196 protein-coding genes and 1 pseudogene (2 of these 197 running past the window's edge) are annotated in these 228745 nt (G+C 67.9%); 104 read left to right on the top strand and 93 right to left on the bottom strand.

Annotated features, from left to right (window positions below; genetic code table 11):
- A protein-coding gene (locus BM133_RS08040) for a GlxA family transcriptional regulator (RefSeq protein ID WP_093432852.1) crosses the window boundary here: on the bottom strand, positions 1–518 show its 5' portion. Its footprint begins 463 nt before the window's first position; 518 of the gene's 981 nt are visible here — the first part of the coding sequence; the start codon lies at positions 516–518; the stop codon falls past the left edge of the window.
- Positions 519–620: 102 nt separating this feature from the next.
- On the opposite strand from BM133_RS08040, the gene BM133_RS08035 reads away from it, so the two are divergent.
- On the top strand, positions 621–1448 hold the full coding sequence (locus tag BM133_RS08035; protein WP_093432850.1) for a dienelactone hydrolase family protein: 828 nt from the start codon (positions 621–623) through the stop codon (positions 1446–1448).
- Between the two features lie 9 nt (positions 1449–1457).
- Here BM133_RS08035 and BM133_RS08030 read toward each other — a convergent pair whose 3' ends face one another.
- Complete coding sequence (locus BM133_RS08030; RefSeq protein WP_093432848.1) at positions 1458–2648, bottom strand: MFS transporter; 1191 nt, start codon at positions 2646–2648, stop codon at positions 1458–1460.
- 91 nt (positions 2649–2739) lie between these two features.
- On the opposite strand from BM133_RS08030, the gene BM133_RS08025 reads away from it, so the two are divergent.
- On the top strand, positions 2740–3702 hold the full coding sequence (locus BM133_RS08025; RefSeq protein ID WP_093432846.1) for a LysR family transcriptional regulator: 963 nt from the start codon (positions 2740–2742) through the stop codon (positions 3700–3702).
- On the opposite strand, the gene BM133_RS08020 is transcribed toward BM133_RS08025, so the two are convergent.
- The 3 genes from BM133_RS08020 to BM133_RS08010 form a co-directional block, all read right to left on the bottom strand.
- Positions 3651–4412 carry a fumarylacetoacetate hydrolase family protein gene (locus BM133_RS08020; protein ID WP_177224756.1) on the bottom strand — a complete coding sequence of 254 codons (762 nt, stop codon included), beginning with the start codon at positions 4410–4412 and terminating at the stop codon, positions 3651–3653. The two genes, BM133_RS08025 and BM133_RS08020, sit on opposite strands and share 52 nt — an antisense overlap.
- Before the next feature lie 302 nt (positions 4413–4714).
- Entirely contained in the window at positions 4715–5692 is a 978-nt protein-coding gene (locus BM133_RS08015; RefSeq protein WP_177224755.1) for a Bug family tripartite tricarboxylate transporter substrate binding protein, read from the bottom strand.
- A gap of 113 nt (positions 5693–5805) precedes the next feature.
- Positions 5806–7050, bottom strand: coding sequence for a pyridoxal-phosphate-dependent aminotransferase family protein (locus BM133_RS08010; RefSeq protein WP_093432841.1), 1245 nt, complete (start codon positions 7048–7050; stop codon positions 5806–5808).
- A gap of 122 nt (positions 7051–7172) precedes the next feature.
- Between BM133_RS08010 and BM133_RS08005 the strand changes: the two genes are divergently transcribed.
- From BM133_RS08005 to BM133_RS07990, 4 genes are all read left to right on the top strand, one after another.
- Positions 7173–7868: a GntR family transcriptional regulator gene (locus BM133_RS08005; RefSeq protein ID WP_093432840.1), complete on the top strand. Its 696-nt coding sequence runs from the start codon at positions 7173–7175 to the stop codon at positions 7866–7868.
- Between the two features lie 15 nt (positions 7869–7883).
- On the top strand, positions 7884–10973 hold the full coding sequence (locus BM133_RS08000; protein WP_093432838.1) for an FAD-binding and (Fe-S)-binding domain-containing protein: 3090 nt from the start codon (positions 7884–7886) through the stop codon (positions 10971–10973).
- A gap of 79 nt (positions 10974–11052) precedes the next feature.
- Positions 11053–12297 carry a YbfB/YjiJ family MFS transporter gene (locus tag BM133_RS07995; protein WP_093432837.1) on the top strand — a complete coding sequence of 415 codons (1245 nt, stop codon included), beginning with the start codon at positions 11053–11055 and terminating at the stop codon, positions 12295–12297.
- The gene (locus BM133_RS07990) at positions 12294–12863 is read left to right on the top strand and encodes a methylated-DNA--[protein]-cysteine S-methyltransferase (RefSeq protein WP_256219090.1); all 570 of its coding nucleotides are present in this window, start codon (positions 12294–12296) and stop codon (positions 12861–12863) included. The genes BM133_RS07995 and BM133_RS07990 overlap by 4 nt, the downstream gene beginning before the upstream one ends.
- A gap of 4 nt (positions 12864–12867) precedes the next feature.
- On the opposite strand, the gene BM133_RS07985 is transcribed toward BM133_RS07990, so the two are convergent.
- The 10 genes from BM133_RS07985 to BM133_RS07940 are packed head-to-tail and all read right to left on the bottom strand — an operon-like array spanning position 12868 to position 23716.
- Positions 12868–14331, bottom strand: a complete 1464-nt coding sequence (locus tag BM133_RS07985) for an NAD-dependent succinate-semialdehyde dehydrogenase (RefSeq protein WP_093432835.1) — start codon at positions 14329–14331, stop codon at positions 12868–12870.
- A gap of 9 nt (positions 14332–14340) precedes the next feature.
- Positions 14341–15612, bottom strand: coding sequence for a 4-aminobutyrate--2-oxoglutarate transaminase (gene gabT, locus BM133_RS07980; protein WP_093432833.1), 1272 nt, complete (start codon positions 15610–15612; stop codon positions 14341–14343).
- A gap of 34 nt (positions 15613–15646) precedes the next feature.
- A complete protein-coding gene (locus BM133_RS07975) occupies positions 15647–16693 on the bottom strand; it encodes an ABC transporter permease (RefSeq protein ID WP_093432831.1) in 1047 nt (348 codons plus the stop codon).
- Positions 16690–18207 carry a sugar ABC transporter ATP-binding protein gene (locus tag BM133_RS07970; protein WP_256219089.1) on the bottom strand — a complete coding sequence of 506 codons (1518 nt, stop codon included), beginning with the start codon at positions 18205–18207 and terminating at the stop codon, positions 16690–16692. The genes BM133_RS07975 and BM133_RS07970 overlap by 4 nt, the downstream gene beginning before the upstream one ends.
- A 6-nt stretch (positions 18208–18213) precedes the next feature.
- Positions 18214–19296: a TMAO reductase system periplasmic protein TorT gene (gene torT, locus BM133_RS07965; protein ID WP_093432829.1), complete on the bottom strand. Its 1083-nt coding sequence runs from the start codon at positions 19294–19296 to the stop codon at positions 18214–18216.
- A gap of 48 nt (positions 19297–19344) precedes the next feature.
- The gene (locus tag BM133_RS07960) at positions 19345–20322 is read right to left on the bottom strand and encodes a 5-oxoprolinase subunit C family protein (protein WP_093432827.1); all 978 of its coding nucleotides are present in this window, start codon (positions 20320–20322) and stop codon (positions 19345–19347) included.
- Positions 20312–21223: a 5-oxoprolinase subunit B family protein gene (locus tag BM133_RS07955; protein ID WP_093432825.1), complete on the bottom strand. Its 912-nt coding sequence runs from the start codon at positions 21221–21223 to the stop codon at positions 20312–20314. The genes BM133_RS07960 and BM133_RS07955 overlap by 11 nt, the downstream gene beginning before the upstream one ends.
- Complete coding sequence (locus tag BM133_RS07950) at positions 21220–22614, bottom strand: acetyl-CoA carboxylase biotin carboxylase subunit (protein WP_093432823.1); 1395 nt, start codon at positions 22612–22614, stop codon at positions 21220–21222. Before BM133_RS07950 ends, BM133_RS07955 begins: the two co-directional genes overlap by 4 nt.
- 10 nt (positions 22615–22624) lie before the next feature.
- On the bottom strand, positions 22625–22873 hold the full coding sequence (locus tag BM133_RS07945; RefSeq protein WP_093432821.1) for an acetyl-CoA carboxylase: 249 nt from the start codon (positions 22871–22873) through the stop codon (positions 22625–22627).
- A 36-nt stretch (positions 22874–22909) separates the two neighbouring features.
- The gene (locus tag BM133_RS07940) at positions 22910–23716 is read right to left on the bottom strand and encodes a 5-oxoprolinase subunit PxpA (protein ID WP_177224754.1); all 807 of its coding nucleotides are present in this window, start codon (positions 23714–23716) and stop codon (positions 22910–22912) included.
- A gap of 214 nt (positions 23717–23930) precedes the next feature.
- Here BM133_RS07940 and BM133_RS07935 point away from each other — a divergent pair, with 214 nt between their 5' ends.
- Positions 23931–24860: a LysR family transcriptional regulator gene (locus BM133_RS07935; RefSeq protein WP_093432819.1), complete on the top strand. Its 930-nt coding sequence runs from the start codon at positions 23931–23933 to the stop codon at positions 24858–24860.
- Between the two features lie 235 nt (positions 24861–25095).
- Positions 25096–25998 (top strand): LysR family transcriptional regulator, encoded by a 903-nt coding sequence (locus BM133_RS07930; RefSeq protein ID WP_093432817.1) that lies wholly within the window; start codon positions 25096–25098, stop codon positions 25996–25998.
- A 31-nt stretch (positions 25999–26029) separates the two neighbouring features.
- Here BM133_RS07930 and BM133_RS07925 read toward each other — a convergent pair whose 3' ends face one another.
- Positions 26030–27250 (bottom strand): MFS transporter, encoded by a 1221-nt coding sequence (locus BM133_RS07925; protein WP_093432816.1) that lies wholly within the window; start codon positions 27248–27250, stop codon positions 26030–26032.
- An 83-nt stretch (positions 27251–27333) separates the two neighbouring features.
- The gene (locus BM133_RS07920; protein WP_093432814.1) at positions 27334–28269 is read right to left on the bottom strand and encodes a LysR family transcriptional regulator; all 936 of its coding nucleotides are present in this window, start codon (positions 28267–28269) and stop codon (positions 27334–27336) included.
- A gap of 116 nt (positions 28270–28385) precedes the next feature.
- Here BM133_RS07920 and BM133_RS07915 point away from each other — a divergent pair, with 116 nt between their 5' ends.
- The 3 genes and pseudogenes from BM133_RS07915 to BM133_RS35450 all read left to right on the top strand — a co-directional run bounded on the left by BM133_RS07915 (position 28386) and on the right by BM133_RS35450 (position 34762).
- Positions 28386–29243 carry an NmrA family NAD(P)-binding protein gene (locus BM133_RS07915; protein ID WP_093432812.1) on the top strand — a complete coding sequence of 286 codons (858 nt, stop codon included), beginning with the start codon at positions 28386–28388 and terminating at the stop codon, positions 29241–29243.
- A 212-nt stretch (positions 29244–29455) separates the two neighbouring features.
- Positions 29456–31894 (top strand): annotated as a pseudogene (locus BM133_RS35730) (ESPR-type extended signal peptide-containing protein); the annotation flags it as partial.
- A gap of 1722 nt (positions 31895–33616) precedes the next feature.
- Positions 33617–34762: a YadA family autotransporter adhesin gene (locus BM133_RS35450; protein WP_305728064.1), complete on the top strand. Its 1146-nt coding sequence runs from the start codon at positions 33617–33619 to the stop codon at positions 34760–34762.
- Here BM133_RS35450 and BM133_RS07905 read toward each other — a convergent pair.
- Positions 34750–35664, bottom strand: coding sequence for a LysR substrate-binding domain-containing protein (locus BM133_RS07905; RefSeq protein WP_093432811.1), 915 nt, complete (start codon positions 35662–35664; stop codon positions 34750–34752). The two genes, BM133_RS35450 and BM133_RS07905, sit on opposite strands and share 13 nt — an antisense overlap.
- Before the next feature lie 78 nt (positions 35665–35742).
- On the opposite strand from BM133_RS07905, the gene BM133_RS07900 reads away from it, so the two are divergent.
- The 7 genes from BM133_RS07900 to BM133_RS07870 all read left to right on the top strand — a co-directional run bounded on the left by BM133_RS07900 (position 35743) and on the right by BM133_RS07870 (position 42236).
- Positions 35743–36939, top strand: coding sequence for an MFS transporter (locus BM133_RS07900; RefSeq protein WP_256219088.1), 1197 nt, complete (start codon positions 35743–35745; stop codon positions 36937–36939).
- Positions 36936–37556, top strand: a complete 621-nt coding sequence (locus BM133_RS07895; RefSeq protein WP_093432809.1) for a pyridoxamine 5'-phosphate oxidase family protein — start codon at positions 36936–36938, stop codon at positions 37554–37556. Before BM133_RS07900 ends, BM133_RS07895 begins: the two co-directional genes overlap by 4 nt.
- A 6-nt stretch (positions 37557–37562) precedes the next feature.
- Positions 37563–38027: a GNAT family N-acetyltransferase gene (locus BM133_RS07890; RefSeq protein WP_093432808.1), complete on the top strand. Its 465-nt coding sequence runs from the start codon at positions 37563–37565 to the stop codon at positions 38025–38027.
- Positions 38028–38176: 149 nt separating this feature from the next.
- Positions 38177–38857, top strand: coding sequence for a DUF3348 domain-containing protein (locus tag BM133_RS07885; RefSeq protein ID WP_093432806.1), 681 nt, complete (start codon positions 38177–38179; stop codon positions 38855–38857).
- A gap of 10 nt (positions 38858–38867) precedes the next feature.
- Positions 38868–40985 (top strand): DUF802 domain-containing protein, encoded by a 2118-nt coding sequence (locus tag BM133_RS07880; RefSeq protein ID WP_093432805.1) that lies wholly within the window; start codon positions 38868–38870, stop codon positions 40983–40985.
- A complete protein-coding gene (locus BM133_RS07875; RefSeq protein ID WP_093432803.1) occupies positions 40985–41632 on the top strand; it encodes an OmpA family protein in 648 nt (215 codons plus the stop codon). Before BM133_RS07880 ends, BM133_RS07875 begins: the two co-directional genes overlap by 1 nt.
- 16 nt (positions 41633–41648) lie before the next feature.
- Complete coding sequence (locus BM133_RS07870) at positions 41649–42236, top strand: DUF2894 domain-containing protein (protein WP_093432802.1); 588 nt, start codon at positions 41649–41651, stop codon at positions 42234–42236.
- Positions 42237–42254: 18 nt separating this feature from the next.
- On the opposite strand, the gene BM133_RS07865 is transcribed toward BM133_RS07870, so the two are convergent.
- The 3 genes from BM133_RS07865 to BM133_RS07855 form a co-directional block, all read right to left on the bottom strand.
- Positions 42255–42593, bottom strand: a complete 339-nt coding sequence (locus tag BM133_RS07865) for a hypothetical protein (protein WP_093432800.1) — start codon at positions 42591–42593, stop codon at positions 42255–42257.
- A gap of 26 nt (positions 42594–42619) precedes the next feature.
- Positions 42620–43915, bottom strand: coding sequence for an MFS transporter (locus tag BM133_RS07860; RefSeq protein WP_093432799.1), 1296 nt, complete (start codon positions 43913–43915; stop codon positions 42620–42622).
- Positions 43916–43976: 61 nt separating this feature from the next.
- Positions 43977–45839 carry a M48 family metallopeptidase gene (locus BM133_RS07855; RefSeq protein WP_093432797.1) on the bottom strand — a complete coding sequence of 621 codons (1863 nt, stop codon included), beginning with the start codon at positions 45837–45839 and terminating at the stop codon, positions 43977–43979.
- A 200-nt stretch (positions 45840–46039) separates the two neighbouring features.
- Between BM133_RS07855 and BM133_RS07850 the strand changes: the two genes are divergently transcribed.
- The 11 genes from BM133_RS07850 (at position 46040) to BM133_RS07800 (ending at position 58701) form a co-directional block, all read left to right on the top strand.
- On the top strand, positions 46040–46837 hold the full coding sequence (locus tag BM133_RS07850; RefSeq protein WP_093432796.1) for an SDR family NAD(P)-dependent oxidoreductase: 798 nt from the start codon (positions 46040–46042) through the stop codon (positions 46835–46837).
- A gap of 13 nt (positions 46838–46850) precedes the next feature.
- The gene (locus tag BM133_RS07845) at positions 46851–47708 is read left to right on the top strand and encodes a CmcJ/NvfI family oxidoreductase (RefSeq protein WP_093432794.1); all 858 of its coding nucleotides are present in this window, start codon (positions 46851–46853) and stop codon (positions 47706–47708) included.
- 5 nt (positions 47709–47713) lie between these two features.
- Complete coding sequence (locus BM133_RS07840) at positions 47714–49045, top strand: LLM class flavin-dependent oxidoreductase (RefSeq protein ID WP_093435166.1); 1332 nt, start codon at positions 47714–47716, stop codon at positions 49043–49045.
- 71 nt (positions 49046–49116) lie between these two features.
- Positions 49117–50331, top strand: coding sequence for a multidrug effflux MFS transporter (locus BM133_RS07835; RefSeq protein ID WP_177224753.1), 1215 nt, complete (start codon positions 49117–49119; stop codon positions 50329–50331).
- Between the two features lie 92 nt (positions 50332–50423).
- A complete protein-coding gene (locus BM133_RS07830) occupies positions 50424–51779 on the top strand; it encodes an MFS transporter (protein WP_371286330.1) in 1356 nt (451 codons plus the stop codon).
- A 20-nt stretch (positions 51780–51799) separates the two neighbouring features.
- The gene (locus BM133_RS07825) at positions 51800–52435 is read left to right on the top strand and encodes a paraquat-inducible protein A (RefSeq protein WP_093432791.1); all 636 of its coding nucleotides are present in this window, start codon (positions 51800–51802) and stop codon (positions 52433–52435) included.
- Positions 52432–53160: a paraquat-inducible protein A gene (locus tag BM133_RS07820; RefSeq protein WP_177224751.1), complete on the top strand. Its 729-nt coding sequence runs from the start codon at positions 52432–52434 to the stop codon at positions 53158–53160. Before BM133_RS07825 ends, BM133_RS07820 begins: the two co-directional genes overlap by 4 nt.
- Positions 53157–54812, top strand: a complete 1656-nt coding sequence (locus tag BM133_RS07815; protein WP_093432789.1) for a PqiB family protein — start codon at positions 53157–53159, stop codon at positions 54810–54812. The genes BM133_RS07820 and BM133_RS07815 overlap by 4 nt, the downstream gene beginning before the upstream one ends.
- Positions 54809–55471, top strand: a complete 663-nt coding sequence (locus tag BM133_RS07810) for a PqiC family protein (protein WP_371286311.1) — start codon at positions 54809–54811, stop codon at positions 55469–55471. The genes BM133_RS07815 and BM133_RS07810 overlap by 4 nt, the downstream gene beginning before the upstream one ends.
- A 13-nt stretch (positions 55472–55484) precedes the next feature.
- Positions 55485–57089: an MFS transporter gene (locus BM133_RS07805; RefSeq protein WP_093432786.1), complete on the top strand. Its 1605-nt coding sequence runs from the start codon at positions 55485–55487 to the stop codon at positions 57087–57089.
- A 178-nt stretch (positions 57090–57267) separates the two neighbouring features.
- Positions 57268–58701, top strand: coding sequence for a PAN domain-containing protein (locus tag BM133_RS07800; protein ID WP_177224750.1), 1434 nt, complete (start codon positions 57268–57270; stop codon positions 58699–58701).
- Positions 58702–58865: 164 nt separating this feature from the next.
- Here BM133_RS07800 and BM133_RS07795 read toward each other — a convergent pair whose 3' ends face one another.
- Positions 58866–59378 (bottom strand): HD domain-containing protein, encoded by a 513-nt coding sequence (locus BM133_RS07795; RefSeq protein ID WP_093432783.1) that lies wholly within the window; start codon positions 59376–59378, stop codon positions 58866–58868.
- A 184-nt stretch (positions 59379–59562) separates the two neighbouring features.
- Here BM133_RS07795 and BM133_RS07790 point away from each other — a divergent pair, with 184 nt between their 5' ends.
- The 6 genes from BM133_RS07790 (at position 59563) to BM133_RS07765 (ending at position 66204) form a co-directional block, all read left to right on the top strand.
- Positions 59563–60597: a TRAP transporter substrate-binding protein gene (locus BM133_RS07790; RefSeq protein WP_093432782.1), complete on the top strand. Its 1035-nt coding sequence runs from the start codon at positions 59563–59565 to the stop codon at positions 60595–60597.
- Between the two features lie 6 nt (positions 60598–60603).
- A complete protein-coding gene (locus BM133_RS07785; RefSeq protein ID WP_371286310.1) occupies positions 60604–62523 on the top strand; it encodes a TRAP transporter large permease in 1920 nt (639 codons plus the stop codon).
- 25 nt (positions 62524–62548) lie between these two features.
- Positions 62549–63589, top strand: coding sequence for a LacI family DNA-binding transcriptional regulator (locus BM133_RS07780; protein WP_093432780.1), 1041 nt, complete (start codon positions 62549–62551; stop codon positions 63587–63589).
- A gap of 25 nt (positions 63590–63614) precedes the next feature.
- The gene (locus tag BM133_RS07775; protein ID WP_093432779.1) at positions 63615–64607 is read left to right on the top strand and encodes a hydroxyacid dehydrogenase; all 993 of its coding nucleotides are present in this window, start codon (positions 63615–63617) and stop codon (positions 64605–64607) included.
- A gap of 37 nt (positions 64608–64644) precedes the next feature.
- Positions 64645–65466: an amidohydrolase family protein gene (locus tag BM133_RS07770; protein ID WP_093432777.1), complete on the top strand. Its 822-nt coding sequence runs from the start codon at positions 64645–64647 to the stop codon at positions 65464–65466.
- Positions 65467–65724: 258 nt separating this feature from the next.
- Entirely contained in the window at positions 65725–66204 is a 480-nt protein-coding gene (locus BM133_RS07765; RefSeq protein WP_093432776.1) for a VOC family protein, read from the top strand.
- A gap of 28 nt (positions 66205–66232) precedes the next feature.
- Here the strand turns inward: BM133_RS07765 and BM133_RS07760 are convergent, their stop codons facing one another.
- From BM133_RS07760 to BM133_RS07725, 8 genes are all read right to left on the bottom strand, one after another.
- The gene (locus BM133_RS07760; protein ID WP_093432774.1) at positions 66233–67699 is read right to left on the bottom strand and encodes an MATE family efflux transporter; all 1467 of its coding nucleotides are present in this window, start codon (positions 67697–67699) and stop codon (positions 66233–66235) included.
- On the bottom strand, positions 67696–68271 hold the full coding sequence (locus BM133_RS07755; protein WP_093432773.1) for a DUF2239 family protein: 576 nt from the start codon (positions 68269–68271) through the stop codon (positions 67696–67698). The genes BM133_RS07760 and BM133_RS07755 overlap by 4 nt, the downstream gene beginning before the upstream one ends.
- A 90-nt stretch (positions 68272–68361) precedes the next feature.
- Positions 68362–68805, bottom strand: coding sequence for a MarR family winged helix-turn-helix transcriptional regulator (locus BM133_RS07750; RefSeq protein ID WP_093432771.1), 444 nt, complete (start codon positions 68803–68805; stop codon positions 68362–68364).
- On the bottom strand, positions 68802–69158 hold the full coding sequence (locus tag BM133_RS07745) for a GIY-YIG nuclease family protein (protein ID WP_256219087.1): 357 nt from the start codon (positions 69156–69158) through the stop codon (positions 68802–68804). The genes BM133_RS07750 and BM133_RS07745 overlap by 4 nt, the downstream gene beginning before the upstream one ends.
- Positions 69159–69226: 68 nt before the next feature.
- Complete coding sequence (locus BM133_RS07740; RefSeq protein WP_093432768.1) at positions 69227–69760, bottom strand: hypothetical protein; 534 nt, start codon at positions 69758–69760, stop codon at positions 69227–69229.
- 65 nt (positions 69761–69825) lie between these two features.
- Complete coding sequence (locus BM133_RS07735; protein WP_093435160.1) at positions 69826–70149, bottom strand: hypothetical protein; 324 nt, start codon at positions 70147–70149, stop codon at positions 69826–69828.
- 16 nt (positions 70150–70165) lie between these two features.
- A complete protein-coding gene (locus BM133_RS07730) occupies positions 70166–71107 on the bottom strand; it encodes a hypothetical protein (RefSeq protein ID WP_093432767.1) in 942 nt (313 codons plus the stop codon).
- Between the two features lie 77 nt (positions 71108–71184).
- Positions 71185–71874, bottom strand: coding sequence for a hypothetical protein (locus tag BM133_RS07725; protein ID WP_093432765.1), 690 nt, complete (start codon positions 71872–71874; stop codon positions 71185–71187).
- A gap of 383 nt (positions 71875–72257) precedes the next feature.
- Here BM133_RS07725 and BM133_RS07720 point away from each other — a divergent pair, with 383 nt between their 5' ends.
- The 8 genes from BM133_RS07720 to BM133_RS07685 all read left to right on the top strand — a co-directional run bounded on the left by BM133_RS07720 (position 72258) and on the right by BM133_RS07685 (position 80979).
- On the top strand, positions 72258–73052 hold the full coding sequence (locus BM133_RS07720) for a response regulator transcription factor (protein WP_093432764.1): 795 nt from the start codon (positions 72258–72260) through the stop codon (positions 73050–73052).
- Between the two features lie 36 nt (positions 73053–73088).
- Entirely contained in the window at positions 73089–74063 is a 975-nt protein-coding gene (locus tag BM133_RS07715; RefSeq protein ID WP_093432762.1) for a sensor histidine kinase, read from the top strand.
- A 79-nt stretch (positions 74064–74142) separates the two neighbouring features.
- Positions 74143–76518, top strand: coding sequence for a Tex family protein (locus BM133_RS07710; RefSeq protein WP_093432761.1), 2376 nt, complete (start codon positions 74143–74145; stop codon positions 76516–76518).
- Positions 76519–76582: 64 nt separating this feature from the next.
- A complete protein-coding gene (locus tag BM133_RS07705; RefSeq protein ID WP_093432759.1) occupies positions 76583–76840 on the top strand; it encodes a type II toxin-antitoxin system Phd/YefM family antitoxin in 258 nt (85 codons plus the stop codon).
- 8 nt (positions 76841–76848) lie between these two features.
- Complete coding sequence (locus BM133_RS07700) at positions 76849–77262, top strand: type II toxin-antitoxin system VapC family toxin (protein ID WP_093432757.1); 414 nt, start codon at positions 76849–76851, stop codon at positions 77260–77262.
- Positions 77259–78332, top strand: coding sequence for a patatin-like phospholipase domain-containing protein (locus BM133_RS07695; RefSeq protein WP_093432756.1), 1074 nt, complete (start codon positions 77259–77261; stop codon positions 78330–78332). Before BM133_RS07700 ends, BM133_RS07695 begins: the two co-directional genes overlap by 4 nt.
- 134 nt (positions 78333–78466) lie before the next feature.
- Positions 78467–79882 carry a right-handed parallel beta-helix repeat-containing protein gene (locus tag BM133_RS07690; RefSeq protein WP_177224749.1) on the top strand — a complete coding sequence of 472 codons (1416 nt, stop codon included), beginning with the start codon at positions 78467–78469 and terminating at the stop codon, positions 79880–79882.
- A gap of 116 nt (positions 79883–79998) precedes the next feature.
- A complete protein-coding gene (locus BM133_RS07685) occupies positions 79999–80979 on the top strand; it encodes a tripartite tricarboxylate transporter substrate binding protein (RefSeq protein WP_093432752.1) in 981 nt (326 codons plus the stop codon).
- Positions 80980–81066: 87 nt separating this feature from the next.
- Here the strand turns inward: BM133_RS07685 and BM133_RS07680 are convergent, their stop codons facing one another.
- Positions 81067–81480, bottom strand: coding sequence for a hypothetical protein (locus tag BM133_RS07680; protein WP_177224748.1), 414 nt, complete (start codon positions 81478–81480; stop codon positions 81067–81069).
- A gap of 12 nt (positions 81481–81492) precedes the next feature.
- Positions 81493–83025 (bottom strand): S10 family serine carboxypeptidase-like protein, encoded by a 1533-nt coding sequence (locus BM133_RS07675; RefSeq protein ID WP_256219203.1) that lies wholly within the window; start codon positions 83023–83025, stop codon positions 81493–81495.
- A gap of 862 nt (positions 83026–83887) precedes the next feature.
- On the opposite strand from BM133_RS07675, the gene BM133_RS07670 reads away from it, so the two are divergent.
- Positions 83888–85360, top strand: coding sequence for a tannase/feruloyl esterase family alpha/beta hydrolase (locus BM133_RS07670; RefSeq protein ID WP_177224747.1), 1473 nt, complete (start codon positions 83888–83890; stop codon positions 85358–85360).
- A gap of 18 nt (positions 85361–85378) precedes the next feature.
- On the opposite strand, the gene BM133_RS07665 is transcribed toward BM133_RS07670, so the two are convergent.
- The 7 genes from BM133_RS07665 to BM133_RS07635 all read right to left on the bottom strand — a co-directional run bounded on the left by BM133_RS07665 (position 85379) and on the right by BM133_RS07635 (position 94560).
- Positions 85379–85765, bottom strand: coding sequence for a DUF4150 domain-containing protein (locus BM133_RS07665; protein WP_093432747.1), 387 nt, complete (start codon positions 85763–85765; stop codon positions 85379–85381).
- A gap of 37 nt (positions 85766–85802) precedes the next feature.
- Positions 85803–86543 (bottom strand): DUF3540 domain-containing protein, encoded by a 741-nt coding sequence (locus BM133_RS07660; RefSeq protein ID WP_093432746.1) that lies wholly within the window; start codon positions 86541–86543, stop codon positions 85803–85805.
- A complete protein-coding gene (locus tag BM133_RS07655) occupies positions 86540–87664 on the bottom strand; it encodes a pentapeptide repeat-containing protein (RefSeq protein WP_093432744.1) in 1125 nt (374 codons plus the stop codon). Before BM133_RS07655 ends, BM133_RS07660 begins: the two co-directional genes overlap by 4 nt.
- Positions 87661–90357 (bottom strand): DUF2169 family type VI secretion system accessory protein, encoded by a 2697-nt coding sequence (locus tag BM133_RS07650; RefSeq protein ID WP_093432743.1) that lies wholly within the window; start codon positions 90355–90357, stop codon positions 87661–87663. The genes BM133_RS07655 and BM133_RS07650 overlap by 4 nt, the downstream gene beginning before the upstream one ends.
- 19 nt (positions 90358–90376) lie before the next feature.
- Positions 90377–90814, bottom strand: a complete 438-nt coding sequence (locus tag BM133_RS07645) for a hypothetical protein (protein WP_256219086.1) — start codon at positions 90812–90814, stop codon at positions 90377–90379.
- Positions 90804–93149: a type VI secretion system Vgr family protein gene (locus tag BM133_RS07640; protein ID WP_093432741.1), complete on the bottom strand. Its 2346-nt coding sequence runs from the start codon at positions 93147–93149 to the stop codon at positions 90804–90806. The genes BM133_RS07645 and BM133_RS07640 overlap by 11 nt, the downstream gene beginning before the upstream one ends.
- Before the next feature lie 274 nt (positions 93150–93423).
- Positions 93424–94560: an iron-containing alcohol dehydrogenase gene (locus BM133_RS07635; RefSeq protein WP_093432739.1), complete on the bottom strand. Its 1137-nt coding sequence runs from the start codon at positions 94558–94560 to the stop codon at positions 93424–93426.
- A gap of 150 nt (positions 94561–94710) precedes the next feature.
- Here BM133_RS07635 and BM133_RS07630 point away from each other — a divergent pair, with 150 nt between their 5' ends.
- Both BM133_RS07630 and BM133_RS07625 read left to right on the top strand, forming a co-directional pair.
- The gene (locus BM133_RS07630; RefSeq protein ID WP_093432737.1) at positions 94711–95676 is read left to right on the top strand and encodes an alpha/beta hydrolase; all 966 of its coding nucleotides are present in this window, start codon (positions 94711–94713) and stop codon (positions 95674–95676) included.
- The gene (locus BM133_RS07625) at positions 95673–96551 is read left to right on the top strand and encodes a YbgC/FadM family acyl-CoA thioesterase (protein ID WP_093432736.1); all 879 of its coding nucleotides are present in this window, start codon (positions 95673–95675) and stop codon (positions 96549–96551) included. The genes BM133_RS07630 and BM133_RS07625 overlap by 4 nt, the downstream gene beginning before the upstream one ends.
- A 19-nt stretch (positions 96552–96570) precedes the next feature.
- Here the strand turns inward: BM133_RS07625 and BM133_RS07620 are convergent, their stop codons facing one another.
- Together BM133_RS07620 and BM133_RS07615 are read right to left on the bottom strand one after the other, a co-directional pair.
- Positions 96571–97494 (bottom strand): hypothetical protein, encoded by a 924-nt coding sequence (locus BM133_RS07620; RefSeq protein WP_093432734.1) that lies wholly within the window; start codon positions 97492–97494, stop codon positions 96571–96573.
- A gap of 145 nt (positions 97495–97639) precedes the next feature.
- Positions 97640–98566, bottom strand: coding sequence for a CAF17-like 4Fe-4S cluster assembly/insertion protein YgfZ (locus BM133_RS07615; RefSeq protein WP_093432733.1), 927 nt, complete (start codon positions 98564–98566; stop codon positions 97640–97642).
- Between the two features lie 90 nt (positions 98567–98656).
- On the opposite strand from BM133_RS07615, the gene mltG reads away from it, so the two are divergent.
- The 8 genes from mltG to BM133_RS07575 all read left to right on the top strand — a co-directional run bounded on the left by mltG (position 98657) and on the right by BM133_RS07575 (position 104202).
- Positions 98657–99679 (top strand): endolytic transglycosylase MltG, encoded by a 1023-nt coding sequence (gene mltG, locus BM133_RS07610; protein WP_093432731.1) that lies wholly within the window; start codon positions 98657–98659, stop codon positions 99677–99679.
- A 61-nt stretch (positions 99680–99740) separates the two neighbouring features.
- Positions 99741–100400, top strand: a complete 660-nt coding sequence (gene tmk, locus BM133_RS07605) for a dTMP kinase (protein WP_093432729.1) — start codon at positions 99741–99743, stop codon at positions 100398–100400.
- A gap of 5 nt (positions 100401–100405) precedes the next feature.
- Positions 100406–101422, top strand: coding sequence for a DNA polymerase III subunit delta' (locus BM133_RS07600; RefSeq protein ID WP_093435155.1), 1017 nt, complete (start codon positions 100406–100408; stop codon positions 101420–101422).
- Complete coding sequence (locus tag BM133_RS07595; RefSeq protein ID WP_093432728.1) at positions 101419–101808, top strand: PilZ domain-containing protein; 390 nt, start codon at positions 101419–101421, stop codon at positions 101806–101808. Before BM133_RS07600 ends, BM133_RS07595 begins: the two co-directional genes overlap by 4 nt.
- Before the next feature lie 120 nt (positions 101809–101928).
- Positions 101929–102735, top strand: coding sequence for a TatD family hydrolase (locus tag BM133_RS07590; protein WP_093432726.1), 807 nt, complete (start codon positions 101929–101931; stop codon positions 102733–102735).
- Positions 102732–103409, top strand: coding sequence for an ankyrin repeat domain-containing protein (locus tag BM133_RS07585; protein ID WP_093432725.1), 678 nt, complete (start codon positions 102732–102734; stop codon positions 103407–103409). Before BM133_RS07590 ends, BM133_RS07585 begins: the two co-directional genes overlap by 4 nt.
- On the top strand, positions 103403–103615 hold the full coding sequence (locus tag BM133_RS07580; RefSeq protein WP_093432723.1) for a DUF4124 domain-containing protein: 213 nt from the start codon (positions 103403–103405) through the stop codon (positions 103613–103615). The genes BM133_RS07585 and BM133_RS07580 overlap by 7 nt, the downstream gene beginning before the upstream one ends.
- A 104-nt stretch (positions 103616–103719) precedes the next feature.
- Positions 103720–104202, top strand: a complete 483-nt coding sequence (locus tag BM133_RS07575; RefSeq protein ID WP_093432722.1) for a DUF2726 domain-containing protein — start codon at positions 103720–103722, stop codon at positions 104200–104202.
- Between the two features lie 200 nt (positions 104203–104402).
- On the opposite strand, the gene BM133_RS07570 is transcribed toward BM133_RS07575, so the two are convergent.
- Positions 104403–105116, bottom strand: coding sequence for a TetR/AcrR family transcriptional regulator (locus BM133_RS07570; RefSeq protein WP_256219202.1), 714 nt, complete (start codon positions 105114–105116; stop codon positions 104403–104405).
- 180 nt (positions 105117–105296) lie between these two features.
- Here BM133_RS07570 and BM133_RS07565 point away from each other — a divergent pair, with 180 nt between their 5' ends.
- The 5 genes from BM133_RS07565 to BM133_RS07545 all read left to right on the top strand — a co-directional run bounded on the left by BM133_RS07565 (position 105297) and on the right by BM133_RS07545 (position 111573).
- Positions 105297–107030, top strand: coding sequence for a CocE/NonD family hydrolase (locus tag BM133_RS07565; RefSeq protein WP_093432719.1), 1734 nt, complete (start codon positions 105297–105299; stop codon positions 107028–107030).
- 402 nt (positions 107031–107432) lie between these two features.
- Complete coding sequence (locus tag BM133_RS07560) at positions 107433–109229, top strand: flavin-containing monooxygenase (protein WP_093432717.1); 1797 nt, start codon at positions 107433–107435, stop codon at positions 109227–109229.
- Positions 109230–109295: 66 nt separating this feature from the next.
- Positions 109296–109682, top strand: coding sequence for a RidA family protein (locus BM133_RS07555; protein WP_093432716.1), 387 nt, complete (start codon positions 109296–109298; stop codon positions 109680–109682).
- Between the two features lie 28 nt (positions 109683–109710).
- Positions 109711–110583, top strand: a complete 873-nt coding sequence (locus BM133_RS07550; protein ID WP_093432714.1) for an MOSC domain-containing protein — start codon at positions 109711–109713, stop codon at positions 110581–110583.
- A 33-nt stretch (positions 110584–110616) separates the two neighbouring features.
- Positions 110617–111573, top strand: coding sequence for a PDR/VanB family oxidoreductase (locus BM133_RS07545; RefSeq protein WP_256219085.1), 957 nt, complete (start codon positions 110617–110619; stop codon positions 111571–111573).
- A gap of 202 nt (positions 111574–111775) precedes the next feature.
- Here BM133_RS07545 and BM133_RS07540 read toward each other — a convergent pair whose 3' ends face one another.
- Entirely contained in the window at positions 111776–112120 is a 345-nt protein-coding gene (locus tag BM133_RS07540; protein ID WP_093432713.1) for a PRC-barrel domain-containing protein, read from the bottom strand.
- A 250-nt stretch (positions 112121–112370) separates the two neighbouring features.
- Here BM133_RS07540 and BM133_RS07535 point away from each other — a divergent pair, with 250 nt between their 5' ends.
- Positions 112371–112523 carry a hypothetical protein gene (locus BM133_RS07535; protein WP_093432711.1) on the top strand — a complete coding sequence of 51 codons (153 nt, stop codon included), beginning with the start codon at positions 112371–112373 and terminating at the stop codon, positions 112521–112523.
- Positions 112524–112617: 94 nt separating this feature from the next.
- On the top strand, positions 112618–112932 hold the full coding sequence (locus BM133_RS07530) for a hypothetical protein (RefSeq protein WP_177224745.1): 315 nt from the start codon (positions 112618–112620) through the stop codon (positions 112930–112932).
- Positions 112933–112972: 40 nt separating this feature from the next.
- Here the strand turns inward: BM133_RS07530 and BM133_RS07525 are convergent, their stop codons facing one another.
- Both BM133_RS07525 and BM133_RS07520 read right to left on the bottom strand, forming a co-directional pair.
- Positions 112973–113251 (bottom strand): hypothetical protein, encoded by a 279-nt coding sequence (locus BM133_RS07525; RefSeq protein ID WP_093432708.1) that lies wholly within the window; start codon positions 113249–113251, stop codon positions 112973–112975.
- A gap of 108 nt (positions 113252–113359) precedes the next feature.
- Positions 113360–113665, bottom strand: coding sequence for a hypothetical protein (locus BM133_RS07520; protein ID WP_093432707.1), 306 nt, complete (start codon positions 113663–113665; stop codon positions 113360–113362).
- A 226-nt stretch (positions 113666–113891) separates the two neighbouring features.
- Here BM133_RS07520 and BM133_RS07515 point away from each other — a divergent pair, with 226 nt between their 5' ends.
- From BM133_RS07515 to BM133_RS07505, 3 genes are read left to right on the top strand one after another with little or no spacing between them, the layout of a single operon-like run.
- Positions 113892–114587, top strand: coding sequence for a 2Fe-2S iron-sulfur cluster-binding protein (locus tag BM133_RS07515; protein ID WP_093432705.1), 696 nt, complete (start codon positions 113892–113894; stop codon positions 114585–114587).
- Entirely contained in the window at positions 114584–115567 is a 984-nt protein-coding gene (locus BM133_RS07510) for an FAD binding domain-containing protein (protein WP_093432704.1), read from the top strand. The genes BM133_RS07515 and BM133_RS07510 overlap by 4 nt, the downstream gene beginning before the upstream one ends.
- Before the next feature lie 13 nt (positions 115568–115580).
- Entirely contained in the window at positions 115581–117818 is a 2238-nt protein-coding gene (locus BM133_RS07505) for a xanthine dehydrogenase family protein molybdopterin-binding subunit (RefSeq protein WP_093432702.1), read from the top strand.
- Between the two features lie 28 nt (positions 117819–117846).
- Here BM133_RS07505 and BM133_RS07500 read toward each other — a convergent pair whose 3' ends face one another.
- Together BM133_RS07500 and BM133_RS07495 are read right to left on the bottom strand one after the other, a co-directional pair.
- Positions 117847–118611 carry a meso-2,3-butanediol dehydrogenase gene (locus BM133_RS07500; protein ID WP_093435152.1) on the bottom strand — a complete coding sequence of 255 codons (765 nt, stop codon included), beginning with the start codon at positions 118609–118611 and terminating at the stop codon, positions 117847–117849.
- A gap of 114 nt (positions 118612–118725) precedes the next feature.
- Positions 118726–119211, bottom strand: coding sequence for a DUF421 domain-containing protein (locus tag BM133_RS07495; protein WP_093432701.1), 486 nt, complete (start codon positions 119209–119211; stop codon positions 118726–118728).
- Positions 119212–119395: 184 nt separating this feature from the next.
- On the opposite strand from BM133_RS07495, the gene BM133_RS07490 reads away from it, so the two are divergent.
- Both BM133_RS07490 and BM133_RS07485 read left to right on the top strand, forming a co-directional pair.
- Positions 119396–120025, top strand: coding sequence for a cysteine hydrolase family protein (locus BM133_RS07490; RefSeq protein WP_093435150.1), 630 nt, complete (start codon positions 119396–119398; stop codon positions 120023–120025).
- Between the two features lie 2 nt (positions 120026–120027).
- The gene (locus BM133_RS07485) at positions 120028–120474 is read left to right on the top strand and encodes a VOC family protein (RefSeq protein WP_093432699.1); all 447 of its coding nucleotides are present in this window, start codon (positions 120028–120030) and stop codon (positions 120472–120474) included.
- Here BM133_RS07485 and BM133_RS07480 read toward each other — a convergent pair.
- From BM133_RS07480 to BM133_RS07460, 5 genes are all read right to left on the bottom strand, one after another.
- Positions 120443–121219 carry an alpha/beta hydrolase family protein gene (locus BM133_RS07480; protein WP_093432698.1) on the bottom strand — a complete coding sequence of 259 codons (777 nt, stop codon included), beginning with the start codon at positions 121217–121219 and terminating at the stop codon, positions 120443–120445. The genes BM133_RS07485 and BM133_RS07480 overlap by 32 nt on opposite strands.
- Positions 121203–122369 (bottom strand): DUF3182 family protein, encoded by a 1167-nt coding sequence (locus BM133_RS07475; protein WP_093432696.1) that lies wholly within the window; start codon positions 122367–122369, stop codon positions 121203–121205. The genes BM133_RS07480 and BM133_RS07475 overlap by 17 nt, the downstream gene beginning before the upstream one ends.
- A gap of 39 nt (positions 122370–122408) precedes the next feature.
- Positions 122409–122630, bottom strand: a complete 222-nt coding sequence (locus BM133_RS07470) for a hypothetical protein (protein ID WP_093432695.1) — start codon at positions 122628–122630, stop codon at positions 122409–122411.
- Between the two features lie 137 nt (positions 122631–122767).
- The gene (locus BM133_RS07465; protein ID WP_093432693.1) at positions 122768–125188 is read right to left on the bottom strand and encodes a catalase; all 2421 of its coding nucleotides are present in this window, start codon (positions 125186–125188) and stop codon (positions 122768–122770) included.
- Between the two features lie 50 nt (positions 125189–125238).
- Positions 125239–126084, bottom strand: coding sequence for a DUF72 domain-containing protein (locus tag BM133_RS07460; RefSeq protein WP_371286309.1), 846 nt, complete (start codon positions 126082–126084; stop codon positions 125239–125241).
- A 387-nt stretch (positions 126085–126471) separates the two neighbouring features.
- On the opposite strand from BM133_RS07460, the gene BM133_RS07455 reads away from it, so the two are divergent.
- Positions 126472–126669, top strand: coding sequence for a hypothetical protein (locus tag BM133_RS07455; RefSeq protein ID WP_093432690.1), 198 nt, complete (start codon positions 126472–126474; stop codon positions 126667–126669).
- A 71-nt stretch (positions 126670–126740) separates the two neighbouring features.
- On the opposite strand, the gene BM133_RS07450 is transcribed toward BM133_RS07455, so the two are convergent.
- The 3 genes from BM133_RS07450 to BM133_RS07440 all read right to left on the bottom strand — a co-directional run bounded on the left by BM133_RS07450 (position 126741) and on the right by BM133_RS07440 (position 131877).
- Complete coding sequence (locus BM133_RS07450) at positions 126741–130883, bottom strand: CheR family methyltransferase (RefSeq protein ID WP_093432689.1); 4143 nt, start codon at positions 130881–130883, stop codon at positions 126741–126743.
- Between the two features lie 223 nt (positions 130884–131106).
- On the bottom strand, positions 131107–131505 hold the full coding sequence (locus BM133_RS07445) for a hypothetical protein (protein ID WP_093432687.1): 399 nt from the start codon (positions 131503–131505) through the stop codon (positions 131107–131109).
- Positions 131506–131517: 12 nt separating this feature from the next.
- Positions 131518–131877 carry a hypothetical protein gene (locus BM133_RS07440; RefSeq protein WP_143100096.1) on the bottom strand — a complete coding sequence of 120 codons (360 nt, stop codon included), beginning with the start codon at positions 131875–131877 and terminating at the stop codon, positions 131518–131520.
- A 240-nt stretch (positions 131878–132117) separates the two neighbouring features.
- Between BM133_RS07440 and BM133_RS07435 the strand changes: the two genes are divergently transcribed.
- Entirely contained in the window at positions 132118–132753 is a 636-nt protein-coding gene (locus tag BM133_RS07435; protein WP_093432684.1) for a flavodoxin family protein, read from the top strand.
- 128 nt (positions 132754–132881) lie between these two features.
- On the opposite strand, the gene BM133_RS07430 is transcribed toward BM133_RS07435, so the two are convergent.
- The 4 genes from BM133_RS07430 to BM133_RS07415 form a co-directional block, all read right to left on the bottom strand.
- Positions 132882–133568, bottom strand: coding sequence for a UdgX family uracil-DNA binding protein (locus BM133_RS07430; protein WP_093432682.1), 687 nt, complete (start codon positions 133566–133568; stop codon positions 132882–132884).
- 137 nt (positions 133569–133705) lie between these two features.
- Entirely contained in the window at positions 133706–134578 is an 873-nt protein-coding gene (locus tag BM133_RS07425; RefSeq protein WP_093435148.1) for a glucose 1-dehydrogenase, read from the bottom strand.
- 227 nt (positions 134579–134805) lie between these two features.
- Positions 134806–136020 (bottom strand): zinc-dependent alcohol dehydrogenase, encoded by a 1215-nt coding sequence (locus tag BM133_RS07420; protein ID WP_093432681.1) that lies wholly within the window; start codon positions 136018–136020, stop codon positions 134806–134808.
- A gap of 157 nt (positions 136021–136177) precedes the next feature.
- On the bottom strand, positions 136178–137233 hold the full coding sequence (locus BM133_RS07415) for an SDR family oxidoreductase (protein WP_093432679.1): 1056 nt from the start codon (positions 137231–137233) through the stop codon (positions 136178–136180).
- On the opposite strand from BM133_RS07415, the gene BM133_RS34525 reads away from it, so the two are divergent.
- The 3 genes from BM133_RS34525 to BM133_RS07405 all read left to right on the top strand — a co-directional run bounded on the left by BM133_RS34525 (position 137197) and on the right by BM133_RS07405 (position 139207).
- A complete protein-coding gene (locus BM133_RS34525; protein ID WP_177224744.1) occupies positions 137197–137772 on the top strand; it encodes a hypothetical protein in 576 nt (191 codons plus the stop codon). The two genes, BM133_RS07415 and BM133_RS34525, sit on opposite strands and share 37 nt — an antisense overlap.
- 11 nt (positions 137773–137783) lie before the next feature.
- On the top strand, positions 137784–138587 hold the full coding sequence (locus BM133_RS07410) for an SDR family NAD(P)-dependent oxidoreductase (RefSeq protein ID WP_093432677.1): 804 nt from the start codon (positions 137784–137786) through the stop codon (positions 138585–138587).
- 98 nt (positions 138588–138685) lie between these two features.
- Complete coding sequence (locus tag BM133_RS07405) at positions 138686–139207, top strand: DUF4142 domain-containing protein (protein WP_093432676.1); 522 nt, start codon at positions 138686–138688, stop codon at positions 139205–139207.
- A gap of 61 nt (positions 139208–139268) precedes the next feature.
- Here the strand turns inward: BM133_RS07405 and BM133_RS07400 are convergent, their stop codons facing one another.
- Positions 139269–141575 carry an FdhF/YdeP family oxidoreductase gene (locus tag BM133_RS07400; RefSeq protein ID WP_093432674.1) on the bottom strand — a complete coding sequence of 769 codons (2307 nt, stop codon included), beginning with the start codon at positions 141573–141575 and terminating at the stop codon, positions 139269–139271.
- A 202-nt stretch (positions 141576–141777) separates the two neighbouring features.
- Between BM133_RS07400 and BM133_RS07395 the strand changes: the two genes are divergently transcribed.
- From BM133_RS07395 to BM133_RS07365, 7 genes are all read left to right on the top strand, one after another.
- Positions 141778–142836, top strand: coding sequence for a cytochrome c oxidase subunit II (locus BM133_RS07395; RefSeq protein ID WP_256219084.1), 1059 nt, complete (start codon positions 141778–141780; stop codon positions 142834–142836).
- Positions 142833–144761: a cytochrome c oxidase subunit I gene (gene ctaD, locus BM133_RS07390; RefSeq protein ID WP_093432673.1), complete on the top strand. Its 1929-nt coding sequence runs from the start codon at positions 142833–142835 to the stop codon at positions 144759–144761. Before BM133_RS07395 ends, ctaD (BM133_RS07390) begins: the two co-directional genes overlap by 4 nt.
- On the top strand, positions 144758–145372 hold the full coding sequence (locus tag BM133_RS07385; RefSeq protein WP_093432671.1) for a cytochrome c oxidase subunit 3: 615 nt from the start codon (positions 144758–144760) through the stop codon (positions 145370–145372). Before ctaD (BM133_RS07390) ends, BM133_RS07385 begins: the two co-directional genes overlap by 4 nt.
- 81 nt (positions 145373–145453) lie before the next feature.
- Entirely contained in the window at positions 145454–146353 is a 900-nt protein-coding gene (locus BM133_RS07380) for a cytochrome c oxidase assembly protein (protein ID WP_093432670.1), read from the top strand.
- Complete coding sequence (locus tag BM133_RS07375; protein ID WP_093432668.1) at positions 146350–147639, top strand: cytochrome c; 1290 nt, start codon at positions 146350–146352, stop codon at positions 147637–147639. The genes BM133_RS07380 and BM133_RS07375 overlap by 4 nt, the downstream gene beginning before the upstream one ends.
- A gap of 515 nt (positions 147640–148154) precedes the next feature.
- Entirely contained in the window at positions 148155–148832 is a 678-nt protein-coding gene (locus tag BM133_RS07370; RefSeq protein ID WP_093432667.1) for a response regulator transcription factor, read from the top strand.
- Between the two features lie 4 nt (positions 148833–148836).
- On the top strand, positions 148837–150279 hold the full coding sequence (locus BM133_RS07365; protein WP_177224743.1) for an ATP-binding protein: 1443 nt from the start codon (positions 148837–148839) through the stop codon (positions 150277–150279).
- On the opposite strand, the gene BM133_RS07360 is transcribed toward BM133_RS07365, so the two are convergent.
- The 3 genes from BM133_RS07360 to BM133_RS35695 all read right to left on the bottom strand — a co-directional run bounded on the left by BM133_RS07360 (position 150242) and on the right by BM133_RS35695 (position 160350).
- Positions 150242–151585, bottom strand: a complete 1344-nt coding sequence (locus tag BM133_RS07360) for an HlyD family type I secretion periplasmic adaptor subunit (RefSeq protein ID WP_177224742.1) — start codon at positions 151583–151585, stop codon at positions 150242–150244. The two genes, BM133_RS07365 and BM133_RS07360, sit on opposite strands and share 38 nt — an antisense overlap.
- 44 nt (positions 151586–151629) lie before the next feature.
- Complete coding sequence (locus BM133_RS07355) at positions 151630–153312, bottom strand: type I secretion system permease/ATPase (protein ID WP_093432662.1); 1683 nt, start codon at positions 153310–153312, stop codon at positions 151630–151632.
- 66 nt (positions 153313–153378) lie between these two features.
- Positions 153379–160350, bottom strand: coding sequence for a peroxidase family protein (locus BM133_RS35695; RefSeq protein WP_177224741.1), 6972 nt, complete (start codon positions 160348–160350; stop codon positions 153379–153381).
- A 157-nt stretch (positions 160351–160507) separates the two neighbouring features.
- On the opposite strand from BM133_RS35695, the gene BM133_RS07345 reads away from it, so the two are divergent.
- Together BM133_RS07345 and BM133_RS07335 are read left to right on the top strand one after the other, a co-directional pair.
- On the top strand, positions 160508–161947 hold the full coding sequence (locus BM133_RS07345) for a TolC family outer membrane protein (protein ID WP_093432659.1): 1440 nt from the start codon (positions 160508–160510) through the stop codon (positions 161945–161947).
- A 524-nt stretch (positions 161948–162471) separates the two neighbouring features.
- Positions 162472–163230, top strand: a complete 759-nt coding sequence (locus tag BM133_RS07335) for a LuxR C-terminal-related transcriptional regulator (RefSeq protein ID WP_093435144.1) — start codon at positions 162472–162474, stop codon at positions 163228–163230.
- Positions 163231–163308: 78 nt separating this feature from the next.
- On the opposite strand, the gene BM133_RS07330 is transcribed toward BM133_RS07335, so the two are convergent.
- Complete coding sequence (locus BM133_RS07330; RefSeq protein WP_093432658.1) at positions 163309–163944, bottom strand: NAD(P)H-dependent oxidoreductase; 636 nt, start codon at positions 163942–163944, stop codon at positions 163309–163311.
- A gap of 62 nt (positions 163945–164006) precedes the next feature.
- Between BM133_RS07330 and BM133_RS07325 the strand changes: the two genes are divergently transcribed.
- A complete protein-coding gene (locus BM133_RS07325) occupies positions 164007–164615 on the top strand; it encodes a TetR/AcrR family transcriptional regulator (RefSeq protein ID WP_093432656.1) in 609 nt (202 codons plus the stop codon).
- Between the two features lie 147 nt (positions 164616–164762).
- Here BM133_RS07325 and BM133_RS07320 read toward each other — a convergent pair whose 3' ends face one another.
- The 4 genes from BM133_RS07320 to argE all read right to left on the bottom strand — a co-directional run bounded on the left by BM133_RS07320 (position 164763) and on the right by argE (position 169365).
- Positions 164763–165767: an ornithine cyclodeaminase family protein gene (locus BM133_RS07320; protein WP_093432655.1), complete on the bottom strand. Its 1005-nt coding sequence runs from the start codon at positions 165765–165767 to the stop codon at positions 164763–164765.
- Complete coding sequence (locus tag BM133_RS07315) at positions 165764–166768, bottom strand: threonine/serine dehydratase family protein (protein ID WP_093432654.1); 1005 nt, start codon at positions 166766–166768, stop codon at positions 165764–165766. Before BM133_RS07315 ends, BM133_RS07320 begins: the two co-directional genes overlap by 4 nt.
- 31 nt (positions 166769–166799) lie before the next feature.
- On the bottom strand, positions 166800–168101 hold the full coding sequence (locus tag BM133_RS07310; protein WP_093432652.1) for an MFS transporter: 1302 nt from the start codon (positions 168099–168101) through the stop codon (positions 166800–166802).
- Positions 168102–168171: 70 nt separating this feature from the next.
- Positions 168172–169365 carry an acetylornithine deacetylase gene (gene argE, locus BM133_RS07305; RefSeq protein WP_256219083.1) on the bottom strand — a complete coding sequence of 398 codons (1194 nt, stop codon included), beginning with the start codon at positions 169363–169365 and terminating at the stop codon, positions 168172–168174.
- A gap of 41 nt (positions 169366–169406) precedes the next feature.
- Between argE and BM133_RS07300 the strand changes: the two genes are divergently transcribed.
- Both BM133_RS07300 and BM133_RS07295 read left to right on the top strand, forming a co-directional pair.
- Positions 169407–170057, top strand: a complete 651-nt coding sequence (locus tag BM133_RS07300) for a helix-turn-helix domain-containing protein (RefSeq protein ID WP_256219082.1) — start codon at positions 169407–169409, stop codon at positions 170055–170057.
- Between the two features lie 83 nt (positions 170058–170140).
- Entirely contained in the window at positions 170141–170431 is a 291-nt protein-coding gene (locus BM133_RS07295; protein WP_093432651.1) for a DUF1330 domain-containing protein, read from the top strand.
- Positions 170432–170475: 44 nt separating this feature from the next.
- Here the strand turns inward: BM133_RS07295 and BM133_RS35115 are convergent, their stop codons facing one another.
- Positions 170476–170646, bottom strand: a complete 171-nt coding sequence (locus BM133_RS35115; RefSeq protein ID WP_177224740.1) for a hypothetical protein — start codon at positions 170644–170646, stop codon at positions 170476–170478.
- 78 nt (positions 170647–170724) lie between these two features.
- On the opposite strand from BM133_RS35115, the gene BM133_RS07285 reads away from it, so the two are divergent.
- From BM133_RS07285 to BM133_RS07275, 3 genes are all read left to right on the top strand, one after another.
- Complete coding sequence (locus BM133_RS07285) at positions 170725–171150, top strand: low affinity iron permease family protein (protein WP_093432647.1); 426 nt, start codon at positions 170725–170727, stop codon at positions 171148–171150.
- 150 nt (positions 171151–171300) lie between these two features.
- Complete coding sequence (locus BM133_RS07280; protein ID WP_093432645.1) at positions 171301–171615, top strand: hypothetical protein; 315 nt, start codon at positions 171301–171303, stop codon at positions 171613–171615.
- Positions 171616–171713: 98 nt separating this feature from the next.
- Complete coding sequence (locus tag BM133_RS07275) at positions 171714–172496, top strand: exodeoxyribonuclease III (protein WP_093432643.1); 783 nt, start codon at positions 171714–171716, stop codon at positions 172494–172496.
- Positions 172497–172534: 38 nt separating this feature from the next.
- On the opposite strand, the gene BM133_RS07270 is transcribed toward BM133_RS07275, so the two are convergent.
- Complete coding sequence (locus tag BM133_RS07270; protein ID WP_093432641.1) at positions 172535–173476, bottom strand: LysR family transcriptional regulator; 942 nt, start codon at positions 173474–173476, stop codon at positions 172535–172537.
- A 93-nt stretch (positions 173477–173569) separates the two neighbouring features.
- Between BM133_RS07270 and BM133_RS07265 the strand changes: the two genes are divergently transcribed.
- The 4 genes from BM133_RS07265 (at position 173570) to BM133_RS07250 (ending at position 179623) form a co-directional block, all read left to right on the top strand.
- Positions 173570–175405: a gamma-glutamyltransferase family protein gene (locus BM133_RS07265; protein WP_093432640.1), complete on the top strand. Its 1836-nt coding sequence runs from the start codon at positions 173570–173572 to the stop codon at positions 175403–175405.
- A gap of 44 nt (positions 175406–175449) precedes the next feature.
- The gene (locus BM133_RS07260) at positions 175450–176415 is read left to right on the top strand and encodes a Bug family tripartite tricarboxylate transporter substrate binding protein (protein WP_093435136.1); all 966 of its coding nucleotides are present in this window, start codon (positions 175450–175452) and stop codon (positions 176413–176415) included.
- 1 nt (position 176416) lies between these two features.
- On the top strand, positions 176417–176938 hold the full coding sequence (locus BM133_RS07255) for a GAF domain-containing protein (protein WP_371286329.1): 522 nt from the start codon (positions 176417–176419) through the stop codon (positions 176936–176938).
- A gap of 192 nt (positions 176939–177130) precedes the next feature.
- Positions 177131–179623 (top strand): DUF6351 family protein, encoded by a 2493-nt coding sequence (locus BM133_RS07250; RefSeq protein ID WP_143100094.1) that lies wholly within the window; start codon positions 177131–177133, stop codon positions 179621–179623.
- Between the two features lie 33 nt (positions 179624–179656).
- Here the strand turns inward: BM133_RS07250 and BM133_RS07245 are convergent, their stop codons facing one another.
- The gene (locus tag BM133_RS07245; protein WP_256219080.1) at positions 179657–180400 is read right to left on the bottom strand and encodes an IclR family transcriptional regulator domain-containing protein; all 744 of its coding nucleotides are present in this window, start codon (positions 180398–180400) and stop codon (positions 179657–179659) included.
- 139 nt (positions 180401–180539) lie between these two features.
- Here BM133_RS07245 and BM133_RS07240 point away from each other — a divergent pair, with 139 nt between their 5' ends.
- The 5 genes from BM133_RS07240 to BM133_RS07220 are packed head-to-tail and all read left to right on the top strand — an operon-like array spanning position 180540 to position 185232.
- Positions 180540–181508 (top strand): Bug family tripartite tricarboxylate transporter substrate binding protein, encoded by a 969-nt coding sequence (locus BM133_RS07240; RefSeq protein WP_093432635.1) that lies wholly within the window; start codon positions 180540–180542, stop codon positions 181506–181508.
- 12 nt (positions 181509–181520) lie between these two features.
- On the top strand, positions 181521–182765 hold the full coding sequence (locus BM133_RS07235; protein WP_093432633.1) for an aromatic ring-hydroxylating dioxygenase subunit alpha: 1245 nt from the start codon (positions 181521–181523) through the stop codon (positions 182763–182765).
- Positions 182766–182804: 39 nt separating this feature from the next.
- Positions 182805–183269 (top strand): aromatic-ring-hydroxylating dioxygenase subunit beta, encoded by a 465-nt coding sequence (locus BM133_RS07230; RefSeq protein WP_093432631.1) that lies wholly within the window; start codon positions 182805–182807, stop codon positions 183267–183269.
- A 2-nt stretch (positions 183270–183271) separates the two neighbouring features.
- Complete coding sequence (locus tag BM133_RS07225) at positions 183272–184222, top strand: PdxA family dehydrogenase (protein WP_093432630.1); 951 nt, start codon at positions 183272–183274, stop codon at positions 184220–184222.
- Positions 184219–185232 carry a 2Fe-2S iron-sulfur cluster-binding protein gene (locus BM133_RS07220; RefSeq protein WP_093432628.1) on the top strand — a complete coding sequence of 338 codons (1014 nt, stop codon included), beginning with the start codon at positions 184219–184221 and terminating at the stop codon, positions 185230–185232. Before BM133_RS07225 ends, BM133_RS07220 begins: the two co-directional genes overlap by 4 nt.
- An 18-nt stretch (positions 185233–185250) precedes the next feature.
- On the opposite strand, the gene BM133_RS07215 is transcribed toward BM133_RS07220, so the two are convergent.
- The 7 genes from BM133_RS07215 to BM133_RS07190 all read right to left on the bottom strand — a co-directional run bounded on the left by BM133_RS07215 (position 185251) and on the right by BM133_RS07190 (position 192928).
- Positions 185251–186138, bottom strand: a complete 888-nt coding sequence (locus BM133_RS07215) for a 2OG-Fe(II) oxygenase (RefSeq protein WP_093432627.1) — start codon at positions 186136–186138, stop codon at positions 185251–185253.
- Between the two features lie 28 nt (positions 186139–186166).
- Positions 186167–186838 carry a hypothetical protein gene (locus tag BM133_RS07210; RefSeq protein ID WP_093432625.1) on the bottom strand — a complete coding sequence of 224 codons (672 nt, stop codon included), beginning with the start codon at positions 186836–186838 and terminating at the stop codon, positions 186167–186169.
- 70 nt (positions 186839–186908) lie between these two features.
- Positions 186909–187592, bottom strand: coding sequence for a hypothetical protein (locus BM133_RS07205; protein ID WP_256219079.1), 684 nt, complete (start codon positions 187590–187592; stop codon positions 186909–186911).
- Positions 187589–188989: a cytochrome-c peroxidase gene (locus BM133_RS07200; protein ID WP_256219198.1), complete on the bottom strand. Its 1401-nt coding sequence runs from the start codon at positions 188987–188989 to the stop codon at positions 187589–187591. The genes BM133_RS07205 and BM133_RS07200 overlap by 4 nt, the downstream gene beginning before the upstream one ends.
- A 133-nt stretch (positions 188990–189122) precedes the next feature.
- On the bottom strand, positions 189123–191585 hold the full coding sequence (locus tag BM133_RS07195) for an alkaline phosphatase family protein (protein ID WP_093435130.1): 2463 nt from the start codon (positions 191583–191585) through the stop codon (positions 189123–189125).
- 199 nt (positions 191586–191784) lie between these two features.
- Positions 191785–192081, bottom strand: coding sequence for a hypothetical protein (locus BM133_RS34520; protein ID WP_143100093.1), 297 nt, complete (start codon positions 192079–192081; stop codon positions 191785–191787).
- A gap of 22 nt (positions 192082–192103) precedes the next feature.
- Entirely contained in the window at positions 192104–192928 is an 825-nt protein-coding gene (locus BM133_RS07190; RefSeq protein ID WP_093432624.1) for an IclR family transcriptional regulator, read from the bottom strand.
- Between the two features lie 226 nt (positions 192929–193154).
- On the opposite strand from BM133_RS07190, the gene BM133_RS07185 reads away from it, so the two are divergent.
- The 3 genes from BM133_RS07185 to BM133_RS07175 all read left to right on the top strand — a co-directional run bounded on the left by BM133_RS07185 (position 193155) and on the right by BM133_RS07175 (position 199159).
- Positions 193155–194144, top strand: a complete 990-nt coding sequence (locus BM133_RS07185) for a tripartite tricarboxylate transporter substrate binding protein (protein WP_093432622.1) — start codon at positions 193155–193157, stop codon at positions 194142–194144.
- Between the two features lie 58 nt (positions 194145–194202).
- The gene (locus BM133_RS07180; RefSeq protein WP_143100092.1) at positions 194203–196953 is read left to right on the top strand and encodes a DUF6351 family protein; all 2751 of its coding nucleotides are present in this window, start codon (positions 194203–194205) and stop codon (positions 196951–196953) included.
- A gap of 262 nt (positions 196954–197215) precedes the next feature.
- Entirely contained in the window at positions 197216–199159 is a 1944-nt protein-coding gene (locus BM133_RS07175) for a PAS domain-containing hybrid sensor histidine kinase/response regulator (RefSeq protein ID WP_093432620.1), read from the top strand.
- A 149-nt stretch (positions 199160–199308) separates the two neighbouring features.
- Here the strand turns inward: BM133_RS07175 and BM133_RS07170 are convergent, their stop codons facing one another.
- The 4 genes from BM133_RS07170 to BM133_RS07155 all read right to left on the bottom strand — a co-directional run bounded on the left by BM133_RS07170 (position 199309) and on the right by BM133_RS07155 (position 201922).
- Entirely contained in the window at positions 199309–199680 is a 372-nt protein-coding gene (locus tag BM133_RS07170; RefSeq protein ID WP_093432619.1) for a response regulator, read from the bottom strand.
- Between the two features lie 209 nt (positions 199681–199889).
- Positions 199890–200546: a L,D-transpeptidase gene (locus tag BM133_RS07165; protein ID WP_256219078.1), complete on the bottom strand. Its 657-nt coding sequence runs from the start codon at positions 200544–200546 to the stop codon at positions 199890–199892.
- A 13-nt stretch (positions 200547–200559) separates the two neighbouring features.
- A complete protein-coding gene (locus BM133_RS07160; protein WP_093432618.1) occupies positions 200560–200877 on the bottom strand; it encodes a proteophosphoglycan ppg4 in 318 nt (105 codons plus the stop codon).
- 154 nt (positions 200878–201031) lie between these two features.
- Entirely contained in the window at positions 201032–201922 is an 891-nt protein-coding gene (locus BM133_RS07155; RefSeq protein WP_093432617.1) for a c-type cytochrome, read from the bottom strand.
- Between the two features lie 80 nt (positions 201923–202002).
- On the opposite strand from BM133_RS07155, the gene BM133_RS07150 reads away from it, so the two are divergent.
- Genes BM133_RS07150 through ctaD (BM133_RS07140) form a run of 3 tightly spaced genes read left to right on the top strand, consistent with a single transcriptional unit; the run spans position 202003 to position 205849 of the window.
- Complete coding sequence (locus BM133_RS07150) at positions 202003–202422, top strand: c-type cytochrome (protein ID WP_093435127.1); 420 nt, start codon at positions 202003–202005, stop codon at positions 202420–202422.
- Positions 202419–203354 carry a cytochrome c oxidase subunit II gene (locus tag BM133_RS07145; protein ID WP_093432616.1) on the top strand — a complete coding sequence of 312 codons (936 nt, stop codon included), beginning with the start codon at positions 202419–202421 and terminating at the stop codon, positions 203352–203354. Before BM133_RS07150 ends, BM133_RS07145 begins: the two co-directional genes overlap by 4 nt.
- Positions 203351–205849, top strand: coding sequence for a cytochrome c oxidase subunit I (gene ctaD / locus BM133_RS07140; RefSeq protein ID WP_256219077.1), 2499 nt, complete (start codon positions 203351–203353; stop codon positions 205847–205849). Before BM133_RS07145 ends, ctaD (BM133_RS07140) begins: the two co-directional genes overlap by 4 nt.
- Here the strand turns inward: ctaD (BM133_RS07140) and BM133_RS07135 are convergent, their stop codons facing one another.
- The 8 genes from BM133_RS07135 to BM133_RS07100 all read right to left on the bottom strand — a co-directional run bounded on the left by BM133_RS07135 (position 205850) and on the right by BM133_RS07100 (position 223653).
- A complete protein-coding gene (locus BM133_RS07135; RefSeq protein ID WP_093432614.1) occupies positions 205850–211033 on the bottom strand; it encodes a malto-oligosyltrehalose synthase in 5184 nt (1727 codons plus the stop codon).
- On the bottom strand, positions 211023–212861 hold the full coding sequence (gene treZ / locus BM133_RS07130; protein ID WP_093432612.1) for a malto-oligosyltrehalose trehalohydrolase: 1839 nt from the start codon (positions 212859–212861) through the stop codon (positions 211023–211025). The genes BM133_RS07135 and treZ overlap by 11 nt, the downstream gene beginning before the upstream one ends.
- Positions 212858–215020: a glycogen debranching protein GlgX gene (glgX, locus tag BM133_RS07125; RefSeq protein ID WP_093432610.1), complete on the bottom strand. Its 2163-nt coding sequence runs from the start codon at positions 215018–215020 to the stop codon at positions 212858–212860. Before glgX ends, treZ begins: the two co-directional genes overlap by 4 nt.
- A 15-nt stretch (positions 215021–215035) precedes the next feature.
- Complete coding sequence (locus BM133_RS07120) at positions 215036–215791, bottom strand: mechanosensitive ion channel family protein (protein WP_093432609.1); 756 nt, start codon at positions 215789–215791, stop codon at positions 215036–215038.
- A gap of 32 nt (positions 215792–215823) precedes the next feature.
- Complete coding sequence (treS, locus tag BM133_RS07115; protein ID WP_093432607.1) at positions 215824–219141, bottom strand: maltose alpha-D-glucosyltransferase; 3318 nt, start codon at positions 219139–219141, stop codon at positions 215824–215826.
- A 15-nt stretch (positions 219142–219156) separates the two neighbouring features.
- Positions 219157–221217, bottom strand: coding sequence for an alpha-1,4-glucan--maltose-1-phosphate maltosyltransferase (locus tag BM133_RS07110; protein WP_093432606.1), 2061 nt, complete (start codon positions 221215–221217; stop codon positions 219157–219159).
- On the bottom strand, positions 221217–223115 hold the full coding sequence (gene glgB, locus BM133_RS07105) for a 1,4-alpha-glucan branching protein GlgB (protein ID WP_093432604.1): 1899 nt from the start codon (positions 223113–223115) through the stop codon (positions 221217–221219). Before glgB ends, BM133_RS07110 begins: the two co-directional genes overlap by 1 nt.
- A gap of 220 nt (positions 223116–223335) precedes the next feature.
- A complete protein-coding gene (locus tag BM133_RS07100; protein WP_093432603.1) occupies positions 223336–223653 on the bottom strand; it encodes a hypothetical protein in 318 nt (105 codons plus the stop codon).
- A 234-nt stretch (positions 223654–223887) separates the two neighbouring features.
- Between BM133_RS07100 and BM133_RS07095 the strand changes: the two genes are divergently transcribed.
- Entirely contained in the window at positions 223888–224118 is a 231-nt protein-coding gene (locus BM133_RS07095) for a hypothetical protein (protein WP_093435125.1), read from the top strand.
- 13 nt (positions 224119–224131) lie between these two features.
- On the opposite strand, the gene BM133_RS07090 is transcribed toward BM133_RS07095, so the two are convergent.
- Positions 224132–225229: an ATP-dependent DNA ligase gene (locus BM133_RS07090; RefSeq protein WP_093432601.1), complete on the bottom strand. Its 1098-nt coding sequence runs from the start codon at positions 225227–225229 to the stop codon at positions 224132–224134.
- A 49-nt stretch (positions 225230–225278) separates the two neighbouring features.
- Positions 225279–225566 (bottom strand): hypothetical protein, encoded by a 288-nt coding sequence (locus tag BM133_RS07085; RefSeq protein WP_093432600.1) that lies wholly within the window; start codon positions 225564–225566, stop codon positions 225279–225281.
- A 270-nt stretch (positions 225567–225836) separates the two neighbouring features.
- On the opposite strand from BM133_RS07085, the gene BM133_RS07080 reads away from it, so the two are divergent.
- Positions 225837–226469 carry a response regulator gene (locus BM133_RS07080; RefSeq protein WP_093432598.1) on the top strand — a complete coding sequence of 211 codons (633 nt, stop codon included), beginning with the start codon at positions 225837–225839 and terminating at the stop codon, positions 226467–226469.
- Positions 226470–226491: 22 nt separating this feature from the next.
- Positions 226492–227772, top strand: a complete 1281-nt coding sequence (locus tag BM133_RS07075; protein ID WP_177224738.1) for a phospholipase D-like domain-containing protein — start codon at positions 226492–226494, stop codon at positions 227770–227772.
- Between the two features lie 60 nt (positions 227773–227832).
- On the opposite strand, the gene BM133_RS07070 is transcribed toward BM133_RS07075, so the two are convergent.
- Positions 227833–228745: the 3' portion of a ferritin-like domain-containing protein gene (locus BM133_RS07070; RefSeq protein WP_093432597.1), read on the bottom strand. 68 nt of this gene lie beyond the right edge of the window; the window shows 913 of its 981 coding nt (coding positions 69–981); its start codon lies off the right edge, out of view; the stop codon is at positions 227833–227835.

The following is a 228745-nucleotide window of genomic DNA, read 5'->3' as shown; positions in this document are numbered from 1 at the left end:
AACGCGGCGCCGGCCGTGCTGACCGGTCCATCGGCGCAGACCATGCGGTCCGCATCGACGTTGCAGCGAGGTTCGATGCGCCGCAGTTCCGGCGCGAGCCACCAGGTGGTGGTGGCGCGCCGCTCCTGCAGCACACCGGCCGCCTGCAAGAGAAAGACGGCCGAACATGAGGCGGCCACTGCGCCGCCGCGCGCGGCGTGGCGGCGCACGGCGGCGATGGCGCGGGTGGCGCAGTCGTCGGCCAGACGCTCGGCCAGGTCCGCGGGGCGGTCCACGCCGAGGCCCGGGACGATCCATGTGGAGGCGTCGGCGCGTGGGCGGCCGGGGATCGCGGTGGTCTCGATGTGCAGGCCGCTGCTGAGCGGCACGAAGCCGCCGTCGGGCGACACCACGCGCCATGTCGGCCGGGGCATCTTCAATGCAGGTGCCAACCCGGCCGCGGCCTCCAGCACGTCCAGCGTGATCGAGACGCTGGTGGCAAAGGCCCTGGGGAGCACGAGGACGGTGAAATCGCGCATGGCTGGAAACGCCTGATAAACGTCTAAATGGACACTGTCAGTCTAGCGCCTGGCCACGTGTAATGGCCGCTCCGATCCACCTGAAGACCTGCAGGAGCCACGATGCCGACGACCCGCAACCTGAACGAAACCGATCCGCTCGAAGACTTCGAGCGCCGCGAGATCACCCTGGAAGACGCCATGAAGAAGGTCTACGTCGCGGGCGCCGGTCCGGCGGTGATCGTCATGACCGAGATGCCCGGCATCAGCCCGCACGTTGCGCGCTTCGCCCGCTGGGTGCGCGATGCGGGGTTCACCGTGTACATGCCCTCGCTGTTCGGCCGCGATGGTGCGGTGGCGGATGCAGAGGAGGGCAAGGCCGTGTTCCAGCATGCCTGCGTGAGTGCCGAGTTCCGTGCCTTCGCGGGCAACAAGTCCAGCCCGGTGACGCAATGGCTGCGCGCGCTCGCGCGGTTGGCGCACGGGGAATGCGGCGGACCGGGCGTCGGTGCCATCGGCATGTGCTTCACAGGCAACTTCGCGCTCACGATGATGCTGGAGCCTTCGGTGGTGGCGCCGGTGCTGTCGCAGCCGGCATTGCCGCTGGACAACCCGGCCGGCATCGAGATCTCGCCGGAGGAAATCTCCGCGGTGAAGCAGCGCCTGGACCGCGAAGACCTGACCGTCATGGCCTATCGCTTCGAGGGCGACAAGTTCTGCACCGCGCAGCGCTTCGCCGCCTACGCCGAAGCGCTCGGCACCCGCTTCGTTGCGCGGGTGCTGCCCGACAGCGCGGCCAACCAGGAGTCGCTGCCTTCGTTCTTCGCGCAGGTGGTCGCGAGCCCGCACAGCGTGGTGACGGCCCACCTCATCGACGAGGCGGGCCAGCCGACGATCGCGGCGCGCGACGAGATCCTTTCTTTCTTCGCGCGCCGGCTGGCCTCGAAGTAGCCGAGGGAATCAGGCCTGCGCCGAGGCGCAATCGGCCACGGGGCGGCCGGTGTCGCGCCGCTCGAGCGAGCGGCTCCAGAGCGCGATCGCCAGGCCCACGAGCGTGAGCAGCGCGGCCACCCAGCCCAGCGCGCGCAGGCCCGGGCCGTGGTCGATCACCACGCCGCCGACCCACGCGCCCAGCGCGTTGCCCAGGTTGAAGGCCGCGATGTTGAGGCTCGACGCCAGGTTCTGGCCGGCACCCGAGGCCTTCTCCAGCACCCGCAGCTGCATCGGCGCCACGGTGGCGAACGAGGCCACGCCCAAGAGGCCGACGAAGACCACCGCGGTGAACGGCGTGCCGATGGTGAACTGCATCGCGCCGAGCACCACGGCCAGCGCCACCAGCGTGCCGAGCACGGCGGCCATCGGCGCGCGGTCTGCCAGCTTGCCGCCGAGGATGTTGCCCACCGCCAGGCCTCCGCCGAACACCAGCAGGATCGGCGACACGGCCGATTCCGACAGCCCGGTGATCTGCGTCAGCAGCGGCTGGATGTAGGTGAACACCACGAACACGCCGGCAAAGCCGAGCACCGTCATCGCCAGGCCCAGCAGCACCTGCGGGCGGGCCAGCACGGCCAGTTCTTCGCGCAGCGGCGCGGGCTTGGCCTCGCCCTTGACGCGGGGCACGAACACCGCGAGCACCACGAGGGCCAGCACGCCGATCAGCGTGACCGCCCAGAACGCCGAGCGCCAGCCGAACTGCAGGCCCAGCCACGCGCCGGCCGGCACGCCCAGCAGCGTGGCAGCGGTGAGGCCGGTGAACATGATCGCGATGGCCGAGGCGCGGCGCTCGGGCGCGACGAGCCCGGTGGCCACCACCGAGCCGACGCCGAAGAAGGTGCCGTGCGCCAGCGAGGTGACCACGCGCGCTGCCATCAGCATTTCGTAGTTGGGGGCGAGCGCGCAGGCCAGGTTGCCCAGCGTGAAGATCGCCATCAGCGCGAGCAGCACGGTCTTGCGCGGCAGCTTGCGCGTCGCGATGGTGAGCACGGGCGCGCCGACCGCGACGCCGAGCGCATAGCCCGAGATCAGGAGGCCGGCCATCGTGATGGAGACATGAAGGTCCGTCGACACCTGCATCAGCAGGCCCATGATGACGAACTCGGTGGTGCCGATCCCGAAGGCACCGGCGGTGAGGGAAAGTAGAGCGATTGGCATGATGACCCGTACTGTGAAGACATTCGAGGCCTGTGACTAGAATGCCGCCAGTACACGCACTTGTGATTTGAAATCACAGACAGGAGTCCCCATGCCACGCCTCGACGTCAACCGCTCCGGCGAAATGGAGGCCTTCGTGCAGGTGGTCGAGTCCGGCGGATTCTCCGCGGCGGCGCGCCTGCTGGACATGACGCCCTCGGCCATCAGCAAGCTGGTGGCGCGGCTCGAACTGCGGCTGGGCATCCAGCTGGTGCACCGGTCCACCCGCAAGCTGCAGCTCACGCCCGAAGGGCTGCATTTCTACGAGCGCAGCACGCGCGTGCTGGCCGACATGGACGAGGCCGAGCGCTGTGCCGCCGCCGGCGCGGCGCCGCGCGGGCGGGTGAGCATCAATGCGAGCGTGTCGTTCGGGCATCACAAGCTGGTGCCGCTGGTGCCGCGCCTGCTCGAGATGCATCCGGAGATCACGCTCGACATCGCGCTGACCGACCGCATCGTCGACCTGATGGACGAGCGCGCGGACATCGCGATCCGCTGGGGCCAGCTGCCGTCGTCCGACCTGGTGGCGCGGCGGCTTGGCGAAACGAACCAGTGCATCGTGGCCGCGCCCGACTACCTTGCGAAGTACGGCACGCCGCGCACACCGCAAGAGCTGGAGGCGCACAACCGGCTCGGCTGGACCTACCGCCGCAACGCGCCCGACTGGCCGCTGCGCGTCGACGGCCGGACGATCGCGATCCCGGTGGCGGGCCCGGTGCGCGCGGGCGACGGCGAGACGCTGCGGCAACTTGCGATCGCAGGTGCTGGCGTGGCGCGGCTGTCGCTCTATCACATCCAGCACGACATCGATGCCGGGCGGCTGGTGCCGCTGCTGGAGGAATTCAACCCGGGCGAGATCGAGCCGATCCACGCGGTGTACATCGGCAAGGCCGGCACGCTGCCCGCGCGGGTGCGCGCGGTGCTCGACTTTTTGGTGGCCTGCTCGGGCGTGGGAGACGGGCGCTACACGCGCAAGCGGACCGCGCCGATGCCGGGGAACTCGGCCGTCACCTGATCGCCGCGGCGGCAGGGCAGCACGCCGACCCAGGAGCCGGTGGTGACGACCGTGCCGGCGCGCGCGGTCTGGCCGTGCCGCGTGATGTGGCGCAGCCAGATCGGCAGCAGCCACGCCGGGTCCGCCAGCGGATGGGTGCCTTCGCGCACGACGACCTCGCCGTCGCCGATGCGCGTTTCGCAGCGCTGCGAGGCCCAGTCGACGGCGGCGTAAGGTTGCCATTCGCCGAGCACGAGTGCGCCGTGGACTTGCGAATCGGCCAGGCGCAAGAGGGCGGGCGTGGAGGCGAGGTCCTGCCAGCGCGCATCGACGATCTCGATGGAGACGGCCATGGCGTCGATGAGCGAGGCCGCGTTGTCGTGGTCGAGCTTCGCGGCCTGTGCGGGTGTCACGTCCTGGCCGAGGCGCAGCGCGATTTCGGATTCGATGCCGGGCGTATGGAACACGAGGTCGTCGAAATTGGCCGGGCTCTGGCGCACGCCGGACGGTGGCAGCGGCGCATGCGTGAGCGTCACGCTGCGCGAGCCGCCGCCGGATTTCCAGTGGCCCGGAAGGGCGCCGTCGTCACCGAACCAGTCGAGCGCCGCGGCCACCGCGTCCTGCACTTCGTAGGCCTGGCTGGCGTCTTGCAACGCATCGGTCCAGGGGGCGGCGTCGAGGGTGCGGTTGCTGCGGCGCGCGGCGATCAAGGCGTCGGCGAGGGCGGTCATTTGTGGATTCATCTTTGGATTTTGTCAGTTGCTCTGTTCAGGGCGGGTGCGAAGGCCACCGGGTACTCCCCTCCGCGAATGTCCCCCGGCTTCGCCTCCTCCTTGATTTCGCTGCGGGAAGCACCCGATGCCCTTCGCACTTGGACGCGCTGTCGGCATATCGCTGATCAACGACCGCTCTGAAAACGAGCACGCCGATGGGGTGCCTTGCGCAGCGAAATCAAGGAGGAGGGGCGAAGCCCCGGGGGACATTCGCGGAGCAAGGTACCCCGTCGGCGTGATCGTCGCCCCGAACAGAGGCCTCAGGTTTCCACGTGCACGTTGCCGTCCTTCACCACCTTCGCCCACTTGGCGATCTCGGTGCTGATGAACTGCTTGAACTTGTCCTGCGAACCGCCGCCGTCTTCGGCGCCGTAGGTGTCCATGCGCTCCTGCACATCGGGCATGGCAAGCACGGTGTTCACGTCGCGATTCACCTTCTGCGCAATCGCGGGCGGCAGCTTGCCGGGGCCGGCGAGGCCGTACCAGGTGGTGGCCTCGAAACCCGCGAAGCCTTGCTCCTGCATGGTCGGCACGTTGGGGTGGCCCTTGGCGCGCTTCGTGCGCGTCTGGGCGACCGCGATCACGCGGCCGTTCTTCACATGCGGCGTGGCGGCCGTCATCGTTTCGAAGCTGTACTGGATCTGCCCGCCCATCAGGTCGGCCAGCAGCGGGCCGCTGCCCTTGTACGGCACATGCAGTGCATCGACACCGCCCTGCAGCTTGAACATCTCCAGCGCCAGGTGCTGCGCGGAGCCCGCGCCGGCCGAGCCGAAGCTCACCGTGCCGGGCGCGGCCTTGCAGGCGGCGACGATGTCTTTCACGCTCAGCGCCTTCTGTCCCGGGTTCGCGATCAGCAGGTTCGGAGTGACGCCCACGAGCACGATCGGCACGAAGTCGCGCTCCACGTTGTAGCGCAGCTTGGGCTGCAGGCTGGGTGCGAGCGCGTGGCTGTTGATGTGCGCCATCAGCAGCGTGCTGCCGTCGCTGGGCTGCTGGGCCACGTAGTCGGCTGCGAGCACGCCCGCGACACCGCCCTTGTTCTCGACGATGACCTGCTGGCCCCACATGATCGTGAGCTTCTGCGCGACCACGCGCGCGAGCGCATCGGTGCCGCCGCCCGGTGGAAAGCCCACCACGATGCGCACCGGCCCCGAGGGCCACTCCTGCGCGAAGAGCCGGGGCACGCCCAGCGTGGCGGCCGCGGCGCCCGCGGCTTGAATGAGGGAACGTCTTTGCATCATCTTTGTCTCCGTGGTGTTGGGGGTCCGATGCGTGCCGGGCTGGGAGCACGGCAAGGTGAAGGCCGCCGTATCGTTCGAGCGATACGCTGCGGCCGGCGTGTGTCTCGTGCCTAGGCGGCTTTCTGCAAGCCGACGGGCGCTGCCGCGTGGTTGGCGAAATGGTCCATCGCCGCCTGCACGCCGCTGCCCGCGAGCTTGATGCCCGAGAGCTTCATGCCCATCTCGACGCCCGCGACCATGGCCACGAGGGTCAGGTCGTTGCTGTCGCCCAGGTGGCCCATGCGGAACATGCGGCCCTTGAGCTTTCCGAGGCCGGTGCCGAGCGAGAGATCGAAGCGCTGGTGGATCAAGCGGCGCAGCGCGTCGGCATCGACGCCTTCGGGCGTGATCACGCCGGTGAGCACCGGCGAATACACGGCCGGGTCCGCGCACTGGATCGGCAGGCCCCAGGCATTGACCGCGGCGCGCACGCCCGCGCCCCAGCGCTGGTGGCGCGCGAACACGTTGTCCAGCCCTTCGCCGAGGATCATGTCGAGCGATTCGGACAGGCCGTAGAGCAGGTTGGTGTTGGGCGTGTAGGGCCAGTAGCCGTCCTTGTTCATCTCGACGATCTCGTCCCAGGCCCAGAAGGCGCGCGGCAGCTTCGCGGTCTTTGCCACTTCGAGGGCACGCGGCGAGAGCGCGTTGAAGCTGATGCCCGGCGGCAGCATCAGGCCCTTCTGCGAGCCGCTGATGGTCACGTCCACGCCCCATTCGTCGTGCCGGAAATCGGCGCTCGCAAGGCCCGAGATGCTGTCGACCATCAAGAGGGCGGGGTGGCCGGCCGCATCGATGGCCTTGCGCACAGAAGCGATGTCGGAGGTGACGCCGGTGGAGGTTTCGTTGTGCACCACGCACACGGCCTTGATCTTCTTCTCGGTGTCCTTGCGCAGGCGCGCCTCGATGAGCTCGGCCTGCACGCCGCGGCGCCAGCTCGGTGCATTCGGCAGGTGCTCGTCGGTGCCGGACACGGCCAGGAATTCGGTCGAGAGGCCCAGGCGCGCGGCCATCTTCTGCCAGAGCGAGGCGAAGTGGCCGGTCTCGTACATGAGCACGTGGTCGCCCGGGCTCAGCGTGTTGGCGAGCGCGGCCTCCCAGGCGCCGGTGCCCGACGCGGGGTAGATCGCGACCGGGTGCTTCGTCTTGAAGATCTGCTTGATGCCGCCGAGCACCTTCAGGCCGAGCGTGCCGAACTCGGGCCCGCGGTGGTCGATGGTGGGCAGGCTCATGGCCCGCAGGATGCGGTCGGGCACAGGGCTCGGGCCGGGAATCTGGAGGAAATGGCGGCCGGTGGGATGGATGTCGAGTTGCAGCATGGACTGTCCTTTCGCTTTTCAGTTTTGCATTCAAAATGCTTTTTTGTTTGATGGTTTACCCTTAATTGATAGGGTTGTAGTGCCTATTTTTTGCATTCAAAATGCATTCAAAGGGAAAACCCATGACTGCTGAAATCATCGAGATCTCCAGGCTCGCCCTGCATGACCAGGTGGCCGCGCGCCTTCGCACCATGCTGGTCGAGGGGCACATCGCACCGGGCGCCAAGCTCAACGAGCGCGAGCTGTGCCTGCAACTGCGCGTCTCGCGCACGCCGCTGCGGGAGGCCATCAAGCTGCTCGCGGCCGAGGGGCTGGTCGACCTGTTGCCCAACCGCGGCGCGGTGGCCGTGAAGCTCACCGAGGCCGACGTGCTCGACACCTTCGAGGTGCTGGCGATGCTGGAGGGCATGTCGGGCGAGCTCGCTGCCAAGCGCATCACCGACGAGGCACTGGCCGAGGTGCGCGCGCTGCACTACGAGATGCTGGCCTGCTTTTCGCGGCGCGATCTCTCGGGCTACTACCGCCTGAACGCGCGCATCCACACGGCCATCAACGAGGCCGCGGGCAACCCGGTGCTCGCGGGCACCTACCGCTCGATCAATGCGCGCGTGCAGTCGCTGCGCTTTCGCACCAACCAGAACGAGGCCAAGTGGAAGCACGCGGTCGACGAGCACGAACAGATGATCCAGGCGCTGGCCGCGCGCGACGCGCAGGCCATGCGCAAGGTGCTCATCGCGCACGTGCTGCGCAAGCGCGACACCGTGCTGGAGCTCTTGCGCGCCGGCGAGATCTATCCCCAGGCCAGCAAGGCGAACTGACCCCACACATCCATCATGCGCATCGACCCCGCCAGCCACATGCAGCCAGCCGGAACCGTTCTTCCGCCCAACGACACCTGCGAACTGCTCGCGCGCCGGCTGCGCGCCGAGACGCAGGGCGAGGTGCTGTTCGACGACGGCTCGCGCGGGCGCTACGCCACCGACGCGTCGATCTACCAGATCACCCCGGTCGGCGCCTTCGTGCCGACGAACGACAAAGACATCGCGACCGCCATCGACATCGCGCGCGACCTGAAGGTGCCGGTGCTCGCACGCGGCGGCGGCACGAGCCAGTGCGGGCAGACCACGGGCGCGGCGCTGGTGATCGACAACAGCAAGCACTTTCGCCGCGTGCTCGAAGTGAACGCGCAGGAGTGCACGGCCACGGTCGAGCCCGGCCTCGTGCTGGACCACCTGAACGCGAAGCTCAAGCCGCTCGGGCTCTGGTACCCGGTCGATGTATCGACCAGCGCGCAGGCCACGCTGGGCGGCATGGCGGGCAACAACTCCTGCGGCTCGCGCTCCATTGCCTACGGGAACATGGTGCACAACGTGCTGGGCGCGAGCGCGTGGCTGTCCAATGGCGAGCTGGTCGAGTTCGGCCCGGTGGGCACGATGGGCGTGCGCGCGGCGGGCATTGCGCAGTTCGTGCGCGGCCTGGCGCGGCAGCACCGCGATGCGATGGCAGAGAACTGGCCCAAGGTGATGCGCCGCGTGGCCGGCTACAACCTGGACATCTTCGACAACCAGAGCGAGAAGCCCTACACCGCCGACGGCAGCGTGAACCTCGCGCACCTGCTGATCGGCTCGGAAGGCACGCTCGCGTACACCAGGAGCCTGAAGCTCAAGCTCGCGCCGCTGCCGCGCGCAAAGGTGCTGGGCATCGTGAACTTCCCGACCTTCCACGCGGCCATGGATGCGGCGCAGCACATCGTGAAGCTAGGGCCGACGGCGGTGGAGCTGGTCGACCGCACGATGATCGAGCTGAGCCTGGCGAACCCCGCGTTCAAGCCGACGGTGGAGACCGCGCTGATCGGCAAGCCCGCCGCGATCCTGCTGGTCGAGTTCTCCGGCGCCGACAAGACCGCGCTGCTGCCGCAACTGAGGCAACTCGTCGAGCTGATGGGCGACCTGGGCCTGCCGGGCAGCGTGGTCGAGATGCCCGATGACGCACGCCAGAAGAACCTGTGGGAAGTGCGCAAGGCCGGCCTCAACATCATGATGAGCCTGAAGGGCGACGGCAAGCCGGTGAGCTTCATCGAGGACTGCGCGGTGCCGCTGGAGCACCTGGCCGAATACACCGACGCGCTGACCGAGGTGTTCGCCAGGTACGGCAGCCGCGGCACCTGGTACGCGCACGCCTCGGTCGGCACGCTGCACGTGCGGCCGATCCTGGACATGCGGGCGGACGGCGCCACGAAGATGCGCGCCATCGCCGAAGAGGCCAGCGCACTGGTGCGCAAGTACAAGGGCGCGTTCAGCGGCGAGCACGGCGACGGCCTGTGCCGCGGCGAGTGGATCGAATGGCAGTTCGGCCCGGCCATCAACGAGGCCTTCCGCGCGATCAAGCAGAAGCTCGACCCGATCGACCTGTTCAACCCCGGCAAGATCATCGACCCGCCGCGCATGGACGACGGCTCGCTGTTCCGCTTCGCGCCGCCGACGGCGCCCAAGCCCTACCGTCGCATCGAGCTCAAGCCGGTGCTCGACTGGTCGGCCTGGAACGTCAACGCCGACCCGGTGACCGAGGCGACCACCGCGCCCGGCACCGGCGGCGACAGCACAGGCGGCCTCGCCAAGGCCGTGGAGATGTGCAACAACAACGGCCACTGCCGCAAGTTCGATGCCGGCACCATGTGCCCGAGCTACCGCGTGACGCGCGACGAGCAGCACTTGACGCGCGGCCGCGCCAACACGCTGCGCCTGGCGCTCTCGGGCCAGCTCGGCGCCGATGCCTTCACCGGCGAGGCCATGCACGAGACCATGGACCTGTGCGTCGGCTGCAAGGGCTGCAAGCGCGATTGCCCCACGGGCGTGGACATGGCGAAGATGAAGATCGAGTTTCTCGACCATTACAAGAAGCGCCACGGCCACACGCTGAAAGACAAGCTCGTCGCCTACATGCCCGACTACGCGCACAGGGCAAGCCGCATGCCGTGGCTCTTGAACCTGCGCAACAGCGTGCCCGGCGCGGCCTGGCTCGGCGAAAAGCTGCTGGGCTTTTCGGCGAAGCGCTCGCTGCCCGAATGGCGCAGCGACACCTTCTGGCGCGCGAAGGGCAACGAGCCCGGGTTGTTCGCGGACCAGGCCTCGGTGCTCTCGGTGGCGGCGCGGGGCGGCAAGGCGGCGGTGCTCTTCGTGGACACCTTCAACGGCACCTTCGAGAGCGAGAACGCCTTCGCGGCGGCGCGCGTGCTCGAAGCCGCGGGCTATGTGCTGCACACCGTCGAAAAGAGCGGCGGCAAGGGCGGCGGACACCATTGCTGCGGCCGGACCTTCCTGGCGAGCGGCATGGTGGACGAGGCGAAGGTGCGCGCCGAAGCACTGATCGATGCGTTGCTGCCGCTCGCGGAGGCCGGCATTCCCATCGTCGGCCTGGAGCCTTCGTGCCTGCTCACGCTGCGCGACGAGACGCTGGTGATGGGCTTCGGCGACAAGGCGCAGACCGTGGCGAAGCAGGCGCTGCTGTTCGAGGAATTCATCGCGCGCGAACTCAAGGCCGGCCGCTTCGCGCTGGCGCTCAAGCCCTCCGCTGCGCCGATCCTCCTGCACGGCCATTGCCACCAGAAGGCCTTCGGCGCGGTGAGCCCGATCATGGAGGTGCTCAAGCTCATTCCCGGCGCCGAGCCCGAGCTGATCGAAAGCTCCTGCTGCGGCATGGCCGGCAGCTTCGGCTACGAGGCGAGCCACTTCGACGTGTCGATGCAGATGGCCGAGGCGAGCCTGCTGCCGGCCATCCGCGCGAAGCCCGATGCGGTGGTGGTGGCCGACGGCACCAGCTGCCGCCACCAGATCGGAGACGGGGCGCAGCGCGAGGCGGTGCATGTGGCGGTGCTGCTGGCGCGGCACCTCCTGAAGCCGGACCCGGTGCCGGCCGACGCCTGATTCGGTGACACGGTAAACCGGCTGGCCCGCGGGCAGGATCGCGCGGGCTGCCGCAGAATGGGCGCGCCACCCCGATCCGATGACGACCACGTTCACTTCCTCCACCGCGCCCGCGCAGCCCACGCTGCGTCTTGCGTTTGCGCTTTCGATGGGCGCGGCCGTGTCGCTCGGCATCACCCGCTTCGCCTACGCATTGCTGCTGCCGCCGATGCGCGCCGACCTCGGCTGGAGCTACGCGCTGGCCGGCGGCATGAACACGGCCAACGCGGTCGGCTACCTGGCCGGTGCGCTGGTCACGCCGGCACTGATGCGGCGCTTCGGCGTGACGCGGCTCCTGGTCGTCGGTGCCGTGCTGGCCAGCGTGTTCATGGCGGGCAGCGGCTTCGTGACCGACGCGCCGGCCTTGCTCCTGCAGCGCCTGCTGGCCGGCGTGGCCAGCGCCTGGGTGTTCGTGGCGGGCGGGCTGCTGGCCGCACGGCTCGGTGACGCGGATGCACGAGGCGGGGCCGCGCGTGGTGGGCTGCTTCTGGGCATCTATTACGGCGGCACCGGTTTCGGCATCCTGTTGTCGGCGCTGCTCGTGCCGCAGGTTCTGCGCTCGGCGTCCGGCGTGCCGCATGGGTGGACCTGGGCGTGGTGGGCGCTGGCGCTCGCGAGCGCCGCTGCGACCTGCCTGCTGGCCTGGGCCGCACGCGCGATGCCGGACCGGCCGGCTGCGGCAACGCCATCGGCAGCGGCCACCGCCGCGTCCGCGGCAGAGCCGGCCGCAGTGCGTCAATTCGGTTGGGCGCTCGCGGGCTACGCGCTGTTCGGCATGGGTTACATCGGCTACATGACCTTCGTGATCGCGCTGCTGCGGGAGCAGGGCGCCAGCGCCGGCTTCGTCACCTTGTTCTATGCCTTGCTGGGCATCGCCTGCGTGGCCTCGTCGCGGTTGTGGGCCGGGCTGCTCGACCGCTACCGCGGCGGCCAGCCGCAGGCGCTGCTGAACGGGCTGCTCGGCGTGGCCACGCTGCTGCCGGTGTTGAGCTCCTCGGCGCCGGTGGCGCTGGCCTCGGGCGTGCTGTTCGGCGGCGTGTTTTTGTCGGTGGTGGCCTCGACCACCGCGCTGGTGCGCCACAACCTGCCGCCGGCACGCTGGGCGCAGGGCATCAGCCTGTTCACCATCGTCTTCGCGCTCGGGCAGATCGTCGGGCCGACGGTGACGGGCTGGATCTCGGACGGCCCGGGCGGCCTCGCGCGCGGGCTGGTGGCTTCGGCGATCGCGCTTTGGCTCGGGGCGGTGCTGGCATCGCGCCAGCATGCGCTGAAGGAGACCGGATGACGGAACAAGACACCACCGCGCCAGCGATGGACGACGGCTTCGCGCTGTTCGAGACCACCATCGGCATGTGCGCGCTGGCCTGGGGGCCGCGCGGGCTGGTCGGCGTGCAACTGCCCGCCGACGAGGGCGAGCCGGCGACGCGCGCACGCATGCGGCGGCGCTTTCCGGACCTGCACGAAGGGCCGCCGAACGGCATGGCACAACACGCCATCGCCGCGATCCAGGGCCTGCTGCAGGGCGTGCACGACGACCTGAACCACATCGTGCTCGACATGCGCGGCGTGTCGGAGTTTCACCAGCGCATCTACGCCGTCGCACGAAGCATTCCGCCGGGGCAGACGCGCACCTACGGCGAGATCGCGGAAGCGCTCGGCGACAAGGGCCTCTCGCGTGCCGTGGGGCAGGCCATGGGCCACAACCCCTTCGCGCCGGTGGTGCCTTGCCATCGGGTGCTCGCCGCGGGCAACAAGCCCGGCGGGTTCTCGGCGGGCGGGGGTGCGTTGACCAAGCTGCGCATGCTCGGCATCGAAGACGCGCGGCCGAACGGCATGGCGTCGCTCTTCTAGCGGATCACTTGTCCAGCCCCGCGAGGCACACGTACTTCACCTCGAGGAAGTCGTCGAGCCCGTACTTGGAACCTTCGCGACCGAGGCCCGACTGCTTCACGCCGCCGAAGGGTGCCTCGGCCGTGGAGACCAGCCCGGTGTTCACGCCCACGATGCCCGACTCCAGCGCCTCGGCCACGCGCATGATGCGGCCGATGTCGCGCGCGTAGAAGTACGCGGCCAGGCCGAACTCGGTGTCGTTGGCGGCGGCGATGGCTTCTTCCTCGGTGTCGAACGCGAAGATGGGGGCGAGCGGTCCGAATGTCTCTTCTCGCGCGAACAGCATGCCGGCCGTCGCGCCGCCGATCACCGTGGGTTCGTAGAACAGGCCGCCCAGCGTGTGGCGCTTGCCGCCCGCGAGCACCTTGCCGCCCTTGGCGATCGCATCGGCCACGTGCTCCTCGATCTTCTCGACCGCCTTGGCGTCGATCAGCGGGCCCTGCGTCACGCCGGGCTCGGTGCCGTCGCCCACCTTGAGCGCGTTCACCTTGGCCACCAGCTTCTGCGTGAAGGCTTGGAGCACGCCGCGCTGCACGTAGATGCGGTTCGCGCACACGCAGGTCTGGCCGGTGTTGCGGTACTTGGAGACCATCGCGCCTTCGACGGCGGCGTCGATGTCCGCATCGTCGAACACGATGAAGGGCGCGTTGCCGCCCAGTTCGAGCGAGAGCTTCTTGATGGTGTCGGCCGATTGCTTCATCAGCGTGCGGCCCACCTCGGTGGAGCCGGTGAAGGTGAGCTTGCGCACGATGGGGCTGCGCGTCATTTCGCCGCCGATCTTGCTGGCCGAGCCGGTGAGCACCGACAAGAGGCCCTTGGGCACGCCGGCACGTCCGGCCAGTTCGGCGAAGGCGAGCGCGGAGAACGGCGTCTGCGTGGCGGGCTTGACCACCATGGCGCAGCCGGCCGCGAGCGCGGGGCCGGCCTTGCGCGTGAGCATGGCGGTCGGGAAGTTCCACGGCGTGATCGCGGCCGTGACGCCCACCGGTTGCTTGAGCGCGAGGATGCGGCGGTCGGCCTGCGGTGCGGGAATGGTGTCGCCATAGACGCGGCGTGCTTCTTCCGCGAACCATTCGATGAACGAGGCGGCATAGGCGATCTCGCCGCGGCTCTCGGCCATCGGTTTGCCCTGCTCGGTGGTCATGATGAGCGCGAGGTCATCGACATTCGCCAGCATCAGGTCGTTGAGCTTGCGCAGGATCGCCGAGCGTTCCTTGGCGGGCACCTTGGCCCACGCGCGTTGCGCGACTTCGGCGGCGGCGATGGCGCGCACGGTCTCCTCGGTGCCGCACATCGGCACGGTGCCGATCTGCTCGCCGTTGGCGGGGTTGGTGACGGCCACGGTGGTGCCGTCGTCGGCATTCACCCAGGCGCCGGCAATGTAGGCCTGCTGGCGCAGCAGGGTCGGGTCTTTGAGCTTCAGGGGCATGGGTTCGTCTCAGGCTTGGAGGGCGGCAGCGAGGATGTCCAGGCCTTCCTCGAGCACCGCATCCTCGATGGTCAACGGGAAGAGGAAGCGGACCACATTGGCATGCACGCCGCAAGTCAGCAGCAGCAAACCCGCGTCGCGCGCCCGGGTTTGCACCTCTTTCGTGAAGGCGGGGTCGGGCGCGCCGTCGGCTCCGGCGAACTCGACCGCCACCATGGCCCCGAGGCCGCGCACGTCGCAGATCTGCGGCACCTTCGCGCGCAGGGCTTCCAGGCGCGCCTTGAGCCGGTCGCCCAGTTGCTGCGCGCGCTCGCAGAGCTTTTCTTCCTCGATCACGTCGAGCACCGCATGCGCGGAGGCGATGGCCAGTGCATTGGCGGCGTAGGTGCCGCCGAGCCCGCCCGGCGCGGGCGCATCCATGATCTCGGCGCGGCCGCAGACGGCCGACAACGGCGTGCCGCCGGCCAGGCTCTTGGCCATGGTCATGAGGTCGGGTACCACGTCGTAGTGGTCCATGGCGAACCACTTGCCGGTGCGGCCGAAGCCGGTCTGGATCTCGTCGGCGATCAGCAGGATGCCGTGGCGGTCGCAGATCCTGCGCAGCGCGCGCATGAACTCGGGCGGCGCCGCGTAGAAGCCGCCTTCGCCCTGCACCGGCTCCAGGATGATCGCGGCCACCTGTTCAGGCTCGATGTCGGCCTTGAACAGCTGCTCGATGGCGCGCAGCGAATCGTCCACCGACACGCCGTGCAGCGCGATCGGCGCGGGCACGTGGAAGATGCTGCCCGGGAAGGGCCCAAAGCCCGTCTTGTACGGCACCACCTTGCCGGTGAGTGCCATGCCCATGAAGGTGCGGCCGTGGAAGCCGCCGCCCAGCGCGATCACGCCGGGGCGGCGCGTGGCCGCACGCGCGATCTTGATGGCGTTCTCGACCGCCTCGGCGCCCGTCGTGAAGAAGGCGGTTTTCTTGGCATGGGTGCCGGGGGTCAGCCGGTTGAGGCGCTCGGCCAGCGACACCACGCTTTCGTAGGGCACCACCTGGTAGGCGGTGTGGGTGAAGCGGTCCAGCTGCGCGCGGATCGCCTCGACCACGCGCGGATGCCGGTGGCCGGTGTTCAGCACCGCGATGCCCGAGCCGAAGTCGATGTAGCGCCGGCCTTCCACGTCCCAGAGCTCGGCGTTGAGCGCGCGTTCCGCGTAGATCGGAAAGCCGATGCCGATGCCGCGCGGCGTGGCGGCGATGCGCCGCGCGTCGATGGCGGCGTTGGTCTTGAGCGTCATGAAATTTCCTTCCTTGTGTCTTGTCTGGCGGCGCTCAGTGGCTGCCCGGTGCGACCATGCGATGGCGGATCTGGTCGGCGACCACGGCCACGATCAGCAGCGCGCCCAGCACCACCATCTGCAGGTACGAGCCGACGCTGGCCAGGTTCATGCCGTTCTGCACCAGGCCGATGAAGATGGCGCCCATCACCACGTTGGGCACCCGGCCGATGCCGCCGCGCAGGCTCACGCCCGCGATCACGCAGGCGGCGATGGATTCGAGCGCCACCGTGCCGCCCAGGTTGGCCTCGCCGGTCTCCACGCGTGCTGTCAGCAAAAGGCCGCTCACGGCCGCCAGGCCCGCGCACAGCAGGTAGGCCATCAGCAGCACGCGGCGGGTGTCGATGCCCGAGAGCGCCGCGGCCTTGGCATTGCCCCCCACCGCCAGCAGGTGCGTGCCGGTCGGCATGCGGCCCATGAGCACGCCCATGCCGGCGACGCACACGGCCGTGACCAGGATCGGTATCGGCACCCCCAGCAGCGTGCCGAAGCCGAACAGCTCGCTGAATTCGCCGGGCATGCCCGACACCGGCACGCCGCCCGTGAGGAACAGCGCAAAGCCGAAGCCGATGGACTGCACGCCCAGCGTCACGATGAAGGGCGAGACGCCGATGAAGGCCACGCCGATGCCGTTGATCAATCCCACCGTCAACCCCGCGAGCAGCCCGCAGGCGCAGCCGGCGACGACGACCACCCAGGTGGCATCGGGAAGGGCTGCGCCGAAAAATTGCATCGCGAGCGCGGACACCACCGAGGTGATCGCCATCACGGTGCCCACCGACAGGTCGAAGCCGCCGGTCACGAGGGCGAGCATCTGGCCCATCGACACCAGGATCAGGTAGACCGACTGGCGCAGCAGGTTCACCAGGTTCTGCACCGTGAGGAACTGGTCGGACAGCGTGCTGAACACCACGAAGGCGATCACCAGCATGAAGGGCAGCACGCCCAGGCGAAGGAACAGGTGGCGCAGCAGGCCGAGCAGGCGGCCGCCGGGGCCGGGGGCAGGCGCCGCCATGGCGGTCGCGTTGGAGGGCGGGGTCATGGATTTCTTTCGCTGGAACCGAAAAACAGGTTGAGCACAGGGGTCTCGCCGATCGCGTCGCCCTCGAGCTCGCCGGCGATCTCGCCGCGGCACATCACGTAGACGCGGTGGCTCAGGTGCAGCACCTCGGGCAGGTCGGACGAGATCACGACCACCGCGGCGCCGCCTTCGCAGAGCTTCTTGATCACCTGGTAGAGCGCGCTGCGGGTGCCGACGTCCACGCCGACCGTGGGCTCGTCGAACACGTAGAGCGCGGCGTCGCGCGTCATGCCCTTGCCGAACAGCACCTTCTGCTGGTTGCCGCCCGACAGCAGCGCCACCGGACGCTCCAGGTTGCGCGGCGCGAGCTCCACGCGCTCGGCGGCGGCGGTGGAGAGCCGGCGCCCGAGGCGCTTGCGCAGCCATCCGCCGCGGCCGCGCAACGGCCCGTGCACCAGCGGCAGGGTGATGTTGGCGCGCGACGTGAAGCCCAGCACCAGCCCTTCGCCCTTGCGGTCCGGCGGCAGGTAGAACAGGCCTTCGTCGAGCAGTTGGCGCACCTTCGCGCCAGTGCGCGGCTGGCCCTTGAACAGGACCCGGCCTTCGCTCACGGCATCGAGCCCGTAGATCGCACGGAACAGCTCGGACTTGCCGCAGCCCACCAGGCCCGCGAGCCCGACCACTTCGCCGCGCCGCACCGTGAGGCTCGCGTTGCGCACGCCGTTGGGCGAACTCAGCCCCTGGACCTGCAGCACCACCTCGCCGGGGCTGGCCGCGATGTGCGGGTAGATCTGCGCGATGGCCCGGCCGCTCATCAGCTCGATCAGCCGGTCGGCGCTCGTCCCATGGGCTGGCAAGGTCGTGACCTTGCGGCCGTCGCGCAGCACCGTGATGCGGTCGGCGATCCGCGCGATCTCCTGCATGCGGTGCGAGATGTAGACGATGCCCACGCCGCGCGCCTTGAGCCGCTCGACCAGTTCGAACAGGCGCTGCGTCTCGGTGTCGGTCAGCGAGGCGGTCGGTTCGTCCAGGATCAGCACCGACACTTCGCCGCGCAGGCCCTTGGCGATCTCCACCATCTGTTGCTGCGCGCGCGTGAGGCCCGAGACGGGCGCATGGACGTCGATGTCGAAGCCCAGGTCGGCCAGCATGACGCGGGCACGTTCGCGCAGCGCGGCACGGTCGAGCAGGCCGCCTTTGCAGGGCTCTTCGCCCAGGCTAAGGTTCTGCGCCACCGAGAGCGTGGGGATCAGCGAGAACTCCTGGAACACCGCGCTGATGCCGTGGCGCCGGGCGTCGTGCACGTTCGAGAAGCGCACAGGCTCGCCATGCATGCGGATCTCGCCGGCCGAGGGCGTGTTGGCGCCCGCCAGCAGCGAGATCAGGGTGGACTTGCCGGCCCCGTTCTCGCCGAACAGCACGTGCACCTCGCCGGCGCGCAGTTCGAAATCCATCGCATCGAGCGCCAGCACGCCCGGATAGCGTTTGCCCAGGCCGATGGTTTGCAGCAGGAGCGCAGGCATCAACGACGACATGAGGGCTTACTTGACCTCGAACACCGGCTTGAAGCCCGGCGGCGGCAGGATGTCATCGAGCTTCACCGTCTTGATGTTGCTGCTGTCGACCACGAAGATCTTCGGGCCGACGTGCTTCGTCACGTCCTTGTTCTCCAGCAGGCGCACCGCCTGGTCGACCGCGATGCGGCCCTGGATCACCATCGAGTCGGCCGGCGAGGCGACGATGCGGCCCTTCTGGATGCCTTCGTAGACGCCCGGCGTCATGTAGAACGAGAGCACCTGCACCTTCTTGTCCAGGTTGCGCGAACGCAGGATGCCGGTGGCGGCTTCGGCGGTCACTGCCGTGCCGGCCACGTAGGCGAGATCGGGGTTGCCTTGCAGCACGTCTTCGACCAGCTTGCTCTGCGCTTCCTTGCCGGTGTCGCCGTACTTCGGATCGAGCACCACCACGGCGCTGCCTTTGACCGCGTCCATGAAGCCCTTGTGCGCGGCCTCGACCCAGCCGGCGCCAGCCGGGCCGGGGAACCAGCCGACCTTCACCGGCGCCGAACCGGCCGGGTGCTTCTTCGCGAGGTACTCGCCGGTCGACTGGCCCATCGTGTAGAACGACACGAGCGACTTGGCCGACAGGTCCGGCGAGCTGATGCCGTTGACCAGGTCGATCACCGGCACCTTCTTCGCGGCGGTGGCCTTGATGACGTTGTTCAGGCCGTCGCCCGAGATCGCGCCGATGATCACCGCGTTGGCGCCGCGCGCCACGCAGTCCTCGATCTGCGAGACCTGCTTGGCCAGGTTGGTGTAGCCGCCCGCGTCGGCCACCTGCAGCTTCACGCCCTGGCGCCGGGCTTCCTCGATCACGCCGTAGTCCACGCCGAGCCAGTAGGCGTCCTTCATGTGCGGGAACGACACGCAGATGTCCCACTTCTTCGAGGCCTTGGCGAGCGGCGTGTAGTCGATGGGCGATTTCTTGCCCTCGGCCGAGAAGGCGGGCTCGGTGGCCTCGGCCTTGTAGGGGAACCAGTCGGCCGCGGAGGCAGGGCCGTGCCACAGCATGGCGGCGGCGAGCGAGGCGACGAGCAAAGAAACGCGCAGGGGCGAACTGTTCATGAAGAACTCCTTGGGTGACAGCAGAAAAAAAAGAAGAAAAGGGGTGACTCAGGCCGCGAGTGCGGCCCGCAGGCGATCGAGCCGTCGTCGTCGCTCGGCGCGTGCTTCGAGGGCCTGGGCCATGTCGACCTCGACGAAGCGGGCCTTGTGGTTGGGCTGCATCTGGGCGATCAGGTCCATGTCGGCACTGATCACGGTGCCGACCATCGCGTAGCCGCCACCGGAGACCGCATCGCGGTGCAGGATGATCGGCTCGCGCCCGCCCGGCACCTGGATGGAGCCGTAGGGGTAGCCCGCGTCCACGATGTTCGACGGGTCGTCGCCCGCGCCGAACGGCGGCTTGCGCTCGAGGAACTTCAGCGGCGTTCCGTTCTTGTAGCGGTAGCCGATGCGGTCGGCCTCGGACCCGACGGTCCAGGTGTCGGCGAAGAAGCTCTGCACCGACACGTCCTGCAGGCGGTGAAAGTAGATGCCCGGCAGCACACGCAACGCCACTTCCTTCGCAAGCACCGGCAGCAATGCCGCATCGACCTTGCGGCCCGGCCGGGCGATGGAAGAGGGCGTGCCTACCGGCAGCTTGTCTCCGGCCATCAGCTTGCGGCCGTTGAAGCCGCCGAACGCGCCGAGCCCGTAGGTCGAGCGGCTGCCCAGCACCAGCGGCACGTCGATGCCGCCGGCCACCGCGATGCACATGCGCGCGCCCAGCTTCATGAAGTCGAAGCCCAGCCTGTCGCCGGCTTGCACCGCGAAGGATTCGTTGCGCGGCATCTCGTTGCCGTTGAGCTTGATCTTCGCGTCGGCGCCGGTGACGGCCACGAGCGCGGGCGCGTCGAACAGGAGCTCGGGCCCGAGCAGCGTGCTTTCGATGACGGCCGCGCCCTCGTCGTTGCCGACCAGCAGGTTCGCGAGCACCAGGCCTTGCTGGTCGAGCGCGCCCGACAGCGGAATGCCCAGGTTGTAGTAGCCGGGGCGGCCGGCGTCCTGCACGCTGGTCGCAAGCCCGGGCTTGTGCACTTCAATCGCCATGGAGCACCTTCAGCAGCTGTTGGTTGTAGCCATCGGGATTGGCCAGGAAATCCTTGAGCGAGAACGACACCGGCGCGATGCGCAGGGCATAGGTCCCGGCCTCGACCTCGGCGATCTGGCGGTCGTATTCGGCGCGATCGATGGGCTTCCACTTCACGATGTCGCCGGGCCGGAAGAACACCATCAGGTCCTTCAGGTAGGACAGCCGCTGGGCCGGGTCGAAGATCGGCGCGGGCGTGACGCCGAACATCTGGTAGCCGCCCGCGCCGCGCACCGAGTAGATGCAGCTGAAGCAGCCGCCGTGGCCGAGCGTGAGCCTGGGTGTGTCGGTGCGCGGGCTCAGGTACTTGGGCACCTGGATCTGGCGCTCGCGCTCGACCATCTGGAAGAGGAACGGCAGCCCGGCCACGAAGCCGACCATCGAGACGAACCATGGCGCCGACGAATGCGCCTGGATGAAGGCCTCGACCGACGCATGACCGTTGATGCGCGCGGCGTACTCGATGTCGGTGCTCGACGGGTCCTGGTGGCGCTCGCGAAAACGCATCAGCGTCTCGTGCGTCCACGGGTCGTTGTAGAGCACCGGGACCTCGATGATGCGGGTCTGCATCTGCAGGTCGGCCTCGCCGAGTTGGCTTTCGATTTCCTTCAGCGTGGCGAGCAGTGCGTCGGGCGCGATCGCATCGGGGTCGAAGCGCACGAGGTAGGCGGCGTTGGCCGGGCAGATCTCGGTGACGCCCGCGATCTCGCCGGCCTGTGCGCGGCGGCGCAGCTCGTTGCAGATGGCCATGCCCTTGAAGAAGGCCGGCAGCGACATCTCTTCGCTGATCTCGACGAACAGGTGCTCGTCGCCGCCGAAGCTGTAGCGGGCCTGGGCGGGAAGGGTGGTTGCGGCGGTCATGCGGGCACCTTCACAAGCGGGGCGGCATCGGGCAGCGGATTCGCGGCGAGCCAGGTTTCCAGAAAGCCGGTGTGGAACGCGGCCTTGGCCACGTCGGCGTCCTCGCACAGCGCACGGTGCAGAGGGATCGTGGTGTGGATGCCTTCGACCTGCAGTTCGCCGAGCGCGCGCCGCATGCGGCTCAGCGCGCCGGCGCGGTCGGTGTCGTGCACGATCAGCTTGCCGAGCAGCGAGTCGTAGTACGCGGGCACGGTGTAGCCGGGGAACAGCATGGTGTCGAAGCGCACGCCCGGGCCGCCCGGCACCACCAGTTGCGATACCAGCCCCGGGCTCGGCATGAAGTTCTTCGCGGCGTTCTCGGCGTTGATGCGCACCTCGATGGCGGCGCCGGTCAGGCGGATGTCTTCTTGTTTCAGGCGCAGCGGCTGGCCCAGCGCGATACGCAGCATTTCCTTGACCAGGTCGATGCCGGTGATCATCTCGGTGATCGGATGCTCGACCTGGATGCGGGTGTTCATCTCGATGAAGAAGAACTCGCGCGTGTCGTCGTCGTACAGGTACTCCAGCGTGCCGGCACCGCGGTAGGCCACGGCATTGGCCAGGCGCAGCGCCGATTTGCAGAGCGCGGCGCGCGTGGCCTCGCTGATGGCGGCCGAAGGCGCTTCTTCCCAGACCTTCTGGCGGCGGCGCTGCAGCGAGCATTCGCGCTCGAAGCAGTGCACCACGCGCTGGCCGTCGCCCAGGATCTGCACCTCGATGTGGCGCGCCTGGCGGATGAAGCGCTCCAGGTACACCTCGCCGTTTCCGAAGGCCGCCAGTGCCTCGGCCGTGGCGGTGGCGAACTGCTGGCGCAGCTCGGCCTCGTCGTGGGCCACGCGGATGCCACGCCCGCCGCCGCCGGCCGAGGCCTTGATCATGATCGGGTAGTCGATGTCCTTCGCCACTTCGACGGCCGTGTCGGCATCGGTCACCACGCCTGCGCTGCCGGGCACGGTGGGCACGCCGGCCTTCATGGCGGCGGCGCGCGCGGCGGCCTTGTCGCCCATGGTGCGGATGGCGTGCGGCGTCGGGCCGACGAACACCAGGCCCGCGGCCTCGATGCGCTCGGCGAAGTCGGCGTTCTCCGAGAGGAATCCGTAGCCGGGATGCACGGCGCCGGCACCGCTCTCTGCGGCCGCCTGCAGGATCGCGTCCACGCTCAGGTAGCTCTTGGTGGCGTGCGCCGGGCCGATGCGCACGGCCTCGTCGGCCATGCGGACGGCCAGGCTCTGCGCGTCGGCATCGCTGTAGACGGCGACCGTCTTCAGCCCCAGTTCCTTCGCGGCGCGGATGATGCGCACGGCGATCTCGCCGCGGTTGGCAACGAGGAGTTTGTCGAATGCAGCGTTCATGGGCCCGGTCTCACACCGCTTCGATGATGGCCAGCAGCTGGCCCGGATCGACCGGCTCGGCGTTCTCGACCGCAAAGCGCACGATGCGCCCGGCCGCGTCGGCCGTGACCTCGCTGAACTGCTTCATCACTTCGACCAGGCCCAGCACGTCGCCCACGGCCACCATGTCGCCTTCGGCCTTGAAGGGCGGCGCGTCGGGCGCCGAGCGGCGGTAGAAGGTGCCCGGCAGCGGGCTCAGGACTTCGTGGGTAGCGGACATCGATGCACTCCTGGAACTGGAACTGGAACGGAAAACTCAGGCCTGCGCCAGCGGGGCGAGCCCGGCGACGCGGATGTCGTGGTCGGCAAGGGCGCGCCGCGTGGCCTGCACCAGCGCGAGCGCGCCGGGGGTGTCGCTGTGGATGCAGACCGAGTCGAAGCCGATAGCAATATCCTTGCCCTCGACCGTGCGCACCACGCCTTCGGTGCAGGCGCGCAGCACCTTGGCGGCCACCGCATCGGGCTGGAGTGCGCCGACGCGGCGGGTGAAGACGATGGAGCCGCTCAGGTCGTAGTCGCGGTCGGCATAGAACTCGCGCACCACCGGCTGGCCGAGCTCGCGCGCCACCTGGAAGGTGACGGACGACTCCATGCAGAACAGGCGCAGCGTGGGCTCGATCTGCTGCAGGGCGGTGACCAGCGCACGCGACAGCGCTTCGTCGCGCGCCGCATGCATGTAGAGCGCGCCGTGCGGCTTGATGTGCTGCAGCGTCAGGCCCGCCAGGCGTGCGAACTCGCGCAGCGCGCCGAGCTGGTAGACCATGTCGTTCACCAGTTCGTCGGCCGGTGCGTTGATGTGGCGTCGCCCGAAACCCACCAGGTCGCGAAAGCCGGGGTGCGCGCCGATGCCCACGCCATGCTGCCGGGCCAGCAGCACCATCCTGCGCATGATGTTCGGATCGCCGGCGTGGAAGCCGGTCGCGATGTTGGCCGAGCTGATCAGCGGCATGAGTTCTTCGTCGACACCATCGCCGATGGTCCACGGACCGAAGCCTTCGCCCATGTCGGAATTCAGATCGATCAGCGTCTTCTTCACGTCGCGCAGCCTTTGTTTCGTTGGCATCGCCGGAAGACGGCAATGCAGGACGGAGCGAAGATTAGTGAGCAGCCAAAAGACTGAAAAGCATTGTTTTCAGGCGAGCCGGTATCTGAAAAACAGATGCTGCGGTACCGCTGAATGGGCGCTACGCTGGAGGGATTCGATTCTTCGATATCGGGTTTACGCCTGTCGGCGCCCGCCGTCGGTGCATCCAGAAATACCCTAGGAAGGCTCTGCCATGTCCCTGACCCTTCGCCAGCTCAAGTACTTCTCGGCCGTGGCCGAGGTCGGGCGCATCTCGCACGCGGCGCTGCAGCTGAACATCTCGCAGTCGGCCGTGACCACCGCGATCCGCGAGCTGGAAGAGATGATGGGGCAGCAGCTGTTCGAGCGCCATCCCCATGGCGTGGAGCTGACCAAGGCGGGGCGGCGCTTCCTGAGCCATGCCTACGCGGTGCTGTCGGCCGCGGACGAGGCGATCCGCATGCCGCACGAGGGCGAGAACGTCGAAGGCTCCCTGACCATTGCGGCGAGCTACACGGTGCTGGGGTACTTCCTGCCGCACCACCTGCAGCGCTTCGAGCAGTTGCATCCGCAGGTCACGGTCAAGGTGCACGAGGTGGCGCGCGAGGCCATCGAGGAAGGCCTGATCACCCAGCGCTACGACATCGGGGTGGTGCTCACCTCCAACGTCGTGCTGCGCGAGCTGTCGCTGGAGACCTTCTTCGGTTCGCAGCGCCGGCTGTGGGTGCCGGCCAAGCATCCGCTGCTCGACAAGGCCGAGGTGACGCTGGCCGACGTCGCGGCCGAGCCCTACATCATGCTCACGGTGGACGAGGCCGCGGCCACCGCGCTCAAGTACTGGAGCAAGACGCCGCACCAGCCCAGGGTGCGGCTGCGCACGAGCTCGGTGGAAGCGGTGCGCAGCACGGTGGCCAACGGGCTAGGCGTGACGGTGCTCTCGGACATGGTCTACCGACCCTGGTCGCTGGAGGGCAAGCGCATCGAGACCATCAACCTGCGCGACGCCGTGCCCACGATGAACATCGGGCTCGGCTGGAAACAGGGCATCGAGTTCTCGCCGGCCATGACCGCGTTTCGCGAGTACTTCCGCCAGCTCTTCCTGGAGCCGGCGTCGGCGCGCCAGCAGGGGCGAAGCCGGGCGTGAACATGTCGGCCTCACCGCGCATTCGATGGGTGTACGCACGCTGCGTTGCAGCTGGCCGGACGCACCGCGGTCCCACGCATCCCCGTGCTGTTCAAGCCGGTCGGCGCGGCGATGCCGGTGCAGGCCATGGCCGGGCTCGTACCGGCCCATGCCACGCTGTGCGATGTCCGAGCGACAGAAGGCACATATGTAAACTGGGATCGCCACTCCATCGGGACCACCTCTCGCCGGAAAAATGGACTTCAACCTGCAAGATGTCGATTGCTTCCTGAGCTGCGTCAAGCAGGGCAGTCTGTCTCTGGGGGCGCAGGCGCTGAACCTGAGCGTGCCGACCGTCGTCAGGGCCATCCGGCGCCTGGAGACGGAGTTCAACCTGGTGCTGCTGGAGCCCGGCGCGCGCGGCGCGCGACTGACGCCGGTGGCAGCGCAATTCGCGCAAACCGCCCAGGGACTCAGCGCGGGATACGCCCAGGCGATTCAGGTGATCGCGGACATGAGGGTCCAGAAGACCAGCGTCTTTCGCATCGGTTTTCCGGACCCGGGCCGCGCGCGATCCATGGCGCAGCCCTTGTCCCTGTTGCTGGAGTCGTATCCCGACCTGCGACTGAAGATCCGCATGGGTCAACCGGATCGCCTGATGGCCCAGGCCATTCGGGACGGCGACATGGACATTGCCATGATGCCGGTCTATGAAAGCGTCCCGGAGGGATGCGAGGCTGTGGCGGTGGGCAGCGATCCCAATCTTCCCGTGGTGCGGTCGGGCCACCCGCTGGCGCATCGGTCATCGCTCGCATTGGCCGACCTGGCGCCTTATGGGTGGTCGCTGGCGGGGCAGCACACGCCCATCACGCAAGCGCTGAATGCAGCGTACGAAAACGCGGGTCTCGCACCGCCCAGGATCGCGGTGGAGAACGAATTCGCCTCTCTTTTTTCGTTGTCCCTGGTTCAGTTCAACGACCTGTTGACCATCGTTCCCCGCTCGGTTCTCGTGCTCGCCGATCCGGATGCCTTCCACATACTTCCCCTGGCCGAACTGCGCAGGGAGCGCACGATCGCCTTTCTCACGCGCACCCATGCGACGAAGTCGCCGCTGTTGCGAACCTTTCTGGATGCGCTGGTCGCCATTGCTTCGAAATGAGCACCGCAGTTTGCTGAGGCAAAGGTGTGGCTCAAGCCACGGGAACCGGCAGGCGATGCAGCCCCGCGACACGCGAGGCAAAGATGATCGCCGCCTGCAGCACGAAACCCGCGAGTGCGAGCACGAGGCATGCGGGTTCGCCCCACACTGCCCCCACGGCCCCGCCCAGTGCCGCGCCGATGGGCCGTGCCCCGGAGTTGATCGTGAGGAACACGGCCGACACGCGGCCCAGCATCGTCGGGGGCACGACGCTCTGCCGCAGCGTGGTCGAGGTGATCACCCAGACCATCGGGCCCGCGCCGAAGAGAAAGAACGACAGCGCAGCCAGCGATGCCACGGGAACGACGAGCGTGGCCGCCATCACGCCCGCGGCGATCACCGCTACCGCCGGCCCGACCTGGATGGCGCGTCCGAAGGGCAGCCGCGCGACGACGCGCGAGGTCAGCAGCGCGCCGACCACCATCCCCGCGCCATACATCGCCAGCGTGAAACCCACCGCCTGCGCGCCGAGCCCGAGCACCCGCACCGCATAGGGCACATACCCGGCCTGCAGCACGAACCACGAGATGTTGAAGACGGCGCCGGTGATCGCCATCGGCCGCAGCAGCGCGTGCCGCCAGACGAAGCCGGCGCCGTCCTTCACTTCGAGCAGCGGATGGCGCGGCGACGCGGATGCGCGAGGCGCCTCGGCCAGTCGCAGCAGCAGGGCCACGGCGGCGACCGACAGCACGGCCGCCAGCACGAAAGCCGCCGAGGCGCCGGCCCACGCGACCAGCGCGCCCGCGAGCGCGGGCCCTGCGGTGAAGGCCGCGCTGCGCGCGAGCTCCAGCCTTGCGTTGGCCAACGCCAGCGCCTCGCGGGGCACCAGCGCAGGCACCAGGGCCGGCGCTGCGACGCTGAAGCCCACGGTGCCCACGGCCCCCAGAAACCCGAGCACGGCCAGCCATCCGATGCCGAGCTTCGATGCGAACACCATGGCGAGCAGCAGGAGCAGCGACACCGCGCGCAATCCCTCGGCCCACACCATCAGCCGCTGGCGCGACATGCGATCGGCCAGCAGCCCGAGCGGCATCGAGACCAGCAGGAACGGCAGGGTCTGGACCGCCGCGAGAAAGCCGATCTCGCCCGGCCCCGCGCCGAGCATCAGCACGGCGACCAATGGCACGGCCGCGAGGCTCAGTTGCTCGGCGGACTGGGCCGCGAGGTTGGACCACGCGAGATTCTGGAAGGAGCGGGGAAGGGCGGAAGGCATGCGATGAGGCTCGGATGGAAAGCCCGATCTTGCGAGCCCGCACCCTCCGGCGCTGGCCGTTTACGGACGTGCAAGCATCGGCCTCATCGCCGCGTTTTCGGCTTTGCGTCCGCAGCGTTCGCGGTGATCGCCGCCATCACGAAGTCGATGAAGGCCCGCACCTTCGCCGCCGGCAGGTGGCGCGACGGGTACAGCGCATAGAGCGGAAATCGCTCGTCCGGCCAATCGGGAAACAGGTCCACGAACTCGCCGCTGTCCAGCTGCGCCTGGATGCCCACCGCCTTGATCTGCGCCACGCCGACACCTGCGAGCGCGGTGGCGAGGATCGTGCCCGCATCGGTCAGCAGCAGGCGCCCCGTGGTGGGTACCTTCACGAGCTTGCGCCCGCGCTGGAACTCCCATGCGAAAGGCTGCCCCGTGACGGGATTGCGCACCTGCAGGCACGCGTGGTCCACGAGGTCTGCCGGCTTCGCAGGGCGGCCGTGCCGTTTCAGGTAACCCGGCGTTGCGACGGTGACGATGCGCGTGTCCATGAGCTTGCGCGCGACCAGCGACGACGAAGGCGGCTCGCCGAAGCGCACGGCGATGTCGAAGCCTTCGGCAACCAGGTCGCCGAGCTGGTCGCGTGCGACGAGTTCCAGCGACAGCTCGGGGTACAGCTCGAGGAAACGCGGGATGTGCGGCGCGAGCAGGAGGCGCGACGTGAAGGCATCGGTGTTCACGCGCAGGCGCCCGCGCACCGCGCCTGAAGAACCCGCCGCGATCGTCACCGCATCTTCGATGCCCAGCACCAGTGGATTGACGTTGGCGTAGAGCAACCGGCCTTCGTCCGTGAGGTTGAGCGAGCGCGTCGTGCGGTCGAACAGGCGCACGCCGATGCGCGCTTCGAGCCGTGCGATGGCGCGGCTCACACCCGAAGGTGTGAGGCCCAGCGCGTTGGCCGCGCTGGCGAAGCTGCCGCCTTCGACGACGGCGGCCAGCACGCCCACGTTGGAGAGAAGTCGTCCGTCGAGTGCCATTTTTCAATTCGTGATCAGGTGTCATGAATGATATGCCACTGGGTCGCTTTACTCAAAGGCGAGCGGTTTCTACATTCGTTCCATCGCATTCATTCACTGGAACAAAGGAAATTCTCATGTACGCAATCACCGGTATCACGGGCAATGTCGGCGGCGCCGTCGCACGCGCCTTGCTGGCAGAAGGAAAGCCCGTTCGCGCGGTCGTTCGCGACGCGGCCAAGGGCAGGGCGTGGGCCGACCTGGGCTGCGAAGTCGCCATCGCCGAGATGGAAGACGCAGCGGCGCTCGCACGCGCCTTTGCCGGCACTGAAGGCGTCTTCGTCCTGCCTCCGCCGAACTTCGATCCCACACCCGGGTTTCCGGAGGCGAGGGCCGTCATCGATGCGGTGCGCCAGTCGCTCGTCGCGGCGCAGCCGGCCCGTGTGCTCTGCCTCTCGACTGTCGGTGCGCAGGCCGCGCAGCCGAACCTGCTGAGCCAGCGCACGTTGATGGAAGAAGCGCTGGCGACGCTGCCGCTGCCCGTCACGTTCCTGCGGCCCGCATGGTTCCTCGACAACCTGGCCTGGGACATCGCGCAGGCGCGGGAGCAGGGCGTTCTCTCCAGCTTCCTGCAGCCGCTCGACAGGGCCGTGCCGATGGTGGCTGCCGCCGATGTCGGCCGGGTCGCGGCCGAGCTGCTGGTGCAGGCGGGCGCCATCGAACGCATCGTCGAACTCGAAGGGCCCGAGCGCGTGAGCCCGAACGCGATCGCCGCGGCGCTCTCGCAGGCGCTCGGCCGGCCCGTTCAGGCGCAGGCCGTGCCGCGCGAAACCTGGGGCGCGCTGTTCCGGTCGCAGGGTACCCGGGACCCGATGCCGCGTATCCAGATGCTGGACGGATTCAACGAGGGATGGATCGCTTTCGAAGGCGGCGATGCGAGCGTGGCGAAGGGGCGGATCGGCCTCGCGCAGGTGCTGCGAATACTCGTAAATTGAAACACTGTCTCTACACCCTTTGTCTGATGCATTCGAACGCGCATCGGCGAAGAATCTGTCCCCATTAGATTCATTGCTACTTTCGGATGAACTCTTACGTTCATTTCGCCTTCCCGGGCTGAGGCCAATCGACTGCCTCTCGCCCGATTTCAGGGAGATCTGCAAGCGCCGCTCAGCGGTGCTGCGATTGCTTGAAAGACGAGGCGGGCGAGATGAACAAGACTTTCCACACTGTTTGGAATGAGGCGCTTCGCGCCTGGGTGGCCGTACCCGAGACCCAACCGGCGCGCGGCAAGCGAAGCGGCTCGGTCCTGAAACCGCCCGCGTTGGCGGGTGTGGCCGTGGCGGTGCTTGTGTTGTTGCAGGGGTGGCCGGGTGCGGCGCATGCCAATCTCATTCACACGGATTCGACCTGCACGACCGGCTCGTCGGGCCAGATCGGGCGAGTCAATCCAGGTTCGACCACCGATGGGGCGAGCGGGAGCGGTTCGCCGACGACGGATGGCTCGGGCTCCTATTCGGTCGTGGCGGGATGCGGTGCCTCGGGCTCTTTGGCCACGGGGGTGGCGGTCTATGGCGTATTTGCCAAGGGCCTCGGTGCTGGTGGAGCGGCGTTCGGCTCCTTGGCCTCGGCCCAGAAATGGGGCGCGGCCTATGGGCTGGAGGCGTCGGCTGGCGGCATATCGAGCATCGCCATGGGCTTCGGAAGCAACGCCTCGGCATTGAATACCGTGGCCATCGGCGGCTCGGGCGGCGATGGAACGACACCGCTGAGCGTTGCGAACTCCACGACCGCATCGGCCGCGGGCGCCATCGCCATCGGCAGCAACGCCACCAAGGGTGCGCAGGCTGCGGCGGCGGATGGGATTGCCATTGGCGGGCAGTCTGCCGTCGCCGCTGGCGCGACCGCGGCAGTGGCCATCGGCCGCAATGCCGGGGCAAGCGCCTCGAATGCAGTCGCAGTCGGACCCAACAGCAGGGCGCTCGGAAGCGGGGCGGCAGCCTTCGGCTTCAATGCCAATGCCGCGTTCGGCAACGACATGGCGCTGGGGCCCAACGCGCTTGCAGTGGGCGATGCCAGTGGAGGCACCCCGGCAATGGCACTTGGCAGCAACGCCAAGGCCACAGGTGTGTCGTCGGTGGCGCTTGGCCTTGACGCGAGCGCCGCTGGGGGAGGGGCCCTCGCGATCGGGTCCGAGGCAGACTCGCGCGAAGGCGGCAGTGTTGCGGTGGGCCTCGGCGCGACGGCTTTTGCGCAGGGTGCGATCGCCATCGGCAGTGGTGCCGCAGTCGCGGAAGGCGCGACCGCAGGCATTGCCCTGGGGGCCGACGCAACCGTCAGCGCGGCATTTGGAATAGCGCAAGGCTTCAACGTCACAAGCGGCGCAACCGGGCAGAACGTGGCCATCGGATCGGATGACACCTTTGCCAACAGCGCGACAGCCACGGGCGGTGCAGTGGCCATCGGCCGCAAGCAGAAGGCCACGGGAGACGGCGCCGTCGCCATCGGCGATCCCAACACCGCCACTGGCACCGGCGCCGTTGCGCTGGGCGCCGAGAACACCGCGGCCGGCAGTGCCGACGGCACCGTGGCCGCCAATGGGCCGGTGGCCCTGGGCAACGCCAACAATGCGATCGGGCAGGGCGCGGTCGCGTTGGGCAACGCCAACAACGCGATCGGCCAGGCCGCGCTGGCATTCGGCAGCGGCTCCAACGCGACCGCGGCAGGCGCCGTGGCACTGGGCCAGACCGCGACCGCGGGCGCGGATTCGGTGTCCATCGGGACCAACGCGGTGTCGGGCGCCGGCGGGCCCGGGGTCGCGATCGGCTTTGCTGCCAATGCGAGCGGGGGCTTCGCCACCGCGGTAGGGCCGCGGGCGCAAGCGACGGGGGCGCTTTCCGCAGCGTTCGGGCAGGCCGCCATCGCAAGTGGGACTTCCGCTCTGGCGCTGGGCGCATCCGCCAACGCGACGGCCTTGGGTTCGACGGCCGTCGGCGCGCAGTCGAATGCGAGCCAGGCCCAGGGATCCGCGTTCGGTGTCCTGGCCAATGCCTCGGCCATCAACGCGACTGCGCTTGGATTCAGCGCGCAGGCGTCGGGCCAGGCCGCGACAGCCGTCGGTGTTCTGGCCAATGCCTCGGGAGCTTCTGCAACCGCCCTCGGCCAGAGTGCGGCGGCGTCGGCCCTCGCCGCAACGGCCGTAGGCTTCCTGGCCAACGCATCGGGACCTGCTGCGACCGCCTTCGGCCAAAGTGCCGTGGCGTCGGCCTTCGCCGCAACGGCCATCGGCTCCGAAGCGAGGGCGGCCGGCGCCAGCAGCGTGGCGCTCGGCGATCAGGCCAATGCCGTGGCCGACGCGTCGGTGGCCGTTGGCACCGACGCGCGGGCCGCCGGCACAGGCGCCGTCGCACTGGGTTCCGGCGCCAACGCGGCGTATGCCGGCAGCGTGGCGATCGGCGCCGACAGCAAGACATCGCTCACGCTGCCTGCCCTGCAGGCCACCGCGGCCTACGTGCCGTTCGCAGGCGCGCCCATTGCCGGCGCGGTGCCGGTCGGGGAGGTGTCGGTAGGCTCGAGCGGCGCAGAACGCCGGCTGACCAACGTGGCTGCCGGCGGCGCGCCCACCGATGCAATCAATGTCAGCCAGCTTTCGACGACGGCTTCTTCGTTGTCGACAGGGTTGAGCACGGCGACGAGCGGTCTCTCGAGACTGTCGACCGGGTTGAGCACGACCAACAGCAGTGTGAGCAGCCTGTCGACGTCGACATCGACTGGATTGAGTACGGCGACGAGTGGCCTCTCAAGCCTGTCCACTGGGCTGAGTACGACGAACAGCAATGTCGGCAGCCTTTCGACATCGACCTCTACAGGTCTGAGTACAGCCACAAGCGGTATCTCCAGTTTGTCGACTGGCTTGAGCACCGCTACCAGTGGCATATCGAGCTTGTCGACTGGCTTGAGTACGACCAACAGCAATGTCGGCAGCCTTTCGACATCGACCTCTGCAGGTCTGAGTACCGCCACCAGCGGCATATCGAGCTTGTCGACTGGCCTGAGTACGACCAACAGCAACGTCGGCAGCCTGTCGACGTCGACATCGACTGGTCTGAGCACAGCCACAAGCGGAATCTCCAGTCTGTCGACTGGACTGAGCACGACGAACAGCAATGTGGACAGTCTTTCGACGTCGACATCGACCGGTCTGAGCACAGCGACAAGCGGCATCTCGAGTCTGTCGACCGGCTTGAGTACGACAAACAGCAATGTCGGCAGCCTTTCGACGTCGACATCGACCGGGCTGAGCACAGCGACGAGCGGCATCTCGAGTTTGTCGACTGGACTGAGTACGACCAACAGCAATGTCGACAGCCTGTCAACGTCGGCATCGACAGGTTTGAGCACAGCGACGAGCGGCATCTCGAGCTTGTCGACTGGACTGAGTACGACGAACAGCAATGTGGACAGCCTGTCGACGTCGGCATCGACCGGTCTGAGCACCGCCACAAGCGGAATCTCCAGCCTGTCGACTGGCCTGAGCACGACGAACAGCAATGTGGACAGTCTTTCGACGTCGACATCGACCGGTCTGAGCACAGCGACAAGCGGCATCTCAAGTCTGTCGACCGGCTTGAGCACGACCAACAGCAATGTCGACAGCCTTTCGACATCGACATCGACCGGTCTGAGCACAGCGACAAGCGGCATCTCGAGTCTGTCGACCGGCTTGAGTACGACAAACAGCAATGTCGGCAGCCTTTCGACGTCGACATCGACCGGGCTGAGCACAGCGACGAGCGGCATCTCGAGTCTTTCAACCGGCTTGAGTACGACAAACAGCAATGTCGACAGCCTTTCGACATCGACATCGACCGGTCTGAGCACAGCGACGAGCGGCATCTCGAGTTTGTCGACTGGCCTGAGCACGACGAACAGCAACGTCAACAGCCTCTCGACCTCCAGCTCCACCGGCCTCAGTACCGCGACCAGCGGTATCTCGAGTTTGTCGACCGGCCTCAGCACGGCCACGAGCGGCATCTCCAGCCTCTCGACCGGTCTGAGCACGACGGCCAGCACCGTCGACAGTCTCTCGACCTCGACCTCCACAGGCCTGAGCACCGCGACGAGCAACATATCAAGCCTGTCCACGGGCCTGAGCAGTACCACGAGCAACATCTCGAGCCTCTCGACGGGCTTGAGCACCACCGGCAGCACGGTCAACAGCCTGTCGACATCGACGTCGTCGGGCTTGAGCACCGCCACGAGCAACATCGGCAGCCTCTCCACAGGCCTCAGCACGAACAGCAGCGGCATCTCCAGCCTTTCCACAGGCCTGAGTACCACCAACAGCAACTTCACAAGCCTGTCCACGAGCGTGATCGGCGCGACGAGCGGCTTCGGCAGCCTGTCCACCGGGCTGAGCACGGTCGAGAGCAACGTCGGCACGCTGAGCTCGACGGTCACCAGCATCTACAACGGCGGTACCAAGTACTTCCACGCCAACTCATCGGCTGGCGATGCGGTCGCGACCGGGCAGGAGGCGGTGGCGATCGGGCCGCAGTCGGTCGCGAGCGGCGCCAACTCGTTTGCCGCCGGCAACGGCGCGAAAGCGACCGAGGCGGGCGCGGTGGCGATCGGCTTCGGCGCGCAGGCGACCGGCGCCAACGCCATCGCGATCGGCACGGGCGCGCTCGCCACGGGGTCGCAGGCCATTGGCGTGGATTCGCGCGCGGGCGGCGGCGGCGTCGCGCTCGGTGACAAGGCCGATGCGGGCGGCACGCCGCTGAGCCAGGCACAGAACATCGTGCAGGGCACGGCCGTCGGCTTCGGCGCCGTGGTGCAGCAATCGGGCGGCGTGGCGCTGGGCGCGGGCTCGGTGGCATCGACGGCCGCGGGCGTGGCCGGCTTCGTGCCGGCGAGCGCGACCGCGCAGCAGGCGCAGGCCATCCAGGCCACCACTGGCACGCAGGCGGCGGTGTCGGTGGGCGATGCGGCCACGGGCCAGTTCCGCCAGATCACCGGCGTGGCGGCGGGCACGGCCGACAGCGACGCGACCAACGTGGCCCAGCTGCGCGCCTCGTCGGGTGCGGTGGCCGCGGGCAGCGTGCAGTACGCGACCAACCCCGACGGCTCGGTCAACTACGGCCAGGTGACGATGGGCAACGGCCAGGCGCCGAACGGCACGCGGATCTCGAACGTGGCGCCGGGCATCGTGGCCTCCGACGCGGTCAACCTGGGCCAGTTGCAGGGCGTGCAGTACCAGCTGCAGGGCCAGGTGCGCGACGTCGCGCGCATCGCGTACTCGGGCGTGGCCATGGCGACCGCGATGAGCTCGCTGCCGCAGGCGATGACGCCGGGCAAGACGCTGATGTCGGTCGGCGTGGGCTACTACTCGGGCTACAGCGCGGTGGCCGTCGGCTTCTCGCAGCGTTCGGACAGCGGCAGCTGGGTCTACAAGGTCAACGGTTCCTACAGCGGGCAGAAGTTCAACCTGGGGGTCGGGGTCGGCTACGAGTGGTAGCGGGCGGCCCGTGGTTCGGGGGAGGGCGCGAGCATCTCCTCGAACCACGCCGCCACGTGCTGTGCTTCGGGCGCAGCGTCGGGCGCGAGGCCGTAGTAGTAGCGGCTGAGCGTCATGCGCAGCGCAGGCAGCGGCGACTGCAGCCGGCCCGAGGCCAGGTCGTGCGCCACGAGCGAGGTCGGCGCGAGCGCGATGCCCAACCCGTCGACCGCGGCCTGCAGCACGAAGTGCAGGTGGTCGAACTGCAGCTGGCCCGCGGGCCTCGCGCGTGGCGCGCCGACCTGCTTCTTCCAGGCGTCCCAGTCGTCCTTGCGCGTGCGGGCCGAGAGCTGCACGTGCGAAGCGAGCGCGCGCAGGTCGGCGAGCGGATGCGTCTTGAACAGGGCGGGCGCGCCGACCACCAGCACCTCGTCTTCGAGAAAGGGATGCACATCGATGGAAGAGGGCCAGCCCTCGAGCCCGCGGCGCACTGCGATGTCGAAGCTGCCCGCCGCCTGCTCGGGCATCACCGTGCTGGTGACGACCTGCGGCTCGATGTCGGGATGGCGTTCGACGAACGAAGGCAGCCGCGGGATCAGCCAGCGCACCGCGAACGACGGCCGCACGTTGATTCGCACCGCGCGCGCCGGGCCTTGCGCCTGCAGCGCCTGGGCGGCCGCGCTGATCTGCGCCAGCGCAGGCCCGGCCTCGGCGAAGAACTGTTGTCCCTCCGCCGTCAGCGCGACCTGCCGGATGCGCCGCTCGAACAGTGCGACACCCAGGCATTCTTCAAGGCTCTTGATCTGCCGGCTCACCGCGCTGTGCGTGACGTGAAGCTCGACGGCCGCGCGCGTGAAACTCTGGTGGCGGGCTGCGGCAACGAAGGCGCGCACGGCGTTGAGGGGCGGTTCTCGAAGCGGCATGTGTGCGATTTTCTCACGCATGAGGGGCGTTAATCTCGTTTGTCAGCCCGCCTTGCCGCGGCGCACCATGCAGCCTCGATGTCTTCAGCACCCCCCACGCCAGCTCCCACGCCAGTTCCGGGGCCAGCCGGGCCCAGCGCCACCGACCTGAATTCCCGCCATGCCGCCATCGCGCTGGGGCTTTCGCTGCCGGCCGACGTCGTTCTCTACCTGCTGCTGCCGATGTACGCCGACCAGTTCGGCGTGTCGCTGGCCGAAGCGGGCATGCTGCTCGCGGCCAACCGGCTGGTGCGCATCGCCGGCTACCGCTGGGTGGCGCGCTTCTATGCGCGCAACGGCGACCGGCCGACCTGCACCATCGCCGTCGTGGCCGCCGCCGTTTGCGGGGTGGGCTACGCCACGCTCTCGGGCTTCTGGGCGCTCTTGCCGCTGCGGCTGATGTGGGGCCTGTGCTTCGCGGCGCTCAACCTGTCCACGCAGGCGCTGGCCACGGCCGACCCGATCGGCGCCGCCCGCCGCAATGGACGATCGCGCGCGTTCATCGCCATGGGGCCGGTGCTCGCGCTGCCGCTGGGCGCGTTGATGGCGCACTGGATCGGGCCGCGCGCGATCTTCGGCATCCTCGCGGTGTTCTCGCTGCTCGCGGTGTTCGCGGCCCGGCGGCTGCCTGCCGCGCCGCACCGCGTGCAGAAGCCGGCGCGGCGCTTCCAGTGGCCCAACAGCCTGGACGGCTGGTCGTTCATGGAGGGGCTGGCGCTGGACGGGCTCTTCATCGTCGGCCTGTCCTACCTCGGCAAGGACCTGCTGCCGGGCAGCGCGGTGATCGTGGCCGGCCTGCTGATGGCGCTGCGCTACCTCGCGGAGATTTTCCTGAGCCCGGTCGGAGGGCACCTGGCGGAACGTTTCGGGGCCGAACGCCTGCTGGTGAGCCTCTCGCTCGTGACGGCCGTGGCGCTCGTGGGCTTCGGCTTCGGCTGGCTCTGGAGCTGCGCGGCGCTGATCGTGGTGCTGCGCGCCTTGCAACTGCCCTTGCTGTCGCCCATCGTGGCGCGCCGCACGCCCGGGCCCGAGCGCGTGCAGGCGCTCGCCGCGCGCTCGGTGTGGCGTGACATCGGCGCCGGCACCGGGCCGCTCATCGCGGGGCTGCTGCTGCCGGTCGCGTCGCCGCCGTGGATCTATGGCATCGCCGCAGTGCTGCTGGCCATCATGGCGATCGCCTGCGGCCGGAATCCGTCGCCCCATCCGACATCCCCCGCCCAGGAGCGCACGTCATGACCACATCCCACGCCATCGAAACCGTCGCGCAGCTCGAGGCCCTGTTCGGCCAGCCCGGCGAGGCCTCGCTCAAGAAGGAAGTGGCGTACCTGCACCCGAGCTACCAGGCGCTGATTGCCGCATCGCCCTTCGCCGTGCTCGCCACCACCGGCCCCGGCGGGCTGGACGCATCGCCGCGCGGCGACCCGCCGGGCTTCGTGGTGGTGCAGGACGACAAGACGCTGCTGCTGCCCGAGCGCCGCGGCAACAACCGCATCGACAGCCTGCGCAACATCGTGGCCGATCCGCGCGTGGCCTTGCTCTTCCTGATTCCCGGCGTCGGCGAAACGCTGCGCGTGAACGGAAGCGCGCGCATCAGCGTCGCGCCCGATCTCCTGGCGCGCTTCGCGGTGCAGGGCAAGCTGCCGCAATGCGTGATCCAGGTCGAGGTGGAGACGGTGTACTTCCAATGCGCCCGCGCGATCCAGCGCTCCAGGCTCTGGGCGCCGGTGGCGGCGGATGCGAAGCGCGAGGTGCCGACGGCCGGGGCCATACTTTCCGCGCTGACCGATGCGGCGTTCGACGGGGCCACCTACGACCGTGAGTTGCCGGCGAGGCAGCAGTCGACCTTGTACTGAGAGAGCATGGACAACCACATCACTTTTCGCACCGCGGCGCGGGCCGATCTTTCCGCCATCGTCCAGCTGCTGGCGAACGACGAACTGGGGCGCCGCCGGGAAGCGGCCGGGCCGACGCTGGACGCGCGATACCTCGCCGCGTTCAACGCCATCGAGGCCGATCCGAACCAGCAGCTCGCGGTGGCCGTGGACGGGGCCGGCGCGGTGGTCGGCACCTTGCAGCTGTCGTTCATACCGGGCATTGCCCGGACCGGCGCATGGCGGGGGCAGATCGAGGCGGTGCGCATTGCACAGGCGTTGCGCGGTTCGGGCGTGGGCCAGCAGATGTTCGAATGGGCCATTGCACAGTGCAGGGCGCGCGGTTGCACGCTGGTGCAACTGACCACGGACAAGGGCCGTCCGGACGCGCATCGCTTCTATGAAAAACTCGGCTTCGTTGCGAGCCACGAAGGCTACAAGCTGGGGCTTTGAGCGCGTCCGAAGACCTGATTTCAGAGGCTGAACAGGCCATTGTGTTTCGAATGTTAAGCAAGATGTCACGCAAAGCAACCGCCCGTGGCAGCAGGGCCGTCCAGGGGGAATCTGCAGTGTAGACTGCCAGGTTTTTCCATCTGGCGGTCATGGTGCAAGTGTCAAGGCGCACAGGCTTCACCGGCTCGGCGCTGATTCGCTTGCTCGCTCGACTGACCGACATCGAAGTCCCCGAGCCCAAGCAGGCTTTTGCGGATCGATTGAGTCAATGGCTCGGCTGGACCGATGCCATCTCCCTGTCTGCAGCGTTGAACGGCGGCCTGGCGGCTGCGTCTTTTGCGTCCCTTGGCGCGCGCGCGGCCGGCAACCCCGAAGAACGCGAATGCAACCGCGTGCGCAGCGCGCTGGCCAACGCCATCGCGGAAGACATGCACGTCGCTTCCCGGGACAACACAGCCGACTTCGCGGCCTACCGCCGGCGCTACCACGCCAGGCAGCAGGCCATGGCGACGAGCATCGGCCCCTTGCGCGGCCGCCTGCGCTCGACGCTGGCGACGCGCTCGCCCGAGATGGCGCGACTGGCGGCAGTGGACGTGGTCATGGAGCAGGTGTTGAGCGCGCAGGAGCATCGGCTGCTGTCGAGCGTCCCGGCGACGCTCGAAAAGCATTTCAAGCGCCTGCACCAGGCCGATGCCAACGTCGATGCCGAGCCCGAGGCCGGCGTGTGGCTGGCCGTGTTCCGCAAGGACATGCACGACGTGTTGCTCGCCGAGATGGAAGTCCGATTTCAACCGGTCGAAGGGCTGCTCGAAGCCCTTCGCGCGAGCTAACCAGAGTTTCATGACCCAACTTCTTCATCGCATCGTCTTCGTCGTCGGCTTGGCCGCGGTCTGCTGGGTGGGCATCGGATACATCGGTTCGAACCCGCTGGCGCTGGCGATCACCGTGCTCATCGGCGCGTTCTACGTGGTCGGCGCGCTGGAGTTGCACCGCTTCGGGCAGGCGACATCCACGTTGACTACCGCTGTGACGGACCTGACCGGGCCACCGGCCAGCCTGGGCGAGTGGCTCGACAAGCTGCATCCGTCGCTGCGCAACGCGGTGCGCCTGCGCATCGAGGGCGAGCGCGTCGGCTTGCCCGGTCCGAGCCTCACGCCGTACCTCGCCGGCCTCCTGGTGCTGCTGGGCATGCTGGGCACCTTCCTCGGCATGGTGGTCACGCTGAACGGCACGGGCACGGCGCTGGAGAGCGCGTCGGACCTGCAGGCCATGCGCGCCTCGCTGGCCGCGCCGGTCAAGGGACTGGGCGTGGCGTTCGGCACCTCGCTCGCGGGCGTGGCGACGTCGGCGACGCTGGGCCTTCTCTCGGCCCTGAGCCGGCGCGACAGGCTGCAGACCGGGCAGTTGCTCGACACCCGGATCGCCACCAGCTTGCGCGTCTTTTCGCAGGCGCATCAGCGCGAAGAGTCCTTCAAGCTGCTGCAGCGCCAGGGCGAGGCGATGCCCGCGCTGGTCGACCGCCTGCAGCTGATGATGGCGACGATGGAGCGCCAGAGCCAGGCGTTGAACGAGCGACTGATCTCCAGCCAGGACAGCTTCTACGGCAAGGCCGAGGCGGTGTACGAGGACCTGGCTTCTTCCGTCGGCCAGTCGCTGAAAGAGGGCCTTGCCGAAAGCGCACGCATCGCCGGCGCGACGATCCAGCCGGTGGTCGAAGCCACCATGGCCGGCATCGCACGCGAGACGGCCGCGCTGCACCACACCGTCGAACAAGGCGTGCAGCGGCAACTCGATGGCCTCTCCACCCGCTTCGAGACCAACACCACCACCGTGGCGGACATCTGGAAGACCGCGCTCGCCGGGCAGCAACGCACGAGCGAGGCGCAAGCCAAGGACCTGCGCGCCACGCTCGACCAGTTCACGCAGACCTTCGAGCAGCGCTCGGCCTCGCTGGTGGACGGCGTCTCCGCCCGCCTGGAAACCACGGTCGAGCGCGTGTCCGACAACTGGCGCAGTGCGCTCGCACAGCACGAACGCGCGAGCGAAACCCTCTCGGGCGACACACAGCGCGCGCTCGCGGCCGCCGCCGCCACTTTCGAGCAGCATTCGGCCTCGCTGCTGGGCACCGTGGGCCAGGCGCACACCGACCTGCAGACCGAGATGGCCTCGCGCGACCAGCAGCGGCTGGCCAACTGGACCCAGGCGCTCGAAGCGATGGCCGCGTCGCTCCAGCAGGAATGGCAGCAGGCCGGCGCGCGCAGCGAGGTGCAGCAGCAGGAAATCTGCAAGACGCTCGCGCAGACCGCTGGCGACATCTCCGCCCAGAGCGAAGCGCACGCAAAGAGCACCATCGCCGAAATCGGCCAGCTCATGCAGGCCGCCGCCGAGGCACCCCGCGCCGCCGCCCAAGTGATCGCCGAGCTGCGCCAGAAGCTCGAAGGCAGCATGGCGCGCGACAACGCGATGCTTGACGAGCGAAGCCGCATCCTCGGCACGCTGGAGACGCTGCTCGATGCAGTGAACCACGCCTCCACCGAGCAGCGCAGCGCCATCGACGCGCTCGTGGCCACGTCGGCGGACCTGCTGGACCGCGTCGGCACGCGCTTCAACGACAAGGTCGATGCGGAGACCGGAAAGATGGCCGATGTGGCCGCACAGATCACCGGCAGTGCCGTCGAGGTGGCGAGCCTGGGCGAGGCCTTCGGCTTTGCCGTGAAGCTCTTCACCGAATCGAACGACAAGATGAGCGCGCACCTGCAGCGCATCGAGGGCGCGCTGGGCAAGTCGATCACGCGCAGCGACGAGCAACTGGCGTACTACGTGGCGCAGGCCCGCGAGGTGATCGACCTGAGCATCATGTCGCAGAAGCAGATCGTCGAAGACCTGCAGCAACTCGCTGCGCAACGCGATCAGCGCGACCAACGCGATCACCGCGCAACGGCAGGCAGCGAAGCGTGATGACCGAGGACATCGACGCCGGCACCGAGGCATCGGTCCCGGTATGGGCCGTCTTCGGTGACCTGATGTCGGGCCTGCTGGGCGCCTTCGTGCTGATCCTGGTGTGCGTGATCGGCATGCAGCTCGACCTGGCAACCCAGCTCGAAACCGAGGTCAAGCAGCGCAAGGTCGAGGCCGAGCGGCTGCAGACGCTCGAGCAGGCGCTGGCCGGGCCGCTGGCCGCCGGCCGCGTGACGCTGAACAACGGGCGCATCGGCATCAGCGGCAGCGTGCTGTTCGCGTTGAACTCCGCCGAGCTGCAGCCCGAAGGCCGGCAGTTGCTCAAGAGCCTGGCCGCGCCGCTGACCGCCTACCTCCAGGCCCGCGACGAGATCCTGATGGTGAGCGGCTTCACCGACGACAGGCAGGTGCGCGGCGGCAACCGCCAGTTCGCGGACAACTGGGAGCTCTCGGCCCAGCGCGCGTTGACGGTGACGCGCACGCTGATCGAAGAAGGCATTCCGTCGTCCGCCATCTTTGCCGCGGCGTTCGGCGCCGAGCAGGCGGTGGCGTCGAATGCCGATGCCGATGGACGCTCCAGGAACCGGCGCGTGGAGATGGCGCCCACGCCGAAGCGTTCGGACGCGAAGACAAAGCCTCGTGAGTAGCAGCGAAGCAAACGGAATGGACGCAACGCTCGACGCCTGGCGCGAGCGCGGGGCGCATCGCCTCGACCCGGTGCGTTTTCACTTCATCGAGACGCTGGCGCGGCGCGCGGCGGACCACGGCGGGGAAGCGCGGCGCATCCTGGAGGAGAAAGTCTCCGCATTGCTTGCAGCCTATGGCGAGGATCTCCAAAAGATTCCCGATGCAGAAGCCGCCGCAGTCAAGCCGCCTGCGCGTGGGCCGCTCGCGGAACTGACCGGCCACCTCGTGCAGCATGCATCGTCCGAGCGGATGGACCCGGTGACCAACGAGTTGAAGGTGCTCCCGTTTTTCCGGAGCACGTGGTCGAAGCTCAGCGCCGAACGGCGGCTCACGCAATCGCTGGCGAAGCTGCCGCAGAACGCCGGCCCGCTCAACTCGCACAACCTCGTGCACCAATCGCTCACGCTCATGCGCGAGCTGTCGCCGGAATACCTCAACCGGTTCGTGTCGTATGTCGATGCGCTGCTGTGGGTCGATCAGGCGAATGTCGGCAACGCGCCGGCCAGCAACGATGCGCCGCGCGCCGAGAGCGGCAAGAAGGCTGCGCGGAGCAAGTCCAACTGAGCCGCGGGGCAGGAAGCCCTACCTGTTTCGCGTGACCGGCACATGCACGTGCCATTTCTGCAGGGTGGTGCCCACGGCGCGTGCGCAGGTGACCATGACGTTGCGTCCCGTCAGCCCGTAGCTCTTGGGTGTCCATTGGGTTTCAAGCGGGACGCTGCACCTCGGGACCAAGACTTTCATGTTCGGGTCGAGCGCCACCCATCCGCTGTGATTGCGTGCGTTCTCCTTCGCGACAAATTCGCGAGCCTCCTGCCGTATCTCGAACAGGCCATGTAGTTCGGCGGTGGAGCGATCGGTTTCGATGCTCCACGAAGCGAAGCAGCGCGCCGATGCAAGCGACAGAAACAGCAGCAGCAAGGCGCGGCTGCCGTTCGTCGCAGCGCTCAGGCCCGCCCCGCCGCGGCCTGCTCCGCCCGCGCATCGTGTCCGATGATCAGCACCAGCACGAACGCCACCGCCGACAGCAGCGCGAGAAAGATCACCGCGTAGATGTCGTTGCCCATGCGGTCCTTCAGCGCGCCGAAGATCGTCGGGCCGATGTAGCCGCCCAGGTTGCCGATGGAGTTGATCCATGCGATGCCCGCCGCGGCCGCGGTGCCGCTCAGGATGGCGGTGGGCAGCGTCCAGAACATCGGCAGCGCGCTGAAGATGCCGAATGCGGCGAGCGTCACGGCCGCCATCTTGGGCACCGGCGCGCTGGTTTCCGCGGCCGCGACGAGGCCCACGAAGATGCAGGCGAGCGGGATCAGGAGGAACCACTTGCGCTCCTTCTTCGCGTCGGAGGCACGGGTCCAGAACACCATCGCGATGGCGCCGATCAGGTACGGGAAGGCGTTGATGAAGCCGATCTCCACGTTGCCCAGGCCGCCGAAGCCCTTGATGATCTGCGGCAGGAAAAAGCTCAGGCCGTACAGCGGCACCGTGATGCCCATGTAGACGAAGCCCAGGCCGATCACGCGCGGGTTCAGCAGCGCCTGCTTCCATGAAATGGTGTGCAGCGCCTCGCGGTTGCGGCGCTCGCCGTCGAGCGTCTGCTGCAGCCAGTCGCGCTCTTCGTTGGAGAGCCACTTCGCATCCTTGGGGCCATCGGGCAGGTAGAACAGGATGAAGAAGGTCAGGATCAGCGAGGGAATCGCCTCCAGGATGAACAGCCACTGCCAACCGTGCATGCCGCCCATGCCGTCCATGTTGAGGATGTAGCCCGAGATGGGCGAACCGATCACCGTGGAGATCGGGATCGCGAACATGAACCAGCCCACGATGCGCGCGCGGTACGCCGCCGGAAACCACAGCGTGATGTAGAAGATCACGCCCGGAAAGAAACCGGCCTCGGCAATGCCCAGCAGAAAGCGCACGACGTTGAAGCTGGTCGAGCCGCCCACCCAGGCCTGGGCCGCGGAAAGAATGCCCCAGCTGAACATGATGCGGGCGATCCAGCGGCGCGCGCCGAAGCGCTCCAGCGCCATGTTGCTGGGCACCTCGAAGAGGAAGTACGCGAGGAAGAAGATGCCGGCCGCGCTGCCGAACACGGCGGCGGTGAAGCCCAGGTCCTTGGACATCGCGGACCCGGCAAAGCCGAGGTTCACGCGGTCCAGGTAGGCGATGAAGTAGCTGATCATCAGGAGCGGCAAGAGCCGCCAGCTGATCTTGGAGATGGTTCTCTGTTCGACGGGGTTCACGGTATGTCTCCTGTTATGTGAAGGTTTTTGTGGAGCCTGTCCGGTGACAGGTGGCTGGAGGTCAGGACGCTTGATCTTCTTCTTTTTGCTGTGCCCTCATGACCTGGTGGCGTTGCCAGTAGTGGCCGACGGCGCCCCTGAAGTTGTCTTTCTGCTTGCCCAGGCCCGCCACCTTGACCTTGGTGGTGCGCGCGCCCAGCATGGCCTTGTCATGGTGCGTGACGATCAGCGTGTCGCCGAAGCTGCCGTCCTTGTAGGTGAGGCCCTTCACCTCGTCCCACGCGATGGTCGAGCCGCCGTCCGCGCTCGGGTGCAGGCCCTTGTAGTCGATCACGATGCGCTCGCCGTTCTTCAGCGCGAATTCGACCGGCGGAAAGTGCCGCAGCACCACGACGCGCTCTTCTTCGGTGGCGGGTTCGTAGCGGTAGGCCAGGGCCAGGTCGTGGTTCTGCACGAAGCGCTGCTCGTACTCGCTCCACAGGCGCTGCTCGATGGCAGGGGCCGTCTCGATCTCGTCGGCCCAGGTGGCCTCTGGCGCGGTCGCGACGATGGTGCCGTACACGCTCTCGGGCACATGGTGGTCGACGTTGCGCATGCGTTCGAGCAATGGCGGATGGCTGTCGTAGGGGTGGGGCACGTCGGCGGTCTTCATCGTCTCGATGAACGCCTCGGAACTGGCGTAGGGCGGCAGCCCGTCGGCCACGAAGCTGGCGATGCCCAGCGCGCCGTCGTGCTGGCGGTTCTGCGCGAAGAGCTTCTGCTCGACGTCGCTCCGGTAGCTCGCGTAGGCCGAGATCTTGATCAGCGACTGCACGATGGCGCTCGGCGCCGTGAGGCTCGCGGAGACGCGGTCGGCCTTGTACTCGCGCTCGCGGCTGTCGCGCGCCAGGGCGAACTCGAAGATCATGCGATAGAGGCGCAGCAGGTAGTGCGCCACGATGGTGAGGCCGCCGCTGCGCATCTTCCAGGTGTACTGGTCGAACTGCCGCAGCTTCGGGCCGAGCGCCGCGCTGCTGCGGGTGTCGCCGCCGCCCAGGTGGGCCAGCTCGTGGGCCAGCACGGCATCGGCCTCGGACTGGTCGAGCACGCGCAGGAGCGGAAGGCTCACGAACAGGGTGCGGCCGTTCAAGGTGCGTCCGCCGACTTCGATGGGCGCTTCGGTCACGAAGAAGTTGGTGTCGATGCCCGCGACGATCTGGTCCGGCGGCGCGGTCTTCACGCGGCCCGCGAGCTGGCGGATGCGCTCCCACAGGCGCGGCGCATCGGCCTCGGCGATGAGCTCGCCGTCGATCGCGTTGACCGAGGGCAGCTTCTTGAACAGCGTGTACACCGCATAGAAGACAGCCGCCGCGGCCGCGACGCCGGCGATGATGATCAGCTTGACGTAGTAGCTGTGCCAGAAGAAGGCGGTGAGCCAGAACGAGAGCCACACCAGCATCGCGCTCTGCAGCACGACCTCGACGGCGCTGGACACCGTCATGAGCCGCCAGCCCGCGACGAAGCTCGCGTAGCGCAGGCCCCGGTTGGCGAAGGCCAGCGCGCCCAGCACCAGTGCCGCGGCGAGCAACGCCGCGCCGAGCGCCAGCGTCCAGAGGGCGGCGCGATCGGCCCAGTGGAACTGCCACTGCATCGAGTAGGGACTGCACACCTTGTCGTGGAAATTTTTGTCTTCCGGCGCGGTGGCGTCGCAGGCCTTGGAGAGCGGGTGGCTGCGGTAGAACGCGGTGGCTTGCGCCTTGTCGTCGGGAGTGAGGCGGGCATCGGCGTTGATGCGCTTCTCGATCGACTGCAGGAACTCGGCGTCCTGCGAGCGCAGCGCGTATTCGGTGAAGACCAGCGTCGCCGCCGGTATGGCGAAGAGCGACACGAGGGTCAGAAGAAACACGCGAAGCAGATCGGCATGGATCGTTCGGGCGAAGGCCATGGGTAACTCCTCCTGGATGGCAGATGCTGTGAGTTGTTGTGGAAGCGGTCCGGGAAGCCGATAGCGTAGCCGCCGATCGTGTCGCAGGGAAATTCCGTGGCACGTCAAGCGTGCGCGGCCGGCGACCAGCCAACGAATAAGGTTATCGCTTTTGCATCGTTCCACGCCCCGGAGCGGGGGTATAGCCTTCGGCCTCACCTATGCCTCCAGCCTCTTCACCTCCCCCTGTTTCTTCCTCCGGTCCGGGCCCATCGCCGGTGGCCTGGATTGCCGGTGTCGGCGCCAGCGCCGGCCTGGGCGCCGCGCTCGCACGGCGCTTCGCGGCCGAGGGATTCCTCGTCGCACTGACCGGCCGCACCCAGGCGCAACTCGCCGCGGTGGCCGCTGAAATCGAGGCCGCCGGCGGGCGCGCCCAGGTGTTCGCAGGCGACGTGGCCAGCGAGGCCGAGATCCACGGCATCGCGCAGCGCGTGAAGGCCCTGGGCCCGCTCTCGGTGGCGATCTTCAATGCCTCGAGCGCGGTGCGCGCGCCGACGCTGGAGATCTCGGTCGACCAGTTCACGCAGGCCTGGCGCACCAGCGCGCTGGGCGGTTTCATCTTTGCGCGCGAGGCCTTGCAGGGCCTGCTGGCCAACGGCTTCGAGGCCACCGCGCCCAGGGCGCGCGGCAGCCTGTTGTTCACCGGCGCTACCGCCGCCTTGCGCGGCAAGCCGCCGTTCGCCGCCTTCGCGGCCGCCAAGGCCAGCTTGCGGTCGCTCAGCCAGAGCCTGGCGCGCGAGTTCGGTCCGCAAGGCATTCACGTGGCGCACGTGGTGATCGATGGCGGCATCGACGGCGAGCGCCTGCGCAGCAATGCGCCCCAGCGCGTGGCCGAGGCGGGCGACGACGGCCTGCTGCAGCTGGACGCCATCGCCGAGAGCTACTGGCAGCTGCACGCGCAGCACCGCAGCGCATGGACGCAGGAACTCGACCTGCGCCCGTTCAAGGAACCCTTCTGAGGAGTCATGCCGCATGGGCACCGCATCGAATGACCACCTGGTGGCCGCCACGCTTTCCTCGGTGGAGGGCGAGCTCAACTACCTGAAGGCGGGGCAGGGCAGGCCGGTGAGCTACACCTTCGAGCCGCCGCCGGGCGTGCCCTGGGTGACCGGCGAACTGGAGCCGCGCCGCGTGGCGATACGCGATGGCCGCCCGCTCGTGGCGCTGCGCGAACTCTCGCTCGACCGCAGTGGCTTCACGCAGATCTCGCACCGCAGCGTGGTGGCCGATTTCTCGCACGACGGGGCGATCCGCGACATCTACTACCGCGAGGCCGAAGCGCTGCTGCGCGACGTGACGGGCGCCGAGAAGATCGTCGTCTTCGACCACACGCTGCGCGACAGCGCGCAGGGCTCGCGACGCACCGCCGCGTTGCGCGAGCCCGTGCGGCGGGTGCACAACGACCAGACCTTCGTCTCCGCGCCGCGCCGCGTGCGCGCCCACCTGCCGCCCGAAGAAGCAGAAGAGCGCCTGAAGCACCGCTTCGCCATCGTCAACCTGTGGCGCCCGCTGGCCACGGTGGAACGCCTGCCGCTCGCGCTGTGCGATGCGCGCTCCATCGCGTTCGAGGACATGGTGCCCAGCGACCTGGTCTACCCCGACAAGGTCGGCGAGACCTATTCCTTCACCTGGAACCCGAAGCACCGGTGGTACTGGTTCCCGAGGCTGCGGCCCGACGAGGCGCTGCTCCTGAAGATCTACGACTCGCGCGAGGACGGCACCGCGCGCTTCACCGCGCACACCGCGTTCGAAGACCCGACCGGCGCGCCCGAGGCGCCGCCGCGCCGCAGCATCGAGTTGCGCGCGCTGGTGTTCTGGCCGGCCGAATGAGCGGCATGAGCACGGGCAAGCAGTTGCGACTCGGCGCCTTCATGCGCCCGGTCAGCATCCACACCGGCGCATGGCGCTATCCGGGTGCCTGGCGCGACGCCAACTTCAACTTCGCGCACCTGAAGCAACTGGCCCAGACGCTGGAGCGCGGGCGCTTCGACGCCTTCTTCATGGCCGACCACCTGGCCGTGCTCAACATGCCCATCGAGGCGCTGCAGCGCAGCCACACGGTCACTTCGTTCGAGCCCTTCACGCTGCTGTCGGCGCTGGCACAGCACACGAAGCACATCGGACTGGTCGCGACCGCATCGACCACCTTCGACGAGCCGTTCCACATCGCGCGCCGCTTCGCCTCGCTCGACCACCTGAGCGAAGGCCGCGCGGGCTGGAACATCGTGACCACCTCCAACCCCGACGCAGCGCTGAACTTCGGCCGCGACGACCACATGGAACACGACGAGCGCTATGCCCGCGCCCGCGAGTTCTACGACGTGGTCACGGGTCTCTGGGACAGCTGGGCCGACGACGCCTTCGAGCGCGATGCCGAGAGCGGCCGTTTCTTCGACCCCGCGAAGCTGCATGTGCTCGACCACAAGGGCAAGTACCTCTCGGTGCGCGGCCCGCTGCACATCGCGCGGCCGGTGCAGGGCTGGCCGCTGATCGTGCAGGCGGGCGCGTCGGAAGCAGGGCGGCAGCTCGCGGCGGAAACGGCCGAGGCGATCTTCGCCGCGCCGGGCACGCTGGCCGCGGCACGAAGCTTCTATGCCGACATCAAGGGCCGCATGCGCAAGCTCGGGCGCGAGCCGGACCATCTCAAGATCCTGCCCGCAGCCTTCGTGGTGGTCGGCGACACGGTCGAAGAAGCCCGCGCCATCCGCGCGAGGCTCGACAGCCTGGTGCACTACGACAGCGCGATCGCCTCGCTCTCGATCCAGCTCGGCCACGACGCCTCGACGTTCGACCCCGATGCGCCGCTGCCCGACGTGCCCGAGACCAACGCGAGCCAGAGCAGCCGCGCCCGCGTGATCGAACTGGCCCGCAGCGAAAAGCTCACGGTGCGCCAACTGGCCCAGCGCCTGGGCGGCTACGGTGGGCTGGCCTTCGTCGGCACGGCGCAGACCATCGCCGACGAGATGCAGGAGTGGCTCGAGACCGAGGGCTCCGACGGCTTCAACGTGATGTTCCCGTGGCTGCCGGGCGGACTGGACGCCTTCGTCGACAAGGTGGTGCCCGAACTGCAGCGCCGCGGCATCTTCCGGCGTGAATACGAAGGTCGTACCTTGCGCGAGAACCTTGGTTTGCCGCGGCCTGCCAACCGATTCTTTTCCCCGAGTTAGCGCCGGGCGGGGCGGGCAGGCAACCGACCCCACGCGGGCGCCGGTTGCCGCGCTTGGCGACAATCGGGTCAATGCGTTCTTCCCCCTTCTTCAAGATGGCCCTCTTGCTGGGCCTGCTCTCGGCCATCGGGCCCTTCGCCATCGACATGTACCTGCCCGCGCTGCCCGCCATCGGGCAGAGCCTGCGCGCCGACATCGGCGCGGTGCAGATGAGCCTCACGGCGTTCTTCCTCTCGCTCGGCGCGGGCCAGCTGCTCTACGGGCCGATCTCCGACATGGTCGGGCGCAAGCCCCCGCTGTATGCCGGGCTGGTGCTCTTCGCATTGGCCAGCGTGGGCTGCGCGCTGGCCACCGACATCCACACGCTGATCGCGCTGCGCTTCGTCCAGGGCCTGGGCGCCGCGGCCGGCATGGCGATTCCGCGCGCCGTCGTGCGCGACCTGCACACCGGCACCGACGCGGCGCGGCTGATGTCGCTCCTGATGCTGGTGTTCAGCGTGTCGCCGATCCTCGCGCCGCTCGTGGGCAGTGCGGTCATTGCCGTGGCGGGCTGGCGCGGCGTGTTCTGGGCCGTGACCATCGCCGCGGTGGCGGGTCTCGCGATGATGGTCAAGCTGCTCGACGAAACCCGGCCCGCTTCGCAGCGCGTCGAAAGCAGCCTGGGCAGCGCGCTCTCGGCCTACTGGCTGCTGCTGCGCGACTGGCACTACCTCGGGCTGGTGTTCATCGGCAGCTTCGCGATGGCGGGCTTCTTCACCTACCTGGCCAATTCGTCGTTCGTGATGATCGACCACTACGGCCTCTCGCCCGCGCTCTACAGCGTGGCCTTCGGCGTGAACGCGGCCGCCTTCATCGGCGCCTCGCAGTTCACCGGCGCGCTCGGCGAGCGCTACGGGCTGGTCAACCTCGTGAAGTTCGGCGTCGCGTGCTGCGGCGCGGCGATGGTCGCGATGTTCGCGTACTTCGCGATGGGCGGCGACAGCATCTGGGTGCTCATCGTGCTGTACTTCATCGCCTCGGGCTTCATGGGCCTGGTGATCCCGACCACCGGCGTGCTGGCGCTCGAAATGCACGGCGCCATCGCGGGCACCGCCTCGGCGCTGCTCGGCACGCTGCAGATGCTGACGGGCGCACTCGCCATGGCGGTGGTGGGCTTCTTCACCGATGGCCGGCCGCTGCCGATGGTGGCAGGCATGGCCGCAGGCGCGCTGATCGCGCTGGTGCTGACCTGGCTGACGCTGGGCAGCGTGCGCTCGGAACCCACACGAAGGACGCAGCAAGCGTGAGCTCGATACATCCAGGCGCCGCATCGGCAAGCGCCCAAGACAACACCCTGAAGCCCATCGACGGCCTGGCCTCGCCCGCGCGCGGCTGGGCCATGCTGGTCATCATCCTCGGCCTGATCGTCGCGGTGCTCGACGGCACCATCGTCAACCTGGCGCTCCCGGGCATCGCGCGCGAGCTGAATGCCAGTCCGTCGCAGGCGATCTGGGTGGTCAACGCCTACCAGATCGCCACGCTGGTGATGCTCCTGCCGCTGGCCTCGCTCGGCGACCTGGTGGGGTACCGGCGCGTGTACCTCGTGGGCATGGCGGTGTTCGCGCTGTCGTCGCTGGCCGCGACCTTCGCCAACTCGCTCGGCACGCTGATCGCGGCGCGCGCTTTCCAGGGCTTGGGCGCGGCCGGGATCATGAGCGTCAACGCGGCGCTGGTGCGGCTCACGTACCCCTCGTCGCAACTGGGCAAGGGCATGGCCATCAACTCGCTGGTGGTGGCCACGTCTTCCGTGGCCGGGCCCTCGGTGGCGGCGGCAATTTTGTCGGTGGCTTCGTGGCCCTGGCTCTTCGCCATCAACGTGCCGCTGGGCATCGTCACCTTCGCGCTGGGCATGAGGGCGCTGCCGTTCAACCGCGTGGCGCCGGCGGCGGGGCTCAGGTTCTCGCCCGTCGACGTGGCGCTCAACGTGCTGATGTTCTCGCTGGTGTTCCTGGGCGTGGACCGATTGGGTGTGCGCGAAGGCGGCGTGGGAGGCGACGGTGCGCACTGGTCCGCCTGGGCCATCCTGCTGGCCGGGCTGGCGGTGGGCTTCGTCTACCTTCGACGCCAGCGCACGCAGGCGGTGCCGCTTTTCCCGATCGACCTGCTGCGCATTCCGGTCTTCGCGCTGTCCATGGGCACCTCGGTGGCCGCGTTCTGCGCGCAGATGCTGGCCTACATCGCGCTGCCGTTCCTGCTGCTCGATGTGTACGGCCGCAGCCACATCGAGGCCGGGCTGCTCATCACCGCGTGGCCGCTGGCCATCGTGGTGATGGCGCCCATCGCGGGAAAGCTGATCGGCAAGTATCCGGACGGGCTGCTCGGCGGCATCGGCCTCGGCCTGCTGGCCGCCGGCCTCGCGCTGCTGGCCGCGCTGCCGGCGCATCCGGGCAATGCCGACATCGCCTGGCGCATGGCGCTGTGCGGGCTGGGCTTCGGGCTCTTCCAGTCGCCCAACAACCACACCATCGTCAGTTCGCCACCCGCGCACCGAAGCGGTGCGGCCAGCGGCATGCTGGGCACGGCCCGGCTCACGGGCCAGACCCTCGGCGCCGTGGTGCTGGCGGGGGTCTTCAGCGTCTGGAGCCCGCACGGCGGGCACGGCCCGGTGGTGGCGTTGGTGCTGGCCGCCTCTTGCGCGGCGGTGGCGGCGGTTTTCAGCAGTCTGCGACTGAAGACGACAAATCCGCACCACTGAATAGGGTAGGGTACGACCCCATGAAGGAAGTACCTGACACCGTGGTCTGCCCGGGTTGCGACGCGGTCTACACCCGCACGCCCCTGCAGCCGCGCGACGTGGCCCGCTGCCCGCGCTGCGGCACCGAGCTGGACAGGCACCCCGGCTCGCAACAGCAGCGCATCCTGCCGCTGACGGTGGCGAGCCTCATCATGTTCGCCATCGCCAACCTGTTTCCCATCGTCGAGATCGAGTTGCGCGGCCTGACCAGCCAGACCACGCTGGCCGGCGCGGTGGTGGTGCTGGGGGCCGAGGGCATGTCGGTGGTGGCGCTGCTGGTGCTGGCCACGACCATTCTTTTTCCGCTGCTGCAGCTGTGCATCCTCGCGTACCTGCTGATTCCGCTGCGCCGCGAGCACCGGCCGCTGGGCTTCGCGATCCTGGTGCGCATGATGCAGTCGCTGCGCCCCTGGGGAATGATCGAGGTGTTCCTGCTCGGCGTGCTGGTGGCCATCGTCAAGCTCTCCAGCATGGCGACCGTGGTGCCGGGCCCCGCGCTCTGGGCCTTCATGGCGCTGACGGTCACGCTGACGGCGGTGCTGTCGTTCAACCCGGGCGCGTTCTGGGAGATGACCTTCCAGGCCGCGGGCGACGAAGAGAAAGAGGCTTCCGCATGAAGCTGTTTCCCTTTCGCAGGCCGCGCGAAACGCGGCCGGTGCATGAGGACGTCGCGCACGATCCCGACGCCCCGGTCGCCACCGCCGCCTCGCTGGGCCTCCTGGCCTGCCCGCACTGCGCGGCCGTCTGGCGCGATGCGCAAGAGGGCGATGCCTGCGGCCGCTGCGGCACGCACCTGCACACACGCAAGCCGCAGAGCCTCACGCGCACCTGGGCGTTCCTGATCGCGGCCTGCATCATGTACATCCCGGCCAACCTGCTGCCGGTGATGATCACGCGCACCCTCTTCGGCGCGCAGTACGACACCATCCTGAGCGGGGTGATCTATTTCTGGGTGTCGGGCGCCTACGGGCTGGCCGCCATCGTCTTCATCGCGAGCTTCCTGGTGCCGCTGTTCAAGCTGGCGGTGCTTTTCTTGCTTGTGGTGACGGCCCAGCGCGGCAGCAGCTGGCGGCAGCACGAGCGGGCAAAGCTGTATCACATCATCGAGATCATCGGCCGCTGGTCGATGCTCGACGTGTTCGTGGTGTCGCTCCTGACCGGGCTGGTGCAGATCCAGGGCTTCGCGGTCATCACCGCGGGCGTGGGCATCGCCGCCTTCGGCTCGGTGGTGGTGCTGACCATGCTGGCCTCGCTGAGCTTCGATCCGAAGCTCACCTGGGACAGCAAGGAGGCGCAGGCGGTGCAAGAGAGTTTCGAGAACAGGGAAGAACAAGCAGCATGAGTGAAGAAGATCCGCAACCGCAAGACAGACCGGCGCCGTCCGCGCCGCCATTGCCAAAGCCGCAGGTCAAGCGCCGCCGCGAGTGGCTGCCCTCGCTGATCTGGCTGATTCCCATCGTGGCTGCGCTCGTGGGCGTGACGCTGGTGGCGCGCATCCTGCTGGAGCGCGGCCCCGAGATCGTGCTCACCTTCAAGACCGCCGAAGGCCTGGAGGCCGGCAAGACCGCGGTGAAATACAAGGACGTGCAGATCGGCCTCGTGCAGAGCCTGCGCCTGGCGCGCGACCGCTCGCATGTGCGGGTGCTGGTGCAGCTCAACAAGGATGCCGAGAGCTTCACCTCCGACGATTCGCGCTTCTGGGTCGTGCGGCCGCGCCTGGATACCTCGGGCATCTCGGGCCTGGGCACCTTGCTGTCGGGTGCCTACATCGGCGCCGATGCCGGCGTGTCGAAGGAAACCGCGGGTGAATTCAAGGGCCTGGAGGCGCCGCCCATCGTCACGCGCGACGACTCGGGGCAGCAGTTCCTGCTGCGCTCCACCGACATCGGTTCGCTGGATGTGGGCTCGCCCGTGTACTTCCGCCGGATCAAGGTGGGGCAGGTGGCCGCCTACGAACTCGACGGCGATGGCCGCGGCGTCACGCTGCGCGTGTTCGTCAATGCGCCGTACGACAAGTTCGTGGGCGTCAACACGCGCTTCTGGCAGGCCAGCGGCATCGACGCGCAACTGAGCGCCAGCGGCTTCACGCTGCGCACGCAGTCGCTGGCGACCATCCTGCTCGGCGGCATCGCCTTCCAGGCGCCCGAGGATGCGATGGGTCCGCTCGCCAAGGAAAACACCGCCTTCATGCTCGCGCAGGACGAAGCCGCGGCCATGAAGGAACCCGACGGTCCCTCGCAGACGCTCCTGATGTACTTCAACCAGTCGCTGCGCGGCCTCGTGCCCGGGGCGCCGGTCGATTTCCGCGGCGTGGTGATCGGCGAGGTCAAGTCGATCGGCGTGGAGTTCGACCGCGCCGAGCGCGAGTTCCGCATGCCGGTGCTGGTGCAGATCTATCCCGACCGCCTGCGCCGCCGCGAGACCGGGCAGCCGCAGGGCACGGAGTCGCGCGCCACGCAGCAGGAGCGCCTGCGCTTCCTGGCCGAGAAGGGTTTGCGCGCGCAGCTTCGCAACGGCAATCTGCTGACCGGCTCGGTCTACGTCGCGCTCGACTTCTTCCCGAAGGCGCCGCCCGCCAAGATCGACCTGGCCAGGAGCCCCATCGAGTTGCCCACGATGCCCAACAGCCTGGACGAGATCCAGTCGCAGGTGCAGGAAATCGCAAGCAAGCTGAACAAGGTGCCCTACGAGCAGATCGCGGCGGACCTGCGCACCACCCTCGCCACGCTCAACAAGACGCTCACCAGCGCCGAGCAGACCGTCACGCGCATCAACAACGACGTGACGCCCGAGCTGGCCGCGGCCATGAAGGACGTGCGCAAGACCGTGAACACGGCCGAGCGCACGCTGGCCGACGATTCGCCGCTGCAACAGGATATGCGCCAGACGCTGCAGGAGCTGACCCGCGCCGCGGGCTCGGTGCGCGTGCTGACCGACTACCTGGAGCGCCATCCCGAGTCGCTGCTGCGCGGCAAACCGGACGACAAGAAATGATGAAGAACGCCGCATTCGGAAAATTCGGAAACCCCGCGCTGATCGTCGGCGCTGCCTTGATGGCGCTCGCCGGCTGCGCGAGCAAGCCCGACAACTACTACACGCTCGCCAGCCCGGTCGCGGCCGCCGACGCGGCGCCTTCGACCCTGGGCAGCCCCGCGCCGCTCTACATCGAACTGGCGCCGGTGGCGGTGCCCGAGCGCTTCGCGCGCCCGCAGATGGTGGTGCGCCAGCCGGGCGGCAGCGTGAAGGTCGAGGTACTCGAGCAGCATCGCTGGGCCTCGTCGTTCGAGAACGAGCTGCGCGATGCGCTCGCGAGCAACATCTCCGCGCGGCTGGGTGCGCTGGACGTGACCAAGGGCGGGCGCCAGACCTCGCAACCGGTCTGGCGCATCGCGGTGCAATTGAGGCAGTTCGACGCGGTCGACGGCGGGCGTGTCGATGCGAGCTTCAGCTGGACGCTGCGGCGCTCCGACGAGGCGCGCACCGTGGTGTGCCAGCTGGACATCGGCGAAGCGGTCGGCGGCGGCGTGGATGCCGTGGCGCAGGGCGCCCAGCGCGTGACGGCCACGGCGGCGGCGGCGATGGCACGCAGCCTGAGCGCGGCGCGTGCGAATCCGGCCTCCACGGCCTGCGCGAATGGCCAGGTGAACAGCTGACGAGGCGGCCCCCATGGCACAGATCGGCAAGGCGCCCTGCGACGACACGCTGATCCTCCATGGCGACGGGGCGCAAGAGAGTGCCTGCCCGCCGGCCTCGAAGCCCTGGGTGCTCGCAGCCGCCATCGTCGGCTCGAGCATGGCCTTCATCGACGGCACGGTGGTCAACGTCGCATTGCCAGCCATCCAGTCCGACCTCAAGGCCACGGCCTTCCAGGCGCAGTGGGTGGTCGAGTCCTATGCCTTGCTGCTGGCGGCGCTGCTGCTGGTGGGCGGCGCGCTCGGCGATCACTACGGCCGGCGCCGCATCTTTGCCATCGGCGTGGGCCTCTTCGCGCTCTCCTCGGTGGCCTGCGGGCTGGCGGCCGACGTGCACCAGCTCATCGCCGCGCGCGCCGTGCAGGGCGTCGGCGGGGCACTGCTGGTGCCTGGCAGCCTCGCGCTCATCAGCGCGGCGTTTCCTGCGAAGGAGCGCGGCAAGGCCATCGGCACCTGGTCGGGTTTCAGCGGCATCACGGCGGCCGTGGGGCCGGTGCTCGGCGGCTTCCTGGTCGATCACATCTCCTGGACCTGGGCCTTCTACATCAACGTGCCGATGGCGCTGCTGGTGCTGTGGATCACGTGGCGCCACGTGCCCGAGAGCCACGGTGCATCGGCCAGCGGCGGGCTCGATTTTTGGGGCGCGCTGCTCGCCACCGCCGGACTGGGCGGCGTGGTCTATGCGTTCATCGAGGCGCCCACGCAGGGCTGGAACTCGCCCTACGTGCTCGCGGCATTGGGCGTCGGCGTCGTGGGAAGCGCGGGCTTCATCGCGGTGGAGCGCAAGGTGCGCACGCCGATGCTGCCGCTGGGCCTGCTGCGCATCGGCAACTTCAGCGGCGCGAACCTGCTGACCCTGCTGCTCTACGCGGCGCTGGGCGGCGGGCTGTATTTCTTTCCGCTCAACATGATCCAGGTGCAGGGCTACTCGGCCACCGCGGCGGGCGCGGCGCTGCTGCCGTTCATCTTCATCATGTTCGCGCTCTCGGGCTGGGCCGGGCAACTGGTCGATCGCTTCGGGCCGCGCCTGCCGCTGGTCATCGGGCCGGCCATCGCGGCGGTGGGGTTCGTGCTGTTCGCGGTGCCGGGCGTCGGTGCGAGCTACTGGAGCGGCTTCCTGCCCGCGGTCGTGGTGCTGGGCCTGGGCATGGCGGTGACGGTGGCGCCGCTCACCACCACCGTCATGAACGCGGTCGGGCCCGATCTCGCGGGCGTGGCTTCGGGCGTGAACAACGCGGTGTCGCGCGCCGCGGCGGTGCTGGCGATCGCGGTGTTCGGCGCGGTCATGGCCTGGGCCTTCGATGCCGCGCTGGCCGACGGTTTGCGCGAGATGGGCGCCTCGGCCGAGGTGTCCGCGTTCCTCGAAGGCGAGCGCAGCAAGCTGGCCGGCGCGGTGATACCGCCAGGCGTCGATGCGGCCACCGCGGCGTCCGTCAAGCGCGCCGTGGCCGAGTCGTTCGTGGCGGGTTTCCGCTGGGTGATGCTGCTGAGCGCAGGGCTCGCGGTGCTCAGTGCGTCGAGTGCGTGGCTGATGATCGGCCGAGGACCTGCCGCGCAGCCGGCCGATGAAAACCGATAGGCCAAGCACACGCCGATGACGGCCCGACGTATAGGCTGGCTCAATACGACATCGAAGATTTTTGAATTGGATCGATAGCAGGCGACAGTGATTTACTCCGCCCGGAGTTGCAGGAGCCACGCGAGGAAAGCGGGCAACACGGGAATCATCCAACGATCAAGCGATGAGGAGACATCACATGAAGTCATCGATCCGCGCGGGCTTGGCGTGCCTGTTCACCGCGCTCGCGGGCCATGCGGCCGCCGCGCCGCTCGACGCATTCACGCTCTCGCCGAATGCGGCGATCTCGGGCTACAACGTCGAGAACCTCGTGCAGTCCACGCCCGAGATGTGCGCCACGGCCTGCCTTGCGGCACCGCGCTCGAACTGGTGCGTTTCGTTCGACTTCCACAAGGCCAACCAGAGCTGCGACCTCAGCGACAAGCAGGCCGGCGACGTGGGCGGCCTGAAGACCGACTACCCCGGCAACCCCTACGACCACTACAGCCTGAAGCCCGATCCGCTGAAGGCGTTCACGCGCACGCCCGATGCGGCGATCAGCGGCCACAACACCGAGACCCTGCAGGCCGTGACGCCCGCGGACTGCGCCACCGCCTGCACCGATGCGAGCCGCGCCGCATGGTGCAAGTCCTTCGACTACCAAAAGACCCCGCAGCGCTGCGACCTGAGCGACAAGCGCGCCGGCGACGTCGGCGGCCTGAAGACCGACTACCCCGGCAACCCCTACGACCACTATGCGTTGATCGCGGGCGAGGGCGTTCCCAACCCGGTGCCGGGCAACAAGCACGTGCTGCTGATCGGCATCGACGGCCTGCGCGGCGACGCGATCCAGTGCCAGGGCTGCGTGCAGACACCCGCGATGTCGGCGCTGATCGCGGGCGGTGCCTTCCACGGCAACGTGCTGGCGGGCGGCACCAGGCAGGCGACGGTCAGCGGGCCCGGCTGGTCGTCGGTGTTCACCGGCTTCTGGGCCGACAAGCACGGCGTGACCTCGAACGACACCGGCCTGGTGCTGAAGAAGACGCACGTGTTCGACCTCATCAAGCAGGCATGGCCCACGGCCACGACGGCGGTGGTGGGCGACTGGTTCAACATCACCCACAACCTGCGCCCCGCGAAGGCAGATTTCGTCGTTGCCAATGCGGCCAAGAATTCGCAGCAGGCGACCGATGCGGTCAAGGGCTGGCTCGGCTGGAAGAACGCGCCGACGGCCATCTTCTACTACCTGCACAACGTGGACATCCATGCGCCGAGCTACGACCCGCTGAACGCCAACTACCAGGGCAAGATCGCCGGTGAGGACCAGCAGATCGCCCAGGTGCTCGCGGCACTGACCGCGCGGCCGAACTACGCGAACGAGGAGTGGCTGATCGTCGTGACCTCGGACCACGGCGGCACCGGCAGCGGCCACGGCGGGCAGACGGCGGCGGAGCGGGACACCTTGCTCATCCTGAACAACAACTACGGGAACCCGCTCAAGACCGCCTATTGCCAGGGCAACCTGGGCGCGACCGCGATGCTGCAGGTGGACGGCGCGACGCCGCACGTCCTGGACTTCATGGGCCTGCCCAATGCGACCGAGGGGCACAAGCATCCGAGCTGCGGGCAATAGTCAGAGTAGTCAGAGCACTGGTTGATCACCCGATCACCAGCAGTGCGTCCAGGTGCGCAGGCCATCGGGTGCTCCCCGCAGCGAAATAAAGGAGGAGGGCGAAGCCCGGGGGACATTCGCGGAGGGGAGCATCCGGTGGCCTGTGCACCCGCCCCGAACGGGCCTCAGGAGCGAGGCCACTCCAACAGAAGCGAGTCGAGCTCCGACCACAGCGGATCGCACTGTCCCTTGCGAAACGCAGCCGCCCTGAACGTCGGGTGCTCACCCTTGTAGGTGTCCCATAGCTGCCGATGCCCATCGGCCACGCAGGCCCGCACATTGGCAAGCCGGTCCGCCGCCTTGACCACGAGCGCGAGTTCTTCGTCGCCCGTGACCTGGGCCATCGCCGCATAGGTCCTGGCCTTGCGCTCCTTGCGATTGGCGCCGGGCGCGTCGGTCAACAGCGACACGCACCGGGCCACGAGATCGCCGAAGCGCTCTTGCACATCCGCCACCGTGGCATCGGTGTCCTCCACCACGTCGTGCAGGTAGCCGACGACCCGCGCCTTCTCTCCATAGGGCTGGAGCAGGGCGACCACCGCGTCCAGGTGGTGGACGTAGGGGTGCGGGCCGTATTTCTGGTCGCCATGCATAGCGATGGCGTAGGTGCGCGCGGCTTCGGGTGTCGATGTGGTCATGAGGGCATCCGTCCGTTGGTTTTTCCATTCTGCCTTTGCGGTCGTCGGCTTTACCTCGTTTACGAAGGAAAACACCTATCGGAACCGCATTGCCGCCATTCTTGTGTATCGATACAGTAAATCGTTCCACCAAAGAGCCAGACCGAGCAACCGAATGGGCAATCGACCCACAGGAGACATCACCATGACCTCGATTTCACGCCGCCAGTTCGTCCAGTCTTCCTCGGCGCTGTCGCTCGCGATGGCGACCGCGGGCCTTTCGCAGAGCGCCGCCGCGCAGGAGAAAACCGTGGTGCTGCGCCTGTCGTCGTCCCACGTGGCCGACCTCAATTCCTCGCACTTCGCCTGGTCGCAGTTGATGCAGGCCAACCTCAAGAAAGCCGTGGGCGAGCAGATCCGCATCGACTACTTTCCGAACAACCAGCTGGGCAAGGAAAGCGACGTGGTACAGCAGGTGAAGGTGGGCTCCATCGACATGATGCTCACCGGCTCCTCGATCTGGGCCACGGTGACGCCGCAGCTGGGCATGCTCGACCTGGGCTACGTGTTCGACAGCTACGCGCATGCCGCGCGTGCGCTGGACAGCGGCGTGGGCGGCAAGCTCAACGACATGCTGGTCAAGAGCACGGGCTGCCAGGTCATCACCTGGGGCGCGCACTACGGCGCGCGCAACGTCTACACCAAGCTCCCGGTGAAGTCGCTGGCCGATGTGAAGAACGTCAAGCTGCGCGTGCTGCCCACGCCGGCCTTCATCGAGACCTTCAAGATCATGGGCGCCATCCCCACGCCCATCTCCTTCGGCGAGCTCTACATGGCGGCGCAGACCGGCGTGGTCGACGGCTTCGAGCACGACGCGGCCACGGTGCTCGCGAGCAAGCTCAACGAGGTCGTCAAGTACTGCTGGATGACCGAGCACCTGTTCAGCCCGATGGTGTGCGTGGCCGGCAAGCGCGCGATGGACAAGATCCCCGCCACGCTGCGCCCCGCCTTCCTGAAGGCGGCCGCCGACTCGACGCTGCAGCAGCGCGAGATCGGCACGCAGAAGGGCCTGCAGGCCATCGAGGAACTCAAGAAGCTGGGCATCGTCTTCACGCCCATGGCCAAGAGCGAGCGCGACTTCGTGCGCAAGGAGATGGAGACGCGCCTGTGGTCCGGCTTCGCCAAGCAGTACCCGGAGACGGGGCCGCTGTTCGCCGCCATCACCGCCGCGCGCGCCTGAGCGGCCATGTCGAGCATTTCGATCTCGCCCGGGGCCTTGCCGATGCAGCCGCTGCCGCCATTGCCGATGGAACCCGCGCTGGGCTTCGACGTCACCCATGCCTCGGGCCGCTGGCTCGCCTGGCTGATGCGCATGACCGAGTACGTGGCCGGCGTGGTGCTGGCCATCGACGTGGTCGTCGTCTTCATCTCGGTGGTGTTCCGCTACTTCCTGCACGACCCGTTCGACTGGGCGGAGGAGGTGGCGCGCGCGCTCATGATCATCCAGGTGTTCTTCGGCGCGGCCACCGTGCTCGCGCGCAGCCAGCACGTGGGCGTGGACCTGTTCCGCGGCCTCCTGCCCGCGCGCTGGCAGCCGGCGCTCATCCAGTTCGGCAGCTGGATCGTCGTGGGCGTGTCGGCGAGCCTTTTCGCCTCGTCGTGCGAGCTCCTGCTCGACTCGTACAACATGACCACGCCGATCGGCATGCCGCAGTGGATCTACGTGTACCCGGTGACCATCGGCAGCCTGTTCATGACGCTGTTCGGCCTGGCCAACGCCGTCAACGGGCCTGCGCGCAGGGTGTGGTCGACGCTGGGCGTGGGCGTCGCGCTGACGGCCGCGGTCGTCGCATGGAACACGCTCGTGCCCGACCACGCGATCCCGCCGTGGGCGCTGCTCACCGCGGGCTTTCTCGGCGGCATGGCGCTGGGCATGCCGATCGCCTTCGTGCTGGCGCTGTCGTCGCTGGTGTTCTTCATGGCCGATCCGTCGCTGCCGATGCTCGTGTACTCGCAGCAGGTGATGGCGGGCACCGACCACTACGTGCTGCTGGCGATTCCGTTCTTCGTGCTCGCGGGTTTGCTGATGGAGGCCAACGGCATGTCGTCGCGGCTCATCGAACTGCTGCTGCGCATGTTCGGTCGGCTGCGCGGCGGGCTGGGGCTCATCACCATCACGGCCACCGCGTTCTTCTCGGGCGTCTCGGGCTCCAAGCTCGCGGACATCGCCGCGGTGGGCGGCATCATCATGCCGGCCGTGCGCAAGACCAAGCAGGACCCGAACGAGACGGCGGGCCTCCTGGCCTGCACCGCGGTGATGGCCGAGACCATTCCGCCCTGCATCAACATGATCATCATGGGCTTCGTCGCGAACATCTCGATCGCCGGGCTCTTCATGGCGGGGCTGGTGCCAGCGGTGGTGCTCGCGCTGTCGCTGGCCGCGGTCACGATCTACGTGGGCACCAAGATCAATCCCGACGAAGCCTTCGACGTGCGCACGCCGACGTTCCGGCTGCTGGGCGGCGCCTTCGTGGCGCTTCTCATGGTCGCGATGATCGGCAAGGGCGTCACATCGGGCATCGCGACCTCGACCGAGGTGTCGTCGTTCGCGGTGATCTATGCGCTGGTGGTGGGCTGGCTGGCCTTCAGGGAGCTCACGGTGAAGTCGGTGGCGCGGCTCTTCGTGCGCTCGGCGTCGATGGCCGGGGGCATCCTGTTCATCGTGGCGGCGGCGTCCAGCCTGTCGTTTGCGCTCACGATCCAGCAGATTCCGCAGTACCTCTCCGAGTTCATGATCGGCTTTGCGCATTCGTACGGCAGCACGATGTTCGTGATGCTGTCGGTGCTCATCATGATCGTGTTCGGCGCCATCCTGGAGGGCGCGCCTGCGCTCATCATCTTCGGGCCGCTCTTGACGCCCATCGCGTCGCAGCTGGGCGTGAATCCGCTGCACTTCGGCACGGTGATGGTGATCGCCATGGGCTTCGGCCTCTTCGCGCCGCCCGTGGGCCTGGGCCTTTTTGCGACCTGCGCCATCACCGGCACCCAGGTGAAGGACGTGGCCCGGCCGATGATGAAATACCTGGCCGTGTTGTTCGTTACGCTCGTGGTGCTGGTGCTCGTGCCGGCGTTCTCCACGTGGCTGCCCGCGCGCATGGGCTTGTGACGACGATGAAAACAGGAAGGATTCCGTGAGCAGAATCACCGATGTGGCCCAGAAGGCCGGGGTGTCGACCAGCACCGTGTCGAACGTGTTGAACGGCCGCAGCGACCGCATGGCCGCCGAGACGCTGGCCCGCGTGGAGGCGGCGATCCGCGAGCTCAAGTACCGGCCCAACACCTCCGCGCGGCAACTGAAGACGGGCTACACCCCGTTGCTGGGCCTCCTGGTGCCCTCGATGGCCAACCCGATGTACGGCTTCATCGCGCGCGAGATCGAGACGCTGGCGCAGGAGCGCTACGGCTTTCGCATCATGATCGGCAACACCTACCGCGATGCCGAGAAGGAACAGCACTTCTTCGAAGACCTGATGGCGCACGGCGTGCGCGGCGTGATCATCATCTCGTCGCTGGTCGACGAGCAGCATGTGGAGGCCGCGGCCGAGCGCGGGCTGGTGGTGGTGAGCTATGACCGGCGCGCAACGCCCGGCATGCCTTCGGTGATCGACCACGTGACGGTCGACAGCTTCGAGTCGTCGCGCATCGCGACCGCGCATTTGATCGAGCAAGGGCACAGGCGCCTCGCCTTCGTCACACCCTCGGGCCGCACCATGAGCCGGAACGAGAAGATCAACGGCTTTCTGGCCGCCGCGAAAAGCGCGGGCCTCGAAGCGAGCGCGCAGGTCATCGAGGGCCTGCCGGTCGACGAGTACGGCGATTCGATGATGAGCGAGCTGGGCCGCATGCAGGCCAGCCTGCTCGCGAAGTTGCCCGATCGCCCCACGGGCGTGATCGGCGTGAACGACCTGCTGGCCTTCGGCCTCATGGCGGGGTTTCGCGATGCGGGGCTTTCGGTGCCTGAGGACGTGTCGGTCATCGGCATCGACAACGTGTTTCTCTCCACGCTCATGTACCCCGCGATGACCTCGGTGCGCGTGCCGGTGCCCGAGATGGCGCAGGTGATGGTCGAGCGCGTGATGAGCCGCCTGGCCGACGCGTCGCTGCCGACGCAGGAGTTCGTCTTTGCGCCCACGCTGGTGGCGCGCGATTCGGTGGCGCCGCCGCGCGCCTAGTTTTCTTTCCGGAATTTCTCTTTTCATGACCACGGTTTTCGTCAGCCATCCGCAAAGCAAGCTCGCCCACTATTTCGGCGACCGCGCCAGCGCCGCGCTGCAGGCCATTGCGCAGGTGCGCTTCAACCCGACGGACAAAGACCTGTCCTCCGCCGAACTGGCCGAGCTGGCGCAGGGCTGCGACGCGATCGTTTCGTACCGGCAGACGGTGGGCGACGAGGCGCTGTTCGCGGCGCTGCCCGACCTGAAGGCCTTCGTGCGCTGCGCCATCGACATCCGCAACATCGACGTGGCCTCGGCCAGCCGGCACGGCGTGCTGGTGACGCAGGCGAGCGCCGGGTTCATCGCGTCGGTGTCGGAATGGATCGTGGGCGTGATGATCGACCTCGCGCGGCACATCAGCGCATCGACGGCGCTGTACCACGCGAGCCAGCCGGTCGTGCCGGCGATGGGGCGCGAGCTGCGGGGCAGCACGCTGGGCGTGATCGGCTACGGGCAGATCAGCCGCTACCTCTGCGACGTGGCGCTGGCGCTGGGGATGCGCATCGTGGTGCACGATCCGCATGCTTCGGTCGAACGCGCTGGGATCGAACAGGTCGCACTCGATGCGTTGCTGGCGCAGTCCGATTTCGTGGTGTGCCTCGCGCCCGCCACCGAGGCCACCGAGAACCTGATGAACGCCGCCGCCTTCGCCGCGATGCAGCCACAGGCCTTCTTCATCAATGCCTCGCGCGGCAACCTCGTGGACGAAGACGCGCTCATTGCCGCACTCGATGCCGGCACCATCGCCGGCTGTGCGCTCGACGTGGGCCGCGCGCCCGACCAGATGCCATCGCCGCGCGTGGCCGAGCATCCGCGCGTGATCGCCACGCCGCACATCGGCGGACTCACGCCGCCTGCGGTCGAGCACCAGGCGTTGGAGACGGTCGCGCAGCTGGGCGAGATCTTCCAGGGGCGGGTGCCCAAGGGGGCCATCAACGCGCCCGAGGCCTGGCGCTGGCAGAAGGCCTTCGGCTGATCGTTCCGTTCATCACAACCACACGAAGAGACGCTCCATGGAACCCACCCGCAACACGCGCTACCCCGGCGCCTGCGACTGTCACGTCCACATCTACGAGGACCGTTTTGCGCTGATCCCGAACGTGGCCTGGGTGCCGCCGCATTCGCCGGTGTCGGCCTACCGCGCCGAGGTGCAGGCGCCGCTGGGCATCGACCGCGCGGTCGTCGTGCAGCCGACCGGCTATGGTTTCGACAACAGCTGCACGCTCGATGCGCTGGCGCAGTTCGGGGATTCGGCGCGCGGCATCGCATTGGTAACGCCCGAGGTGAGCGATGAAGAGATCGCGCGCCTGCATGCGGGCGGCATGCGCGGCGTGCGCTACATGATGATCGGCGGCGTGCTGAGCTGGGCCTCCCTGGAGCCCATGGCCGCGCGGCTTGCGAATGCGGAGTGGATGGTCAACCTGCAGCTGGACGGCCGCACGATTCCCGACCATGAAGAGGTGCTCAAGCGCCTGCCATGCCGGCTGGTGCTCGACCACAACGGCAAGTTCCTGGAGCCGGTGGCGCCGGAGCATCCGTCGTTCCAGTCACTGCTGCGCGTGCTCGATTCGGGGCGTGTGTGGATCAAGCTCTCGGCACCGTACGAAACGTCGAAGGCGGGTCCACCGGGCTACGACGACGTGAGCCTGCTCGCGCGCACGCTGGCCGAGAAGTTTCCCGAGCGCTGCCTGTGGGCGAGCAACTGGCCGCACCCCGGGCGCGAGCCGCGGCCGGCCGCAGTACCTCTCTACGACCTGCTGTTTTCATGGGCCACCAGCGACGACACACGCCGCCGCATCCTCGTGGACAACCCGGGCGCGCTGTACGGCTTCTAGCCGCCGCGGCGGGGGAGGGTAGCCCGTGCGCGGGCTGCATCGGCAAGCGAAATGCCTACCCTCCTTGCGCAACACATGCATTCGCGCAGCCGGACGGCATGCGGGCTGACAGGCGCTGCCACGGCAATGTGTGAGCGTTTCAGGCGAGGGCGCTGCAGCAGCAGTGGCGCTTGACGGCCAATGTCTTTCGATTTGATACTGAACCCTCCGGTTCATCGTCATTTCGTTCGCAAACACCGACTGAAGGAGACCCATCCCATGCAAAAGATCGTTCCCTGCCTCTGGTTCGACGGCAACGGCGAGGAGGTGCTGAATTTCTACACCAGCATCTTCCCGAACTCCCGCGTGACCGACCGGCTGAACTGGCCCGCCAACGGCCCCGGTCCCAAGGACGGCAGCCTGCTGACCGCGACCTTCGAGCTCGACGGCCAGGAATTCATGGTGCTCAACGGCGGCCCCGACTACAAGTTCACCCCGGCGCTTTCGCTGTACGTGCCGTGCGAGACGCAGGCCGAGGTCGACCACTACTGGGACAAGCTGCTCGAAGGCGGCGGCAAGCCCGTGAAGTGCGGCTGGATCACCGACCGCTACGGCGTCTCGTGGCAGGTCGCGCCGACGGCCATGATCCGCATGTTCCAGGACAAGGACCCCGAGAAGGCCGGCCGCGCGATGCGGGCCATGATGGAGATGACCAAGCTCGACCTCGCGGCGGTGCAGAAGGCCTACGAGGGCCGCTGATCGTTGCGACCCGCGCCGGCGCGCAGCGTCAGACCAGCTTGTGGATGGCCTTCTTGCGCCACACGAGCTGGTAGTACGCGGTCTGCAGCAGCAGCATGGCGCCGAAGGTCACGGGGTAGGCGATCCAGATCCCGTCCAGGCCGATGCGGTGGCTCATGACCCAGGCCACCGGCACCTCGACGCACAGGATGCACACGATCGAAATCAGCGTGGGCACCAGCACTGAGCCGCTCGCGCGCATGACCCCCGACGTGGCCGCGGCCATGCCGAAGATCACCAGGCTCCACAGCATGATGTGCAGCAGCGTCTGCGCGATCTCGATCACCGGCGGGCTGGTGATGAAGAAGCCCATGAGCGGCCGCGAGAAGAGATAACCCAGCAGCACGAGGCTGCCGGTCAGCACGAGGTTCATCAAGAGCGCCGTCCTGGTGATCGCGCCGAGCCGGTCGGCGCGGCCTGCGCCGATGGCCTGCGCGCCGAGGATCGACGCGGCGATCGCGATCGAGATGGCCGGGAACTGCACATACGCCACCACCTGGTTCACCGCGCCGTAGGCGGCCGTGGCATTGGAGCCGTAGCTGTTGACCATCGACAGCAGCACCACTTCGGCCAGCGCCACCACGATCATCTGCACGCCCGTGGGCACGCCGATGCGCAGCACCGCCTTCAGCAACTGCGGCTGGATGCGCAGGTAGCGGAAGAACTCCGCATCGGGCGCGAGCGGGCTCTTTTTCTGGCGCAGCCGAAAGCCCAGCCAGGTGGTGGCCACCACGAACGACAGCACCGAGGCCCACGCGCCGCTGGCCACGCCCATCTGCGGCAGGCCGCCCCAGCCGCGGATGAGCGCGGGCGTGACCACCAGGCCGATCAAGGTGGAGATCAGCAGCGTGAGCAGCGGCGTGACGGTGTCGCCCACGCCGCGCAGCATGGCGGTCGCGAGCAGGAACACGAACACGCCCGGCATTGCGATGAGCATGATGCGGGCATAGCGCGTCGAGTCGGCCAGCACGTCGGGCGGCGTGCCCAGCGCGGCCAGCATCGGCGTGGTGAAGGCACCGCCGAACACCGCGATCACCAGGCCCATCAGCACGCCGACGGTGAGCGTGGTGCCGGCCACGGCCTTGGCCTTGGAGGCATCGCGTGCGCCCCAGGCCTGGCCGATGAGCACCGAGGCGCCGGCGCCCAGGCCGATGATGAAGGCGATGAAGAAGAACATCACCGGAAAGAAGCTGGACACCGCCGCCAGCGCGCCCACGCCGAGCATCTGCCCCACGTAGACGTTGTTGAGCGTGCCCGAGAGCGATTGCAGGATGTTGCTGAGCAACATCGGCGCAAGGAAGAAGAGAAAGACCTTCCACAGCGGCCGCGCCGCGCCGACGGGCGCCACGGGCACGCCCTTGAGGCCGCTCGGGCCGGCAGCGGGGGGCACTGGATTCGCGGGGGGCGATGTGGGCGTCGATGTGGGGGTCGTGGAAGTCGCGGGGGTGGCGCTCATGCAGGGGTGCTCCAGCCGGCGGCTGACAGTTCTTGAAGATGGGTTCGCAGGTCCGCGGGCCAGGCGTCGATGAGGCCCTCGAAGCGGTTGCGCTCGCCGGCGAACAGCGCGCGCGTGGCTTCCTCGAAGCCGGGCAGGGCGCCGGCGATCGCGGTCATGAAGCGGTAGGTGGCCTCGCGCGAGGCGCGCACGGCGTCGCGGTCGGCGTTCACGCGGCTGGCCTCCTGCACCAGGCGGCGCAGCGCCACCGAGGCGCCGCCGGGCTGGCGGTTGAGCCAGTCCCAGTGGCGCGGCAGCAGCGTGACTTCGCGCGCGACCACGCCCAGCTTGGGGCGGCCCACGCCGCGCGGGGTGTCGTCATGGGCTTCGGCGCTGGCCGCGTGCGGCACGACGCCGGCCTGGTTGTGCACGTCGAAGTCCAGCGACTCGCCGGTCTGCGCGTCGAATACGAGGTAGGGCGTGTCGTCCTTGCGCTCGCGCAACTGCGCAAGCACGTCGGCGGTGCAGCCCTGCGCGATGCGCTTGAAGCCGGCGAAAACAATGAGGTGGATGGGTGGCGTATCGGATGGCATGTCGAATGGCTTGTTCTTTCTTCCGGTCCGTTCGAGGCAAAGTGCGTCACAAGGTGCGCAACGAGGTGCGTAATCTACCCGCTGAACGGCTCAGCCGTTCGGTGTGTCGTCCAGGCACAGCGCAAGGAGCGCGGCATGGATCTGCGGCAGGCTTTCGGGGGGCAGCGGTTTCACTGCATCGGCGCAGATCGCCTCGACGGTCGTGACTGCAGCTTGCATCAGTTTGCGGCCGCCAGGGCGCAGCACCGCGTAGCGGCGGTTGTCTTCGTCGGCGCCGGCCGTGCGTTCGGCCAGTCCTGTTTTCTCGAGCAGGACCATTTTGCGAAGCAGCGCCGACATCGGCAACCCCAGGGCGCGCGAAAGATCGGCCATCGCCATGCGGCCGCCCTCGGCGCGCAGCAGCAGATGGAGCAGCGTGAAGTCTTCGTAGTCCAGGCCGTGGAAGGCGCCCAGGTCTTGCCGGAGCCTCAGGTTCAGGCTGGCATGGGCGCGGCTGATGGCCAGGCAGAAGTCCAGTGCGCAGCTGCTGCTCATGGCGTGTTGTAGCCCTTGTCGCCGGTGCACTGGAGTTCTTCCCGCCAGCGTTCCAGGAGCTTCTCGAGTTCGGCGGCGCGGTCGAAGGCGGGGTCGTCGCGCTCCTTCACGCGGTCGATCACCTCGAAGCTGAAGTGCGCGGCGCCGTGCGCGATCCAGTCGCGCATCAGCGCCTTGTTGCGGTGCGAGCGCAGGCCCAGTTCGAAGCGGGCCCGGTTCATCGCGCCCTCGACGTCGAGGCTGCCGGACACGTAGACGCGGCCGTTCAGCGTGTTGCGGATGACGAAGATGCCCGCAGGGAGCACCGTTTCCTTGTATTTCCTGACGAGGGCGCGCCGCGTCTCTTGAGGCATGTTCATGCTTCTTATATTACCCGGGTGAAATTGAAAACGCAATATCACCCGGGTAAAAAAACGGCCAGTCAGCCTTCCCGCAAACGCCGCCACCCCCGGTAGATGCCGCGGTTGAACACCCGCACCACGCGCCATGGCCGGCTCTGGCGGACGAGGTTCAGCACCCGGTCCTTCCAGGCTTTCCAGCGCGGATACCAGCGGGCGAACCAGGGAATGCGCATCAGCGGCCCCTCGACCAGCTGGAAGATCCGCGCCACGACGGCCGTGCCCGCCAGCTTGGCCAGCACCAGCACGGTCACACCGGAGGCGGCGTGGCCATGGCTGAAGAGAAAGAGCGCCAGCACCTTGACCGGCAGGAGCAGCACCACCGGCACGAAGAACGCCAGCAGCGCGCCCCACGGCGGCAGGCGGCGCAGGCGCTCCTCCAGGCGCGCCCAGAAGGGCAGGCGCGACAGCCGCCCCACGAGCGCCGCCAGTGGCTCCCAGCCCCACTCCTCGAAGAGCAGGAAGGGAACCAGGAAGACGATGGCGACCGCGCGGAGCACGGATCGCAGGAGGCGCGGAATGCGAGAAACGCCCGAAACGCGCACGGGGGAGGTCATGCGCGAAGGGTACGGCATCGCGCGGCCGGGTGGTCCGGCCGCGCCTGCCGCCGGGGCGCCCTCTGTTACTTGCGGACCGGCCGGAAGAACAGGTACTCGCCGCGACCCAGCTCCGGCGTGACTTCGTAGCCGGCGCACAGCTCGTTGGTGCACGGGATCTCGACCACGCGCGGCCAGATGGTCGCCGAGGTCGGATAGCCGGGCAGGTACTGCGGCACGTGCCACACGCCCAGGTCGCCGACCGGCTCGGCAGTGTCCCTGCCGATGCCGTTCTGCTGGCCGCTGCCGAAGGTCATCCGTTCGACGCGCAGGTTGGGAACGGCAGGGCCCGCGGAGGCCGTGGCCGCGCAACAAGCCGCCGCGATCCAGAGGAATACGGTCCTGGTCATCATGGGCTCCGGGCGGTCATTGCGAAACGGCGATCGCCGAGATCTCGCCGATGGGTTCGCCGGCCATCACGCTGCGCAGCTCGACCGGCATCGTCACTACCGCGGCTGCGTGCTGCTCTTCCTGCTGCATGGGCTGCACCGGCGCGGCCGCCTGCGGCGCGGGCGCCGATTCAGCGACGGGCGCCTGGGGCAACGGCAGCGGGGCGGGCGCGGGCGACGAGGTGGGTGGAGGCACGGACGCCACCGGCGGCGCAATGACCACCGCCTGGGGCGGCTGCATCGGCTGCACCGACACCGCGATGGGCTGCGCAGGCTGCATCGATTGAATGGGCTGCACCGGCTGCATGGGCGGCGCCATGGCCACGACCTGGCGCCCCGTCACCTGCGCTGCGGCGTTGGCCGACGAGGCATACGGCCCGAACGCGCTCACGCGCTCCTCGGCGGTCATGGACTGCGGGCACTTGGTGCCTGTCATCTCCAGCGCAGCCATGGCGGCCGAATCCATGCAGTCCATCGCGAGCGAGGCCGCCTTCATGCCCTTGTTCCAGAGCTCGCGGCTCATCTTCAGGCGCTTGCAGTGCTCGTCCGTCCAGGTGGTGCCGAAACTGATGCCCACGCCCGGGCCGTTCGCGCTGGCGCTCGTGCTGCCCATGCAGGTGTCGTTGCTGGTGGTCAGGTTGGGCCCGTTCACCGACGGCACGTTCTTGATCGTGTAGCTGCCCTGGTAGTCCAGGGTGCTGGTCGTGGCGCCGGTGTTGTTGATGTTCTGGTTGCTGCTCAGCGTCGAGCGGGTGGTGGTGTCCGCCGGCGTGTTGGTGTTGAAGTTCACGGCCTGGGTATTGCCCTGTGCCGATGTGGTGGCCGAACTCGATGACTGGTTGTTGGCGCCGCCCGCCGTGGTCTGCGCGAAGGCGCCGGCGGACAAGCCCATCAAGGTCAGGACAATCAGTTTTTTCATGTTCTCACTCCTTTGAAAGCCGGGGAGAGGGCGTGCCCCCTCCCCATTTCTGGTCGACAACCGTTGCACGGCCCCGTTCAGGGAGCCGATGCGGTTGCGCCAGCGCCCGCCGCGCCGCCGGTGCCGCCACCGTTGCTGAAGCCGCCTGCATTGCCGAAGGCGAAGTTGCTCACGCCGAAGGAGCCGCCGGTCGAGCCCGCCGTCGTCGAGGTGGTGGTGCCGTTGACGAAGCCGTTGATGGCGCCCGACGAGGCGTTGTAGTTGGACGTCGTGCCCGAGGTGCGCGTCACCACGGCCAGGCCGCCGCCGGGACCGGCTGCCGTGCCAGCCGTGTTGTTGGTGCTGGAGGCTGCACCGCCGGTGGCACTGCCGCTCACCGCATTCGGGCCGCCCGCGCTGTAGTTGGCGCTGCCGGCCGAGGTCGAATTGGCCGAGGCGTTGGCACCGCCGAGGGCGACGCCGTTGCCGGTCGTTGCGGCCACGCTGGTCACGCGCCCCTGGGTGGTGGCCGAACCGCTGGTCGTGGCGCCGCCGATGCGCAGGCCCGGCAGGCTGATCGCGCCGCCCGCTGCATTGGCAGTGGCCGAGGAGCTGGAATTGGCCGCGTTGTAGCTCAGTGCACTGCCCGTGCCCGAGCTGGCTGCCACCGACCCGGCGGAGCTGGAAGAGCCCGTGGTCGTGCTGGTGACGGCAAGGGCCGTGGTGCTGGTCGCCGAGGCCACGCCTGCAAGCAGGACCACGGCTGCCGTGATGAGAGTCTTCTTCATGATGATGCTTCCTCGAATGGTGTTGAAACGAACCCGATCGCCGGCGAATCCGGCCTATCAGCCAACGGTCAGCGAGCCCGGATTGAATGTTCCGTTGCGACCGAAATGCAGTTTCAGCGTCCAGGAGGAATCTCAAAATGCCCAGTGGTGGGTAGTGCGAGGCTATGGCGAAAGCTATGCGGAAGCCCGTTTCGGGCATCTCGCCAAAGGCCCTGTTCCGCATGAGGGCGCTTGCATTTCCTACTCCTTTAGTTCACATTCACTTCAGATTGCAACAAGACGAAACCAAAGTAATCAAAAAATCTCGAAAACGAAATTTGAGTAGAAATGGATTAACTTTTGCTCACGAAGTAGCGGGTAGTTTTTGTCACCAGGGGATAGAAATGGAAAACGAACTTGACATTTCATTGACGGACATGGGCGGCGGTGCTAGGAAATTTTCCAACCCCGGCCAGTTCGGCGGGCTGCTCGCACCCTCCGCCGACACGCTCCCCTGGCCCGACTATCTGACCGGCCAACAGACCAAGCCGGTGCGCGTCGTCCTGGTGGACGACGACCCCTTCGTGCGGCGCGTCATTGCCCAGGAATTGCTGGGCGACCTGCGCATCCAGCTCGAAGGGCAGGCCGGGAGCCTGCGCGAGGGGCGGCGCCTTTTGATGCAGCATGAGTTCGACGTGCTCATGGTCGACATCCGCCTGGGTGACGGCAGCGGGTTCGAGTTGATCGAGGAAGCCAAGAAGCACCGCAGCGCCGCCGAGATCATCGTCATCTCGGCCATCGAGGACGAGCCCCAGGTGCTGCACGCCTTCGAGCTCGGGGCCTCGGGTTTCCTGGTGAAGAACGCGTGGTTCCAGAGCTATGCGCAGGCCGTGCTGCAGGTGGTCAACGGGGGCGCCGCCATCACCCCGCGGCTGGCGCGGCGCCTGCTCGTGCACCTGGACCACCAGCGCACCAACCAGAGCCCGGTCCGTCCGCCCGAGACCAAGGCGGCGCTTTCCACGCGGGAGCGCGAAGTGTTGCGACTTGTAGCCACAGGGTATGTGACCGAAGAGATCGCGTTGCAGCTCACCATCAGCGCGCAGACCGTCAATGCCCACGTGAAGAACATCTACCGCAAGCTCCATGCGCACACCCGCGCGCAGGCGGTGAGCTTCGCCTCGCACCGGGGGCTGCTCTGACCTTGTGGCAACCAGGCGCAACCTGCCGGCCCGCTCATGCTGTCCTCGGTGCTTCTCCAGCTGCCGCTCTATCTGGAAGAGCAGTTCGTGTGGCTCTCGATCGCCGCATGGGTTGCGCTGCTGGCCTGGCTGTGGCCCCGGGCTTCGCGCCGCCGGATGCTGCTGTGGGCTGCGCTGGCCTTCACGCTGCACCTCACGCCGGTGACCGGACAGGTGCTGCGGGCCACCACGGCGCTGACAGTGGTCGGAAGCAACGTTCCGCCGGCCGTCTGGGTGCTGCAGGCCGCCAACATCGCCGTGTTCGGCATGATCATCGGCATCGGGTACCTCTCGCGCCGCCGCGTCGTGCGCTTTCGGCAGGTGCAGGCGGTGCTGGCCGAGCGGCGCCGCATCGCCAGCGACCTGCATGACGGCGTGGGCTCCCGGCTGGTGGCGCTCCTGGCCAGCCAGGACCCGCGCTCGGCCGAGCCGAGCGAGTTGTCGATGGCCCTGCAGGCCTGCCTGCTGGAATTGCAGATGACGGTGGATTCGCTGGACGACCAGGCCTCGGCCACCATCGCCGAGCGCCTGGCCCACCTGCGCTACCGGCTGCAGCCCGCCTTCGACCGGCTGGGCATCGGTCTCGCATGGAACGTGCACGAGGTGCCGCTCGCGCATGCCATGTCCCCCGAGTCCGCGATGCAGGTCTGCAGGATCGCGCAGGAGGCCTTGTCCAACGCGCTGCGCCACTCCCACGCCAGCCGCGTCGAGGTTCGCTTCGGCCCGCGCGGACGCTCGCGCGGGCTCGTGCTCGAGGTGCAGGACAACGGCCGCGGCCTGGACGCCTCGGCCCCCATGCCGCTCGAGCAACTGGGCAAGGGGCTTCGCAGCATGCGCGCGCGGGCCGATGCGCTGCACGGCGAACTGGCGGTCATGGACGCCGTTCCCCAGGGCCTGTGCATCCGCCTGGTGCTTTCCGGCGAAGCGCTGGCGCCTGCCGCCGCAAAGCCCGACGCCGGGAGCAGCCTGTAACAGGGCTGCGGCGCCGGCCGCCGGAACCCGTCCGCGCCTATGGCAAACTTCCGCGCTTTGCCAGGGATGCGCTCAAGACATGCAGAAAATCATTCGCCAGCTCGCCACTGAAATCAAGGTCGGCGAGCACCAGGTGAAGGCCGCCGTCGAACTGCTCGACGAAGGCGCCACGGTTCCATTCATCGCCCGCTACCGCAAGGAAGTGACCGGCGGCCTGGACGACATTCAACTGCGCGAACTCGAAGCGCGTCTTTCCTACCTGCGCGAACTCGAGGACCGCCGCGTGGCGGTGCTCAAGGCCATCGACGAGCAGGGCAAGCTCACCCCCCAGCTGCGCGCCGCGATCGAATTCGCGCCCACCAAGCAGGAGCTGGAAGACCTGTACCTGCCGTTCAAGCAGAAGCGCCGCACCAAGGGCCAGATCGCCCGCGAATTCGGCATCGAGCCGCTGGCCGACAAGCTCCTGGCCGACCCGACGCTCGATCCGGCCGTCGAAGCCAAGGCCTTCCTGCAGCCGGCCACCACGCTGGACGACGGCAAGCCGGGGCCCGATTTCTCCACCCCGGCGCTCGTGCTCGACGGCGTGCGCGACATTCTTTCCGAGCGCTGGGCCGAAGACGCCGTGCTGGTGCAGCGCCTGCGCGAGTGGCTCTGGGCCGAGGGCCTGCTCAAGTCCAGCCTCATGGCCGGCAAGGACGAGAACAACGCCGACATCGCCAAGTTCCGCGACTACTTCGAATACGACGAGCCCATCGGCCGCGTGCCCTCGCACCGCGCGCTGGCCGTGTTCCGCGGCCGCGCGCTCGACATCCTCGACGCCAAGCTGGTGCTGCCGGTGGAGCCCGAGCCGGGCAAGCCCAGCATCGCCGAAGGCAAGATCGCGCTGCACCTGGGTTGGAGTCACGCCGGCCGGCCGGCCGACGACCTGCTGCGCAAGTGCGTGGCCTGGACCTGGCGCGTGAAGCTGGCCCTGTCGACCGAGCGCGACCTTTTCACGCGCCTGCGCGAAGACGCCGAGAAGGTCGCGATCAAGGTCTTCGCCGACAACCTGCGCGACCTGCTCCTGGCCGCACCCGCCGGCCCGCGCGTCGTGATGGGCCTGGACCCCGGCATCCGTACCGGCGTGAAGGTGGCCGTGGTCGATTCGACCGGCAAGCTGGTGGAGACCGCCACCGTGTTCCCGCACGAGCCGCGCAAGGACTGGGAAGGCTCGCTGCACACGCTGGGCAAGCTCTGCGCCAAGCACGGCGTGAACCTCATCGCCATCGGCAACGGCACCGCCAGCCGCGAGACCGACAAGCTGGCCGCCGACCTCATCAAGCTGCTGGCCAAGATGGCCGCGCAGGCCGGCGCGCCCGAGATGACGGTCGAGAAGGTCGTGGTCAGCGAGGCCGGCGCCTCCGTGTATTCCGCCAGCGAATTCGCTTCGCAGGAAATGCCCGACGTGGACGTGAGCCTGCGCGGCGCCGCCTCCATCGCGCGCCGCCTTCAAGACCCGCTGGCCGAGCTCGTGAAGATCGACCCCAAGAGCATCGGCGTGGGCCAGTACCAGCACGACGTGAACCAGAGCGAGCTCGCCCGCACCCTGCAGGCGGTGGTCGAGGACTGCGTGAACTCGGTGGGCGTGGACCTGAACACCGCGAGCGTGCCGCTGCTCAGCCGCGTGTCGGGCCTCTCGGGCAGCGTGGCCAAGGCCGTGGTGCGCTGGCGCGAATCGAACGGCGCGTTCTCCACCCGCAAGCAGCTGCTGGACGTGACCGGCTTCGGCCCCAAGGCCTTCGAGCAGAGCGCCGGGTTCCTGCGCATCCGCGGCGGCGCCGATCCGCTGGACATCACCGGCGTGCACCCGGAGACCTATCCGCTGGTCGAGCAGATCATCGTGAAGACCGGCAAGCCGATCGCCGAGCTGATGGGCCGCGCCGAGATGCTCAAGACCCTGAAGCCCGAACTCTTCGCCAACGAGAAGTTCGGCGTCATCACGGTCAAGGACATCCTGGGCGAACTGGAGAAGCCCGGCCGCGACCCGCGCCCCGACTTCAAGGTGGCGCGCTTCAACGACGGCGTGGACGACATCAAGGACCTGGTCGAGGGCATGATCCTGGAGGGCACGGTGAGCAACGTGGCCCAGTTCGGCGCCTTCGTCGACCTCGGTGTTCACCAGGACGGCCTCGTACACGTGAGCCAGCTGAGCCACAAGTTCGTGAACGACGCGCGCGAGGTCGTGAAGACCGGCGACATCGTCAAGGTCAAGGTGATGGAGGTGGACGTGGCGCGCAAGCGCATCGGTCTCTCGATGAAGCTGGACGCAGCGCCCGCGCGCCGCGACGGCCCGCGCGACAACCGCTTCGAAGGCGCAGGCCGCGGCAACCAGCAGCAGCCGCGCCGCGACAACTCGCCCCAGCCCGCCGGCCAGATGGCCAGCGCGTTCGCCAAGCTGCAGGGGCTGCGCAAGTAGTCGCCGGCAGAGGGTGCGGCCACCTGTTAAACTAGTCAGCTAACTAGTTTGATGGGTGGCTGCCATGAAAACCTGGCCGGTACAGGACGCCAAAGCGCGTTTCAGCGAATTTCTTGAGGCTTGTCTCAACGACGGTCCGCAAATGGTCACCAAGCGAGGGGCCGAGGCTGCCGTGCTGGTCCCGGCTGCGGAATGGCGGCGGCTGCATGAGACGGCCCGGCCTTCGCTCAAGGAACTGCTTCTTTCCGAGCAGGCGCGCACCGAGTTTCTCGTTCCACGGCGAGGCGCTGCGCGCAGGCGCCGCGTCACGCCGATGCCCTGAGGGTTCGCATGTATCTCCTGGACACGAACGTCATTTCGGAGCTGCGTCGGCCTCGTCCTCACGGCGCGGTCGTTGCATGGCTCGCTCCCATCGCCGACATCGACCTGCATCTCTCGGCTGTGACGCTGGGTGAAATCCAGGCCGGCATCGAGTTGACGCGCGAGCAGGACGCCGCCAAGGCCGACGAAATCGAGCAGTGGGCCGTGCTGGTTGCAGCCTCGTACAACGTCCTGCCGATGGACGCGGAGACTTTCAGGCTGTGGGCGAAGCTCATGCATCGCAGCTCCGACACGCTGTATGAAGACGCCATGATCGCCGCCACAGCCAAGCAGCACGCGCTGACCGTCGTGACGCGCAACGTGGCCGACTTCGCCGGTTTCGGCATCGAGGTCTTCAATCCGTTCGGGCCGAGCCCGGCATGAAAGCCCTGCGCATCTACGCCGGCCCCGCGGCCCGCAAACACATCGAGCAGCACGGCCTGCGTCCCGAGGACGTGCGCACCGTTCCCGGCGCGGCGGGCGGGCCGAAGGGCCTGATCCTCGGGCCGCTGGACCGCTTCATCTTCGGCCGCTGGCTCACGCAGTCGAGCCAGCCGGTGGATCTGGTGGGTGCGTCGATCGGCGCGTGGCGGCTCTCCACGGCCTGCCTCTCGGACCCCGAGACCGCTTTCCAGCGCTTCGAGCACGACTACGTGCGCCAGCAGTTCGAAGTGCCGCCGGGCCAGAAGCGCCTGAGCCCACCCCAGCTCAGCGAGCGCTTCGCGCAAAGCCTGGTCGATTTCTACGGCGGGCGCATCGGCGAGGTGCTGAACCACCCGCGCTATCGCCTGCATGTGGTGACCTCGCGCGGGCGCCACATCCTCGGGCGCGAGGGCAGGGCGCGCACGCCGTTCGGCTACCTGGGCGCCTTCGCGTCCAACAGCGTCTACCGCAAGAGCCTGGGCGCGTGGCTGGAGCGCTGCGTGTTCTCCACGCCAGGCGCGGTGCTGCCTTTCGGCACGCAGGACTTTCGCACCCGCCAGCACGCGCTGAGCGAAGCCAACTTCAACCTGGTGCTGCAGGCCTCGTGCTCGATCCCGTTCCTGCTCGCCGCGGTGCACGACATCCCGGGCGCGCCGCGTGGCGCGTACTGGGACGGCGGCATCACCGACTACCACCTGCACCTGGACTACCAGCCTGCCGACGAAGGCATCGTGCTGTATCCGCACTTCCAGCGCGCGGTGGTGCCGGGCTGGCTCGACAAGGGCCTGCGCTGGCGCCACAAGTCCACCGGGTTCCTGGACCGCATGGTCGTGCTCGCGCCCGATCCCGAATGGGTGAAATCGCTGCCCAACGGCAAGCTGCCCGACCGCAAGGACTTCATCCATTTCCAGAACGACGCGCAGGCGCGCATCGCGGCCTGGGGCAAGGCCACGCGTGAGGCGCAGCGGTTGTCGGACGAGCTGCAGGAATGGCTGGCGCGCGGCAGCGCCGCAGAGATACTCCCCCTCTGAGACGGCTCCGGCCGCTTCATCGATTCCGCGTCGGCCACGGCGCACCGTCTCTAAAAATCACTCGAATCCATTCACAGGGAGCGTTCATGAGAAATCTCTTCTCTTGCCTTGCGCGGCAAGCATTTCGGGCATTCATGGTCCTGGGCCTCTGGAGCGGTGCAAATGCCGCCACCTGCGATATCGGAAGCCTGGCCACGCTGGCCTCCTGTCTTCAATATCAAAACTCCTACGACACCTTCAGGTTCACCGCCGATCTCGTGTGCGGGCAGAACGGCGCGAGCGATTGCTGCACGGCGGGAGGTGGTCCATTGCTGGAAATCAATTCACTTCAGAACAAGGTTTTCGACGGCAATGGTCACCGGTTGACGCGCCTCACGCAGCAAAAGGTCTGTCCTGCGATCCGCATCTCGAACATGGCCTCCAACATCCAGCTGTCTCGCCTCGTTATCGATGAGAACGGTGCGGTGCCTCCGTGCAGCCCCAACGACGCATGCCCGCCGACCATCGATGTCGCCCGCTCCTCCGACGTTCGGCTCGACGATGTCCACGTGCATGACGGCAAGGCCTATGTGGTCAACGTCTGGGGCGTGAACGGCTTCAGCTTCCTGAATTCCTCGGTATCCAGTGCCGGAATCATCGGCCTCTACATCGGGCATGCGCTGTTCGAGAACAGCAGCAGGATCCAGGTGCGGAATTCCGTGTTCGCCGCATCGCGAACCAATGGCCTCGCGATCGAAGGCGCAGGGGGCACGACGCCCGGCGACAACGTCATTGCCAACAACGTCTTCAACCGCAACCACTACAACGGCCAGTGGCCCGACGGGCGTGGCGGAATCACGACCGGTGGCCAGATGTATCTGGTTCGCGCCAACAACCTGAGCGTTGTCAACAATGTGTTCGGCGACGGCCGCTGCTTCAATTGCTCCAGCCTCGAGGTGTCGGCCGTCGAACTCGGAACGGCCAACGCGACCGACGGCGTGACCCTGTCCAACATCCAGTTCTCGGGCAACTACATCTACAACCACCCCGGCGTGGGCTTCTACCTGAATCAGGGCTCCGCGATCGACACCTCGTTGCAGGTCCACGGGAACGTGGCGCGCGGCGTCGGCACGTTCACGAATCTCTCTTCGTCTAACACTGGAAGCAATGTCATCGGCGACGCATCGATCACGCTGGCCCATGGCGGTATCAACGACTACGAAATCCAGCGGCTGTCGGGTGCCTTCCACTACGAGAGCTCGTGGCCAATGCCGAACACGGTGAAGGAGGCGACGATCGCACTCAGTCTCTCGCCGCGACCCAGCGCCAGAAGCGCGCCTGTCTATCGCTGCGTGCAGTCGACGGTCGCGCAGAACGACTTCATCAGCCTGGATGCGAACTGCGAAGGCCAGGTCCTGCACTCCATCCTGGGCTATTCGTTCGAGCAGGGGTTTGCTGCATCGCAACGTTTCTACCGATGCCGGGTGGGCAGCGACCATTTCGTGAGCTGGGATCCGGCGTGCGAAGGCCAGGTCGTCGACGGACCGTTGGGCTACGGCGTGCCGCGCTGAACCTCGATGCCGGCCCGCGGACCGATCGGGCCGGACAAACCCTGACGGGCATCGCAGATGGCGCTTCGAGAATGGCCCGATCCATTCAGAAGCAACAAAGAAAGAGACAAGCCCTCATGCCGCATTCCACGCTGACACGCCGCCGATTCACGCTCGCCGCTGCCGCATCCAGCCTCGCCGTCCCGGCCTTCGCGCAGACCGCGTGGCCCAGCAAGCCGATCCGCATCGTCGTGCCGTACACGCCCGGCGGCTTCACCGACCAGATGGCGCGGCTCGTGCAGATCGGCCTGCAGGCGCGGCTTGGCCAGCCGGTGCTGATCGACAACAAGCCCGGCGCCAACAGCCTCATCGGCGTCGACGCCATCGCCAAGGCGCCGGCCGACGGCAGCACCTTCGGCGTCGTCATCGCGGCCTACGCGGCCAACACCACGCTGTACCCCAAGCTGCCCTACGACCCGCAGAAGGACCTGACGGGCGTCTCGCTGATGGGCATCTCGCCGCTCCTGGCCGCGGTGAACATCAACGCGCCGTTCAAGACCGCGCGCGAGCTCATCGACTACGCGCGCGCCAACCCCGGCAAGGTGAGCTTCGGCTCCTCGGGCAACGGCTCGGCGGCGCACCTGACCACCGAGCTGTGGAAGTCGCTCACGCAGACCTACATGATCCACATCCCGTACCGCGGCGCCGTGCCCGCGCTCACGGACCTCATGGGCGGGCAGATCCAGCTGTTCTTCGATGCGCCCACCGGCCTCATCAACCAGGCCAAGGCCGGCAAGGTGCGGCTGATCGGCGTGGCGGGCGACAAGCGCCTGGCGGCCGCGCCCGAAGTGCCGACCTTCATCGAGCAGGGCTTCGCGGGCTTCACCGGCAGCACCTGGGCCGGCATGCTGGCACCGGCGGGCACGCCGCGCGATGTCGTCAAGCGCATGTCGGAGGAGGTGGCGCGGATCATCAGGAGCGACGAGACGCGTGCGAAGCTCGACGCGATGGGCACCATTCCGGCGGGCAGCACGCCCGAGGAATTCGATGCATTCATCACGGCGGAGACGGCCAAGTGGGGCAAGGTCATTCGCACGGCGGGGGTGAAGGCGGAATAACGCGCTCGCGCGTTCGATCGCCGCGTGTGGCGCATTCGCCCAGCCGCGCCGGCTTGTTGGCCGGCGCGGCCTTTCTCGCTCGGCGTTTTACTGCTTGTCGGTCTGCGTGTTCGTCTTTGCCGCAGCCTTCATGCGCATGACCTGCTGGGGCGTGCGTTGCGACTGAAAGCGCAGCACGTCGTCGAGCCGGACATAGCCGCTGCCGGCTTGGTCGATCTCGCTGAAATGGTCGCTCACGAAACCCCAGCCTGCCGCCTTGGCCTGCTGCTGGGACAGCATGCCGTTGACGTCGCCCCCCGCGGCGGCGGCGAAGCGCTCGCTGGTCTGGGTCTGGACGTGCTGCACGACGGAGTTTTCAGTCGGCTTCGGCGGATGGACCCAGCCCTTGGGCGGCGGTGGCGGCCTGGGCATGTCGTCGTAGGCGTGCGCGGTGCTCATGCCCATCAACGGCACGAGGGTGGCGATGGCGCTGGCGGTCAACCAGAAAGATGTGTTTTTCATGGTGGTCCTCGCTTACTGGAGTTGGGCGGCCGAAGCGCTGGCGCCGGCGCTGTCCAGCGCGTCCTGGGCCGGCAGGGCGTAGTAGTCGTTGAGCGTCTGCTTGAGCGGCGCCCGCGATGCCTCGGTGTTGTAGATCATGTGGCCGCCTTCGAACCATTTGACCGGGATCCGGCTGCCCAGGTTCACGCTTTCCAGGTCCAGTTCGGTCTGGAAGCCCGGCGTCGCCACGTCTTCATAGCCGTGCAGGATCAGCATCTTGCTGTTCGGGTTGGCGGTCAGCACCGCCTGGATGTCGGTGATGCTCTGCGGGTAGAAGTCGCTGCTGCCGGCACGCCGCCATTTCCAGGCCTGGATCGTCTGGTCGTTCAGCGGCTGGTAGGCCGTCTTGTTCTTGTAGTTCACGAAGTCGGGGAAGTAGGTCTTCATCTGGTTCAGGAACGCGACGTTGATGTAGTCGTCCGCCGCAAAGCTGTTGCCGTTGGGAACCTTCATCCGCGCGTCGTAGCGGCCGAGCGTATTGCCCGCGACCAGTGCCGTGCGGAAGCTGGCGGGACCGTAGTTGAAGCTGCTCTTCCAGGTCGCCGCGGAAATGCCGGTGTAGGCCGCCATCTGGTTGAGCACCGTCTGGCCGGCCGTGCTGGCGGCGAAGGTGTTCCACTGGCTCTGGCTCCTGGGAACGCTGAAGTCGTTCGGGCCGAAGTAGGTGGTCAGCGTTTTCTTGAACGTCGTCCTCGCGAGGGTTCGCAATTCGCCCAGGTACTGGTCCTGGGTCTTGTTCCCGCGCTTGGTGGTTTTCTGGAAGTAGTCCGCCGCCATCGCATACGAGGGGATGTAGCCCTCGCAGGACGACTGCTCGTCCATCATGTCGCAGTTGGAGTTGTAGTCGACCAGCGGCGAATTGAGGATGAACCCGGCCAGCACCTTCGCCGGCTTGCCCGAAGGATCGGGCACATAGCCGCTGGTGCCGGCCTGCTCGAGCAGGTTGGCGACGATGGGCGTGCGGATGCCGCCATACGACTCGCCATACAGGTACTTGGGCGAACTCTGGCGGTTGAACTTGTTGGTGTAGGCGACGATGAAGTCGGCCACCACCTGGGCATCGATGTCGGTGCCCCAGAGGTCCGCGTTGCGCAAGGGCGAGATGGCGGTCGAAAGCCCCGTGCCGGGCGGATCGACGAAGACGATGTCCGACTTGTCCAGCAGCGAGATCGCGTTGTCCTCGAACGGGAAGCTCGTGGGTTGCACGGTGGGGTTGGGCATGTTGGGCGCGTCCGACTTCAGCCGCTTCGGGCCCCATGAGCCCATGTGCAGCCAGATGGACGCGGAGCCGGGGCCGCCGTTCCACAGGAAGGTCACGGGGCGGTCTTCCCTGGGCAGGTCATCGCGCGTGTACGAGGTGTAGAAGATCGCCGCCTCGGCCTTCTTGGTGGCGCCCACACCCTTGTAGGCCACCAGATGCCCGGCGCGCGCCACGTAGTTCAGGGCCTGCCCATCGATGGTGATCGTGTGTTGCTTGAGCGAGGTGTCCTCGTTGACCGACGACAGCGCGATCGAACCGGTTCGCGTCGTGTTGTAGGTGTTGGGATCGTCCAGGACCTTGTCCACCACCGCCACGTTGGCAAGCGCATTGCTGCCGGCGTTCGGCGCGGGTGCTTCGGCCGCCGGCCCGGACGTGGGCGCGCTTGAAACCGGCGCGAATGACGAGGGGCTGTCGCCCCCACCGCCGCATGCCGCCAGGGCGGCGGCGGCAAAAGCCGTGAAGACGGCTCGACTCAAACTTCTGCGATGCATGAATGCGATCTCCGAGAGGTCAAAAAAAGAACGGCACTGGTGAGCGCCGTTCGCCTTCGAGCCGGGCCGCGAGATGCCATCCGACTGCGAATGGCCGCACGACCCGGTTCGTTTCGGCGCTCGTTGTGCAAGCACCGAAATTCGATGATCTTTCAGTCTTCCCTCTGCGCTGCGGATTCAGAAAACCCTCGCTGGTCCTGAATTGAATTCTGGATTTTTCCGAATTGCAAGAATAAATCTTCCAATGTAGTCAATCCACATTACATTGCACGTTAATTAATTATTTCGATTTCAATCTTTTGGTTGATTGATTAATTCATCGATTAATTGATCGGCAAGCGGAATCTATTTTTCGCAGCCTGACTGAAAGCTGACTTGGTGGACGGCCCCGCCACAGGAGTTCGATGCGTTCATCACGGCGGAGACCGCCAAGTGGAGAGAAAAATGGGAATAACGCGCTTCCGTACGCACTGAAGGTCATTCGATTGGCGCCGCAGGGATAGTGCGGTCCGTCCCCAGGCGATCGAGAATTTCACGGCCTCCGAAGAAAGGTAGGGCGCGATCCGGAAATGGACGGCACCTGTGAATATTCAATTCAATCAAATGGAGACAAATCTTGACCAAGACAAAAAACAGCAGGTCTTCGCGGCAACGGTATTCGCTGCGGTTGCACAGGGCGCTTTTCGCAGCGGTTGCCTGCGGAGGATTTTTTTCATTGGCCCATGCAGCCGGCGATATTTCCGGAACCCTCATCCGGACATGCTCCAACCAATTGAATGGGGCGGCATATGGCGATGCCGTACTGAATGATCTTCGCAGTGCGAAATTTCCCTCGCCAAGAACCGGGGGATTCAAGATTGCCTCGGTGGAACAGGTCTGGCTTGCACTTCCCTCCTATTGCCTGATCAAGGGAACGATCCAGCCCGCTTCCCCCGGTGGAATAGACCCCGCCGTCAAGGCACCCGACTACCGGGTTCCCGATATCAATTACCAGGTCTATATCCCGTCGCAATGGAATGGCAAATTCGTCCAGCTCGGTGGCGGTGGATTTGCCTGGAGTGCCGATGTCGTGGCGGCGGACCTGCAGGCCAACCAGCAATTCTCGCCCTCGGTCCAGGGACCGGCGTTGTCCAATTACGCGGTCGTTCTCAGCGATGCGGGGGCCGGCGATTCCTCGAAGGCATTCGATCCGCAATTCGTGCGGCCCGGCAAGCAACTCGGCGATGTTCCGAGGCAAGAGGCCGTGAAGAATTTCGGGCAGGACGCCATCAAGAAATCGCTCGATGTTGGGTTGTATCTGGTTAAGAAATTGACCGGAACGACGCCCACCGATACCTATTTCGTAGGTATTTCCACGGGCGGCAGGCAGGCATTGAAAGCCATTGCGAACTGGCCGGATGCATATGACGGTGTCATCGCGGGCGCTCCCCCCGTCGACGAAACCAATCTGCTCAAAGCGCTGGAGGTGCCGGCGGTGGTCAATGATTGGGTGGTCAATTGGAACAGCAGCGCCGCCATGCTCACCAGTCTGTTCGGTCAGGATGTATCGGCTCAAACCCTGAGCGATGCGCTGGGTGCGACTTCACGGCACCTGGCGAATGTCGCCATTGAATCCGGCGCGAATTACGACGGCTACAACAGGCTGTTGGATGCGCTCGCGCCTGTATGGAATGTCAAGCCGGGCGATCTGGGTGATTTCTTCGATGCCGCTGCGAGCCAGAAAAGGGCGGGAAAAAAAGGAAAGAAGATCATCATTTACCAAGGAACGTCTGATTTCCTGGTGCCTTGCACCCAGGCCGGAAAATTCGTCAGCCAATTGACCAGAAAAGCGACTGCAGGCGAAATAAAGGATTCCGTTCGCACTTATTTCATCGAAGACTACAGCCACGGCTTCTACAACACCAATTCATTGCTCAAGAGAATTGGACTGAGCGCCATGCAATTGAATTGGAATGCTGTTTCCGATCTCGACCGATGGGTGCACGACGACAATGCCGGCGCCGGCGCACCGTCGCTGGCCAGAAATGCATCGGGCGCCATTCCCGCAAACCAGGCATTGAGCGCGTGGGGATGCCTGGCGGCCGATTGATCCCGGCGGAGCCGACGCTCAGGCCGCCAGCACCAGCACCTTGAACTGGCTCGGCACGATCCGCATCCCGATGATGTTGCAGCGGTTCTGCACCGACAGGCTGGTCATGCGTGTGCAGGGCGTGCCTTTCAGCAGCACCGTGAACGCGCCGGTGATGTGGCGCGAAGGGCCCATCACCGTCTGCGACACCACGCCCATCAGCACGCCCGCGTTGTCGCCGTTGGTGATCGGCGTGGTGGTCGCCATGTTGTGCGCGGGCGTGCCGCCGTAGAGGATGTTCCAGGCGTTGGGAATGGCCGTGGGCCCGAGCGCGAAGTTGGGGTAGGGGATGGGCAGCGCCGGCGGCGTCTTGCAGACGTCGGGAAAGGCGAGGTCCACGCCCATCATCTGTGCATTGGCGAACATGGCAACGGCTCCTTGAATCGGTGATGGTCAACGGGCGTCAGCCCATGTGGATCTGTTCGGCATCGACCTTGACCAGCGCCTTGCTGGTGACCAAGGTGTTCCTGGCGTGCAGGCGAAGCGTCTCCTTGGCCTGCATGTCGATCTGGCCGGCGCGCACCTGCTCCACTTCTTCGGTCAGGCGAAAGCTCGAACGCGTGAGCACGCTCAGCCGGTCGAGCACGGTCTCCAGCGTGCGGCCCACGAAGCGCGCGACCAGCGTGGTCACGCGCACCTCGGCGCCGCGGTAGTCCATGTCGGCGATGTCGACGCGCGCCTTCTGCGCGTGCATGTGCAGTTCGGGCGCATCCAGCGCGATGCGTCCCTGGCGCGAGCGGATCGTGAGGTCGCCCTCGGTGACGATGTGCGACTGGCTGGCATCTGCCTGGGTGATGACCGCGATCAGGTAGAGCCGTTCGCGGTGCGGCCCGGCCACCAGCACGGTGTCGCCCGTGGCGGGCTGCAGCAGGCAGCTCGCGGCGAGTGGGCAATGCCAGGGGGCGCCGCCGTCCTGCGGCGCGACGAGAAAGCCGCCATCCGCCAGCGCTTGCACTACCGTGCCGAGGGCGCTGCCCGTCCATAGGGAGACGGCTGTCGTGGCGGAGGGCAGCGGCTTGCGCAGCAGCGCCTGCATGTCGGGGGAGTACATGTCGGGAGAGTGCGCGTCGGGGGAGGGCGCGTCGTCGCCGGCAGCAACGCCGGCCGGGGCCTGGGCAGATTCGCGGATGGCGCGGTGGGTCATGGGGCGGTGTCCTTGGGGTCGGGTGGCAGTGGCCGCCCGAAGGTGTCGCGGCCCGCGCGTTGCGGACGGCGCGCGCGAGCGGCCGAAAAGCGCTCGGCCTCGAACAGCGCGGGATCGCTGTCGAGCACGCCGAGGCGGTCGCTCCAGCGCGTGCCGGCTTCGATGGCGCGGTGCAGCTGCGTGCGCTGGAAGGTGGCGCCGCGCATGTCGGCATCGCTCAGGTCGGCATACGAAAAATCCGCGTAGACCAGCTGGCTGCGCGCGAACGAAGCGCGGTTGCAGCGCGCGCGGTGGAACACGCACTGCACGAGCTGGGCGTCCGAGAGGTCGGCGTCGGCCAGCGTCGCACCGACCCAGATGCCCTGTTCGAAATGACCGCCGCGGCAGTCGGCGCCGCGCAGGTCGGCTTCCGGAAACAGGCACTGCGGCGCATGCACGCCCGTGAGCACCGCGCGTTCGAGCTTCGCGCCCTTGAAGTTGCATTGCGTGAGCCGCGCGCGGTCGAAGTTGCAGCCCGCGAGATGGGCGTCGATGAACTGGCAGAGGTGGAATTGCTGCGCCGAGAAATCCTGCCCCGCCAGGTCGGCCTCGCTGAAGATCACGTTGTGAAAGCTCGCCCCCTTGAAGCTCGCGCCGCGCAGCCCGGCGCGGTAGTAGACGGTGGTGTCGAGCCGCACGTCGTCGAAGCGCGCCCCGTCCAGCGTCGATTCGCCGAACACGGTCTTGGTGAGGTCGGCGTGGTCGAAGCGCGCCGCATCGAGCGTGCTCTTGTGAAAGGCCGCGAGGTCGAGCCGGGCCGCCCCGAAGTCGGCGCCCTGCAGGCTGGAATCGCTGAAGGCGGCCCGCGTCATCGTTGCGCCCTGCAGGCTCGCCTGCTGCAGGCTGCACTTGTGAAAGGCCGCGCGCTGCAGGTCGGCGGCGGCCAGCCGCGCGCCATCGAAGCGGCAGGTGTCGAACATCGATTCGGCCAGCTGCGCGCCTTCGAGGCTCGCCTGCGAGAAATCGCATTCGCCGAAGGTGCCGCCGCGCAGGTCGAGGTGAGCGAGGTGCATGCCCTTGAAATCCTGGCCCTTGATGAACTCGCCGCCGCGAACCTTCTGCGCCAACGCCTCCGGCGTCATCGCGCCGGTTCCGCCGCGCGCCGCGGGACGGTCTTGGCCTGTTCGATGTGGGCGCCGCGGGTTTCGGTGACGGTGTCGATCAGCGCCTGCGACACGTCGGCGCGAAAGAGGTTGGCGTCGCGCAGGTCGACGCCCACGAGCGTCGCTTTCTGGAGGCTTGCGTTCATGAGGTTGGCGCCGCGCAGCGACGCATGGGTCAGGTCGGCGCGGATGAGAAGGCTCTCGGGCGCATCGATGAGGCTCAGGTCCGCGCCCACGAGGCTGCAGCCCGAGAAGTCGCAGGTGTCCAGCGTGGCGCGGGCCAGGCGGGCACCGTCGAGCACCATCTCGCGCAGGCTGCACTGGATGAGCGTCGCGTCCTGCAGGTCGATGGTGCGCAGGCTGCTGGTGCCCACGAAGCAGGTGGTCTTCAGCGTGGCCGCGGCGAAGGCGATGCCGTGGTCGCCGACGGTGTGGACCCAGGCGCAGGCCTCGAGATTCGCCTCTGAGAAATCCAGGCGCTCGACCACGCAGGAGATGAGCCCGAACTTGTGCAGCTTCGCCGCGCGGAAGCTGCAGTCCACGAGGCGGCTCTGTTCGAGCAGCGTCACGTAGTCGAAGTGCGCGCGGTCGAAGCGGCAGTTCTGGAAATGCATGCCGAAGAGGTTCAGGTGCGAGAAGCGCGCATCCGAGAAATCGCAGTCGTCGAAGCGGGTTCTCTCGATCGTCGTTTCGTCGAACTGCGCGCGCGCGAACGAGGTGCGCGCGCAGTGCGCAAGGCTCAGGTTGGCGCCGCGCAGCACGCAGCCGGCGAGCGACGCGCCTGCCAGCCGCGCGCGGACCAGCACGGCTTCGGTGGCGTCGGCATCGTCCAGCCGCGCGCCGGAAAGGTCCGCGCTCTCGAGCAGCGTGCGGTGCAGGCGGGCGCCGCGCAGGTCCATGTGCGAGAGGTCGGCGCCTGTCAGGTCCATGCCGCAGAGGTCGCGGGTGGTGGCCATGAGCGCCTGCACGCGTGCGCGTGCCTCGCCGGCGCGCCCGGCGGTCATGGCATCGGCCGCGGACTGGTGCTGCGCGCCGAGCCGGTACATGTCGATGAGGCCGCGCTGGCCGCTTTCCGCGGTCTTGCGCAGGTCCGCCTCCTGGGCCGGCGACAGCGGCGCGGTGCGCGTGGCCGGGGCGATGCCCCGCATGCCCTGCATCACGGCGCGCGCATCGAAGCTGGGCGGGCCCTTGGCCTGGCTGCCGTTCGCATCGGCCACGAGCGTGCCGCTGTCGAAACCCACCTTGCGCGACTCCACCGCATTGGCCTCGGCCATCTGCGCGAGCTCGCGGCGCGCGGCGTCGAGCTTTTGTTGCTGCTCGCGTTCGTAGACCTTGGTGCGCTCGATGAACTCGGGCAGTTCGTTCAGCTTCGGCATCTTCGTGAAGGGCGCGGGCAGCGCCTGCGCCTTGAAATGGCGCGGCTTGTGGCCGGCGGCCAGGCCTTGCTGCGTGAGCTCTTGCCGTAGCGCGTTGCCGCGCTCGCGCATGTTGCGCACGAGCACGGACTCTTCCTCTTCCATCTGGTCGATCCACGGGCCGATGGCTTCGGCGGGCAGCAACTCGTCGTCGCGGAACATGTAGAGGCCGCCCGTCTCGGGGTCGCTGCGGCGCTGCAGGATCGCGAAGTAGTGTTCGAGCGGCCGCGCGGTTTCGGCGGCGGATTCGATCGCCGGCATCACGTGCGTCACGTCGGCAGCGTCGTCTTCCGCGATGGCGGTTTCGCCGTGCCAGATCAGCGCTATCTGCGACAGGTGCGGAAAGAACCAAGCGGTCGTGAGCCGCAGCGGCACCTCCTCGAACCGCTCGGGCTCGGCCTGGCCCGACGCGGCGCCGTTTTTCTTGTGCGCGATGAAGGCGCGCGCGCGCCAGTCCGGCAGCCGGCCGCGCTGCACCGGCAGGGTGGGGTGCATGTTCCACACCTCGTAGGGCGTGCCGCCCGGAATGCGGTCGTGCGCGGGCCAGCGCTGCTCGGGCGATGCGGCGTTGAAGAGGCGCCAGTCCATGTCTTCCGAAAAGCCCGGAAAGAGGTTCTCGCGCCAGTGCGCGTCGTAGTGCTTGCCGATGAGGCGCATGCGGCTCGGCCAGCTCACGTCCATCGCGCCGAAGCAGGCGGGCTCCGGCTGCCGAAAGGGAGGGTGAGAGGGCTGGTCGATGCGGCGGTGCGGATGTTCCACGTTGGGCAGGCGCTGCACCAGCAGCCCATTCACCAGCTCGGGCGCATGGCCGATGCCCAGCGGGTTGTCGGCGAAAGCCGGGCCGCCGAAGGCACGCGTCCAATCGAGGCGCATCGATTCGAAGGGCTGCGGCGCGGTCGCGCGGCCATCGAGCCAGAAGCGGTCGCCGAACACCACGAGCTGCCGGCTCAGCGCGCCGACGTTGAGCGCGACGGCGCAGGCGGTCTTTTCTTTCTGGTGGTGCGTGTAGGCATGGCCGGTCGCGAGGAATTCGGCGCAGGCCTTGGGCATGCCGAGGTCGAGCACGCCGGCGGGGCCCAGTTCGCTGGAGACCGCTTTCCAGAACTCGGGCTCTGGCAGCAGCACGGGCCCTTCGCCCATCTCGCCCATCTCGTCCATCGCGACCATGCCCATCGCCGTCACGCCCAGCCGCTGGTGGCCGGCGCGCAAAAACGGGCGCGTGATCACGCTCAGGCGCAGGGGTTTGACGGTCTTCACGGCGCGGCCCGATCGATCATCAACCCGCGGCGCGCGCGATTTCGAGCGGCGTGCGCGTGCGGTCGATGGCCAGGCTCGATGCGTCGTCGGGGTCGCGCAGCAGGTGCACCCGCGTGCCCGCGATGCAGAACTGCGGCAGCAGGGCTTCGTCGACCAGCGTGCGCAGGACGGCCGGGCTCGCGCCGCCCGCGCCGTCGAACACCTTCAGCGACATCTCCACCGCCAGCACCGTCTGCCCCTGCGAGCCGCCGCGCGAGAGCTCGTGCTCCGAGCGCTTGACCGACTCGACGATGGCCTCGGCCGGAATGCCGCGTTGCGCGAGGCGCTTCCAGGTTTTTTCTTCGGCCGAGTAGATGCGGTTCTCGCGCGAGGCGACGATCACCACCGAGATGGCCGTCACGATCACCGCGCTCATCACGACGGCGAAGACGATCCAGAGCAGCGTTTCAAACCACAAGGGTCAGCACCTTGAACTTCGCGGCAAGGCCTCCGGTGGCGATGAGCATGCCCTTGTTCGCGATGGCCAGGCCCTTGGTGCTGACCTCCAGCGGCTTGTTCTTCAGCGAGAAGACGGCCGTGTCGATCTTCACGGTCGCGATCTGCGCGTTGAGCCCGGCGTAGTACTGCAGGCGCGCGCCCCACACGTCGAACGACATGCCCACCAGGCTGATGCGAAGACCCACCCCGCCCGCGCGGAACCAGCGCCAGTCGCTGCTCTTGGCGTAGTTGTTGATGTAGGTGGCGGAGTTGTTGGTGTAGTTGACCGTGAGGTTGTTGTAGGTGGTCGAGGTCGTGTTGTAGGTCGTCGTGTTGATGACGTGCTGCGTCGTGTTGTGGATGTGGTTGGTCGTGTTGAAGGTCACGTCGGGCGAGGTGTGCACCGTGGGGCCGGTGACGATCGTGGTCGAGGGGCCGTTGACCGTGACGTTGTTCGAGGTGTCGATGGTGTCGGTGCGGCCGTCGCTCACAAAGCGGATTTCCTTGCCGTCGATGGTGCCGTGAAAGCCCCCGGTGATCGCCAGCTGCACGCCGCCCGCGATGGTGTCGTTCAGCCCGCCACTGAGGGTGCGCGTCTTGCCGCCCGATATCGTTTGCGTCACGCCGCCGGCGATCGTTTCGCCGAAGCCGCCGGTCACGCTGCGGGTGTCGCCGCCGGTGATGGTTTCCCTGGCGCCCGCGGTGACATCGCGCGTCTCGCCGCTCTGGTAGGTGGCCGACTCGTGGCCCTTGATGAGGGTGGTGCGGGTGCCGTCGGTGGTGTGGGTCTCGTCGGCTTCGACCTCGACATCGAGGTTGCGCTCGGCGTGCAGCAGGATCTGCTCGGCGCCCGTGCGGTCCTCGAAGCGCAGCATGTTGGCCTGGTTGGCCGCGCCGCCGGTGCTGGAGCGCGTGAGGATGCCGCTGGCCGTGGCGTTGGCGGGCAGCTCCCAGGGCGGCATCTGGTCGTTGTTGTAGACGCGGCCCGTGATGATGGGGCGGTCGGGCTCGCCGCCGATGAAATCGACGATCACTTCCTGGCCCACGCGCGGCATGTGCATGGTGCCGTAGTTGGTGCCGGCCCAGCTGCTGGACACGCGCACCCAGCAGGAGCTGTTCTCGTCCGATTGGCCATAGCGGTCCCAGCGGAACTGCAGCTTCACGCGGCCGAAGCGGTCGGTCCAGATCTCCTCGGGGCCGACGACGGTGGCGGTCTGCGGGCCGTTGGTGCGCGGCTTGGGGGTCCTGCGCGCGGGGCGGTAGGCGACGGTGGAGGGCAGCACGGTGAAGTCGAACTCGCACACCGATTCGGCGCTGCCGCCGCTGGAATACTCGGGCTCCTGCAGGTCGTAGCGCGTTTCGGTGACCAGGTATTCGCGGTTGTCGGCTTCGCGCGGGCAGTGCGTCATCTGGAACAGATAGCCCGGCGCCATGCCCACCACGTTGGTGTGGCCCGCGGCCAGTTCGTAGGCGCACTGCAGCTCCTGCAGGCGGATCTTCGCGTAGGCGTCGCCCTGGCCGTGCTCGCTGTAGCCGCCGAGCCATTCATAGACTTCGTAGGTCGAGTGGTCGTGCGGCTTGGGGTCTTGCTGAACGCTTTGCAGCGAGGCGCGCGACTTCTTGAAATCGAAGTCGTCCAGCATCACGCGGCCCGAGGTGATCTGCTCGGCGATGCGCCAGCGGTCGATGCACGGCTCCATCGCGTTGACCACGCGGTCGCGCGGGCGGTAGGGAATGGTGGCGTAGCCCGGCAGGTTGCCGTAGCCGCCGGTGTCGTCGGCCAGCACCAGCAGGTGCGATCCGTTGCTGTGCTCGAAGTGGTAGGCGATGCCTTCGTGCTCCATGAGGCGGCTGGCGAAGGCGAAGTCGCTCTCCTGGTATTGCACGCAGTATTCCCACGCACGGTAGCTGCCGGTCAGGCGCTTCTCGAACTGGAAGCCGTATTTGCCCAGCACGTCGTCGAGCACCTCGGGCACGCTCTTGTTCTGGAAGATGCGGCAGTCGGTGGTGCGCGTGAGGTACCAGAGCCAGGGCTGCACCAGCGCGCGGTAGATGTAGTGGCGGCCGGTCTCGTTGGCGCGGCCCACGAGCTCGAAGCGCACCACGGTGCCGTTGAGAAAGCGCGGCGCGCCGCCGTCCGTGAGCTCGATCGTGAGCGATGTGCCCAAGAGCGTCTTCAGGTCCAGGCTGAAGCTCGGGCTGACCATGTCGACCTCGAACTCGAACAGCTGCGAGAGGCCTTCCCGTCCCCGCATCGCGCGGAACTTCAGCTGCTCGGTGTTCAGGACGGTGTGAACCTGGACGGTACGTGGCATTCGGAATTTCCCTGGCCCTTGGGGCTTCTGCGGATGCGAAGCCTTCGAATGCCAGTCTAGAAATTCCTTGTGTCATATGCATGACGCGGGAGGGGCGGGCGCCGTCGTTCGGGGCGCGTGCGCAGGCCACCGGGTGCTCCCCTCCGCGAATGTCCCCCGGCCTGCGGCCTCCTCCTTGATTTCGCTGCGGGGAGCACCCGATGCCCTGCGCACGATGGGCGCGGCGCTTGTGCGGGGCGATCGACGAGTGCGCTCTGAGCGCGCAGGCCGGCTCTTACATCGACGCTTCGAGCATCGCCTTGTAGTCGTCGCGCGTGGCCAGGCGCGGATTGGTCTTGTGGCAGTGGTCGGCCATCGCGCCGTCGATGATCTTCTCGAACAGCGCGGGCGTGACGCCGACTTCCGCGAGGCCTTTGGGCAGGCCAAGGCGCGCGTTCATGTCGCGGATCGCATCGCCGAGATCACCGGCCGAATCCAGGTGCATGGCCTGCGCCATGCGCTGCAAGCGCTGGTCTTTCTGCACCGACTCGGCGCCCGCGTTGAAGTGGATCACCGCGGGCAGGAAGAGGGCGTTGAGCGTGCCGTGGTGCAGGCGCGGATCGACGCCGCCCAAGCTGTGGCTGAGCGAATGCACGCAGCCCAGGCCCTTCTGGAACGCCATCGCGCCCTGCATCGATGCGCTCATGAGATTCAGGCGCGCCTCGCGGTCGCTGCCGTCCTTGGTCGCGCGTTCGATGTGCAGCCACGCGCGCTCCAGGCCATCGAGGCCGATGCCGTCGGCCGGCGGATTGAACGCGGCCGACATGAAGGTCTCCATGCAGTGCGCGATCGCGTCCATGCCCGTTGCGGCGGTGAGCCTGGGCGGCAGGCCCAGCGTGAGCTCGGGGTCGCAGATCGCGGCCTTGGGCATGAGGAACCAGCTGTGAAAGCCCAGCTTGCGGTGGTCGTCGACGATGACGATGGCGCCGCGCGCCACCTCGCTGCCGGTGCCGCTGGTGGTGGGCACCGCGATGAGCGGCACCGCGCGATCGGTGATCTTCGGCGAGCCGCCTTCGATGGTGGCGTAGGTCTTGAGCGGGCCTTCGTGCGTGGCGGCGATGGCCACGCCCTTGGCGCAGTCGATGGCCGAGCCGCCGCCCACGGCGATGAGGCCGTCGCAGCGGCCGCTGCGGTAGAGCTCGACGGCCGCGCGCACGGCCGCTTCGGTGGGGTTGGAGGGGGTCTGGTCGAACACCGAGACCTCCAGGTCTGCGATGGCGTCGAGCGCCTTCTGCAGCACGCCGGCCGCGCGGACGCCCGCGTCGGTCACGATCAGCGGGCGGTTGATGCCGATGCGCGCGCACTCGCTGGACAGGAGCTGGATGGCGCCGAATTCGAACTGGATCTGGGTGAGGTATTGGATGAGTGCCATGGGGCGTGTTCGCTGGGGGAAGTACGATTGCCGACCATCCGAATCTAACAACAGGGGGCCATCTTGCCCATGAACAAAACCCTTGCCGCTGTCGCGCCCGGCACACGGCGGGGGCACGAGAGCGTGATGGCGACATTCAAGTAAGCGCGCATGACAAGCAACCCTCCGACAGCATTTCCCCAGCATCCTTTGACCGCGAAGATGGCCAGCGTGGTCGAGCGCATGGCGCGCGCGGGACACCCGACGCTCGACCAGCTCTCGCCCGGCGAGGCCAAGGCGTCCTACGAAAAAGGCGCGGGCGTGCTCGAAGTGCCCAAGCCCGAGCTGGCGCGCATCGAGGACTTCAGCATCGCGGCACGTGACGGCTTTGCGATACCCGCGCGGCTCTATGCGCCCTCGTCGGACGTGCTGCCGGTGCTGGTGTACTTCCACGGCGGCGGCTTCACGGTCGGCAACATCCGCACGCACGACACGCTGTGCCGCGTGCTGAGCGGAAAGAGCGGCTGCGCGGTGGTGTCGGTGGACTACCGCCTCGCGCCCGCGCACAAGTTTCCGACCGCCTCCGATGACGCGTGGGACGCCTTCCAGTTCGTCGCCACGCAGGGTGCGAGCCTCGGCCTCGATGGCAGCCGCCTCGCGGTGGGCGGCGACAGCGCCGGTGGCACGCTCGCCGCGGTGTGCGCGATCATGGCGCGCGATGCGGGGCTGCCCGTGGCACTGCAGATGCTGATCTACCCGGGCATGACGGCGCACCAGGACACGGCCTCGCACCAGCGCTTCGAGCACGGCCCGCTGCTGACGAAGGCGATGATCGATTTCTTCTTCGCGCAATACGTCCGCACGCCGGCAGATCGCGACGACTGGCGCTTCGCACCGCTGCTGGCGGACGATGTCGACGGCGTGGCGCCCGCGTGGATCGGTCTCGCGGAATGCGATCCGGTGGTGGACGAAGGCATCGCCTACGCCGACAAGCTGCGCGCCGCGGGCGTGGCGGTCGAGCTGGAGATCTACCGCGGCGTGATCCACGAATTCATCAAGATGGGCCGCGCGTTGCCCGAAGCGCTGCAGGCGCAGGGCGACGCGGCCCGGGCCCTCAGGGAAGCACTGGCACCATGACCGAGACAGCAGCCAACCGGCGCGAAGACTTCCGCTTTTTCCACCGCCTGCGCGTGCGCTGGGCCGAAGTGGACATGCAGAAGATCGTCTTCAACGCGCACTACCTCATGTACTTCGACACGGCCATCGCCGACTACTGGCGCGCGATGGCGCTGCCGTATGAAGAGGCCATGCATGCGCTGGGCGGCGACCTGTACGTGCGCAAGGCGACGATCGATTTCCGCGCCTCGGCGCGCATGGACGACGTGATCGACGTGGGCATGAAATGCGCGCGCATCGGCAATTCGTCGATCGTGTTCGAGGGCGCGCTGTTCCGGCAGGACCAGTACCTGGTGGGCTGCGAGCTGGTGTATGTGTTTGCCGGCCCGGCCACGCAGACCTCCAGGCCGGTGCCTGCTGCATTGCGCGAGGCGCTGCTGGGCTTCGAGGCCGGCGAGCCGATGCGCACCGTGGAGACGGGCCGATGGGACACGCTCGGCGAAGGCGCGAGCGCCCTGCGGCGCGCGGTGTTCATCGAAGAACAGAACATTCCCAAGGAGCTGGAGTGGGATGCGCACGATGCCGTCGTGCTGCACGCGGTGGCGCGCAACCGCATCGGCCAGGTCATTGCGACCGGGCGGCTGCTGGACGCGGAAGACGGCGTCTCCTACATCGGCCGCGTCGCGGTGCATCGCACGCTGCGCAGCGGCGGGCATGGCGCGGCCGTGATGCAGGCGCTCGAAGAAGCGGCCAGGGCGCGCGGCGACCGCGAAGTGGCGCTCAATGCGCAGCGCAGCGCCGAGCGGTTCTATGCGCGGCTGGGCTATGCGGTGCACGGTGAGCCGTTCGACGAGGCCGGCATCCCGCATGTGCAGATGCGGCGGTCGCTGCGCTGAACCGCTCCGCTCGATCCGGTCAGTAGCGAGCGGGCGGGTCCGGCACGTAGCCGGGGTCCGAGCCCGGAAACGGCGACGGGCCGGCCGGACGTGGCCAGCGGGGCGTGGGCGGCACCGGGATCACGCCCGCGGCCACGAGGTTTTCGCGGCTGTCGTAGCGGATGCGGACCACTTCGTCGGGCGTCGATTGGGCGCGCTCGAAGTTCGTCTTGCCGACGTACGAGGTCTCGCGGCGGCCGTGGGCCGTGCCCAGGCTCGGGGCCGGTGCCTGCCGGCGCGCCATGCTGCCGGCGGGGGCCTGGGCCGACGCTTCGGCTTCGGCGGGCGCCGACTTGGCGCGGGCATCGCCCATCGCGGAGGATTCGCTGCGCAGTTCGCGATCGCGCGGGCTGTACTCGTCGCGACTCTGATAAGGCGCGATCGGCGGCGGGGGCGAGGACGGCATTGGCACGTTCTCGCGGAACAACGCGACGCCGATCACGCCCACGTCGTCGGGCCGGCCGGTGCGGCTCGCGTAGGAGTTGCCGGCCGAGGCGAACTCGAAGGCCGCGATCTGCGAATCGCTCTTGCGCCAGCCGGTGATGTCGCTGTTTTCGCGCGCGCCGAACACATAGCCCGTCTGCCCGATGCCCGCGGTTTCGCCGGTGACGACGTTGACGCCGTCCACCGACATCACGGCCATGATGCGTTCGCCCATCGCGTTGCGCGCCCGGATGGCATAGCGCGCGCCGGGACGGCCCGCCACCCAGTACTCGCCGCGGTGGCGGTAGATCGGGAGCTCCGCGCCGCTCGTGCGATCGACGATGGCGATCTGCATCAGCGAGCCGATGCGGCTGGATGAAGAGGGCGGGGCGAACGGCCGGGCCGGGCTTTCGGCGCAGGCCGACAGGCCGGTGGTGAGGGCGGTCAGGGCCAGGACGGTGGAAAAAAGTCTGCGCTTCATGGTGCTCTTCCTTGCCAGGAGTGGATCGATGCAGGCTTCTACGGCGCAGCATCGACGGCGGGGTTAAGCGACACACAAAAAAATGGCGCCATCTTTTTCGATGGCGCCAAACGCCCTTTCGATCAGGGCGTTGGGGGAAGAAAAATCAGATGTCTTCGAGGAGGGGGTAGGGGAGCGGCTCGACCGTGAGGGCCGCGCCGCTGGCCGCGCCGGCATGCAGGCCGCCGGCTTCGAGCGCCGAGATCTGCATCGAGACCAGCGCCGACCAGCCGCCGCCGGGCGCCGCCGCCGCCTGGGCCACGGTGCCGACCGGCTGTTCGCCGTCGCCGGCCGCGAACACGTCCTGCCCCGTGGCCACGGCCGCGTCGGCCTGCATGAGGTAGGTGCGCCGCTTGAGCGTGCCGCGGAACTGGCTGCGCGCCACGATCTCCTGGCCGGGGTAGCAGCCCTTCTTGAAGTTCACGCCGCCCACCGATTCGTAATTGATCATCTGCGGCACGAAGGCTTCGATGATCGGCGTGGTCACGGTGACGATGCCGCTGCGGACTTCGCTCCACTGCCAGGCATCGGTGTCCAGGTGCGAGCCCGCCGGCGCGGCGTGCTCGGCCGGTGCGATCCACAAGGCACGCGGCACGCCGTCGGCGGGGTACAGCGATACCGCGCTGATGCCATCCCCGACGGCGGTGCGCTGGCCGGGCGGCGCGGCCGCATCCAGGCCGTTGGCGGTGAGCGCGGTGCCGGCCAGGCCGTAGAGCGCGAACTGGTCGGTGGCGTCGGTCAGCTTGACCTTGGCGCGCAGCACGTACATCGAGAGGCGCTTGAGCGTCGCAGCGAGGATGTCGCGGCTGCACACCAGAAGGATCAGTTCGGGCTGCGGCCGGATGCCGATGAAGCTCGCGATCACGCGGCCCTTGGCGGTGCACAGCGCGGCCAGGCGGGCTTCGGTGGCGCCGAGCAGAGAGAAATCCTGGGTCAGTTGTCCGTGCAGGAAGCTGGCGGCATCGGGGCCTTCGGCGCGAATCACACCGAGTGGGGACAGCGTGGCGGCCCCGTTGAGAACGACTGTGGTCATCGCTGAATTATCATGGTCGGCCTGTCCCCCCCGGTGCGGCAGGGACTCCCCCTTTTTTCCCCGGTCGATCCAACGCTCTCCATCGGATTCGTGCGCAGCTTCTTTCTTACGCTCTTCCTCGTGGCCGCCCTGATCGCGCTCGCGCTCGGCGCCGGCGGACTCTGGTGGGTGCACCAGCCGCTCAAGATGTCGGCGCCCAGCGCCGATCTGTCCGTCGAGCCCGGCACCACGCCGCGCGGCATCGCGCAGGCGGTGGCCGATGCCGGCGTCGACGTGCAGCCGCCATTGCTCTACTTGTGGTTCCGCGTCTCGGGCCAGGACCGCCAGATGCGCGCCGGCAGCTACGAGCTGGAACGCGGCGTCACGCCCAAGCTGCTGCTCAACATCCTGGTGCGCGGCGAAGAGGCCACGCGCAGCCTGGTGCTGGTGGAGGGCTGGAACATGCGCCAGGTGCGCGCGGCGCTCGGCAAGGCCGACCAGCTCAAGCCCGAGAGCGTGGGCCTGACCGACGAAGCGCTGATGGCCAGGCTGGGCAAGCCCGGCATGCACCCCGAGGGGCGCTTCTTTCCGGACACGTACACCTACTCGAAGGGCTCGACCGACATCGTCCTGCTGCAACGCGCCATGCGTGCCATGGACAAGAAGCTGGAAGCCGCCTGGGCGGCGCGGGCCGCCGATCTGCCGATCAAATCGGCCGATGAGGCGCTGATCCTGGCGAGCATTGTCGAAAAGGAGACAGGAAAAGCCAACGACCGCGCCGAGATCGCCGCCGTCTTCACCAACCGCCTGCGCATCGGCATGCCGCTGCAGACCGATCCGACGGTGATCTACGGCCTGGGCGCCACCTTCGACGGCAACCTCCGCAAGAAGGACCTGCAGGCCGACACGCCCTGGAACACCTACACCCGCGGCGGCCTGCCGCCCACGCCGATCGCGATGCCGGGCAAGGCGGCGCTGCTGGCGGCGGTGCAGCCGGCGCAAAGCAAGTCGCTGTATTTCGTTTCGCGCGGCGATGGCACCAGCCAGTTCAGCAGTTCGCTGGACGACCACAACCGCGCGGTCAACCGCTACCAACGTGGCGGCGGCGACGCCAAACCGAAGGCGACGCAATGAGCGCCGCGCCGGGCCGCCCCAAGCAAGCTCGCACCGCAGCCGAAGGCGGAGGTTATTTTCTATGAGCAAGGGTCTCTTTCTGACGCTGGAAGGCATCGATGGCGCGGGCAAGTCGAGCCACCTGGATGCAATGGAGGCGCTGTTCAAGGCGCAGGGCCGCACGGTCGTTCGCACGCGCGAACCCGGCGGCACGCCGCTGGCGGAAACGCTGCGCGGACTGATCCTCGAACAACCGATGGACCCCTTGACCGAATCGCTGCTGGTGTTCGCGGCGCGGCGCGACCACATCGTGCAGGTCATCGAACCGGCGCTCGCGCGCGGCGACCTCGTGCTGTGCGACCGCTTCACCGATGCCACCTTCGCCTACCAGGGCGCGGGGCGCGGATTCGATGCAGCGGTGCTCTCGACACTGGAACAGTGGGCGCAAGGAGGCAGGGCAGAGGGGCTGCTGCAGCCGCACGTCACGCTGTGGTTCGACCTGGCGCCCGAGATCGCGGCGCAGCGGCTGGCCGGTGCGCGCGTGCCCGACAAGTTCGAGGCGCAGCCGGTCGAGTTCTTCCGCCGCGTGGCCCAAGGCTACGCAGACCGCGCCGCCGCGGACGCGCAACGCTTCGTTCGCATCGACGCCAGCCAGGCGCGCGACCAGGTCTGGCAGCAGATCGAGACCGCGCTGGTGGCGCGCGGCGTGCTGGCATCGCACGGCGCGGGAATCCCACGATGAGCACGATGAGCACGCCGCCCCTCACGCCCTGGCTGCGCCAGCCGCTCGCGGACCTGTTGCGCCAGCGCGGCCATGCCTGGCTGCTGCAAGGGCCGTCGGGCATCGGCCAATATGAACTCGCGTTGGCGCTCGCAGCCGCCTGGCTGTGCGAGCAGCCGGCGCAAGAGGGCGGTGCCGCCTGCGGCCACTGCGCCAGCTGCCACGCCATCGAGGTCCGCACCCACGCCGACCTGTGCGTGCTGATGCCCGAAGTCGCCATGCAGGAACTGGGCTGGCCGCTCGACGAGAAGGCGCAGGCCGACATCGACGACAAGAAGCGCAAGGCCAGCCGCGAGATCCGCGTCGAGGCGATGCGCGATGCGGTCGGCTTTGCCCAGCGCACCAGCGCGCGCGGGCGCGGCAAGGTGGTGCTGGTGTATCCGGCCGAGCGCATGAACACCATCACCGCGAACGCGCTGCTCAAGACACTCGAGGAGCCGGTGGGCGACGTGCGTTTCGTGCTCGCCAGCGAGGCGGCGTGGCAATTGCTGCCCACCATTCGCAGCCGTTGCCTGGGCTTCACGCTGCCGTGGCCCGAAACGGCCGAGGCCGAGGCCTGGCTTGTGGCGCAGGACGTGCCGCCCGCCGATGCGGCCGCCCTGTTGCGCGCCGCCGGCGGACGCCCCAGCGATGCCTTGCGGCTCGCGCGGTCCGGCCAGTCGCCCAAGGCGTGGTCGTTGTTTCCCAAGGCCATCTCGCGCGGCGACGTGGGTGCGCTGTCGGACCATGCACCCGCCCAGGCCGTCGGCGCGCTGCAGAAGCTCTGCCACGACCTGATGGCTGTCGGCAACGGGGCCGAGCCGCGTTTCTTCGAGGCGGCCGACCTGCCGGCGGCGCCGTCGCGGCTGGCCTTGGCGCGTTGGTCGAAGTCGCTCGCGAACGCCGCGCGAACCGCCGAACATCCGTTCAATGCAGGTCTCATGCTCGAAGCGCTTGTGAGCGAAGCGCGAAGCACCCTAAACTCAGCCGCTCGCCGCCCATGAACCAACCTGTCGCCCCCGCCGCCGCTGCGTCCGCAGCCTCCACGCCCGCCAGGCCGAGCGTCATCCAGCTCGCCATCAAGGAGAAGGGGGCGCTCTATGCGGCGTACATCCCGCTCTTTGCAGAGGGCGGCATCTTCATTCCGACCTCGCGCGAGTACCGGCTCGGCGACGACGTCTATGTGTTGCTGACGCTGCCTGAAGACCCGCAGCGCTACCCGGTGGCTGGCAAGGTCGCCTGGATCACGCCGGCACGCGCCGCCGGCAATCGGGCGCCCGGCGTGGGCATCCGGTTTCCCTCGGACGAAAAGTCGCGGCAGCTGAAGGCGCGCATCGAGGCAGCCCTCGGCGGCTCGATGGCCTCCGACCGCCCGACCCAAACCATCTAGGCGCGCTTCCAGGCCGCGCGCACCTCGTGTGGTTGCGCCGTCCCCTTCAACGGGGCAATACCCGTGGCCCGGCCGAGCCGGCTCCGAGGTATGCCTGGCACGAGCCCGACAATCAGCGTCATGTTCACAGACTCCCATTGCCACCTGACCTTCCCTGAGTTCGCGGACCAGATGCCGCAGATCCGCGCCGCCATGGCCGCGGCCAAGGTCGACAGGGCCCTGTGCATCTGCACCAAGCTGGAGGAGTTCGACGACGTGCAGGCGCTGGCCGCAAGCTACGACAACTTCTGGGCCAGCGTGGGCGTGCACCCCGACAACGAAGACATCGCCGAACCCAGCGTCCAGGACCTGGTGCGCCTCTCGGCCCGGCCTCGCGTGGTGGCCATCGGCGAGACGGGCCTGGACTACTACCAGATGGAAGAGCGCAAGGGCGGCCGCAGCATCGCCGACATGGAGTGGCAGCGCGACCGTTTTCGCGTGCACATCCGAGCGGCGCAGCAGACCCGCAAGCCGCTCATCATCCACACCCGCGAAGCCTCGGCCGACACGATTGCGATCTTGAAGGAGGAGGGCGAAGACGGCTCCGCCGGCGCGGCAGGCGGCGTGTTCCATTGCTTCACCGAGACCGCCGAGGTGGCGCGCGCGGCGCTCGAGCTGGGGTTCTACATCTCGTTCTCGGGCATCCTGACCTTCAAGAAGGCGCAGGACCTGCGCGACGTGGCCGCCTTCGTGCCGCTGGACCGCATGCTGATCGAGACCGACAGCCCGTATCTGGCGCCCGTGCCGTACCGCGGCAAGACCAACAATCCGTCGTACGTGCCCTATGTGGCCCAACAGATCGCCGAGTTGCGAAACATGCCCGTAGAGGCCATCGCCAAGGCGACGAGCGACAACTTCGAAACGCTGTTCAGGGACGTCAAATCATGAGAAATTACTTCAAGAAGCCGCTTTATCTCCTTGTCATGGCTGTATCTTTTGCAGCGCATGCGGGCTCGTTCGAAGACTTCTTCCGTGCCGTTCGCGGCGACAACGCCAGTGGCGTGCGCAGCCTGCTCAAGCGCGGATTCGACCCCAACACGCGCGACGAAAACGGGCAGACCGGCTTGCTCATCGCCTTGCGGGAGCCCTCGCCCAAGGTCATCCAGGCGCTGCTCGAATCGCCGCAGCTGAACGTGGACATCGCCAACGCAAAGGACGAAACCCCGCTGATGCTGGCCGCCATCAAGGGCCAGCAGGACCTGGTCAACCAGCTCCTCAAGCGCGACGCGGCCGTCAACAAGACCGGCTGGACGCCGCTGCATTACGCCGCCACCAGCGGCCAGCTGACCATCATGAAGGTGCTGCTCGACAACTACGCGTTCATCGATGCGCAGTCGCCCAACGGCACCACGCCGCTGATGATGGCCGCCATGTACGGCTCGGGCGAAGCCGTGAAGCTGCTCCTGGCCGAAGGCGCTGACACAGCGATGAAAAATCAATTGGGTATGACTGCGGTCGACTTCGCGAACAAGGCGAACCGCGCGGAAGCGGCGGAGTTGATCACCGCGGCCATGAATGCGAAACCTGGCCCGAAAGCGCCACCGAAGGACGGTAAATGGTGAAGGGATTCGGCGGCGTTGTCGTCGCACTGGGCCTGGCAAATTTCGCGCTTGACGCGGCAGCCCAGCACTCGATCTACAAATGTGTCCAGGGCGGGAGGATCACGTACTCGAACGAGCCTTGTCCGGACGCGAAGAAGGTCGAGATCAAGCAGACCAAGGGAGTGAACTACGAAGGCAGAGGATCCGGCGGTTCGCCCAAGCGCTGAACGAGCGCTGAAGGCGGAATCCATCGCGCTGCAGGCCCGGCAGAACACCCAAAAAAGGGCGCCTGCGCACTCATGCGAGACTCTGTGAAGAAGGAGAAGCAGAGATGAATACGTTCCTATTCATGGTCGTTTTGTTGGCCGTCGGGGTGCTGGTGTTCCTGGTCGTGGCCAAGAAGCGGTCCGAGCAAAGCACCAGTGGCTTTGTCGACAAGCCCAAGGCACGGCCGCCGCTCACCGCGCGCGAGCAGGCGATGTACAACCGCCTCGTGCAGACGCTACCGGACCTGGTGGTGCTCCCGCAGGTCAGCTTCGGCGCGTTGCTCACGGCCCGCACGCGCGCGGCGCGCAGCACGTTCAGCCGCAGGATCGCCGACTTCGTCGTGTGCGATCGCTCGTTCAAGGTCGTGGCCGTGGTCGAACTCGGCGACAAGAACCAGAAAGACAAGGCAAGGCGCGATCCGGACCGCGATGCAATGCTGATCGAGGCCGGATACCGCGTGTTGCGCTACCCGCGGGTGCCGGATATCGGTCGTGTGGAGGCGGATTTCGATCCGTCGCTGGCGTCTGTCAGTCCGCAGGGGTCCTGAGGGCATTTGCTTGCGTGGTTGCGGGAATGGGTGGGCTGATTCAGGGGTCTATAAAATAACACAATGTGCATTATGTTAAATAACATGCGCGCCGATCCCTCCTCAACTTCCGCTGGCGGCGCCTGATTCGAGCTCGACGGTACAGGGGCGACTTGCAGGACGACGGCCCCAACCCCTGCGGCCGCCCCAATCCCCGCGCACTAAGACTCGGTTTTCGATGGCGCAACCGCTTCACGCTGCTCAATAACTTCGGGCAGAAAAGTACGGCAGTACGACACGGCGGCCACCAGCGCGTCTTCCTCGAACTGCGGCGTGATCATCCCGTGCTTGGCGTACGACAGGCTCAGCACGGCATCGATCAGCGTCAGCATCACCAGAAACCTGCGTTCGGCATCGCGCACGTACGGCATGTGAAAGAGCCGCTCGCAGTGCGCGAGGATGCTGCGCGCCAACACATCGTTGAAGCCCGCCTCGGACTGGACCACCTCCCGCGTGGTGTGGCTGCCGAGCAGCAGCTTGCGGATCGGCGGCGTGTCGTTGTACAGGCGCACCGCCGCTGCGATGCGCAACTTCAGCCATGCCTGCCAGGTCGGTGCGCGCGGGGCATCGACGTGATCGACGAGTTCGTAGAACAGCGTGTGATAGCGCTCGGCCAACGCCAGCAGCACGGCATCGGGCGACGGGAAAAAGTGGTAGGCCGAGGCCGGCGGCACCTGCGCTTCCTTGGCGATCTGGTAGAGGCCGATCTCGTGGAGCTCCTGCCGCTCCAACAGGGCATGGGCTGCATCTAGCAGCCTGTTGAAGCGCACCACCCCGCGTTCCTGCTGCGGACGTTTGCGCACCGACGGCGCGGGACTCACGGGTTTCGACGGGTTCATTCCAACCATGGCTTGTGACGAACGAAAGGTGTGCATCTTCACATGAGCGCACCTGGTTTCGTCGCGCCCATCCATGTCTGGTCTCACATCGTTTGTAAGTCGATAACAATCGGTTTCCCTAGTGTCGACGAGCTTCATTGAAAGTACATTTCGCCATAAATACGATAAATATCGCTTTATTTGACGATCCGCACAACAACACCCTGGAGACCTCGCATGCGAATTTCATCCCGGCGGGCCTTGCCCGCCATGGTCCTGGCGCTGGCCTCGGCCGCGCTCCCTGCCCTCGCCCAGCCCTCCGCCGAGCTGTGCCGCATCGCCACCCAGGCGGAATCGGCCCGCTACACCTCGCCCACGCAGTCCCCGGGCATCGTCTCTCCGATCGACGGGACCTGCTGGGTGCCCGCGGTGACGATCACCAGCTTCGACGGCACGAAGCTGGCGGCCAACCTGTTCCTGCCCAGGCGCACCAGCAGCACGCAGACCTTCCCGACCATCGTGATGATCGCGAGCTGGGCCGCGCCCGGCCGCATCGAATACATCGGCCAGCAACAGCGGCTCGCCAAAGATGGCTACGTGGTCGCGAGCTACAGCGCACGCGGCTTCTGGCTGTCCGAAGGCCTGATCGGTGCTGCCGCGCCCGAGGACGTGCGCGACGTGTCGTCGGTGATCGACTGGCTGCAGGCCAACGCTCCCGTCGATGCCGGCAACATCGCTGCCAGCGGCATCTCCTATGGCGCCGGCTTGTCGCTCATGGCGCTGGCCAAGGACACGCGCATCAAGACCGCAGTGGCGCTGTCGGGCTGGGCCACGATGGCCGACGAGCTCTATCCGCGAAGCACCGGCAACCTGACGTGGGGAACCTTCCTCAGCCTCGGCACGATCACGGGCCGGCCCGCGCCCGAGGTGAACCAGTACATGCGGGAGCTGATGGACCCCGACACCCCACCCACGAAGATCGCCGAGATCATGGCCTGGTCGAAGGTGCGCTCGCCGTCGACTTACGTGGACGAGATCAATGCGCGCAATGTGCCGGTGTTCATCAGCAAGAACTACCAGGACGACCTGTTCACGCCCAACTCGTCGCTGGCGATGTTCGCGGCGCTCACGGGTCCCAAGAAGATGCTGCTCAACCCGGGCATCCATGCGTCGGCCGAAGCGCCGGGCGCCGTGCTGGGCATCGACAACTACCCGTACGACCAGGCGCATCGCTGGTTCGATCGCTGGCTGAAGGGCGTGCGCAACGGCGTGGACACCGAACCGAAAGTGACGATGCAGGTCAAGTTCAGCGACCGCCGCGAAACCTTCGCCACCTGGCCTGCAACCGAGCTGAGCGAGCAGACCTACTACCTCGGCCCGCGCGGCGCACTGCGCTTTGACCTCGGTTGCCTCTGCGGCAAGGGCGACAAGGGCTCGATTTCGTCCTCGCCCAATGGCGCCAAGGGCTCGGACCTGATCCAGAACTTCTGGGACACGACAGCGACCAGTGGACCGATCCCGGTGCTGTCCACGCTCGCTGAAAGCCTCGACCTGCCTGTCGTCAATTCGCTGCTGACGGTCGGCCTGTCCACCGGCGTGCGCTACGAAGGGCCGATGCTGCCGCACACGCAGAAGATCCGCGGCATTCCCAGGCTGAACCTGCGCGTCACGCCGTCGCAAGCGCGCGCGCAGGTGGTGGCCTATCTCTACGACGTGGATGCGATCGGCGCCGGCGTGCTGATCACCCATGGTGCCGCCACGCTGCACCGGGCGACGGCGGGGCAGACCATCGACCTCCCGATCGAACTTTCGGCGACGGCCTACGACGTTCCCGCGGGCCATCACATCGGTGTCGTGCTGGACACGGTCGACAGCCTGTATGCGCCACCGGTGAACCCCGGCGAGCGCTTCGGCGTCCGCTTCGAGTTCGGGCCGGACCAGCAGGCCACGCTGATCCTGCAGACGCGCTGAGCTGCAAGGGCCGGCGCCTGCCTTCGGGCGGGGAAGGTGCGCCAAGGGTGCACCTTCCCCCAGCGTGGCGCACCATGTCTCGGCACCCGCGCGCCCTTTGGGTGCACAACTCCCCTCTTTCCCATAAAACCGATGCAAATCGGTTTTCATAATGCTGGCACGCTCATTGCTCGCTGCATTTGCTTGAATACCAGATAAATATCGTTTTTAATGAGATCTGGCGATCCAAGCCCATCCACGGCTGGTGCCAATCGACTTCCCACCCGAAGGAGAACCGACGATGGCCTGGAACAACGCGCGAGTTCGCACGCCACCAGCGCGATACGTTGGAAGCGCCCGCACAACTCGCGCATTTCTTCGAAGCACTCGCGCACGCCTGATGCCGTTCAAGGAGACAAGACCATGACAACCACCACGACCACCGAAGCCCACGACTGGCTGGCCCGTTTCGGCGACGCCCTTGCGCGCCGGGACATCAAAGGCGCCTGCGCGCTCTTCGAGCCGCAACAGTGCTTCTGGCGCGACCTCGTCGCGTTCAGCTGGAACATCGTGACCTGCGAAAGCCAGGAGGCCATCCGCGAGATGCTCGCCGCCACGCTGGCGCACACGCAACCTTCCGCCTGGACGATCGAGGGCTCGCCCGAAACGCAGGCCGGCATGCTGACGGCGAGCTTCCGCTTCGAGACCGCCACCGGCCGCGGCCAGGGCCTGCTGCGCCTGCGCGAAGGCCGCTGCTGGACGCTGCTTACGGTGCTCGACGAGCTCAAGGGCTTCGAAGAAAAGTCGCGGCATCGCCGTGTGAAGGGTGCCGAGCACGGCGCCGACACCGCCCGCGTGACATGGCTCGAAAAGCGCCAGCGCGAGGAAGCCGCGCTGGGCCACACCGAGCAGCCTTACTGCCTGGTTGTCGGCGGCGGGCAAGGTGGCATCGCACTGGGCGCGCGGCTCAAGCGGCTGGGCGTGCCGACGCTGGTCATCGAGCGCCATGCGCGCGCGGGCGACACATGGCGCAGCCGCTACAAGTCCCTGTGCCTGCACGACCCGGTCTGGTACGACCACCTGCCCTACATGCCCTTTCCGGACGACTGGCCGGTGTTCACGCCCAAGGACAAGCTGGGCGACTGGCTGGAGGCGTACACCCGCATCATGGAGCTCGACTACTGGGGTTCCACGCTGTGCCGGAAGGCCCGCTACGACGAGGCCACGCAGACCTGGGAGGTCGAGGTGGAGCGCGAGGGCCGCACCCTCGTCCTGCGCCCGAAGCAACTGGTGTTCGCGCTCGGCGTCGCGGGCTATCCGGTGGTGCCGGCCATTGCCGGCGCGCAGGGCTTCGAGGGCGAGCAGCACCACTCCAGCCAGCACCCCGGCGGCGAGGCCTATCGCGGCAAGAAGGTGGTCGTGCTCGGCGCCAACAACTCGGCACACGACATCTGCGCCGACCTGTGGGAACACGGCGCGGACGTGACCATGGTCCAGCGCTCCTCCACGCTGATCGCGCGTTCCGACACCTTGATGGACCTGTTCTTCGGCGGCCTCTATTCCGAGAAGGCGGTCGACGCCGGGATCACGACCGCGAAGGCCGACCTGATCGCGGCCTCGGTCCCGAACCGCGTCGCGCCCTGGCTGAACATCCCGCTCACCGAGGCGATGGCCGAGCGCGACAAGGATTTCTACCAGCGCCTCGAAGCCGCGGGCTTCATGCTCGACTTCGGCGAGGACGGCTCCGGCCTGGGCATGAAGTACATGCGGCGCGCCTCGGGCTACTACATCGACGTCGGTGCATCGGAGCTGATCGCCGACGGCCGCATCAAGCTGCGCAGCCGCACGAGCATCGAGCAGGTCAAGCCGCGCTCGGTGGTGCTGGCCGACGGCAGCGAACTGCCGGCCGACGTGATCGTCTACGCCACCGGCTACGGCTCCATGAACAGCTGGCTGGCCGACCTGGTATCGCCCGAAGTGGCCGACCGCGTGGGCAAGTGCTGGGGCCTGGGCTCCGACACCACCAACGACCCCGGCCCGTGGGAAGGCGAGCTGCGCAACATGTGGAAGCCGACGCAGCAACCCGGCCTGTGGATCCACGGCGGCAACCTGAGCCAGTCGCGCTTCTATTCGCTCACGCTGGCGCTGCAGATCAAGGCGCGCATGGAAGGCCTGGCGACGCCGGTGCATGCGCTGCAGCCGGTGCATCACACGCGCTGAGGCGCCGACCCCCTCCTCCCGTTTCTGTTCCCTTTCATTCACCACTTTTTTCGAGGTTCCCGAATCATGAGAGATGCCATCATTCCCATCGGTATGGAGCACTTCCATACGCACTACCACTTCGCCCCGGCCGTCCGTGCCGGCGGGCTGCTGTTCCTGTCGGGCCAGCTCGGCATCGGCAGCGACCTCACGCTGGCCGACGGCATCGCAGCTCAGATCGATCTCGCATTGCACAACCTCGGCCAGGTGCTCGAGGCCGCGGGCCGCAGCTATGCCGACGTGGTGGAGATCAACTCCTTTCACGTCGGGCCGCTGGGCGAGCACATGCCGCTCTTCGTCGAGGCCCTCGCACGCTTCTTCACCGCGCCCTATCCGGCCTGGACCTCCGTCGAAGTGGCCGGCCTCGCCCTGCCGGGCGCGCAGGTCGAGATCAAGGCGACCGCGCTCGCCTGAGCGCCTTCATCCACAGGAGCAGCAAACCATGCAACTCACCGTCAAGGAACTCTGGAGATACCCGGTCAAGTCGATGCAGGGCGAACGGCTCGCCAGCGCCGAAGTGAGCAAGGGCGGCGTGCGCTTCGACCGCGGCTGGGCCGTGCGCGACGATGAAGCACGCACCATCCGCGGCGCCAAATTCCTGGGCGAACTGATGCAGTGCTCGGCACGGTATCTGTCCGACCAGGTGGCAGACAACGGCCTCGTTCCACATGCCCGCATTACCTTCCCCAATGGAATGGAGATCAACACCGACGACATCCGGATCCATGCGGAGTTGTCCGAGCTGGTCGGCCGCCACGTCACGCTCTGGCCGCTGCGGCCGGCATCGGATGAAGACCACTACCGCATCAACAAGCTCGAGACCGGCGACATCATGTCCGAGGTGCGCAAGATGTTCGCGCTGAAGGACGACGAGCCGCTGGACCTGTCGCAGTTTCCGCCGGACCTCGTGCGCGAGCTCACGACCTTTGTCGTGCCGCCCGGTACGTACTTCGATGCGCTGCCGATCAACATCCTCACCGAGGCTTCGATGCGTCATCTGCAGACGCTGCTGCCCGATTCGAAGATCGACGTGCGACGGTTCAGGCCCAACATCCTGCTGAGCGACGATGCCGGGACCACGGGCTTGCTGGAAGAGCAATGGCTCGGCAAGAGCCTGCAGTTCGGTGCGGTCGGCATCGACGTGGTGATGCGATGCCCGCGCTGCGTCATGGTGACGCGCGAGCAGGAAGAACTCCCGCGCGACACGTCGATCATGCGCACGCTGGTGCGCGACCTGAACCAGTGCATCAGCGTCTACGGGCAGATCAAGGTGGACGGCGCGCTTCACGTCGGGCAGGACGTGCGCGTTCACTGAATCCATCCGCAGCCATTTTTTCGAAAGACCGCCGTGAACACGATCGAGGTTCGCCTCCAGGCCATCCGCTTCGAGGCAGAAGGTATCCAGTCCTTCGAATTCAGGGCGCCGGACGAGCAGGAGCTCCCGGCCTTCGCAGCGGGGGCGCACGTCGATATCCATCTGAGCGATGGCATCGTGCGCAGCTACTCGCTGTGCAATCCGTCCCACGAGCGTCATCGGTACGTGGTCGCCGTCAACAAGGACCTGAGGAGCCGGGGAGGTTCGCGGCAGATGCATGAACGCCTGCGCGTGGGCAGCAAGGTTCTTCTCGAAGCGCCGAGGAACAACTTCGCGCTCGACGAAAAGGCCGAACACACGATCCTGATCGCCGGTGGCATCGGCATCACGCCGTTGATATCGATGATCGAACGGCTCGAGGCGCTCGGGCGCTCGTGGGAGCTTTTCTATTGCGCGAGAAACCGCCGCACGGCGGCCTTTCGGGCCGCACTCGACAGACTGGCAGGCGCCAGGCCCGACAGGGTGCACTTCAACTTCGACCAGGAGCCCGGCGGTGCGGTGCTCGACCTGCAGGCGGTGGTGGCCTGCGCGCCGCCCAAGGCCCATCTGTATTGCTGTGGACCGGTTCCGATGCTGGCTTCTTTCGAGGAGGCCACGAGCGGCTTGCCGCGCGAGCAGGTGCATGTCGAGTACTTCAGTGCCAAGGAGGCGCCTGCGGTCGTCGGTGGTTTCACGCTGCAGCTCGCCCGCTCGGGGAAAACGATCCAGGTGGAGCCCGGCAAGACGATGCTCGACGCGCTGCTGGCGGCCGGCATCAAGGTGCCCTATTCGTGCAAGGAAGGCGTGTGCGGGGCCTGCGAAACGATGGTGCTGGAAGGCACGCCGGATCACCGGGACCAGGTCCTCACCCCAGGCGAACAGGCGGTCAATGACCGCGTGATGGTCTGCTGCTCGGGTTCGAAGTCCGAAACGCTCGTGCTGGATCTGTAGGCCCTGCCTCCTTCGCCTTTCGATCGCACCGCGTGCGCGGTGTCATGGCGCAGCGAAGCGGACCGCGACGAGTCTGCAGGAATGGCCGTCAGCTCTTGCACGGCGCGCCCGAACTTGACCCCCTGCCCCATCAGGATTTCGTAGAGCGCCTGCTTGCGCAGCGCCTCAACCTCGACGCACCGTGGGTGATCGGTAACGCCGCTCAGAACCCGTAGTACTTGTTGATCGCGCTGCTGTAGTTCTCGTCGTAGTCCGGGACCCGGTCGCTGGTGTAGCGCGGGGCGCCTTCGAGCACGGCCTTGTCGATCGGCACGACGTACCCGTCCTGCGCGGTGTCGTACTTCAGCATGTTCCAGGGAATGGGATAGCGGTCGGTGCCGATGCCGAGGAAACCACCGAACTCCATGACCGCATAGCGGACCTGTCCGGTCAGCTTGTCGATCATGAGATCGTCGATGGTGCCGAGCTTGTCGCCCGCTGCGTTGTAAACACCGGTCCCTTCGACCCGGTCCGATGAAATCACGTTGTGGCTGGAAGTGAGTGCCATGAATATCTCCTTTTGAAGAAAATTGAAAAAAGGCGCAGAGGCCTTGAGTTCCGGAATCGAGATGTCTGTGTCGCGCGCGACGCAGAGAGTTCGGATCGGTTGCGACACCGTCGTTCTGTAGGAAATTTCCCGCTGCCAAGAGGCCTTGAAACTCCCTGAGTTCTGGCAAGGCGAAGTGAAATCGTCCGACACGATCGCCCGTGCTCCCGGCCCAGATTGAATTTTTCCGCCAGCCGTAAAGGAGCCTCCGATGATCCGAAAACTCACTTCAGGGGAATACCGTCTCTATTCCCGCAAGACCGACCCGAAGACGGGCAAGCGCCGCAATCTGGGCACGTTCAGCTCGCGAGAACAGGCGCAGCAGCACGAGCGCGAAGTCCAGTACTTCAAGCGCCACGGCTGAACATTCCAAGTGCGGCACGCGGACCGGACGCGGCGAACCGCGACTGGCCCCGATCCGGTATTCCCCTCGGGAGACCACCATGCCAAGACTGTGTTTGACGTTCATCGTTGTCATTACGAGTGGCTTTGTTTTCAGCCACGCAGGCGCACAGGTGGCGCTTCCGCTTCCAGCGGAGATCGACGCCGCCGGACCCGAGTCCGGTACGCCCGGCGACAAGCCGGCCCCACTCAATGCACGCAAGGCGGCCGAGGCAAAAATCGATGCCGACCATGCCGCTGCCATGAAGAAATGCGACGGTGGAAAGAGCGTGGACAAACCCGCATGCCTGGAACAGGCCGAATCGGCAAGGGTGAGGAGCAAGGCCGCCATCGCGACAGAACTGCCCGCGCCCTCTGCGCCGAAAAAATAGCCAACCCAGAACGGCGCACTTGCTCAGGGCTGCGTGGCGTTCAAAATCTTGCGGGCCGCAAACGGTGCTCCTCGTCTGCGCTGCTTTCATCGTCCGCGGTTGCGATCCTCAGCCGCGCATGCTCGTGCCGCAGCGTGAGTTCGCCTTGACGTTCGAGTGCAGTTCTATCGCTCTGCAAGCCATCGCCGAAGTCCATCAGGAACTGCGACTCTTCGAGCGTCAATCCATGAAGGACTTCCTCGCTTCTTGCATTGATGGCCAGAACACCGTCGGCCAGGAGCCGCGCCCGCCGCTCGTTCGAAATTCGAAGCTTCTGCATAAAGACTCCTTTGAGGGATTGAGGTGCGTCGGTTCGGGCGCCACCGTATAGCCCACGTCGGCGCAGGCCGATGGCAAGTGCGATGCGTCGCCCCTTCGCCGGGGGGCTTCAGGCGATCGTTGCGCCGCTCCGGTCACCGGTAGAAAGATCGCGGCGTAAGGGAAAGTCGTCGAGGGTGATCATGAGAGGCCACCGAGGGTCGGCTCGAAAGCGTGCGACGACCGCCGCCTCGAGCGCGTCGAAGTGGGTCTTGCAAGCCTGCAGCAATCCGTCGCCCACTTCCCGCGTGCCGAATGCGTCGTGCAAGGTGTCTTCTGAAATGTGCGCCACGACCCTCGCGCCGTCCGGCCCGTTGGGATAGACGGCAAAGCGCACCGACGCCGTATCGAAACAATAGATGCCCTCGAATTCCATGACCGTGTCTCCTTTTTTGGGGGGTGCTTCGCAGCAGCATTGAAGGCGCATGCAGAAGCGGCGGTCGATGGATATCCGGCCATGTTGGCGCAGGAAACGGCCTACAGATCCGGGCCCGCACAACCGTCGGCGCGTGCCTACATCACAACAGCGCGATGACGCTGCCGCGCACCCGGACACCGTTCCTAGGATTTTCTTCGCGCCTCATGCGCTCGGAGAAACCCACATGAAATTCGAAGATCACCCGCACGGCGTGGACGATGGCGCAAGTCGCCTGACGCGGCGCGCCATGTTCCAGTCGGGCGCAGCGCTCGCCGGTGCCCATGCGCCATTGCTGGCGCACGCGCAATCCGCCCCCGCGGCAGGTCCAGCAGCAAATCCTGCGGCCGTGGCCGAACCGCCGCCGCAGCGAATGCCGCTGCAGCTCGAAATCAACGGCAAACCGCAGCGCCTGGAAGTCGACACCCGCACCACGCTTCTGGATGCGCTGCGCGAGAACCTGCGCATGAACGGCACGAAAAAAGGCTGCGACCATGGCCAGTGCGGTGCCTGCACGGTGCTGATCGAGGGGCGCCGCACCAATGCATGCCTGACGCTGGCGGTGATGCACGACGGGCAGTCCGTCACCACCATCGAAGGCCTGGCGCAGGGCGACACGCTGCATCCGATCCAGCAGGCCTTTCTGGACCACGACGGCTTCCAGTGCGGCTACTGCACGCCGGGGCAGATCTGCTCGGCCGCCGGGATGCTGGCCGAGGTGAAGCTCGGCATGCCCAGCCATGTCACGCGCGACCTCGCGGCCGGCGCCGTCACGCTGACCGAGGCGGAGATCCGCGAGCGCATGAGCGGCAATCTCTGCCGATGCAGCGCCTACCCGAACATCGTCGCGGCGATCAAGGAAGCGGCTGGGGCGCGCTCATGAAAGCCTTTACCTACGAACGCGCGGACACGCCCGCCACCGCAGCCGCCGCGGCCGCCCGGCCTGGCGCACGGATGATCGCCGGCGGCACCAACCTGCTCGACCTGATGAAGCTGCAGGTCGAGACGCCTGTGCACCTGGTGGACATCAACCGCCTGGGCCTGGACCGCATCGAGCCCGCCGAGAACGGCGGCCTGCGCATCGGCGCGATGGTGCGTAATTCAGACTTGGCCGCGGACGCCCGCGTGCGCCGCGACTACGCGGTGCTGAGCCGCGCGCTGCTCGCCGGCGCCTCGGGCCAGCTGCGCAACAAGGCCACCACCGGCGGCAACCTGCTGCAGCGCACGCGCTGCTACTACTTCTACGACACCGCCCGCCCCTGCAACAAGCGCCAGCCCGGCTCGGGCTGCTCGGCGCTGCAGGGCTACAACCGCATCCACGCGGTGCTGGGCGCGAGCGATCAGTGCATCGCCACGCATCCGTCGGACATGGCAGTGGCCATGCGCCTGCTCGATGCGCAAGTGGAGACCGTGATGCCCAGCGGCATGCGCCGCGTGATTCCCATCGCCGATTTCCACCGCCTGCCCGGCAACACGCCGCACGTCGAGACCAACCTGCAGCCCGGCGAAATGATCACCGGCGTGACGCTGCCGCCGCCCCTGCCCGGCCGCCACGTGTACCGCAAGGTGCGCGACCGCGCCTCCTATGCCTTCGCGCTGGTGTCGGTGGCGGCCATCGTGGATGCGAGCGGCGGGCGCATCCGCTCGGCGCGCATGGCGTTCGGCGGCCTCGCGCACAAGCCGTGGCGCGTGGAAGCGGCCGAGACCCGCCTCGCGGGCACCGTGCTCGACGAGGCCACCGTCAACGCCGCGGCCGACACCGTGCTGGCGGGCGCACGCGGCTTCGGCCACAACGACTTCAAGCTCCCGCTGCTGCGCCGCACGCTGCAGGCCACCATCAACGAGGCCGCCCGGGCCGCCTGAGGAGAGAAACGCCATGGAAATGACAGCACCCTCCGGCCGCAATCCGATCGACGAGAACCGCAGCGGCCTCATCGGCAAGCCCATCGACCGCGTCGACGGCCGCCTCAAGGTGACCGGCAACGCGCCCTACGCCTACGAGGTGCAGGAGGCGCCGGGCAAGCCGGCCTACGGTTTCATCGTCGAGGCCACGATTCCCAAGGGCACGGTCGCCGACATCGACGCATCGGCCGCCGAGAAGGCGCCCGGCGTGCTGCTGGTGATGACGCACCGCAACGTGCCCAAACAAGCGCCCTGGGGCCCCATCGATGCCAAGGACCGCTTTGCGCGCTCCACGCCGCAACTGGCGAGCAACCGCGTGCGCTACTACGGCGAGGCCGTGGCCTTCGTGGTGGCCGAGAGCTTCGAGATCGCGCGCGCGGCCGCGCAGTTGATCCGCATCCGCTACGACGCCGAGCCCGGCGAGTACGACATGGCCGCCGCGCGCGGCAAGGCCGAGAAGCCCAAGGACGACGAGATGCAGAAGGCCGACAGCCGCATCGGCGATTTCGACGGCGCCTTCGCCGCCGCGCCGGTGCAGGTCGATGCGACCTACACGACGCCCTATCACATCCACGCGCAGATGGAGCCGCACGCCACCATCGCCTGGTGGACGGGCGACCGCGTCACGGTGCACTGCGCCTCGCAGCTGCTGGAGAGCGCGCAGAACGCGGTGGCCAACACGCTGCAGATTCCGCCCTCGAAGGTGCGCATCGTGAGCCGCTACATCGGCGGCGGCTTCGGCGGCAAGCTGCCGGTGTATGGCGACGTGATGCTCTCGGCCATGGCCGCGCGGCAACTCGGGCGCCCGGTGAAGACCGCGCTCACGCGCCAGCAGATGTTCCACTTCACCACGCACCGCAGCCAGACGGTCCAGCGCCTGCGGCTGGGCGCCACGCCGGACGGCAAGCTCACCGCCATCGGCCACGATTCGCTCTCGCACAGCGCGCGCTTCGACGATTTCTACGAAACCGCCAGCACCCAGACGCGTTCGCTCTACGCCGCGCCGAACCGCCTCACCACCCACCGCGTGGTCAAGCTCGACCTGCCGATCTCGGACTCCACGCGCGCGCCCGGCGAAGCGGTCGGCATGCTGGCACTGGAGCAGGCGATGGACGAGCTGGCCGAGAAACTGAAGCTGGACCCGATCGAGCTGCGGCTGCGCAACGAACCGGCCATGGACCCCGAGAAGAACATTCCCTTCTCGACCCGGCAGCTGGTGCGCTGCATGAAGGAAGGCGCCGAGCGCTTCGGCTGGAGCCGGCGCAACGCGGTGCCGGGTGCGGTGCGCGAAGACCGGTGGCTCATCGGCATCGGCTTTGCCGCCGCCACGCGCAGCAACCTCCTGATGGACGCGAAGTGCAGCGTGTCGCTCGACCGGCAGGGCGTGCTCACGGCGCGCATGGCCATGACCGACATCGGCACGGGCAGCTACACGGTGCTCACGCAGATCGCGGCCGAGATGCTCGGCCTGCCGGTGCAGAACGTGCGCATGGAACTCGGCGACAGCGACTTCCCCGAAACGCCCGGATCGGGCGGCTCGTGGGGCGCGGCAAGTGCGGGATCGGCCCTGTTCGACGCCTGCACCCAGCTGCGCGGGCAGATCGCGCGCCGGCTCGGCGCCAGGGCCGACGAGGTGGTGTTCGCCGACGGCCGCGCCAGCGCCGGCGCGCGCTCCGAAACGCTGGGCGCGCTGGCCGGCACCATCGGCCTGCGCGCCGACGGGCAGATCAAGAAAGGCGACATGGCCAAGAAGTTCTCGCAGCAGGCCTACGGCGCGCACTTTGCCGAGGTGGCGGTCGACATGGACACCGGCGAGATCCGCCTGCGCCGCATGCTCGGCGTGTTCGCCGCGGGCCGCATCCTGAACATGAAGACGGCCACCAGCCAGGCCACGGGCGCGATGATCTGGGGCGTGGGCTCGGCGCTCTTCGAGGACGCCGTGGTCGATGCGCGCCACGGCGCCTTCGTGAACCACGACCTGGCCGAATACCACGTGCCCGCGCACGCGGACATCCCGGCCGTCGAAGCGGTGTTTCTGGACGAGGTGGACGACAAGACCAATCCGCTGAAGATCAAGGGCGTGGGCGAGCTCGGCATCTGCGGCGCGGGCGCTGCGGTGGCCAATGCGGTCTACAACGCCACCGGCGTGCGCATCCGCGACTACCCGTTGACGCTCGACAAGGTGCTGGGGCTGCAGGCGCGGCAGGCCTGAAGGCCCCTTTTCTTTCAGGTCCTGCGCGCTACGCCATGTCGGGCTGGCCGTTGGAGGCCATGAGGCCGCCATCGACCGGCAGGGCCACGCCGTTGACGAAGCTCGCGTCGTCGCTCGCGAGAAAGGCGACCACGGCGGCAATCTCCTCGGGCTGCGCGCCGCGGCCGAGCGGAATGCGCTCCTTGAACCTGGCCATGAGCTTGCGGTCGCCCTTCATGTCCTCGGTCATCGGCGTGAAGGTGAGGCTCGGGCAGACGGCGTTCACGCGCACGCCGTCGCGGCCATGGTCGAGCGCGAGGGCCTTCGTGAAATTCACGATCGCGCCCTTGGACGCGTTGTAGAAACCCATGCCCCAGTCGCCGCCGAGACCCGACACCGATCCCGTGTTGACGATGCATCCGCCGCTCTCGATCAGGTGCGGCATGGCGGCGCGGCAGCCGTGGAACACGCCACCGACGTTGGTCGCCATGATCTTGTCCCAGCCATCGAGCGGCGCCTCGGTGACCGTGCCTTCGACTGCGATGCCCGCGTTGTTGAACAGCACGTGCAGCGCGCCGAAGCGCCGGATGGTGGCGGCCACCAGCGCCTGCACCTGCTTGTACTTCGACACGTCGGTCACCTTGACCAGGGTGCGCTCGGGCGGCAGGTCGCGCGCGACGCGGTCCAGCTTGGCCTTGGTGTTGCCGGCAAGCACCACGCTAGCGCCCTCCTGCGAAAAACGGCGCGCGGTGGCCTCGCCAATGCCGGAGCCGGCACCGGTGACGATCACGACGCGGTCTGTGAAACGCTGCATGTGGATCTCCTTCAGGGTCGACAAGAACACGAGCCTGCGCAGGCGCAAGGCCGTCCGGTGTCGGCCAAGGGATTGCGCTGTCGGATGACGGCGCGGCACGGCACCCCGCAACGCTCAACGGCCGTACTTCCGGATGCTCAGTTCGCCGTCGCTTTCGAGCATCGCCAGGCGGACTTCGGACAGGTCGGTGATGCCCTTCTCCCGGAGCTTGGACATCAGCCCTTCCACCGTGATGAGTTGACGGCGCAGCGTTCTGTGAACGATGCGCCCGTGCTTGACCAATGGCTCGGCGGGTGGTTCGACCAGGCGCGACACCAGGGGCCAGCGGTAGCTGGCCCAGTCGAGCAGGTAGTTCCAGCCCACCAGTGTCGAGATCAGCACCAGGCCGTCCGTGACAGTCTTGTATTCGCCCTGCATGGCATTGCTGGAAGCGTCCGCGATCAGCACGACGAACAGCAGGTCTGCCACGCCCAGCGATCCGACGTCGCGCCGCAGCAGGAAACGAAAGACCAGCAACAGGAACCAGTAGATCAAGCTCCCTCTCAGCACCATGTGCCAGGGAGGCATCTCCATGCGAAAAAGCTCTGACAGTGAATCCATGGGCAGCCTCGGATTTTTTCTCTTCACGAAACCGCACATGTTGCGTCGCACGCAGGCAGCCGGCTGTAGGCCGGCTGGACCAATGCAGGCAGGAAGCCTTCGACCCGCGCGGCGTTGTCGGACGACACCGCAAGATGCGCCGGCGAACGCCCGCGGCGACATTGCCGATGGAAAAATGTGGCGCATGGCCTCCCGCCCTTCCAATTCGTCCGGCGTGCTCGCCCCCGAAAACGCAGCGGGCCACACCGCGCTGTTGATCATCGACATGATCAACATCTGGGACTTTCCCGATGCGGAGAAACTGCTGCCGCGCGCGGCAGCCATCGCACCCCGCATCGCCGCGCTCAAGGCCCGCTGCCGCAAGGCAGGCGTGCCCGTGATCTACGCCAACGACAACCGCGGCCGCTGGCGCTCGGACTTTCCGGCGCTGGTGGGGCTGTCGCTGGGCCAGGGCGGTGCGGGCGCGGCGATCGCGAGCGCACTGCAGCCCGACGCCGACGACTACTTCGTGCTGAAGCCCAAGCACTCGGCTTTCTTCGGCACGCCGCTCGAATTGCTGCTGCAGCACCTGGATGCGCGCCGCTTGATCCTGACCGGCGTCGCCAGCGACCAGTGCGTGCTCGCGACCGCCATGGAGGCGGTGATGCGCGACCTTGCGGTGGTGGTGCCGCGGGATTGCGTGGCTTCGCAATCGGTGGCGCGCAACGAGACCGTGTTGCGCCAGCTCGAGAAGTTCCAGAAGCTGCCCACGACGGCAGCGTCCCGCATCCGGCTGGTCCCGCATCGGCCAGGCGCTGTCAGGGGCGGGCGTTGAGCGTGTTCGCCCATATACAGATCGGCGTGAAAGACCTCGCGAGGATGTGCGCGTTCTACGACCTCGTGCTCGCGCACTTCGAACTCAGGCGGGCCGTCGAACTGTCGCATGTCGGCCCGGCGGGGGTGTACTGGCAGCGGCCGGGCGAACGCTGGCCGCAATTCGTCATCGGCGCGCCCGTCAATGGCCAGGCGCCTTCCTGCGGCAACGGCAGCCAGGTGAGTTTTCTCGCCGCATCGCGATCCGTGGTCGATGCCGCGTGGGCAACGGCCTTGGCGCATGGCGGGGCGGACCAGGGTGCGCCGGGCCCGAGGCCTCGCTATGCGCCCGACTTCTACGCGGCGTATTGCCTCGACCCCGAGGGGCACAAGCTCTGCTTCGTTCACACGATCGTCGCCACGCCGGTCCACGAGCCCTTCACGCCGGACTCCTGGACACCGGCTTCGTGAGCGTGGCCGTCGCCTTGGCGCCGAGCGTCATCTCGGTGATCCACGACACCAGCAAGTTGCCATAGGCTTGCCGCGATTCCTGCTTCGACAACGCGTGGTCCGCGCCCGAGAGCACGCGATAGGTGACCGAGCGGACGCGCTTGAACGCGGCCAGATAGTTTTCCAGCACCGGATGCGGCACGGTCTGGTCGTCTTCCGACTCGACGATCAGCACGTCGCCCGCGAAGGCGGCGCAGGCCGCGAGCGCGCGGTTGTCCTTGGGGCCCACCAGCGAGCGGCGGTAGGCCACCAGATCGCTGCGGCTCAGCTTGCCCTTGGGCGTGTCCCACTCGCGGTCGCGGTACAGCGCCGGCGCGCGCAGTGCGAGCCAGCGCACCGGCCGCATGGCGCTCACCAGCGCGGCGAGGTAGCCGCCGTAGCTGCTGCCCACGATGGCCACGGCCCCGGGGTCGACGCTGGGGTGGCCGATCAGCGCGTCGTAGGCGGCGAGCACGTCGCGCAGGTTGTCCTCGCGCGTCACCTCCAGGCGCTGCGCGGCGTGGCGGGCGTGGCCGCGCAGGTCGAAGGTCAGGCACACGCAACCCAGCGCCGCGATCTCGCGGGCCCGCGTCACGTACTGCTCCTGGCTGCCGTCCCACCCATGCACGAGCAGCACGCCGGGCACCATCGTGGAGGCGGCGAACAGCGTGCCTTCGATGTGCTGGCCGTCCACGGCGATATCGATGGCGCTATGGCGAGTCGGCATGGGAATGAAGCAAGGTGTACTTGGCGAGCGGCCCTACCTGCGGGTCGACGCCCTGGTAGGAAACGAGGGCCTCCGCGGGCACCGGCGCCGCGCCGTACACCTCGAAGGTCGATGCACGCACGCGCTCGCGGCCGGGGTCCGCGTGAAACGATTCGAGCGCCGCGATCTCGGCACCCGAGGCGCCGCCCACGCGCCACGATTGCTCCAGCACGCCGGAGCGCCATGCGCCGCCATGTCCGGTGCCCTGCGCCACGTCGTAGTTCATGCGCGAGGCGAAGAACCCGGGGTAACAGTCGACCACGGCGCGGTGATAGCGCCGCGCCTGGTCGATCGCATGGCGAAGCGGCGGCGAAAGCCCGGCGTCGGCGAGCAGCGCTTCGAAGTCACCGCGCACCAGCGTCAGGTCGGAGCCGCCGTACACCTCTTCGCCTGCGCCGTCGCGCGTCAGGCGCTGCTGGCCGTAGTAGCTGACCACCATGCGCTCCACGATCACCTGGCCGACGCTGTAGGTCGCGGGGCGTTCGAGGTTTTCTTCGAGAACGAGGCCGTGGACGGCGATGTCGGCCTCGTCCATGGCATCGACGCAGCGGTCCAGCGCCCGGGCGCTGCGCGCGACGACCTGGCCGCGGCCGCCGGTGGCGCGCACCGGCTTGATGCGGACTACCCCCGAGGCGAGCAGCGTGCGCCCTGCCCTGCGCGCTTCCTCGCGCGAGAAACAGGAAAAACCATCCAGCACCGAGCTGGCGATCTCGGCCGCGAAGCGAGGGCACCACCCGGCCGGCCGCGGCGCCTCGGGGCCGGCCACCGGATGGGTGATGGCCTTCGTCGCGATGAACGCGTGCGGCACCACGCCGCCGAACAGGTCGTGCACGCCGGCAATGCCCAGCCCCTGCGCTGCCCCGGGGTCCGTCACGGTGTTGCTGGGCACGAAATACGGCGCCCGCGCGTAGGGATACCGGTCGTCGTAGGCGCCTGCGTAGGCGCAGCCCTTGAGCGCGGCGAGCCGCCGCGCGAGATCGTTGCGGGTGGCGTGCTCATGGGCGCTGCAATAGGCATCCGGATCGAGGCTCCAGGTCACGAGGCTGCGCGGCGGGGGCAGCGGCGTGGACGGCTTCGATGCGGCAGGCCTGGAATCGGCGATCGGATTCATGGCGGTGTGCGGCGCAGCGGGTCGCGAGTGCCGCGGCCTTCAATGCCGCTGCGTCTTCTTGTCCTCCTTCGCCGAAGGCAGCTTGACCTTCGTGACGGTGACAGAGACCGGATCGCTGGCGGGAAAGGACTCCTCGACCCCGCTGTCCAGCGCTTCTTCACTGGCAGGCTGCTCGGTGGGCTTCGGGGGGTCGGCCGGCTTGCCGTGGTTTTCCGACGTGGGAAAAGGAAAAGGTTTCTGCGCTTTCTGTTCCGTGGTCATGCGGGCCTCCTGGCGATGTAGGCCCCTCCTCGAATGAGGAAGGTGCCCGGGTCATGGTGATCCGGCGGATCGCGTGCGCGGTCGGAAAGCGCTGCGCATGCGCGTGGGAGCAGTCCCGCGCCGCCCCTGCGCGGCGCTCACACGCGGGGCGGATCGGTGTCGCGCGCCGGGTGCCGGTGCAGGCCCACCGCCGCGATGAAGTCGCTGACGGCCGTGTCCGCATGCGCCGCGTCCGCAAGGATCAATCCCGGGTCCGCCGAACCGTCCGGCAGGCTCATCGGGATCCCGGCCTCGGTCAGCAGGGCCTGCGATGCGCCGAACGCCAGGATGCTCTTGCAATGCCGGTACTGGTCCTTCACGAACTCCATCGAATGGCCATCGGCGGCGAGCGCTTCCACGGCAGCCAGGCCGTCCGGCAGCGCCAGCGCATCGAAGAGGAAGCCGGGGCTGTTCTCCATGCTGGCGTCGGCCTCGATCTTCTCGCCGCCCGCCGCGGTGTACGTGCCCAGGCGCGGGCCGATCAGCCGCGGCACGGCGCCCGCCTGCACCAGTGCGGTGACCAGCTTGCCGATGGACGCGCCCTCCGCGCCATCGGCCACCAGAATCGCGACCTTGCGGGTGCGGATGCCGCCGTCGCCCGGGCGTGCCAGCAGCGACAGCGCGGGCGATTGATCGACCTCGGGCGCGGCCGGATTCTCCAGCGCCCGGGGCAGCGGCGCGGGCAGTTCCATGCCCAGCCCTTGCGCCACCTTGGCCGCAAGCTCGGGCGAGGCATTCAGCAGGCTCGCCACGACGCGCTCGCGCACCGCGGGCACCGTCACCTTCGACAGCTCGAAGCGGAACGCGGCGGCGATGTGCGCCTGCTCCTCGCGGGTCTGGCTTTCGAAGAAGAGCGTGGCCTGCGTGTAGTGGTCGGCGAACTTCTCGGGCTTCACGCGCATCTTGTCGCTGCTCTCCTTGGCGTCCAGGCGGCTGGCGACGCTCGCGAAGCCCTGCGCCGCGCCGGCCTGGAACGGGCAGCCGCCCGCCAGGGAGTTGGGTTCGTAAGCGACCCGCCCACGGTGGATGGCCTGGCGGTGCATGCCATCGCGCTGGTTGTTGTGCACCGGCGCAATCGGCGCGTTGATGGGCAGCTCGTGGAAGTTGGGGCCGCCCAGCCGCGTGATCTGCGTGTCCACGTAGGAATGGATGCGCCCGGCCAGCAGCGGATCGTTGGTGAAGTCGATCCCCGGCACCACGTGCGCCGTGCAGAACGCGACCTGCTCGGTTTCTGCGAAGAAGTTGTCGGGGTTGCGGTTCAGCACCAGGCGCCCGACGATCCGCACCGGCACCAGTTCCTCGGGAACGATCTTGGTGGCATCCAGGATGTCGAAGCTGAACTGCTCGGCCTGCGCCTCGGTGAAGATCTGCAGGCCCAGTTCCCACTCGGGGTACTCGCCCGCGTCGATGGCCTCCCAGAGGTCGCGGCGGTGGTAGTCGGGGTCGGCGCCGGAGATCTTCACCGCCTCGTCCCACACCAGCGAGTGCGTCCCGAGTTTCGGCTGCCAGTGGAACTTGACCAGCACCGATTCGCCCGCCTCGTTCACCAGCCGGAAGGTGTGCACGCCGAAGCCCTGCATCATCCGGTAGCTGCGCGGAATGGCGCGGTCGCTCATCTGCCACATCAGCATGTGGGTGGACTCGGGCATGAGCGAGACGAAATCCCAGAAGGTGTCGTGCGCCGACGCGGCCTGCGGCATCTGGTGGTGCGGCTCGGGCTTGACCGCATGCACGAGGTCGGGGAACTTCATCGCGTCCTGGATGAAGAACACGGGCATGTTGTTGCCCACCAGGTCCCAGTTGCCCTCGTCGGTATAGAACTTCACCGCGAAGCCGCGCACGTCGCGCGCGGTGTCCTTGGAGCCGCGTTCGCCGGCCACCGTCGAGAAGCGTACGAACACGGGCGTGACCTTGCCGGCTTCCTGGAAAGGCGCGGCCTTGGTGTATTGCGTCTGCGGTTCGTAGCACTCGAAGAAGCCGTGCGCGCCCGAGCCGCGCGCGTGGACGATGCGCTCGGGAATGCGCTCGTGGTCGAAGTGCGTGATCTTCTCGCGCAGGATGAAGTCTTCGAGCAGCACCGGGCCGCGCGCGCCCGCCTTCAGCGAGTTCTGGTTGTCCGCGACCGGCACGCCCTGGTTGGTGGTGAGCCGCTGGCCGCCCGAGTCGACGCGCACGCGGTCCAGCGTGTCGATGGTGGCGTTGGTGCCTTCGGGCGCGACGGATCCCGTCTTGCCGGAGGCGTTCGACTCCGACGGCGTGCTGCCGGTGGGCAGCCGCGATGCCGGCTTTGCGCTCAGCCCCACGGGCGCGGAGGGCGTGTGTTCGAGCGGCTTGTTGGTGTTGGCCGGCATCGCCGCGGCAAGCGCCTGCGTGTCGATCGCTTTCTGGGCGGGAATGTCTCCCTTGCCGGCCGCGGGCGGCGCGGGATGTGCGGGGCCGCTGTCGGTGTTGCGTGCCGCTGAGCGAGCGGCAGCCAGCGCGGCCGGAGTCGGTGCGCTCGCTCGGGGTTGTTTGGCCATGGGTTTTTCGTCCGGATTGGTTCGAGGGACCCAGAACCTAGTGCGCGAAATCAGGTGCTTTTGTAGGACGCTGCAGCAAGTTCGATGTCGTCTGCATCGACCCCGCGCGCGAACGCGTCGTCGGGGCCCAGGCCGGTCGGAATGCCCAGGCGCATCGCCAGGTGCGCGGCGTCGTAAGGGGCGTGCACCTTGACGTCGTTGTCGAAGTAGCAGAACACGTCGCGCCTGCCGCGCCGCGCGGCGGTGGGCGAAGCCAGTTGCGCGTCGGCCACCTGCCGGCCCTGGCGCCACGCGTTGATGCGCGCCGCCCAGCGGTCGAGCGCCGCATCGCCGTAGCCGCTGGCGTAGAGCTCCTTGTCGCCGTGCAGCCGGAGGTAGACGAAGTCCGCGGTCAGGTCTTCGAGGAGAGGCCAGCGCCCCGCCGTGTCGGCCACCACCAGCGCCACCTGGTGCCGGCGCAGCAAGTCGATGAAGCCGGCATCGACGAAGCTCGGGTGGCGCACCTCCACCGCATGGCGGATGCGCAGACCGCGCGCGGGTTCGAGCAACGACCGGCCCGCCACCCGCTCGTCGTGTTCGCGCGCCAAGGCGCGCACGGAGCGCGCATCGCGCGGCAGGAGCGAGAAAAAAGCGTCCAGCCGTTCGGGGTCGTACCGCATGCGGGGCGGGAGCTGCCAGAGCACCGGGCCCAGTTTCTTTCGGAGCGCCAGCACGCCCGAGGCAAAGAAGTTGGCGAGCGCCTGATGCACGTCCTTGAGCTGGAGCATGTGGGTGATGTAGCGCGAACCCTTGACGGCGAACACGAAGTCGTCCGGCGTTTCGTCGTGCCAGAGCTGGTACGACTCGGGCCGCTGCAGCGAATAGAACGAACCGTTGATCTCGATGGTGGGCAGCATCCGCGATGCGAATTCGAGTTCCCTGCGCTGCGCCAGGCCCGGTGGGTAGAAGTGTCCGCGCCAAGGGGCATACCGCCATCCGGAAATTCCGATCCGGACGTCACCGCGCGGTCCCGCCCTGCGCCCGGACGGCCCTGCCGGCTTGTGTCCCGGCGGGCCGGGATGTCCGCTGCGTTGCGCCACCGACAAAACCATTCCGCTCTGCCCCTTCTCTTGTCAAGGCGTGCCGGTTGCCACGCGCCGCCCAAGGCTAGGCGCAGCGCATGCGGCACCTGTAGAAGTTGACCGCATCCCATCGGCGGCAGGCTCCTACATCGGGACCGGGAGCCGGTCCGAATGCTCTGTGGCGTGGGTGCTTTCGCCCGACTCAGCACAAGGAAAGCTGCAATGAAAAACCATCACGAAACCGGGGACGACCGCGACAACCGGCGCGTTTTCGCATGGGGCGCGAGTGCCGCGATTCTCGTTTTCATCGGCGCGCTCACGTACTTCTACGCGGTGGACAAACGGGGCGAGGCGCCACCGCCGCCGTCCACCACGCAAAGCGCGCCACAGCCCTCCTCTGCGGCTCCGTCGACCCAATGAGCGACGCTCTGCGGCGCAGGTAGCCAGCGGCACGGCCGGCTCTGTTCATGCGCCCCGCAGGCAGTCCGGAATCAGAGCCGGGCAATGGCCGTCTTGAGTTCCTCGATGGATGCCGGCTTGGGCAGATGCGCATCGAAGCCCGCCTCGAGCGCGCGCCGCGCATCGGTGCGCCGGCCGAACCCGGACATCGCGATGGAGCGCAGCTCGCGCGTCGCCTCCTGCCGCCTCACTTCGCCGATGAGCTGGAAGCCGTCCATCTCCGGCATGCCCAGGTCTGACACCAGGAGGTCGTACTGCTGCGTCTGCAGCAGCGCCAGCGCCTCCTTGCCGCTTCCGGCGGTGTCCACGATGGCGCCTTCGAAGCGCAGCACTTCGGCGAACGGTTCCAGGGCCTCGGCGTAATCGTCGACGGCCAGCACCCGCCATCCCTTGAGGTCGACAGCCGCGGGCGCTGCTTCGGCCTTCACCGGCACATCGGTCCCGACCTGGGGCAGCCAGACACTGAACACCGCACCGCGGCCGATGCCATCGGACTGCGCCTCCGCCCGCCCGCCGTGGGCGAGCGCCAGTTCGTGCACCAGCGCCAGGCCGATGCCCAGGCCGCCGTTGGGTGACGCCACTTCCTGGGCCTGGTTGAACATGCCGAACACATGCGGCAGGAACTCGGGCGCAATGCCGCACCCGGTGTCGGTGACGGTCAACCGCGCGAACCCGTTCTCTGCCACCACCCGCACGCCGATGCTTCCGCCATCGGGCGTGAACTTGGCGGCGTTGGTCAGCAGGTTCCAGGCGATCTGCTCCACGCGGACGCGATCGCCGTTGCAGATCACGCCGGCATCGCATTGCGCATCGAGCGCGATGTGCTTGCCGGGGACGTTGGCGATTGCCGCCGTCGCCGCGGTCTGGACCAGTTCCCCCAGGTCCACCGCGACGCGGTTCAGCCGCAGCTTGCCGGTGCGGATGCGCGAGAGATCGAGCAGGTCGTTGATGATGCGGCTCTGGCTGCCCACGGCGCTCCGGATCGCCTCGCTCAGGCGCTGCACCTTCGGGTTCTCGGCGGCCACCGGCAGGCGCATCAGGAGCTCGGCATTCATCTGGATCAGGTTCAGCGGCTGCTTCAGCTCATGCGACATCACCGCCAGGAAGCGGTCTTTGAGGTCGTTGGCCATCTGCGCGTTGAGGCTGGCCTTCCTTTCCTTCACCAGCCGGTGCTCCTGCGCCAGTTCGAGCTGCTTGGTGCCCGTCATGTCGCGCGCGATCTTGGCAAAGCCGCCGCCCGCGCTCGCCTCCAGCGCGGTCATCACGCCACTGCAATAGAAACGGCTGCCGTTCTTGCGCAGGTGCCAGCGGTCGTCTTCGGCGCGGCCGGTCTCCGCGGCGCGGCGCATCTCCTGCTCGGGGACGCCGTGCGCCTGGTCTTCGGGCGTGAAGATGGTCGCGACGGGGTGCTGCAGCATCTCTTCTTCGGTGTAGCCGAAGATGCGCTCCGCGCCGCGGTTCCAGTTGGTGATGAGCCCGGCCGGGTCGGTGGTGATGATGGCGAAGTCGCGCGTGGTCGCGGCCACCATGCGCAGGCGCTCCTCGCCGGCGCGCACCTGCGCCTCGGCCGCGCGCAGGTCGGTGATGTCGAAGAAATTGAGGATGGCGCCTTCGATCTTGTCTTCCGCCGTGCGGTAGGGAAGGACGCGCGCAAGGTACTGCCGCCCGTCCGCGCTGGTGACGTGCCGCTCCACGGCGCGCAGGTCCTTGAACGCCGAGGCCGTGTCTTGCGCCAGTTCCGTGTAGTCCAGGCGACTCGTGATGTCGAACAGCGAGCGCCCCAGGTCCGTGGGAATCAGGTTGAACAGCCTCGCCGCCTGCGGCGTGTAGCGCTTCACGTGCATGCCGCGGTTCACGAAGATCGTGGCGATCTCGGACGACGAAATCAGGTTCTGCAGGTCGTCGTTGATGTTGCCCCGCTCCTCGACCTTGACCTTGAGTTCGTAGTTGACCGTCACGAGCTCCTCGTTCATCGACTGCAGCTCCTCCTTGCTGGTTTCCAGCTCCTCGGTGGCCGAGCGCAGTTCCTCGTTGATGGCCTGCAACTCCTCGTTGGAGGCCTTCATTTCCTCGGTCGAGGTCTCCGAGTGCTCGATGGTGTCCTGCAGATGCAGCTTGAGCTGGCGGATCTCGTCCTCCATCTGCGCGATGAGCAGGACGCGCGCGGAGTCGCCCGACTCCGCGGTCAGCAGCGGCATGCTCTCCTGGACCTCGTCGAACACCACGAGCACGAGGCCGGGCCGCCCCGCCTCCTGCGGCAGCGGTCGCACCGTGATGTTCAGGAAAATCTGCTTGCCGTCTTCCTGGCGCTGCACGATGCGCGTCTCCACGCTGCGCCCGGACTGGGCCGCCTTGAAAAGCGCGGTGCGAAGTTCGATCCGGATGTCCGAGCGAACGTTGTTCAGCAGGTTGTTCGAAGGCTCGCCGCTGGCCCGCTCGAGAAAGCGCCCCACCCCGTTGGACAGGTGCAGCACCTCGTGCTCGGCGTTGATCAGCACGCTGGGCGGCGAGAACTGCTCGATGGCGCGCTGGTGCAGTTCCGCCGTGCCGGGTGCGTCGGCCGCCCGGCGGCTCGCGCTGCGGGGCGGCTCGGCGAAGGTGCCCGGCGCGGCGATCACCGGCGACTCGCCGATCAGCGGCATGTGCCGCCCGCCCTGCAGCGCCGCATTGACGCGGAAGATCCGGTTCTTCTTGTCGGCCGCGGTGAACAGGGTTCCCGCCGCATCGGTCGATTCGGACGTTCCCATGAACAGGTAGCCGCTGGGGCGCAAGGCGACGCGGAACATCTCCAGCACATGGGCCTGCGCCGATCGGTCCAGGTAGATCAGCAGGTTGCGGCAGCAGATCAGGTCCAGCCGCGAGAACGGCGGATCGCGCAAGAGGTTGTGCAGCGCGAACAGCACCGGCTCGCGCACCACGGTGGAGACGCGGTACTGGTCCTGGTCCTTCACGAAGAACTGCCGCAGCCGCGAGGGCGTGACGTCTTCCACGACGCCCTGCGCGTAGGTGCCCTTGCGCGCGGTGGCGATGGCGCGCTCGTCGATGTCGGTCGCGAAGATCTGGATTTCCAGCGGCTTGGACTGCAGGTCGGCCTGTTCCCGCAGCAGCATGCTCAGCGAATAGGCTTCCTCGCCCGTGGCGCAGCCCGCGACCCAGACGCGCACCTGGTCGCCCGGCTGCTTGGATTCGACGATGCGCGGAATCGCCTCGCGCTCCAGGGCCTCGAAGGCATCGCGGTCGCGAAAGAAGTTGGTCACGCTGATGAGCATGTCCTGCAGCAGCAGCGGCCCTTCTTCGGGGTGGTCGCGCAGGAAGTCGCGGTACGAGGGCAGGTCGGTCAGCCGGTTGACCTGCAGCCTGCGTTCGATGCGGCGCAGCACCGTCGCGCGCTTGTAGTGCGTGAAATCGTGGCGGGTGTAGCTGCGCAGGTAGGACATCACGTCCTGCAGCGCTTTTTCGGCCTCCTGCGAGGCGATCGGCCCCTCGGGCTCGGACACGAGGATGCCCACGTCCTCGGCGTCGGGCAGCTGGATCTTGCGCGCGCTTTGCCAGATGTCGATCAACCGCTGCGGCATCTCGACGGCCGGCAGCACGAAGTCGACCATGCCGGTGGCAATGGCTGCGCGGGGCATGCCGTCGTGCGCGGCGTCCTCGGGCGTCTGCGCCAGGGCGATGCCGCCGCGCTCCTTGACGCTGGTAAGGCCCACGGCACCGTCGCTGCCAGTGCCCGACATCACGATGCACACGGCCCGTTCCTCGTGCACTTCGGCCATGGTGCGGAAGAACACGTCGATGGCAATGTGTCCACCGGCGACGCGCTCGCCCGGCGTCACGCGCAGATGACCATCGTTCATCGTGAGCGTCACGCCGGGCGGAATGACGTACACGTGGTCCGCCTCGATCGGCATGGGCTTGCCGACCTGCCTCACCGGCATGCGCGTGGCGCGCTGGATGATTTCGGCGGCGCTGCTCTTGTGCTTGGGCGAGAGATGAAGGATCACCACGAAGGCCATGCCCGAGGCCGCGGGCATCTGCTCAAAGAACCGGATCACCGCCTCCAGCCCACCTGCCGAAGCGCCGATGCCGACCACCGGAAATTTCAGGTGGCTGCGAACGAGGCGGGAAGGGTCGGAGGCCTTCGGGGGCGGCGGAGCAGAAGGTCCTTGAGAGGGCATGGGGTCTCGCTGGCGGATGGGGGGCGGCGCGCCGCAGGCAAGCTGGCCACTCTCCCCTGGGAACAACAGGAAACTATTTTGCCCCCATCGTCCCCCCGCTGTACGTAGGAGTGCCGCCCGGATGGCCCTTGCTGTCTTCTCGGCCGAGCGGGCCTTTCTCGGCGCGCGCGCAGCTACGCAGCGCGACCGGTTCGCGCGCTCGGCAGATGCCGATTTGCAGGGGTCAGGCGCTTTCTTCGTCTTCGTCGATGCCTTCCTCGAGGTCTCCATGTTCGGCGGCGAGGTCCGCGGCGCGCACGCTGTCTTCCTCGCCGGCCGCATCGCGCACCTCGGCCGCCGAATCGGGCAGTACGCCTGTGCGATCGGGCAGCAGGTCGGCATCGGTCGCCACGCCCTCGTCCGCGGAGGCCCGCTCGCCCGTGCCGGCGGCATCGGTGTCGGTGGCCAGCTCTGGTGCGTACGCTCCGCCGCCGACCAGGTCGTCGGGCAGCGCCGTGCGGGGTTCGCCGGCCTGCACGTCGCTGCCGCTGTCGCTCGAATCGCTCGGGCCGAGGGCGCCGGTGTCCTTGCCCTTGGGCTGCACGGGTGGGCGTTCTCCGCCCAGGATGCTGCTATTTGCCATGATGCTTTCTCCTTACTTGCCGGGCTTGGAGTTCGAATTGCTCGGCGGCGGCGCGGGCGACGGCAGGGTGTCCTGCGGGTTGCGCCGCGTGAGGCCGCCCGTGGCCGATCCGCCGCCCGGCCGCGGCGTGCGGTTGACGCGCGCGGCAACCGGACCCTTGGTCGAATCCAGCGGCTCCGAGCGGCCGGTGTCGACCGTGCGCGCGGGGTCGGCGGGCGGGTTGGCGGAACTGCCCTGCGTGCTGGGCGCGACCGAGCCCTTCGGGTTGCCCGTGGACGGTGCCTGCGCGAATGCGGCGGTGGCCGCCAGCAACCCGGTCAAGAGAAGGACCGCGGCGCTGCGGCCCGAGTGGCTTTCTTTCCTTGTCGTCATGGTGTCGTTTCCTTTGGCGCTGTAGACCCATGTTTCGGACCTGCGGGTGATGCCGGCTGTGGGAACAGGCACGCAGCGGTTGTAGGAGCAGCAACCACGCGGCCTGGGTTGCGTGGTGCCGTGGTGCCCGATCGAATGGCGACACGACGCCGGCCCCGAGCCGCGTAAGAACACGCCGACCCCGGCCGGCGTCATCGTCTTGGGGATCGCCGACAGCGGCTTGCCAACACTGTGCGGACCATGACCGATCACAGCCTGGCTTTCCCCTCCACCTTGCGCGCCCTGGCCTTCAACTGCAGCTTGAAGGCGGTAGGCAAACCCTCCTCCACCGGCGCCATGCTGCGCGACGTTGCCGCCGCATTCGCAGCGCACGGCGTGGAGACCGAAACCGTTCACGCCGCCGCCCACAACATCCTGCCCGGCACCCGCTCCGACGAAGGGCCGGGCGACGATTGGCCCGCGTTGCGCGCCAAGGTCATGGCGGCGGACATCGTGGTCATCGGCTCGCCGATCTGGATCGGGCAGCCGAGCAGCGTGGCCAAGCGCGTGCTCGAGCGCATGGATGCGTTCATCGCCGAGACCGGCAAGGACAGGCGGATGCCCTCCTACGGCAAGGTCGGCGCGGCGGCCGTGGTGGGCAACGAGGACGGCGCGCACCACGTGGGCGCCGAGGTGTACCAGGCGTTGAACGACCTGGGCTTTTCGCTGGCGCCCAACGCCATGGCCTATTGGGTGGGCGAGGCCCGCGGCAGCGGCGAATACCGCGACCTGCATCCGGTGCCCTCGTCGACCGACGACGCGACCCGCATGATGGTTCGCAACGCCGTGCACCTGGCCAAGCTGCTCCGGCAGGCGCCCTACCCGCCCAAGCCCTGAGCCGCGACAACCGGGGGCGCCCTGCACGAAGCGAAGGTCGGGCCGCACGCACGGGCGCGCGAAAACTTCTCTGGCGAGGGAGCGCGTCGAGGTCCCCGCACCTTCCGCGACCTATCGAAGCCCTGTCTTCAAGTCGTCGCAGCAACAGCGTTCAGCTTGCGTGCAGGCCTGGTTTTCTTGCGCGCCGGCGTTCGCGCTTTCTCGAAGACCTTCGAGGCCAGGGACAGATCCGCAAGCCATGCCTTCCACGCGGCGGCCTTCTGTTCGGGGTCCCCTCGCAGCAGCGCAGACGGATGCAGCGTCACCAGCACCTGGCGCCCCGCCGCATCTTCGTGCCATCGGCCGCGTTCGCTCATCACCGCCACATGGCGTCCGAGCAGCGAGCGTGCCGCAACGCCGCCCAGCGCGATCAGCGCCGCGGGTTCCACCAGGGCGATTTCGCTCTCCAGCCAGTGAAGGCAGGCATCCGCCTCCCGCTGCGCGGGCGTCTTGTGGATTCGGCGCTTCCCACGCAACTCGTATTTGAAATGCTTCACCGCATTGGTCACATACAACTTGTCGCGCGACCAGCCCAGTTCCGCTACGGCGCGGTCGAACAGCCGTCCGGCCGGCCCGACGAAGGGGCGGCCCACCAAGTCTTCCTTGTCGCCCGGCTGCTCCCCGACCACCATCAGTCGCGCGTGCACGGGCCCTTCGCCGAACACCGACTGCGTCGCGTGTTCGCCAAGCGGACACTCGGGGCAGGCGTTGGTCGCCCTGCCGAGTTTCTGAAGGCCGGCCAAAGCCGGTTTCAGGCCGCGACCATTCGCCGCCATTGCGCCTCCTACTGCTTGCGGGCCTTGGCGCGGCGTTGGCAGCGGTTCATGTCGCGGTCTGGGGCCATCGCGTTCCTCGGCGTCTCTTTCGGCGCGCATGTTCGGATCCGTCATCGCTGTTCAAGCGGGGGCCGGCCTCAGATGAACGGCACACCGCCCGTCACCGGAATGGTCGCGCCGGAGATATAGCTCGCCTGGTCGGACGCGAGCAGCACGTACACCGCCTGCAACTCGGCCGGCTGGCCGGGCCGCTTCATGGGCGTCTGCATGCCGAACTCCTTGACCTTTTCCGCCGGCATGGTCGAGGGAATCAACGGCGTCCAGAACGGCCCCGGTGCCACGCAGTTCACCCGGATGCCCTTGTCGGCGAGCAATTGCGCCATGCCGCCGGACATGTTCTGGATGGCGCCCTTGGTCGCTGCGTAGGCGACGAGCGTCGCATTGGGCTTGTCCGCGTTGACCGAAGCGGTGCTGATGATCGCGCTGCCCGGCTGCATGTGCGCCGACGCTGCCTTGCAGAGGAAGAAGTTGGCGTAGACGTTGGTGCGGAAGGTGCGGTCGAACTCCTCGGCGGTGATCTCGCCCAGGTCCTTGTGGGTCATCTGGAAGGCCGCGTTGTTCACGAGCACGTCGAGCTTGCCGAAGCGCTCGATGGCGGTGGCCACGAGCCGGTTGCACTGCGCCTCCTCGCAGATGTCGCCGGGCACGGCGACGCACACGCGCCCTTCTTTCTCGATGAGCTCCTTGCAGACCTGCGCATCGGATTCCTCGTCGGGCAGGTAGGAGATGAGAACGTCGGCACCTTCCCGCGCAAAGGCGAGCGCCACGGCGCGGCCGATGCCGCTGTCGCCGCCGGTGATGAGCGCAGCCTTGCCCTTGAGCTTGCCGCTGCCGACGTAGGACGCCTCGCCGAAGTCCGGGCGGGGCTCCATCTTCGACTCCAGGCCGGGTGGCGATTGTTCGGGCGTATCGAAGGGCGGCCGAGGGCCTGCGTGCAGCGGATCTGTCATGGTGCGCTCCGTTTCGGTAGTCGGTTTCAACAGGTTCAGCTTTGAAAGCTACGCTTGGAGCGACGCGCTTCCATCGGACAAATGCTCGACCGTGCGCGGGGTTCGGTGAATCACCCGAAACCGCGCAGGCCGGCAGACACCCCATCGCGTGGTGCCTCGCGCAAGGGAGCGACCTGCGGGCCTATGGGCGCACCGGCCGCGCAGCGACCGGGGCGAATGGCGCACGCTCAGGGCGAAAGGGCCGAACCGGCAACGCGTCGTGCGGCGGCGCCTGGACCCGAAGGCGTCAATACGACCTTGCGGCACTCTTCCTCGGCCTTCTCGAAGATGTCATAGCCACGCGCCGCGTCTTCCAATGCCATGTGGTGCGTGATGATGACCTCGGGTGCCAAGTCCCCCGCCTGGATGTGCTCGAGCAATTTGGGCATGTGCTGCTGCGCATGCGTCTGGCCCATCTTGAAGGTCAGCCCCTTCTCGAAGGCGTCGCCGAACAGGAAGCCATGGATGAAACCGGCATACACCCCCGGCACGCTCACCACGCCGCCGCGCCGGGTGGCCGCGATGGCCTGGCGCAGCGCCTTGCCGCTGGAGCCTTCCAGCTTGAGCTCGGTCAGCACCGTCTCCACGGTGCTGCCCTTGGCCTCGAAGCCGACCGCATCGATGGACGCATCGACGCCGCGAAAGTCGGTGCGCTCGATGATCTGCTCGGCCGGATCGTCGATCTGCCTGAAGTTGATGGGCTCCACGCCGTACAGCGCCTGCGCGAAGTCGAGCCGGTAGGGGTGCTCGTCGATCATGAAGATGCGCTCGGCGCCCAGCATGCGCGCGCATGCCGCCGCCATGAGGCCCACCGGGCCCGCGCCGAAGATCGCGACCGTGGAGCCGCGCCCGATGTCCGCATTGACCACCGCCTGGTAGCCGGTGGGCAGGATGTCAGACAGAAACAGCACCTGCTCGTCGTTGAGCCCCGGCGGTATCACCAGCGGGCCCACGTTGGCCTTGGGCACGCGCACGTACTCCGCCTGTCCGCCGGCGTACCCGCCGTACAGATGCGAATAGCCGAACAGGCCGGCGCTCGGGCGCGCATTCTTCTTGTTCAGGATGGCGCCGCGCCCGGGGTTGGTGGTTTCGCAGGCCGCAAAGAGCGCCCGGTTGCAGAAGAAACATTCGCCGCACGCGATGGTGAAAGGCACCACCACGCGGTCGCCGCGCTGCAGCCGCGTGACGGCCTTGCCCGTGTCCTCGACGATGCCCATGAACTCGTGTCCAAGGATGTCGCCGTTCTCCATGCTGGGAATCTTTCCGCGGTAGATGTGCAGGTCCGAGCCGCAGATGGCGGTGGCCGTCACGCGCAGGATGATGTCCTCGTCCTGCTCGATCACGGGGTCCGGCACGGTCTCGACGCGGACATCCTTCGCGCCGTGGTAAGTCAGGGCTTTCATGTGCGTTCTTCCTTCGTGGATGGGGTGAAAAGCGTGGAATGAAGCCTGCGAAGCTAGGACGGGCGGTTGCACGCGGATGTAGGAGCCTTTCCCGTGGACGCGCGCGCAAATGCAACGGTGGCAACGGCGGCAACAGCGGCAACGGTGCGAGCCGCGGTTATGGCCTTACGCCCCTGCGCATCAGCCACACGCAGGCCAGGGACGCCGCGCCGGCAGCCACGGCCATGCCGAGGGCCGCTGCACCGGGGCCCGAGGCTGGGCGACGGAACCCGCCGTCCACCGCGTTGCCACGGGAAGCCTCGAACAGATTGCCTTGCGTGTGGGCGGCCGGCCGCGCGCGTTGCAATGCCTTGTCCATGCTCCATTTGAGGCCGCGTGCAACGAGGTTGGGCGCCGCCGCGTGCGCAAGGATGGCGGGCAGCGCGGGCGCACCGACATAGGTGCGGGCGCGCGGCCGCACCAGCAGCGACACCAGCGCTCGCGCCACGCGCCGAGGGTCCACGACCGGCGGCGGCGGGCGCACTTGGCGGCCGCTGAAATTTGCGCCGTGCGAGATGCCGGGTGTGTCGACGAAGGTCGGGAATACCTCGCACACATGCACGTGCGGGAGGTCGGACAGTTCGGCTCGCAACGACTCCGAGAAGCCGCGCAGGCCGAACTTGCTCGCGGCATAGGAGGCTGCATAGGGCGCGGCCACCCAGCCGCCCAGCGAAATCATCTGGACCAAGGTGCCGCGCCCGCGCGCCCTGAAGTGCGGAACGATCGCATGCGAGCCATGGATGTGGCCGAGCAGGTTGGCCTCGACCACGCGGCGGTGAGCCTCGATGGGCGTCTGCTCGAACGCACCGACCGCGCCCACGCCGACGTTGTTGATCCATGCGTCGACCTTGCCGAAGCGCGCGATGGCCGCCTGCGCGAGGCTCGCCACGGCGGCCGCATCGGTCACGTCGGTCTGCAAGGCCTGGGCCTGCCCTCCGGCGGCCTCGCATTCGGCTGCGATTTCCTGCAGCACCGGCAGGTTGCGCGCAGCCAGCGTGAGCGACGCGCCTCGTGAGGCGAGTGCCAACGCGGTCGCCCGGCCGATGCCGCTGGAGGCGCCGGTCAGCACGATGCTTTGAAGGGAAAGCGCCGGGGCGCCGTCGGAAGGGTCGATGTCGTCGTGAGAGGAAGGCGCCTGTGGCGACGCGGCGCGCGGATTGGCAGATTGCGGCATGGCTGTGCTACCTCATGGATTGGGGATTGATTGGGAATGGGTTGAAGGAAAGGACACCGTGGCGCGCGCGGCAGCGCGCCGCGCGAGAGGTGTGCGCAAACCAAAGTCGGACGATTTCCCGAGCCGGAACGGTTGCACCGCGCCGCCTGCGCCATCGCGCACCGAACGGCGTTGCGAGCGCCGACATGCGTTGGCTTTCCTGCCGCGAATCGCACCCCTACCCCTTCAAGCGAACGGGGACTACATGCGGCCCCCGTGCCAGTGCGCAATTTGTCGATCTGCTCACCTCACCAGATCACGAAAGGAACGACATGCCTCCATCTACCCTCACGCGATCCGCCGCTCGATCGCCCCAGCCGGACTCACTGCCGATCGAGGCCGAGATCCGCACCGAAGACCTGGAATCCACGGCGAACAAGCCCGACCACGCCGCTGAAGAAACAGAAGAAGCAGAAGAAACAGAAGAGGCCCGCCGACGGGAAGCAGAGCCCGGCAAGGGCGAGAACGCTGCCGGCTTCCTGCATCCCACGCGACGCTGAAGGAGCTTCCGATGACACGACAAGACAAGGATCTTCCAGCCGGCTCGTTCGCCATCGTGACGGGCGCGTCGTCCGGCATCGGGCTGGAACTGGCGCGCTGCTGCGCCGCGAAGGGCTGCGACCTCCTCATTGCAGCCGACGAGCCGGAGATCGAGGCAGCCGCCATCGAACTGCGCAAGACCGGCGTGGACGTTCGCGCCATCCAGGTCGACCTGTCCACGCTCGAGGGCGTGGACCGGCTCGTGGCCGCCTGCGCGGGCCGGCCGGTGGATTGCCTGTTGGCCAACGCGGGGCGCGGCCTGGGCCACGGCTTCCTCGACGAGAACTTCACCCAGGCCAAGCTGGTCCTGGACACCAACGTCACCGGCACGATCTACCTGATCCACCAGGTCGCCTCGCACATGCGCGCGCGGGGCCAGGGGCGCATCCTCATCACAGGCTCCATCGCCGGCTTCATGCCGGGCTCCTACCAGGCGGTCTACAACGGAACCAAAGCCTTTCTCGATTCGTTCTCGATGGCGCTGCGCAACGAGCTCAAGGATTCGGGCGTGACCGTCAGCTGCCTCATGCCCGGCCCGACCGACACCGAGTTCTTCGAGCGCGCGGACATGCTGGACACCAAGGTGGGCCAAGGCAAGAAGGCAGATCCGGCGGAAGTCGCGCGCATCGGCTTCGAGGCCATGCTGGACGGCGAAGGCGACGTGGTGGCGGGCTGGAAGAACAAGCTGCAGGTGGCCATGGCGAAGGTCACGCCGGCCTCGCTTCTGGCCGAGCAGCATCGCAAGATGGCCGAGCCGGGGTCCGCGAAGCCGTAGGCCAACGGGACTTTGCGAAAAGCTCCTACACGGCACGGAAAAGTGCTCGCGCAGATTGGCGCGCTTCATCAACTCCCAACTCTCATGGAGGCTTTCACATGAAACACCCATTGCATGCCACCGTCCGCGGAACCCTGCTGGCCGCGGCCGTGTTCCTGGCCCCGTTCGCCGGGGCCGCGGACAAGCTGGGCAGCGCCGATGCATCGATGCTCAAGGACATCGCGGAGGCGAACATCGCGGAAGTCGAGACCGGCAAGATCGCACTCGAAAAATCATCGAACGGCGAGATCAAGAGCTTCGCCCAGATGATGGTGGACGACCATTCCAAGGGCTTGAGCGACACCCAGGCCCTGGCGTCCACCAAGGGCGTGAAGCTGCCGGACAGCCCCAGCGTGAAGCACAAGGCCGTGGCGCTCGAACTGAAGGCGCTCAAGGGCGACACCTTCGACAGCCGCTACGTCAAGCAGGCCGGCGTGGGCGACCATGAAGCCACGGCGAAGCTGCTGCAGAAGACACAGGCGCAGGCCAAGGACGCAGACCTCAAGGCGCTCGCCGACAAGATGCTGCCGGTGGTGCAAGGGCACCTGCAACACGCCCAGCAGTTGGCGGCCAGGAAATGACGCGATCGGGCGCGCGAACCTGCGCGCCCGGATACCGGCGGCGCGGCGCCGCGCTGCGCGCTCAATCCGGTGCCCGCGTCGCCCGCAGCCGCACGGGGATCGCCTTGGCCGCGGGCACCTGGCTCTTCTCGGCATGGTGCGACAGCGGGATCAAGGGATTGCATTCCGGGTAGTAGCCGGCAGCGCACCCCGGCGGAATGTCGAACGGGGTCACGCGCAAACCGTGCACCGCGCGTGGATGGTCGTCCACGGTCACGGTGGCTACGTCGACCCTGTCGCCCTCGCACACGCCCAACCTTTCCATGTCGTCCCGGTTCATCAGCAGCACACGCCGTGTGCCATAGATGCCCCTGAAGCGATCGTCCAGGCTGTAGATCGTGGTGTTGAACTGGTCGTCGCTGCGCAGCGTCATCAGGCGCAGCACGTCGGCGCCGCCTTCGGGCATGTCGGGGTCGGCATGCAGGTTGCCGAAGCCCTTGAAGTTGGCCTTGCCCGTCGGGGTCTTCCATACCCGCTCCCTGGCGGCGAGCGGCCGCGGAAATCCGCCCGGCGCGGCGAGCCGCTCGTTGAAGTCATGAAAGATCTCGGGCAGCGCCTCTGCGATATGGTCACGCACCAGCGCGTAGTCGGCCACCCAGCCGTCCCATGGCACGCGGGGGTTGTGCGCCAGCGTCGCCTTGGCGATGCCCGCGACGATGGCCGGCTCCGACAGCAGCGTGTCCGCCGCCGGCTGCGCCACGCCCTTGGAGGCATGCATCACGCCGGTGGAATCTTCCATGGTCACGGTCTGTTCGCCGCCGGCCTGGCGATCGATCTCGATGCGCCCCAGGCACGGCAGCAGGTACGACACCTCGCCGTGCACGAGATGGCTGCGGTTGAGCTTGGTCGCCACATGCACCGTGAGCCGCAGCTGACGCCAGGCCGGCTCGATCCGGTCGGTGTCGGGCACCGCGCGCACGAAATTGCCGCCGAGCCCGACGAATGCGCGCACCCGCCCCGCCAGCACGCCCTCGCAGGCTTCCACCGTGGTGAGTCCCGTCTCGCGCGGCGGCTCGAAGCCATAGAGTTCCGCGAGCTTGTCCAGCGGCGCCAGTTCGGGCTTTTCGGTGATGCCGACGGTGCGCTGCCCCTGCACGTTCGAATGGCCGCGCACCGGACAGATGCCCGCGCCGGGCCGCCCGATGTGTCCGCCCAGCAGCAGCAGGTTGGAGACCATCTGCACGTTCTCAACGCCCTTGCGATGCTGGGTCAGGCCCATGCCGTAGATGCCGATGACCGCCCGGGCGTTGGCGAAGGTGGCGGCCGCGGTTTCCAGCGCCTCGCGCGACAGCCCCGATTCCGCCTCGATCAGCGCCCAGCCGGTCTGCCGCATCGACGCCGCGAACGCTTCGAAGCCCTGGGTGTGCTCGGCGATGAACGCCGCGTCCAGCACGCGCGTGCCGCCCTCGGCCCGCGCGCGGTCGTCGGCCTCGATCAAGGCCTTGCACAAGCCGCTGAGCGCCGCCAGGTCGCCGCCGTTCTTCAGTTGAAGGTATTGCGTACTGACCTGCGTATGGGCAGGCGTCAGCATCTCGGTCGGCGACTGCGGATTGACGAACTCCACCAGCCCGCGCTCGCGCAGCGGATTGAAGGTAACGATGGGCACGCCGCGGCGGCGCGCATCCTGCAGTTGGTGCAGCATGCGCGGGCTGCTGACGCCGGTGTTCTGCCCGAAGATGAAGATCGCATCGCACTGCTCGAAGTCGTCCAGGTGCACGGTGCCCACCGGCACGCCGATGGTCTCGGGCAGCGCCACCGAGGTGCTCTCGTGGCACATGTTGGAGCTGTCGGGCAGGTTGTTGTTGCCGTAGAGCCTGGCCAGCAGCTGGTACATGTAGCTGGTCTCCAGCGACGCGCGCCCCGAGGCGTAGAAGACCACCGACGATGGGTCCTGTGCATGCAGCGCCTTCAGCTCGGCGCCGATGCCTTCGAAAGCCTGCGCCCAGGACACCTCGAGGTAGTGATCGCTCTCGGCATCCCACTTCATCGGCACCGTCAGGCGCCCCCCTGCTTCCAGGTCGTGATCGGCCCAGCCGAGGAGCTCGGTGACGGCGTGTTCTTCGAAGAACGCGGCCGGCAGCCGCTTGGCCGTCAGCTCCCAGGCCGTGGCCTTGGCGCCGTTCTCGCAGAACTCGGCCGGGTGCGGGTGCTCGGGCTTGGCCCAGGCGCAACTCACGCACGCGAAGCCGCCCGGCTTGTTCTGCTTCCACAGCGCCAGTGGGCCGGCGATGGGGATGCGCTCGCGCAGCAGGTAGCTGCCCACGGCCTTGAGGGAACCCCACCCGCCCGCTGCATGGGTGTAAGGATCGAAATGCGTTTTGTCGGTCACGAAGTGCTCCGGCTCTGTTATGTTTTTTCGACGCTAGGAGCCGCAGCACGCCAGCGTGTAGGTGCGGGCGCAGACAAGGTGTGCGAACAGCTTGTACGCGCATGCGCCCGCCTGGCTGGCGATGACACGGCTTTGCGAGCGCCGCCGATTGGCAAGCGCCTCGCTCCTTGCTACAAGCAGCGCATCACGACGAAAGACCCACGTGTTTCTCGCCCGTTTTCTCATCGACTCGTTCCTTGCTTCAAATACCGATGCGGCGAACGGCCCGCTGGCGCAAGCCGCTTCATTCCTCTCGGGACCGGTAGCCCACAGTGCACTGCGCCCAGCCGGCGCGCAGGCCGCCCGCATCCACGACCTGTGGCAGCTGACCTTGTGGATCTGCATGGGTGTCTTCGCCGCGATCCTAGTAGCACTTCTCATCGCCTTGGTCCGCGCCCCCCGCGCCGCGGCGAGTGCCCCGCCGCTGACCTCGCACGCACTCGGCTCGGAGCGCACCGCGCGGCGCTGGACCACCTGGGCCACCGTCGGCTCGGCGGGCCTGCTCGTCGCGCTGCTGGTCGCGGACATGTGGACCGACCGCGCGCTCTCACGCCTGCCCGCGGCAGACGCGCTGCACGTCGAGATGACGGCCCAGCAGTGGTGGTGGGAGGCGCGCTACCTCGACGCGCAAGGCGGGCCGGAGTTCGCGGTGTCCAGCGAACTGCACGTGCCGGTCGGCAAGCCGGTGATCGTGACGCTCAAGAGCGTCGACGTGATCCACACCTTCTGGGTGCCGAGCCTGCACGGCAAGAAGGACATGCTGCCAGGGCGCAGCACGCAGCTGCTGCTGCGCGCCGACAAGCCCGGCACCTACCGCGGCGAGTGCGCGGAGTTCTGCGGACTGCAGCATGCGCTGATGGCTTTCAGCGTCAGTGCCGATCCGCCCGAGGCCTATGCGCAGTGGCGCGCGGGGCAGCAGTTGCCGGCGGCCGAGCCGTTGGGGCAGGACGCGATCCGGGGCCGGCAGTTGTTTCTCTCGTCCAACTGCGCGCAGTGCCACAGCGTGCGCGGCACCGAGGCCATGGGCACGCTGGGCCCCGACCTCACGCACGTGGGAAGCCGCTCGCTGCTGGCGGCAGGGACGGTGGCGAACGAGCCGGCGAAGCTCGCCGCCTGGATCGTCGATCCCCAGTCCCTGAAAGCGGGAAGCACCATGCCCTCGAGCAAGCTGCCGCCGGACGAGGTTCGCGCGCTGGTCGCCTACCTGCAGGGCCTGCGATGAGCGCCACCGCCCCGCCGCTTCTGGACGGACCGCAGGCCGATGCCCAGGTGCACGAAGCCCTGCGCGCCACCTGGAGCGATCCGCCGGGATGGCTCGGCAGCCTGCGCGCGATCGACCACAAGACCATTGCGCGGCGCTTCATCGTCGCGACCTTCGTGTTCTTTCTTCTGGGCGGCGTCCTTGCGCTGGCGATGCGGCTGCAGCTCGCGCGCCCCGGGCTGCGGCTGGTGAGCCCCGAGTTCTACAACCAGCTGTTCACCATGCACGGCACCACCATGATGTTTCTCTTCGCGGTGCCGGTGATGCAGGCCGTGGCGATGTACCTCGTGCCGCTGATGATCGGTGCGCGCAGCGTGGCGTTTCCGCGCATGAACGCGTTCGCCTACTGGGTGTTCGTGATGGGCGGGACGTTTCTCTATGCGGGCTTTGCCGCCGGGTCGGGTCCGAACGCGGGCTGGTTCAGCGACGTGCCGCTCGCGTCGTCCGACTATGCGCCGGGCAAGGGCGTGGACATCTGGGCCCAGATGATCACCTTCACCGAACTGTCCGCGCTGCTGGTGGCCATCGTGCTGATCACCACGATCTTCAAGATGCGCGCGCCCGGCATGACGCTGGGCCGGATGCCGCTGTTCGTGTGGGCGACGCTGGTCACGCAGTTCATGGTGCTGTTCGCCATGCCGTCGGTCATGCTGGGCAGCACGGCGCTGATTCTCGACCGCCTGGTGGGCACGCATTTCTACAACCCGGCGCGCGGTGGCGACGTGCTGCTGTGGCAGCACCTGTTCTGGTTTTTCGGGCACCCGGAGGTGTACCTGATCTTCATTCCGCCGCTGGGCTTCATCTCCACGATCGTCTCGACCTTCGCGCGGCGCCCGGTGTTCGGCTACCGCGCGATGGTGCTGTCGCTGGTGGCCACCGCGTTCCTCGCGTTCGGCCTGTGGGTTCACCACATGTTCGCCACCAACCTGCCCGAAGTGGGCAAGGCCTTCTTCACCGCCGCGAGCCTCGCCATCGCGGTGCCGTCGGCGGTGCAGATCTTCTGCTGGATCGCCACGCTGTGGACCGGACGCCTGGACTTCAAGACGCCGCTGTACTTCGTGCTGGCGTTCTTCGTCATCCTGGTCGCGGGCGGCATGACGGGGCTGATGCTGGCCTCGGTCTCGCTCGACCTGCAGGTGCACGACACCTACTTCGTGGTGGCGCACCTGCACTATGTGCTGCTGGGCGGCGCGGTGTTTCCGCTGTTCGGCGCCATCTACTACTGGTTTCCCAAATTCACCGGGCGCATGCTGGGCGAGACGCTCGGGCGTTGGCATTTTTGGCTGTTCTTCATCGGCTTCAACGTGGCCTTCTTTCCGATGCACCTGCTGGGCCTGCACGGCATGCCCAGGCGCGTGTGGAGCTATTCGCCCGGGCTCGGCTGGGACGGCATGAACATGACCGCCACCGTGGGTGCATTCGCCATCGCGGCGAGCGTGGCGGTGTTCCTCGTGAACGTGGCGACCAGCCTGCGTCGCGGGCGCCGCGCGCCCGACGACCCGTGGGGCGCGGGCACGCTGGAGTGGCGCACGCCCTCTCCTCCCCCGCCGCACAACTTCGATGCGCTGCCGGTGGTCCATGGTCGCGAGCCGCTGTGGATGCAGCCGGCGCAGCCCTCGCACGTCGCGGGTCTCGCGGCCGATGCCAGGGAGGTGCTGGTGACGAGCGCGCTGGCCGCGCAACCCGAGAGCCGTCCGCTGTTTCCGAAGCCCAGCGCCTGGCCCTTCCTGAGTGCGCTGGCCACCACCGTGCTGTTCATCGGCTCGGTGTACACGCCGTGGGCTGTCGCATGGGGCGCGTTGCCGGTCACGATCGCGCTCATCGGCTGGTTCTGGCCGGGCCGGAAGGAGACCGAGCAGGCACTGGCCCTGGAGAAATCCCCATGACGGCCGGCGGCGAACACCGGGGCGATGCGGTGGACGTGCGCGGACTGCCGAGCTATGCCTTCGGCCAAGGCAGCCTGATGTGGTGGAGCACCATGGGCCTGATGCTGATCGAGGGCACGGTGTTCGCGATCGGCGTGATGATGTATTTCTACCTGCGCGGCGTCGCTTCCGCATGGCCCATCGACGCGGCGCCGCCGGCACTGCGCTGGGGCACGCTCAATACGGCCATCCTGCTGCTGAGCCTGTGGCCCAACCAGATGGCAAAGCGCGCCGCCGAGCGGCAGGACCGTGTGCGCACGCGGCGCTGGCTGGCGGTGTGCGTCGTCTTCGCGGTCGTCTTCCTGGCCGTGCGCGCGCTCGAGTTCACGACGCTCAATGTCAGCTGGCACGTCAACGCCTACGGCTCGGTGGTCTGGCTGCTGCTGGGGTTGCACACCACGCACCTGATCACGGACACCATCGACACCGCGGTGCTGGCGGTGCTGCTTTTCACCGGTCCCTTCGAGGGCAAGCGCTTTGTCGATGTGAGCGAGAACGCGCTGTACTGGTACTTCGTGGTGGGGAGCTGGCTGCCGATCTATGCGGTCATCTACCTGGCGCCGCTGGCTTGAGGCCCGACGACGATGCACGCCCCCGCCTTCGCTCCCTCGCGCCAACTCCTTCGCGGCTCGCCGCGCTGCGTTGCGTACGCGATGCGGCTGGCCATGTCGTGGGCCGTATCGGCGTTGCCCGGCATCGCAGGCGCGCACGTGATTGATCCATCGGCACCGCCGCCTTCCTGGCTGTCGTGGAGCTTCGACCCCCTCGTGCTCTCCGCGCTGGCCGCGAGCCTGGCGCTCTACGCGCTCGGCTACCGCCAGCTTCGATGGCGCTCCCGCGCCAGGGCGCGCGTGCAGCGCGACCGCCAGGCCGCGGCCTTCCTGGGCGGCTGGGCGCTGCTGGGGGTGGCCCTGGTCTCGCCACTGGACGGGCTGGGTGCCGCGCTGTTCTCGGCGCACATGGTCCAGCACGAACTGCTGATGATCGCGGCGGCACCGCTGCTCGTGCTGGGGCGGCCGCTGGGCGTGTGGATGTGGGCGTTGCCGCCGCGCTGGCGCATGGCCATCGGCAGCGCCGTGCGCTGGCCACCCCTGAAGACCGCCTGGCGCGGCATCACCGCGCCCGCCGGCGCGTGGCTGTTGCATGCGGCGGCGCTCTGGCTCTGGCACATGCCGGTGCTGTTCCAGTCCGCGCTGCTGCACCCGTGGGTGCACACCTTGCAGCACACCAGTTTCCTGGCCAGCGCGCTGCTCTTCTGGTGGACCATCTTCCGCCACCCCGGCGGCGCGGCGATGCTGTCGCTGTTCACCACCATGGTCCACACCGGTGCCCTGGGCGCGCTGCTCACGCTGGCGCCGAGCCTCTGGTATCCGCTGTACGTCGAGCCCTCGGCGGCGCTGGGCTTCGACGCGCTGCAGGACCAGCAGATGGGCGGCCTGGTGATGTGGGTGCCGGGCGGCATCGCCTATCTGGTGAGCGCCCTGGTCATGGCGGCGCGCTGGCTCGACGAACGAAATGCGGCCGGTGCCACGCCGTCGCCCGGGGCGCCATGAAGACGCGTCGCACCCGCCCCTGGATGGCAGCGCTGGCAAGCTGCTTCCTCGCCCTGCCGGCAGGGGCCCAGACCGGTGCCGCACCTGTCACCGGCTCGCTCGCGCGCGGCGAATACCTGGCCCGCGTCGGCGGATGCGCCAATTGCCACACCATGCCGCGCGACGGCATTCCGTTTGCCGGTGGACGGCCGATGTCCACGCCGCTCGGGCCCATCATCAGCACCAACATCACGCCCGATCCGGTGCACGGCATCGGGCGCTACAGCTTCGACGACTTCAGGCGCGTCATGCACGAGGGCACTGCGCCGGGGCCAAAGCACCTGTACCCGGCCATGCCCTACACCGCCTACACCAAGGCCACCGACGAAGACCTGCGGGCGCTGTTCGACTACCTGAGGCACGGCGTGGCGCCGTCCGACTACGCTCCGCCGCCGACCCGGCTTCCGTTCCCATTCGACCAGCGTTGGGCGCTGCGCTTCTGGAAGGCCGCCTTCCTGCCGTCGGGCCGCTACGTCGACAAGCCTGGCAAGGACGCCGAATGGAACCGCGGTGCCTACCTCGTGCAGTCCTTCGGCCATTGCGGCTCGTGCCACACACCGCGCGGCGTGGCCTACCAGGAGCGCGGCCACGACGAATCGGCACGGCACTTTCTCACCGGCATGGTCAACGACAACTGGCATGCGACGAACCTCACGGGCACGCAGGGCGCCGGGCTTGGGCGTTCGGACGCGGCCTCGGTCGCGCATTTCCTTCGCACTGGCCATGCCGATGGAAACATCGCGTTCGGCGCGATGGCCGAGGAGGTGGAGCAAAGCATCCAGTACCTCACCGAGGCCGACGTGCGCGCGGTCGCGAAGTACCTGAAGTCCTTGCCGGCGCGACGCAACGAAGGCGCCTACTCGCCCGACCGCCCGGACGCGCCGGGACCGCGACAGGGCGATCGCACCGGCAACGTCGAATCGGTAGGCGCCCGCGTCTACAAGTCTTTTTGCGCGCAGTGCCATCAGCCGGACGGCAAGGGCGTGGCCGGCACCTTCCCTCGCCTGGCGGGCAACGCCTCCGTGCTCGGCGACGACGCCACCTCTCTGATCCGCCTTGCGGTGCAAGGAGGCCGCGGCCCTCGAACGGCGACCGGACCCGCGCCGCAAATGATGCCGGCGTTCGATGACACGCTGACCGATGTGCAGATCGCGCAGGTACTCACCTATGTGCGCCAGTCGTGGGGCAACACCGCGCGGCCGGTCACGACCAACGATGTCACCAAGCTCAAGAGCAAGCTGAAATGACCTGCGCTCAGCGGACGGGCACGGCCTGTGGCGCGGCGGCGCCGGGGCGGGGCGCGAGACACCCTCATGCCAGCCATTCAGCGCGCGTGGCATCCAGGCGAGACATCGCATCGCTGCGCTAGTGCTTTGAGCCTATGGCGACAACCCACAAACGTTGGATTGCCATTTGAATTGACTTTCCCTACATTAATACGCCGGTTGTACATCCGCAGCAACATTGATGCGGGTCGATACCGTTGAACGATCTGGCTACGACCCGACCGACCCCACCGGTTAAACAGTGCGCCGAGGAGACAAGATGAAGACTTCGAAAGTCGTTTCCCGTTCACCGTTCGGCGGGTTCTCCACGGCCCGGGCGCTGCGCCTCGATGATGCGGTCCGGTCTTCCTGCACGACACGGCACCGCTGGCGCAACGGGGTACCCAGCCGCCTCGCGACCCTCCCCTTCAAGGCGCCCAGGACATCCTGCGTGCGCTCTGCCGCACTGGCTGGACAACGTTGAGCGGGCATGTGCCATGCGGCTGCTCCTGGTCGAAGACAACGAACTGCTCGGAAGCGCCGTGCACAAGGGCCTCATGCGCGCAGGCTACGCGGTCGACTGGAGCCGGGGCGGCAAGGAGGTTCTTTCTTCGCTGGCGGCCTGCAACTACGACTGCGTGTTGCTCGATCTCGGTTTGCCGGACGTCACCGGCGATTCGCTGCTCAAGAGCATCCGGACCCGAGGCATTCCCGTTTCGGTGATCGTGATCACGGCCCGCTGCGGCATTCAGGACCGCGTGCGGCTGCTCGACATGGGTGCCGACGACTACATGGTCAAGCCGCTGGACCTGGAAGAACTCGCCTCGCGCGTCAGGGCCGTGCTGCGCCGGGTCAACGGCAAGGCGCCCTCCTCGATCGAACCGGAGCATGGTCCGCTGAAGCTGTATCCGTCGCACCGCACGGCCACCTGGCACGGGGACGTCGTCGCCCTGACCAACAAGGAATTCTGGCTTCTGGAGATTCTTGTCCGTCGCAAGACCCAGGTCCTTTCGCGCGGCCAGCTCGAGGAGGCGCTGTACACCTTCGACGTGGAGGTGGAGAGCAACGCGGTCGAGGTTCACATCCACTATCTGCGGCGCAAGTTTTCGCCCAACCTCATCCTGACGGTGCGCGGCGTCGGCTATCAGCTCGGTCCCGAGAAGCTGAATGCATAGCCTCGTGTCTTCGTGGTCCTTGCGTCATCGGGTTGCGGCCATCGCGTTTTTCGTATGCACCGCGACGCTGCTGGCGGGCGGCGTCGCCATGCACCGGGCCGACCAGATCTCCGACCGGAACGTGCTGGACGCGCGGCTGGTCACGCTCGCGCGCACGGTGCTTGCATTCGCGGAACACGAGATCGAGGAAGAGGGTTTCATCGAAGGACTGAGCGATGTCGTCAAGCAGACCGAAAGCTCGCTGGACGCGCGCTACCACTACAAGATCTGGTCCGTCGAAGGGCGGCTGCTGCATCAGAGCCACAAGGCGCGGCAGGACGGAACGACGCAGCCGATTGCAGAACGTGGTTTCGGCGAAGCCGTGGTCGACGGCGAAAGCGTTCGAACCTACACGCAGGCCGCCCAGAGGACGGGCATGGTCATCCAGATCGCCGAGCGCCAGAGCGACCGTGAAGCTGCGGCCGGCATCACGACCGGCTACTTCCTTTCGTTTCTGGCAATCCCGCTCCTGCTGATCTTCGTGAGCACCTGGTGGTTCGTGAAACAGGCGCTTCGCTCCGTCGAGGGCTACGCCTCGCAACTTCGCGAACGCCATGCACTCGACCTGTCGGAGCTGAAAGTCGTGAATCCGCCGATCGAGCTCAAGCCGATGGTCGATTCGATCAACGGGCTGTTCGCCCGCTTCAGGCTGGCGTTGTCGAGCGAGCGGGAATTCACGGCCATTGCCGCGCACGAAATGCGAACGCCGCTGGCCGGGCTTCGCGCGCACGCCCAGCTGGCCGCCGCGGTGGCCGCATCGCCGCAGGAGTTGTCGTCCTGCCTGCGCGGTCTGATGTCGGGCATCGACCAGGCCAGCTACCTTCTGGACCAGTTGCTCGATCTCGCCCGCGTCGACAGCCTGGCGGTCGCGGGGCATGTGGCGGTCGATGCGGATCTGCACGCGGTCTTCCAGGATGTGATGTCCGAGCTTGGGCCGGTGGCTGCCGACGGCCGGGTGACGGTGGCCACGCGCTTCGACGCGGCCCGGTTGCCGGCCGTGGAACTCGGCTTGCACATGCTGATGCACAACCTGCTGGACAACGCCATACGCTTCACGCCCGCTGGCGGCCGCATCGAGGTCGGCAGCATCCGCGTCGATGAGGCTGTCCTGTTGACGTTCGACGATTCCGGCCCGGGCATTCCCGCGAGCCAGCATGCCGCTGCGTTCCAGCGCTTCAACCGCCTGGGTCGCGTGGACCCGCATGGCGTCGGACTGGGCTTGTCGATCGTGCAGGCAGTGGCGCTGGCCCACCATGCGCAGGTGCGGCTGCTGGCATCGCCGTTGGGAGGCCTGCGCGCGGAAATCGCGTTTCCGGTGCCGTGCGGCACCGCGCCTGAAACCGACGAAACGTCGGCGAAAGGCCGGTCGCTCACATTTGCCGGGCGGCGCGGCGCAACATGGAAGTAATAGGCTCCAGCAAGTACTGAAGCGCCGTCTGGAAGCCGCCTTCGATGTACACCTCGGCCGGCATGCCTGCCTGCATCTTCAGATCGCCCACGGCCTCGACCGATTCGGCGTCGGCAAGGATGGAAACGGCGTAGTACGGCATCTGCGTCGTCTTGTCCGTGAACCGGTCACCCGAGACATACGTCACCTTGCCCCTCACCATCGTGGCGTTGCGGTACTTGAAGGCAGTGAACTTGATGCGGGCGCTCTGCCCTACCAGCACGTTGTTGACTTCTTCCGGACGGATCTGCGCCTCGATCATCAGCGCGGTGTTGCTCGGCACGATCTCCGCGATGGCCTCGCCCGGCCGCACGACCGCGCCCGGCGAGGTGAACTTCAGGTCGATGATCTCGCCCGCCGCCGGCGCCAGGACGACCTGGCGGGTCGTGGCGTCGTCCGACTTGCGCAGCTCTTGTTCGATCTCGCTCACGCGGGTGACCGCGCTCTTGAGCTGGTCGCTCGCCGAACGCTGGTATTCATTGGCGATCGAGTTGCTCTTGATGTCGGCATCGACCAGGCGCCCGTGGCCACGCGCAAGCTCCGAGCGGCGCTCTTCCAGCTTCGCGGTGTAGTCGGCCACCGAGGCTTCCATCTGGTTGATGCGCGCGTTGGAGACGAACCCCTCTTGCACCAGATCGCGATTGGCCTGCAGGTCGCGGTGCTGAAGCGCCAATGATTCCTGCGCCTTCACGCCCTGTGCCTCCAGCGAGCCGATTTCCTGCTGCACCTTCTGGCGCAGCATGCGCATGAGCGCCAGTTCGCTTTGCAGCGAATGCCGGCGCGCCGCGAACAGGGACGACTCCTTGGCCATCGCGTCCTGCAGGCGTGGATCCTTGCGGGCTTCGGCCTGGAGTGCTTCGGAGAAAACCAGCTTCTCGGCGCGGTGCTGTTCGGCTTCCAGGCGTTCCAGGGCGGTGCGCTCCACCGCGAGGCGGTAGGTCAGGCGATTGCGGTCGGCGTCCATGCCCACGTCGGCAAAAACCACCAGCGCCTGCCCTTCCTTGACCTGCTGCCCGTCGCGAACCAGCACCTGGCGCACGATGCCCCCTTCGAGATGCTGCACCGGCCGGCGGTTCAGATCCACCTTGACGTGTGCCGGCGCCACGACGGCCATGGCCAGCGGTGCGAGCCCGACCCACATGGCGACCGGAATCACGATGGCGAACACGGTCCCGATACCGAGCCGCACCAGCCCCTTGATCTGTTGCTGGGTGGTCTTGCGTTTCGGCCGGGTGCTGCCGAACGGGAGTGCCTGTGCGTGCGTCATGGCTTGTTGTGCTCCTGGCTTGCTGCGGCCTCTTGCCTCTTGCCTCATGCGGCGCGCTCGGTGAGCGCTGCCTGCGCCTGCTTCTGCATCGACTTCATCACCTCGCTGGCCGGGCCGAACTGCTTCACCTGCCCGGCTTCGAGGATGAGGATCTTGTCCACGTGCGCCACCAGCGAGGGGCGATGCGTCACCACGATCGACGTCACCCCCTCGGCGCGCAGGCCGCTGAGCGCGCGCGCCAGTGCAATCTCGCCCTCGGCGTCCAGGCTCGCATTCGGCTCGTCGAGCACCAGCAGCCGCACGTCGCCATACATGGCCCGAGCGAGCGCGATCCGCTGGCGCTGTCCCGGCGAAAGTCGCGCGCCGCTGTCGCCGATCTGCGTGTCGTAGCCCATCGGCAGCTGCACGATCATCTCGTGGGCATTGGCGCGCTTGGCAGCCGCGATGACCGCTTCGCCGTCCGGCTCGCCCAGCCGGCAGATGTTGTCGGCCACGGTGCCGTCGAACAGCTCCACGTCCTGCGGCACGTAGCCGATCCAGGGGCCGAGCTCGCGCCGCGACCAGGTCGAGAGCTCGGTGCCGTCCAGCCGGATCGTTCCCATGGTCGGTTGCCAGATGCCGGTCATCAGGCGCGCCAGCGTCGACTTGCCCGCGGCGCTCGGCCCGATGATGGCCAGCGCCTCGCCGGCCACGAGGTTCAACGACACGCCCGACAGCGCCAGCTTCTCCGAGCCGGGCGGGCGAAACGAGATGCCGTGGACCCGCACATGGCCGACCGGCCGGGGCAGCGACATGCGCGGCACGTCCTTGCCGAAGTGCTCGCACAGATCGCGCAGGCGGCGGTAGGCCGAGCGCGCCTCGTTCAGCACGCGCCAACTGCCCACGATCTGCTCCACCGGCTGCAGGGCGCGGCCGAGCAGCACGGTGGTGGCGATCATCACGCCCGCCGACGCCGCCTGCGTGAGCACCAGGTAGGCGCCGATCGACATCATCATGACCTGCACACCCTGGCGGAGGAACCGCGAGGCCGCGCTGAAAGACACGCTCGCGTGGCTGGTGCTCGCCTGCAGCGCGAGGGCCTCGTCCTGTTGCTTGCGCCAGCGGCCCAGCAAGCGCTCGGTCATGCCCATGGCCTGCAGCACCTCGGCGTTGCGCAGCGACCCTTCGACGTAGCGCGAGGCCTGGCGCGTTTCGCGCTGCACCGCGTCCAGCGCCTTCTGGTTCACGCGGTCGTTGAGCCAGGCCAGGCCGATCATCACGGCGGCGGCCCCGGCGGCGCCCAGGCCCAGCGCCGGATGAAAGAAGGCGATGACGGCCACGTAGACGACGATCCACGGCGCGTCCATCAGCGCCGTCAGTCCGTTGGCCGAGAACAGGCCCCGCAGCGTGGCGATGTCGCGCATCGCATCGGGCCGCGCATTCAGCGTGGAGCGCGCGGCAGCGGTCACCACCGCATGCACCACCGGCGGCGAGAGCCGCTCGTCCACGATGTGCCCCGTGAGGTGCTGCAAACGCAGCCGCACATAGTCGAGCACGAACAGGATGAAAAGCGCCGTGCCCACGCCGCCCAGCAACACCCACAGCGTCTCGCGGCTGTTGGTCGGGATCACGCGGTCGAACACCTGCAGCATGAACAGCGCAGGCACCAGGTACAGCAGGTTGATGACGAACGAGAAGAGCGCCATGCTGAACAGCAGCGGCTTCAGCTCGGCCCAGATCGGCTTCATGATGGATCTCCTCCGGTGTGCGGCGCAGGGCGCTTGCACGCCCTGCGCCGTCCCTTGCCCTGCCGATCAGACGAAGTCGAAATTGGCCGCCACCACCGCTGCATTGGCGCTGAACGTGCCGATCAGCGTCAGCTCCGCCGCCGACGTTTCCCCGCCGCCGGCCTGCACCCACTGCCACAGCGAGAAGCTGTTGCCGTTGGTGTCGTTGATCACCAGCAGCGCGTCTTCGCCGTTGGCCGCGGTGATGGCAAATTCGCTGTTGAATGCCGCCGCAACCGCCGCCGCGCTGCCCAGGTTGGCCGTGGTCACGCCCTCCCCGCCTGCGCCGGTCAGGAGCAGCGCCTCGATGTCGCCATTGCCCTGCCCGATCGTGACATTCACCGTGCCGCCCGCGCCGTTGCCCGTACCGAAGAGGAAGTTGTCGTTGTTGTTGCCGTCGTCCCAGGCCGTGTTGAGCGCGCCGCCGAACTCGATGCGGTCGTCGCCCGCCGCGGTCGGGCCGTTGGCGTCGAAGTTGCTCACCACATCGCCGAACTCGTTGATCGCGCTGAACCGGAAGATGTCCTGCACGTTGTCGTTCGCGGCGCCCGAGTTGAGGGTGTCGGCGCCGATGCCGCCGATCAGGATGTCGCCTCCTGCCCCGCCGTTGATGGTGTCGTTGCCCGCACCGCCGATGAGCGTGTTGGCGCCGGCATTGCCCGTCAGCGTGTCGTTGCCCGCGCCGCCCGTGGCGTTCAGGATGCTGGCGATCGAGGCGAAGCCCGAGGCCGTGCCCGCCAGCAGGTTGACGTTGACGGCCGTCGTGGAGTCGCCGTACGAGAGCGTGTCCGCATTGCCGCCCAGGTTGGCGTTGATCGACTCGACGCCGGTCACCGTTCCGCCTTCGAACCCCGTGATGGCGCCGTTGTAGACCACGTCCAGCACGTCGTTGTTCGCCGCGCCCGTGATGTTGAGCGTGTCGTTGCCGCCGCCGCCGACGATGGTGTCGGCACCGCCGCCGATCGTGTAGTTGAAGGTGTCCGCGCCGAGGCCGCCGTTCAGCACGTTCGCGCCGGCGCTGCCGGTGAGGGTGTCGTTGCCGCTGCCGCCGGTGAAGTTCTCCATGCCCACGATCACGTCGGAGTTGGCCGCGTTGCTGCCCGAGCCCGTGACGACGATCGGGGCCGCGCCGCCCAGGTTCACCGTCAACGCCGCCGTGTAGGCCGAGTAGTTGGCCGTGTCCACATCGGCGCCGCCGTCCAGCGTGTCGCGCACGTTGTCGACCGTGGCCGAGAGCGTGTCGTTGCCCGCGCCGCCGCTCAGCAGGTTGACGACGCCCGTGCCCGCGGTGCCGCTCGCCGTGAGCGTGTCGCCGAACGCGCTGCCCGCGAGGTTCTCGATGCTGGAGAGCGTGTCGATGCCCGCCCCGCCGGTCGCCTGCGCCGCGGCAATCGCCAGGGACACCGTCACCGCCGCTGCCGCGGTGGCGTAGTTCGCGGTGTCGCTCCCGCCGCCGCCCGTCAACACGTTGTTGCCCGCGTTGCCGGTCAGCACGTTGGCCGATCCGTTGCCGGTGCCGTTGATGTTTGCGGTGCCCAGCAGGGTCAGGTTCTCCACGTCCGCGTCGGTGATGGTGTAGGTGAGGGTGGACTGCACGGTGTCCGTGCCGGCGCCTGCGCCCTCGGCCACGGTGTCCGTGGCGCTGTCCACCAGGTAGGTGTCGTCGCCCGCGCCGCCGGCCATCGCATCGTTGCCAACTCCGCCGTCCAGCGTGTCGTTGCCGTCGCCCCCGTTGAGCGTGTCGTTGCCGATGCCGCCCAGCAGCGTGTCGTTGTCGTCACCGCCGTTCAGCGTGTCGTTCCCTTCGCCGCCGTCCAGCGCGTCGGCACCCAGCCCGCCATTGAGCGTGTCGTTGCCGCCCAGCCCGGCGAGCGTGTCGGCCAGATCGCCGCCGCTGATGACGTTGTTGAGTGCGTTGCCCGTGCCCACGAACGGGTCGGCGTCGATGCCGGTGTACGTGAGGTTCTCCACGTTGGCGATGAGCTCCAGCGAGAAGGCGGCCAGCTCGGTCTGCACCTCGTCGGTGCCGGTGTTGGCGCCCGCCGCTTCGACGATCACGTCCAGCACGTCGTCCACGACGTAGGTGTCGCTGCCGTTCAGGCCCACCATCGTGTCGGCGCCCAGTCCGCCGTCGAGCAGGTCATCGTCGCCGTTGCCCGAGCCGCCCACCAGCAGGTCGTCGCCGTCGCCGCCATGCAGTTCGTTGTCGCCAGTGCCACCGAAGATCAGGTCGTTGCCCAGGCCCCCGGTGATCAGGTCATTGATGCCGTTCTCCCCGGCGATGAAGTTGTTGACCGTCGAGGCGGACAGGTCGATGGTGCGCGAGCCGCCGGTGGGGTCCAGGCGGCTGATCAGGTAGTCGTCCACGCCGAGCAGGTAGCCGGCATAGCTGCTGTCGGTGAAGTTGATGCGCTCCACGCCGGTCTGCGCGTTGGCCCCGGTGAAGTGGCCGTTGACGGTCACCGTCTGCCCGTTGAAGTTGAGCACCAGGCTGCCGTTGGCGGTGCCCGTGTTGTTGTCCGCGGCGTTGAGGCCGACCAGCGGGTTGGCGAGCAGCGTGACCGGGTCAATGCCCGCCTGGATCACGATGCGGTCGGCCGTTCCGCCGCTGGTCGCGTTGACCGGCTCGTTGATCGTGTCATTGCCGTCCGCCAGGCCGAACACATAGGTGTCGTTGCCCAGGCCGCCGTTCAGCGTATCGGTGCCCGCGCCGCCGACCAGCACGTCGTCCCCGGCCAGTCCGTTCAGCGTGTCGTTGCCCGCGAGGCCCAGCAGCAGGTCGTTGCCGGCGGTGCCGTTGAGCGTGTCGTTGCCGGCGGTGCCCGTCACGATGGCCAGCGTGGCGTCGGTGAACTGCAGCCGCTCGATGTTGCTCAGCGTGTCGGTGCCCTCGATCGGATCGGCGCTCACGTCGGTCACCGTGAGCCGCCCGTTGGCGTCGGTGCCGAACGCGTAGTTGGCGATCGGCCCCAGGTACGCCACGGTGTCGATGTCGCCCGCCGTCTCGTCCGTCCGGATGGTGCGCACGATGGCCAGCTGCCCGGGGTTGATCTGCCCCGCGAACATGCTGTTCACCAGCGTCTTCATGCTGTTGTGCAGCGCGATCGGCGTGCCGGTGTGCGCGGTGTCGCCGGCCGCGAAGACGCCGATCTGCACGTCGAGCCACTTGTCGCCGTCGATGATGTCGTCGCCGCCGCGGCCCATGATGAGGTCGCCGCCGTCGCCGCCCAGGATGATGTCGCCCGCCGAGTAGCTCACGACGCCGGCGCCCAGCACGGCCTGCAGGCCGTTGATGCGCGCAATGCCCGCCGCATCGAGCAGGTTGCCCGCGTAGCCCTCGGTGCCGCCCTGCGCGAACGGCAGCCGCTCTTCGGCCAGCGTGTCGGCGCCGGTCAGCACGTCGGCAAAGCGCGTGCCCGAGAGGCCCTCGACCGACTCGTACCCGTCCAGCGTTCCGTTCTGCGGCGGCGCCGGGTTCTCGTCGAACACGATGGCGCGCGTGAGGTCGGCGTCGATGCCGGCGGTGTTGTCCTTGTAGGTCACCCAATCCCAGCCCGACATGCCGGCCAGCTTGCCGCGGCCGGGGCTGCCCACCATGATGTCGTCGCCGCCCTCGGCGATGAACTCGTCGAAGCCGCCGTCGCCCAGGAACACGTCGTGGCCCACGATGCTGTCGCGCGCGAAGATCTCGTCGAAGCTGTCGCCGGGCGCGCCGTCGAAGGTGCCGGTCTCGATCCAGTCGTCGCCCTCGTTGCCCAGGATGCGCTCGGCGTTCTTGCTGCCCAGGATGAAGTCGTTGCCCTCGCCCGCAAACACTTCGGAGCCCGCGTCGGTGCCCAGCACGATGAAGTCCTGCCCCTTGCCGCCCATGATGAGGTCCAGCCCCGGGCCGCCGTGAACCACGTCGTTGCCGTCGCCGGCCTTGATGTTGTCGTCGCCGCCCAGGTCGCGCACGATGTCGTCGCCCGCCCCGGCATTGATGATGTCGTTGCCGGCGCCGCCTTCCAGGTTGTCGTTGCCGCCGTCGCCGTGGATCGTGTCGTCGCCCTCGCTGGCAATGATGATGTCGTTGCCCTCGGTGCCGCCCAGCACCACGTGCTCGTCGCCCGTGTAGCGCAGGTAGTTGCTGTCGGGCCCGGCCGTCCCCGGGTTGTTGCGAACCACCAGCGGCGTGAGGATGCCGCCGCCCACCGGGTCGGTGCTCTCCAGCGTGCCGTTGCCGTCCAGGTCGTTGAACTGCCGGGTGATGTCCACCTCCAGCGCCAGCCCCGGCGTGGAGAAAACGTCCGACGGCAGGTGCGTCGCGTTCGTGTTGGTCATGATCATTTCGGCGAACGAGTTGTTCTCCATTTCGCCGAACAGGTGCAGGCCGTCCAGGCGCTGCAGGTAGTAGAAGCGGTCGCCGTTCTGCAGGCTTTCCATCTGCTGCTCGAACACGAAATTGAAGGTCGAGCCGAGCATGCCGCCGAACGGAAGAATCTTTTCCGCGAGGCCGCCGATCCACAGGTCGACGTTGTCAAGGCCGGTGGTGGTGACGCCGTTCGCGCCGCTCGCCCATGCGCCGCTGCCGTTGAGAAAGTCGACCGCGTCGTCGGGCACCAGCAGCGCGCCGACCGACGCGCCGGTGATGATCGTGAGGGCCGCGTCCCGCTTGCCTTCGATCGTCGCCTGGCCGGTGATCAGCGAATGCGTGCCGTAGGCCGCGATGAAATTGATGATCGACGCTTCGTGCTTGAGGTTGCCGGCAAAGTCGACCCAGCTGTCGTATGGCCGGAGTTCCGCGGCGTTGTTGGTCGCGTCGTAGAACTCCCGGCGAGCGGCGTTGAGCGACGGCACGCCCGTGTCGCGGCCTCGTGCCAGGTTGATGGTCGCCAGGTCCAGCGGCAGGCCCAGCAGGTTGTTGCGCAGCGCGCCGGTCACGAACTCGTCGATCTCGTTGCCGACCTGCCGCGTCATCCCGCGGATGATCGCGCCGGCGGCAATGTCGTCGGTGATGGCATGCCCGGAATCGAACGCGACCGGGTTGAGAAAGCCCTGGATCAGCCCGATGTCGTCCGCGTTGAAGTTCGGATCGAACCGGTCGATCGACTCGGTGAGCATCGAGTGGCCGAAGCGATACACCACGTGCGCAAACTCGGCAACGATCGACGGATTGATGGTGACGTCGAAACCGTCGGGCACCACGAACGGATTGATCTGCGGCTGGATCTTGCGCGCGAATTCTTCGAACACCAGATGCTGGTACTGCATCTCGGTGGTGAACTTGGCGGACTGGAACATGCGCTCGCCGTCCCACACGAGCGTGCTGAGGTCGGCCGGAAGCGCCGTCACGTCCTCGATCAGCCACTCGTTAAGGAAAGCAAAATCTCCGCCGGCCGCAGTGGCAAGAATGACTTCCTGGTTGTGCTCGACCATGCGGTTGTGCTCCGCATGGAACACGTGGTGCACGGCGGTAAGGCCGATGTTTTCGTTCACGCGGCCGTCGCCCGCGATGAAGTGGGCGTCGAGCAGTTCGTTGTCGTACTCGGCGTCGCCGTTGCCCGGGTTTCCGAGGCCGATGGTGATGTCGCCGTCGGCGATCTTGCCGATCGGAACCGCCTCGTGTGCGATGTCCGCAAGAAACGCGTGACCGGTGCGCAGCGCGAGTGCCGTCGTCGGATTGACCGGGTTGCCCGGCGTACCGGAGACCACGATATCGTCTGCTGTGTTCGGAATGCCATCGACGCCGATGCCCACGATGACTTGCGCGAGGCCCGTCGCGGCATTGGGAATGAAGTTGCCGTACTGGTCCGTTCTGAGCAGGGGCACGCTGCCCACGTCGAAGTCGGTCAGCTCGATGCCCAGCATCAGCGCCTGTGCCTTGACCTCGCCCCAGGTCGCCATGCCGCCATTGCCGCCCTCGATCAGCTTGCCGGTTGCCACAGGCTGGCCGTCGCCGTTCAGCGTGTACTGGCGCAGGAACACCTGGTGCGAGGAATGCGAGGTGTAGGTCTGGTTCTGGTCGACGAACGCCGTGGTGGTGTTCACCGGCCGCACGTCGTCCGCGGTGCCCATGATGCCGTCTGTGCCGGGGGACACCGAGGCGCGGGTCAGCACCATGAAGTTGGTGGAGCTGCCTTCCACGTACAGCGGATCGTCCGGCTGCAGCGGGATGAACACCGTGCCGCTGCCGCCCTTGTTGACCAAGTCCAGGCCGTGGTCGAAGAACTGGCCGAACAGCGTGAACCATGAGTTGAACGATGCCGACAGGCCCACGTCCGGCGAGATGTTGGGCAGGCTGACGTTGTCGCCATCCATCGTGATGCCGAAGGGCTCGATGGCGGCGTCGCGCACCACGCGGGCCTCCTGCAATGCCGTGACGGTCAACGCATGGGCGGCATCCGCAGCGGCGGCCGCATCGAGGGCCGCCTGCTCCGCCGGCGTCGGCGGCGTCGCAGGGTCGCCATCGCCGAGTTCTTCGGCATCCGCACGCGCGTTCTGCGCCACGACACGGGCCTGGTACTCGGCATCGGACGCGGGCTTGAAGGCCTGGTAGATGACCGTGATGGCAGCCAGATCGGCCATGGGGTTGGCCGCGCCCGCGCGGTCCAGCGCGGTCAATATGGCGGCCGGATTGCCCAGGGTCTGGTCGACCAGCAAATTGGAGATGGTGCGCAGGCTCGCGTCGAAGACGAGCGAGTTGGGGTTGTTGCTCGGGTTGTAGTTCGCCGCCGTCGGCATGGCAGGCGCGGGACCGGGACCGTCGGGATCGAACATCGTGCCGTCCGCGGGCCTATAGGCCGGGTCCAGCAGCGTCGGGAATGGCTGGTCCGCGGCCCCCCACGTTTCATGCAGCAGATTGTTGTAGGTGCCATCCACCGTGCGCAAACCCCAGCTCACGTTGTACGCCGGGACCAGCCCGCCCGGTCCGAACAGCGGTTGCCCGGCGGCATGCGCCTCCGAAATCTTGATCTGCGCGAGGATGAATTCAAGGTCTGCTTGATTGACAGTGACGGACATGGCAGGGCTCCTCAGTGTTTGTGGTGGCAGGGGTGGTGGGGTGTTTCGGAACGCTACTTCCGTCATCACAGTCTTTAGCTCTACCCTTAAGAAGTCCTTAAGCAATAGGTAGTAATTTGTGGCGGGGGGACGTTGAGGGCCATGGAGGAGGCAAGACATGGAGACAAGCGCGCAAGGCGACAAACGCCCCCTGCCCGGCGTGCGTCGGCACGGCGGTGCGGCATCGGCCAGCAGCCCACTGGCGCTCTTGCTGGCGCTCGCGGGCGCACCGGCGTGGGGGCAAAGTCTGGTGGAGCTCTATCGATCGGCGCGCGACTACGACGCCGTCTACCAAGGCGCACGAGCGCAGTACGCCGCCACCGTGGCGCGTGCGGCGCAGGCACGCGCGGGTGTGCTTCCGGCCATCAACCTGACGGCAGGCGCATCGCTCACGGAGCAGGACCTTTCCACCGGCGATTCGTCGACGACGCGCGGCGTGAGTTCGCGCAACGTGGGCATCAACCTGACCCAGCCGCTCTATCGGCCTGCCAACTGGGCCACCTACGCGCAAAGCGGGTTGCAGGAAGAGATCGGGCAGTCGCAACTGGTGCTTGCCGAGCAGGACCTCGTGGTGCGCGTGAGCCAGGCCTACTTCGACGTGCTCGCCAGCTACGACAGCTTGGTGCTGGTGCGGGCGCAGAAGCTCGGCGTGGTGGAGCAGCTTGCCTCCGCCAGGCGCAACTTCGATGTAGGTACCTCGACCATCACCGACACGCGCGAAGCCCAGGCGCGCTTCGACCTGGTCGTGGCGCAAGAGATAGCGGCGGCCAACGACCTGGAGGTGAAGAAGATCATCCTCGACCAGCTTGTGGGGCAAGCCGGCAGCAGCCCCACGCCGCTCGCAGCGCCGGTGGTACTGCCGCCGCTCACGCCGAACAACGTGGACGCGTGGCTCGCGCAAGCCGAGGCCATGCATCCGGCCGTCCTGCAAGCGAGCCGCGGCGTGGAGGTTGCGACGCTGGAGATCCGCAAGGCCCAGGCGGGGCACAAGCCGACGATCGACGCCCAGCTGGGCTACAACATCACCACCAACCCGCAGAACACGACATCCAGCACCCCATCGGCCGGCAAGACGCGGGTGGGCGCGGCCAGCGTTGGCGTGGTGTTCAACATGCCGCTGTTCGCAGGGTTCGCGACCGAGAACCGGGTACGCGAAACCCTGGCTCTTGTGGACCAGTCGCGCGCCACGCTGGACAACACGCGTCGCAGTGTTTCGGTATCGACCCGTGCCGCATTTCTGGGGCTGGTTTCCGGAGCGAGCCAGGTGAAGGCGCTCGAAGCCGCGGAAGCTTCGAGCCAGGTGGCGCTGGACGCCAACCGCATGGGGTACCAGGTGGGCGTGCGGATCAACATCGATGTCCTGAATTCGCAGAGCCAGCTGTTTCAGACCAAGCGCGACCTGGCACAGGCGCGCTACAACGTTTTGCTGGGGAGCCTGCGGCTTCGGCAGGCCAATGGCACGTTGACGCCCGAAGCTCTGGATGCGCTCAACGCGACCTTGGCGATCGATGGCAGGCCGGCGGTAGACAGCACGGCGACCGGGGCGCGCGTGCGGTGAATGCGAAAGAAATGTCTGTCATCAGGTCGCCGATCCACGCCACCGACATTGAAATGGAGCATCGGATGCCGCTCGCCCTTCTTCTTCAGCTTCTGCACAAGCGATTTCCCGTCACGCTCACCGCGGAAGCCGACATCCGACACGCATCGGTGCTCGTGGCGACCGGGCTGGTCGACGCCGAATTCCATTTCGACGGCTTTGGCTACCAGCATTACGAAAGCGCAGTCGTCTTCGCCATCACGGATGAAGGACACGCGGAAATCGCCCACCTGCGCGACCGCGGTGCCACGGCGGATGAAGACCGCCAGAAATCGCCCGCCATGCCGCTCGACCACCCGCACAGGATCGGCAATTCAGGCTTTCCGCTGCACACCGAAGAACCGTCCGAGATCGACGCCGTGGCAGTCCTGGAGGCCGCCCTCCCCCCGGTCTGCCGTGCATGGCAAAAGCCCGCCGCCTTCCACCGGACAAGGCACATGAACGATGTCACTTTCATCTCTTCCGGCGAAACAGCCTCCACCGCAATGGCGCCATACCGCCAGAACCCGCTGTCCGGCGTCTGCGCCCCCGCGGCAGGGATGTGGCCCGACTTCCTCACGGGCCAGGAAGGAGCGCCGGTGCGCGTGCTGCTCATCGACGACGACGAGTTCGTGCGCCGGGTGATCGCCCAGGAGCTGTTGTCGGACCTGCGCATCCAGCTGGAGGGCCAGGCCAACAGCATCCGCGAAGGACGCAAGCTCCTGGCCACGCACGAGTTCGACGTGCTGATGGTCGACCTGCGGCTGAGCGACGGCCTTTGCTTCGAGCTGATCGACGAAGCGCGGCGTCACCGCTGCAACGGCGAGGTCATCGTGATCTCCGCCTTCGAAGACGATGACCATGTGCTGCGCGCCTTCGAGCTGGGGGCAACCGGCTACCTGCTGAAGAACGCCTGGCTGCAGAGCTTTCCCGAAGCGGTGCTGCACGTGGCGAACGGCGGCGCGGCCATCACGCCGCGGCTTGCGCGGCGCCTCCTGCACCTCCTGAACCAGCACCCCCGCGAGCACCCGGCCGACGATGCGCCGCCGCTGCCGGCACCGCCCTCGCACGAGACGACGCTCTCGCGTCGCGAGAACCAGATCCTGCGCTTCGTTGCGCTGGGCTACGTCTCGGTGGAGATCGGCGCGAAGCTCGGCATCACCGGCCAGACGGTCAACGCGCACATCAAGAGCATCTACAAGAAGCTGCATGTGCATTCGCGGGCCCAGGCGGTGAACCTCGCCGTTCAAGCCGGTCTGATCTGAGCGGCACGCACTCGTCGGTTGCAAGCCTGCATCGACCCTCTCGATTCCCCTGCACGTGCGGCACTCCTTCCGTTCGCCTCAGCTTGGCAGTTCGGCAACCTCGGGCAGGTCAACGCCGCCTGATGCGGCTCCCGCAAACGCATGGCCACCGAGGGCCCGCGCGGTGACGATATGGGACGCCCCGGCCTGCCCATTCACGTCGAGCAGGAACTCCGAGGTCACGACGCGCGCGCCGCAGAAATCGAAGATGCCATGGTCGATCTGCGTGCGCATCGCCTTGTCGTAGCCGCGCCGCGCATAGGTACCCCCGTCCGCCCCGCCGATGCCGATGAGGTGGACGGCAAGGCGGCCGAGCCGCTTTCCGAGCGTGCCGTCTGGCGCCTCGTCGTAGGCCCAGCCATTGGAAAATACGCGGTCGATCCAGCCTTTGAGCTGGCCGGGGAACGACCACCAGTACACGGGATAGACCAGCACCAGTGCGTCGGCCCGGTCGATGCGCTCCTGCTCCCGCAGGATGTCCGATGGCAAGGGCTCCTGGAGAAAATAGGCGGCGCGGTCGGCCTGGTTGAAGGCCGGCTGGAAGCCTTCCGCAGCGATGTCGGCGATCTCGGTGGTGTGCTCGCCGGATGCCGCAACGCCCTCTGCAAACGAGCGCGCGACGGCGTGCGTGAGGGACTGGGAATCGGGATGACTGACAACGACGAGGGCATGCATGGCGGTTCCTTCTTGGGTTGGGTGTAAACTACTGTTCGTAGGTTACCTTTGGTAGGTTAAAGATGTCAAGCAAGCAGATGGAACCGGTTGTGCAAGCCGCAGCCAAGAAACGCCTTCCCAAGGACGAGCGCGGCCGCCAGCTCCTGGATGTCGCGTGGTCCATCGTGCGCAGCGAAGGAACCGATGCGCTCACGCTGGGCTATCTGGCCGAGCGCGCGGGGGTGACGAAGCCCGTCGTGTACGACCACTTCGGCACACGCACCGGCCTGCTCGGCGTTCTCTACGGGGAGTACGACAGCCGGCAGCATGCCTTGATGGACGAGGCCCTGCGGGCGTCGGGAAAGTCGCTCCCGGCCGTGGCGAAGGTGATTGCCGCCGCCTATGTCAACTGCGTCATGGAGATGGGGCGCGAGATGCCCGGCGTCAGCGCCGCGCTGGCCGGCTCGCCCGAGCTGCACGCCCTGAAGAAAGAACTCGAGGCCGAGTTCCTGGTGAAGTGCCGGGGCGCGCTGCAGCCTTTTGCGAAACGGCCTATCGCGCCGGCAGCCATGCGCGCGATGCTGGGCGCGGCGGAGGCCGTGTCGTTTGCCGCGGCCGCGGGCGAGTTCGATCCAGCGGATGCGCAGAACGAGATCTACGACGCCGTTGTGCGGATCGTGCAGAGGGCGTGAAACACGCGGTGATGAAGCATTGCTTGGATGGGAAGCCTTGCGAGCACGCTGGAAAGCGGCCGGCTGAACCGCCGATCCTCGCGGTCATCCGGTCTCGATTTCGACCATGGCTTCCATAGAAACAGGTAAGCCATAAATCGACTCTGGTTATTGTGTAAACCAGGTCCCAGCGTTGCAAGTGCGCGCCTGCCGATACAGCCACCGGGCTGCCGCCACATCCTCGAGCGCCATGCCCAACGACTTGAACAACGTCACCTCATCCGCGCTCGAGCGGCCCGGGTGCTGGCCGATGACGAGTTCACCGATCTCCGCGAGCAAGCTTGCCGGCGCGATCAGGCCGGCGCGCCATGCGTTCAGGTAGTCGCCCGATTCGCTGAGGGTGGACTCGCGCCTGTCGACGAACAAGGATGCGTGCGCCATCAGCGCCGGCTCGATCTCGCCATGCGATGGCGTGCTGGAGCCCACGGCGTTGATGTGCGTCCCCGGTGCGATCCATTGGCGTTGCAGGATCGGTTCGCGCGCGCTCGTGACGGTGACGACGATGTCGGCATCGCGCACCGCCGCTTCCACCGAGTCGACCGCTTCCATCGCAAAACCAAAGGAAGGTTTCTGCGCATCGACGAAGCTTTGCGCGCCGGCCGGACTGCGCGCCGCGACCTTGACCGACGTCAGCGTGCGAACCGCCGCGACGGCCTGCAGTTGCCAGTGGGCCTGGTGGCCGCAGCCGATCAGGGCCAGGCGGCTGGCCTCGGGCCGTGCGAGCAGGCGCGTGGCCAGGCCGGTCATGGCGGCGGTGCGGATGCCGGTGATCTCGGAGGCCGACATGACCGCCATGAGCGCGCCGGTCTCGCCACTGAACAGGAGAACGCAGCCCTGGTGCGGGTCCAGGCCGATCGCGCTGTTGCCCGGAAAGAAGCCGCCGGTCTTGGCGCCGTACACCGGCTCCACGCCGCCGATGTAAGCCGGCATCAGGCCCAGAAGACCCTTGGCGTCGGGCGGGCGCACGATCTGCCGCTGCGGCTGGTGCACCTCGCCGCGTGCGAGGGCCGCCATCGCGTCGGCCATCAGGTCGATGCAATCGGCAACGCTCAGCAGACGCGCGATGTCCTGTCGGCCGAGAAAAAGAACGGGCGCGCCTGCCCCCTCGCTCATGCAAGCGCGCGAGCCGCGTCCAGGTGCCGGGTGAGCGTGCCCAGGTCGGTGTTGGTGCCGCACAGCAGAACGCCCACGCGCTGGCCCTCCAGCTGCTCACGCAACGGGCCCAGCAGTGCCGCCGTGGCGGCCGCGCAGGCGGGCTCCGGCGAGAGCTTGAGTTCCTCGAACAGGTGGACCATGGCGCGGCGGATCTGGTCGTCCGAGACGGTCACGAGCCGGTCGATGCTGCGGCGGCAGAGCTCGTAGCTGTAGGCCTCGGTGTGCGGCGCCATCAGGCTGTCGGCAATGCCCTGCATCGGTCCCATCTTGATCGGGTGGCCGGCCTTGAAGCTCTGGCTCATGCCATCGGCGCCTTCCGGCTCCACGCCGTAGACCTTGCAGTTCGGCTGCACCAGCTTGAACGCGGTGGAAACGCCCGCCGCCAACCCACCGCCGCCGACGGGAATGATCATCGCGTCCAGGTCCGGCGCCTGGCTCGCCCATTCAAGGCCGAGCGTGGCCGTGCCCAGCACGGTGCGGTAGCCGTTGAACGGATGCACGAAGAAGCGCCCTTCTTCCTTCTCGATCTGGTGCACCTGGTCGAACGCGGCCGCGCCGTGGTCGGCCATCACGACCTGCGCGCCGTATTGGTGGCACAGCGCCACCCGAAACGGGCTGGCGGTCTTGATCATCACCACCTTGGCGCTGATGCCGAGCTTCATCGCGGCGTAGGCGACCGCGACCGCATGGTTGCCCGCGCTCACGCAGGTCACGCCGGCCTGGCGCTGCGCGGCATCGAGCGACAGCAGGTTGGAGAAAGCGCCGCGGGCCTTGAAGGTCCCGCTGGCCTGCAGCAGCTCGAACTTGAAATTGATGCGCGCATCGCGCAGCGTGGAGATCGAGTCCTTGTCCAGCGTCGGCGTGGTGAACACATAGGGCTGCAAGGCAGTGGCGAGTTCGCGGATCGCGTCGAGCGTCGGCACCGGCTGGCCGTCGATGAGAGTGGGAGTTGGGGTCATGAAAAGATCGCGGAATGAACGCGCACGCCGGTCACTTGAAGCCCAGCCGGATGCGCGTGAAGACCAGGGCGACGATGCTGATGATCGCGGCGAAGATCAGGTAGTAGCTGGGCGACAGCTTGTCGTTGGTCACGCTGATCAGCCAGGTCAGGATGAACGGTGCGAAGCCACCGAAGATCGTCACGGCGGTGTTGTAGCTCAGGGACAGGCCCGTGGTGCGGGTCTGCGTCGGGAACAACTCGGACAACAGCGCCGGCACCGGCGCGAAATACGCGGTCATCAGGCAGCCGAGCACGATCTCGACCAGCAACAAGGTGCCGAAGCTCGGCCGGCTCACCAGCAGCGCGAACATCGGATAGATGGCCAGCAGCAAGAGCACGCCGGCGATCAGCATGATGCGCACGCGGCCGACCTTGTCCGACAGATGGCCGACGACGGGCGAGAAGAACATCTGGATCACGCCGACCATCATGGTCGCGGTGAAGGCCACCGAAGCCGGCAGGCCCAGTTGCTTGACGCCGTACGTGGGCATGAAGAGCACCAGGTAGGTGGCCACGGTTCCGAGCACGACGATGCCCACGGCCAGCAGCAGGCGCTCCTTCTGGTGGCTGAAGGTGTCGCGCAGCGGCGTGGTGGTGGCCTCGATGCTGGAGAACTCCGGGCTCTCGTCGACGTTGCGGCGGATGTAGTAGGCCACCGGCCCGATCAGCAGGCCGAAGATGAACGGAATGCGCCAGCCCCAGGAGGCCAGTTGCTCGGCCGTCAGCGTGCTGGTGAGCACGGCGCCGAAACCGGCCGCCAGCAAGGTGGTCAGGCCCTGGCTGGCGACCTGCCAGCTGGAGAAGAAGCCGCGCCGCCGGGGTGCGTGCTCTGCCAGAAAGGCGGTGGCGCTGCCGAACTCACCCCCGGCGGACAGGCCCTGGATCATGCGTGCGACCACGAGCACAGCGGGCGCGAGCAGCCCGATGGTGCTGTACGTGGGCACGATGCAGATCAACAGCGTGCCCGTGAACATCAGCATGATGGACAAGGTGAGCGCGGCCTTGCGGCCTGCGCGGTCGGCATAGGCGCCGATCACGATGGCACCCAGCGGACGCATGAAGAAGGACACGCCGAAGGTGCCCAGCGTCAGCAGCAGCGACACCGTGTCGTCGCCCGTGGGAAAGAAGAGCTTGGAGATCGTCGCGGCGAAGAAGCCGTACACCACCAGGTCGAACCACTCCAGCGCATTGCCGATGGACGCCGAGATGACCGCGCGCCACGGCGGCGCGTCGGGATGCGGGGAAGCCGAGGGCCGGGCGATGCCGCCTTGCAGGCTGTGGGCGTGGGTCATGGAACTTTCCTTTTTGTCTCTGTTGGTTTTTTTCTTCTGTCCCACCCTGCTCTGCGCGCCTTCGAGGTCTTCAGGGCGCGCAGGACATGCTGTGGACCAGCTTGCGCAGGAAGGATTCGCACTGCGCCAGCTGCGCGAGCGTGACGAATTCGTTCGCCTTGTGCGCCTGCTCGATGTTGCCGGGCCCGCAGACGACGGACGGGATGCCCATGCGCTCGAACAATCCGGCCTCGGTGCCGTAGGCCACCTTGCGCACGCTGCGGTCGTGCGTGAGCGCCCGGACCAGTTGCGTGATGGCGGCCTGCTCGGACGCATCCAGCGTGGGCGCGGTGGCCAGCAGTTCGAACTCGATGCTGGCGCCGGGGTGCTCCCCCTTCATTTGCGGCAGCAGCGTGTGGGCGGCGTAGTCCTTGATGCGCGCGATGATCGGCGCGCTGTCCACGCCCGGCAGATTGCGGTATTCGAAACTGAACTCGCAGTGCGCCGGAATGGTGTTGACCGCGATGCCGCCGCTGATGACGCCGGTCTGCAGCGTGGTGAAAGGCACGTCGAAGGCCTCGTCGAACGGGCCTTCGCCGCGGAATGCGTCGGCCTGGTCGCGGATGAAGCAGATCAGCCGGGCCGCGTACTCGATGGCGTTGAGCCCCTGCGGCGTGAGCGAGGAATGCGCCGCATGCCCATGGACGCGGCAGCGATACGCATTGATGCCCTTGTGCGCGACGATGACGCGCATGTCGGTCGGCTCGCCGACGATGCAGCCGTTCGCGTGGATGCCGCGGGCCTTCAGGTCGTCCAGCATGTAGGGGGCGCCGATGCAGCCGAGCTCCTCGTCGCACGAGAACGCGAAATGGATCGGCTCCCTGAGACGGGCCGCCTTCATCTCCGGCAGCATCGCCAGCGCCACGCCGATGAAGCCCTTCATGTCGCAGGCCCCGCGCCCGAAGAGCTTGCCCTCGCGCACCGTGGGATCGAAGGGATCGCTGTCCCAGTCCTGGCCCTTGACCGGCACCACGTCGGTATGGCCCGAAAGCACGATGCCGCCCTGCGTGGCGCCGTCCGCCGCGGGAATGGTGGCGAAGAGATTCGCTTTCTTGCCGGTGGGCTCGTAGGTGAGGGTCGACGCGTAGCCCTGCTCTTCGAGGTGATCGCGGACCGCTTCGATCAGGCCGAGATTCGACGCGAAGCTGGTCGTGTCGAATCGAATCAGCTTCTCGATCCAGGGGAGGGAAATGGGTGCGGCGGAAGGGACAATAGGCGTGGTCACAGAATTATCATATGCGAAAATTTTCAGATAAGAAAATTTTAATGAAGCCTTCCATCGCCTCCTCAGCCCCGCCCTCCTCCACCTCCGGCCAAGGCATCGTCCTGGACAAGACAGAGCTGGGCGCGCGGCTGCGCAGCGCTCGCCTGGCACAGCAACTGACCTTGACCGAACTGGCGATCAAGTCGCAGGTCTCGGTGGCATCCATCTCCAAGGCGGAGCGCGGCCTGCTTGCGCTCAGCTACGAAAAGTTCGCTGCACTGGCGGCGGCGCTGCAACTGGATCTGTCGACGCTGTTCGGCAGCCAGCCGGCCGGTTTCATTGCCGGCAGCGTGGTGGTGACACGCAACCAGGACGTCGTCGAATACCACTCCGAACGCTACCTGTACGGCATGCTGGCCACGCAGGTGACGACGAAGAAGATGACCCCCATGCTCGGCCGCGTCGAAGCCAACTCGGTGCTTCGGCCCGGCGAGTTCAGCAGGCATCCGGGCGAGGAATTCATCTTCGTTCTCGACGGTGCGCTGGAGATGCATTTCGTCGACGGGCGCGTCGAGCGACTCGAGAAGCACGACAGCATCTACTTCGACAGCGGGCTGGGCCACCTCTACGTGAACGGCGGCGATGAGGGCGCGCAGATCCTCGTGGTCTGCTGCAACGAACCGGGCGTTCCGTCGATGGACGACGTGGCCTGAATCCGCACGGCGCGAAAATCGAAATCGCCGCCGCGACGGGCCGAGACATCATTCATTCATTCATCAACCAGAGAGAGATCACCATGGCAAAAGCCTATTGGGTCAGTGCATACCGTGCCGTCAAGGACGCCGACAAACTCGCGGCCTACGCGAAACTGGCCGGCCCGGCGATCACTGCCGGCGGCGGGCGCTTTCTCGCGCGCGGCCTGCCGGCGAAGGTCTACGAATTCGGTTTGTCCGAACGCACCGTGTTGATCGAATTCGACAGCATCGAGCAGGCGACAGCGACGCATGACAGCCCTGGCTACCAGGCCGCGCTTGCCGCGCTGGGCGACGGCGCCGAACGGGATCTGCGGGTCATCGAAGGGGTTTGAGCGATCGGGGACAGGCGTGCGGCGAAGGCTGTTTCTCACGGCGGTCAGGCGACGCGCGCTTCCCCTGGATTTCTCTCCTGCATGCAGGCCGGCAAGACCGGCAGCGAATTGACGCCGGATGTCTCTTCGGTGCCGATGCCTGACTGGGCGAGCGCCGGCGTCGTTCGGTCGCGCCATGCGTGGCGCGCGCACCCACGCATGCGCAGCATCTCCATGAAGTCCCTCTCGCGGCGCCGGACGACGCACGGCCGGCATGCCTGCGCGTAGCTTCAGCGCAAGGAGAGATTTCATTCATGGACCGCCTGTTCGCCTCGTTCGCCAACAAGATCGCGCACATCGCGGGGAGCCCGCTCACCTTCCTGGTGTGCGTGGCCGTGGTCATCGCGTGGGCGGTGGCCGGGCCGTTCTTCGGCTTCTCGGAAACCTGGCAGTTGGTCATCAACACGGGCACGACCATCGTCACCTTTCTCATGGTGTTCCTCATCCAGAACACGCAGAACCGCGACGGCGTGGCGCTGCAGACCAAGCTGGACGAACTGATCCGGTCCTCCAACGCCCAGAACGAATTCATGGGCATCGAGAAGCTCACCGACCACGAGTTGACCGCCCTGCACGAGCGTTGTGAGGCCGCGGCCAGGGAAAGCCACGCCACGCTGGAGCGCACGCGGGCCGAGCGCCGCCGACGCGGCCACGAGAAGGCCGACCCGACCGACGGCTGACGGCAACCCGGGCGCCGCACTTTCACGCGACCCCCACGACGGCGCATTCGGGCGCACCTTGGCGGCGCCGGACTACAAGGCGCCGCGAGAAGGCTTCTAGATTTGATGACGCCGCGCGCGGACACGCCAAGACATCACCGAAGGACACCGATGGCCGAAGAACCCACCCCTGCTGCATTCCTTGCCTGGATGGCGGCGGAAACTGCCGCCTACACGGCCATCCATCAGCTTCACCAGCGCACGCAGGGCGGGCGCTTGGCCATTCCTGACAACCGCATCGAGCAGATCGCCAGGCTGCGCAAGGAAGCGGACGTTCGTTTCGCCAGCCTGTGGGGCACGCTCGGCGCGGCATCGCCGCAGCCCGGTGCGCCGGAGGCCACCACGCCGGTGCAGCGCGGGCGGCGTCCGGCCTTCGAGCTTGTCTTGCGGCCGCCTGCCGATCCGATCGAGAACCGCATCAGGTAGGCGCCCTGCCACCGCGGCCCGCACCGGCGCGATGAAGGCCGGAAGATTTCGCCATCGTCTTTCGCGCTTTCCCGTCCCCCTCCCCGCCTGCCCACACGATGAAGATCGCCACATTCAACGTCAACGGCATCAACAGCCGCCTTGCCCGCCTGCTCGAATGGCTTGCCGAATCCAAGCCCGATGTCGCCTGCCTGCAGGAGCTCAAGAGCCCCGACGCCAACCTGCCGGTCGATGCGATCCGCAGTGCGGGCTACGGCATCGTCGCGCACGGGCAGCGCGCGTGGAACGGTGTCGCCATCCTTGCGCGCGGAAAAGAGCCGATCGACACCGGGCGCGGCCTGCCGGGCATGCAAGCCGACACGCAGAGCCGCTACATCGAGGCGGTGGTCGATGGCGTGTTGATCGGCTGCCTCTACCTTCCCAACGGCAATCCGCAGCCGGGGCCGAAGTTCGACTACAAGCTGCGGTGGTTCGAAGCCTTCAACAGGCATGCGAAAAAACTCTTCGCGAGCGGCCTGCCCGTCGTGCTGGCCGGCGACTACAACGTCGTGCCGACCGATGCCGACATCTACAACCCGGCCTCGTGGCGCGACGACGCGCTCCTGCAGCCCGAAAGCCGGGCGGCGTTCGCGCAATTGCTCAAGCAAGGCTGGACCGACGCGATCCGCGCGAGCCATCCCGGCCGCGTGCCCTTCACCTTCTGGACCTACTGGCGCAACCGCTATCCGCGCGACGCCGGACTTCGCATCGACCATCTGCTGCTGAACGCCGAACTCGCGCCGATGCTTCGCAATGCCGGCGTGGACCGCGACGTGCGCGGGCGCACCGGCGCGAGCGACCATGCGCCGGCCTGGATCGAGCTCGACATTCCCCCGGCGTAGGCACATCTTCAAGCGCAAACAGGCTGCGGCCTCGGGATCTAATCCCCGCGGCGAATGCCCTGCAGCGCTCTCGTCATCTCATCCACGATCACCGCATTGGCGGCATCGTGCAGCCGCACCACGCCCACGGGCGGCAGGTTCCATTGCAGGCGCTGCGGCATCACGCGGGCGCCGCTCGCGTCGGCCACTTCCTGCGCGATGTCGTCGGGCAGGATGGTGATCGCGTCGGGCATGTGCCGCAGCACCGAGACCAGCGTCTTCTGCGCGTAGGCCTCCAGCAGAGGAACCGGCACCGGCTGCCCCGCCGAGGCGAAGATCGAATGGATCATCTGGCGGATCGGCGTGTCCTCCGGCGGAAAGATCCAGTGCAGGGAAACAAAGGCCTCCCAGTCCAGCCCGCGCCGCGCCAGCCGTTGCGCGGCCGCGCGCGACACCACCAGGCGCGGCTCCTGCGTGTAGAGAAACTCCTGTGCCAGCCCTGCTTCGGCGCTGGCCGATGTGAAGCGGCAGATCGCGCAGTCCAGCGTGCGTGCGCGCACCGCCTGCACCAGCACATGCGTCGTGGCCTCCTCGACCACGAAGCCCAGGCGCGGCCGCACGGCCAGGAGGTGCCGCCAGACGGCATCCTGCGTCGCGCGCGCAAGAAAAGGCAGCACGCCGATGCGCAGCCGCCCCTGCAGCCCGGTGCCGAGCGCGGCCAGGTCCTGCCCCAGCGATTGCGCATCGGCCAGCGCCACACGGGCCCGCGCCAGCACCAGGAGGCCCGCGGCCGTGGGCTCCAGGCCGCGCCGGCTGCGGGTGAACAGCGGGGTCATGAAGATGTTCTCGATCTCGCCCAGCGCGCGCGTGACGGTCGGCTGGCTGAGGCCAAGGTGCTCGGCCGCGCGGCTGACCGAGCGCTGCCGTTCGAGTTCGGCAAGAAGCGCGAAATGGCGCAGCTTGAGCCGCGGCGTGAGGTGCTGGAGCGTCGGCGCTGACATGCGGCGATCCTAAGCGAGAGGCATAGCAATGGATGCATGCATTCATCAGCAAATATGTGCTTCTGGCTATCCGGTGTTCCTACACTCGGCCGCATGTTCACCACCCGCCCTGAAATCGCCGGCACCTTCGGCGTCGCCTCATCGACCCACTGGCTGGCCTCGCAGACCGCGATGGGCGTGCTGGAGCGCGGCGGCAACGCCTTCGACGCCGCCGTGGCGGGCGGCTTCGTGCTGCAGGTGGTGGAGCCGCATCTCAACGGCCCCGGCGGCGAGGCGCCGATCCTGCTGTGGAGCGAGCGCGAGCAGCGCATGCACGCCCTGCGCGGACAAGGCTGCGCGCCGGCCGACGCCACCGCCTCGACCTTCCGCGCCCTTGGCTTCGAGCAGGTGCCGGGCATCGGCCTCCTGGGGGCCACGGTGCCGGGCGCCTTTTCTGCCTGGCTCACCCTGCTGCGCGAGCACGGCACGTGGTCGCTGGCCGAGGTGCTGGCACCGGCGATCGGCTATGCGCGCGAAGGCTTTCCGCTCGCGCCACGGGTTGCCGAAGCGATCCTGGCGGTGCGCGGACTCTTCCTGGAACACTGGCACGCGTCGGCCCAGGTGTGGCTGCCCGGCGGCAAGCTGCCGCAGCCCGGCTCGCTGTTCCGGCTGCCGGCGCTGGCCGCGACCTACAGCCGCGTCGTGGAGACGGCCGAGCGCGAAGGCAGCGGCCGCACCGGCGTGATCGATGCGGCGATCCGCACCTGGCAGCTGGGCTTCGTCGCGCGCGAGATCGATCGCTACTGCCGCAACACCACCGTGCGCGACAGCAGCGGCGAGGCGCATGCCGGCCTGCTGCGCCTGGACGACATGGCCGAATGGCGCGTCGCAGCCGAGGCGCCGCTCACGGCCGAGTTCGGGCGCTACACGGTCGCCAAGTGCGGCTTCTGGAGCCAGGGCCCGGCCTTCCTTCAGCAGCTGGGCATGCTGCGCCACGCGGGCCTGGAGCACCACGTGCCCGGCTCGGCGGGCTTCGTGCATCGCATCACCGAAGCCGCCAAGCTCGCGCTGGCCGACCGCCTCGCGTGGTACGGCACGGCGTCCGGTGCGCGCGGCGATGCGCAAGAGGCGCTGCTGTCGGACGCGTACCTGCGCGAGCGCTGGGCCATGGTCGATCTGCAACGTGCGTCCGAGGTGCTGCGGCCCGGCGCGCCCCTGGACCTCGCGCCGCGCCTGCCTGACCTGGACGTGAGCGCACGAACGCTGCGCACCGCCGACACGCGCTTCGGCATCGGCGAGCCCACCTTCGCCGCGCTGCCGCCGGTCGCCGAATGGGCCGAGCGCGAGATCTTCGTGGGCGACACCTGCCACATCGACGTGATCGACCGGCACGGCAACATGGTCGCGGCCACGCCTTCGGGCGGCTGGCTGTCGTCCAGCCCGACGATTCCGGCGCTGGGCTTCGCACTGAACACGCGGCTGCAGATGAGCTGGCTGGACGAGGGCCTGCCCGGCTCCGTGGAGCCGCGCGTCGCGCCCTGCACCACGCTGTCGCCGTCGATGGCGCTGCGCGACGGCCAGCCGTACATGGCGTTCGGCACGCCCGGCGGCGACCAGCAGGACCAGTGGTCGGTCGGTTTCTTCCTGCGCCATGCGGTGCACGGCCTGAACCTGCAGCAGGCCATCGACGCGCCGGCCTGGCACGTCAAGCACGCGCCCAGTTCGTTCTGGCCGCGCCAGACCACGCTCAACACGCTCACGCTGGAATCGCGCTTCGAGCCCGAGACGCTCGAGGCGCTGCGCGCGATGGGCCACCGCGTGCAGGTCGGCGATGCCTGGTCCGAAAGTCGCATGTCCGCCTGCAGCCGCGAGCGCGATGCCCAAGGCCGGCTGCTGCTGCGCGCCGGTGCCAATCCGCGCGGCATGCAGGGCTATGCCGTGGGCCGTTGATCGGCCGGCGCTTTTTTCATCTTCGTTCCAAGGACCTCATCACCATGTTCCAACGCGTCTTGCGCGGCCTGCTTCTGCTGGCCCTCACCTGCACCGCGCAGGCCGGCCTCGCCGCCTACCCCGAGAAGCCGATCACGCTGATCGTCCCCTGGGCCGCGGGCGGCTCCACCGACATCCTGGCGCGCGCCATCGCCGAGCAGCTCACCAAGTCGATGGGGCAGCCCGTCGTCGTGGACAACCGGGTGGGTGCCTCCGGCAACATCGGCTCGAACTTCGTCGCCAAGGCCAAGCCCGACGGCTACACGTTGCTGATCGGTTCGATGAGCACCCATGCGATGAACCCGACGCTGATGCCCGGCATGCCCTTCAACGGCACGGACGACTTCACGCCCATCGCGCTGGTGGCCAACGTGATCAACACGATGGTGATCAATCCTTCGGTGCCGGCCAAGAACCTGCGCGAGTTCATCGCATATGCCAAGGCCAACCCTGGCAAGCTCGCGTATGCCTCGGCCGGCGGCGGTTCCACCAACCACCTGAGCGCCGAGATGTTCAAGAAGGCCGCCGGCATCGACATGCTGCACGTGCCCTACAAGGGCGGCGCGCCGGCCGTGCTGGACACCGTGGGCAACCAGACCCAGGTGCTGTTCTCCGCCGGCACGCAGACGCTGCCGCACGTGAAGGCGGGCAAGCTGCGCCTCCTGGCCGTGACCGAGCCCAAGCGCTCCTCGCTGCTGCCCGACACGCCCACCGTCGCCGAGACGCTGCCGGGCTACGAGATGAGCGTCTGGTACGCCGCGTTCGGGCCGGCGGGCATGCCCGCCGAACTGGTCACGCGCCTGAACAGCGAGATCAACAAGGCACTGGCCGTGCCCGAGGTTCGCGCCCGCATGGATTCGATGGGCGTCGAGCTGGTCAAGAGCACGCCCGAGCAGCTGGCCACGTCGCTCCGCAAGGACACCCAGCGCTACGACAAGATCATCAAGGACCTGGGGATCAAGCTTGACTGACGTGGACGTGCTGCCCCTGGCGGTGTGCGTGCCGCTCTGCGACACGCTGTCGCGCGCCACCGCCTTCGATGCCGCGATGGCGCACATCGAGACGGCGCGACTCGCGCTGCTCGGCCCGGGCCTGCTCACGGTGAACCTGAACGCGACGACCTCGAACGATCCGCCGGACGAAGTGCAGTTGCAGCGCCTGTGGTCCTCCAATCCGCAGGCCTACCCGGTGGCCGGCCGCAAGCGCAAGACGCTCACGCCGTGGACGCGGCAACTGGTCGTGCGCGCCGAGGTCTTCATCGGCGAAGGCGACAAGGCCCTGGCCGAAGTGTTCGACGACCACGCGCTCATCGCCGCGCTGGGCCTGCGCGCCGTGGTGAACGTGCCGCTGCTGGAAGACGGCCGGTGCGCCGCGACCTTCAACGTGCTGGGCGCCCGGGCGCGCTGGATGCCAGAGGAGATTGCGCTGGTGCGGCTGCTGGCGCTGCTGGCCACGCCCTGGGTGCTGCGCGAACGCGGCGATGCGATGCGATGAGCCCGTGAACCGGTAGAGACCCGCCCCGGGGGCAAACCCTCGGGCGTCCCGAAAGTCATGCGGATGGCATCGCCAGGATAGGACGGGCGGCGCCGGGTCGTCCAAGAATCTCCATGTCCAAGGCGCGCGCCGCCTCGTTCGGGCCGGCCGGCCCGAAAGGCGTGCGCTGCAGTGCAGGACAGGAGACAAACCATGACAAGACCGACGCGCGCGCCGATGCGCTTTCCCCGACAGATGCGCCTGGCCGGTTCGACGGCGAGCCTGTCCCTGCTGCTTGCCGCTTGCGGCGGCGGTGGTGGCGGTGGCGGGTTCCCCTGGAACTTCGGGAATGGCGGCGGTGGTGGCAGCGGCGGCGACGGTGGCGCTACGGGCCATATGGAAGTACGCACGCTCTCGACCCGCGCCGACCTGGTCAGCGGCGGCGATGTGCTGGTCGAGCTGATTCCCGAAGGCGGCAACGCCGGCGGCCTGAAAGTCACGCTGAACGGCAGCGACATCACCGGTGCGTTCGCCAAGCGTGCCGACGGCCGCATCACCGGGCTTGCCACCGGCCTGGCGGTGGGATCGAACACGATCAAGGCGAGCACCAAGCTGAGCCGCGAAGCCACGCTCACGGTCGTCAACGCGCCGCGCAGCGGTCCGGTGCTGTCGAGCACGCAGTTCACGCCCTACGTCTGCGCCACGCCAGCGCCCATGGCCGGCGCGGGGGCGACGCCTGCGTCGAACGCCAGCGGCCTCTCGACCAGCGCCACCGATGCGCAGTGCAGCATCGCCACCGAGTTCAAGCTCTTCTATCGCACCCTCACTCCTGTGACGGCGGCGCCGGGTGATGGCGGCTGCTCGTTCGTATTGCCCGACCCCAGCCCCGCCGCCGCGGGCGGCCCTGTTCCGTCGACGCCGGCCAACTCGTGCCTGCAGCCCTACGTGGCCGGCACCACGTCCGCATCGGCGGTCGCGAGCACCACCACGACGACCGGTGCAAAGGTGCCCTACATCGTTCGCGTGGAGCGCGGCACGATCAACCGCGGCATCTATGACATCGCCGTGCTGTTCGACCCGGCGGCGCCCTGGACCGCGACCACTCCGCAGCCCCAATGGAACCGCAAGCTCCTTTACTCCTTCGGCGCGGGCACGGGCTTTCCGCGGCTGCAGTTCCGCTCGTCGCAGAACTGGGCCGACGATGCGGCGCTCTCGCGCGGCTTCATGGTCGTGGACAACAGCATGACCGACTCCCAGCTCAACGGAAACCGCTACCTGGTCGCCGAGACGACGCTCATGATGAAGGAGCACGTCATCGACAGCTACGGCGAGGTGCTCTACATGATGGGCAACGGCGGCTCGGGCGGTGCGATCAACCAGAACAGCGTGGCTTCGCTGCTTCCCGGCGTGATCGACGGCACGCAGCTGGGCGTCGATTTCGCCGACTCCGAGACGACGGCGATGGAGGTGATGGACTGCGTGCAGCTGGTCAACTTCTACCAGTCGCCTGCGTGGACGGCCTTGCAGGCGGGCTCGAACCCGGCACAGGTCAACGCGAAGAAGAAGGCGATCAATGGGCACCTGGACCACACCGCCTGCCATGGGTGGCTCACCTTCTTCGGCGGGCTCCTCAAAGCCGGCAACTACACGCCGCTGGGCGTGGCCGACAACGCCACCGGCGCGATCGTGCCGACCGGTGCGCCGACCAACAACTGCCAGCTCCCGGCCTCCCTGGTCTACGACCCCGCGGCCAATCCCACCGGGCCGCGCTGCGGCATCACGGACGGCGCATCGAGCGTCTACGGCACGACGGCGAACGCGCTCGCGCCCAGCGGCGTGCGCGGGCTGAGCAACATGGACAACGTGGGCATCCAGTACGGGCTCAGGGCGCTGAAGTCGGGTGCGATCTCCGCCGAGGAGTTCGTCACGCTCAACGAGAAGGTCGGCGGCTCGGACACGGACGGCAACCTCTCCACCGCGCGCGCCGTGGCGGACGCCGATTCGCTGTCGATCGCCTACCGCGCGGGGCTGGTCTCGCCCGGCGCCAACCTCGCCAAGGTGGCGACGATCGACCTTCGCGCCTACGACGAGACCTACAACCTCCCGATCGGCCAGGCGGGCATCCACCAGTACTGGCGCAGCTACTCGCACCGGGCCCGCATCGATGCGGCGGCGGGCGGGCACGCGAACCATGCGCTGTGGCGTTTCGGTCCGGCGGGCACGCCGCCTTCGATTCCTGTCGAAGCGTTCCTCGCGATGGATGCATGGCTCACGGGCTTGGTGACTGCGAGCCCGAAGGAATGGACCAACGCGGAGCGCACCCAGCAGCAGGTGGCCGCCGCGAAGCCGGCTGCCGCATCGGACCTGTGCTACCTGTCGGCCGACACGACGTTCTCCACCAAGGTGCTGAACACGGCGACCTGCGACGCCGACCCGGTGCTGCTGCCGCAAGGCTCGCCGCGCCAGGTCGCCGGCGGACCGCTCGCGGAAGACATCCTGAAATGCCAGTTGAAGCCGCTGGCCGCTGCCGACTACGCGCCCGTCACCTTCTCGCCCATCCAGTGGTCGCGCCTGCAAGTGACCTTCGCGCAAGGCGTGTGCGACTGGAGCAAGCCAGGCGTGGGGCAGGTGCAGACGGCGGCGCCGATGACCTTCAGGGGCGGTGCCGGCGGCAAGCCGCTGGGCCCGCGGCCGGCGAGTTCGTGATCGTCGTGATCGGCCGCGCGCCGCGCGCCTGAATCATGCGGCGTGCAGCCGCGTCACCAGGCTGCCGGCAGCCTTGCGCAATGCCGGCAGGAAAGTCTCGCGCACCTCCGCCAGCGTCATGCGCTCGGCGCGCACGGCGATGCTCATTGCGGCCATGACCTGGCCCGATCGGTCGAACACGGGCACGGCCATCGAGCGCACGTCCAGTTCGAGCTCGCCGTCGTTGCTGGCGTAGCCCTCCTCGCGGCAACGCGCGATGAGCGCCAGCACCTCGCCCGCATCGGTGACGGTGCGCGGGCTCAGGCGCGGGCGCGGCATGGCGCGCACGCGCCGCGCCGCTTCTTCGGGCGGCAGGCCCGCGAGCAGCACGCGCCCCAGCGCCGCGCAATACGCCGGCAGCCGCGAGCCGATGCCCAGCCCCGTGCTCAGGCTGCGTCGCGCGGTCGAGCGCGCGATGATGATCGCGTCGTCGCCCTGCAGCATCGCCAGCGAGGCCGACTCGCGCGTGCGCTCCGACAGCGCATCGAGCAGCGGCTGCGCCAGCGAAGGCGCGGGCCGCGACGCAAGGTACGCATGCGCCACCAGCAGCGCCTTGGGCAGCATCCAGAACCGCTTGCCGTCGCTGTCGAGATAGCCCAGCGCCTGCAGCGTGAGCAGCGAGCGGCGCGCTGACGCGGGCGAGCTCTGCGTGAGCCGCCCCACTTCCGACACCGTGAGGCGGCTGTGCTGGCGGCCGAAGCAGGTCAGCACGTCGAGGCCCTTTTGCAGGGAGGCCACGAAGTTCTTGTCCGGTACCGTCTCCTCATTGGGAGAACCGTCTTGGTTTTTGCGCATTGCGCAAATCTAGCTTGTTGCGCACGCCCTGGCAACGAGACACTGGAATCCCCTCGATGCACGAAGAACACGGAGACAACCAATGTTCCAGAGACTCACCCGGCGCACGCTTGCGCTGCTGGCCTGCGCCTGCCTGATGGCCCAGGCCCAGGCACAGAACGACAACAAGATCGCACGCCTGGTCGTGCCCTTCCCCGCAGGCGGCACCGCCGACATCCTCCCCCGCGTGGTGGCCGACAAGCTGCGCGACCTGTACCCCGCGGGCGTGGTGGTCGAGAACCGCACCGGCGCGGGCGGCAACATCGGCGCCGACGTGGTGTTCCGCGCCGAGCCCGACGGCAAGACGCTGCTGGCCTCGCCGCCGGCGCCCATCGCCATCAACCAACACCTGTACAAGAAGCTCGCGTTCGATCCGGCGCGCTGGGTGCCCGTGACCGTGCTGGCCACCGTGCCCAACGTGCTGGTGGTCAACCCCAGGCTGCCGGTGCACAACGTGGCCGAGTTCATTGCCTACCTGAAGGCCAACCCCGGCAAGGTGAGCTTCGCCTCGCAGGGCAACGGCACCACCTCGCACCTCACGGCCAGCCTGTTCATGCAGCTCACGGGCACCGAGATGACGCACGTGCCCTACAAGGGCACCGCGCCCGCACTGGTCGACCTCATCGGCGGGCAGGTGGACGTGTTCTTCGACAACATCTCCTCGTCGCTGCAGTTCGAGCGCACCGGCAAGGTCCGCATCCTCGCGGTGGCCGACGAGCAGCGCTCCAAGGCCTTGCCCAACGTGCCCACCTTCGCCGAGCAGAAGCTGCCGGCCATGAACGCGGTCACGTGGTTCGCGGTCGTCGCGCCCCCGGGCACGCCCGCGGCCACGGTCGATGCCACGCAGAAGGCGATGGCCGCGGCGCTCGCGCTGCCCGACGTGAAGCAGAAATTTGCCGAACAGGGCGCCGAGCCGCGCGGCTGGGACAGCGCGCGCACCGGCCAGTTCATCCAGACCGAATCGGCCAAGTGGCACAAGGTCATCCAGGCCGCCAAGGTCACCATGGAATAAGCGAAGAGCCTCATGCACAACGACATCCAACCCCAGCCGGTCCACTGGTCCGGCCCCGGCCTCACGCGCATTCCGTTCGCGGTGTACAGCGACGCGCAACTCGCCGCCGACGAGCAGGTGCGCATCTTCCGCGGCCCGGTGTGGAACTACCTCTGCCTGGAGGCCGAACTGCCCGACGCCGGCAGCTACCGCACCACCTTCGCGGGCGAGACGCCGGTGGTGGTGGTGCGCGACGACGACGGCGAAATCTATGCCTTCGAGAACCGCTGCGCACACCGCGGCGCGCTGATCGCCCTGGAGAAATCGGGCCGCAGCGACAACTTCCAGTGCGTCTACCACGCGTGGAGCTACAACCGCCAGGGCGACCTGACCGGCGTCGCTTTCGAAAAAGGCGTGAAGGGCCAGGGCGGCATGCCCGCGAGCTTCTGCAAGGAAGCGCACGGCCCGCGCAAGCTGCGCATCGCAACCTTCTCTGGCCTGGTGTTCGGCAGCTTCAGCGACGACGTGCCTTCGATCGAGGAGTACCTGGGCGAGGAGATCTGCCAGCGCATCGAGCGCGTGCTGCACAAGCCGGTGGAGGTCATCGGCCGCTTCACGCAGGCGCTGCCCAACAACTGGAAGCTGTATGTGGAGAACGTCAAGGACAGCTACCACGCGAGCCTCCTGCACATGTTCTTCACCACCTTCGAGCTCAACCGCCTGTCGCAGAAAGGCGGCGTGATCGTGGACGAGACCGGCGGCCACCATGTGAGCTTCTCGATGATCGACACGGCCGCCGAAAAAGATGCGTCGTACAAGGAGCAGGCCCTCCGCTCCGACAATGACCGCTACCGGCTGAAGGACCCGAGCGTGCTGGCCGGCTTCAAGGAGTACGACGACGGCGTGACGCTGCAGATCCTGTCGGTGTTCCCCGGCTTCGTGCTGCAGCAGATCCAGAACTGCCTGGCCGTGCGGCAGGTGCTGCCCAAGGGCACGGCGCGCACCGAACTGAACTGGACCTACATCGGCTACGCCGACGACACCCCCGAGCAGCGCAAGGTGCGCCTGAAGCAGTCGAACCTGGTGGGGCCCGCAGGCTTCATCTCGATGGAAGACGGTGCGGTCGGCGGCTTCGTGCAGCGCGGCATCGCCGGCGCGGCGGACCACGAGGCCGTGGTCGAAATGGGCGGCGATGCGGCCGTCTCCGGCGAAGGCCGTGCCACGGAGGCCTCGGTGCGCGGCTTCTGGAAGGCCTACCGCCAGCACATGGGCACTTGAGCCCGCCCGAGCCGCACCCGAAGAACGAGGACCTCCCACATGATCGACCTGCTGGCGCTGTGCGCCTTCAACGCGGCCTACGCCGATGCCATCGACAGCGATGCGCTGGAGCAATGGCCCGGCTTCTTCACCGAAGACTGCCACTACCGCATCACCCACATCGAGAACGAGCGCGAAGGCCTTGCGGCCGGCATCGTCTACGCCGACTCGCGCGCCATGCTCGAAGACCGCATCGCCGCGCTGCGCGAAGCCAACATCTACGAGCGCCAGCGCTACCGGCACCTGCTGGGCATGCCGCTGGTGCAGAAGTCCGACGCCGGATCCGCGGAGGCACGCACGCCGTTCCTCGTGGCGCGCATCATGGCCACGGGGCAGACCGAGGTGTTCGCCACCGGCGTCTACCAGGACCGCTTCGTGCGGCAGGACGGCCAGCTGCGCCTGCAGTCGCGCGTGGCCGTGTGCGACAGCACCGTGACGGACACGCTGCTGGCACTGCCGCTGTGACCATGCACGCCCCCTCCCGCCAACTCGCACTGGCCGCCGGCGACCCGAACGGCATCGGCCCGGAGATCGCGCTGAAGGCGCTCGCCGCGTTGCCGGAAATCGACCGCGCGCGCCTCACGCTCTACGGCCCGGCCAGCGTGTTCGAGCGCACGGCGGCACAGCTGGGCATGACGGCGCTGCTGCGCGACGTGCGGCTCGTGAACGCGGGCGAACTGCCCGCGAGCGCCGCGGTACCCGGCCGCATCGACGCGGCAGCGGGCGCCTCGGCCGTCGCCTCCGCCACCGCCGCGCTGCAAGCCTGCCGGCGCGGCGAGGTCGACGCCGTGGTCGCCTGCCCGCACCACGAGACCGCCATCCACCAGGCCGGCATCGCGTTCAGCGGCTACCCGTCGCTGGTCGCGCGCGTGTGCGGCGTGCCCGAAGACCGCGTGTTCCTCATGCTGGTGGGCGGCGGCCTGCGCATCGTGCACGCCACGCTGCACGAAAGCGTTCGCACCGCGCTCGACCGGCTGACCCCGGAACTGGTCGCGCACGCCGTCCGCGCGGGCGCGCAGGCCTGCGCGCTGCTGGGCGTGGCCGATCCGTCGATCGGCGTGTTCGGCATCAACCCCCACGCGTCCGAAGGCGGGCTGTTCGGCCCCGAAGACACGGCCATCGTGGTGCCCGCCGTCGACACGCTGCGCGCCGAGGGCCTGCGCGTACACGGCCCGGCCGGCGCCGACATGCTGCTGGCCCAACGTGGGCACGACCTGTATGTCGCGATGCTGCACGACCAGGGCCACATCCCGGTCAAGCTGCTCGCGCCGCAGGCTGCCAGCGCGCTCAGCATCGGCGCCGATGCGCTGCTGTCGAGCGTCGGGCACGGCAGCGCCATGGACATCGCAGGGCGCGGCATCGCCGATCCGCAAGCCGTACTTCGCACGATCGCGCTGCTGTCGGGAGGCCTCGCATGAGCCATCGCATCGCCATCGCGGGCAGCGACGTCGCCTTCGAATGCGCCGGCAACGAGAGCGTGCTCGACGCGGCGGCGCGCGCCGGCATCGAACTGCCCTACTCGTGCCGCAAAGGCGTCTGCGGCAACTGCGCCGGCTCCGTGGTGCGCGGCGAAGTGGAGGCTGTCGGGACGGGCGCTCTTACCAACGAGACCTGCCTGCCGGGCCAGGTGCTGTTCTGCATGTGCGCGCCGCGCGGCGACCTCGAGATCGCGCCGACCGCGATGCGCCGCATCGACCCCGCCGCGCGCAAGCGCTTCACGGCGAAGGTGTTCCGCAACGAGCTGGCCGCGCCCGACGTGTCGGTGCTGCAACTGCGCCTGCCCACGGGGCAGCGCGCGAAGTTCAGGGCCGGGCAGTACCTGCAGCTGTCGCTGCCCGACGGCAGCACGCGCAGCTATTCCATGGCCAATGCGCCGCACGAGAGCGATGCCGTCACGCTGCACGTGCGCCACGTGCCGGGCGGCGCCTTCAGCGCGCGCGTGCCGCAGCTGGCGGCCGGCGAGCTCGTCGACATCGAGCTGCCCTTCGGCGCGTTCTCGCTGCAGGAGGAACAGGCGCGGCCCGTGGTGTTCGTGGCGGGCGGCACCGGCTTCGCGCCGGTGAAGTCCATCCTGGACGACATGCTCAAGCGGCGCATCGACCGGCCCCTCACGCTGATCTGGGCGGCGCGGCAGGCCGACGGCATCTACCTGCGCCCGGCGGTCGCGCGCTGGCAGAAGCAGTGGCCGCAGATGCGCTTCGTCAGCGCGCTGAGCGACGGCGGTGCGGCGGGCGATGCCGACTTCGCGGGCCGTGCCGACGAAGCGCTGCTGGCCACGTGTCCCGATCTGCGGGGGCACGAGCTGTATTGCTGCGGCTCGCCGGCCATGGTGAATGCGGTGCGCGACGCGGCGCTGCGGCATCGCGGGCTCGACGCGGGCGACTTCCACTCCGACGTGTTCGTCGAAGGGCCGGCCGCTCACTCTTGAGTGGAAAACTCCCGGGGACTACGCCGTCCCCGCCCCGGCCACGAAGCGGCGCTGGCGCATCCACTTGGTCATGACCCACTTCTCGCCCCGGGTCACGGTCGCGCTGGCATGCAGGGACCGCGCATCGACGCGCCCGTTGTCGTCGCAGTACTCGAAGTAGCAGGCATTGCCACGGATCGGCGAAACCGCCAGGCCCAGGTGCGGGAAGACGGTCTGGCCGCCGTCCGGCACGTCGTTGAGATAGGTCACCAGCGTGCTCACGCGCTGGCCGCTTCGCGCGATGGATTCGCGGTTGGCGGCGTTGGTAGGCGCCAGGTAGTCGCAGTGAGGCTCGCTGCCCGCGCCGCTCGGGTAGTACAGCAGCTGCAGCCCCTCGCCGTTTTCCAGCGGGAGGTTCATCAGCGCCGAGAGGCGCCGGTCGAGACGGGCGACCAGCTCGTTCTCGCCCAGGCGGAAGAACATGCCCCAGCTCGCGCGCTTGTCGCTCACCACGTCGCGGCCGCTCGTCGGATCGACCAGGGTGGAAGGCGCAAGGCGCGGCCGTGCCATCTCGATGAGGGCCTTGCATTCGTCGGCGTCCACGACGTTGCCGAGCGCGGCAAAGACCGGATCGTCGCCACGCGAGTGCACGACGATCTCGCGGTCGGCCGCCGGGATTCGGGTGCCCGGCGCAAGCCGTGCCACGGGTTTGGAGGGGGCCTCGTCCGGCAGCTCGATGGCGTCGGCCGGCATCGGCCCGCCCCGCCGGCGCGCATCGACGTAGGCCGCGACGATGGCCTGCGCGGCCCGCTCGTTCATGCCCTGCCCCCGCATCGCGGCCACCAGCGCCAGCGGCGCCTGGCCGGCATCGAGGTTGTGCGTGAGCCAGCGGCCCAGGTCAGGCGAGAAACGGACGACGGTGCTCATGAGGCTCCGCGGATTCCGCGCACGCGCATCAAACCGGCCCCAGCTGGGCGACCCAGCCCTTGTCGCCGCGCTTGAAGCCCTGGCGCAGCTGCAGCTTCCCGCCCGCGCCGTTGGCGATGCGCGCGATCATCGGGAACACGCGCTGCGCGTCGGCGTTCTGCATCCACGGCGCCGTGTCGATCTGGTAGGTGTAGCTCACCACCGCCAGCGGATGCTGCGCGTCGGAGGCATCGACCTTGACGTCCACGATCTGCTCGCGCTTGAGATGCGCCACGCACAGATCGTTGGCATGTTCGGCGCCGTGGGCCGCGTACGAATGCGGCTTGTAGAACGTGCGGCCGGTGTCGGTGAGGTCGAACCGCTTGACCGCGCCGTCCGGGTTCTCGCTGCTCTTGGGCACGGCGACGATGGTGCTGTGCACCAGGCCCAGCTGTTCCATCACCGGAAACTGGATGGCATGGCGTGCACCGGAGCCGGCCTCGGCTTCGGTCAGGTCGATCGGCCAGTCGAACATCGCCAGGCAGATGTCGCCGCGCTGGGCCAGGTAGTCATCCAGCGGCGCGGCGAGATTTTGGGCAGTGGGTGCATCGGCGTCGCGGCCGGCGCTGCATGCGGCCAGCGCGCAGAGCAAGGCCATGCCGGTCAGGGTCTTGATCGAGTTCCGGGCATGCCGGCCCTGGCGGATAAAGCGGAGATTCATGAAGGCTCTGGTTGATTTTTCGGGTAGCGATGAAAGGCGCGATGCCGCACCGGTTGGCGGAAGGTTTCGGCTAGTGCGCATCCAGTTCGTCCGCCACCCAGCCGCTCTTGGTCAGGTGGACGCCCAGGCGCACCTGCATCGTTCCTTCGCGCTGCATGGCGCGCGCCAGCAACGGAAAGGCCTGCTGCACCTCGGGCGTTGCGGCCCAGGGTTCGGGCGCGATGCGGTAGGTGAAGAGCAGCGAGGTCGCCGTGCGGCCGTCGCGCGTTTGCGGCGGGTCCCAGCCGATCAGGCGATCCAGGCTCAGCGTGGCCGCGCAGAAGTCGGCCGGGTGCGTGATGTTCTGCGTGGTGGTGCGGATCACCACGGGCACCCGCAGGTAGAACTTGCGCCCCGCATCGGTCAGCGCGTATTCGCGGGCCGGCACGGCCGCCGCCGGCTGGGCATTGGCGTCGCCCGCAGCTTTTGGGGGGGTGGCGACGGCATCCTTGCCGGTCACCAGGCCCAGCTTCTCGAGCACCGGCATCTGCCGGGCGTCGGGTTCGCGCGAGCCGGCCGTCACCGTGATCGGCCACTCGTACTTGGCCAGGCACACATGGCCGCGCTGCGCGAGATAGTCGTTGGTCGCCGCCGTGAAGTTCTCCTGGCTCGGAAGGCGCGCCTGTTCGTTGTCACAGCCGGTGAGCAAGACCAGCGCCAGCAGCAACGTGCCGCCGCCGATGCGCCGGAAGACCGCGCTTGTCTTCGTCCTCACTTCACGCACCTGCCGGCAGTGGATGGCGCGGACGAAGGCTGGTAGCCGTCGCTCAGCGTGCCCAGGAAGCAGACCAGGTCGGCGATCTGCTGCGGCGTCATGACCGGCGGGGAGCCGGGTGCGCGCGGCCGCGTGCCGCTGGCGAGTGTCTTATCGCCGCCCTCGCCCGTGCCCAGCGGCACTTCCTCGTCGATGCTGCCCTGCTGCGCGTGCGGGAGGTCGTTGTACCTGTCGACCGTGGCGCCCGGCACGGAGGTGGGCTGCAGCGCCCAGGCCGGGTTGGCCTGCGCGGTGCCGGTGCCAGCGCTATCGCTGTGCGCCGGATACCAGTACTCCGGGTTGGTGTCCCGCGTGTTGTAGAAGTTGACGACCTGGTCCAGCGAGTGGAGCACGCCGTTGTGAAAGAACGCGCCCCGCGTCGCCACGTTGCGCAGCACCGGCACCTTGAACATGCCGCAGTACGGATTCGCCGTGGCCGGCGTCGCGGGCATGTGGTCGGTGCGGAAGGGACCGCACAGGCCCATGTCGAAGTACCTGGGGTCGTCGTTGGCCGGGATCGGGTCCGGATTGTTCGGGATCGACCTGTCGTTGCGCGGCGCGCCCAGGGCCTGGTAGGTGAAGTCCGTCATGAGGCCGGAGTTGCCGTTGAAGTTGGCGCCCGTGTAGTGGCAGCCCGAGCAGTTGGACACGCCGGTGCTGTGGAACAGCACCTCGCCGCGACGCTCGGCCGGCGTCAGCGTGCCGCCGATCTTGTTGAAGACGTAGAGGTCGTATTTGCTGCTGTACGGGTGAAAGCTAAGGTCCTCCGTCTCCAGCGCCTGGATCGCGGTGCCCAGGGCGTCGAAGGCGGCGTCGGTGTCGTCGAAGATGCCGGCCCCGAAGGCCTGTTTGAAAAGGCCCGCATAGGCGCCGTCCCGAACCGCCTTCACGACCGCCTCCCTGGAGGTGTTGTTCATCTCGACCGGGTTGAGCAGCGGCAGCGCGACCTGCGCCGCCATGGTCGCACCGCGCCCATCCCACATGAAGCCGCCGCCGGGCGAGTTGGAGGTCACGCCGTCGGGGTTCGGGGCGTCTTGGCTGAAAGCCGGTGTCGATTCCCGGTAGCGAAGCGATGGCACGGCGCGCGCGCCGGTCTGCGTGATGTCGGAGCCCAGTTGCACCGAGATGCTGTTCGGCGGGCCGTAGGCGTATTGCGGGTCGTGGCAGCTGGCGCACGACATGTTCCTGCCGCCCGAGAGGTTCTTGTCGAAGAAGGCCAGCTGCCCGACTTGCGCCTGGGTGCTCAGGGCCGGCGTGCGGGGGGCGGCGGTGCTTGCGGTCGCGGTTGCCGCGCTCTTGCCATCGCAAGCCGTCAAAGCCAACAGCGCTACCGAGAGCGCCATGACGAGCGGGACCATCCTGTCCATTGCCAGATTCATCATTGACCGTTGCATCCCGCAAAAGCTGTCACGCCGCGGACGGCCCGAAGGCAAGACGGCTCGCGTCCTGCCTCCGATGCCCCCGCGGCTCTTGCGTGTGACAGTCTTTTCCTTACTTCGTCGCCCAGACGTTGGACTGGCTTGCGTCAGGCCCCATTTGCGGCGTGATCTTGCCTTGGAGTTGGCCCGTGGCCGAGTCGACCTGGCCGTCGATGTCGGGCGCGTACAGCTTCTGCGTGTAGTTGCCCGGGATCACGTAGGCATGGTTGATCGGCCGCACCGAGTCGAAGTGCGTGTCCGCGCTGCTTGCGTATTCCGGCAGGGCCGCGATGTTGGCGGTGATGAACGCTTCCGAATACTTGGCGCGGTTCAGGTAGGTCGCATCGACGGCCGGGTCGGCGATCTGGAACATGTCCTGCAGCGTGCGCACGAACGAGAAGTGGCTGTAGGCGTCGCTGTCCGCGACCTTCTTCTTGGCCGTGCCCACGTCCTGCTGGTTGGAGATGATGCCGAAGATCGAATTGCCGTGGCCGAAGTTGCCCGAGGCGTAGTTGCTCGGCGGCGTGGTGGCCGTGGCCTTGCCGCTCGCATCCACGGTCACCGGTGCGGCGCCGGAGGTCTTGCCGCCCGCGTTCCAGCCGCAGCACGAACCGTTGCTGCCGCCTTCGCCTTCGTCGTACATGACCACGATCGCCACGCGCTTGTGCGGGTTCTTCCACAGCGCCGAGTTCTGGATCGCCTTGACCGTCATGCCAAGGTAGATGTCGGCACGCTTGATGTTCACGCCCTGGCCGTCGTTGCCGCCCTGGCAGCTCGTGTCGCTGCCCACGCCGTGCATGTCGTCGCACTGGTCGGGAACGATGAAGTTGATGTTGCCCACGTCGCCCGTGGCCAGGTCCTTGCTGAACTGGTCGTACACCCAGCCGCTGGGAACCTTGTAGGCCGCGGTCTTGAGCCAGTCGGCTTCCTGGTACTGCGTGCCGAAGATGGTGCGGTTGGTGGCCGCGAACTCGGGCAGGTTGCGCGCGTCCTGGAAGGCGATCGACGGGCCGTGCTTGACCTTGTACAGGCCGCCCACCACCGCGAAGTTGGTCGTGCCGACGAGGGCGGGAATGGCGGAGCCATCCAGGTTCGTGACGCCCTTCAGGCGGCTCGTGTCGTACGTGGCGACCACGCTGCCGTCGGCGATGCTGTCGCCGCGCACATCCTGGCCGGGGTTCATCGATTCGCTGTAGGTGCGGATCGTGCGGCCCGTCCTGGACATCAGCGTGAACAGGTTCGCGCCGGGAACGTTGTGCACGGTGCCGGTGCTCGGGGCGTCGCCGCAGCTCGTGCTGGCCGCGCTGTAGCCGGCGCGGCTGGCGCTGTTCGCCGGCGGGAGCTTGTCTTGCACGGGCAGGGGCTGGCCGTCGGAGGCCGTGCCGCCGGCGAACGCGATGTCGGTGACCGCGTAGGGGCCGACCGCGCCGCAACCGAACCAGTTGTCGTCGGTGATGCCGAAGTCGTCGCCGCCGCCCAGGGCGGTGTAGTTCGGCTCGGAGGGGTTGCCGGTCGAGTAGTACGTGCTCAGCTGGTTGTAGTTGTTCAGGATGTGATTGATGTTCACGGCCCGCGAGTTGCCCACGATCACGTCGGTCGACTTGTTCTCCTCGATGATCACGAAGATGTTGTCGTAGGCCGGAACGCCCTCCACGCTGAAGGCCGCCTGCTGCGCCTGCGCGAAGGTGATGGGTGCCTGCTTCTGCGTCGGCACCGAGGGGGTGGCCTTGGTGCCGTCCGTGTTGGTGAGCGTCACGCCCGAGAGGCCGGCCAGGCGGGGGTCGCCGCCCGCGACGGCCAGGTTGTCGGGGAACATGTCCTTGCGATCGAGCTTGGCCGTGGCGTAGGTGTAGCGGTTGGTCAGTTCGTTGTCCTGGTACAGCGCCGCGTACTGGGTGGCGCCGCTCAGGCCGTTGACGTCCGCCAGCGGGTCGTTGAACGTGGCGTCGCCCAGGTTGAAGGCCGGGCCGTTCAGGCGTGCGACGAGGTTGGCCTTTTCGGCCGCGTAGCTGCTGCCGTTGGCTTCCACCAGGCGCTGCGCTTCGCTGGACAGCGGGCTGATGACGATCTTGCCCGCGCCCTGGTCGGCGATCTGCGCGGCCGAAGCGCGCAGCACCAGGTGGCTGGCCACCGTGGCGCCGGTCGAGGTATTGATCGCGGAGGTGCCGATATCGGCCACCAATTGGCCGGTCGCGGTGGCCGTCAGCGTGAACTTGCCGCTGGCATCGGTGGTGGTCGAGGTTTCGCCGCTGTCGAGCACGCCGTTGCCGTTGGCATCGACGAAGACCGTGGCCTTCTGGTAGTAGCCGGGCTTCAGGGTCGGGTTGCCCGTGGTGCTGCCCGGCACGAAACCGCTGGCCGCCACCACGCCGCTGAGGGTGGTGCTGTTGCCGCCCGTGTTGGTGGTCGTGTTGCCGGGCGGCGTGATGATCGGGAAGAAGCCGCTGTTCCCGTCGCTCCCTCCTCCGCACGCGGCGAGCACGCAGGCCGCAACTGTCGTCAATGACGAGAGCAAGACTCGTTTTTCGAAAATCATCATATATATCCGGGGCAGTTAGTTATGGATGGTTTTGACTGGCCTGCATGGGGATGCCGGGCATCGTGCGTTTTGAATACGAAACGCCACTTCGAGGAGAAATGTAGAAATAGCGGGTGACATCTTTGTGTCAAAAGAGCGCCTATTTCTTTGCTAATTCCTGGCTAATAAATGGCGGTGTCCGAAGCCAATCAAATTTTCAAAACCAAATTAACTGACCGCAAGCTGACTTCTTGATCGGAAAGAAATCAAAGGCGTCCATCGAGGAGATATCCAGAGAAAAGCCGACCCGCCACCGGCTTTCTTTTTCTCCGCCGCTTCGCAAATGAATTGCCAATTGCAGGAAGTACGCGATCGATGCAGAACGATCGAAATGTCTGCAAGAACTGGAATGCGATGCGCCGGCTGAACAGCGCCAGGCGGAATTACCCGATGCCGGGCAATGCGTGACCGTGAAAGCCGCGCAGGCGAATAACGCGTCGCGGTTCGACGCCATCGAAGCCCAATCGATGCGCCGGTCAGTCCTTCCAGTCCGCCGCGTGAATGGCCGAGACGATCGTGCCCGCGGCCTCCACCAGCAGCGGCCCCACCTCCTCGCGCAAGGCATGGCTGTGCAGCCAGCTCGAGGCGCCGCCGACCGACAGGCTCAGCAAGGTCCGCCCGTCGCCGACCACCACGGGCACGGCGGCGGCGGAGATCGACGGGTCCCACTCGCCTTCGGTCGTGACGAAGCCGGAGGTGTCGAACTGCTGCTGCACCTCTGCGAGCCGCTCCTTCACGGCGGGCCAGCCGTCGCCCTCGGCCTGCGCGATGCGCTGCATGAGCATCTCGCGCTCGCCCGGCGACATGCCGCACAGCACCGCGCGGCCCATCGAGGTGCGCGCGATCGGCAGGCGTGCGCCGACGTCCAGCCCGAGGATCAGCCGCGCGGTGCTGCGGCTGTGCGCGACGTAGATCATCTCCAGGCCGTGCCTGGCCCCCAGCGACACGGCCGCCTGGCACTTGTCGGCCAGCGCCTGCATGGTCGGGCGGGCGATGCGGGCGATATCGAAGTTGCCGAGCATCGAGAAGCCCAGGCCGAGCACGGCCGGGCTCAAGGCGTATTCGCCCACGTCCTGGCGATGCTTCAGGTAGCCCATGGCCGTCAGCGTGAAGGTCAGGCGCGACACCGTGGCCGGCGGCAACGCGATGCGCCGCACGATCTCGCGGTGGCTCAGCCAGCGGTCCTGCGGCTTGAACACGCGCAGCAGTTCGATGCCGCGCGCCAATGCGGCGATGAAGCGCGGGTCCTTGGTCGCGTCGTCGGCATCGACCGAACCCGCGGCGTTTCGTTTTCTTCCCACGTCGATCTCCTTATTCCGATATGCGGAATATATTGGGCCACAGGTATTCTTTCGGTGGCATTGCCCCTCAGGGTTCTACCCATTCGGAGATTCCCTTAAGGAGGTTTACAGCAATGGAACGCGCTTCTAGACTTTGTCGGGATTGGAAATCGTATTCCGTAGAACGGAATAAGAAAGAACAGTCCTTGCGTCGAATCGACATCCGCTTCCAAGGACGACCTTTTCCATGACCCTCGGCCCTCTTCCCTCCACGCCCGCGGCTGCTTCGCGGCGAACGGTGCTCATCGCCGCCGCCACGCTCGCCGCCTTGCCGGCGCGCGCGCAAAGCTTTCCGAGCCGCCCGATCACGCTGATCTGCCCCTGGCCCGCCGGCGGCTCGACCGACCGGCACATGCGCGCGCTCGCCGAACTGGCCGGCAAGAACCTCGGGCAGCCGGTGATCGTGGAGAACAAGCCCGGCGGCGGCGGCACCACCGGCCCCGGCACCATGGCGCTCACCGCCAGGCCCGACGGCTACACGATCTCGCAGTACCCGATGGGCATGCTGCGCGTGCCGCACATGCAGAAGGTGCAGTGGGACCCGCTGAAGGACTTCACCTTCCTGCTCGGCGTCTCGGGCTACACCTTCGGCCTCACGGTGCGCGCCGACTCGCCCTTCAAGAGCTTCAAGGAATACATCGAGGCAGCCCGCAAGGACCCCGGCAAGATCGACTACGGCTCCACCGGCGTGGGCACCTCGCCACACCTCTTGATGGAGGAGCTGGCGGCCAACGCCAAGGTCACGCTGAACCACATTCCCTTCAAGGGCAACGCGGACCTGCAGCAGGCGCTGCTGGGCGGCCACGTGATGGCGCAGAGCGATGCGAGCGGCTGGGACAAGTACGTCGATGGCGGCCAGATGCGCCTCCTGGTCACCTTCGGCGAGAAGCGCACCAAGCGCTGGCCCAGCGTGCCGACGGCAGAAGAGCTGGGCTACGGCGTGGTCTCGACCTCCCCCTACGGACTGGCCGCCCCCAAGGGCATGGACCCGGCCGTCGCGAAGACCCTGCACGACGCCTTCAGGAAGGCGATGGAAGACCCCAAGCACATCGAGCTGCTCGACCAGCTGAACCAGGACGCCTGGTACCGCAGCGGCGACGACTACGCGAAATGGGCGCGCGAGACCTACGCCAAGGACAGGCAGCTGATCGAGAGGCTCGGCCTGGCTGCGAAGTGAGATGCGATGAGATGAGATGAGATCGGTTTTTTTGAACAACAACACCGGAGACAAGAAGATGAGAAAGACAGAGACAAGGTTCAGGCAGCAATCGCTGCGCGCGTCGGGGCTGCTGCTCGGGGCGCTCGCGTTGGCGCTGGCCGGCTGCGGCGGCAGCGGCGGTGGTGGCGGCGGCGGCTGGGCCGGTTGGCCCGGCGGAAATGGCGGGAACGGCGGCAATGGCCCCGGCGGCACCACCCCCGGCGACAAGCCGGCAGTGACGGTGCAGAGCCTCTCCTCGCCCGAGAAGATGACCAGCGGCGACGACACGCTGATCCAGCTGACCGCCGCCGACGGCAGCGCCGTTGCAGGCGTGAAGGTGGTGCTCAACGACAAGGACGTGACCGACCAGTTCAAGAAGGCACCGGCCGGCAATGCATCGCTCGCCTTGCTGACGGGCCTCGCGCAAGGCGACAACACGATCGAAGTGCGCGACGCCGCCGACGCCTCCAAGGTGCGCGGCAGCCTGAAGCTGACCGCCTATCCGGTGCAGGGTCCGATCCTGTATGCGCCGCAGGAAGGCAGCTTCCACTGCCAGACCGACACCTTCAACATCTACCCGGGCGGCCCTACGCTCACGACCGGCCCGAACACCGACGCGAACTGCGCCGCGCCCACCCGCGTCGACTGGGTCTACCACGACGCCACCAAGGCAGGCACCGCGGTCTGGCAGAAGTACGACCCGGCGAATCCGCCGGCCACGGTCGAGCAGACGACGCTGCTGGACGGAAAGAAAGTGCCCTACATCGTGCGGCTGGAGACCGGCGTCATCAACCGCGGCATCTACCAGATCGCTGTGCTCGGCGACCCCGTCAACAACCCGAACCCCAGCGCGCTCAAGCCACCCGGCGGCTTCAACGGCCGCCTGGTCTACCCCTTCGGCCAGAGCTGCGGCGGCGGCTGGTACGTGCAGGGGCGCTCGCTCGGGCCGGTGGGCGGCTCCACCAATTCGGCGAACGGCGCATCGGGCGACTTCAATGCGCTCAACGACCTGCCGCTCGGCAAGGGCTTCGCGGTGGCGAACTCCACGCTCAACTACTTCGGGCAGAACTGCAACCACATCATCTCGGCCGAAACCATGATGATGGTGAAAGAGCGCTTCATCAAGGCCAACGGCCCGGTGCTCTACACGATGGGCTGGGGCAGCTCCGGCTCGGCGATGCAGCAGAGCATGATCGCCGACACCTACCCGGGCCTGCTGGACGGCATCGTGATGCTCAACGGCTTCCCGGACAACGCCGGCCCGCAGAGCATGGAGGGGCGGCTCTTCTACAACTACCAGCTCAACCACACGAAGAACGGCACCACGCAGAACGGCACCTACACGCCGGTGCCCAACACCGCCTACGACCCGACCTACGACAACGCCACCGCGGCCAAGCGCGCCGCCGATGCGACGCTGCCGACCTGGACCAATGCGGAGATCGCCGCGGCCTCGGGCTACTCGACCTATCACAGCATGCGCCAGCAGGCCAGCTTCTGGGCCGCGCGGACCGACTCGGTGCTGCGCCCCGCCAACCAGGGCGATCGCGACAACGTGATGGCCGGCAGCGGCAACAGCTCGGTCTTCAACGCGATCATCGGCGCGAGCGAGAAGTACAGCCCCGCCAACGTGGTCGTCAACGCACCGATGGGCGTGCTGCCCGCACCGCCCGTGAGCCTCCTGGCGGCCAACCCCACGGGGCTGCGCCCGAACGTCGCGGACCACAACAAGAATGTGCTGGGCATCGATCCGGCCACCGGGTTCGCGCGCTCGTTCTCGGGCAATGCCGGCGTGCAGTTCGGCCTGAACGCGCTGAACACCGGGCAGATCACGATGGCGCAGTTCATTCACCTGAACGAGAACATCGGCGGCCAGGACCCCGACGGCAACCTGGGCACCGCGCGCATGCAGGCCGACCCCATCGCGCTGAAGGCGGCCTACCAGACCGGCATGATCGCGTACGGCGGCGCGGGCCTGGCGACCACCGCGATCCTCGACCTGGACGGACTGAACAACGAGTTCACCGGCGCGGGCGACATGCACCTGAAGTTCTTCCACTACATCCTGCGCGCGCGCATCGCGGCAGCGACCGGCAAGTTCGACAACCACATCATGTGGAACGGCATGGCCAACGTCGCCGCGTTCAGCCCGGACCTGAACGCCAACCACGCGACGCCCGTCCAGGCGCCGCGGCCGGCCAAGACCGGGCGCACGACCGGTGCGATGCAGAAGGCGTTCCTCGCGATGGACCAGTGGCTCACCACGCTGGCCAACGACAAGTCGGCCGAGCCGCTGGCCGCCAAGGTCGTGAAGACCAAGCCGGCCACGCTGGTGGATGGCTGCTTCGGCGCGACGACGCCCGGCGCGGCGGACGACTTCATTGCCGAGCCGCAGGTCTTCGGCGGCTTCAACTCGGTGTTCGTCAACGGCAACGGCAATGCGTCGCCGGCCGGCACCGTGGGCACCGGCTCGGCCCCGTCGCGCTGCAACGCGATGTACCCCGCATCGTCGTTCCCGCGCTTCGAGGCCGGCGAGCCGCTGCAGGCGCGCACGATGCAATGCCGCTTCCGGCCGGTCGATGCCGCGGACTATGCCGGCTACGCCACACGCAATCCCGGCTGGACCGGCGGCGCGCGCGACGCGGACCTCGCGAAGCTGCGCGCGGTGTTCACGGGCGGCGTGTGCGACTACACCAAGCCCGGACTGGAAGAGCAGCCGCTGGCGGGCACGTGGATCCAGATCACCGGCGTCAACCAGATGAAGGTCGGGCATCCGCTGGGGCAATAGGCGGTAGGCGGCAACAGGCCGCGGGCCGCGGTAGGCGGCAAACAAGCAGCGCACCCGGCGGCCGTGTCTCCAAGTGGGACACGTGCCGCGCGGCGCGGCGCTGCGCCGTTGAACGCACCCTCGCCGTGCCCGGGCCCCGGAACGGCTGGATTGCCCCCACCGCCCGGGGCGTTGTCCGACACCCGTGCGCAACAAATAGCAATAACGTCTCGCTCGACAGCGGTTTTATCCCGCGTGGCTTTCCAAACGAGACCCGAGAAAAATGGCCGCTGCCAGCAAACCCGTCACGAACAATGATCCGGTCCACGACCTCAGCGGCCCCCTGAATCTTGGTTTGATCGTCGATGCCGACTACCGGCTGATGATCGAATCCATCACCGACTACGCGATCTTCTTCCTGGACCCCAGCGGCATCGTCACCAGCTGGAACGCTGGCGCCAGGCAGCTCAAGGGCTACGAAGCGAACGAGGTGGTCGGGCGCCATTTCTCCATCTTCTATCCGCCCGAGCTGCTGGAGAAGAACTGGCCGCAGCATGAACTGGACATCGCCGCGAGCACGGGGCAGTACAAGGAAGAAGGCTGGCGGCTGCGCAAGGACGGAACGCGCATCTGGACCAGCATCGTGATCACGCGCCTGTCCAGTCCCGATGGCACGCTGCGCGGCTTCTCCAAGATCACCCGCGACCTGTCGGAGCGCCGCAGGCACGACGACCTCCTGCGCGCCAGCGAAGAGGGCTTCCGGCTCATGGTCGATGGCGTGAAGGACTACGCGATCTTCATGCTCGACCCCAGCGGCTACGTCGTCAGCTGGAACAAGGGCGCCAAGGCCAACAAGGGCTACGAGGCGCACGAGATCATCGGCAAGCACTTCTCGGTGTTCTACCCGCCCGAGGTGTCCGCCACCGGGTTTCCCGACACCGAACTGAAGGTGGCGCGCGACGTGGGCCGCTTCGAGGACGAAGGCTGGCGCGTGCGCAAGGACGGCAGCCGGTTCTGGGCCAGCGTGATCATCACCGCGCTCTTCGACGAGACGGGCCGCCACCGCGGGTTTGCCAAGGTCACGCGCGACCTCACGGAGCGCCGGCGCATCAGCACCCTGGAAGACGAGGGCCGCCGCATCACGACCTTCCTGGCCATGCTGGGCCACGAGCTGCGCAACCCGCTCACGCCGATCTCCAACGCGGTGGCGATCATGGAGCGCCTGGGCGAAGGCGTGGACGGCAAGACGCTCGCGCGCATGAACAACATCATCGCGCGCCAGCTCCGGCAGATCACGCGGCTGGTCGATGACCTGCTGGACGTGGGGCGCATCACGAGCGGAAAGATCCACCTCGAATCGAAACCCGTGAAGCTGGCCGACGTGATCGACGAGGCGGTGGAAATGGTCAAGCCCTCGGCCGACGCCAAGCACCACGCACTGGTCTTTCACCGCTGGGCCGCCGACGCGTGGATCGCCGGCGACCGCGCCCGCATGATCCAGGTGGTCTGCAACCTGCTGAGCAATGCCATCAAGTTCACGCCGGACGGAGGCCGCATCGAGGTGCGGCTGCAGGAGTCGGGCGCGAACGCGGAGATCAGCGTCAACGACAACGGCCCGGGCATCGCGCCCGCCTCGCTTCCCCAGGTCTTCATGCTGTTCGCACAGGGCGAACAGGAAATCTCCCGGCCGCAGGGAGGCCTGGGCCTCGGGCTGACGCTCGTGGAGCAACTGGTGACGCTGCACGGCGGCGACATCAGCGCCTTCAGCAAGGGCCTGCCGGGCGAAGGCGCCGAATTCATCATCCGCCTGCCCCGCGTCGCCGCGCCGCTGGAGAAAAAGAAACACGACGGCACCGAGACCCGCAAGGTGGTGCTCGTGGTCGACGACAACCGCGATGCGGCCGAGACCATGTGCCTGCTCGTGGAGAGCCTGGGCTACGCCACCCGCACGGCCTTCGACGGCCCCTCGGCGCTCGATGCGATCAAGGTCGAGCAGCCCGACATCGTGCTGCTGGACATCGGCCTGCCGGGGTTCAGCGGTGTCGAGGTGGCCCGGCGCGTGCACCGCGAGGTGGCCAATCCGCCCACGCTGGTGGCCGTCACCGGGTTCGGCCAGGCATCGGACCGGGAGGCGAGCCTTGCGGCCGGCTTCTACGCGCACATGACCAAGCCCATCGATGCGCAGCAGCTGGAGGACCTGCTCGAACGCATGATCGGCAAGGCCTGAACGTCAGGCGCGGCCCGGTGCTTCACGGCGCTGCGCTTGGTGCTGGCCTGCTCGGCGGCGGCGCCGCCACGCCACGGCCGCGTCCTTGCAGCGCTGGAACAGGTGCTTGAGCTTGCTCATGGCACCGGACGGGGGCCACGCCGCCGGCATCACTTCCCGGCCGCGCAGAAGGCCAGGAACTCGTTGATCTCCGCGACCTTGTCGAAGACTGCATCGGCGCCCAGCCGCATGCACTCCGCGCGGTTGCCCTCGGACGCCGCATTCGTCAACGCCACCACCACGCCGCCCCTTCGGCCCATCGTGGAGAGCGCGACGAGCACGCCCAGTCCGTTGCCCTGTGCAAGGAACAGGTCCACCACCAGAAGCTGCCATCCGTCCGGGTTCGCCGTGAGCCAGGCGATGGCTTCGGCTTCGGAAGGTGCGGTGCCCACGACCTCGGCCTCCAGATACCCCTCGAGCACGACCTTCAGGCTGTCCTGCACCGCCGGCTCGTCTTCCACGATAAAAACGGCGACGGTCATGCGGCTTGGCCTCCTGTGGAATGCAGGGGTGGATGAAGAAATTCAGGCAAGAAAGAAGGTCGCGCTTCCGGCCCGTGCCAGGTGTAGGCAGAGACCGCGAGAGCGTGGTGGTACAGCGCGAACCCGCCCGAATTCGCGGACGCGCGGATGCACGGGTCGGGCAGCCTTGTGGGCCGGGCAGCCTTGTGGGCCGGCGCGGCAACCGGCCGTCAGTCCCGCGCCAAGAAACCGAAGCGTGCCTGCATCGGCATGGTTTCGGGGAGCACGTAGACCACGCCCTTGCGCAGGCCGAGCACCGGCCGGATGTGGGCGTCATAGAAGCCGGCCGGCACGTTGATGCAGCCGTACGAGATGCGGTTGTCGGCCACGCCCGGCGAAGCGAGCCGCTCCAGGCGCCGCTCGGCCTTGTTGGTCGCGCGCACGCGGTGCATGGAGATCGCGGCGTCGTAGTCGACCCACACGATGTCTTCGCCCTGCATGTTCCGCCCGGGCTCGCTCGCAAAGCGGCCCGCGGGCGTGGTGCGTTCGTCCGGCCGGATCTCGGACATCTTGCGCTCGCCGATGCCCGGCACGGAATCGTCGCCGTGCGCCAGGCCGAGCAGCACCGGCGAATCGGCCACGAGGTGCCCTTGGGCATCGAAGACGAAGACGTGCGCCTTCTTCTTGTCGACCACGGCAAAGGCTTGGCCGCGGTTGTCGGCCGCGGCGACGGCCGCCTTCGCGAGCCGGACCGCGTCGGGCTGCGCGGCCACGCCCGTCGTCCAGGCCACCGCAAGAACGCAGGGAGCGAGCACGCGGCGCCAAGTGCGCCCGGCGCTCGCTCGTGCTGTCGCGGCGCTCATCGCCGCGCCGGGGCCCATGACCATGTGCCGGGCGCCATCAGTTGCGATCGGCGCGGGCTTGGCGCATGGGCGGTTCGCTCGACATGGTCGAGTTGCTGCCCGAAGTGCCGGAACTGCTGGAGTTGGCGGAACTGCTGCTCGTGCCTGTGGAGCCCTGGGACATCGGCGCTGCGGCGCCCGATGTGCCGGACTGCGGCATGGTCCCGGTGGCGCCCATCGGGCCGCCCGCGGGGCTTTGCTGGCCGGCGCCCGTCGCGGGGTTCGGCGATGCGGTGGTGGGCGGGTTGCCCTGTGCGAAGGCGATGCCGGCGGCACCGAGCGCGAGGGCGGCAATCAAGCTGGAAGTACGGTTCATGGCGAAGTCTCCTGAAGGTTGAGCCGGGCGGATGCCCGACGCGATTCAAGCTAGAGAATCGCCCGCCGCGAGGGGTCGGTTGACTGCGCGGCTGGCTGTAGGAGACAGCAGCAGCGGCAAGGCTGGCTCATGCGCAACAAGGCCTTCGGGTTCTTCAGTCGAGCGTCGCGAGATACGCCGCGATGTCCCGCGCGTCCTGCTCCGTCACGCCCATCTCGGGCATCGCGGTAAGCGGATCGACGGCGCGCGTGTGGCGCAGCCATCGCACCATGTTGTCGGGCGTGTTGGCGAGCTTGCCGCCGATCATCGCGCGCCTGGCCATGCCGGCCAGCGGCGGACCGACATGGGGAAACGAGCCCGTGGTGCCGGGAATCGTGTGGCATGCGTTGCAGGCGTACTGCGCGAGGGCGCGTTGACCGCGCCGCACGCTGTCCTGTGCATTGCCCTCACCGCCCGCACTGCCCTCATTCCCCGCCGCGCGCGGCCCCGGCCCGCAGGCAGGTCCGGTCGGCGCGCCCTGCCCCGACGGCGCCATCGGCGCGCTCGCCTCTGCGTACTGCTGCGGCGTCATGTCGGGCAGCCGTTCGAGAAACGCGACCAGCGCCCACAGGTCCTGGTCGGACAGGCGGTACTCCCACGCGGGCATGCCGCTCATCTTGATGCCGTTCTTCGTCACCCAATAGAGCTCGCGGGCATTCCAGCGCTGGCGCGCATCGACCAGCGGGCCGGGCAGCGGCTGCATGCTCTTGCCGATGTCGCCCTGCGCCACGCCCGGCGCGCCGTGGCACTGCACGCACTTGTCGCGGTAGCAGGCGGCGCCGCGCACCGCCAGTCCTTCGTCGTCGAGCTTCGGCGGCTCGATGCCGCGCGCCCGCAGGCGCACCGACTGCCGCATCGCCGTCTCGAGCAGCGAGTACACCGGCTGCGTGTGCTGCGCGGTCGCGGAGACGTTGTAGAGGCCGCCCCACACCATCCATGCCGCGCCAGCCACAGCGGCCAGGCCGAGCGATGCAACGGTGAGAAGGATGGTCTTGGGCGTCCCCATTTGGCGGCATTGTCTGACGCGCACCAGGGCTGCCGTGTCGGCGCAAGCCGCGTCCGCGCTCGCAGAATCCGCGGATGGCCATGCCTCCCCGTGTCCCCGATATCCGCCGTGCCTCTTCCCGCCGCGTCCCTCCCGTCGTTTGCGCCGCCCTGCTCCTTGCCGCATTGGCGAGCGGCTGCGAACTCGGCGAGCGCGCGCTGCCGTATGGCGACGCGCCATCGGCCCAGCGCCTCGCGGGCCAGCGGCTGCTCGCGCAGTACCAGTGCGGCAGCTGCCATGCCATTCCCGGCGTGCCGATCGCACAGGGTGCGGCCGGCCCGCCGCTCGGCGCCTTCGGCCGCCGCAGCTACATCGCCGGCCGCGTGCCGAACCGCCCCGACACGCTGGCTAACTGGATCGTCGCCCCTGCCTCGCTGGTGCCCGGCACCGTGATGCCGACGATGGGCGTGTCCCCCACCGACGCGCGCGACATGGCGGCCTACCTGCTCGCGCTCGAATGAGCAACGCGCCTTCGCAATCCGCACTGCAGGCCGCGGGGCCGGTCGCGGACACGCTGCTGGGCGTCACCGGCCTCTTGGTCGCGGGCGCGGCGGTGATCTTCTTCGGTGTGATGGCGCTGCTCGCGCTGGCGGCGCGCAGGCACACCGGCACGTTGAACGCGCGCCTCTGGGTGATCGGCGGCGGCGTCGCCTTTCCGGTGGTGGTGCTGGTCGCGCTGTTCGCATACAGCGAGTGGCACCGGCCGACATGGCGGGCCGTGCCGCCGAAAGATGCGCTCATCGTCGGCATCACCGCGCACATGTGGTGGTGGGAGGTGCGCTACCGCGACCCGGCCACCGGCGCGGAAATCGCCACCGCCAACGAGATCCGCATTCCGGTCGGCCGCCCCGTGTATTTCGGCCTGGGCAGCGCGGACGTGATCCACAGCTTCTGGGTGCCCGCGCTGGGCGGCAAGATGGACATGCTGCCCGGCCGCGTGCAGCACCTGCAGCTGCAGGCCGACCGCCCCGGCACGTTCCGCGGCCAGTGCGCCGAATACTGCGGCGAGCAGCACGCGCGCATGGCGCTGCACGTGGTGGCCGAGGCGCCGGCCGAATTCGAGGCATGGCTCGCGGCGCAAGCCAAGCCCGCCGGGGCACCTTCGTCACCCGACATCGAACGCGGCCGCGAGGCCTTCCTCGCGAACCGCTGCAACGCCTGCCACACGGTGCGCGGCGTGAGCGAAGAGAGTCGCCTCGGCCCCGACCTCACCCACGTCGGCAGCCGCCTCTACCTTGGTGCGGGCACGGTGCCCAACGAGCCCGCACAGCTCGCCGCCTGGGTCGCCCACACGCAGCAGCTCAAGCCCGGCGCGCGCATGCCTTCGTCGGGCGAACGCATCGACGCGGCCACGCTGCAATCCATCGCCGCATGGCTCGGTCAACTGAAATGACCCCTCCCACCGGACGCCCCGAAGGCGAACGCGAAGCGCTCGAACGTGCATGGCGCGCGCCGCGCGGCTGGCGCCTGCTCTCGGCCGTCAACAACACGCACATCGGCGTCTTCTACATCGCCACCGCGATGCTGTTCTTCGTGCTGGCCGGCATCCTCGCGCTGATGATGCGGGCCCAGCTGGCAGTGCCTGGCAACGACCTCATCGGCGCGCAAACGTACAACCAGCTCTTCACGATGCACGGCACCGTGATGATGTTTCTCTTCGCGGTGCCGATCGTGGAGGCCATCGCTGTCTACCTGCTGCCGGGCATGCTGGGCGCGCGCGACCTGCCATTTCCGCGGCTCTCGGCCTATGCGTTCTGGGCCTATGCGATCGGCGGCCTGGCGTTCTTCTGCACGATCTTCTTCGGCGAATCGCCCGACGGCGGCTGGTTCATGTACCCGCCGCTCACGAGCAAGGAATTTTCGCCCGGCCGGGGTGCGGACTGGTGGCTGCTGGGCATCGGCTTCATCGAGATCTCGGCCATCGCGGGGGCCATCGAACTGATCATCGGCATCCTCTTCACGCGCGCGCCGGGCATGACGCTCATGCGCATGCCGGTGTTCGCGTGGGCCATGCTGGTGAGCGCGCTGATGATCGTGTTCGCGTTTCCGGCTGTCATCGCGGCGACCACGCTGCTGGAGCTGGAGCGCGCCTTCGACTGGCCCTTCTTCATTCCCGCGCGCGGCGGCGACCCGGTGCTGTGGCAGCACCTGTTCTGGTTCTTCGGGCACCCGGAGGTCTACATCATCTTCCTGCCCGCGGCCGGCATGGTGTCGGTGATGGTGGCCACGCTCGCGCGCACGCCGCTGGTGGGCCATCGCGCGGTGGTGATGGCGCTCGTCGGCGTGGGCGTGGTGAGCTTCCTGCTGTGGGCGCACCACATGTTCACCACGGGGCTGGGCAACGTCTCGATGCTGGTGGTCTCGGCGGCCAGCTTCATGGTGGCGATTCCGAGCGGCATGCAGGTGTTCGCGTGGATCGCCACTTTCTGGCGCGGCCGCGTCACGCTCGATGTGCCCACGCTCTTTCTCCTGGGCTTTCACTTCATCTTCGTGCTCGGTGGCCTCACCGGCGTGATGGTGGCGGTGCTGCCCTTCGACTGGCAGGCGCACGACAGCTACTTCATCGTGGCCCACCTGCACTACGTGCTGATCGGCGGCATGGTGTTCCCGGTGTTCGCGGGCTTCTACTACTGGGCGCCGGTGTTCAACGGGCACCGGCTCCCGGAGCGCCGGGGCCGCTGGGTGTTCGGGCTGATGTTCGGCGGCTTCAACCTCGCGTTCTTCCCGATGCACATCGCGGGCCTCATGGGCATGCCGCGCCGCATCTACACCTACCCCGGAGACCTCGGCTGGAACGGACTGAACATGGCCTCGACCGTGGGCGCCTTCGTGCTCGCGGCAGGCGTGCTGCTGTTCTTCATCGACGCGGTGCGCACGATGCGCCGCCCAGCAAAGGACCACGGCAACCCCTGGGGCGCGGGCACGCTCGAATGGCTGCCCGCGCGCGACTACGGCGTGCGCAGCATTCCCGAGGTCGATTCGCTCTATCCGCTGTGGCGCGAGCCCGATCTCCCGCAGCAGGTCGAGGCCGGCCGGCACTGGCTGCCCGGCACCGTCTTCGGCGGACGCGAGACGCTGGTGACCAGCGCCCGCGATGCACGCCCCATGCACTTGCTGCGGCTGCCGACCGATGGCTGGTGGCCGTTGATCGCGGCGGTGGGAACGGCGGGGTTCTTTCTGCTGCTCACGGCGTCGCAGGCGGTGCTCGCGTTCGCGTTCGGGCTGCTCGCGATCGTCGCGATGCTGCGCTGGCTCTGGGGTTCCGACCAGCCACCACCGACAGCGACGGCCGACGTGGGCCACGGCATCCGCCTGCCGGTCGGGGCCACGGGGCGGGCCTCGCATTCGTGGTGGGCGGTGATCGTGCTGATCGCGGTGGACATGACGGTCTTCGTGTCCTTCCTGTTCGCGCACATCCACCTGTCGATGGCCGCCGAGGTGTGCCCGCCGCCCGGCGTGTCGCTGCCGCCGCTGCGCTGGCCAGCCGCGTCGATGCTGTTGCTGCTGCTGGGCTCCGCCGGCATGGCGGTGGCGGTGCGCAGGCTGAAACAGGGTGGCCAGGGCGCCGTGCGGCTGCTGACGGCCTTCGCCATGCTTTGCGCGGCCTGCGCGCTCGGGTTCGATCTCACGGGCCACTGGAAGGCGGGCCTCGATCCGCGCGACCAGGCCTGGAGCGCCACCGTCGGCATGCTGCTCGGCTACCAGGCCTTCCACGTCGCCGTGCTGATGCTCATGGGCGGCTACCTGCTCGCGCGCTCGTGGACCGGCAAGCTGCAGCCCGCGGCGCGGGCCACGCTCGACAACACCGCGTTGATGTGGCACTGCGTCACCGCGCAGGGCCTCATCGGCGCGCTCGCGGTGCAGCTGGTGCCGGTGGTGCTCGGCTGATCAGGGCGAGGTGCCGACGACCAGCGCCGCCCACGGCAGGTGGCGGAAGGCATCGGCCAGGCGCACCGTGCCGGCAGCGGCGGAAACCGTTTCGCCGGTCAGCAGGTTGCAGAGCCCGGTCGCGCCGAGGTCTTCGGGCAGGCGCACCGTCGTGCCGTCCCATCGCATCGCATCCGGCAGTGCCGGCGTGGCGTCCTCATCCGCACTGTGGTCCGAAAGTCCGACGAACAACCGCCCCGCAAGAATCACCAGCACCTGGCCCTCGTGTCGGCGCGCGAACGCCACGACGTGCTTCGCAAGCGGCCCTTCGACCGTCAACGGCTCGTAGCTGCCTTCGCGGAACAGCAGCGGCTGCGCCCGCCGCAGCGACAGCAATCGCCAGATGAACCAGAGCTTGGCGTGGCCGTCGTGCGGCGCCGCGGCCATCGCGCCCACGCGCGTGGCCAGGCCGTCCTGGTCGGCCATCGCGTGCAGCGCGTCGAGCCGTTGCTGGCGCAGCGCGTAGTCCACGGGACGCCGGTTGTCCGGATCGACCAGGCTCAACTCGATGAGCTCGCTGCCCTGGTAGAGATCGGGCACGCCCGGCGAGCCGTATTTCAGCAGCGTGAGCGTGAGGCTGTTCCATGCGCCGAACCACGCCAGCCGGTCCGCCAGCCGCTGGATGTCGGGCAGGCAGGCGCCCTCCTCCGGGTTCGCCAGCAGCTCGCGCACGAAGCGTTCGAGCGCGGCTTCGTAGTCCGCGTCGGGGTGCGACCAGCGCGTGCGCAGCTTGGCCTCGCGCGCGGCTTTCTGCATGTACTGCCAGATGCGGTCGCCGAACGCCGTTGCAGTGCCGGCATCGAGCCCGCCCAGGGGCAAGGTGCCCAGCAAGGTCTGGTACAGCAGGTACTCGTCGGCGCGCGACGGCGCTTCGCCGGTCGCCAGCTTCCTTCGCATCGCGCGGCACAGGCCGTGCCATCGGGTCAGCGCCCGCACCCATTCGTCGGGCATTTCGGAGAGCACGTCGATCCGGTTGCGCACGTCTTCGGAGCGCTTGTTGTCGTGCGTCGAGGTCGCCAGCATCGTGTGCGGCCAGCGCAGCGCGCGGTCGGCGCTCAGCGCATGGAATTCCTCGACCTCGATGCCGAACCGGTCCGGCTCGCCGCCCACCTCGTTGAGCGAGGCCAGCGGAAAGTAGCGGTAGAACGCGGTGTCTTCCACGCCCTTGGCCGCCACCGGCGCGCTGAACTGCTGGAAGCGCACCGCGAAGCGCCGCACCCGTTCGCCCAGCGCCGGCGGCGCACAGGCCACGGCCTCTCCGCGCAGCGCACTGCGCACGAAGTCGAAGATCGACCGGTCGGCATCGCCGCTCTGGCGCGCGGCTTCGTCCACGGCCTCGTCGATGAACCGGATGTCCTGCGCCGAAGGCCCATCGACGATGTAGGTCCGGTACACCGGCATGCACGCGCCGACATCGGCCAGCGCGCGCCGCAGCGCATTGAGCGTGTAATCGCGCGTGCTGCGGTCGGCCCTGGCGATGCGCAGCAGTTCGGTGGAAAGCACGTTCAGCTCCGACGACAGCGCGTTGCGCATCACCTCGCGCCGGCCGGCGCGGCAGATCGAGGCGAAGTCCTCCATCTCGCCGGTGAAGCGCTGCCAGGCGTGCACCACGCCCGCCTCGGCCGCGGTGTCCACCAGCACGCCGTTGGCCACGTTCGCAAAGCGGTAGCCGGTGGTGCCGTGCACGTGCCAGCGCTCGGGCACTTCCTCGTGCGCCCCGGCGATCTTCTCGGCCACCACGTAGAGCGGGCGCGCGGGCCGGCCGTCGGCGTCGTGCGTGGGCAGCACCAGCCCGGCGCGCCGCGCATAGCCTTCCTGGAGCTTGCGGAAGTACTCGGCCGGGTCGTAGAGCCCGTCGGGGTGGTCGATGCGCAGGCCGTCCACCACGCCGGACGCCGCAAGGTCCAGCGCGAACGACTGCGTCGCTTCGAACACCTCGTCGCGCTCCATGCGCACCGCCGCGAGGTCGTTGATGTCGAAGAAGCGGCGGTAGTTGATCTCGTCCGCCGCCACGCGCCAGTGCGCGAGCCGGTAGGCCTGCAGCTCGATGAGCCGGTGCAGCGCATCGCGGGCTTGCGGCGCGCCGAGGTTCAGCTCGGCCACCGACGCCGCGAGTGCCTGTGCCACGGCGGGGCGCTGCCGCGCCAGACGTGCGAGCCGGCCCTTGAGCAGTTCCTTGTCGCGCACGCGTTCGGCGAGGTCATCGGGCGACGCGGCGCTGCGCCCCGGCAGGTGGCCGAACGCGGTGGACAGGCTTGCCAGCCGGCCCGAGGCATCGCCGTCGCCAAGGCGCGCCAGCGCCCGCTCCAGCACCACGGGATAGCTCTCTGGCGCCAGCGGAAATCGGTGATCGAAATAGCGGATGGCGAAGCCGCCGCTCTCGCGCTCGAAGTGCAAGACCAGCTCGCCGCTCTCCAGCGCCTCGCCGTAGTGCACGCCCAGGATGGGCAGCAGCACCTTGCCGGTGAGCTCGACGTTCAGCGGCTGCCAGTCGATGTCGAAGTGCTGCGCGAAACGCGAGGCGGGGCCGTTCTCCAGCACGTCCATCCACCAGGCGTTGTCGGCGCCGAACACGCCCATGTGGTTGGGCACCATGTCCAGCAGCTGGCCGAGGCCGTGGGCCTTCAGCGCCGCGACGAAGCGCGCAAAGCCTTCCTCGCCGCCGAGCTCGGGGTTGACCTCCGCATGCGCGACCACGTCGTAGCCGTGCATGCTGCCCGCGCGGGCCCGCTGGATCGGCGAGCAGTACACGTGGCTCACACCCAGCTTGGCGAGGTACGGCAGCACGCGGATCGCGTCGTCGAAGCCGAAGTCCTTGTGGAACTGCAGCCGGTAGGTGGCGCGCGGCACGCGGGTCTGCAAGCCGGCGGCCGCTCGCCCTTCGGCGGCCGCCACCGGGCGTGGCCGCGCCGCGCGCAAGGCCTCGCCGATGCCGCGCATGCGCTCGCTCCCGGCCAGTGCCGCGATCGCCTCGGGCAGCTTGCGCCGCCAGTTGGGGTGCTGCTCGACCGTGCCCGGCATGTTGGCCTGCGCCACCACGCCGGCCACGTCTTCCAGCTGCACCATCATCAGTGCCGAGGGCGCGGCGGCCAGGAAGGCATGCGCGGCCTCGACGATGCGGGGCGACGGCAGCGCAAGGCCTGCCGCCTCGGCCACGTCCTCGCGCGACACCAGGCCGGCCTGCTGCAAGGCCTGCATCAGCGCGACGCGCTCCTGCATGCGGTCGACCAGCTGCTTGTCGAAGATGGCCGGGTCGGGGAACAGGTCGAGCGCCAGCCGCTCGCGCAGGTCGTTGGCCGTCCACCAGCCCGCGAAGGTCGCCAGGTCGTGCGTGCCGATCGCCACCAGCGCGGCCGGCGGATAGGCATCGGGCTGCTGGAAGCCGCCGTCCTGCCGCTTCTCGAAATACAGCAGCCGGTACGACAGCACATCGGCCTTCGCGAGCGCATCGCGCACCGCGTCCTCGACCGTGCCGAGGTCTTCGCCGACCACCATGCAGCGGTGCCGGTGGCTCTCGATCGCCACGATGGCGAGCATCTCGTCCAGCGGGTAATAGACATACGCGCCCTCGCGTGCAGTGGCGCCCCGCGGAATCCAGAACAGGCGCATCAGGCCCATCACGTGGTCGATGCGCAGCGCGCCCGCGCCGCGCATGCCGGCGCGCAGCGTTTCGATGAAGAAGCGGTAGCCGTCCGCACGCAGGCGGTCGGGCCGCAGCGGCGGCAGGCCCCAGCCCTGGCCGGCGGGGTTGAACTCGTCCGGCGGCGCGCCGACGCTGGCGCCCCCGGCAAACACCTGCTGCGCGCCCCAGGCGTCGGAGCCGGCGCGATCGACCGACACCGCCAGGTCCACGTACAGGCCCACGCCCATGCCGAGGGCCTCGCAACGCGCGGCAACCCGCGTCAACTGGCGGTCGGCCAGCCACTGCAGGTACTGGTGGAACTGCACGCGCTGTGCATGCGCCACCGCAAAGGCGGTCACCTCGGCGGAATCCGGATCGCGGCAGGCGGCCGGCCAGGCGTGCCAGTCCCAGGCATCCCGTGCATTGCCTTCGGTCGCGAGGAAGTGCGCCTGAAGCACTTCGAACAGCGCGTGCTGGCGCAGCGCCTCGCCGCGCTCCGCGACGAAGGCCAGGAACTCCCTGCCCGTTTCGCTGGGTGCGCTTTCCACGGGCAGGTGCCGCTCGCAGAAATCGGCGAACAGCAAGGCCAGCACTTCGAATTTCGCCGCGGCCACGCCCACGTAGTCCACCAGCGCAGCGGCGCGCAACGCGGCGAGCCGCGCCTGGAAGTCGGGCGAGCGCACGCGTTCGAGGGCCGGCGTGCAGCCTGCAAAGCCGTCCACCGCCTCCACGTCGATGTAGAGCACGTTGAGCTGCTGGCGGGACGACGGGCTGTACGGGCTCGCGTTCGACGGCGTGCTTGCGAACAGCGCGTGCAGCGGGTTCAGGCCGATGAGGTCGGCGCCCTCCGCCGCCATCCGCACGGCGAGGTCTTCAAGATCGCCGAAATCGCCGATGCCCCAGTTGCGCGGCGAACGCAGGCTGTAGAGCTGCACCGCCGTGCCCCAGGCACGGCCGCCGTGGCCGCCGTGGCCGCCGTGGCCGCCGTCGCGCACGGCGGGCGGCCGGTAGCAGCGGCCCGGCGTGGCCAGCACGAGGGTCTCGCCACGCAGGCCTTCGATGCGCAGCCGGTGGTAGCCAGATTCCAGCGCCAGCGGCATCCGCAGGATGCGTTCGCACAGGGAGACGCCGTCGATGTCGCTGCGGCCGGCGCCGTGCAGCGCCTCGATGTCGGTCTCGCCTTCCACTTCGCGCCCCTGCTCGTCGCTGATCTGCCAGCGCAGGCGGCCCGTCGATGCCGGCAGGCGCAGCGGGACCGTCCACGCCGGGCTGCCGGCGTTCACGACGTGCACCGGCGGCAGCGCCTCGGCCCAGCGCGCGCGGCGCGCGTCCTCCAGCACGCGGCCCGCATCGGCGGCGTTGTCCAGCCGCACGCCGAACTCGGCCAGCAGCGCGACGAGGCTCTGCGCGGAGGCCTCGCGCCGCGTGCCGAACGCATCGAAATACCCGGTGGCGATGCCGAAGTGCTCGCAGAGCGCGCCCAGGTCGCCGGCGACCGGTTCCCGTAGCGACTCATCCCGCATGCACGGCCTCCAGCGTCACATGCACCGCGCCGCGCGCCAGCCGCCCGGCGTCTTCGTCGGCCGGGGCACCATCGCTGTAGATCACCTCGCCGGGCGGCATCTGGACGCCCTCTGCAGGTGCCGCGCCGAAGTGGGCCAGCATGTGCAGCCGCATCGGCGACGCGCCCTCGGCCTCGGGCTCCAGGTCCCATTGCACCCGGAGCATGTCGTTCTCGCAGCGGTAGATGCCCGCGCCCGCCATCCCCGCGAGATGCGGAACGATGTGGCGATGCCGGAGCGCCAGCAGTTGCTGCACTTCGCTGAGCCGCGAGAAATGCGCGCGCGTGCCGCGTTCGCGCCAGCGCAGCTTCGATGCGAGAAAAGTCGCCTCGGCATTCGGGTCCGGAATGCGCGCGCGGGCCGCTTCGTCCTTGAAAGCCGCGAATCCACCGAATTCCGAACGCCGCCCTTCGGACACGGCCGCGGCCAGGTCGGGCCCGAAATCACAGAAGTACTGGAACGGCGTGGAGGCCGCGAACTCATCGCCCATGAACAGCATCGGCACATGCGGCGACAGCAGCAGGCAGGCCATCGCCGCGCGCACCAGCACCGGATCGCCCAGCGCATGGATGCGCTCGCCGAAGGCGCGGTTGCCCACCTGGTCGTGGGTCTGCAGGAACGACACGAAGGCCTGCGGCGGCAGCCGCGCGCTCGGCTCGCCCCGCGCCTCGCCGTGGCGGAACGCGGATGGCTGGCCCTGGTAGATGAAGCCCTCGGCCAGCGCCAGCGCGAAGCGGCACACCGGGTCGTCCGCATAGTCGGCGTAGTAGCCGTCGCGCTCGCCGGTGGCCAGCACGTGCACCGCGTGGTGCAGGTCGTCGTTCCATTGCGCGGTGCCGGCCACCGGCAGGCCGCGGCCGTCGCGCATGAGCATCGACGACTGGTTGGTGTCGTTCTCCAGCACCAGGTGCACGTGGCGCTCGCGCGCCGGGCCGGCGTCGATCGCCTCGCGGATCTCGCGCACGATGTGCGGCCGCGTCTCGTCGTGGATGGCGTGGATCGCGTCCATGCGCAGGCCGTCGAAGCGGAACTCCTCGATCCAGTAGAGCGCGTTGTGGATGAAGAAGTCGCGCACCGTGCGCGAGCCCGGACCGTCGAAGTTGATCGCCGAACCCCACGGCGTGCGGTGCCCCGCGTTGAAGAACTCGGGGCAGTAGGCATGCAGGTAGTTGCCCTCCGGCCCGAAGTGGTTGTAGACCACGTCCAGCAGCACCATCAACCCGAGCGAATGGGCCGTGTCCACCAGCGCCTTCAGCTCGTCGGGCGTGCCGTAGGAGGCATCGGGTGCGAACTGAAGCACGCCGTCGTAGCCCCAGTTGCGCCGCCCCGGAAAATCCGCGAGCGGCATGAGCTCGATGGCGGTGATGCCCAGTTCGGCGAGCGCGCCCAATCGCTCGCGCGCGGCGTTGAAGCTGCCCTCTTCGGTGAAGGTGCCGATGTGCAGTTCGTAGACCACCGCCTCTTCCCACGGGCGGCCGCGCCATGCATCGTCGGTCCATGCGAAGCGCTCGGGGTCCGTCACCACGCTCGGGCCATGCACGTCGCCGGGGTTGTAGCGCGAGGCCGGATCGGGCACGCGCGTGCCGTCCGCGAGCCGGTAGCTGTAGCTGTCGCCGGGCTTCGCGCCCGGCACCGTCAGGCGATGCCAGCCGCCATCGCGGGTCATCGGATGGGACGCGGATCGGTGTTCGAGCACGATGGTTTCCGCGGACGGCGCCCAGAGTGCGAACTCCACGCCTTCGGCGTGCGTCGTGGCGCCGAACGGCATGCGATGGACCCGCGCGCTCATGGCCGCACATCCGGCCGGCTCATCACCACGAGCGAGCGGCATTGCAACGGATAGGCCGCCTCGCCCCACGCCGGCGCGAGCGACGCGGCGTCCTCGGTGGTGGGCGGTGGCGAATTGCTGGCGGTGTCCACCAGGAGGCGCCATGCGCCGTGCGGCATCGGCGGCAGCGTGAAGGCGATCTCGTCGTGATGGGCGTTCATCAGCACGAGGAAATCGTCGTCGTGCTGCACCTCGCCGCGCGGCCCGCGGTCGGCGATGCCGCCGCCGGGGATGTACATCGCGATGCAGCGGGCGTTGGTGTCGCTCCAGTCGTCCGGCTGCATCTCCGCGCCGTCGGGCTTGAGCCAGTGCACGTCGGTCACCGTCTCGCCTTCCGCCGGCTTGCCCGCGAAGAAGGTGCGGCGGCGGAACGACGGGTGCGCGCGGCGCAGCGCGATCACGCGCTCCACGAAGGTCGCGAGCGCCAGGCGCTCGGGCGTGGGCGTCCAGTCGAGCCAGCCGAGCGCGTTGTCCTGGCAATAGACGTTGTTGTTGCCCTGCTGCGTGTGGCCGCGCTCGTCGCCCGCCAGCAGCATGGGCACGCCCTGCGAGAGCAGCAGCGTGGCCAGCAGGTTGCGCTTCTGGCGCTCGCGCAGCGTGACCACCTCGGGGTCGTCGGTCGGCCCCTCGACGCCGCAGTTCCACGACACGTTGTGGCTGTTGCCGTCGCGGTTGTCCTCGCCGTTGGCCTCGTTGTGCTTGTCGTTGTAGGAGACCAGGTCGTGCAGCGTGAAGCCGTCGTGCGCGGTCACGAAGTTGATGCTGGCGCTGGGCCGCTTGCCCGACCAGCCGTACAGGTCCTCCGAGCCGGTGACGCGCCTGGCCACCTCGCCGATGAGCCCGCCGTCGCCCTTCCAGAAGCCGCGCAGGCCGTCGCGGTACTGGTCGTTCCACTCGGCCCAGCCGAGCGGGAAGTTGCCCACCTGGTAGCCGCCGTGGCCCAGGTCCCAGGGCTCGGCGATGAGCTTCACGCGGTTCAGCGTCGGGTCCTGCCGGATCGCATCGAAGAAGCCGCCCAGGTTCTCGACCTTGCCCGATTCGCGGGCCAGCGCCGAGGCCAGGTCGAAGCGGAAGCCGTCCACGTGCATCTCCTCGGCCCAGTAGCGCAGCGAATCCATCACCAGCTGCAGCGCGTGCGGATGCTCCAGGTTCACGGTGTTGCCGCAGCCCGTGAAGTCGTCGTAGTAGCGGCGGTTCTCGGCATTGACGATGTAGTACGAGGCGTTGTCCACCCCCCGCATCGAGAGCGTCGGCCCGAGCTGGTTGCCCTCGCAGGTGTGGTTGTAGACCACGTCCAGGATCACCTCGATGCCCGCGGAGTGCAGCGTCTTCACCATGGTCTTGAACTCCTTGACCTTGCCCGAGGCGCTGTAGCGCATCTCGGGGGCGAAGTAGCCGAAGGTGTTGTAGCCCCAGTAGTTCTGCAGGCCCTTCTCGGCCAGGTGGCGGTCGTTCAGGAAGCTGTGCACGGGCAGGAGCTCGATGGTGGTCACGCCCAGGCGTTTCAGGTAGTCGACCACCGGCGCGCAGCCGAGTGCGGCGTAGGTGCCGCGCAGTTCGGTCGGCACGTCGGGGTGCGTCATGGTGAAGCCGCGCACGTGCATCTCGTAGATCACCATGTCCTGCCACGGCACCGAGGGGCGGCGGTCGTCGCCCCAGGTGAAGGCGGTCTCCAGCACGCGGCCCTTGGGCATGAGCGGCGCGCTGTCGCGGCGATCGAACGAGAGGTCTTCGCGCTTGCTGCCGACCGTGTAGCCGTAGAGCGCATCGCCCCAGCGCAGATCCCCCACCAGGTCCTTGGCGTACGGATCGAGCAGGAGCTTGTGGGCGTTGAAGCGGTGGCCCTCCTCGGGCTTGTAGGGGCCATGCACGCGGTAGCCGTAGGCCTGGCCGGGGCGCGCCTCGGGCAGGTAGCAGTGCCACACGCCGTCGGTGCGCTCGCGCATCGGAATGCGCTGCAGTTCGTGGCGGCCGCGCTCGTCGAAGAGGCACAGCTCCACCTTGTCGGAATGCTGGGAGAACAGCGCGAAGTTGACGCCCTCCCCGTCCCAGGTGGCACCGCGCGGGTACGGCCGGCCGGGCCAGACGGCCGTGATCGTTGGATTGGTTTTTCGTGTCATTCAGTGAGCGCAGGTTCAGCGGGGTGGTCGGTCGTTGTCGAATCGCGTGGGCGTGCCCACGGGGGTGACGCCGGGCGTCGGCGTTGTCGGCGTCCTTGCGTCCTTGACCTGCCGGGGCCACCAGCGCTCGATCTGCGCTTTCGCCCAGTCCTTGCCCGCCAGCCCGAATGCCAGGGCCAACGCAAAAACCACGCCCGCCAGGATCACCAGGAAGCTCTCGCGCACGATGTCGCCGCCCACCTTGATCTGGTCCAGCGCGATCAGGATCACGAAGGCCATCACCGCGTACTGCGCCACCTTACCGAAGAGCGCCGCGTCCTGCACCTTCACGCCGCGGAAATAGCTGCCGACCGCCTCGCCCACGAAGCGCGCGAAATACGAGCCGAAGGCCAGCACCAGGAGCGCCACGAACACGTTCGGCACGAACCAGACGATGCGCCCCAGAAGGTCCGCGATGTAGCTCAGCCCCATGCCGTTGAAGGCGATGAGCAGCGACGCCAGGATCACCAGCCAGTACGTGAGGATGCCGAAGAGGCTGCTGGTGTCGCCCGCGAGGCCGCCCTGGCGCAGGAAGTTGTCCAGGCCCGCGCGCTCGGTCAGCACGTTGAAGTTGATGGCGCGCAGCGCCCGGGTCACCGCGAAGCGCGCCGCCTTGGCGATGAGCCAGCCGACGATGACCACCACCACCCCGATCAGCAGGCGCGGGATGAAGGCGCCGACCTGGTAGAGGATGGCGCGCAGCGGCTCCAGGTGAATGCCGAAATTTTCCATGGTGCGTTGTTCCTCGATGTCGTTTTGTCGGGTCAGGCGCGGGCCGGCTGGATCAGCGCGAGCACGCCGTGCAGCGGGACCTGCGCCCAGTCGATGCGGTTGTTGAGTTCGTAGCGCAGCTCGTAGAGCGCCTTCTCCAGTTCGAACAGCGCGAGCAATTCGGTGTCGAGCGCGGCGCCGTAGCCGGCCAGGAAGGCATCGCGCGTGGCCTCTTCCCAGGCGATGGCGGGCGCGACCAGCCGCTCGGCCTCCTCGGGGCTCTGCGCCACGCGGCGCAGCGCCGACCAGCGCGCATAGTTGAACGAACGCAGCATGCCGGCCACGTCGCGCAGCGGCGAGCTCCTGGTGCGGCGCTCCTCGAAGCTGCGCGCAGGCTCGCCCTCGAAGTCGATGATGACGAAGTCGTTGTCCTTCACCAGCACCTGGCCCAGGTGGTAGTCGCCGTGGTAGCGGCTCTTGATGCCGGTGCCTTCGACCGGACGGCGCGCCTGGATGCCGGCCTGCAGCGTGTGCTCCGCGTCCAGCAGGTTGCGCGCGTCGGCCTGCACGGCCGGCGGCAGCAGGTCGAGCCGCTCGCGCAGCAGCAGGAGCGTGGCCGCGGCGTCGCTGGCCGCGTGCGTCTTGAAGCCGGCAAAGTCGGAGGCGGCCAGCGGCTCGGGGTCGAAGGCGCCCGAGCCGGTGCGGGTGGCAAGCGCCCGGTGCAGCTCGGCCGTGCGCAGGCCCAGCGTGGCCATGAGCGCGAGGAAGCCGCCGTGCACCGCGGCCACCTCGGGTCCGTCGGGTGCGGTGCCGTCGGTGGTGGCCACGTCGCGCAGGAACCGCTCCAGATAACCCAGCGTGTAGTCCCAGCCGTCGCCCTGGTTGGCCATGTAGCTCTGCACCATCGCCAGCGTCATGGTGCGGCCGTCGTTGGCCATGTACTCCAGCGCGCCGAGCACCGGCACGCAGTTGGGGTAGTGCGCCACCTCGGTGAGAAAGCGGCCCATCTCCAGCTCGGGGTTGATGCCCTCGCGCACATGGCGGTAGCCCTTGAGGAACAGCGTTTCGTTCAGCGTGACCACCGTGTTGCTGCTCACGCCGCTCGGGCGGCCGACCAGCAGCGCGTCGATGTCGACCGCCATCCCGGCGAAGGCGGCCGTCGGCCTGAAGACCAGCTTGCCGTTCGAGGTCGGCAGCTCGGCGCCGTTGCCGATGGTGCGCACCAGTTCGCGGCAGAAGGCCTCGTCGTAGAAGGCGTCGCCCATCAGCCCGACCTGCGCCTGCTGCCGGATTCGCGCGATGGCCGCCTGCGCGACGCCGGCCATGCGCTCCTCGTCGCGCTCTTCCCAGGCCAGCGCGAGCGGCATGAAGTAGGTGGCGCCACCGGGGGTGCCGTCCAGGTCCAGGTCGAGCAAGGGCAAGAGCCAGCTCTGCCCGTTCGCCTCCCACACCGCGTGATCGACCAGCCGCGCACGCCGGATGGCCGTGCCCTTGGAGGCATACCAGCGCTGGATCTCGATGTGGCGCGGCAGCGTCTCCAGCTCGAACTGGGTGCGCATGCGCTCGGACATGCCGATGCGCCACGGCATCACGCGCTCGCGAAAGAAGCTGGTCCAGCCGTCGAACAGCACCAGCGTGGGCCACTCCTGCAGCGCCACGCCCTGCTCGTGCCAGCTGGGCGCATCGGCCTCGGCCGTGAGCTTGAACCAGTAGAAGCCGTACGAGGCCAGCGTGAGCAGGTACGGCAGCTCGCCGATGGGCGGGAACGGCGCGCGGCCCAGCATCTCGATGGGCACGAAGCCCCTGAACTCCGAGAGGTCCAGCTCCACCGGCTGCGCGGCGCGCGAGAGGTTGAACACCGTGAGGACCACGTCGCCGTCGTACTCGCTCAGGTACGCCAGGATCTTGCGGTTGCCCGGCTTCAAAAAGCGCCGCTTGCCGCGGCCGAAGGCATGGCTGGTCTTGCGCACGGCGAGCATGCGCTTGGTCCAGTTCAGCAGCGAGCTGCTGTCGCGCGTCTGCGTTTCGACGTTGAGCGCCTCGTAGCCGAACATCGGGTCCATGATCGGCTGCAGGTACAGGCGCTGCGGATCGGCGCGCGAGAAGCCGGCGTTGCGGTCGGGGCTCCATTGCATGGGCGTGCGCACGCCGTTGCGGTCGCCCACGAACACGTTGTCGCCCATGCCGATCTCGTCGCCGTAATAGATGATGGGCGAGCCCGGCATCGACAGCAGCATGCCGTTCATGAGCTTCACGCGGTCCAGGTCGTTTTCCATCAGCGGCGCCAGGCGCCGGCGGATGCCCAGGTTGATGCGCGCGCGCATGTCGGCCGCATACATGGTGTACATGTAGTCGCGCTCCTTGCTGGTCACCATCTCCAGCGTGAGCTCGTCGTGGTTGCGCAGGAAGATCGCCCACTGGCAGCCTTCGGGAATGTCGGGCGTCTGCGCCATGATCTCGACGATGGGGTGCCGGTCTTCCTGCGCGATGGCCATGTACATTCGCGGCATCAGCGGGAAGTGGTACGCCATGTGGCACTCGTCGCCATCGCCGAAATATTCGCGCACGTCTTCGGGCCACATGTTGGCCTCGGCGAGCAGGAAGCGGTTCTTGTATTGCGCATCGATGGCCGCGCGCAGCCGCTTGATCACCGCGTGCGTCTCGGGCAGGTTTTCGTTGCTGGTGCCGTCGCGCTCCACCAGGTAGGGAATGGCGTCGAGCCGGAAGCCGTCCACGCCCATGTCCAGCCAGAAGCGCATCGTCTTCAGGATGGCTTCCATCACCGCGGGATTGTCGAAGTTCAGGTCCGGCTGGTGGCTGAAGAAGCGGTGCCAGAAGTACTGCTTGGCCACCGGGTCCCAGGTCCAGTTGGAGGTCTCGGTGTCGGTGAAGATGATCCGCGTGCCCTGGTAGATCTGGTCGGTGTCGCTCCACACGTAGAAGTCGCGCTCGGGCGAGCCGGGCGGCGCGAGGCGCGCGGCCTTGAACCACGGGTGCTCGTTCGATGTGTGGTTGATGACCAGCTCGGTGATCACGCGCAGGCCCCGCTTGTGCGCCTCGGCCAGCATCTCGCGAAAGTCGTCCAGCGTGCCGTACTGCGGGTGCACGTCCTCGTACTCGGAGATGTCGTAGCCGTCGTCACGCAGCGGCGACGGGTAGAACGGCATCAGCCAGATGGTGTTGACGCCCAGCTCCTTCACGTAGTCCAGCTTGGCGGTCACGCCCCGGAAGTCGCCCATGCCGTCGTTGTTGGAGTCGAAGAAGGCCTTGACGTTGAGCTGGTAGATCACCGCATCGCGGTACCACAGCGGATCGTCGCTGTTGTCGATCTCGACGGTTTCAAGCGCGATGTGGGAAACGGGTGCGTTCATGGGCAGTGGGCCTTCTCAGAGGAAGTAGTCGAAGTCGCGCTCGTCGCCGTGGCGGCGACGGACCACGAAGATGTGCGCGGGCACGCTGCGGGGGTCCAGGCGCACGTAGTGCCAGTCGCCCTGCCAGGTGAAGCGCTGGCCGCTCAGGAGGTCGTGCATCTGGAATGCCCGGCCGTCCTTCACGCCCACGCTCGCGGGTTCGAGCCCGACCCAGCCCCACTGCGGGTTGTGCGGATCGAGGTTGACCACCGTGACGACCACGTTCTCGCCGTCGGGCGACGCCTTGGCATAGGCCAGCAGCTGGTCGTTGTCCACGTGCAGGAAGCGCAGGCCCCGGTCCCGTTGCAGCGCCGGGTTCTCGCGCCGGATGCGGTTCACCCGCGCGATGAAGGGCGCGAGGCTTGCGGGGTCGTCGTGGTTCCAGTGGCGCAGCTGGTACTTCTCGGAGTCGAGGTATTCCTCGCTCGCCGGCCCGCGCGGCAAGTGCTCGCGCAGCTCGTAGGCCGGGCCGTAGAGGCCGTAGTTGGCCGCGAGCGTGGCGGCCAGCACGAGGCGCGACATGTACACGGCGGGCTCACCGGTTTGCAGTTGCTCGTGAAGGATGTCGGGCGTGTTGGGCCACGCGTTGGGGCGAAAGTAGTCGATGCCCGGGCCGCTGGAAAGCTCGGTGAAGTATTCCTCCAGCTCCTGCTTGGTGTTGCGCCAGGTGAAGTAGGTGTACGACTGCGAGAAGCCCAGCTTCGCGAGCCGGTGCATCACCTTCGGGCGCGTGAAGGCCTCGGCCAGGAAGATCGTCTCGGGGTGCTCGCGCTTGACCTCGCCGATGACCCACTCCCAGAACGGGAAGGCCTTGGTGTGCGGGTTGTCCACGCGGAAGATGCGCACGCCCTCCCCGATCCAGTGGTCGAACACGCTCTTGAGCTCGGCCCAGAGCCCGCGCCAGTCTTCGCACTCGAAGTTGAAGGGATAGATGTCCTGGTACTTCTTGGGCGGGTTCTCGGCGTACTGCACGGTGCCGTCGGGGCGCCAGCGGAACCAGTCGGGATGCGCCTTCACGTAGGGGTGGTCCGGGGCGCACTGGAAGGCGATGTCCAGCGCGATCTCCAGGCCATGCTCGGCGGCGCGCGCGAGCAGGTGGCGAAAATCCTCCGCGGTGCCGAGCGCCGGCAGGATCGACTTGTGCCCGCCCTCGGCCGCGCCGATGGCCCAGGGGCTGCCCACGTCTTCGGGGCCGGCCTGGAGCGCGTTGTTCGGCCCCTTGCGCTGCATGCGCCCCACCGGGTGGATCGGCGGGAAATACAGCACGTCGAAGCCCATGGCGGCGATGGCCGGCAGGCGCGCCTGCACGTCGCCGAAGGTGCCGTGCACGCCGGGCTCGGCGCCGGCCGAGCGCGGAAAGAGTTCGTACCAGGTGCTGAAGCGCGCGCGCTCGCGGTCGGCCACCAGCGGCAGCTCGACCGGGTGGCGCACCGCATGCCGGCGGTCGGGATGCCGGCGCGCCAGGTCGGCGTATTCGTCGTCCAGCGCCAGCGCCTTCAGCGAGGTGATGTCGGCGCCGGGGTTGGCGCCGCTCGCATCGAGTTCGGTGGCCCAGCGCTGCAGCGCGGCGCGGTCGGCGCCTTCGGCACGGGCGGCCGCGGCGGCGATTTCCAGCGCACCGACCTGCGCGGCGATGCGCACGTCCTCGGGGTCCACGCGCCGCGCGAGCTCATGGCGCCACGACTCGAACGGATCGACCCAGGCCACGACCGTGTAGACGTAGCGGCCCAGCGCCGGCGGGGAAAACGCGGCCTCCCACACATCGTTGCCCAGCGGCTTCATGGGCACTTCGCGAAAGTCCTTCTGGTCGTGCGCACGCCAGCACAGCTGCACGCGCAACACGTCGTGCCCGTCGGTAAAGCAATGCGCCTGCACCGCGACGCGCTCGCCGGCCACGCACTTGACGGCGAAGCGGCCGTTGTCCACGCAGGGCAGGACGGCATCGATGACCGCGCGAGCGGCGCCGTCGTCCAGGGCGATGTGGGAGTCGTTGCCGCCCTGCGGTGCGAGCGGCTTGGTCGAGAAAATATTCTTCATCAGGGACGGTGCTCCAGGATCAGCGTGGACAGCGGCGGCAAGGTGATGCACACCGATTGCCGGTGGCCGTGGGACCGCACGGGCGCCGCCTCGACGCCCCCGAAATTGCCCCAGCCCGAGCCGCCGAACTCCGTGGCGTCGGTGTTGATCACCTCGTGCCAGTGGCCGCCCAGCGGCACGCCGAGCAGGTAGTTGGTGCGCGGCACCGGGGTCATGTTGCTCACGACGAGCAAGGGCGGACTGCCGTCGCCGGCCTTGCGCAGGAACGCGAACACGCTCATCTCGGCGTCGTCGGCGGTGACCCACTCGAAGCCCGAGGAAGAGAAGTCGACCTGGTGCAGCGCGGGCGCGCCGCGGTACACGCGGTTCAGCTGCGCCACCAGGCGCTGCACGCCGCCATGCCCTTCCTGCTCGCACACCCACCATTCGAGCTCGCCGTCGTGCGTCCATTCGCGGCGCTGGCCGAACTCGCCGCCCATGAAGAGCAGCTTCTTGCCCGGGTGCGCCCACATGAAGCCGTAGAGCGCCCTGAGGTTGGCGAACTGCTGCCACGGGTCCCCGGGCATCTTGTTGATGAGCGAGCCCTTGCCGTGCACCACCTCGTCGTGCGAGAGCGGCAGCACGAAGTTCTCGTGGAAGGCATACACCAGCGAGAAGGTCAGCTTGTGGTGGTGGTACTTGCGGTTGACCGGGTCCTCCTTCATGTAGGCCAGCGTGTCGTGCATCCAGCCCATGTTCCATTTCTCGCCGAAGCCCAGGCCGTCCATGTCGGTGGGGCGCGAGACGCGCGGCCAGGCGGTCGATTCCTCGGCCACGGTGACGGTGTCGGGGTGCTCGCGGTACACGGCGCGGTTCAGCGTCTGCAGGAAGTCGATGGCCTCCAGGTTCTCGCGGCCGCCGTGGCGGTTGGGAATCCATTCGCCGTGCTTGCGCGCGTAGTCCAGGTACAGCATCGAGGCGACCGCATCCACCCGCAGGCCGTCCAGGTGGTAGAGGTTCAGCCAGAACAGCCCCGACGACACGAGAAAGCTGCGCACCTCGGCCCGGCCGTAGTTGAAGATGCTGGAGCTCCACTCGGGGTGGAAGCCCTGGCGCGGATCGGCGTGCTCGTACAGGTGCGTGCCGTCGAAGTAGCCCAGGCCGTGCTCGTCGGTCGGAAAGTGCGAGGGCACCCAGTCCAGCAGCACGCCGATGCCCTGCTGGTGCAGGTGGTCCACGAGGTACATGAAGTCCTGCGGCGAGCCGAAGCGCGAAGTCGGCGCGAAATAGCCGGTGGTCTGGTAGCCCCACGAGCCGTAGAACGGATGCTCGGTGACCGGCATGAGCTCCACATGGGTGAAACCCATCTTCGTGACGTACTCGGCGAGTTGGTGCGCCAGCTCGCGGTAGCCGAGGAACTGGCCGTCCTTCCGGCGCCATGACCCCAGGTGCACCTCGTAGACCGACTGCGGCGCATCGAGCGCGTTGCGCGGTCCGCGGTTCGCCATCCAGTCCGCATCGCCCCATTCGTAAGAGAGCTCGCAGATGCGCGAGGCAGTGGCGGGCGGCGGCTCGGCAGCGAAAGCGACCGGGTCGGCCTTGTCGACCGTGTAGCCGCCCTGGTGCGAACGGATGCGGTATTTGTAGGCCTGCCCGACGGCCGCGTGCTGCACGTGCCCGCGCCAGATGCCCGTGCCATCGGGGCTGGGCTGCAGCGGATCGACGCCGCCGGACCAGTAGTTCCAGTCTCCGACCACCGACACCGATTCGGCATTCGGCGCCCACACGGCAAAGTGCGCGCCGCCTCCTTCTTCGGGATCGGCGGGGTGGCAGCCCAGCACGTCGTACAGGCGGGAATGCGTTCCTTCGCGGAACAGGTAGGCGTCTCGATCGTCCAGCGATGAATGGTTCAGCGGCACCGGCGTTCCTTGGATTGAATGGCCCGCGGAACGGTTGTTCAAGGAACGACGCTGGCCTCCGCATGGCTGCCACCAATCTGCAAGACCGCGGGGCGCGGCAGCTACGGTGTGTGTCTCCTCGCCGTGTCGGAGAGGTGCCCGTATCGCCCGTATCGCACGGCGCAGGGGCCGGGATGGAACGGTCTCCCGGAAAACCTCAAGAACCTCGCGCGACTTTCATTCAGGCAGCGACCGCGTCGTCCGTGCGCGTTGCCGCGGACGCCGACGCGCCCCGCTGCCCCGCAAAGTCGATGAACGTGAGCGTGACCACGGGCTGCCGCGGATCGGCCCGGTAGCGAGCGACGACCAGGGGCTCGATCGCTTGGAAGTTGTTCCTGCAGACATCCAGCAGGCGGTGTCCGACTTCGCGTGTGCCGAATCCGTCGTGCAGGGTGTCTTCAGAAATCTGCGCCACGACCCGTGCGCCCTCGGGCCCGTCGGGATAAACGGCAAGGCGCACCGAGGCGGTGTCGAAACAATAGATGCCCTCGAAATTCATGGCCGTGTCTCCTTGTATTGGGGGTGCGTGGGGGGTGCTTCGCGGCAAGGATTGAAGGCGCGCACGACCCCGGCGTGCGATGGAATTCGGCGCATGTTCGTGCAGGAATCGTCCTACAGTCGGCCGGAGCGTCCGTTGCGCAGGGCGCGGCTGCATCTTTGAGGTCATTGCCCTCGCCTCTCACGCGGTGCCGTCCCACGCACAAGCCATCGGGCCATGGCAAACATCGGCGCCATGTCATCCAACCCCACACAGATCAGTGCGCGCATCGTCGCGCCCGTCGAGTTCCGCGCCGGTGACGGCCCGCTGCTGGAGATTCGCGAAGGCGAGTGCCAGATCATCGTGGAAGGCGACAGCGCCGTGCTGACCTGGACCGAAGACGGCCAGCCGCTGACCGCCGCCATTCCGAAGATCGAGTTCGACCGGTTCATCGAATCGGGCGCGATCGTTCTCGGCGTGAGTTGAGCGGCGCGGTGCGTCATCTGGCAGCCGGGCGTTCGCGCTCGGCCACGAAGACCCGCGCGAGTTCGTAGGGCGGCGTGACCTCGCACTGCGCGTAGGTGCACGCGGTGGGCGGCTTGTCGGGCCGCCAGCGCACGAAGATGGCGCCGTGGCGAAAGCGATCGCCCTGCAGATGGTCGTAGCGCACTTCGCAGACGCGCTCGGGACGCAGCGGCACCCACGACAGATCCTTGCCCGAATTCCATCGGGTGCGCGCGCCGGGCGCGCGCTGGCGGGCCTGCAGCGCGGCGGTGGCCGCATCGTCGGCGCCGATCCAGGGGTGGCCGCGGCCGGCATTGCGCATGAGCGGCGCGAGTTCGCGCGCCAGTGCGCGGCGCGTTGCCATGTCGAACGACGAAGTCGCGCCCACGTGCTGCAGCACGCCCTGCGTGTCCCAGAGGCCGAGCAGCAGTGAGCCCACCGCGTCGTCACCCGACTTGTGCCACCGCAGCCCGGCCAGTACGCAATCGGCCGTGCGCACGTGCTTCACCTTGAACATGGCGCGCTGGCCGGGCAGGTAGGCCCCCTCGGCCCGCTTGGCGATCACGCCGTCCAGGCCGGCGCCCTCGAAACGGTCCAGCCATTGCAGGGCCACCGCGCGGCTTTCGGTCATCGGCGTGAGGTGGATCGGTGGCCCGACGTCGGCCATGAACGCGTCCAGCAGCATCCGGCGCTCGCTCTGGCTGCGGCGCTGCAGGTCGCGCCCCTCCAGTGCCAGCAGATCGAAGGCCACGAACGACGCCGGCGTCTCGCGCGCGAGGCGCTGCACCCGCGAAGACGCGGGGTGCACGCGCTGCAGCAAGGCATCGAAATCGAGCCCGGCCGCACCGGCGATGACGATCTCGCCGTCCAGCACGCAGCGCGCCGGCAAGCCTTCGCGCAGCGCCCCGTGCAGTTCGGGGAAATAGCGGTCCAGCGGCTTGAGGTCGCGGCTCTGGATGCGCACGCCGGACGCGTCGTGAAACACCACGGCGCGAAAGCCGTCCCACTTGGGCTCGTAGAGAAATTCGCCTTCGGGCGGTACGTCCTCGGCGATCTTCGCGAGCATGGGTTCGATCGGGCCGCTCGTCTGCATGGTCAGGGCGCGAGCGGTCGGGTTGGCCTGCCGGTCGCACGCTTGCGCGTCATGCGCTGCCCTTCCGGTTCGAGGGATCGCTCGGCGCGTTGGTGTCCGAGAGCTGTTCGGCGGGCGGGCCGAGCTTGCCGCTGTCGCCGCCCGCGGCCTGCGTGGTGCCGCCGTCGCGCTTCTTGCCGCGGCCCGAATAGATCTCGTCGTCGTCGAAATTCAGCGGCGCGCTGTCGGGCGTGCCGCCGCGCTCGAGCTTTCCGCGCGAAGGCGGGTTGTCGTCGTGGGGGCCGATGGGGTCGTTGCCGGAGGGGGTGATGCTGGAGGGGGGGATGCGGGATGCCATGGTTCGGGTCCTTCGGGAAAGAGAAGACGCTTCATGTTTTTGCAGCATCCGGCGGCGCCATGTCGGCGCGGCGGGGCATGCGCTGTAGGCGCAGCGCCACGGATCGGCGCAAGGCCGCGTCTTCATGGCGGACAGCGCGGCGTTGCCATGCAGGACAAGAGCGCGACCTGCATGCGCGGGCGTGGAATGCCGCGCCGCTGTGGCATTGTTCCTCTCGCCGCAACCTGTGCGGCCGCCATGCATTCATCCACGCGGAAAGGAGCGCCCCTCATGATCAAGATCGGCATCGTCGACGACCACGCGGTCGTTCGTTCAGGCCTCAAGGCTTTCTTCTCCACCTTCGTGGATTTCCGGGTGGTCGGCGAGGCCGGCACCGGCCGCGAAGCCATCGACATGGTCCGCACCACCGAAATGGACGTGCTGGTGATGGACCTGTCCATGCCCGGTCAAAGCGGCATCGATGCGCTGGCCATGGTGCGCGCCAAGGCGCCGCAACTGGGCGTGCTCATCCTGAGCGGCTATCCGGAGGAGCACTACGCGGTCAACCTGATCCGCCAGGGCGCCTCGGGCTATCTCAACAAGGAATGCGCGCCGGAAGAAATCGCCAACGCCATCCGCACCGTGGCGCTCGGGCGCCGCTACATCTCGGCCTCGGTGGCCGAGCTGCTCGCGGGCCAGCTGGAGCGCAAGGACAGTGAGCCGCCGCACAAGCACCTGTCGGAGCGCGAGTTCCAGGTGTTCCTGAAGCTGGCCAAGGGCGAATCGGTGGGCAGCATCGGCGAGGCGCTGTCGCTCTCGGTGAAGACCATCAGCACCTACCGCACGCGGCTCATGGAGAAGATGAACCTCTCCACGAACAGCGACCTCACCTACTACGCCGTCAAGACGCAGCTGATCGATTGAGCGCGCGGCGCCTGTATTCGACGTGAGGCACCGCAAGACGCTCAAGGCGGTCTTCTGGACTTTCGTCCTGACGGTCGCCGCGACGCTGCTGGCGGTCAACCTGGGCGGCAGCGAGAAAAAACTCGACGAACAGATCCACCGCGAGTACGCGCTGCACGACGCGCAGTACCAGCGCGCCCTGGGCGTGCTGCTCGGCCCGCCCATCACCGGCGGCAACCGCTTCGAGGCGCTCTACAACGGCGAGCGCATCTTCCCGCCGATGCTCCAGGCCATCCGCGCGGCCAAGCAAAGCATCACCTTCGAGACCTACATCTACTGGTCGGGCGACATCGGCCGCGCCTTTGCCGATGCGCTGTCCGAGCGCGCGCGGGCCGGCGTGCCGGTGCACGTGCTGCTCGACTGGGTCGGCAGCGCCAAGGTGGACGACGATTTCATCAAGGAGATGGAATCCGCGGGCGTGCAGATCCGCCGCTTCCACAAGCCGACCTGGTACGACATCGCCCGCATGAACAACCGCACCCACCGCAAGCTCCTGGTGGTGGACGGGCGCGTCGGGTTCACCGGCGGCGTGGGCATCGCGCCCGAATGGACCGGCCGCGCACAGGACGCGGACCACTGGCGCGACTCGCACTACAAGGTCGAAGGTCCGGTGGTGGCGCAGATGCAGGCGGTGTTCATGGACAACTGGATCAAGGTGTCGGGCGACGTGCTGCACGGCGAGCGCTACTTTCCGCCGCTCGCCGCCGTGGGCGAAGGCCGCGCCCAGGTGTTCAGCAGCTCGCCTTCGGGCGGCAGCGAGAGCATGCACCTGATGTACCTGCTGTCGATTGCCGCGGCCACCAGGACCATCGACCTCTCCAGCGCCTACTTCGTGCCCGACGACCTGACCGTGGGCGCGCTGGTCGCGGCCATGCAGCGCGGCGTGCGCCTGCGGATCATCGCGCCGGGACCGATCATCGATTCGCAGACCGTGCGGCGTGCCTCGCGCGCCGGCTGGGGCCCGCTGCTGGAGGCCGGCGCCGAGATCAGCGAATACCAGCCGACGATGTTCCATTGCAAGGTCTTCATGGTCGACGGGCTCTTGGTGTCGGTCGGCTCGACCAACTTCGACAACCGCTCGTTCCGACTGAACGACGAGGCCAACCTCAACATCTACGACGAGGCTTTCGCCGCCGTGGAAACCGAACAGTTCGAGGCGGACCTGAAGGAGTCGAAACGGGTCACGCTCCAAGCGTGGAAGAACCGCCCTCTGCACGAGAAGGCGATGGAGCACCTGGCGTCGGTGCTCTCGGTTCAGCTCTGAGACGAAAAAAAGCGGCCCGAAGGCCGCATTTTTTTTTCTTTGGATTCACGCGTCAGCGCGTCAGCTGCGCGCCTTGGCGGCGCGTGCGGCGTTGCGCAAGTCGCGTATCTGGTCGTGGTTGCGTTGCGCGCCCTGCGCCTGCGTCTGAAGGATCTGGCGCACGCCCGCGGGCAGCGCCTGCTTCAGGGCCTTGCGATAGCGCGCCACGGCTGCGTCTTCGCCGCGCTCGCACTCTTCCAGGATGGACAGCTCGCTGTTCGCACCCAGCGCGCCCTTCACATGGACCCAGCCGCGGTGCATCGCACCGGTGGCCGTGCCGCCGTCCGCAGGCTTGCCGCCGAAGGTGATGACGAGTTCCACCAGCTGGCTGGCCGACGCCTGGCACTGCGCCGCGCGCGACGCGAAGACTTCCTTCAGGCGCCCGGTCTCGACCTCTTCCGCGCAGGTGCGAAAGCCGTACTCGCCGTCGCGGGTGTTTTCCAGCAGGTCGTTCAGCACGTCGACCACGTCGTCGTTCGAGAGCGGATCGCCGCCGGGGATCGCCATGTCCTCCTCGCGGAAGTAGAGGCGGTCGGCACGCTCCCATGCGGCGTGCGAGGCCGGACGGGCGCGCTCCCAATCGAGCGACGAGGCGCCGCGGCGCGCCTCCCATTCGCGTGCGAGCGAAGGCTCGACCGAGGCGAATTCGTCGACCGCCGCGTTGCGGCTGGACCAGCCCAGCTCGTAGGCCGGGCCGTAGTCGTCGTAGCTGCGGCCGGTCTCGTAGTAAGGCTCGCGGTCGTAGGCGTTTTCCCAATACGAGCGCTCGGCGGTCGGGTTCACGCGCTCGGCCACGGCCTTGCCGCCGAGCCCGCCGACCACCGCACCGACGACGAGGCCGGCCGCCGCGCCCACCGGCCCCCCGGCCGCGCCGACTGCGGCACCCGCCACGGCGCCACCCGTGGCGCCGACGCCGGTGCCGACGGGATGGGCG

Origin of the sequence: Variovorax sp. 770b2 (assembly GCF_900115685.1) — a bacterium.
GTDB lineage: Bacteria > Pseudomonadota > Gammaproteobacteria > Burkholderiales > Burkholderiaceae_C > Variovorax.
Note: the sequence above shows the minus strand (reverse complement) of the source record. Positions and strands in the feature narration are given on the sequence as shown.

Coding starts and splice junctions, on each gene's coding strand:
- BM133_RS07520 (WP_093432707.1), bottom strand. CDS start 113,665: ATGGAATTCGAGGGCATCTATTGTTTCGATACGGCGTCGGTGCGCTTT.
- BM133_RS07810 (WP_371286311.1), top strand. CDS start 54,809: ATGATGAAGAACGCCGCATTCGGAAAATTCGGAAACCCCGCGCTGATC.
- BM133_RS07315 (WP_093432654.1), bottom strand. CDS start 166,768: ATGACCCCAACTCCCACTCTCATCGACGGCCAGCCGGTGCCGACGCTC.
- treS (WP_093432607.1), bottom strand. CDS start 219,141: ATGAACGCACCCGTTTCCCACATCGCGCTTGAAACCGTCGAGATCGAC.
- BM133_RS08020 (WP_177224756.1), bottom strand. CDS start 4,412: ATGACCGCCCTCGCCGACGCCTTGATCGCCGCGCGCCGCAGCAACCGC.
- BM133_RS08010 (WP_093432841.1), bottom strand. CDS start 7,050: ATGCTGCAACTCGACATCCATCCCACCGGCCGCCATTTCCTCCAGATT.
- BM133_RS08000 (WP_093432838.1), top strand. CDS start 7,884: ATGCGCATCGACCCCGCCAGCCACATGCAGCCAGCCGGAACCGTTCTT.
- treZ (WP_093432612.1), bottom strand. CDS start 212,861: ATGAGCGCGCGGGTCCATCGCATGCCGTTCGGCGCCACGACGCACGCC.
- BM133_RS07830 (WP_371286330.1), top strand. CDS start 50,424: ATGCTGGTCATCATCCTCGGCCTGATCGTCGCGGTGCTCGACGGCACC.
- BM133_RS07430 (WP_093432682.1), bottom strand. CDS start 133,568: ATGGCGGCGAATGGTCGCGGCCTGAAACCGGCTTTGGCCGGCCTTCAG.
- BM133_RS07630 (WP_093432737.1), top strand. CDS start 94,711: ATGACAAGCAACCCTCCGACAGCATTTCCCCAGCATCCTTTGACCGCG.
- BM133_RS07725 (WP_093432765.1), bottom strand. CDS start 71,874: ATGAAGAAGACTCTCATCACGGCAGCCGTGGTCCTGCTTGCAGGCGTG.
- BM133_RS07635 (WP_093432739.1), bottom strand. CDS start 94,560: ATGGCACTCATCCAATACCTCACCCAGATCCAGTTCGAATTCGGCGCC.
- BM133_RS07950 (WP_093432823.1), bottom strand. CDS start 22,614: ATGAACGCTGCATTCGACAAACTCCTCGTTGCCAACCGCGGCGAGATC.
- BM133_RS07100 (WP_093432603.1), bottom strand. CDS start 223,653: ATGAATTTCGAGGGCATCTATTGTTTCGACACCGCCTCGGTGCGCCTT.
- BM133_RS07230 (WP_093432631.1), top strand. CDS start 182,805: ATGATCGACCTGCTGGCGCTGTGCGCCTTCAACGCGGCCTACGCCGAT.
- BM133_RS07195 (WP_093435130.1), bottom strand. CDS start 191,585: ATGATTTTCGAAAAACGAGTCTTGCTCTCGTCATTGACGACAGTTGCG.
- BM133_RS07925 (WP_093432816.1), bottom strand. CDS start 27,250: ATGCCTTCCGCCCTTCCCCGCTCCTTCCAGAATCTCGCGTGGTCCAAC.
- tmk (WP_093432729.1), top strand. CDS start 99,741: ATGAGCAAGGGTCTCTTTCTGACGCTGGAAGGCATCGATGGCGCGGGC.
- BM133_RS07710 (WP_093432761.1), top strand. CDS start 74,143: ATGCAGAAAATCATTCGCCAGCTCGCCACTGAAATCAAGGTCGGCGAG.
- BM133_RS07460 (WP_371286309.1), bottom strand. CDS start 126,084: ATGCTGCCCACCATCGAGATCAACGGTTCGTTCTATTCGCTGCAGCGG.
- BM133_RS07915 (WP_093432812.1), top strand. CDS start 28,386: ATGTACGCAATCACCGGTATCACGGGCAATGTCGGCGGCGCCGTCGCA.
- BM133_RS07110 (WP_093432606.1), bottom strand. CDS start 221,217: ATGAAGAATATTTTCTCGACCAAGCCGCTCGCACCGCAGGGCGGCAAC.
- BM133_RS07160 (WP_093432618.1), bottom strand. CDS start 200,877: ATGAACCGTACTTCCAGCTTGATTGCCGCCCTCGCGCTCGGTGCCGCC.
- BM133_RS07295 (WP_093432651.1), top strand. CDS start 170,141: ATGGCAAAAGCCTATTGGGTCAGTGCATACCGTGCCGTCAAGGACGCC.
- BM133_RS07690 (WP_177224749.1), top strand. CDS start 78,467: ATGGTCCTGGGCCTCTGGAGCGGTGCAAATGCCGCCACCTGCGATATC.
- BM133_RS07500 (WP_093435152.1), bottom strand. CDS start 118,611: ATGCAGCGTTTCACAGACCGCGTCGTGATCGTCACCGGTGCCGGCTCC.
- BM133_RS07135 (WP_093432614.1), bottom strand. CDS start 211,033: ATGCGGGATGAGTCGCTACGGGAACCGGTCGCCGGCGACCTGGGCGCG.
- BM133_RS07875 (WP_093432803.1), top strand. CDS start 40,985: ATGACCGAGGACATCGACGCCGGCACCGAGGCATCGGTCCCGGTATGG.
- BM133_RS08030 (WP_093432848.1), bottom strand. CDS start 2,648: ATGCCAATCGCTCTACTTTCCCTCACCGCCGGTGCCTTCGGGATCGGC.
- BM133_RS07380 (WP_093432670.1), top strand. CDS start 145,454: ATGCGGCTGGCCATGTCGTGGGCCGTATCGGCGTTGCCCGGCATCGCA.
- BM133_RS07745 (WP_256219087.1), bottom strand. CDS start 69,158: ATGCCTCAAGAGACGCGGCGCGCCCTCGTCAGGAAATACAAGGAAACG.
- BM133_RS07840 (WP_093435166.1), top strand. CDS start 47,714: ATGAGCACGGGCAAGCAGTTGCGACTCGGCGCCTTCATGCGCCCGGTC.
- BM133_RS07730 (WP_093432767.1), bottom strand. CDS start 71,107: ATGAAAAAACTGATTGTCCTGACCTTGATGGGCTTGTCCGCCGGCGCC.
- BM133_RS07370 (WP_093432667.1), top strand. CDS start 148,155: ATGCGGCTGCTCCTGGTCGAAGACAACGAACTGCTCGGAAGCGCCGTG.
- BM133_RS07420 (WP_093432681.1), bottom strand. CDS start 136,020: ATGAAAGCCCTGACTTACCACGGCGCGAAGGATGTCCGCGTCGAGACC.
- BM133_RS07940 (WP_177224754.1), bottom strand. CDS start 23,716: ATGCCAACGAAACAAAGGCTGCGCGACGTGAAGAAGACGCTGATCGAT.
- gabT (WP_093432833.1), bottom strand. CDS start 15,612: ATGACGCTCAAGACCAACGCCGCCATCGACGCGCGGCGCATCGCCGCC.
- BM133_RS07695 (WP_093432756.1), top strand. CDS start 77,259: ATGAAAGCCCTGCGCATCTACGCCGGCCCCGCGGCCCGCAAACACATC.
- BM133_RS35115 (WP_177224740.1), bottom strand. CDS start 170,646: ATGGAGATGCTGCGCATGCGTGGGTGCGCGCGCCACGCATGGCGCGAC.
- BM133_RS07785 (WP_371286310.1), top strand. CDS start 60,604: ATGTCGAGCATTTCGATCTCGCCCGGGGCCTTGCCGATGCAGCCGCTG.
- BM133_RS07515 (WP_093432705.1), top strand. CDS start 113,892: ATGAAATTCGAAGATCACCCGCACGGCGTGGACGATGGCGCAAGTCGC.
- BM133_RS07310 (WP_093432652.1), bottom strand. CDS start 168,101: ATGACCCACGCCCACAGCCTGCAAGGCGGCATCGCCCGGCCCTCGGCT.
- BM133_RS07450 (WP_093432689.1), bottom strand. CDS start 130,883: ATGCCCTCTCAAGGACCTTCTGCTCCGCCGCCCCCGAAGGCCTCCGAC.
- BM133_RS07835 (WP_177224753.1), top strand. CDS start 49,117: ATGCGTTCTTCCCCCTTCTTCAAGATGGCCCTCTTGCTGGGCCTGCTC.
- BM133_RS07325 (WP_093432656.1), top strand. CDS start 164,007: ATGTCAAGCAAGCAGATGGAACCGGTTGTGCAAGCCGCAGCCAAGAAA.
- BM133_RS07405 (WP_093432676.1), top strand. CDS start 138,686: ATGAAACACCCATTGCATGCCACCGTCCGCGGAACCCTGCTGGCCGCG.
- BM133_RS07090 (WP_093432601.1), bottom strand. CDS start 225,229: ATGCAGACGAGCGGCCCGATCGAACCCATGCTCGCGAAGATCGCCGAG.
- BM133_RS07615 (WP_093432733.1), bottom strand. CDS start 98,566: ATGACCACAGTCGTTCTCAACGGGGCCGCCACGCTGTCCCCACTCGGT.
- BM133_RS07445 (WP_093432687.1), bottom strand. CDS start 131,505: ATGGCAAATAGCAGCATCCTGGGCGGAGAACGCCCACCCGTGCAGCCC.
- BM133_RS07435 (WP_093432684.1), top strand. CDS start 132,118: ATGACCGATCACAGCCTGGCTTTCCCCTCCACCTTGCGCGCCCTGGCC.
- BM133_RS07740 (WP_093432768.1), bottom strand. CDS start 69,760: ATGACCTCCCCCGTGCGCGTTTCGGGCGTTTCTCGCATTCCGCGCCTC.
- BM133_RS07735 (WP_093435160.1), bottom strand. CDS start 70,149: ATGACCAGGACCGTATTCCTCTGGATCGCGGCGGCTTGTTGCGCGGCC.
- BM133_RS35695 (WP_177224741.1), bottom strand. CDS start 160,350: ATGTCCGTCACTGTCAATCAAGCAGACCTTGAATTCATCCTCGCGCAG.
- BM133_RS07945 (WP_093432821.1), bottom strand. CDS start 22,873: ATGTCCGCTACCCACGAAGTCCTGAGCCCGCTGCCGGGCACCTTCTAC.
- BM133_RS07175 (WP_093432620.1), top strand. CDS start 197,216: ATGGCCGCTGCCAGCAAACCCGTCACGAACAATGATCCGGTCCACGAC.
- BM133_RS07215 (WP_093432627.1), bottom strand. CDS start 186,138: ATGAGCACCGTCGTCCGTTTCTCGCCTGACCTGGGCCGCTGGCTCACG.
- BM133_RS07890 (WP_093432808.1), top strand. CDS start 37,563: ATGGACAACCACATCACTTTTCGCACCGCGGCGCGGGCCGATCTTTCC.
- BM133_RS07570 (WP_256219202.1), bottom strand. CDS start 105,116: ATGCACACCTTTCGTTCGTCACAAGCCATGGTTGGAATGAACCCGTCG.
- BM133_RS07475 (WP_093432696.1), bottom strand. CDS start 122,369: ATGAATCCGATCGCCGATTCCAGGCCTGCCGCATCGAAGCCGTCCACG.
- BM133_RS07320 (WP_093432655.1), bottom strand. CDS start 165,767: ATGAGCGAGGGGGCAGGCGCGCCCGTTCTTTTTCTCGGCCGACAGGAC.
- BM133_RS07145 (WP_093432616.1), top strand. CDS start 202,419: ATGAGCAACGCGCCTTCGCAATCCGCACTGCAGGCCGCGGGGCCGGTC.
- BM133_RS07685 (WP_093432752.1), top strand. CDS start 79,999: ATGCCGCATTCCACGCTGACACGCCGCCGATTCACGCTCGCCGCTGCC.
- BM133_RS08025 (WP_093432846.1), top strand. CDS start 2,740: ATGCCACGCCTCGACGTCAACCGCTCCGGCGAAATGGAGGCCTTCGTG.
- BM133_RS07720 (WP_093432764.1), top strand. CDS start 72,258: ATGGAAAACGAACTTGACATTTCATTGACGGACATGGGCGGCGGTGCT.
- BM133_RS07970 (WP_256219089.1), bottom strand. CDS start 18,207: ATGTCGTCGTTGATGCCTGCGCTCCTGCTGCAAACCATCGGCCTGGGC.
- BM133_RS07250 (WP_143100094.1), top strand. CDS start 177,131: ATGACAAGACCGACGCGCGCGCCGATGCGCTTTCCCCGACAGATGCGC.
- BM133_RS07620 (WP_093432734.1), bottom strand. CDS start 97,494: ATGAAGCGCAGACTTTTTTCCACCGTCCTGGCCCTGACCGCCCTCACC.
- BM133_RS07975 (WP_093432831.1), bottom strand. CDS start 16,693: ATGACCCCGCCCTCCAACGCGACCGCCATGGCGGCGCCTGCCCCCGGC.
- BM133_RS07410 (WP_093432677.1), top strand. CDS start 137,784: ATGACACGACAAGACAAGGATCTTCCAGCCGGCTCGTTCGCCATCGTG.
- BM133_RS07625 (WP_093432736.1), top strand. CDS start 95,673: ATGACCGAGACAGCAGCCAACCGGCGCGAAGACTTCCGCTTTTTCCAC.
- BM133_RS07885 (WP_093432806.1), top strand. CDS start 38,177: ATGGTGCAAGTGTCAAGGCGCACAGGCTTCACCGGCTCGGCGCTGATT.
- BM133_RS07770 (WP_093432777.1), top strand. CDS start 64,645: ATGGAACCCACCCGCAACACGCGCTACCCCGGCGCCTGCGACTGTCAC.
- BM133_RS07985 (WP_093432835.1), bottom strand. CDS start 14,331: ATGCCCCTGAAGCTCAAAGACCCGACCCTGCTGCGCCAGCAGGCCTAC.
- BM133_RS07285 (WP_093432647.1), top strand. CDS start 170,725: ATGGACCGCCTGTTCGCCTCGTTCGCCAACAAGATCGCGCACATCGCG.
- BM133_RS07580 (WP_093432723.1), top strand. CDS start 103,403: ATGGTGAAGGGATTCGGCGGCGTTGTCGTCGCACTGGGCCTGGCAAAT.
- BM133_RS07555 (WP_093432716.1), top strand. CDS start 109,296: ATGAGAGATGCCATCATTCCCATCGGTATGGAGCACTTCCATACGCAC.
- BM133_RS07600 (WP_093435155.1), top strand. CDS start 100,406: ATGAGCACGCCGCCCCTCACGCCCTGGCTGCGCCAGCCGCTCGCGGAC.
- BM133_RS07170 (WP_093432619.1), bottom strand. CDS start 199,680: ATGACCGTCGCCGTTTTTATCGTGGAAGACGAGCCGGCGGTGCAGGAC.
- BM133_RS07895 (WP_093432809.1), top strand. CDS start 36,936: ATGACCACATCCCACGCCATCGAAACCGTCGCGCAGCTCGAGGCCCTG.
- ctaD (WP_256219077.1), top strand. CDS start 203,351: ATGACCCCTCCCACCGGACGCCCCGAAGGCGAACGCGAAGCGCTCGAA.
- BM133_RS07870 (WP_093432802.1), top strand. CDS start 41,649: ATGGACGCAACGCTCGACGCCTGGCGCGAGCGCGGGGCGCATCGCCTC.
- BM133_RS07765 (WP_093432776.1), top strand. CDS start 65,725: ATGCAAAAGATCGTTCCCTGCCTCTGGTTCGACGGCAACGGCGAGGAG.
- ctaD (WP_093432673.1), top strand. CDS start 142,833: ATGAGCGCCACCGCCCCGCCGCTTCTGGACGGACCGCAGGCCGATGCC.
- BM133_RS07920 (WP_093432814.1), bottom strand. CDS start 28,269: ATGGCACTCGACGGACGACTTCTCTCCAACGTGGGCGTGCTGGCCGCC.
- BM133_RS07855 (WP_093432797.1), bottom strand. CDS start 45,839: ATGGCCTTCGCCCGAACGATCCATGCCGATCTGCTTCGCGTGTTTCTT.
- BM133_RS07995 (WP_093432837.1), top strand. CDS start 11,053: ATGACGACCACGTTCACTTCCTCCACCGCGCCCGCGCAGCCCACGCTG.
- BM133_RS07185 (WP_093432622.1), top strand. CDS start 193,155: ATGACCCTCGGCCCTCTTCCCTCCACGCCCGCGGCTGCTTCGCGGCGA.
- BM133_RS07425 (WP_093435148.1), bottom strand. CDS start 134,578: ATGACAGATCCGCTGCACGCAGGCCCTCGGCCGCCCTTCGATACGCCC.
- BM133_RS07265 (WP_093432640.1), top strand. CDS start 173,570: ATGTTCACCACCCGCCCTGAAATCGCCGGCACCTTCGGCGTCGCCTCA.
- BM133_RS07900 (WP_256219088.1), top strand. CDS start 35,743: ATGTCTTCAGCACCCCCCACGCCAGCTCCCACGCCAGTTCCGGGGCCA.
- BM133_RS07495 (WP_093432701.1), bottom strand. CDS start 119,211: ATGGATTCACTGTCAGAGCTTTTTCGCATGGAGATGCCTCCCTGGCAC.
- BM133_RS07490 (WP_093435150.1), top strand. CDS start 119,396: ATGGCCTCCCGCCCTTCCAATTCGTCCGGCGTGCTCGCCCCCGAAAAC.
- BM133_RS07880 (WP_093432805.1), top strand. CDS start 38,868: ATGACCCAACTTCTTCATCGCATCGTCTTCGTCGTCGGCTTGGCCGCG.
- BM133_RS07440 (WP_143100096.1), bottom strand. CDS start 131,877: ATGACGACAAGGAAAGAAAGCCACTCGGGCCGCAGCGCCGCGGTCCTT.
- BM133_RS07260 (WP_093435136.1), top strand. CDS start 175,450: ATGTTCCAACGCGTCTTGCGCGGCCTGCTTCTGCTGGCCCTCACCTGC.
- BM133_RS07355 (WP_093432662.1), bottom strand. CDS start 153,312: ATGAAGCCGATCTGGGCCGAGCTGAAGCCGCTGCTGTTCAGCATGGCG.
- BM133_RS07280 (WP_093432645.1), top strand. CDS start 171,301: ATGGCCGAAGAACCCACCCCTGCTGCATTCCTTGCCTGGATGGCGGCG.
- BM133_RS07655 (WP_093432744.1), bottom strand. CDS start 87,664: ATGACGCCGGAGGCGTTGGCGCAGAAGGTTCGCGGCGGCGAGTTCATC.
- BM133_RS07800 (WP_177224750.1), top strand. CDS start 57,268: ATGAAGTCATCGATCCGCGCGGGCTTGGCGTGCCTGTTCACCGCGCTC.
- BM133_RS07085 (WP_093432600.1), bottom strand. CDS start 225,566: ATGGCATCCCGCATCCCCCCCTCCAGCATCACCCCCTCCGGCAACGAC.
- BM133_RS07775 (WP_093432779.1), top strand. CDS start 63,615: ATGACCACGGTTTTCGTCAGCCATCCGCAAAGCAAGCTCGCCCACTAT.
- BM133_RS07560 (WP_093432717.1), top strand. CDS start 107,433: ATGACAACCACCACGACCACCGAAGCCCACGACTGGCTGGCCCGTTTC.
- BM133_RS07715 (WP_093432762.1), top strand. CDS start 73,089: ATGCTGTCCTCGGTGCTTCTCCAGCTGCCGCTCTATCTGGAAGAGCAG.
- BM133_RS07565 (WP_093432719.1), top strand. CDS start 105,297: ATGCGAATTTCATCCCGGCGGGCCTTGCCCGCCATGGTCCTGGCGCTG.
- BM133_RS07375 (WP_093432668.1), top strand. CDS start 146,350: ATGAAGACGCGTCGCACCCGCCCCTGGATGGCAGCGCTGGCAAGCTGC.
- BM133_RS07750 (WP_093432771.1), bottom strand. CDS start 68,805: ATGAGCAGCAGCTGCGCACTGGACTTCTGCCTGGCCATCAGCCGCGCC.
- BM133_RS07845 (WP_093432794.1), top strand. CDS start 46,851: ATGGGCACCGCATCGAATGACCACCTGGTGGCCGCCACGCTTTCCTCG.
- BM133_RS07240 (WP_093432635.1), top strand. CDS start 180,540: ATGTTCCAGAGACTCACCCGGCGCACGCTTGCGCTGCTGGCCTGCGCC.
- BM133_RS07165 (WP_256219078.1), bottom strand. CDS start 200,546: ATGGTCATGGGCCCCGGCGCGGCGATGAGCGCCGCGACAGCACGAGCG.
- BM133_RS07590 (WP_093432726.1), top strand. CDS start 101,929: ATGTTCACAGACTCCCATTGCCACCTGACCTTCCCTGAGTTCGCGGAC.
- BM133_RS07640 (WP_093432741.1), bottom strand. CDS start 93,149: ATGCCACGTACCGTCCAGGTTCACACCGTCCTGAACACCGAGCAGCTG.
- BM133_RS07805 (WP_093432786.1), top strand. CDS start 55,485: ATGGCACAGATCGGCAAGGCGCCCTGCGACGACACGCTGATCCTCCAT.
- BM133_RS07155 (WP_093432617.1), bottom strand. CDS start 201,922: ATGGGGACGCCCAAGACCATCCTTCTCACCGTTGCATCGCTCGGCCTG.
- BM133_RS07955 (WP_093432825.1), bottom strand. CDS start 21,223: ATGACCGCCGCAACCACCCTTCCCGCCCAGGCCCGCTACAGCTTCGGC.
- BM133_RS08005 (WP_093432840.1), top strand. CDS start 7,173: ATGACTGCTGAAATCATCGAGATCTCCAGGCTCGCCCTGCATGACCAG.
- BM133_RS07680 (WP_177224748.1), bottom strand. CDS start 81,480: ATGAAAAACACATCTTTCTGGTTGACCGCCAGCGCCATCGCCACCCTC.
- BM133_RS07935 (WP_093432819.1), top strand. CDS start 23,931: ATGTCCCTGACCCTTCGCCAGCTCAAGTACTTCTCGGCCGTGGCCGAG.
- BM133_RS07455 (WP_093432690.1), top strand. CDS start 126,472: ATGAAAAACCATCACGAAACCGGGGACGACCGCGACAACCGGCGCGTT.
- BM133_RS34520 (WP_143100093.1), bottom strand. CDS start 192,081: ATGGCGTCGAACCGCGACGCGTTATTCGCCTGCGCGGCTTTCACGGTC.
- BM133_RS07120 (WP_093432609.1), bottom strand. CDS start 215,791: ATGGAAAATTTCGGCATTCACCTGGAGCCGCTGCGCGCCATCCTCTAC.
- BM133_RS07270 (WP_093432641.1), bottom strand. CDS start 173,476: ATGTCAGCGCCGACGCTCCAGCACCTCACGCCGCGGCTCAAGCTGCGC.
- BM133_RS07510 (WP_093432704.1), top strand. CDS start 114,584: ATGAAAGCCTTTACCTACGAACGCGCGGACACGCCCGCCACCGCAGCC.
- torT (WP_093432829.1), bottom strand. CDS start 19,296: ATGAACAGTTCGCCCCTGCGCGTTTCTTTGCTCGTCGCCTCGCTCGCC.
- BM133_RS07360 (WP_177224742.1), bottom strand. CDS start 151,585: ATGACGCACGCACAGGCACTCCCGTTCGGCAGCACCCGGCCGAAACGC.
- BM133_RS07415 (WP_093432679.1), bottom strand. CDS start 137,233: ATGCCGCAATCTGCCAATCCGCGCGCCGCGTCGCCACAGGCGCCTTCC.
- BM133_RS07220 (WP_093432628.1), top strand. CDS start 184,219: ATGAGCCATCGCATCGCCATCGCGGGCAGCGACGTCGCCTTCGAATGC.
- BM133_RS07795 (WP_093432783.1), bottom strand. CDS start 59,378: ATGACCACATCGACACCCGAAGCCGCGCGCACCTACGCCATCGCTATG.
- BM133_RS07540 (WP_093432713.1), bottom strand. CDS start 112,120: ATGGCACTCACTTCCAGCCACAACGTGATTTCATCGGACCGGGTCGAA.
- BM133_RS07095 (WP_093435125.1), top strand. CDS start 223,888: ATGTCATCCAACCCCACACAGATCAGTGCGCGCATCGTCGCGCCCGTC.
- BM133_RS07300 (WP_256219082.1), top strand. CDS start 169,407: ATGAAGCCTTCCATCGCCTCCTCAGCCCCGCCCTCCTCCACCTCCGGC.
- BM133_RS07385 (WP_093432671.1), top strand. CDS start 144,758: ATGACGGCCGGCGGCGAACACCGGGGCGATGCGGTGGACGTGCGCGGA.
- BM133_RS07505 (WP_093432702.1), top strand. CDS start 115,581: ATGGAAATGACAGCACCCTCCGGCCGCAATCCGATCGACGAGAACCGC.
- BM133_RS07330 (WP_093432658.1), bottom strand. CDS start 163,944: ATGCATGCCCTCGTCGTTGTCAGTCATCCCGATTCCCAGTCCCTCACG.
- BM133_RS07585 (WP_093432725.1), top strand. CDS start 102,732: ATGAGAAATTACTTCAAGAAGCCGCTTTATCTCCTTGTCATGGCTGTA.
- BM133_RS07930 (WP_093432817.1), top strand. CDS start 25,096: ATGGACTTCAACCTGCAAGATGTCGATTGCTTCCTGAGCTGCGTCAAG.
- BM133_RS07755 (WP_093432773.1), bottom strand. CDS start 68,271: ATGCCATCCGATACGCCACCCATCCACCTCATTGTTTTCGCCGGCTTC.
- BM133_RS07825 (WP_093432791.1), top strand. CDS start 51,800: ATGAAGGAAGTACCTGACACCGTGGTCTGCCCGGGTTGCGACGCGGTC.
- BM133_RS07550 (WP_093432714.1), top strand. CDS start 109,711: ATGCAACTCACCGTCAAGGAACTCTGGAGATACCCGGTCAAGTCGATG.
- BM133_RS08015 (WP_177224755.1), bottom strand. CDS start 5,692: ATGCAAAGACGTTCCCTCATTCAAGCCGCGGGCGCCGCGGCCGCCACG.
- BM133_RS07700 (WP_093432757.1), top strand. CDS start 76,849: ATGTATCTCCTGGACACGAACGTCATTTCGGAGCTGCGTCGGCCTCGT.
- BM133_RS07960 (WP_093432827.1), bottom strand. CDS start 20,322: ATGGCGATTGAAGTGCACAAGCCCGGGCTTGCGACCAGCGTGCAGGAC.
- BM133_RS07235 (WP_093432633.1), top strand. CDS start 181,521: ATGCACAACGACATCCAACCCCAGCCGGTCCACTGGTCCGGCCCCGGC.
- BM133_RS07905 (WP_093432811.1), bottom strand. CDS start 35,664: ATGCCGCTTCGAGAACCGCCCCTCAACGCCGTGCGCGCCTTCGTTGCC.
- BM133_RS07180 (WP_143100092.1), top strand. CDS start 194,203: ATGAGAAAGACAGAGACAAGGTTCAGGCAGCAATCGCTGCGCGCGTCG.
- BM133_RS07480 (WP_093432698.1), bottom strand. CDS start 121,219: ATGCCGACTCGCCATAGCGCCATCGATATCGCCGTGGACGGCCAGCAC.
- BM133_RS07990 (WP_256219090.1), top strand. CDS start 12,294: ATGACGGAACAAGACACCACCGCGCCAGCGATGGACGACGGCTTCGCG.
- BM133_RS07525 (WP_093432708.1), bottom strand. CDS start 113,251: ATGCAGAAGCTTCGAATTTCGAACGAGCGGCGGGCGCGGCTCCTGGCC.
- BM133_RS07335 (WP_093435144.1), top strand. CDS start 162,472: ATGGCGCCATACCGCCAGAACCCGCTGTCCGGCGTCTGCGCCCCCGCG.
- BM133_RS07850 (WP_093432796.1), top strand. CDS start 46,040: ATGCCTCCAGCCTCTTCACCTCCCCCTGTTTCTTCCTCCGGTCCGGGC.
- BM133_RS07080 (WP_093432598.1), top strand. CDS start 225,837: ATGATCAAGATCGGCATCGTCGACGACCACGCGGTCGTTCGTTCAGGC.
- BM133_RS07820 (WP_177224751.1), top strand. CDS start 52,432: ATGAAGCTGTTTCCCTTTCGCAGGCCGCGCGAAACGCGGCCGGTGCAT.
- BM133_RS07760 (WP_093432774.1), bottom strand. CDS start 67,699: ATGAGCGCCACCCCCGCGACTTCCACGACCCCCACATCGACGCCCACA.
- BM133_RS07465 (WP_093432693.1), bottom strand. CDS start 125,188: ATGGCCAAACAACCCCGAGCGAGCGCACCGACTCCGGCCGCGCTGGCT.
- BM133_RS07200 (WP_256219198.1), bottom strand. CDS start 188,989: ATGGTCCCGCTCGTCATGGCGCTCTCGGTAGCGCTGTTGGCTTTGACG.
- BM133_RS07210 (WP_093432625.1), bottom strand. CDS start 186,838: ATGAATCTCCGCTTTATCCGCCAGGGCCGGCATGCCCGGAACTCGATC.
- BM133_RS07345 (WP_093432659.1), top strand. CDS start 160,508: ATGGAGACAAGCGCGCAAGGCGACAAACGCCCCCTGCCCGGCGTGCGT.
- BM133_RS07535 (WP_093432711.1), top strand. CDS start 112,371: ATGATCCGAAAACTCACTTCAGGGGAATACCGTCTCTATTCCCGCAAG.
- BM133_RS07595 (WP_093432728.1), top strand. CDS start 101,419: ATGAACCAACCTGTCGCCCCCGCCGCCGCTGCGTCCGCAGCCTCCACG.
- BM133_RS07705 (WP_093432759.1), top strand. CDS start 76,583: ATGAAAACCTGGCCGGTACAGGACGCCAAAGCGCGTTTCAGCGAATTT.
- BM133_RS07665 (WP_093432747.1), bottom strand. CDS start 85,765: ATGTTCGCCAATGCACAGATGATGGGCGTGGACCTCGCCTTTCCCGAC.
- glgX (WP_093432610.1), bottom strand. CDS start 215,020: ATGACACGAAAAACCAATCCAACGATCACGGCCGTCTGGCCCGGCCGG.
- BM133_RS07275 (WP_093432643.1), top strand. CDS start 171,714: ATGAAGATCGCCACATTCAACGTCAACGGCATCAACAGCCGCCTTGCC.
- BM133_RS07225 (WP_093432630.1), top strand. CDS start 183,272: ATGCACGCCCCCTCCCGCCAACTCGCACTGGCCGCCGGCGACCCGAAC.
- BM133_RS08035 (WP_093432850.1), top strand. CDS start 621: ATGCCGACGACCCGCAACCTGAACGAAACCGATCCGCTCGAAGACTTC.
- BM133_RS07150 (WP_093435127.1), top strand. CDS start 202,003: ATGCCTCCCCGTGTCCCCGATATCCGCCGTGCCTCTTCCCGCCGCGTC.
- BM133_RS07660 (WP_093432746.1), bottom strand. CDS start 86,543: ATGACCCACCGCGCCATCCGCGAATCTGCCCAGGCCCCGGCCGGCGTT.
- BM133_RS07815 (WP_093432789.1), top strand. CDS start 53,157: ATGAGTGAAGAAGATCCGCAACCGCAAGACAGACCGGCGCCGTCCGCG.
- BM133_RS07790 (WP_093432782.1), top strand. CDS start 59,563: ATGACCTCGATTTCACGCCGCCAGTTCGTCCAGTCTTCCTCGGCGCTG.
- BM133_RS07470 (WP_093432695.1), bottom strand. CDS start 122,630: ATGACCACGGAACAGAAAGCGCAGAAACCTTTTCCTTTTCCCACGTCG.
- BM133_RS07575 (WP_093432722.1), top strand. CDS start 103,720: ATGAATACGTTCCTATTCATGGTCGTTTTGTTGGCCGTCGGGGTGCTG.